This is a genomic window from Microlunatus elymi (assembly GCF_007362775.1).
Lineage (GTDB): Bacteria > Actinomycetota > Actinomycetes > Propionibacteriales > Propionibacteriaceae > Microlunatus > Microlunatus elymi.
Genome location: NZ_CP041692.1, coordinates 2,763,576 through 2,994,261 on the forward strand (window position 1 = coordinate 2,763,576; position 230,686 = coordinate 2,994,261).

Annotated in this window: 207 protein-coding genes, 4 tRNA genes and 1 riboswitch (1 of these 212 running past the window's edge); of the genes, 140 read left to right on the forward strand and 71 right to left on the reverse strand. The window is 67.4% G+C overall.

Features of this window, described 5'->3' with window-relative positions; genetic code table 11:
* From FOE78_RS12425 to FOE78_RS12440, 4 genes are all read right to left on the reverse strand, one after another.
* Positions 1 to 321, reverse strand: coding sequence for a carboxymuconolactone decarboxylase family protein (locus tag FOE78_RS12425; protein ID WP_143986571.1), 321 nt, complete (start codon positions 319 to 321; stop codon positions 1 to 3).
* A gap of 137 nt (positions 322 to 458) precedes the next feature.
* Positions 459 to 992 carry a hypothetical protein gene (locus FOE78_RS12430; RefSeq protein WP_143986572.1) on the reverse strand — a complete coding sequence of 178 codons (534 nt, stop codon included), beginning with the start codon at positions 990 to 992 and terminating at the stop codon, positions 459 to 461.
* Positions 993 to 1,170: 178 nt separating this feature from the next.
* Complete coding sequence (locus FOE78_RS12435; protein WP_143986573.1) at positions 1,171 to 2,622, reverse strand: hypothetical protein; 1,452 nt, start codon at positions 2,620 to 2,622, stop codon at positions 1,171 to 1,173.
* A 170-nt stretch (positions 2,623 to 2,792) separates the two neighbouring features.
* Positions 2,793 to 3,224, reverse strand: coding sequence for a hypothetical protein (locus FOE78_RS12440; RefSeq protein WP_143986574.1), 432 nt, complete (start codon positions 3,222 to 3,224; stop codon positions 2,793 to 2,795).
* Between the two features lie 223 nt (positions 3,225 to 3,447).
* Here FOE78_RS12440 and FOE78_RS12445 point away from each other — a divergent pair, with 223 nt between their 5' ends.
* The 14 genes from FOE78_RS12445 to FOE78_RS12505 all read left to right on the forward strand — a co-directional run bounded on the left by FOE78_RS12445 (position 3,448) and on the right by FOE78_RS12505 (position 16,557).
* Entirely contained in the window at positions 3,448 to 4,092 is a 645-nt protein-coding gene (locus FOE78_RS12445) for a prepilin peptidase (protein ID WP_168207502.1), read from the forward strand.
* Positions 4,093 to 4,217: 125 nt separating this feature from the next.
* Positions 4,218 to 6,113, forward strand: a complete 1,896-nt coding sequence (locus FOE78_RS12450; protein ID WP_143986576.1) for a vWA domain-containing protein — start codon at positions 4,218 to 4,220, stop codon at positions 6,111 to 6,113.
* Positions 6,114 to 6,724: 611 nt separating this feature from the next.
* Positions 6,725 to 7,336: a hypothetical protein gene (locus FOE78_RS12455; protein ID WP_143986577.1), complete on the forward strand. Its 612-nt coding sequence runs from the start codon at positions 6,725 to 6,727 to the stop codon at positions 7,334 to 7,336.
* Positions 7,337 to 7,515: 179 nt separating this feature from the next.
* A complete protein-coding gene (cpaB, locus tag FOE78_RS12460) occupies positions 7,516 to 8,238 on the forward strand; it encodes a Flp pilus assembly protein CpaB (RefSeq protein WP_143986578.1) in 723 nt (240 codons plus the stop codon).
* Positions 8,235 to 9,833 (forward strand): cellulose synthase operon protein YhjQ/BcsQ, encoded by a 1,599-nt coding sequence (locus FOE78_RS12465; RefSeq protein WP_143986579.1) that lies wholly within the window; start codon positions 8,235 to 8,237, stop codon positions 9,831 to 9,833. Before cpaB ends, FOE78_RS12465 begins: the two co-directional genes overlap by 4 nt.
* Entirely contained in the window at positions 9,830 to 10,204 is a 375-nt protein-coding gene (locus FOE78_RS12470) for a TadE/TadG family type IV pilus assembly protein (RefSeq protein WP_143986580.1), read from the forward strand. Before FOE78_RS12465 ends, FOE78_RS12470 begins: the two co-directional genes overlap by 4 nt.
* Positions 10,201 to 10,434 carry a hypothetical protein gene (locus tag FOE78_RS23865; protein ID WP_210414556.1) on the forward strand — a complete coding sequence of 78 codons (234 nt, stop codon included), beginning with the start codon at positions 10,201 to 10,203 and terminating at the stop codon, positions 10,432 to 10,434. The genes FOE78_RS12470 and FOE78_RS23865 overlap by 4 nt, the downstream gene beginning before the upstream one ends.
* Before the next feature lie 35 nt (positions 10,435 to 10,469).
* Entirely contained in the window at positions 10,470 to 11,531 is a 1,062-nt protein-coding gene (locus FOE78_RS12475) for a CpaF family protein (protein ID WP_228265812.1), read from the forward strand.
* Positions 11,531 to 12,457 (forward strand): type II secretion system F family protein, encoded by a 927-nt coding sequence (locus tag FOE78_RS12480; protein ID WP_143986581.1) that lies wholly within the window; start codon positions 11,531 to 11,533, stop codon positions 12,455 to 12,457. Before FOE78_RS12475 ends, FOE78_RS12480 begins: the two co-directional genes overlap by 1 nt.
* The gene (locus FOE78_RS12485) at positions 12,457 to 13,365 is read left to right on the forward strand and encodes a type II secretion system F family protein (RefSeq protein ID WP_143986582.1); all 909 of its coding nucleotides are present in this window, start codon (positions 12,457 to 12,459) and stop codon (positions 13,363 to 13,365) included. Before FOE78_RS12480 ends, FOE78_RS12485 begins: the two co-directional genes overlap by 1 nt.
* A complete protein-coding gene (locus FOE78_RS12490; protein ID WP_143986583.1) occupies positions 13,362 to 14,570 on the forward strand; it encodes a sensor histidine kinase in 1,209 nt (402 codons plus the stop codon). The genes FOE78_RS12485 and FOE78_RS12490 overlap by 4 nt, the downstream gene beginning before the upstream one ends.
* Positions 14,567 to 15,208, forward strand: coding sequence for a LuxR C-terminal-related transcriptional regulator (locus FOE78_RS12495; RefSeq protein WP_210414559.1), 642 nt, complete (start codon positions 14,567 to 14,569; stop codon positions 15,206 to 15,208). The genes FOE78_RS12490 and FOE78_RS12495 overlap by 4 nt, the downstream gene beginning before the upstream one ends.
* Before the next feature lie 282 nt (positions 15,209 to 15,490).
* Entirely contained in the window at positions 15,491 to 15,715 is a 225-nt protein-coding gene (locus FOE78_RS12500) for a hypothetical protein (protein WP_143986585.1), read from the forward strand.
* Positions 15,716 to 15,861: 146 nt separating this feature from the next.
* Positions 15,862 to 16,557: a pilus assembly protein TadG-related protein gene (locus FOE78_RS12505; RefSeq protein ID WP_143986586.1), complete on the forward strand. Its 696-nt coding sequence runs from the start codon at positions 15,862 to 15,864 to the stop codon at positions 16,555 to 16,557.
* Between the two features lie 17 nt (positions 16,558 to 16,574).
* Here FOE78_RS12505 and FOE78_RS12510 read toward each other — a convergent pair whose 3' ends face one another.
* From FOE78_RS12510 to FOE78_RS12520, 3 genes are read right to left on the reverse strand one after another with little or no spacing between them, the layout of a single operon-like run.
* Entirely contained in the window at positions 16,575 to 16,964 is a 390-nt protein-coding gene (locus FOE78_RS12510) for a hypothetical protein (protein WP_143986587.1), read from the reverse strand.
* Positions 16,961 to 17,485, reverse strand: a complete 525-nt coding sequence (locus FOE78_RS12515; protein ID WP_143986588.1) for a hypothetical protein — start codon at positions 17,483 to 17,485, stop codon at positions 16,961 to 16,963. The genes FOE78_RS12510 and FOE78_RS12515 overlap by 4 nt, the downstream gene beginning before the upstream one ends.
* Positions 17,482 to 18,708: a hypothetical protein gene (locus tag FOE78_RS12520; RefSeq protein WP_143986589.1), complete on the reverse strand. Its 1,227-nt coding sequence runs from the start codon at positions 18,706 to 18,708 to the stop codon at positions 17,482 to 17,484. The genes FOE78_RS12515 and FOE78_RS12520 overlap by 4 nt, the downstream gene beginning before the upstream one ends.
* A 130-nt stretch (positions 18,709 to 18,838) precedes the next feature.
* Between FOE78_RS12520 and FOE78_RS12525 the strand changes: the two genes are divergently transcribed.
* From FOE78_RS12525 to FOE78_RS23615, 5 genes are all read left to right on the forward strand, one after another.
* A complete protein-coding gene (locus FOE78_RS12525) occupies positions 18,839 to 19,198 on the forward strand; it encodes a DUF192 domain-containing protein (RefSeq protein ID WP_210414560.1) in 360 nt (119 codons plus the stop codon).
* A gap of 155 nt (positions 19,199 to 19,353) precedes the next feature.
* Positions 19,354 to 20,619 (forward strand): MFS transporter, encoded by a 1,266-nt coding sequence (locus FOE78_RS12530; protein WP_143986590.1) that lies wholly within the window; start codon positions 19,354 to 19,356, stop codon positions 20,617 to 20,619.
* 49 nt (positions 20,620 to 20,668) lie between these two features.
* Positions 20,669 to 21,751 (forward strand): L-cysteine desulfhydrase Cds1, encoded by a 1,083-nt coding sequence (cds1, locus tag FOE78_RS12535; RefSeq protein WP_143986591.1) that lies wholly within the window; start codon positions 20,669 to 20,671, stop codon positions 21,749 to 21,751.
* 283 nt (positions 21,752 to 22,034) lie between these two features.
* Complete coding sequence (locus FOE78_RS12540) at positions 22,035 to 22,898, forward strand: HAD family hydrolase (RefSeq protein WP_210414561.1); 864 nt, start codon at positions 22,035 to 22,037, stop codon at positions 22,896 to 22,898.
* A gap of 207 nt (positions 22,899 to 23,105) precedes the next feature.
* Positions 23,106 to 23,267, forward strand: coding sequence for a hypothetical protein (locus FOE78_RS23615; RefSeq protein ID WP_168207503.1), 162 nt, complete (start codon positions 23,106 to 23,108; stop codon positions 23,265 to 23,267).
* Positions 23,268 to 23,787: 520 nt separating this feature from the next.
* Here FOE78_RS23615 and FOE78_RS12545 read toward each other — a convergent pair.
* From FOE78_RS12545 to FOE78_RS12565, 5 genes are all read right to left on the reverse strand, one after another.
* Positions 23,788 to 24,849, reverse strand: a complete 1,062-nt coding sequence (locus FOE78_RS12545; RefSeq protein ID WP_143986593.1) for a Gfo/Idh/MocA family protein — start codon at positions 24,847 to 24,849, stop codon at positions 23,788 to 23,790.
* A gap of 10 nt (positions 24,850 to 24,859) precedes the next feature.
* The gene (locus FOE78_RS12550; protein WP_143986594.1) at positions 24,860 to 25,756 is read right to left on the reverse strand and encodes a sugar phosphate isomerase/epimerase family protein; all 897 of its coding nucleotides are present in this window, start codon (positions 25,754 to 25,756) and stop codon (positions 24,860 to 24,862) included.
* The gene (locus FOE78_RS12555; protein WP_143986595.1) at positions 25,753 to 27,003 is read right to left on the reverse strand and encodes an ROK family transcriptional regulator; all 1,251 of its coding nucleotides are present in this window, start codon (positions 27,001 to 27,003) and stop codon (positions 25,753 to 25,755) included. The genes FOE78_RS12550 and FOE78_RS12555 overlap by 4 nt, the downstream gene beginning before the upstream one ends.
* Positions 27,004 to 27,193: 190 nt before the next feature.
* Positions 27,194 to 27,631 carry an HIT family protein gene (locus FOE78_RS12560; protein ID WP_143986596.1) on the reverse strand — a complete coding sequence of 146 codons (438 nt, stop codon included), beginning with the start codon at positions 27,629 to 27,631 and terminating at the stop codon, positions 27,194 to 27,196.
* A 144-nt stretch (positions 27,632 to 27,775) separates the two neighbouring features.
* A complete protein-coding gene (locus FOE78_RS12565; RefSeq protein WP_143985539.1) occupies positions 27,776 to 28,399 on the reverse strand; it encodes a superoxide dismutase in 624 nt (207 codons plus the stop codon).
* Between the two features lie 225 nt (positions 28,400 to 28,624).
* Between FOE78_RS12565 and FOE78_RS12570 the strand changes: the two genes are divergently transcribed.
* From FOE78_RS12570 to dxs, 3 genes are all read left to right on the forward strand, one after another.
* Positions 28,625 to 28,996 (forward strand): hypothetical protein, encoded by a 372-nt coding sequence (locus FOE78_RS12570; RefSeq protein ID WP_143986597.1) that lies wholly within the window; start codon positions 28,625 to 28,627, stop codon positions 28,994 to 28,996.
* 120 nt (positions 28,997 to 29,116) lie between these two features.
* A complete protein-coding gene (locus FOE78_RS12575) occupies positions 29,117 to 30,205 on the forward strand; it encodes an NADH:flavin oxidoreductase/NADH oxidase (protein WP_210415012.1) in 1,089 nt (362 codons plus the stop codon).
* 42 nt (positions 30,206 to 30,247) lie between these two features.
* Positions 30,248 to 32,227, forward strand: coding sequence for a 1-deoxy-D-xylulose-5-phosphate synthase (dxs, locus tag FOE78_RS12580; RefSeq protein WP_143986599.1), 1,980 nt, complete (start codon positions 30,248 to 30,250; stop codon positions 32,225 to 32,227).
* A gap of 156 nt (positions 32,228 to 32,383) precedes the next feature.
* On the opposite strand, the gene FOE78_RS12585 is transcribed toward dxs, so the two are convergent.
* The 4 genes from FOE78_RS12585 to FOE78_RS12600 all read right to left on the reverse strand — a co-directional run bounded on the left by FOE78_RS12585 (position 32,384) and on the right by FOE78_RS12600 (position 37,762).
* Positions 32,384 to 34,513 (reverse strand): 3-hydroxyacyl-CoA dehydrogenase NAD-binding domain-containing protein, encoded by a 2,130-nt coding sequence (locus tag FOE78_RS12585; RefSeq protein WP_143986600.1) that lies wholly within the window; start codon positions 34,511 to 34,513, stop codon positions 32,384 to 32,386.
* Positions 34,510 to 35,739, reverse strand: coding sequence for a thiolase family protein (locus tag FOE78_RS12590; RefSeq protein ID WP_143986601.1), 1,230 nt, complete (start codon positions 35,737 to 35,739; stop codon positions 34,510 to 34,512). The genes FOE78_RS12585 and FOE78_RS12590 overlap by 4 nt, the downstream gene beginning before the upstream one ends.
* Positions 35,740 to 35,819: 80 nt before the next feature.
* Positions 35,820 to 37,154 (reverse strand): HRDC domain-containing protein, encoded by a 1,335-nt coding sequence (locus FOE78_RS12595; RefSeq protein ID WP_228265813.1) that lies wholly within the window; start codon positions 37,152 to 37,154, stop codon positions 35,820 to 35,822.
* A complete protein-coding gene (locus tag FOE78_RS12600; protein WP_210414562.1) occupies positions 37,151 to 37,762 on the reverse strand; it encodes a DUF3000 domain-containing protein in 612 nt (203 codons plus the stop codon). Before FOE78_RS12600 ends, FOE78_RS12595 begins: the two co-directional genes overlap by 4 nt.
* Positions 37,763 to 37,832: 70 nt before the next feature.
* Here FOE78_RS12600 and hemE point away from each other — a divergent pair, with 70 nt between their 5' ends.
* The 3 genes from hemE (at position 37,833) to hemQ (ending at position 41,220) form a co-directional block, all read left to right on the forward strand.
* Positions 37,833 to 38,945, forward strand: coding sequence for a uroporphyrinogen decarboxylase (hemE, locus tag FOE78_RS12605; RefSeq protein WP_210415073.1), 1,113 nt, complete (start codon positions 37,833 to 37,835; stop codon positions 38,943 to 38,945).
* Positions 38,942 to 40,435 carry a protoporphyrinogen oxidase gene (hemG, locus tag FOE78_RS12610; RefSeq protein WP_143986603.1) on the forward strand — a complete coding sequence of 498 codons (1,494 nt, stop codon included), beginning with the start codon at positions 38,942 to 38,944 and terminating at the stop codon, positions 40,433 to 40,435. The genes hemE and hemG overlap by 4 nt, the downstream gene beginning before the upstream one ends.
* Before the next feature lie 104 nt (positions 40,436 to 40,539).
* Positions 40,540 to 41,220, forward strand: a complete 681-nt coding sequence (gene hemQ / locus FOE78_RS12615) for a hydrogen peroxide-dependent heme synthase (RefSeq protein ID WP_228265814.1) — start codon at positions 40,540 to 40,542, stop codon at positions 41,218 to 41,220.
* A 17-nt stretch (positions 41,221 to 41,237) separates the two neighbouring features.
* Here the strand turns inward: hemQ and msrB are convergent, their stop codons facing one another.
* Positions 41,238 to 41,675, reverse strand: coding sequence for a peptide-methionine (R)-S-oxide reductase MsrB (msrB, locus tag FOE78_RS12620; RefSeq protein ID WP_143986604.1), 438 nt, complete (start codon positions 41,673 to 41,675; stop codon positions 41,238 to 41,240).
* Between the two features lie 399 nt (positions 41,676 to 42,074).
* On the opposite strand from msrB, the gene ligD reads away from it, so the two are divergent.
* The gene (gene ligD / locus FOE78_RS12625) at positions 42,075 to 43,157 is read left to right on the forward strand and encodes a non-homologous end-joining DNA ligase (RefSeq protein WP_143986605.1); all 1,083 of its coding nucleotides are present in this window, start codon (positions 42,075 to 42,077) and stop codon (positions 43,155 to 43,157) included.
* Positions 43,158 to 43,160: 3 nt separating this feature from the next.
* Here the strand turns inward: ligD and FOE78_RS12630 are convergent, their stop codons facing one another.
* From FOE78_RS12630 to FOE78_RS12695, 14 genes are all read right to left on the reverse strand, one after another.
* Positions 43,161 to 43,940 carry a pyrimidine reductase family protein gene (locus tag FOE78_RS12630; RefSeq protein ID WP_168207504.1) on the reverse strand — a complete coding sequence of 260 codons (780 nt, stop codon included), beginning with the start codon at positions 43,938 to 43,940 and terminating at the stop codon, positions 43,161 to 43,163.
* 199 nt (positions 43,941 to 44,139) lie between these two features.
* Entirely contained in the window at positions 44,140 to 44,928 is a 789-nt protein-coding gene (locus tag FOE78_RS12635) for a sirohydrochlorin chelatase (RefSeq protein ID WP_143986607.1), read from the reverse strand.
* A gap of 25 nt (positions 44,929 to 44,953) precedes the next feature.
* Entirely contained in the window at positions 44,954 to 45,598 is a 645-nt protein-coding gene (gene cysC, locus FOE78_RS12640; protein WP_143986608.1) for an adenylyl-sulfate kinase, read from the reverse strand.
* A 32-nt stretch (positions 45,599 to 45,630) separates the two neighbouring features.
* Positions 45,631 to 46,395 (reverse strand): phosphoadenylyl-sulfate reductase, encoded by a 765-nt coding sequence (locus FOE78_RS12645; protein ID WP_407662578.1) that lies wholly within the window; start codon positions 46,393 to 46,395, stop codon positions 45,631 to 45,633.
* A complete protein-coding gene (locus tag FOE78_RS12650) occupies positions 46,392 to 46,613 on the reverse strand; it encodes a hypothetical protein (RefSeq protein WP_143986609.1) in 222 nt (73 codons plus the stop codon). The genes FOE78_RS12645 and FOE78_RS12650 overlap by 4 nt, the downstream gene beginning before the upstream one ends.
* Complete coding sequence (locus FOE78_RS12655) at positions 46,610 to 48,367, reverse strand: nitrite/sulfite reductase (RefSeq protein ID WP_143986610.1); 1,758 nt, start codon at positions 48,365 to 48,367, stop codon at positions 46,610 to 46,612. The genes FOE78_RS12650 and FOE78_RS12655 overlap by 4 nt, the downstream gene beginning before the upstream one ends.
* 130 nt (positions 48,368 to 48,497) lie before the next feature.
* Entirely contained in the window at positions 48,498 to 48,677 is a 180-nt protein-coding gene (locus tag FOE78_RS12660; protein WP_143986611.1) for a hypothetical protein, read from the reverse strand.
* 68 nt (positions 48,678 to 48,745) lie between these two features.
* A complete protein-coding gene (locus FOE78_RS12665; RefSeq protein WP_143986612.1) occupies positions 48,746 to 49,630 on the reverse strand; it encodes a YihY/virulence factor BrkB family protein in 885 nt (294 codons plus the stop codon).
* Positions 49,631 to 49,646: 16 nt separating this feature from the next.
* On the reverse strand, positions 49,647 to 50,663 hold the full coding sequence (locus FOE78_RS12670; RefSeq protein WP_143986613.1) for a P1 family peptidase: 1,017 nt from the start codon (positions 50,661 to 50,663) through the stop codon (positions 49,647 to 49,649).
* 37 nt (positions 50,664 to 50,700) lie between these two features.
* Entirely contained in the window at positions 50,701 to 52,479 is a 1,779-nt protein-coding gene (locus tag FOE78_RS24175; protein WP_143986614.1) for a dipeptide ABC transporter ATP-binding protein, read from the reverse strand.
* Positions 52,480 to 52,481: 2 nt separating this feature from the next.
* The gene (locus FOE78_RS12680; protein WP_210415015.1) at positions 52,482 to 53,330 is read right to left on the reverse strand and encodes an ABC transporter permease; all 849 of its coding nucleotides are present in this window, start codon (positions 53,328 to 53,330) and stop codon (positions 52,482 to 52,484) included.
* Positions 53,331 to 53,344: 14 nt separating this feature from the next.
* Entirely contained in the window at positions 53,345 to 54,298 is a 954-nt protein-coding gene (locus FOE78_RS12685) for an ABC transporter permease (protein WP_407662579.1), read from the reverse strand.
* Positions 54,295 to 55,881 (reverse strand): ABC transporter substrate-binding protein, encoded by a 1,587-nt coding sequence (locus FOE78_RS12690; protein WP_210414563.1) that lies wholly within the window; start codon positions 55,879 to 55,881, stop codon positions 54,295 to 54,297. The genes FOE78_RS12685 and FOE78_RS12690 overlap by 4 nt, the downstream gene beginning before the upstream one ends.
* Positions 55,878 to 57,311: an amidase gene (locus FOE78_RS12695; protein WP_143986616.1), complete on the reverse strand. Its 1,434-nt coding sequence runs from the start codon at positions 57,309 to 57,311 to the stop codon at positions 55,878 to 55,880. The genes FOE78_RS12690 and FOE78_RS12695 overlap by 4 nt, the downstream gene beginning before the upstream one ends.
* 338 nt (positions 57,312 to 57,649) lie before the next feature.
* Here FOE78_RS12695 and FOE78_RS12700 point away from each other — a divergent pair, with 338 nt between their 5' ends.
* The 18 genes from FOE78_RS12700 to FOE78_RS12785 all read left to right on the forward strand — a co-directional run bounded on the left by FOE78_RS12700 (position 57,650) and on the right by FOE78_RS12785 (position 77,160).
* A complete protein-coding gene (locus tag FOE78_RS12700; protein WP_143986617.1) occupies positions 57,650 to 58,681 on the forward strand; it encodes a zinc-dependent alcohol dehydrogenase family protein in 1,032 nt (343 codons plus the stop codon).
* Positions 58,682 to 58,725: 44 nt separating this feature from the next.
* The gene (locus FOE78_RS12705; protein ID WP_143986618.1) at positions 58,726 to 59,403 is read left to right on the forward strand and encodes a DUF2291 family protein; all 678 of its coding nucleotides are present in this window, start codon (positions 58,726 to 58,728) and stop codon (positions 59,401 to 59,403) included.
* Entirely contained in the window at positions 59,403 to 61,004 is a 1,602-nt protein-coding gene (locus FOE78_RS12710) for a sugar ABC transporter ATP-binding protein (protein WP_143986619.1), read from the forward strand. Before FOE78_RS12705 ends, FOE78_RS12710 begins: the two co-directional genes overlap by 1 nt.
* Complete coding sequence (locus FOE78_RS12715; protein ID WP_143986620.1) at positions 61,001 to 62,173, forward strand: ABC transporter permease; 1,173 nt, start codon at positions 61,001 to 61,003, stop codon at positions 62,171 to 62,173. Before FOE78_RS12710 ends, FOE78_RS12715 begins: the two co-directional genes overlap by 4 nt.
* A 2-nt stretch (positions 62,174 to 62,175) precedes the next feature.
* On the forward strand, positions 62,176 to 63,198 hold the full coding sequence (locus tag FOE78_RS12720) for a D-ribose ABC transporter substrate-binding protein (RefSeq protein ID WP_143986621.1): 1,023 nt from the start codon (positions 62,176 to 62,178) through the stop codon (positions 63,196 to 63,198).
* Positions 63,199 to 63,214: 16 nt separating this feature from the next.
* Positions 63,215 to 64,918, forward strand: a complete 1,704-nt coding sequence (locus tag FOE78_RS12725; protein WP_143986622.1) for a dihydroxyacetone kinase family protein — start codon at positions 63,215 to 63,217, stop codon at positions 64,916 to 64,918.
* A 69-nt stretch (positions 64,919 to 64,987) separates the two neighbouring features.
* Positions 64,988 to 65,485 carry a ribose-5-phosphate isomerase gene (locus tag FOE78_RS12730; protein WP_143986623.1) on the forward strand — a complete coding sequence of 166 codons (498 nt, stop codon included), beginning with the start codon at positions 64,988 to 64,990 and terminating at the stop codon, positions 65,483 to 65,485.
* A 6-nt stretch (positions 65,486 to 65,491) separates the two neighbouring features.
* Positions 65,492 to 66,244, forward strand: coding sequence for a triose-phosphate isomerase family protein (locus tag FOE78_RS12735; RefSeq protein WP_143986624.1), 753 nt, complete (start codon positions 65,492 to 65,494; stop codon positions 66,242 to 66,244).
* 2 nt (positions 66,245 to 66,246) lie between these two features.
* On the forward strand, positions 66,247 to 67,101 hold the full coding sequence (locus FOE78_RS12740) for a DeoR/GlpR family DNA-binding transcription regulator (protein ID WP_228266209.1): 855 nt from the start codon (positions 66,247 to 66,249) through the stop codon (positions 67,099 to 67,101).
* A 319-nt stretch (positions 67,102 to 67,420) separates the two neighbouring features.
* Complete coding sequence (locus FOE78_RS12745; protein WP_143986625.1) at positions 67,421 to 68,038, forward strand: SatD family protein; 618 nt, start codon at positions 67,421 to 67,423, stop codon at positions 68,036 to 68,038.
* Positions 68,035 to 68,784, forward strand: coding sequence for a hypothetical protein (locus tag FOE78_RS12750; protein ID WP_143986626.1), 750 nt, complete (start codon positions 68,035 to 68,037; stop codon positions 68,782 to 68,784). Before FOE78_RS12745 ends, FOE78_RS12750 begins: the two co-directional genes overlap by 4 nt.
* Positions 68,785 to 69,064: 280 nt before the next feature.
* A complete protein-coding gene (locus FOE78_RS12755) occupies positions 69,065 to 70,423 on the forward strand; it encodes an extracellular solute-binding protein (protein ID WP_143986627.1) in 1,359 nt (452 codons plus the stop codon).
* Positions 70,424 to 70,487: 64 nt separating this feature from the next.
* Positions 70,488 to 71,447, forward strand: coding sequence for a carbohydrate ABC transporter permease (locus FOE78_RS12760; protein ID WP_228265815.1), 960 nt, complete (start codon positions 70,488 to 70,490; stop codon positions 71,445 to 71,447).
* Positions 71,440 to 72,384 (forward strand): carbohydrate ABC transporter permease, encoded by a 945-nt coding sequence (locus tag FOE78_RS12765; RefSeq protein WP_143986628.1) that lies wholly within the window; start codon positions 71,440 to 71,442, stop codon positions 72,382 to 72,384. Before FOE78_RS12760 ends, FOE78_RS12765 begins: the two co-directional genes overlap by 8 nt.
* A gap of 201 nt (positions 72,385 to 72,585) precedes the next feature.
* Positions 72,586 to 73,902: an ABC transporter substrate-binding protein gene (locus FOE78_RS12770; RefSeq protein WP_210414565.1), complete on the forward strand. Its 1,317-nt coding sequence runs from the start codon at positions 72,586 to 72,588 to the stop codon at positions 73,900 to 73,902.
* 4 nt (positions 73,903 to 73,906) lie between these two features.
* On the forward strand, positions 73,907 to 74,881 hold the full coding sequence (locus FOE78_RS12775; RefSeq protein WP_228265816.1) for a carbohydrate ABC transporter permease: 975 nt from the start codon (positions 73,907 to 73,909) through the stop codon (positions 74,879 to 74,881).
* Positions 74,878 to 75,822 (forward strand): carbohydrate ABC transporter permease, encoded by a 945-nt coding sequence (locus FOE78_RS12780; RefSeq protein WP_143986629.1) that lies wholly within the window; start codon positions 74,878 to 74,880, stop codon positions 75,820 to 75,822. Before FOE78_RS12775 ends, FOE78_RS12780 begins: the two co-directional genes overlap by 4 nt.
* 54 nt (positions 75,823 to 75,876) lie before the next feature.
* A complete protein-coding gene (locus FOE78_RS12785; protein WP_143986630.1) occupies positions 75,877 to 77,160 on the forward strand; it encodes an ROK family protein in 1,284 nt (427 codons plus the stop codon).
* Positions 77,161 to 77,182: 22 nt separating this feature from the next.
* Here the strand turns inward: FOE78_RS12785 and FOE78_RS12790 are convergent.
* From FOE78_RS12790 to FOE78_RS12800, 3 genes are all read right to left on the reverse strand, one after another.
* Positions 77,183 to 77,258 (reverse strand) — tRNA-Val (locus FOE78_RS12790).
* A 1-nt stretch (position 77,259) separates the two neighbouring features.
* Positions 77,260 to 77,330, reverse strand: a tRNA-Cys gene (locus FOE78_RS12795).
* 49 nt (positions 77,331 to 77,379) lie between these two features.
* Positions 77,380 to 77,452: transfer RNA gene (locus FOE78_RS12800), tRNA-Gly, on the reverse strand.
* 236 nt (positions 77,453 to 77,688) lie between these two features.
* Between FOE78_RS12800 and FOE78_RS12805 the strand changes: the two genes are divergently transcribed.
* The 3 genes from FOE78_RS12805 to FOE78_RS12815 all read left to right on the forward strand — a co-directional run bounded on the left by FOE78_RS12805 (position 77,689) and on the right by FOE78_RS12815 (position 78,561).
* A tRNA-Val gene (locus tag FOE78_RS12805) sits at positions 77,689 to 77,761 on the forward strand.
* A 72-nt stretch (positions 77,762 to 77,833) separates the two neighbouring features.
* On the forward strand, positions 77,834 to 78,211 hold the full coding sequence (locus FOE78_RS12810) for a YidH family protein (RefSeq protein ID WP_143986631.1): 378 nt from the start codon (positions 77,834 to 77,836) through the stop codon (positions 78,209 to 78,211).
* Positions 78,208 to 78,561 carry a YidH family protein gene (locus tag FOE78_RS12815; protein ID WP_143986632.1) on the forward strand — a complete coding sequence of 118 codons (354 nt, stop codon included), beginning with the start codon at positions 78,208 to 78,210 and terminating at the stop codon, positions 78,559 to 78,561. Before FOE78_RS12810 ends, FOE78_RS12815 begins: the two co-directional genes overlap by 4 nt.
* Before the next feature lie 152 nt (positions 78,562 to 78,713).
* Here the strand turns inward: FOE78_RS12815 and FOE78_RS12820 are convergent, their stop codons facing one another.
* The gene (locus FOE78_RS12820; RefSeq protein WP_143986633.1) at positions 78,714 to 79,175 is read right to left on the reverse strand and encodes a pyridoxamine 5'-phosphate oxidase family protein; all 462 of its coding nucleotides are present in this window, start codon (positions 79,173 to 79,175) and stop codon (positions 78,714 to 78,716) included.
* 300 nt (positions 79,176 to 79,475) lie between these two features.
* On the opposite strand from FOE78_RS12820, the gene FOE78_RS12825 reads away from it, so the two are divergent.
* From FOE78_RS12825 to thrS, 4 genes are all read left to right on the forward strand, one after another.
* Entirely contained in the window at positions 79,476 to 82,304 is a 2,829-nt protein-coding gene (locus FOE78_RS12825) for a UxaA family hydrolase (protein ID WP_228265817.1), read from the forward strand.
* Between the two features lie 135 nt (positions 82,305 to 82,439).
* The gene (locus FOE78_RS12830; protein ID WP_143986635.1) at positions 82,440 to 82,910 is read left to right on the forward strand and encodes a VOC family protein; all 471 of its coding nucleotides are present in this window, start codon (positions 82,440 to 82,442) and stop codon (positions 82,908 to 82,910) included.
* Positions 82,911 to 82,964: 54 nt separating this feature from the next.
* Positions 82,965 to 83,933, forward strand: a complete 969-nt coding sequence (locus FOE78_RS12835; protein WP_210414566.1) for a DMT family transporter — start codon at positions 82,965 to 82,967, stop codon at positions 83,931 to 83,933.
* A 79-nt stretch (positions 83,934 to 84,012) separates the two neighbouring features.
* The gene (gene thrS / locus FOE78_RS12840; protein ID WP_143986636.1) at positions 84,013 to 86,019 is read left to right on the forward strand and encodes a threonine--tRNA ligase; all 2,007 of its coding nucleotides are present in this window, start codon (positions 84,013 to 84,015) and stop codon (positions 86,017 to 86,019) included.
* Positions 86,020 to 86,368: 349 nt separating this feature from the next.
* Here the strand turns inward: thrS and FOE78_RS12845 are convergent, their stop codons facing one another.
* Positions 86,369 to 86,920 carry a Uma2 family endonuclease gene (locus FOE78_RS12845; protein ID WP_143986637.1) on the reverse strand — a complete coding sequence of 184 codons (552 nt, stop codon included), beginning with the start codon at positions 86,918 to 86,920 and terminating at the stop codon, positions 86,369 to 86,371.
* Positions 86,921 to 87,099: 179 nt separating this feature from the next.
* On the opposite strand from FOE78_RS12845, the gene FOE78_RS12850 reads away from it, so the two are divergent.
* The 14 genes from FOE78_RS12850 to gcvP all read left to right on the forward strand — a co-directional run bounded on the left by FOE78_RS12850 (position 87,100) and on the right by gcvP (position 101,324).
* Positions 87,100 to 87,684, forward strand: a complete 585-nt coding sequence (locus FOE78_RS12850) for an HIT family protein (RefSeq protein WP_143986638.1) — start codon at positions 87,100 to 87,102, stop codon at positions 87,682 to 87,684.
* Positions 87,684 to 88,337, forward strand: a complete 654-nt coding sequence (pgsA, locus tag FOE78_RS12855) for a phosphatidylinositol phosphate synthase (RefSeq protein WP_143986639.1) — start codon at positions 87,684 to 87,686, stop codon at positions 88,335 to 88,337. Before FOE78_RS12850 ends, pgsA begins: the two co-directional genes overlap by 1 nt.
* Positions 88,321 to 89,271, forward strand: a complete 951-nt coding sequence (locus tag FOE78_RS12860) for a phosphatidylinositol mannoside acyltransferase (protein ID WP_143986640.1) — start codon at positions 88,321 to 88,323, stop codon at positions 89,269 to 89,271. The genes pgsA and FOE78_RS12860 overlap by 17 nt, the downstream gene beginning before the upstream one ends.
* Positions 89,268 to 90,536 carry a glycosyltransferase family 4 protein gene (locus FOE78_RS12865; protein ID WP_143986641.1) on the forward strand — a complete coding sequence of 423 codons (1,269 nt, stop codon included), beginning with the start codon at positions 89,268 to 89,270 and terminating at the stop codon, positions 90,534 to 90,536. The genes FOE78_RS12860 and FOE78_RS12865 overlap by 4 nt, the downstream gene beginning before the upstream one ends.
* 1,249 nt (positions 90,537 to 91,785) lie before the next feature.
* Positions 91,786 to 92,613: a DUF881 domain-containing protein gene (locus FOE78_RS12870; RefSeq protein ID WP_143986642.1), complete on the forward strand. Its 828-nt coding sequence runs from the start codon at positions 91,786 to 91,788 to the stop codon at positions 92,611 to 92,613.
* The gene (locus FOE78_RS12875) at positions 92,610 to 92,942 is read left to right on the forward strand and encodes a small basic family protein (RefSeq protein WP_143986643.1); all 333 of its coding nucleotides are present in this window, start codon (positions 92,610 to 92,612) and stop codon (positions 92,940 to 92,942) included. Before FOE78_RS12870 ends, FOE78_RS12875 begins: the two co-directional genes overlap by 4 nt.
* Positions 92,935 to 93,780, forward strand: a complete 846-nt coding sequence (locus FOE78_RS12880; protein ID WP_143986644.1) for a DUF881 domain-containing protein — start codon at positions 92,935 to 92,937, stop codon at positions 93,778 to 93,780. The genes FOE78_RS12875 and FOE78_RS12880 overlap by 8 nt, the downstream gene beginning before the upstream one ends.
* Before the next feature lie 104 nt (positions 93,781 to 93,884).
* Positions 93,885 to 94,277 (forward strand): glycine cleavage system protein GcvH, encoded by a 393-nt coding sequence (gene gcvH / locus FOE78_RS12885; protein ID WP_228265818.1) that lies wholly within the window; start codon positions 93,885 to 93,887, stop codon positions 94,275 to 94,277.
* Positions 94,277 to 94,825, forward strand: a complete 549-nt coding sequence (locus tag FOE78_RS12890; protein WP_143986646.1) for an FHA domain-containing protein — start codon at positions 94,277 to 94,279, stop codon at positions 94,823 to 94,825. The genes gcvH and FOE78_RS12890 overlap by 1 nt, the downstream gene beginning before the upstream one ends.
* Before the next feature lie 140 nt (positions 94,826 to 94,965).
* The gene (ftsR, locus tag FOE78_RS12895; protein WP_143986647.1) at positions 94,966 to 95,772 is read left to right on the forward strand and encodes a transcriptional regulator FtsR; all 807 of its coding nucleotides are present in this window, start codon (positions 94,966 to 94,968) and stop codon (positions 95,770 to 95,772) included.
* Positions 95,773 to 96,163: 391 nt separating this feature from the next.
* Positions 96,164 to 96,679 (forward strand): bifunctional nuclease family protein, encoded by a 516-nt coding sequence (locus tag FOE78_RS12900; protein ID WP_143986648.1) that lies wholly within the window; start codon positions 96,164 to 96,166, stop codon positions 96,677 to 96,679.
* Between the two features lie 363 nt (positions 96,680 to 97,042).
* Positions 97,043 to 97,618 (forward strand): MerR family transcriptional regulator, encoded by a 576-nt coding sequence (locus tag FOE78_RS12905; RefSeq protein WP_143988782.1) that lies wholly within the window; start codon positions 97,043 to 97,045, stop codon positions 97,616 to 97,618.
* A 156-nt stretch (positions 97,619 to 97,774) separates the two neighbouring features.
* On the forward strand, positions 97,775 to 98,206 hold the full coding sequence (locus tag FOE78_RS12910; RefSeq protein WP_143986649.1) for a nitroreductase family deazaflavin-dependent oxidoreductase: 432 nt from the start codon (positions 97,775 to 97,777) through the stop codon (positions 98,204 to 98,206).
* Positions 98,207 to 98,260: 54 nt separating this feature from the next.
* Positions 98,261 to 98,354, forward strand: a riboswitch (glycine riboswitch).
* A gap of 90 nt (positions 98,355 to 98,444) precedes the next feature.
* Positions 98,445 to 101,324: an aminomethyl-transferring glycine dehydrogenase gene (gcvP, locus tag FOE78_RS12915; protein WP_143986650.1), complete on the forward strand. Its 2,880-nt coding sequence runs from the start codon at positions 98,445 to 98,447 to the stop codon at positions 101,322 to 101,324.
* Positions 101,325 to 101,374: 50 nt separating this feature from the next.
* Here the strand turns inward: gcvP and FOE78_RS12920 are convergent, their stop codons facing one another.
* The 7 genes from FOE78_RS12920 to FOE78_RS12950 form a co-directional block, all read right to left on the reverse strand.
* The gene (locus tag FOE78_RS12920; RefSeq protein ID WP_143986651.1) at positions 101,375 to 101,656 is read right to left on the reverse strand and encodes a 4a-hydroxytetrahydrobiopterin dehydratase; all 282 of its coding nucleotides are present in this window, start codon (positions 101,654 to 101,656) and stop codon (positions 101,375 to 101,377) included.
* A gap of 17 nt (positions 101,657 to 101,673) precedes the next feature.
* Positions 101,674 to 102,264 carry a hypothetical protein gene (locus FOE78_RS12925; protein ID WP_210414567.1) on the reverse strand — a complete coding sequence of 197 codons (591 nt, stop codon included), beginning with the start codon at positions 102,262 to 102,264 and terminating at the stop codon, positions 101,674 to 101,676.
* Positions 102,265 to 102,351: 87 nt separating this feature from the next.
* On the reverse strand, positions 102,352 to 103,494 hold the full coding sequence (locus FOE78_RS12930) for an ABC transporter ATP-binding protein (protein ID WP_143986652.1): 1,143 nt from the start codon (positions 103,492 to 103,494) through the stop codon (positions 102,352 to 102,354).
* A gap of 1 nt (position 103,495) precedes the next feature.
* Positions 103,496 to 104,674 carry an ABC transporter ATP-binding protein gene (locus tag FOE78_RS12935; protein ID WP_143986653.1) on the reverse strand — a complete coding sequence of 393 codons (1,179 nt, stop codon included), beginning with the start codon at positions 104,672 to 104,674 and terminating at the stop codon, positions 103,496 to 103,498.
* Positions 104,675 to 104,683: 9 nt separating this feature from the next.
* Complete coding sequence (locus FOE78_RS12940) at positions 104,684 to 105,823, reverse strand: ABC transporter permease (protein ID WP_143986654.1); 1,140 nt, start codon at positions 105,821 to 105,823, stop codon at positions 104,684 to 104,686.
* 8 nt (positions 105,824 to 105,831) lie between these two features.
* Positions 105,832 to 106,818 carry an ABC transporter permease gene (locus FOE78_RS12945; RefSeq protein WP_143986655.1) on the reverse strand — a complete coding sequence of 329 codons (987 nt, stop codon included), beginning with the start codon at positions 106,816 to 106,818 and terminating at the stop codon, positions 105,832 to 105,834.
* 9 nt (positions 106,819 to 106,827) lie between these two features.
* Positions 106,828 to 108,945, reverse strand: a complete 2,118-nt coding sequence (locus FOE78_RS12950) for an ABC transporter substrate-binding protein (RefSeq protein ID WP_143986656.1) — start codon at positions 108,943 to 108,945, stop codon at positions 106,828 to 106,830.
* Positions 108,946 to 109,231: 286 nt separating this feature from the next.
* Between FOE78_RS12950 and FOE78_RS12955 the strand changes: the two genes are divergently transcribed.
* The 3 genes from FOE78_RS12955 to FOE78_RS12965 all read left to right on the forward strand — a co-directional run bounded on the left by FOE78_RS12955 (position 109,232) and on the right by FOE78_RS12965 (position 113,152).
* A complete protein-coding gene (locus tag FOE78_RS12955) occupies positions 109,232 to 110,341 on the forward strand; it encodes an ArsB/NhaD family transporter (protein ID WP_143986657.1) in 1,110 nt (369 codons plus the stop codon).
* A gap of 394 nt (positions 110,342 to 110,735) precedes the next feature.
* On the forward strand, positions 110,736 to 111,995 hold the full coding sequence (locus FOE78_RS12960; protein ID WP_143986658.1) for a YhjD/YihY/BrkB family envelope integrity protein: 1,260 nt from the start codon (positions 110,736 to 110,738) through the stop codon (positions 111,993 to 111,995).
* Between the two features lie 164 nt (positions 111,996 to 112,159).
* Positions 112,160 to 113,152, forward strand: coding sequence for an iron-siderophore ABC transporter substrate-binding protein (locus FOE78_RS12965; RefSeq protein WP_143986659.1), 993 nt, complete (start codon positions 112,160 to 112,162; stop codon positions 113,150 to 113,152).
* A 36-nt stretch (positions 113,153 to 113,188) separates the two neighbouring features.
* Here the strand turns inward: FOE78_RS12965 and FOE78_RS12970 are convergent, their stop codons facing one another.
* From FOE78_RS12970 to FOE78_RS12980, 3 genes are read right to left on the reverse strand one after another with little or no spacing between them, the layout of a single operon-like run.
* Positions 113,189 to 114,412, reverse strand: a complete 1,224-nt coding sequence (locus FOE78_RS12970; protein WP_143986660.1) for a pyrophosphate--fructose-6-phosphate 1-phosphotransferase — start codon at positions 114,410 to 114,412, stop codon at positions 113,189 to 113,191.
* Between the two features lie 49 nt (positions 114,413 to 114,461).
* Positions 114,462 to 114,917, reverse strand: coding sequence for a redox-sensitive transcriptional activator SoxR (soxR, locus tag FOE78_RS12975; RefSeq protein WP_143986661.1), 456 nt, complete (start codon positions 114,915 to 114,917; stop codon positions 114,462 to 114,464).
* Positions 114,918 to 114,948: 31 nt separating this feature from the next.
* Positions 114,949 to 116,493 (reverse strand): methionine--tRNA ligase, encoded by a 1,545-nt coding sequence (locus tag FOE78_RS12980; RefSeq protein ID WP_143986662.1) that lies wholly within the window; start codon positions 116,491 to 116,493, stop codon positions 114,949 to 114,951.
* Positions 116,494 to 116,684: 191 nt separating this feature from the next.
* Here FOE78_RS12980 and FOE78_RS12985 point away from each other — a divergent pair, with 191 nt between their 5' ends.
* Positions 116,685 to 117,446, forward strand: a complete 762-nt coding sequence (locus FOE78_RS12985; protein ID WP_143986663.1) for an SDR family NAD(P)-dependent oxidoreductase — start codon at positions 116,685 to 116,687, stop codon at positions 117,444 to 117,446.
* 534 nt (positions 117,447 to 117,980) lie between these two features.
* On the opposite strand, the gene FOE78_RS12990 is transcribed toward FOE78_RS12985, so the two are convergent.
* Positions 117,981 to 119,336, reverse strand: a complete 1,356-nt coding sequence (locus tag FOE78_RS12990) for an MFS transporter (protein ID WP_143986664.1) — start codon at positions 119,334 to 119,336, stop codon at positions 117,981 to 117,983.
* Between the two features lie 106 nt (positions 119,337 to 119,442).
* On the opposite strand from FOE78_RS12990, the gene FOE78_RS12995 reads away from it, so the two are divergent.
* Positions 119,443 to 120,063, forward strand: a complete 621-nt coding sequence (locus FOE78_RS12995; protein ID WP_143986665.1) for an L-threonylcarbamoyladenylate synthase — start codon at positions 119,443 to 119,445, stop codon at positions 120,061 to 120,063.
* 17 nt (positions 120,064 to 120,080) lie between these two features.
* On the opposite strand, the gene cls is transcribed toward FOE78_RS12995, so the two are convergent.
* The 5 genes from cls to FOE78_RS13020 all read right to left on the reverse strand — a co-directional run bounded on the left by cls (position 120,081) and on the right by FOE78_RS13020 (position 125,661).
* Positions 120,081 to 121,535 (reverse strand): cardiolipin synthase, encoded by a 1,455-nt coding sequence (cls, locus tag FOE78_RS13000; RefSeq protein WP_168207505.1) that lies wholly within the window; start codon positions 121,533 to 121,535, stop codon positions 120,081 to 120,083.
* A 94-nt stretch (positions 121,536 to 121,629) separates the two neighbouring features.
* Positions 121,630 to 121,920, reverse strand: a complete 291-nt coding sequence (locus tag FOE78_RS13005) for an SHOCT domain-containing protein (protein WP_143986666.1) — start codon at positions 121,918 to 121,920, stop codon at positions 121,630 to 121,632.
* Between the two features lie 31 nt (positions 121,921 to 121,951).
* Positions 121,952 to 122,392 carry a DUF6325 family protein gene (locus FOE78_RS13010; RefSeq protein WP_143986667.1) on the reverse strand — a complete coding sequence of 147 codons (441 nt, stop codon included), beginning with the start codon at positions 122,390 to 122,392 and terminating at the stop codon, positions 121,952 to 121,954.
* Position 122,393: 1 nt separating this feature from the next.
* Positions 122,394 to 123,908 carry a leucyl aminopeptidase gene (locus FOE78_RS13015; protein WP_143986668.1) on the reverse strand — a complete coding sequence of 505 codons (1,515 nt, stop codon included), beginning with the start codon at positions 123,906 to 123,908 and terminating at the stop codon, positions 122,394 to 122,396.
* Positions 123,909 to 123,990: 82 nt separating this feature from the next.
* Positions 123,991 to 125,661, reverse strand: coding sequence for an AbgT family transporter (locus tag FOE78_RS13020; RefSeq protein ID WP_143986669.1), 1,671 nt, complete (start codon positions 125,659 to 125,661; stop codon positions 123,991 to 123,993).
* A 190-nt stretch (positions 125,662 to 125,851) separates the two neighbouring features.
* On the opposite strand from FOE78_RS13020, the gene FOE78_RS13025 reads away from it, so the two are divergent.
* The gene (locus FOE78_RS13025) at positions 125,852 to 126,679 is read left to right on the forward strand and encodes a YihY/virulence factor BrkB family protein (RefSeq protein WP_143986670.1); all 828 of its coding nucleotides are present in this window, start codon (positions 125,852 to 125,854) and stop codon (positions 126,677 to 126,679) included.
* On the opposite strand, the gene FOE78_RS13030 is transcribed toward FOE78_RS13025, so the two are convergent.
* Entirely contained in the window at positions 126,664 to 129,345 is a 2,682-nt protein-coding gene (locus FOE78_RS13030; protein WP_143986671.1) for a LuxR C-terminal-related transcriptional regulator, read from the reverse strand. The genes FOE78_RS13025 and FOE78_RS13030 overlap by 16 nt on opposite strands.
* 166 nt (positions 129,346 to 129,511) lie before the next feature.
* On the opposite strand from FOE78_RS13030, the gene FOE78_RS13035 reads away from it, so the two are divergent.
* The 3 genes from FOE78_RS13035 to FOE78_RS13045 all read left to right on the forward strand — a co-directional run bounded on the left by FOE78_RS13035 (position 129,512) and on the right by FOE78_RS13045 (position 133,249).
* Positions 129,512 to 131,332 (forward strand): SLC13 family permease, encoded by a 1,821-nt coding sequence (locus tag FOE78_RS13035; protein WP_143986672.1) that lies wholly within the window; start codon positions 129,512 to 129,514, stop codon positions 131,330 to 131,332.
* A 144-nt stretch (positions 131,333 to 131,476) separates the two neighbouring features.
* Entirely contained in the window at positions 131,477 to 132,613 is a 1,137-nt protein-coding gene (locus FOE78_RS13040; protein WP_143986673.1) for a S1C family serine protease, read from the forward strand.
* A gap of 36 nt (positions 132,614 to 132,649) precedes the next feature.
* Positions 132,650 to 133,249 (forward strand): HdeD family acid-resistance protein, encoded by a 600-nt coding sequence (locus tag FOE78_RS13045; RefSeq protein WP_143986674.1) that lies wholly within the window; start codon positions 132,650 to 132,652, stop codon positions 133,247 to 133,249.
* Between the two features lie 46 nt (positions 133,250 to 133,295).
* On the opposite strand, the gene FOE78_RS13050 is transcribed toward FOE78_RS13045, so the two are convergent.
* A complete protein-coding gene (locus tag FOE78_RS13050) occupies positions 133,296 to 133,850 on the reverse strand; it encodes a hypothetical protein (RefSeq protein WP_143986675.1) in 555 nt (184 codons plus the stop codon).
* Positions 133,851 to 133,970: 120 nt separating this feature from the next.
* On the opposite strand from FOE78_RS13050, the gene FOE78_RS13055 reads away from it, so the two are divergent.
* Positions 133,971 to 134,810 (forward strand): bifunctional 5,10-methylenetetrahydrofolate dehydrogenase/5,10-methenyltetrahydrofolate cyclohydrolase, encoded by an 840-nt coding sequence (locus FOE78_RS13055; RefSeq protein WP_143986676.1) that lies wholly within the window; start codon positions 133,971 to 133,973, stop codon positions 134,808 to 134,810.
* A 15-nt stretch (positions 134,811 to 134,825) separates the two neighbouring features.
* On the opposite strand, the gene FOE78_RS13060 is transcribed toward FOE78_RS13055, so the two are convergent.
* The gene (locus FOE78_RS13060; protein WP_143988784.1) at positions 134,826 to 136,169 is read right to left on the reverse strand and encodes an FAD-binding oxidoreductase; all 1,344 of its coding nucleotides are present in this window, start codon (positions 136,167 to 136,169) and stop codon (positions 134,826 to 134,828) included.
* A gap of 569 nt (positions 136,170 to 136,738) precedes the next feature.
* Here FOE78_RS13060 and mraY point away from each other — a divergent pair.
* Together mraY and FOE78_RS13070 are read left to right on the forward strand one after the other, a co-directional pair.
* Entirely contained in the window at positions 136,739 to 137,836 is a 1,098-nt protein-coding gene (mraY, locus tag FOE78_RS13065) for a phospho-N-acetylmuramoyl-pentapeptide-transferase (protein WP_143986677.1), read from the forward strand.
* A 400-nt stretch (positions 137,837 to 138,236) separates the two neighbouring features.
* Positions 138,237 to 138,428 carry a DUF1918 domain-containing protein gene (locus tag FOE78_RS13070; RefSeq protein ID WP_143986678.1) on the forward strand — a complete coding sequence of 64 codons (192 nt, stop codon included), beginning with the start codon at positions 138,237 to 138,239 and terminating at the stop codon, positions 138,426 to 138,428.
* 298 nt (positions 138,429 to 138,726) lie between these two features.
* On the opposite strand, the gene FOE78_RS13075 is transcribed toward FOE78_RS13070, so the two are convergent.
* Complete coding sequence (locus FOE78_RS13075; RefSeq protein ID WP_143988785.1) at positions 138,727 to 140,103, reverse strand: LssY C-terminal domain-containing protein; 1,377 nt, start codon at positions 140,101 to 140,103, stop codon at positions 138,727 to 138,729.
* A gap of 77 nt (positions 140,104 to 140,180) precedes the next feature.
* On the opposite strand from FOE78_RS13075, the gene FOE78_RS13080 reads away from it, so the two are divergent.
* The 3 genes from FOE78_RS13080 to FOE78_RS13090 all read left to right on the forward strand — a co-directional run bounded on the left by FOE78_RS13080 (position 140,181) and on the right by FOE78_RS13090 (position 143,328).
* Positions 140,181 to 140,960, forward strand: a complete 780-nt coding sequence (locus tag FOE78_RS13080; RefSeq protein WP_210414568.1) for a putative protein N(5)-glutamine methyltransferase — start codon at positions 140,181 to 140,183, stop codon at positions 140,958 to 140,960.
* A gap of 225 nt (positions 140,961 to 141,185) precedes the next feature.
* On the forward strand, positions 141,186 to 143,006 hold the full coding sequence (gene aspS, locus FOE78_RS13085) for an aspartate--tRNA ligase (protein ID WP_143986679.1): 1,821 nt from the start codon (positions 141,186 to 141,188) through the stop codon (positions 143,004 to 143,006).
* An 88-nt stretch (positions 143,007 to 143,094) separates the two neighbouring features.
* Positions 143,095 to 143,328: a hypothetical protein gene (locus FOE78_RS13090; protein ID WP_143986680.1), complete on the forward strand. Its 234-nt coding sequence runs from the start codon at positions 143,095 to 143,097 to the stop codon at positions 143,326 to 143,328.
* On the opposite strand, the gene FOE78_RS13095 is transcribed toward FOE78_RS13090, so the two are convergent.
* Complete coding sequence (locus tag FOE78_RS13095; RefSeq protein ID WP_143986681.1) at positions 143,323 to 144,012, reverse strand: hypothetical protein; 690 nt, start codon at positions 144,010 to 144,012, stop codon at positions 143,323 to 143,325. The two genes, FOE78_RS13090 and FOE78_RS13095, sit on opposite strands and share 6 nt — an antisense overlap.
* A 330-nt stretch (positions 144,013 to 144,342) precedes the next feature.
* Here FOE78_RS13095 and FOE78_RS13100 point away from each other — a divergent pair, with 330 nt between their 5' ends.
* The 5 genes from FOE78_RS13100 to FOE78_RS13120 all read left to right on the forward strand — a co-directional run bounded on the left by FOE78_RS13100 (position 144,343) and on the right by FOE78_RS13120 (position 149,962).
* Positions 144,343 to 145,683, forward strand: coding sequence for an ABC transporter substrate-binding protein (locus FOE78_RS13100; RefSeq protein WP_143986682.1), 1,341 nt, complete (start codon positions 144,343 to 144,345; stop codon positions 145,681 to 145,683).
* A complete protein-coding gene (locus tag FOE78_RS13105) occupies positions 145,677 to 146,648 on the forward strand; it encodes a carbohydrate ABC transporter permease (RefSeq protein ID WP_143986683.1) in 972 nt (323 codons plus the stop codon). Before FOE78_RS13100 ends, FOE78_RS13105 begins: the two co-directional genes overlap by 7 nt.
* On the forward strand, positions 146,645 to 147,466 hold the full coding sequence (locus tag FOE78_RS13110; RefSeq protein ID WP_143986684.1) for a carbohydrate ABC transporter permease: 822 nt from the start codon (positions 146,645 to 146,647) through the stop codon (positions 147,464 to 147,466). The genes FOE78_RS13105 and FOE78_RS13110 overlap by 4 nt, the downstream gene beginning before the upstream one ends.
* An 871-nt stretch (positions 147,467 to 148,337) precedes the next feature.
* A complete protein-coding gene (locus tag FOE78_RS13115) occupies positions 148,338 to 148,520 on the forward strand; it encodes a hypothetical protein (protein ID WP_143986685.1) in 183 nt (60 codons plus the stop codon).
* A 65-nt stretch (positions 148,521 to 148,585) separates the two neighbouring features.
* Positions 148,586 to 149,962: a replication-associated recombination protein A gene (locus FOE78_RS13120; protein ID WP_143986686.1), complete on the forward strand. Its 1,377-nt coding sequence runs from the start codon at positions 148,586 to 148,588 to the stop codon at positions 149,960 to 149,962.
* A 26-nt stretch (positions 149,963 to 149,988) separates the two neighbouring features.
* On the opposite strand, the gene FOE78_RS23620 is transcribed toward FOE78_RS13120, so the two are convergent.
* Positions 149,989 to 150,234, reverse strand: coding sequence for a hypothetical protein (locus FOE78_RS23620; RefSeq protein ID WP_168207506.1), 246 nt, complete (start codon positions 150,232 to 150,234; stop codon positions 149,989 to 149,991).
* Between FOE78_RS23620 and FOE78_RS13125 the strand changes: the two genes are divergently transcribed.
* From FOE78_RS13125 to FOE78_RS13145, 5 genes are read left to right on the forward strand one after another with little or no spacing between them, the layout of a single operon-like run.
* Complete coding sequence (locus FOE78_RS13125; protein ID WP_168207507.1) at positions 150,227 to 151,906, forward strand: ABC transporter substrate-binding protein; 1,680 nt, start codon at positions 150,227 to 150,229, stop codon at positions 151,904 to 151,906. The two genes, FOE78_RS23620 and FOE78_RS13125, sit on opposite strands and share 8 nt — an antisense overlap.
* A gap of 3 nt (positions 151,907 to 151,909) precedes the next feature.
* Positions 151,910 to 152,983: an ABC transporter permease gene (locus FOE78_RS13130; RefSeq protein WP_143986688.1), complete on the forward strand. Its 1,074-nt coding sequence runs from the start codon at positions 151,910 to 151,912 to the stop codon at positions 152,981 to 152,983.
* Positions 152,980 to 153,885: an ABC transporter permease gene (locus FOE78_RS13135; protein WP_228265819.1), complete on the forward strand. Its 906-nt coding sequence runs from the start codon at positions 152,980 to 152,982 to the stop codon at positions 153,883 to 153,885. The genes FOE78_RS13130 and FOE78_RS13135 overlap by 4 nt, the downstream gene beginning before the upstream one ends.
* An 11-nt stretch (positions 153,886 to 153,896) precedes the next feature.
* A complete protein-coding gene (locus tag FOE78_RS13140) occupies positions 153,897 to 154,862 on the forward strand; it encodes an ABC transporter ATP-binding protein (RefSeq protein ID WP_228265820.1) in 966 nt (321 codons plus the stop codon).
* Positions 154,859 to 155,854: an oligopeptide/dipeptide ABC transporter ATP-binding protein gene (locus FOE78_RS13145; protein WP_143986690.1), complete on the forward strand. Its 996-nt coding sequence runs from the start codon at positions 154,859 to 154,861 to the stop codon at positions 155,852 to 155,854. The genes FOE78_RS13140 and FOE78_RS13145 overlap by 4 nt, the downstream gene beginning before the upstream one ends.
* A gap of 60 nt (positions 155,855 to 155,914) precedes the next feature.
* Here FOE78_RS13145 and FOE78_RS24420 read toward each other — a convergent pair whose 3' ends face one another.
* The gene (locus FOE78_RS24420) at positions 155,915 to 156,049 is read right to left on the reverse strand and encodes a hypothetical protein (protein WP_266094972.1); all 135 of its coding nucleotides are present in this window, start codon (positions 156,047 to 156,049) and stop codon (positions 155,915 to 155,917) included.
* A gap of 60 nt (positions 156,050 to 156,109) precedes the next feature.
* Between FOE78_RS24420 and FOE78_RS13150 the strand changes: the two genes are divergently transcribed.
* The 8 genes from FOE78_RS13150 (at position 156,110) to FOE78_RS13185 (ending at position 164,125) form a co-directional block, all read left to right on the forward strand.
* The gene (locus FOE78_RS13150) at positions 156,110 to 156,481 is read left to right on the forward strand and encodes a hypothetical protein (protein WP_143986691.1); all 372 of its coding nucleotides are present in this window, start codon (positions 156,110 to 156,112) and stop codon (positions 156,479 to 156,481) included.
* Positions 156,482 to 156,516: 35 nt separating this feature from the next.
* Positions 156,517 to 157,986, forward strand: coding sequence for an alpha/beta hydrolase (locus FOE78_RS13155; RefSeq protein WP_228266211.1), 1,470 nt, complete (start codon positions 156,517 to 156,519; stop codon positions 157,984 to 157,986).
* A gap of 198 nt (positions 157,987 to 158,184) precedes the next feature.
* Complete coding sequence (locus FOE78_RS13160; protein WP_168207508.1) at positions 158,185 to 158,595, forward strand: DUF948 domain-containing protein; 411 nt, start codon at positions 158,185 to 158,187, stop codon at positions 158,593 to 158,595.
* Positions 158,592 to 158,873 carry a hypothetical protein gene (locus FOE78_RS13165; RefSeq protein WP_143986693.1) on the forward strand — a complete coding sequence of 94 codons (282 nt, stop codon included), beginning with the start codon at positions 158,592 to 158,594 and terminating at the stop codon, positions 158,871 to 158,873. Before FOE78_RS13160 ends, FOE78_RS13165 begins: the two co-directional genes overlap by 4 nt.
* A gap of 94 nt (positions 158,874 to 158,967) precedes the next feature.
* Positions 158,968 to 161,637 (forward strand): alanine--tRNA ligase, encoded by a 2,670-nt coding sequence (alaS, locus tag FOE78_RS13170; RefSeq protein WP_143986694.1) that lies wholly within the window; start codon positions 158,968 to 158,970, stop codon positions 161,635 to 161,637.
* 10 nt (positions 161,638 to 161,647) lie between these two features.
* Complete coding sequence (gene ruvX / locus FOE78_RS13175) at positions 161,648 to 162,136, forward strand: Holliday junction resolvase RuvX (protein WP_143986695.1); 489 nt, start codon at positions 161,648 to 161,650, stop codon at positions 162,134 to 162,136.
* Between the two features lie 57 nt (positions 162,137 to 162,193).
* Entirely contained in the window at positions 162,194 to 163,312 is a 1,119-nt protein-coding gene (mltG, locus tag FOE78_RS13180; protein ID WP_143986696.1) for an endolytic transglycosylase MltG, read from the forward strand.
* Positions 163,313 to 164,125: a shikimate dehydrogenase gene (locus FOE78_RS13185; protein ID WP_143986697.1), complete on the forward strand. Its 813-nt coding sequence runs from the start codon at positions 163,313 to 163,315 to the stop codon at positions 164,123 to 164,125. It begins immediately after the preceding gene.
* 716 nt (positions 164,126 to 164,841) lie between these two features.
* On the opposite strand, the gene FOE78_RS13190 is transcribed toward FOE78_RS13185, so the two are convergent.
* Positions 164,842 to 165,828: a hypothetical protein gene (locus FOE78_RS13190; RefSeq protein WP_143986698.1), complete on the reverse strand. Its 987-nt coding sequence runs from the start codon at positions 165,826 to 165,828 to the stop codon at positions 164,842 to 164,844.
* A gap of 586 nt (positions 165,829 to 166,414) precedes the next feature.
* Here FOE78_RS13190 and aroC point away from each other — a divergent pair.
* The 9 genes from aroC (at position 166,415) to FOE78_RS13235 (ending at position 178,307) form a co-directional block, all read left to right on the forward strand.
* Entirely contained in the window at positions 166,415 to 167,611 is a 1,197-nt protein-coding gene (gene aroC / locus FOE78_RS13195) for a chorismate synthase (RefSeq protein WP_143986699.1), read from the forward strand.
* Positions 167,604 to 168,203, forward strand: coding sequence for a shikimate kinase (locus FOE78_RS13200; RefSeq protein ID WP_143986700.1), 600 nt, complete (start codon positions 167,604 to 167,606; stop codon positions 168,201 to 168,203). The genes aroC and FOE78_RS13200 overlap by 8 nt, the downstream gene beginning before the upstream one ends.
* A gap of 42 nt (positions 168,204 to 168,245) precedes the next feature.
* Positions 168,246 to 169,394, forward strand: a complete 1,149-nt coding sequence (gene aroB, locus FOE78_RS13205; protein ID WP_143986701.1) for a 3-dehydroquinate synthase — start codon at positions 168,246 to 168,248, stop codon at positions 169,392 to 169,394.
* Positions 169,395 to 169,531: 137 nt separating this feature from the next.
* Positions 169,532 to 171,199: a right-handed parallel beta-helix repeat-containing protein gene (locus FOE78_RS13210; RefSeq protein ID WP_143986702.1), complete on the forward strand. Its 1,668-nt coding sequence runs from the start codon at positions 169,532 to 169,534 to the stop codon at positions 171,197 to 171,199.
* Positions 171,200 to 171,297: 98 nt separating this feature from the next.
* Entirely contained in the window at positions 171,298 to 172,992 is a 1,695-nt protein-coding gene (locus tag FOE78_RS13215; protein WP_143986703.1) for a glycoside hydrolase family 43 protein, read from the forward strand.
* Entirely contained in the window at positions 172,989 to 174,929 is a 1,941-nt protein-coding gene (locus FOE78_RS13220) for a DUF6807 family protein (protein ID WP_143986704.1), read from the forward strand. The genes FOE78_RS13215 and FOE78_RS13220 overlap by 4 nt, the downstream gene beginning before the upstream one ends.
* A 177-nt stretch (positions 174,930 to 175,106) precedes the next feature.
* Positions 175,107 to 176,426 (forward strand): ABC transporter substrate-binding protein, encoded by a 1,320-nt coding sequence (locus tag FOE78_RS13225; RefSeq protein ID WP_143986705.1) that lies wholly within the window; start codon positions 175,107 to 175,109, stop codon positions 176,424 to 176,426.
* Positions 176,427 to 176,431: 5 nt separating this feature from the next.
* Positions 176,432 to 177,382 (forward strand): carbohydrate ABC transporter permease, encoded by a 951-nt coding sequence (locus tag FOE78_RS13230; protein ID WP_228265821.1) that lies wholly within the window; start codon positions 176,432 to 176,434, stop codon positions 177,380 to 177,382.
* 13 nt (positions 177,383 to 177,395) lie between these two features.
* Complete coding sequence (locus FOE78_RS13235) at positions 177,396 to 178,307, forward strand: carbohydrate ABC transporter permease (RefSeq protein WP_228265822.1); 912 nt, start codon at positions 177,396 to 177,398, stop codon at positions 178,305 to 178,307.
* A gap of 3 nt (positions 178,308 to 178,310) precedes the next feature.
* Here FOE78_RS13235 and FOE78_RS13240 read toward each other — a convergent pair whose 3' ends face one another.
* Positions 178,311 to 178,910, reverse strand: coding sequence for a GNAT family N-acetyltransferase (locus tag FOE78_RS13240; RefSeq protein ID WP_143986707.1), 600 nt, complete (start codon positions 178,908 to 178,910; stop codon positions 178,311 to 178,313).
* Positions 178,911 to 178,964: 54 nt separating this feature from the next.
* Between FOE78_RS13240 and FOE78_RS23625 the strand changes: the two genes are divergently transcribed.
* From FOE78_RS23625 to nusB, 4 genes are all read left to right on the forward strand, one after another.
* Entirely contained in the window at positions 178,965 to 179,108 is a 144-nt protein-coding gene (locus FOE78_RS23625) for a hypothetical protein (protein WP_168207509.1), read from the forward strand.
* Between the two features lie 271 nt (positions 179,109 to 179,379).
* A complete protein-coding gene (locus FOE78_RS13245; protein ID WP_143986708.1) occupies positions 179,380 to 180,378 on the forward strand; it encodes a DUF559 domain-containing protein in 999 nt (332 codons plus the stop codon).
* Positions 180,379 to 180,646: 268 nt separating this feature from the next.
* Entirely contained in the window at positions 180,647 to 181,180 is a 534-nt protein-coding gene (gene efp, locus FOE78_RS13250) for an elongation factor P (protein WP_266095034.1), read from the forward strand.
* 3 nt (positions 181,181 to 181,183) lie between these two features.
* On the forward strand, positions 181,184 to 181,654 hold the full coding sequence (nusB, locus tag FOE78_RS13255; RefSeq protein ID WP_143986710.1) for a transcription antitermination factor NusB: 471 nt from the start codon (positions 181,184 to 181,186) through the stop codon (positions 181,652 to 181,654).
* 81 nt (positions 181,655 to 181,735) lie between these two features.
* On the opposite strand, the gene FOE78_RS13260 is transcribed toward nusB, so the two are convergent.
* The 3 genes from FOE78_RS13260 to FOE78_RS13270 all read right to left on the reverse strand — a co-directional run bounded on the left by FOE78_RS13260 (position 181,736) and on the right by FOE78_RS13270 (position 186,095).
* Complete coding sequence (locus FOE78_RS13260) at positions 181,736 to 184,000, reverse strand: MDR family MFS transporter (RefSeq protein WP_228265823.1); 2,265 nt, start codon at positions 183,998 to 184,000, stop codon at positions 181,736 to 181,738.
* Positions 183,997 to 184,620 (reverse strand): MarR family winged helix-turn-helix transcriptional regulator, encoded by a 624-nt coding sequence (locus tag FOE78_RS13265; RefSeq protein WP_143986711.1) that lies wholly within the window; start codon positions 184,618 to 184,620, stop codon positions 183,997 to 183,999. Before FOE78_RS13265 ends, FOE78_RS13260 begins: the two co-directional genes overlap by 4 nt.
* A 992-nt stretch (positions 184,621 to 185,612) precedes the next feature.
* On the reverse strand, positions 185,613 to 186,095 hold the full coding sequence (locus FOE78_RS13270) for a MarR family winged helix-turn-helix transcriptional regulator (RefSeq protein ID WP_210414569.1): 483 nt from the start codon (positions 186,093 to 186,095) through the stop codon (positions 185,613 to 185,615).
* 167 nt (positions 186,096 to 186,262) lie between these two features.
* Here FOE78_RS13270 and carA point away from each other — a divergent pair, with 167 nt between their 5' ends.
* The 11 genes from carA to metK all read left to right on the forward strand — a co-directional run bounded on the left by carA (position 186,263) and on the right by metK (position 200,255).
* On the forward strand, positions 186,263 to 187,450 hold the full coding sequence (gene carA / locus FOE78_RS13275) for a glutamine-hydrolyzing carbamoyl-phosphate synthase small subunit (protein ID WP_143986712.1): 1,188 nt from the start codon (positions 186,263 to 186,265) through the stop codon (positions 187,448 to 187,450).
* A complete protein-coding gene (gene carB, locus FOE78_RS13280) occupies positions 187,450 to 190,803 on the forward strand; it encodes a carbamoyl-phosphate synthase large subunit (protein ID WP_143986713.1) in 3,354 nt (1,117 codons plus the stop codon). The genes carA and carB overlap by 1 nt, the downstream gene beginning before the upstream one ends.
* Positions 190,804 to 190,808: 5 nt before the next feature.
* Positions 190,809 to 191,957: a quinone-dependent dihydroorotate dehydrogenase gene (locus FOE78_RS13285; protein WP_228265824.1), complete on the forward strand. Its 1,149-nt coding sequence runs from the start codon at positions 190,809 to 190,811 to the stop codon at positions 191,955 to 191,957.
* The gene (gene pyrF / locus FOE78_RS13290) at positions 191,954 to 192,808 is read left to right on the forward strand and encodes an orotidine-5'-phosphate decarboxylase (protein WP_143986714.1); all 855 of its coding nucleotides are present in this window, start codon (positions 191,954 to 191,956) and stop codon (positions 192,806 to 192,808) included. Before FOE78_RS13285 ends, pyrF begins: the two co-directional genes overlap by 4 nt.
* Before the next feature lie 774 nt (positions 192,809 to 193,582).
* On the forward strand, positions 193,583 to 194,971 hold the full coding sequence (locus tag FOE78_RS13295) for an IS1380 family transposase (protein ID WP_323125687.1): 1,389 nt from the start codon (positions 193,583 to 193,585) through the stop codon (positions 194,969 to 194,971).
* Positions 194,972 to 195,457: 486 nt separating this feature from the next.
* Positions 195,458 to 196,084: a maltokinase N-terminal cap-like domain-containing protein gene (locus FOE78_RS13300; RefSeq protein ID WP_143986715.1), complete on the forward strand. Its 627-nt coding sequence runs from the start codon at positions 195,458 to 195,460 to the stop codon at positions 196,082 to 196,084.
* A 163-nt stretch (positions 196,085 to 196,247) separates the two neighbouring features.
* Positions 196,248 to 196,571 carry an integration host factor, actinobacterial type gene (gene mihF, locus FOE78_RS13305; protein WP_407662580.1) on the forward strand — a complete coding sequence of 108 codons (324 nt, stop codon included), beginning with the start codon at positions 196,248 to 196,250 and terminating at the stop codon, positions 196,569 to 196,571.
* A 62-nt stretch (positions 196,572 to 196,633) separates the two neighbouring features.
* Positions 196,634 to 197,233: a guanylate kinase gene (gene gmk / locus FOE78_RS13310; RefSeq protein WP_210415017.1), complete on the forward strand. Its 600-nt coding sequence runs from the start codon at positions 196,634 to 196,636 to the stop codon at positions 197,231 to 197,233.
* Between the two features lie 90 nt (positions 197,234 to 197,323).
* Positions 197,324 to 197,689, forward strand: coding sequence for a DNA-directed RNA polymerase subunit omega (gene rpoZ / locus FOE78_RS24805; protein WP_228265825.1), 366 nt, complete (start codon positions 197,324 to 197,326; stop codon positions 197,687 to 197,689).
* Between the two features lie 6 nt (positions 197,690 to 197,695).
* A complete protein-coding gene (gene coaBC, locus FOE78_RS13320) occupies positions 197,696 to 198,958 on the forward strand; it encodes a bifunctional phosphopantothenoylcysteine decarboxylase/phosphopantothenate--cysteine ligase CoaBC (RefSeq protein WP_143986718.1) in 1,263 nt (420 codons plus the stop codon).
* Positions 198,959 to 199,061: 103 nt separating this feature from the next.
* On the forward strand, positions 199,062 to 200,255 hold the full coding sequence (metK, locus tag FOE78_RS13325; RefSeq protein ID WP_143986719.1) for a methionine adenosyltransferase: 1,194 nt from the start codon (positions 199,062 to 199,064) through the stop codon (positions 200,253 to 200,255).
* Positions 200,256 to 200,321: 66 nt separating this feature from the next.
* Here the strand turns inward: metK and FOE78_RS13330 are convergent, their stop codons facing one another.
* Both FOE78_RS13330 and FOE78_RS13335 read right to left on the reverse strand, forming a co-directional pair.
* On the reverse strand, positions 200,322 to 200,726 hold the full coding sequence (locus tag FOE78_RS13330) for a type II toxin-antitoxin system VapC family toxin (RefSeq protein ID WP_168207510.1): 405 nt from the start codon (positions 200,724 to 200,726) through the stop codon (positions 200,322 to 200,324).
* A 56-nt stretch (positions 200,727 to 200,782) separates the two neighbouring features.
* Entirely contained in the window at positions 200,783 to 201,046 is a 264-nt protein-coding gene (locus tag FOE78_RS13335) for a type II toxin-antitoxin system Phd/YefM family antitoxin (protein WP_143986720.1), read from the reverse strand.
* A 101-nt stretch (positions 201,047 to 201,147) separates the two neighbouring features.
* Between FOE78_RS13335 and FOE78_RS24180 the strand changes: the two genes are divergently transcribed.
* The 3 genes from FOE78_RS24180 to FOE78_RS13350 are packed head-to-tail and all read left to right on the forward strand — an operon-like array spanning position 201,148 to position 205,677.
* Positions 201,148 to 203,283, forward strand: a complete 2,136-nt coding sequence (locus FOE78_RS24180; protein ID WP_143986721.1) for a primosomal protein N' — start codon at positions 201,148 to 201,150, stop codon at positions 203,281 to 203,283.
* Between the two features lie 46 nt (positions 203,284 to 203,329).
* A complete protein-coding gene (gene fmt, locus FOE78_RS13345; RefSeq protein WP_143986722.1) occupies positions 203,330 to 204,256 on the forward strand; it encodes a methionyl-tRNA formyltransferase in 927 nt (308 codons plus the stop codon).
* Entirely contained in the window at positions 204,253 to 205,677 is a 1,425-nt protein-coding gene (locus FOE78_RS13350) for an RsmB/NOP family class I SAM-dependent RNA methyltransferase (RefSeq protein ID WP_143986723.1), read from the forward strand. The genes fmt and FOE78_RS13350 overlap by 4 nt, the downstream gene beginning before the upstream one ends.
* A gap of 56 nt (positions 205,678 to 205,733) precedes the next feature.
* Here FOE78_RS13350 and FOE78_RS13355 read toward each other — a convergent pair whose 3' ends face one another.
* Positions 205,734 to 206,411 (reverse strand): NmrA family NAD(P)-binding protein, encoded by a 678-nt coding sequence (locus FOE78_RS13355; RefSeq protein ID WP_143986724.1) that lies wholly within the window; start codon positions 206,409 to 206,411, stop codon positions 205,734 to 205,736.
* A 46-nt stretch (positions 206,412 to 206,457) separates the two neighbouring features.
* On the opposite strand from FOE78_RS13355, the gene rpe reads away from it, so the two are divergent.
* Positions 206,458 to 207,096 (forward strand): ribulose-phosphate 3-epimerase, encoded by a 639-nt coding sequence (gene rpe, locus FOE78_RS13360; protein ID WP_143988794.1) that lies wholly within the window; start codon positions 206,458 to 206,460, stop codon positions 207,094 to 207,096.
* Between the two features lie 77 nt (positions 207,097 to 207,173).
* On the opposite strand, the gene FOE78_RS13365 is transcribed toward rpe, so the two are convergent.
* Genes FOE78_RS13365 through metH form a run of 3 tightly spaced genes read right to left on the reverse strand, consistent with a single transcriptional unit; the run spans position 207,174 to position 212,635 of the window.
* Complete coding sequence (locus FOE78_RS13365) at positions 207,174 to 207,929, reverse strand: dienelactone hydrolase family protein (RefSeq protein ID WP_143986725.1); 756 nt, start codon at positions 207,927 to 207,929, stop codon at positions 207,174 to 207,176.
* 45 nt (positions 207,930 to 207,974) lie between these two features.
* Positions 207,975 to 208,826, reverse strand: coding sequence for a PAC2 family protein (locus FOE78_RS13370; RefSeq protein ID WP_143986726.1), 852 nt, complete (start codon positions 208,824 to 208,826; stop codon positions 207,975 to 207,977).
* Positions 208,827 to 208,849: 23 nt separating this feature from the next.
* Positions 208,850 to 212,635: a methionine synthase gene (gene metH, locus FOE78_RS13375; RefSeq protein WP_143986727.1), complete on the reverse strand. Its 3,786-nt coding sequence runs from the start codon at positions 212,633 to 212,635 to the stop codon at positions 208,850 to 208,852.
* A gap of 139 nt (positions 212,636 to 212,774) precedes the next feature.
* On the opposite strand from metH, the gene FOE78_RS13380 reads away from it, so the two are divergent.
* From FOE78_RS13380 to argG, 5 genes are all read left to right on the forward strand, one after another.
* Positions 212,775 to 213,563: an HAD family hydrolase gene (locus FOE78_RS13380; protein WP_143986728.1), complete on the forward strand. Its 789-nt coding sequence runs from the start codon at positions 212,775 to 212,777 to the stop codon at positions 213,561 to 213,563.
* Positions 213,553 to 215,076 (forward strand): ABC transporter substrate-binding protein, encoded by a 1,524-nt coding sequence (locus tag FOE78_RS13385; RefSeq protein ID WP_143986729.1) that lies wholly within the window; start codon positions 213,553 to 213,555, stop codon positions 215,074 to 215,076. Before FOE78_RS13380 ends, FOE78_RS13385 begins: the two co-directional genes overlap by 11 nt.
* Positions 215,073 to 216,113, forward strand: coding sequence for a tRNA (adenine-N1)-methyltransferase (locus FOE78_RS13390; protein WP_143986730.1), 1,041 nt, complete (start codon positions 215,073 to 215,075; stop codon positions 216,111 to 216,113). The genes FOE78_RS13385 and FOE78_RS13390 overlap by 4 nt, the downstream gene beginning before the upstream one ends.
* An 82-nt stretch (positions 216,114 to 216,195) precedes the next feature.
* Positions 216,196 to 217,992, forward strand: coding sequence for a proteasome ATPase (gene arc / locus FOE78_RS13395; RefSeq protein WP_143986731.1), 1,797 nt, complete (start codon positions 216,196 to 216,198; stop codon positions 217,990 to 217,992).
* Between the two features lie 583 nt (positions 217,993 to 218,575).
* Positions 218,576 to 219,997, forward strand: a complete 1,422-nt coding sequence (gene argG, locus FOE78_RS13400; protein WP_228266212.1) for an argininosuccinate synthase — start codon at positions 218,576 to 218,578, stop codon at positions 219,995 to 219,997.
* An 840-nt stretch (positions 219,998 to 220,837) separates the two neighbouring features.
* On the opposite strand, the gene FOE78_RS13405 is transcribed toward argG, so the two are convergent.
* A complete protein-coding gene (locus FOE78_RS13405) occupies positions 220,838 to 221,278 on the reverse strand; it encodes a hypothetical protein (RefSeq protein WP_143986733.1) in 441 nt (146 codons plus the stop codon).
* A gap of 165 nt (positions 221,279 to 221,443) precedes the next feature.
* Here FOE78_RS13405 and ruvC point away from each other — a divergent pair, with 165 nt between their 5' ends.
* From ruvC to FOE78_RS13450, 9 genes are all read left to right on the forward strand, one after another.
* Positions 221,444 to 222,028 carry a crossover junction endodeoxyribonuclease RuvC gene (gene ruvC / locus FOE78_RS13410; RefSeq protein WP_143986734.1) on the forward strand — a complete coding sequence of 195 codons (585 nt, stop codon included), beginning with the start codon at positions 221,444 to 221,446 and terminating at the stop codon, positions 222,026 to 222,028.
* A complete protein-coding gene (gene ruvA, locus FOE78_RS13415; protein WP_143986735.1) occupies positions 222,025 to 222,639 on the forward strand; it encodes a Holliday junction branch migration protein RuvA in 615 nt (204 codons plus the stop codon). Before ruvC ends, ruvA begins: the two co-directional genes overlap by 4 nt.
* A gap of 19 nt (positions 222,640 to 222,658) precedes the next feature.
* Positions 222,659 to 223,477, forward strand: coding sequence for an SAM hydrolase/SAM-dependent halogenase family protein (locus FOE78_RS13420; RefSeq protein ID WP_143986736.1), 819 nt, complete (start codon positions 222,659 to 222,661; stop codon positions 223,475 to 223,477).
* 352 nt (positions 223,478 to 223,829) lie between these two features.
* Positions 223,830 to 224,924, forward strand: a complete 1,095-nt coding sequence (gene ruvB / locus FOE78_RS13425) for a Holliday junction branch migration DNA helicase RuvB (protein WP_143986737.1) — start codon at positions 223,830 to 223,832, stop codon at positions 224,922 to 224,924.
* Between the two features lie 373 nt (positions 224,925 to 225,297).
* Entirely contained in the window at positions 225,298 to 225,954 is a 657-nt protein-coding gene (yajC, locus tag FOE78_RS13430; RefSeq protein ID WP_143986738.1) for a preprotein translocase subunit YajC, read from the forward strand.
* A gap of 95 nt (positions 225,955 to 226,049) precedes the next feature.
* Complete coding sequence (secD, locus tag FOE78_RS13435) at positions 226,050 to 227,780, forward strand: protein translocase subunit SecD (protein ID WP_143986739.1); 1,731 nt, start codon at positions 226,050 to 226,052, stop codon at positions 227,778 to 227,780.
* The gene (secF, locus tag FOE78_RS13440; protein ID WP_143986740.1) at positions 227,780 to 229,138 is read left to right on the forward strand and encodes a protein translocase subunit SecF; all 1,359 of its coding nucleotides are present in this window, start codon (positions 227,780 to 227,782) and stop codon (positions 229,136 to 229,138) included. The genes secD and secF overlap by 1 nt, the downstream gene beginning before the upstream one ends.
* Positions 229,139 to 229,675: an adenine phosphoribosyltransferase gene (locus FOE78_RS13445; protein WP_143986741.1), complete on the forward strand. Its 537-nt coding sequence runs from the start codon at positions 229,139 to 229,141 to the stop codon at positions 229,673 to 229,675. It abuts the gene before it with no gap.
* Between the two features lie 30 nt (positions 229,676 to 229,705).
* Positions 229,706 to 230,686: the 5' portion of a potassium channel family protein gene (locus FOE78_RS13450; RefSeq protein WP_143986742.1), read on the forward strand. 156 nt of this gene lie beyond the right edge of the window; 981 of the gene's 1,137 nt are visible here — the first part of the coding sequence; its start codon is at positions 229,706 to 229,708; its stop codon lies off the right edge, out of view.

Here is a 230,686-nt window from a genome sequence, read left to right on the forward strand (position 1 = left end):
TCAGCGGTCTTCGAGCACCCGCTTGAGCGTCGTCGCCGCGGTCATCCCCGCCGGCCAGCCGGCGTAGAAGGCCAGGTGCGTGGCGACCTCGGCCAGCTCGTCCTGGGTGACGCCGTTGTCCAGCGCCAGATTCAGGTGCGAGCGCAGCTGGTCGGTCCGACCGAGCGCCGTCAGCGCCGCGACGGTGACCAGGCTCCGGTCCCGCGCCGACAGCTCAGGCCGTGCCCAGACGTCGCCGAACAGCACCCCATCGGTCAGCTCCGCGAGCTTGGGCGCGACATCGCCCACCAGCTGCTGCGCTCGGCTCTTCTGCTCGGTCATGCAATGCCTCCTGAAGATCGGTCAGGAAACAGGAGTGTTCCCTGCGATCGACGCTACGGCGGCAAGGCCGGGGGAGGGAGGAACCGTCATTACACCCAAGACGAGTGCGCAGCTCGGCGTCTCGCGATCGGCTCGGATTACTGGCTGGGGTGGAGTTCCATGGTGTCCAGGACGTGGCGTTCCAGGTCCTGGTTGTACTGCGGGCTGAGGATCGACACCGCGACCGACTGCGGGTAGGGCCAGCGGACGGCCACGATCCACTCGCCGTTGACGGGGTCGCCGTTGTTGTTGGTGATGGTGTACCGAGTGAGGGTCGCGGTGGTCGCGCCCTTGATCTTGACGTCGCGCTTCTCGACGATCTTGAAACCCTGCACGCCACCGAGCCGGGCCTTGCCCTCCAGGGTGCCGACCGCCTCGCGCGCGGTGGTGTACTCGCCGAAGTCACCGGACAGTTGCATCTGCTCGACGGAGTCCTTCGACAGTCGGTAGCCGTCGGTCCACGGCTTGGTCACCTGCATCTTGGTGGACCAGTTCGCCGGCCGGTCGACGGTGAGCTTGCCGGTGGACACCTCGACCCAGTCCTTGGCGCCGGACGCGCAGCCGACCGAACCGACGGCCAGGGCGGCCGCAACCACCAGGGTCACTACGCCGCGTAGCTGGCGATGAAACATGCTGCTCCCGTTCAAGATCAACTTCCAAGATCAACTTCCGAACCCGCCCGATCCGGTCCGGCGGTCGGCCGCCGGTGGCTCGAAAGGCTCCGTCACTGTACCCAAGCCCGGCAAGGATCCCGGCGTTCGCCCATCAGCCCTCCAACGACTTGGCCCGGACCAATCAGCCCCTAGACGATCAGCCCAGGCATTCCGGAAAGTCGACCGGCGTCCGTACGCCGCTGCTGTCGGGCGCGTCGAGATAGCTCGCCTTGACCGCCTTGTTGTCCTGTGTGGTCAGGGAGAAGTCGACGCCGAGGGCGACGCCGAGCTTGACCTCGGCGGCGAACCCCTCCTTGTCGGTGATCTGGTCGTAGCTGACCTCGCTGGACTGTGCTTGCTGGTAGAAGAGGTTCTGGATGTCGTCGTTCGGTTCGGCCTTGGTCGGATTCAGCATGCCCGGCGTGATGATGCCGCCGTAGTCGAGCCAGGTGTTGATCATGTTCCGCTGCTCGTCGGTGCTGACGTTCAGGCTGGACGTGGTGACGGTGACGTCGCCGGCGCCGGCGCTCGAAGAGCTGCTGCCGCCGAGATCGGACTGCCCGTTGTTCACCGTGCCGGTGATCGAGCCACTGCTGGTGCTGGTCACCGTGACATTGGTGATCTTGCCGTCCTTGTCCTGGGTGATCGACATCGACGACCCGAGCAAACCCTTGACCTGGCCGGAGAGCGGGCCGAGGGTGCCGTCGGCGGAGGCGTAGCCGGTGATGTTGGTGGTGTAGGTCGTGGTGTCGGTGTCGGAGTTGGTGATCTGAGTCCATTTGCCGCTGCCGCCGATGGTCAGGCCGGCCTTGGCCAGCTTGAGGTTCGGCACCTTGGAATCGTTCTCGGTGCTGCTGCTGCCACTGCTGGTCGGGTCGTCCTGCTTGTCCCAGGGCAACGAGACGCCGAGGCTGCCCGTGGCTGATCCCTCGACCTCGATCGAGGTGACGCTCTGATTCGGCGGCTTCGGCGGGTCGACCTCGCCCATGGTGAGAACGGCGATGGCCCCGCCCGGCTGCTTCATCATCTCCTGCTGTGCCAGGTAGTCGTCCAGTTGGTCCTTCATCTTCTTCGCCTCGTCGGCGTCCTTGAAGGTCCAGGTGCTGCCGTAGTCGAACTTGACCCCGGCTCCGAAATCGACCTTGGCCTCGGCCTTCAACTTGCCGATGTCGAACTTGGCGCCGACGCCGCCTGTGACCCCCAGCCCGGCGCCGTCGGTGGCGGTGTAGGTTACGGTGCCGTCGCTGTAGGTGGTTTCGATGAAGCCGGCGTTGTTGCCGATCTTGATGAACGCGATCTTGATCTCGCTGTTCACCTGCTCGCTGTGATCGCTGATCCGGCACTTCTTCGGCTTCGGGTCGAAATCCTTGCCGTTGTTGGGATTTCCGGGGTCCTGAGACCCTGAGCAGGAGCCCGCTCCGAGCGCCGTCTTCACCTTGCAGATCGCGTCCTGGGCCAGCTTGTCGAACTGCCCTCCCTGCAAGGCCAAGATCGCCCCGACAGCAACGACGGCGGCCAGCGCGATGGCGGCGACGTATTCCAGCGTGCCCGTACCGCGCTCGCGCTGTCGCGAGCTGCGGACGCCCGCGCCGGAATCGTGTTGCGTCATCAAGTCTCCCGAGAAGTGCCTGGGCCCGATCGGGCCGCGAGGGTCAACCGTACGAAAAGCGGGGTGCGCAGTGGTGGGCCCGCGGACCCATCCCTGGGCCCAAATCCTTCCCGGGCCCCGGCGCCTGGGCCCCGACGTTGGCGGAATCGCGTCGGCCCGGACCGTCGCGGCTACCGCTGTCGGTCTTTGAGTCTCCAGGTCGCACAGAGCGTCAGCAACTGGATGGCGGTCCCGACCGGAACGCCGATCAGAACCGTGGCCCAGGGCAGCGGCAGCAGGGCTTTGCGGACCACCTGCCCGGCCGCGTACATGAGGATCCCGCCGAGGATGACGACGTCGACGACCGCGGCGGTGATCAACTGCGGCAGCAGGCTGACGCGTTGCACGATCAGCCCGGCGGCTACTCCGGCGGCGAAACCCGCGATCACGACCACCGCGTAGCCGGAATACGGCACCCGGCCGATGGCACGAAGATTGCCGAGGATCAGACTGCTCAGAAGGGTGCCGGCAATCAACGCCGGGCAGACGACGAGGAACATCCGGACCGCGGAACGCAGCCCGGACAACTCGGCGGTAGCGGACCCCGGTGAGGACAACTCCACGGGCTGACCGTCTCTGGGATGGCCGTAGGACAAGGCGATCGCCCTTCAGTGCAGGCATGGTGGTTGATCTTGAGCTGCTCGCGTAACGTTCACGAACGGCGCCCGGCGGATCGCCGAAGACGCGACCCTCGAGCGCGGACACTGTATCCGTTGCCGGGGTGACACCGAAGTCCGAGTTGTGACCGACGTGAGCCGGAAGAGACAAGCGAAACCTGGGAGATCCGTGAGTCAGTGGTGGTTGGTCGGCCTGGCGGCGGTGTTGTCCGCCGCAGCAGCCTGGTGGCTGCACCGCGGCAGTTTTCGGTACGACGATGACGTGATCCATCACCGCCCGCCGGTCTGGACCGTGCCGGTGGTCGCCGTGGCCGGCAGCGTGCTGGCCGCCCCGCTGGTGGCAAACCGGCCGGTCCTGGTGAACCTGATCTTCGTCCTGGCCTGGGTCTGGGCGGTCGTGCTGGCCTTCATCGACTTCTCGGTCCGCCGACTGCCGGACAAGCTCACGCTGCCGGCCTACCCGCTGGCCGCACTCGGTTTGGCCTTGTGCAGTTGGCAGATCGGTGACTGGCAGGCACTCCTCTGGGCGGCGATCTGCGCCGCGAGTGCCGTCGTCGGGTTCCTGCTGCTCGCCCTCTTCGGGTCGAGCAAGGAGGGCTTGGGACTCGGAGACGTCAAGCTGGCAGGGGTTCTGGGCGGTTTGCTCGGCTGGCTCGATCCGATGGTCGCCGTGCTCGGACTGCTGACCGGATTCATCCTCGGTGGACTGGTCGCGGTGGTGATCATGATCGCCCGTCGCGGCGGACGACAGAGCCACATGACCTTCGGCCCGGCTATGATTCTGGGCGCCTACCTGTGGGCCCTACTCGGCTGATGGTGATGATTCGGCGATCTGGAGTTGCCATGACAGGGTTGGCTCATCGCGTTGATCGGGGTTAATGAGGGGGATTCGTGCGCCCATCGGCGAGAAACCGGGCAGTCCGGGCTGGACTGGCGTTGTTGGCGTCCACGGCCCTGATTCTGGCGGCGGCAAGCGCACCGGCATCGGCCGACGAGCCGGAGAAGACGAAAATTCTCTTCCTGCTCGACGTATCCGGATCGATGAACGAAAAGGTGTCCTCCGGCGGCACCAAGTTAGCGGCGGCCAAACAAGCCGTTAAGAGTGTCGCAGGATCATTACCGGATAATGCCGAAGTCGGCCTGCGCGTTTATGGATCGAAGATTTCCGAACCCAAGGAAAAGAATCCGAAAGCCTGTCGGGACACCGATCTCGTACTGCCGGTCGGCCCGCTCGACCGGGGCAAGCTCGACACCGCCGTGGGCAGCTTCAAAGCGGTCGGGGAGACGCCGATCGCGTACTCACTGACCAAGTCCATCGGCGATCTCGGATCTTCCGGCAAGCGGGTGTTGGTGCTGGTCTCCGACGGCGAGGAGAACTGCGTCAAGGATCCGTGCCCGACGGCGAAGAAGTTGGCCGGGTCGGGTGTCGATCTGCAGTTCAACGCGGTCGGCTTCGATGTGAACGCCAAGGCTCGCAAACAGCTGAAGTGCATCGCCGGCGCCGGCAACGGCTCCTATTACGACGCCGATCGGTCCGGCGATCTGACCGATTCGTTGCAGAAGATCACTACTCGCGCACTGCGTCCGTTCCAGTTGTCGGGTACGCCGGTCAAGGGCACCGATGATCCGTCGTCAGCACCGGCCATCGCCGACGGCCAGTACACCGACCGATTCGCCAAGTCGGTGCAGGAGCGGTACTACCGCATCGATCGGCAGCCGGGCCATCCGGTCTCGGTGTCGCTGGCCGACGTCAACCACGCCGCCGGTGGTTATCGGATGACCAGCTACAACCTGGAACTGCAGACCGCCGACGGTCAGACCTGTGACTCGGCGCGCGGGGGATCGACCTCGTTGGGGTCGGCCAAGGTGGCCACCACCGTGGTGGGGGCACCGGCCACCGGTTCGGCGGCGAGTTCGTCGGGAACCGACGATCCCTGCGTTGCCGAGCCGTTGGTGCTGAAGGTCCAGCCCAGTCAGTTCGTGGAACAGCAACCGGTCCTGCGGATCGAGCTTCGGGTCTCGTCGACTCCGCCGGCGACCAACGTGACCGAGTTGCCTGAGCCGGCCGGACCGGCGGGCACGGCCAGGACCGTCAAGGCAGCCAAGCCGGTCCGCCACGTGGTCGGTGGGACGTCGTTCGTCGATGCGGGCAGCCTGCAGGCGGGGACCTGGGACGACACGATCGCCGTCGGCGAGACGCTGATGTACCGGGTGCCGGTCAAGTACGGGCAGCGGCTTCGGGTGACTGCAGATCTGCCGAAGCGCGGAACGGATTGGTCGCCCGGTGACACGGACGGGTTCTATCCCGGCCTGACGCTGTTCGGCCCCGATCGCGCCGAGCTGACCTCGAAGGAGGTCTCGGTCACCGGAGCGGGTGGCGGTGACGCCCGCTTGAGTGCAGTCACCACCCAGGTCCGCTACCGCAATCGCGAGAGCGCGGATCGATCGGTTCGCTGGACGTCGCAAGCCGGTGACTACTACATCGGTGTCTCCCTGGGGGCCCTGCAGCCCGAGTTGACCGGCCGGCTGATGCACATCCGGTTGAGTGTGGCGGTGGACGGTGCCGAGTCAGGAGTGCCGCAGTTGACCGCCGCATCGGCGTCCGCGTCGCCGTCGGCCGGCTCGACCCCGTCGACCTCGTCGACCTCGGCAGGCACTGCAGCGACCGACGCGACGCCCGGCTCGAACGCCGGCGATCCCGCCGACACGGGTGACGGCAACACCGGTAACGATCACACCGGGCTGGTCGTCGGCGTCGTGGTGGGCGGGCTGGTGTTGGCCGCAGCCTGTGTCGGCGGAGGAATTCTGATCGGCCGAAGCAGGCGGCGGAGCTAGCGCCGCTGCTCCGGCCACAGATGGGCTTTGTACGAGCCAAGTGCCGTACGAACATCTCCGCAATGTTTCCCGGACAGGTCCAGCTGTGGGCTGCTGATTTGCCGATGGGGGCTTCGCCCTGCCATCATCCTGATGCCTATACCGGCGATATCCGGTGTATGGCTCAGTCTCTTGGGGGAGAATTTCCGTGCGTCTGTTGACGACGAACCGTGATGTCCGGGGTGTGCCGACCCCCGAGACTGCGGCCGTCCCGGCGCTCAGTTCGCTCGGCGTCGGGTCGAGCAGACGAGCCCGAGTCGTCACTTTGACGCAGGTCGGACGAAGTAGGCGACGAAGGTAGCGGCGTTTTGGCCCATTGCCTCGGTACGCTTCTGGGGAAAGATTTCATCCGATTGCGAAGCGCCCGGTGACGTTGGGCAGAGTAATTTTGGGGGTTTTGCATGGAGATCGTTGTTCTCGGCGCAACGTCGTTGGGCACGGCAAAGGGATTGTCGACGGCGGCGCCGTCAGGATTGCTTTCCCTTCTGGAAACCGAGAATTCAACGGCAGAGCATCTCCTGTTTCTTGTGCCACAGGGAGCACTTGTATCCGCCCGTGAACAGGCTCACGTGGTGCTGGCCGGCCGACCGGCCATGAACATTTGCGTGCTCGGCGCCGACCATCATCCGTTGACCCTGGCAGTGGCCGGTGCGGTTGTCGGTGATCTTGCGTCCAACGGCGGTTGGACCGATCCCGGGCATGGCGTGCAGCTGGCTCGGCAGACGCTGCGGCAGTGCAGGAGTCTGGTCTGGCATCGGCAGCTGTTCGGGCTGCAGCAACCTGAACCCTCGTTCGGCCGGCGCTGGCTGTCGCTGCTGCCGTCGCGAACCTTTCTGTCCCAACTGGGCGACGATGATCTGACTCCGTTGCCGGCCACGGTGCCGACGTCGGCCGGGGAACTGCTGTACGTGGGCGGCCCGGTCGGTCCCGAGCTGGAACGCGCACTGTCGGCGACCCAGGCCCATCGGATCGAGGTCGGCACCACGGTCCGAGCGCCGTACCGGACCAAGGGGTCGATCGAGCTGACCGCCCTCACCCCGCCGCAGCTCATCGATGCACCGGCTCGGTCCTGCCGGACCTGCGACGCCGGCCTGGTCGACGGTTGGTGTGCGTTCTGCAACCAGCGGACCGACGGGCCATCCATGATCAACAGCGAGCAGCCGGTGTCGGTCCCGACCGCTTGAACCCACACAGGGTTCGCCCGAACCGCCGTTCGCAGCAACAAGAAGTTCCCGGCGACAAGACGTGCCAGGCAACACCGAATACAGGCAGCACGAAATAGGCAACACGAAGCTCGGAGCAGCAGGCGTTCAGGCCCGCACACGTTCGGAGCAGGAAACGTTCAGGAAGGTAACCAAGTCATATGAACCCCCGCCAACGACGCGGCGTATTGCTGATGGTGCTCGCCGCTGTCGCCGCCGTGGTGGTGTTTGTCGGCGTCTCGACCTACGTCGGAGACGTCAACAGCAAGGTCGGCCCGACGGTGACGGTTTACCAAGTCACCAAGGACTTGCCGGCGTTCACCACGCTGTCGAACAAGAACACCGAACCGGTCCAGGTGCCTGAGCGCTACGCGGCCGCGAACACCAAGCTGCAGGCCCAGGCGATCGACGGCCAAGTCACCGCAGTCCCGCTGACCGCCGGTGCCGCGGTCAGTACCGACGTGTTGGTGCCACAAAGTGATCTTGACCCCGACGAGCGGGAGGTCGCGGTCAACGTGAACGCGGTGACGGGACTGGTCGGCCGGATCAAGCCTGGTGACAGGGTCGACGTGTACGCGACGTTCGCCGACGTCCCCGGACTTCCTCAGCAGGCAAGGATCCTGGTCGAGAACGTGCGGGTGGTGTCGATCGAGGGCCAGAAGCAGGTGCCGTCTGCCGACAAGCAGACCATGCAGGACGTCATTCCGGTGACGTTGGCGCTGAAGTCGGACGCCGCACTGTCGGTCACCTATGCCAACTCCTTCGCCAAGGAGGTCCGGCTGGTCGGGTTGCCGTCCGGCGTGGCCCAGGACCGCAGCGGCGAGGAGAAGACGTACGACGCCGGCAAGCTCGGCGGCACTGCTATCCCGGTGGAGCAGAGATGAATCGCGCAGTTATTGCCGTTGCGGACCAGGTGATTCTGCAGGAGCTTCGCTCCCGCCTTGATCAAAGTGAGATGCAGGTCGAGGTCGCCTTCATCGCAGAGTCGACCACCGAGTTGCCGAGTGCGGTGTTGACGCACAAGCCGTCCGTGGTCTTCGTTCATGATCAACTCGGCCCGGGGCTGGTCAGTCAGGTGGTTCGTGACCTGACGCTGCGTAATCCCGCGCTGGCGGTGATCGTGATCACCGCCTCGCCGTCGGTGGCCAGCTACGGCGCTGCGTTGGAGGCCGGAGCCCGCGGCATCCTCAGCTATCCGTTCGGGCTGGAAGACCTTGATCAACGGATGGCGGCGGTGCTGGAGTGGGGCCAGACCGTACGCCGGGTGATCACCGACCAGCAGTCGGCCGCGCTGGCGGAGAATCGTGGCGGCCGGGTGCTCACCGTGACCGGCGCCAAGGGCGGGGTCGGCGCGACCGTCGTCGCATCCCACCTGGCCTGGGATGTCGCAACTCAGCAACGGGATCTGCGCGTCTGCCTGGTTGATCTGGACATCGAGAAGGGTGACGTGCCGAGCTTTCTCGACGTGTCGCATCGCGTCTCGGTGGCCGAACTCGCCAAGATCAGTGACGACCTGTCACCGCGGGCCGTCGCGGACACGGTCGTGGTGCACACCAGCGGTCTGCACCTGCTGTTGGCCCCGGTCGAGATCCGGGACACCGAGGCCGTCACCCCGGAGGCGATCCGCCGGATCGTCGCGCAGTTGCGCGGTTCGTACCACGTCGTGATCATCGACGCGGGAGCCGCGGTGACGACGACCCAGGCCGCCGCGGTGGAGACCGCCGACATCACCCTGCAACTGGTGACCGCCGACGTGCCGGCGCTGCGCGCGGCCCGGCGTCAGGTGACCTTCTGGGAGTCGCTCGCGGTCACCAACCCGGACGGCGTTCATGTCGTCGTGAACCGGTTCGACCGCAGCAGCGAGATCCAGCAGGACACGATCGATCAACTGGTGCTCGGCCGCCGTTCGGAGATCCTCATTCCCGACCTGGGACGCGGCCTCGAGCGGGCCGGCAACAGCAGGACGCCGGCCGAAGTTCGCAACCAGGCTTGGTGGAAGAGCCTTCGGGCCATCGCCCAGGAGGTCGGCCTCGTCCGGCCGACCACGAAGCCCGGCAAGCCTGCCCGTACCGATGATTCTCCGCCGGGCCCGGCGAAGTCCGGCGGTTCGCAGAAGAAGTCGCTGACCGGGGCGGGCAGACGAGCGAAGGCCGAGTCCGGCCAGGTCGCGCTGGAGACGGTGGCGTTGGTCCCGGCCGCTCTCGGTGTGCTGGTGCTCTGCCTGCAACTCGTGCTTCTGGGGCTGGCCTTCGTCTGGTCCGGCGTTGCCGGAGACGACGCGGCCCGGGCCGCGTCGCTGGGCCAGGATCCGGCCGCGGCCGTACGGAAGGCCGTGCCCGCAGGATTCGACGGCCGGGTGGTGTCGTCGACCGGGCAGCGGGTGGTCGTCCGGGTCAGCAGCCCGCTGCTGATCGGGCACGGCGTCGCCCGCGAGGTCAACGTCGATGTCGAGCACACGACCGTACGGGAGCCACGATGACCAGCCGCGACCTGTCCGTCCTGCCGTCCCGACACCGAGGAGCCCGGCGAGCCCGGCGAGAACGTGGCACGGCCAGCCTCGAGTTCGTCGGCCTGCTGCCGGTGGTGCTGATCGCGATGGTGCTGGTGCTCCAGCTCTTCGCGGCGGCGTACACCGCTCACGCGGCACACCAGTCGGCCCGGGACGCCGCACGCGCCTACTCGTTGGGGGAGTCGCCCCAGGCAGCCGCCGAAGCGAGCCTGCCGGGCGGTGTTGATCTTGTCTCGGTCTCCACCTTCGGCCCGCACCACGGCGTACGGGTGGTCGTCCGCGCGCCGTCGGTGCTGAAGATCGGCGACCCGCACTTCAGCAGTGAGGCGACGATGCCATGAGAAGCTCCTTCAGTCAGAGTTTCGCCCGGCCCACCGCCGCGGTCACCAGTACGCACACCGCCGACGACGAGGTCGTCCGCAGATTTCGCCAGATCCTGTTGGACGAGGTGGACCTGCAGGAACTGTCCCGTCTGCCCGGCGAGGAGCGACGGGCCCGGCTCGAGCGGGTGCTGGCCCATCTGATCTCCCGCGAGGGGTCATCCTCTCCAGCCGGGAACGGTCCACCCTGATCCGTCGCGTCGTCGACGAGGCGATCGGTCTCGGTGTGCTGGAGCCGCTGCTGGCCGACGAGACGATCTCCGAGATCATGATCAACGGCCACGAGACGGTGTACGTGGAGCGGTTCGGCCGGGTCGAGCGGATCCCGTCCGGCTTCACCAGCGAGGCGCAGCTGCTGCAGACCATCGACCGGATCGTGTCCGGCGTCAACCGGCGGGTCGACGAAGCCAGCCCGATGGTCGACGCCCGGCTGCCGGCCGACGCCCGGCTGCCGCGCGGCGCCCGGGTCAACGTGGTGCTGCCGCCGCTGTCGCTGAACGGCCCGTCGGTGACGATCCGGCTGTTCCCGAAGGCGTACGGCCTGCCGGAGTTGCTGCAACGCGGCACCTTGGACCAGCCGATCGCCGATCTGCTGGCGGCCAGCGTCAAGGCGCGGCTGAACATCACCGTCTCCGGCGGCACCTCGTCCGGCAAGACCACCATGCTCAACGCACTGTCGGCCTTCGTACCGGACTCGGAACGCATCATCACCGTCGAGGACGCCGCCGAGCTGTCCTTGACCCAGCCACACGTACTGCGGCTCGAGACGCGACCGGCCAACGTCGACGGCCGGGGCGCGGTGAGCATCCGTGATCTGGTCCGCAACTCGTTGCGGATGCGACCCGATCGGGTGATCGTGGGCGAGGTCCGCGGCGGCGAGGCGCTGGACATGTTGCAGGCGATGAACACCGGTCACGACGGCTCGCTGACCACCGTGCACGCTAACTCCGCGCTGGATGCGCTGTCCCGGATCGAGACGCTGGCCACCATGAGCGAGGTCGACATCCCGTTCGAGGCGATCCGGGACCAGGTCAACGGAGCACTCCAGCTGGTGATGCAGCTGACCCGCTACTCCGACGGTTCCCGCCGGGTGGTGGAGATCGGCTATCTGGTGTCCGAACAGCGCTCGGAGTATCGGATGCACACGATCGCCCGTTGGGACGGAATCGGTCATCGGTTCGAGCACTTCGATCTTCCCGACCGGCTGCTGGACAACCTGGCCCAGAGCGGCATCTCGGTGCCCGCGTCCTGGCCGGTGACCGTGCCGGCATCCTGGCCGGTGAGTTGATGATGGCGATCGCCTACCTGGCGTTGATCGCCTGTGTCGTGCTGGCGGTGGCCGGCATCGCCCAGCTCGTGGGCAGCGCTACCGGTCGCCGGCAGATCGTGCTGGCCACGCTGTCGGCGGGCGACCTCGACGAGAGCACCGGCACCCGGTTCCAGCGGGCGAATCGTCGCTTCCTGAGGACCCGGCTGGGCTCCTGGCTGGATCGGCAGCTGGACCAGGCCGGTATCGGCTACAACCGGCTCGCGGTGGTGATCGTGTTGCTGGCCATCACGGTGATCGTCCCGGTGGTGCTGTATCAGCTGCTGGCGCCGATCTTCGCGGTGGTCGGCCTGGCCGCTGGTTACGTCATCCTGCGGCTCTGGCTGTCCCGGGCCCGGGAACATCGCAAGGAGAAATTCGTCCAGCAGATTCCCGAACTGGCTCGAGTGCTGTCGAATGCCACCAACGCGGGACTGAGCATCGCCACCGCGTGGTCGGTGGCGGAGAACGAGATGGCCGAGCCGGCGCGCTCCGAGATCGCGCGGCTGAACGCCGAGGTGCGGTTCGGAGCATCGCTGGAGGACGCGATGACCGAGCTCGCGGATCGACTGCCGGCCAGCGAGGTGCAGGTGCTGATGTCCACCCTGGTGGTGAGTTCGCGCTCCGGCGGCTCGCTGGTCAAGGCGTTGCGGGACATCTCGTTCACCCTCGACGACCGCAAGGAGGTCCGCCGTGAGGTCCGTACGACGCTGGCCCAGGCCCGCAGCACCTCCAACCTGGTCGCGGCGATGAGCATCGGCATGCTCGCTGTGCTGAACGTCGTCCGGCCGGGCACCGTCGAGCTGATGACCCAGAACCTGATCGGGCAGCTGGCCCTGGTGGTCGGCTTCGGGCTGATCGTGCTGGGTCTGTGGATCATTCGCCGGATGACCAGGATCGGCCGCTGATGACCGCCGTCTCCGCCCTGTGGCCGGCCCTCGGCTTCACCGCTGCCGTGCTCGTCTTCATCCTCGGCCTGCGGCTGGTTCGTTCCCGGCCCGCGGACTATCTGGACGCCGACGACCTGATCCTGCTCCGCGACGAACGGCGTCGCGCCAATCGTCGATCACCCCTGGACCTGCTCGCCGACCCGCTGGTTCCGGCCCTTCGCCGGCTGCTCGGACGCCGCGGCGTCGGCTATCTGCGCCGGATGATCGATCAGGCCGGCCGTCCCGAGGGCGTCACGGTCGATCGGCTGATCCGCCGGGTCGCCTGGTGGATCGTGCTGATGATCCCGGTCGGCATCATGTTCATGATCAACGGTCAGTGGCTGGCGCTTCCGTTGCTGCCGGTGATCGTCGTAGTGGTGCCGCTGATGGGCATCGCCGGCAGCGCACGCAGACGACGCGAGGCGGTCGACCGCGAGCTGCCCGACTTCCTCGACATCCTGGCGGTGACCGTGTCGGCCGGCATCGCGTTCCGGGCCGCGTTGCGGCGCGTCACCGACCGGTTCTCCGGACCGATCGCCGAGGAGGTCGGGCTGACCCTGGACCAGATGAGTCACGGCGCGAGCCTGCGGGTCGCCTTCAGCGGCCTGCAGGAGCGGACCGGTTCGGAGTCGATGCGGACCTTCGTGACCGCCTTCCTGCAGGCGGAGGAGCTCGGCGCTCCGCTGATCGACACGCTGAACCAGATCGCGTTGGACATGCGCCGGACGAGTGCCCAGCAAGCCCGGCGCCGGGCGGCCCAGATCGCGCCGCGGGTCACCCTGGTGACGTCGCTGCTGATGGTGCCGGCCGCCCTGATCCTGCTGGTCGTCGGCATCGTGGTCGGCGCGGACATCGACTTCGGATCGTTGTTCAAGGCGTTCTCGTGACCGTCGCGCTGGAGTCGACCGTGCCCGACCGGATGACCACCGCCGCATCCGCGGTGCTGCTCGGCGACGCGCACTTCGTCCGGCTGGTGCGCTGGGTCTACACAGCGCGGCTGATCTGCCTGGCGCTGGCCGCGCCGGTCGCCATCCTGCAGGGCTCGGCCGTCGCGGCGATCAGCCTGCTGACGTTGACCTTCCTGAGCCTGCTCTACAGCCGCGGCCGGCGGCTGATGGAACTGCTGATCAGCCATCCGCTGCTGGCCTCGCTGGATGTCGCGCTGTCGGTGCTGCTGCTGCTCAGCGTGAGCAGCGCCCAGCCGTGGACGCTGACCGCGGTGTGTACGGCGCTGGCCGCCGGACTGCTGTTCCCGCGGCACGTGTTGTGGGTGCTGGTCGCCCCGTTGGCGCTGGGCGCGATCTGGGCGCCGGCCCTGATGGCCGCGGACACCGGCTGGGCGGACTGGCTGGCCGCCGTGGCCGGACTGCCGGCCTTGGTGGTCGGCGTCGCGGTGATCGGTGCCGTGATCAGGCACAGCACGATGGCCAGGATCGAGGCACAGGCGGAGGTGTCGGAGACGGTCGCGGCGATCGGTGCGGCCGAGGAACGGGCCCGGCTGGCCCGAGACATGCACGACTCGGTCGGCAAGTCGCTGCACGGGATCTCGCTCACCGCGTACGCGTTGACCCGTGCGGTCGATCAGCAGCCGGCAATGGTACGAGAGCTGGCCGACGGTCTGGCGCACGGCGCCGAGACGGCCGCCGCGGAGGCGCGCCGGTTGCTGATGGCCCTGCGCAGCGGGCAGTGGGATCGGCCGACCGTCGAGGTGGTCAGCGAACGGTTGCGGGACTGGTCGGCCAGGACATCCGTCCCGGCCAGGCTGAACAAGACCGCCGCGGTCGACGCGGCGGCTGAGGTGACGCACCAGCTGGTCGCGGCACTGGAGGAGTGCCTGCACAACATCGAGAAGCACGCGCAGGCGAGCGAGGTCGACGTGTCCCTGCTGGGCGGCGCCGACACGATCGAGTTGGTGGTCAGCGACGACGGGATCGGATTCGACCCGGCGGTGCTGGCCGAGCGAGAACGGGCAGGCCATTTCGGTCAACGCGGTCTGCGAGAACGGGCCGAATCAGTGGGCGGGACGGCCACCGTCGTTTCCGCCCCGGGGGAAGGAACAACGGTCAGATGGACAGCTCTGAGACAGCCGTGACCCAGCTGGTTAGCGGTACCGGGGTCATCAGCGTGGTCGTCGCCGACGACAACGCCGTGGTCCGGCTGGGCATTCGCAGTCTGCTGGGTACCGCAGCCGACATCAACGTGGTCGCCGAGGTCGCCGACGGGGTCGCCGCCGCGACGGCGGTCCGCAACCGGCGTCCGGATGTGCTGCTGCTGGACGTACGGATGCCGCGTCAGGACGGAGTCACCACCGCGACCGAGGTCGCGGAACTGACCAACGTCGTGATGCTGACCTACTCCGATGCGCCGGAGGTGGTCGGCGGAGCGATCCAGGCCGGGGCCAAGGGTTATCTGGTGCACGGTCACTTCAGTGCCGACGAGTTGATCGGCGCGGTCCGGATGGCCGCGAGCGGCCACGGCACCTTCTCCGGTCCGGCCCTGGTCGCACTGCGCACACCGGTCACCACGACCTCGCAGCGGGCCGCGCAGTTCGGCCTGTCGGAGCGCGAGACCGAGGTGATGGATCTGATCGCCGAGGGGGCCAGCAACGCCGAGATCGCGTTGAAGCTGTTCATCTCGGAGAAGACGGTGAAGAACCACATCAACCGGATCTTCGCCAAGCTCGACGTGACCAGCCGCAGCCGGGCGGTGTCGCTGTGGTTGACACCGTGATCATCGGTGCCGGCGACCATGATCAACTCGGATCTCACCATGATCAATTCGTGGGACACTCTGATCGACTCAGGGGCCGACGCATGAACGACCCTGCCCTGGAAACCATGATCAACTCGCGGCCGGGCGCCGACCGGCGGTCGATCGAGATGGGCCCAGCGTTGGGCCCGCGGGCCCATGTCCAAGCCGGCGCAGATCCGTACTGTTCATATTGCTGGAGCTCGGGGAGAACGGACTCCGGGACATGCGGAGCCTGCGGGCCCAGATCGAGGGAGGACAACCATGAACAAGCTCATCGCCACGTTGTACGCGTGGACCTACGTCAACACCAGCAAGCTGCGGGATCGCCGCGAGGCCGGTCAGGGCACCTTGGAGTACGTCGGCATGATCGCAGTGGCCGCGGTGATCGTGGTCGCGGTGATCGGCGTGCTGAAGGGCGCCGAGTTGGGCACCTGGATCCAGGGCTTCATCACCAACGTGAAGAGCTCGGTCTCCTCCGGCGGCTAAGCCATTCGGTGCGATCACTGGGGCTGGATGCGGGACGCGTCCAGCCCCGGTTTCGCGTCCCGCGGTCGAAGCGGCAGTCGAGGTGGAACCGGCTTCGGACCGGGCCGGGTTTCAAGACCTGGTCCAGCTTCAAGGGGAGTAGTCAGATGCGCGATGCGGAGCGGGGATCCGGACCGATCACGGCGATCCTGATCATGGGCTTTCTGGCCCTCGTGGTGGCCGCCGGACTGGTCGCGGTCGGCACCGTTGCTCGCGGTGAGGGTTCGCAGGCCCAGACGGCGGCCGACGCGGCCGCACTGGCGGGTGCCGGTCGGGTGCTGGATGACCTGCCCGGTCGGCTGACCGGCGGGGCGTTCACCGGCGATGACGCGTTGCATGACCGGGTGCGCCAGCCCGGCTGCCTGAATCTGGGACAGGTCGACGCGCAACAGCTCGCCAAGTCCAACGGAGCAACGCTGACCAGCTACTGCTGGGATGCGTTCGACGACGAGGTCCAGGTGAGCGTACGGCTCAACCACGCCGATCGCGGCCGGCCGGCCACCGCCCGGGCCACCGCCGAGACCGGCTTCAACGCCGACGACTGCAGGATCGACGGCAGCTTCGAGGCGCCGGAACCGCCGCCGCCCGCAGATGACCAGGACAAGAGCGGGGACAAAGGCAAGGACAAGGGCAAGGACGACGACAAGAAGCCGGACAAGCCGAAACCGGTGGAGACAACGCTGGATTGTGGCTTCGGACCGGTCACGGTGCGCTACGACCCCGAGACGAAACAATTCTCGTTCACCAACCCGTATCAGCTGGTCGATCAACTGCGGAACCTGAAGCCGCGACTGGTCGACTGACCGGATCCCGTCGTCCGTCAGTCCCGCCGGGGGCGACGCCAGGGCGGGTAACGCAGGAAGTCCGGCAGCACCCGGCTCAGCGGAACGCTGAGCAGGGGACCGAGCAGCCACGGCAGTCCGGTCAGCAGGGCCGACACAGCGTGCGTGTTCATGATCACGATCAGCACGGTGGCCAACCCGATCACGATCGGCAGCGCACCCCCCCAGACCAACGTCGCCGGAAGCGTACGATCGTCGCGATCGGTTGCCAGCAAGCAGATCGCGGTGGTGTAGACGCTGAGCACCGCGGCGGCGATGCCGAACTGGGCCGACGCCGCCGAGCCGCCGGCCAGCGCACGATCGAGCCCGGCGCCGGCGATGATCACGCCCAGCAAACCGACGACGAACGGCCAGCAGCGTTTGATCATGAAACCCAGCGTGCCGAGTCGAGAAGTTGATCAACCCGGCCCGCGGTCAGCACCGCGCTCGAGCCGGCGATCAACAGGATGCCGCTGTGATCGGGACCGGACGTGAACAGGGCGGTGCCGGAGTAGCTGACGCCTCGGGTCGGCGTGTAGCTGAACGATTGCCGCAGCTGATCCCCGTTGTCCTCGGACACGGTCCGTCGATCGTCCAGCCGCAGATCCGGCAACCGGCCGGCTGCCGCCGGGGCGATCAGGAGATTGAGCAGCTCGTCCGGCGCGGCCGGGGTGAGGTCACCGCGGGCCAGCACGATCACCGCGGGTGCCGGTGAGCCGGGCCGCTCTCCCTGCCATTGCCAGCCGTCAGCCGGCGGCACCGACTGAACGCCGTCGGGGGGAGTGAAGCTCAGCCGGCCGGCTCGTACGGTGTCGGCCTGCGCCCGCGCGGAGGACGCCAGCAGTGCGCCGGCGGAGATGACACCGGCGGCGGCCAGCAGGGCTCGACGGGGCAGGGTTCGGTCCGTCACGACGCCACGCAATGCCGGTCGGTGGTGGCCTGGCGCCGGGATCCGTCGGGCTGCGCCGGCACGACGATGACGGCGCGCAACCGGTCCGACTGCTCGGCCCGGCGCAGCGACGTCAGCTGCTGCTGTCCTCGGTCGGCGAGGGTGGCTGCCGTCTCCCCGGTGTAGGTCAGCGTGGTCACCGAGGCTGCCCGGCTCAGCCAGGACGCCAGTTGATCATCGGCCGAGGCGGTGGCCGTACCGAGCAACACCGGCAGGTCGACGCCGAAGCCGGTCGGGCTGTTCAGCCACGCCTCGGCCAGCGCTCGTTCGCTCTCGGTGTTCACCGGGACAGTGACGTAGCTGATCGAGGCGCCCTGAAAAGCCTGTCCCGGCAGGGTTTCGGGAGCCTGGGTGCTGCTGAAGGCGAACAGGATCTGGGTCAGCCGGCCGGTCACATCCCGAGTCGAGCGCAGCGTGCCGGTGATCGGCTCGCCGCTGAGTTCGCCGGTCAGCCGGGCCACCAGTGAGGTTTGTTCCAAGATTCGATTGTGGGCGATCACGGCCGGGCTGGACGGATCGATCCGGAGCCGGTTTTCGTCGCCGGTCGATGTGGGTGCCGGGTCCGAGCCGGGCAGCGCCGAACGGTCCAGGGCCACGCTGGAGTAGCTGATGGTCGGATCGGGGATCGGGTGCGAGCCGTTGTCGCCCACGGCCGCGAACAACGCCAGCGCCGAGCTGCGCTGGGCATGCAGTCGGTGCTGTTCGCCGATCGCCGCCAGCACGCTGTCGGCTCCCTGACCGCCGGGCTGCCACCACTCGACGTGACGCGGGATGGCGACACCGGGGAGGAGTTGCCGGGTGCCGCGCTGCTCACCGTCCAGGATCGCCGGCGGGGGTCCGTCGGATGTCCCGAGGTCGAGCGTGATGTCGCCGGATCTCGAACGCAGCATCCGCGCAGTCAGGCCGTCCGGCAACGTCGCGGTCGTGGCCGACACCTCCGGCAGTACCTGATCAAGCCGGGCCAGGTCGAGGCATCGGGGGCTGCCCAGCGGGGTCGCCGCCGCGGTCCACGCCTGCTGCCCGCAGGCACCCAGGCCCAGCGAAGCGATCCGGCAGACTGTACGCCGTACCGTCGATTGGGTCGATCCGGGAAGAACACTCATCAGCCCCGCCGCCGTGGCAACGGCCAGCACACCGATGATGATGCGATCAACGACCTTCTGCCGGCGATAGACCCGTTCCACGGATCGTCTCCGACCGTGCACCAACACCCTCCCAAGGTCGTGACGTCTGCGGCTACATGGTAGTGGAGCCGAGGGTCTCGACAGACTTCGAAGACTCCGGGACGGACTGCTGTGATGGCAGAATGCGGCGGTGCAGCAGAGAATCTTCGGGCCCGGTCCGCGACGTCTGATCCGCGACGGTGTCGACGTGGCCGCGTTGGCGGTGGCCGACACCTCGGCCACCAGGCGGCGCGGGCTGCTCGGTAGCGACGGCGTGCAGGGCGCGCTGTGGATCACTCGCTGTCCCTCGGTGCACATGATCGGCATGCGGTACCCGATCGACGTCGCGGTGGTCGACCGGGACGGCGTTGTGCTGCTGGTGAAGACGATCAAGCCGTGGACCGGCGGAACTCGCTTTCGGTTGCGGGCCAGCGCCACCGTCGAGGCAGCAGCCGGTGCGATGAGCCAGTGGGGGATCGGGCCGGGGAGCGTGCTGGCCATCGGCGGGTAGTCCCGCCGCCGGGAACCTCACGAGCCGGTGACCCGCTGAATCGGCGATCCTGAGCCGTCGCTGAGCGCGTTTCGGGCAGCGCTGCCGAGGGTAGGAAGTCGATAGTCCTACTATGCGGTGACCGTCAATGCTGCCGAGTTAGAGGCGTACTGGAGATGACATCGGAATCAGCTGAGAACACCAACCAGCGTTGGACATCCGCCCAACGCAGCACGCTCTTCGCGGGCGTCGCGAGCTGGACGCTGGACGCGTTCGACTACTTCATCCTGGTCTTCGTCCTGACCTCGGTCGCGACCGCATTTCACACCACCGTGGTGACAGCCTCACTGGCGATCACGCTGACACTGGCGTTGCGGCCGGTCGGTGCGTTGATCTTCGGGGCGATCGCCGAACGGATCGGCCGCAAGCCGGTGCTGATGGCCAACATCGTGATCTTCGCGGTGATCGAGTTGCTCACCGCGCTGGCGCCGAACCTGACCACGTTCATCACCCTGCGGGTGATCTACGGCGTGGCCATGGGCGGCATCTGGGGCGTCGCGTCGGCGCTGACCATGGAGACGATTCCGCAGCATTCTCGGGGCCGGGTCTCGGGACTGTTCCAGGCCGGCTATCCGCTCGGCTATCTGATCGCCTCGATCATCTACGGGCTGCTGTTCGTACACATCGGTTGGCGCGGCATGTTCGCCATCGGTGTGGTTCCGATCCTGCTGGCCGTCTTCATCGGCTTCCGAGTCAAGGAATCGCCGGTCTGGCTGGCCGCCCGGGGAGGCAAGGATCAGCCGAAGCAGGCCATGTTCTGGCCGGCGGTACGCAAGCACTGGCCGACGATGATCTACGCGATCATCCTGATGGCTGCGTTCAACTACTTCAGCCACGGCACCCAGGACATGTATCCGACCTTCCTGAAGGAACAGCACGGCTTCACGCCGGGCACCGTCAGCATCATCGCCATCTGCTACAACATCGCCGCGATCATCGGCGGCATCGTCGCCGGCACGCTGTCCCAGCGCTACGGCCGGAAGAAGATCATCATGATCTTCGCGCTGCTGGCGTTGCCGTGCATCCCGCTGTGGGCGTTCGCCACCGGCGTCTGGGCGCTGGGCGTCGGTGCGTTCCTCATCCAGTTCATGGTGCAGGGCGCCTGGGGCGTCATCCCGGCCTATCTGAACGAGCTGATGCCGGAGGGCACCCGCGCCATCCTGCCGGGATTCGTCTACCAGGTAGGCAATGTGATCGCCTCGCCGAACGCGACCCTGCAGGCCAGCATCGCCCAGGCCACCGGCGGCAACTACGGGTTGGCGATGGCCATCGTGGCCGGAACGGTGGCGATCGTGATCGCGATCATGATCTTCTTCGGCAAGGAGACCAGGGACACACACTTCCTGGCGAGCGCCGATGCTACGGCGCGGGGGACCGCTTGACCTGCGTACGACATCCTTCGGCTGACGTCGCTCGTCTAGAGTCGCTGACGTGATCAGTCATGATGCCGGATGGGTCCGTGATGCCGTACGCCAGTTGGAGGCGGACGCGAATCGCAGTGCGGACACCCACCTGCACGTGTTTCCGCTGCCCGCCGAGTGGGGCATCGACCTTTACCTGAAGGACGAATCGGTGCATCCGACCGGTTCGCTGAAGCACCGGCTGGCGCGGTCGTTGATCTTGTACGGGTTGGTCAACGGCCGGATCGGTCCGGACACCGGGCTGGTCGAGGCGTCCAGCGGGTCGACCGCCGTGTCGGAGGCATACTTCGCCCGGATGCTGGGGTTGTCGTTCACCGCTGTGGTGCCGCGGAAGACCAGCGAAGAGAAGATCGCCATGATCGAGTTCTACGGCGGCCGATGTCACTTCGTCGATCAGGCGTCTCAGATGTACGACGAGGCGGCACGGCTGGCCGCCGACTGCGACGGTCACTACCTTGATCAATTCAGTGATGCCGAGCGGGCCACCGACTGGCGCGGCAACAACAACATCGCCGAGTCCGTCTTCAGCCAGCTCAGCGCGGAACGCTTTCCGGTGCCGACCTGGATCGTGGTCGGCGCCGGCACCGGTGGCACCAGCGCGACCTTCGGCCGGTACGTCCGCTACCGCCGGCATCCGACCAAGATCGCCGTGGTGGATCCGGAGAACTCGGCGTTCTACGGTGGTTGGAAGACCGGCTCGCCCGACTACACCACCGGGCTGCCGTCTCGGATCGAGGGGATCGGACGGCCGCGCGTCGAACCGTCCTTCGTACCGGGGGTGATCGACGAGATGCTGCAGATCCCCGATGCCGGATCGCTGGCAGCGATCCGGCTGCTGCGGACGCGAACCCGACACTGGGCCGGCGGATCGACCGGCACGAATCTTTACGGTGCCTTCCAACTGATCGCCCGGATGATCAAGAACGGCGAGCGGGGCAGCGTGGTGACGCTGATCTGCGACGGCGGAGAACGCTACGCAGCGAGCTATTACGACGACACCTGGGTGGCCGACCAAGGATTTGATCTTGCCCCGCACCAACAGCGCATGGAACACTTCCTGACCACCGGCCACTGGCAGGACCCCGCGAAATGATCATGAACCCCCCCACGATCCGTCCTCCACGCAAGCTCCCCGAGCTTGTCGAAAGGAATACCACCCTCGCGCCGATCCATGCACGGCCACGAAGGCCCCTGAGTTTGGCGAAGGGCCCTACCAACCCGCACCGATCCATGGACCGGCACGAAGGCCGCTGAGCTTGTCGAAGGGCGCACACCCGCTGTATCCCTCGATCGGTGAAGTTCCCTGAAGTCGTCGAGCGGAGAGGTGACTCTTCCCGTCCGATCGGAGGACAGAAGAATTAATCATGAAACCTAGCGTGGCGGCGAATCCTAGCTGGGTCTTCTTCGACGTCGACCAGACGTTGTGCGACTTCACCACGATGATGCGTCGGGCGTTGGGCCGATCGATCCGCGAGATCGAGCTGAGCTGGCCGCAGCTGTCGGGGCGCTACCGTCCCGATGAGCTGGAGCGGATCCGTGATCACCTGGCCGACGGTTACGGCGATGCCCCGGTGCCGTTGGTCGCTGTCCGGCGAGAAATGTTCGCGACCGTGCTGCGTGAGGTGAGCGCCGGTGAGCAGGAGATCGACGAGGTCACCGATCACTATCTCGGGTTCCGGTTCGCCGATCCGGTGTTGTTTCCTGACGTCCTGCCCACCCTGGAAGCCCTGTCCGGTAAGGTTCGGCTGGGCGTGATCACCAACGGCAACTCCAAGTTGGACGCACTGGGGCTGGAGCACTTCTTCGAGGTGGAGTTCGTCGCCGAGCAGGTCGGTTTTGCCAAGCCGGACAGCAGAATCTACGAGTACGCAGCCGCCGAGGTCGGCGCCGATCCCGCGCAGTTGATCATGGTCGGCGACTCGTACGCCAAGGACGTCGCCGCCGCCGAACTCGCCGGTTGGCGAGCCGTCTGGCTGCGGCGCGACGATCAGTCGCCGGCCGACGGGCCCGCCGCGATCATCGATCCGACCTCGATGATCCGGGACCTCCGTCAGCTGATCACGCTGTGCTTCGATCCGCCACTACGCGAATCGAATCCAGACGACTCCGGCTCCGGAGCGCGGTCCCCAGGCCGGGCCGTGCAACTCGGGTACGCCGCCGGGACGTCCTGGAGCCCGGTGGCCTCGCACTCCCGCACCCGAAATCCACCGCCGCGCGCGGAACATCGGCTGCGGGGGTAGTTCTTGCGCGCGGCTGCTGCTGTGCCCGTCGGTCCCGGTGCGGCGGTCCGGCATCAACTGGGCCCGTCCCGACCCGGCCCGGCCCGGCCCGGCGAGACTTGGGTACGACTCCGGTCGCAGCGCGGCTGTCCACAGAGGTATCGCACCGCCGGCGAACCCGGCCCGCGGCCTGATGGTTGCCGATTGACGCCGCAGGACGCTGGGAACATGCACATCACGCAGATCCTGATCACCGTCCTGGCGCTACTCGGCATTCTGATCGTCGCCGTGCTCGCCATCGTCCCGACGGTGATGAACATCCCGCTTCCGGAGCATGTCGTACGCGACCACAAGCCCGAGCACAAGGACGACGTCCACCTCGCGGCGTGATGCCGCGCACACCGAGCGCTCGGCCGCGGCTGACATTCGTTTCGACCACTGCCGCACCACGAGCGCGCGTGCTCGGGCCAGGCGCGGATGTCACATGGCGCTGCGCCAGCCTGGGCAAGCGCCGTTTCGTTGTGCGAGATTCGTACCGACATTGGTGCGAATCTCACCCAACCGGTGTCACCGAGCGGCGCGGCTTGGAAACCTGTGCCGGATTCTCCGATCCAGGCCCAGGTCCGAGCCCGGAATTTCCAGCCCAGGTTGGATTCTCCGGTCCAGATAGAGGTTCCGAGCCCACCTTCCGAGCTCACATTCCCATTCGGCTGCCGAGGGCGAGGGTGGTCCGGATGCCCATCGTGGTTGAGCAACGTAGCCGTGCCGAGGGGCTGTCGGCCGAAACCGGAGTCCATCTGATCGCACCTGCGGCCAACCGACCGGACCGGCAGCGCAACCGATCGCACGTGCGACCCAACCGACCGGACCGGCGGCGTACGTGATCACCGTCCGCCCGGCCGGCTGATCGTCAGACCAGCGTTACTTCCTTGCCGGAGTCGGCGGAGGTGTAGATGCCGTCGAGGATCTTCATGATCTCGACACCGTGCCAGGCCGGGGCGACGCTCTCGGCGCGTCCGAGTGAGGCGTCGACGAAGTTGGCGATCTCTGCTGCGAACCCGGGCTGCAGTTCGAACGTCGGCGAGGAGATCTGCGGCGTCACGTTGATCACGGTGTCGTGCTGCTCGGTGGCGATCTGCAGTGCCGGTTCCAACTCGGCACCGCCCTTGTCGCCGTAGACCGCGACGTCCAACGAGTCCCGAACAGCATGCAGCGAGTACGAGACGTCGACCAGCAACGAGGCGCCGTTCTCGAACCGAACCACTGCGTTGACCAGATCCTCCACGCTGTTCTTGGTCGGGTCGTAGTCGGACACCTTGTAGCGGGGCGCGTTGGTGATGTTGGCGCGGTTGCCGATCCGCTGGTAGCTGTTGCCGCTGACCGCGGTGGCCCGCGGTGAACCCATCAGATACCAGCACAGATCGATCACGTGCACGCCGATGTCCAGCAGCGGGCCGCCGCCGGCGATGTCCTTGTCGGCGAACCAGCCGCCGGGATTGCCCATCCGACGGATCGAGCTTGCCTTGGCGTAGTAGATCTCACCAAGATCACCGGAGTCGATGAACGTCTTCAGCACCTGACAGTTGGGGGAGTGCCGGCGTACGAAGCCTACCTGCACGACCCGATCATGATCTTCGACCACGCGCTGCAGCTCCAGCGCCTCGGCGTAGGTCCGGCTGATCGGTTTCTCAACCAGGACGTGCTTTCCGGCCTCGACGGCGGCGATCGCCCAGGACGCGTGGCTGTTGTTCCAGGTGCAGATGCTGACGCCATCCACACCCTCGTCGGCGAGCAGCTCCTGCGGATCGCCGTAGGCCCGCGGAGCGCCGTACTGAGTAGCGACCTGCTGGGCTCGCTCGAAGTTGATGTCGCTGACCGCGACAAGATCAACATCGGAATTGGCGGCGTACGCAGCAAGGTGCAGCTGGGCGATGCTGCCGGTACCGATCACGCCCACCTTGAACTTCGACATGGTTTCCCTCTCAGGCTTCGGCGATCAGCCGCTTGGCGTTGGCGATTCCCCGGGCACAGCCGAGCAGGCAGTCCTCCCAGCCCTCGAACTCGATCGAGGCGTACCCGCTGTAGTCCGATTCCTTGATCGACTTCGCCACCGAACGAAGATCAAGATCACCGTTGCCGACGATGGCTCCGCGCAGATACTTTCCGCCGCGGCTGCGGAACCAGCCGTCGCCGGGGTTCTGGTCGGCCGGCCGGATGTAGAAGTCCTTGAAATGCACGATCATCGCGTACGGCAGATTCTGCGGCACCGACGCGGTCGGGTCCTCGTCGACACAGACGAAGTTGCCGACGTCCAGGGTGGTCTTGAAGTTGGGCTCGTCGACGGCATGAACGATCCGGCGTACGCGATCGGCTGCCTGAATGAAGAATCCGTGATTCTCCAGGCTGGTGGTGATGCCCTTGCCGGCGGCGTACTGTGCGATTTCCTTGGCTGCGTTGACGATTCCCGGCAAGGCCCGCTCGAACAGCGGGGTGTCGTCGCCTTCCAGCCCGGCGTGCGCGACCACGTCGTGACGCATCAGTTTGATACCGAACTGCTCGGCAAGATCAACATTGGCCTTCACTCGCTTGATCTCGGCCTCGAGCGAAGCCGGGTCGTCGGTGAAGAAGTTGGCACCGATCGCCATGTTCGACAGGGTCACGCCCTTTTTGTCGGCGTGCTCTCGGATGCCGTCGATCTCGCGCGGATCGGACTCGATGCTCGGCATCGGACCGTCGGGGCCACCGACCAGCGCCAACTCGAGGTGTTCGCCCTCACTGTCGGCAACCCAGTCGATCACGTCGGTCAGCGACATCTCGCCGCTGCCGAGCAACTGGTAGAAACTGTAGGAACTGAATCCGAAGCTGATCTTGTCCGTCATGTCCTTTTCTCTGCTTCGTTGGTGGATTGGGCGTTGTTTCGCCATCGGCACCAGGGCGCGGGTACGCCGGGGATGCCGAAGATCTCGGAGGAGCCATGTTCGAACGCGTGGCCCAGCGCGCCGGTCAAGGAACCGTCGGTGGTCAGCGCGGCCGCGACGAACGCCGGGCTGTCGGGCGTCATCAGGAGGTCACCCACGTGACGACGCAGGGGGTCGAGCAGGGTCTCGCCCGCCCGGGAGAGACCGCCACCGATCACGACCGACTCCGGATCGATCGTCAGCAGCAGTGCGGCCAGCCGTGGCGCGATCTCCCGGCAGAACGCGTCGATCTCCTGTTGTGCTTGGTCATCGCCGTCCGCGGCCCGGCGGAATACGCCGACGGCCTGGGTGCCGTCGGACCAGACCAGCTGTCCGTCCCGGGAGGTTCGCGTCCAGCGCATCGATCGCTGACTGCCGAGTTCTCCGGCCAGACGATGGCTGCCTTGAAGGATCTTGCCGTCAATGATCACCGCAACGGAGATCCGGTTGCCGATTTGGACGAAGATCGAATTGTCCGCGCCGGAACCGAGACGATGTTCGGCGTACGCGGCCAGCTTGACATCGTTCTCGATCGAGACGGTACATCCGAGCCGGTTCGACAGTTCCTGGCGCAGATCGAATCCGATCCATTCTCCGACGTTGAGGCTCTGCACGACTTGATCGTCGTGATCGAGGATCGCGGGCACCGATATCCCCACGGCGGCCAGCCGGGCCGGCTCGCCGTTGCTCATCGGAAGTTGATCATGGACTAGATGATCATGGTCGGTCCCGGCACGACGCTGATGATCTTGGTACCGGTCCGCGTCCCGGAGAGCCCGCTGGACCAGGTCCACGACGATCTGCGTCCGGTCGGCACCCGCGGGAACGGCGGCGTCGCTGCTGGTGATCAGCGCGCCACCGGCATCGGACAACGTACAGTGGACTCCCCGTGCACCGACGTCGACGCCGGCGACCAGTGCGAAACGAGCGTTGAAGGCGAACCGCCGTGCGGGCCGACCCGGGAGGTTCAGGTCGGTGGGCGCGCAGCCGTACACCGGACCGCGATCAACGAGGTCGGCCAGAACTGCGTCGACGGTCGGCCGGGACAGGCCGGTGCGTTCGGCGAGTTCTCCGACGGTCAGCGGGCCGGATGCATCCCGGAGTTGCAGCAGGCAGTCGCGCGCATTCGCCTGTCTGACCGCGGCGGCTGCGCTGTCGGCAGTCGACATGGCGTGCCTCCGTCCGGGTGCCGTGATTGCCGGCCGATCGCTGCGCCGGAACTATCTGCCGTCGATATTGAAAGAGGGTTGCAAATTGCGACATGAGTACCCTCGCGCGGAACGGGACGTACGTCAAGCGTCCGAGCCGATTTGCCGTCGTGCCTCGGACTGCGTCGCCGGTCGGGAGCGGCAGGGTTCGCTACGGATGGCTGTCGGGGGCGCCGGCGTGGAGGAGCGCCGTCCGGATCCGGTCCGCGTACGCGGCGGCCTCGCCGGCCGCGTACCGGGTGCGCGGCCAGAAGAACCCGCGAAGACCGTCGCCCTTGGTACGGGGGACGACGTGCAGGTGCAGATGTGGGATGGATTGGCTGACGATCGTGTTGATCGCCGTGAAGCTGCCCTTGGCGCCGAGCGCGTCCATCAGCGCCCGGGTGATCTGCTGGCCCAGCGCGATCAACGGCCGCATCAGATCGTCCGGCAGGGTGAGCAGACTGTCGATGTGCTGGACGGGTGCAACCAGGACGTGCCCCTTGAAGACCGGGCGATGATCAAGGAACGCGATCAACTGCTCGTCCCGGTGCACAATCTCGGCGTCGAGATCGCCGGCGATGATCTGACAGATGACGTCGTTGCTCACCGTCGCGATGCTACTGGTGCGCAAGATCGCCCGGCCCACCGTCAGCCGCACTCGAAAACGTCAGCCGCACCCGAAATTTCGGGTGCGGCTGACGTTTTTGCGCGCGGCTGTGTCCGGGCCGAGGACTCGAGCGCGCGCCAATGGTCAGGGGACGATGAGGCCCTGGGTCTGGCTGGTGGCGCGGGTGAAGCGGTCTTGGGCGTCGGCCCAGTTGACGACGTTCCACCAGGCTTTGACGTAGTCGGGTTTGACGTTTTGGTATTGCAGGTAGAAGGCGTGTTCCCACATGTCCAGCAGCACGATCGGGATCTGGGCCAGGGGCAGGTTGCCTTGTTGGTCGTAGAGCTGGACGATGTTGAGGCGGCGGCCCAGGGTGTCGTAGGCCAGGATGGCCCAGCCCGATCCCATGATGCTGGTGGCGGTGGCTTCGAAGTGGGCGCGGAAGGCGTCGAAGGTGCCGAAGTATTCGTCGATGGCCGCGGCGAGTTCGCCGGTGGGTTTGTCGCCGCCGTCGGGGGACAGGTTGGGCCAGAAGACGGAGTGGTTGACGTGGCCGCCGAGGTTGAAGGCGAGCGCCTTTTCCAGGCCGGCGACGGTGCCGAGTTGGTTCTTCTCCCGGGCTTCGGCCAGTTGGTCCAGGGCGGTGTTGATGCCCTTGACGTAGGTGGCGTGGTGCTTGTCGTGGTGCAGTTCCATGATCTTGCCCGAGATGTGCGGCTCCAGTGCGCCGTAGTCGTAGGGCAGATCAGGAAGCTCATAGGCAGCCATGTAGTCATCCTTCCGATGCGTCGTTCGCGTTCGTCGTCCCATCGTGCAACCTCAACCAGGGTTGAGGACAAGCCTCAGCGCCGCCGGGTTTTGGTTGCGCCACGTTTCGTTACCCGGCACACATCCGGTGAAGCACGCCGATCGGTTTCCGTGCAGCAAGGTCCTTGCGTTCGCTCGAACTCCGGGCCTAGAATCGAACAAAAGACCTATTCGAGGCGGTGTGAGATGAGCGGATATCTGCCGGCCGGCTGGCCGGCCGGCGTCGGGCCGCCGGGAGCGGTCGACTGGCAATCGCGAGCCGGACGGTACCTGATCGACTGCTGCGCCCCGGACTTCCGCCGGTACGCCGTCCTCACCCGGTATCCCGTCGTGCTGGCGGGTTTCGCCCAGCACTGTGTCAGCGGTGAGCGGCGGGCCGCCGCCGATGCAGTCGGGCTGGTCAGAACCGAGCTCGAAGACCAGGTCGGACCGGAGGTGATTGCCGCGGCCGTTGATGCGTGGCAGTCCGAGCTGGCTCGGCTGGCGCGCGTCGAGAGGGAGGTGGGGTTGCTGCGCAGGGCGCTCTCGGGTGAGCGCTTCGTGCCCAAGCTCGAATAGGCCGCTGGGGCGAGTGGGTGCGCGCCGTGCGGAATAGGTTGCCGACTGTGCGGGTTGGCGGTGGGGACGCCCAGTCGACCAAGGGACGCCCAGCCGAAGGAGAGCCCGCCCGTGAGCCTGATGTTCGAGCCGTACGCACTGCGTGAGTTGACCGTGCGCAACAGGGTCTGGATGGCGGCGATGTGTCAGTACAGCGCGGCGTCGACCGGGACGGAGGTCGGAGCGCCGAACGACTGGCATTTCGCCCACCTCGCGGCACGGGCAACCGGTGGCGCCGGCATGATCGTCACCGAGGCCACGGCGGTCAGCGCCGAAGGCAGGATCAGTCCGTACGACCTCGGCCTGTGGAACGACCGCCAGGTAGAGGCGTTCGCGCCGATCACCGCGTTCATCGCGGGTCAGGGCGCGATCCCGGGTGTCCAGCTGGCGCACGCCGGCCGGAAGGCATCGACCGATCGGCCCTGGGTCGGTGGCGCCCCGGTCCTGCCGGACGCCGGCGGCTGGTTGCCGGTCGGACCGAGCGCGGTCCCGTTCGACAACCGGCATCTGGTGCCGCACGAACTCAGCGTCGAGGAGATCGCCGCCATCGTCGAGGAGTTCCGGCAGGCGGCGACCCGAGCGCTGGCGGCCGGCTTCCAGGTCGCCGAGGTGCATGGTGCGCACGGCTACTTGATCCATCAGTTCCTGTCGCCGATCAGCAACCGTCGTACCGACCGGTACGGCGGCAGCTTCGCCAACCGGATCCGCCTCGCCCTCGAGGTCACCGAGGCGGTCCGTTCGGTCTGGCCCGAGGAGTTGCCGATCCTGTTCCGGGTGTCGGCCACCGATTGGCTGGTCGAGGCGGGCCGAACCGACGAGCACGGCTGGACGATCAAGGACAGCGTCGCGCTGTCGATCGAGCTCAAGCAGCGCGGCGTCGACCTGATCGACGTCTCCAGCGGCGGCAACGTCGCCGCGGTGTCGATCCCGGTCGAGGCCGGTTATCAGGTGCCGTTCGCCCGCCGGATCAAGGCGGACGCCGGTGTCGCCGTCGGGGCGGTCGGACTGATCACCGAACCCGTACAGGCCGAGAAGCTGATCGCCGACGGCGACGCGGACGTCGTCCTGCTGGGCCGCGAACTGCTGCGCGATCCGTACTGGCCGCTGCACGCCGCCCGCGAGTTGGGTGTGGAGGTCACGGTGCCGCCGCAGTATCGACGTGCCCTCTGATCCTCGCCATGCCGGGACACCCCGACACGTAGAATCAGGCCCATGTCCTTGCTGGAGACGATCAATGCGCCGTGCGATCTGCGTGGCCTCTCCGCCGAACAGCTGGACCAGCTCAGCGACGAGATCCGGTCTTTCCTGATCCATAACGTCAGCCAGACGGGTGGGCACCTCGGGCCCAACCTCGGCGTGGTCGAACTCACCATCGCCCTGCATCGCGTGTTCGACTCGCCGCGCGACCCGATCATCTTCGACACCGGGCACCAGAGCTACGTGCACAAGATCCTCACCGGGCGGCGCAACCTCTTCCCGACGCTGAAACAACGCGGTGGGCTCTCCGGCTACCCGAGCCGGGCCGAGTCCGAACACGACTGGGTGGAGAATCAGCACGCATCCGCCTCGTTGTCCTACGCCGACGGCCTGGCGAAGGCGTTCCGGCTGCGGGGGGAGAAACACACCGTTGCTGCGGTGATCGGCGACGGCGCCCTGACCGGCGGGATGGCCTGGGAGGCGTTGAACAACATCGCCGCGGCCAAGGACCTGCCGGTGGTGATCGTGGTCAACGACAACGGTCGCTCCTACACGCCGACGGTGGGGGCGATCGCCAATCACCTGACGACGCTGCGGACCGATCCGCGCTATGAGCAGGTGCTGGATCTGGTTCGTCGCGGGGTGACCCGTACGCCGCTGGTCGGCAGTGCCGCGTACGAGTTGTTGCACGGTGTGAAGACCGGCCTGAAGGATGTGCTGGCTCCGCAGGGCATGTTCGCCGACCTCGGGATGAAGTACGTCGGACCGATCGACGGCCACGACGAGCAGGCCGTCGAACGGGCGCTGCAGCAGGCCAAGCACTTCGGCGGTCCGGTGCTGGTGCACGTGATCACCCAGAAGGGCAAGGGATTCCCGGCGGCGGAGAACAACGTCGAGGATCAGTTCCACACGGTCGGCAAGATCGACGAGATCACCGGCGCACCGCTGGCCGGACCCAAGGGCCGCAGCTGGACCGACGTGTTCGGCGAGGAACTCGTCCGGCTGGGCCGCAGAGACGATCGGTTGGTCGCCATCACGGCTGCGATGCTGTATCCGACCGGACTGCACCGCTTCGCCGAGGTCTTCCCCGATCGAACGTTCGACGTCGGCATCGCCGAGCAGCACGCGGTCACCTCCGCTGCCGGTCTGGCGATGGGCGGTCTGCACCCGGTCTTCGGCGTGTACGCGACCTTCCTGAACCGCGCCTTCGACCAGGTGCTGATGGACGTGGCGATGCATCGGCTCGGCGTCACGTTCGTGCTGGATCGGGCCGGCGTCACCGGGAACGACGGGGCCAGTCACAACGGCATGTGGGATCTGTCGATGTTGCAGCTGGTGCCCGGCCTTCAATTGGCCGCACCCCGCGACGCGACGCGGTTGCGCCGGGCGCTGGCCCGGGCGATCACCGTCGACGATGCGCCGACCGTGCTTCGCTACTCCAAGGAATCGGTGCCGGCCGACATCGACCCGGTCGACGTGATCGACGGCCTGGACCTGCTGTATCGGTCCGGTCCACGCTCCGACCTCTACCGTGTCGATCTCCACGAGCCGCACCGCACCGAGCAAGCGGCCGAGGACGTGCTCGTCGTCGGGTACGGAGCGATGGTCCCGACCGCGCTCGCCGTCGGACGACGGCTGGCCGATCAAGGAGTCGCGGTCAGTGTGATCGATCCGGTCTGGGCACTGCCGGTCAATCCGGCGCTTGTTGATCTTGCTGCCCGGCATCAGTTGGTGATCACGATCGAGGACAACGGCGTGGTCGGCGGCTGCGGCTCGCGATTGGCCCAGGAGTTGAACAACTCCGGCCGGCCGACGCCGATCCGCAACTTCGGCATCCCGCAGAAGTTCCTCGAGCACGGCGGCCGCGCCGAACTGCTGGCCGACTTGGGGCTCTCCGGCCAGGAGATCGCCCGGGCCGCACTCGAACAACTGCTCGGACGCTCCCAGCCCCTGACCGCCGAGGACGTCCTGGTCAAACAGCAGCGCGACGCCTGACCTCGAACGCTGTCGGTGCCGATCCCTCTCAGCGGCGCTCTGAGCCTGTCGAAGGGGCGTGAACGAGTTACCGACGGGGTTGCGTTCCCGGTCCTTCGACCGTCTCAGGAGCCTTGGGGGCGTCTCGGTCCTTCGACAGGCTCAGGACCCTTGGGATCAGGATGGTTGGGCGACGCTCGCGATGCCGCGGGGGAGGAAGCGCTGGCCGAGGACCTTTTCCGAGATGCCGGTGCGATCCAGGTACGGGGTGATGCCGCCGTCGTGGAAGGGCCAGCCGGCTCCGAGGATCAGGCAGAGGTCGATGTCCATCGGCGCCGCGACCACCTTCTCCTGCAGCATCAGGCCGATCTCCTCTGCCAGCGCGGAGGTTGCTCGCTCGAGGATCTGCTCCGGCGTGCTCGCGTTGTCGCCGACGGTGAACATCTCCTTCACCTCGCCCGGCACGTACGGCTGGCCGTTCTCGTCCCAGTCGTAGAGCCCGCGCCGGCCCGACTCCACCCACGCACGCAGGTTCGGCGAGACACCGAATCGGTCGCCCAGCTTGGCGTTCAGCGTCTCGGCGACGTGCAGGGCGATGGCCGGGCCGACCAACTGCGTCAGCACCATCGGCGTCATCGGCAGCCCGAGCGGACGCAACGCGTTGTCGGCCACCTCGATCGGCGTGCCCTCGTCGATCGCGGCGATCACCTCGCCCATCAGCCGGGTCAGCAGCCGGTTCACCACGAACGCCGGCGCATCGGAGACGATCACCGCGTTCTTCTTCAGCTTCTTGGCCACCGCCAGCGCGGTCGCCACCGTCTCGTCGTCGGTTCGCTCACCGCGGGCGACCTCCAGCAGCGGCAGCACCGCGACCGGATTGAAGAAGTGGAAGCCGAGCACCCGCTGCGGATGATCAAGCTCGGCGGCCATCTCGGTCACCGACAGCGACGACGTGTTGGTGGCCAAGATCGTTTCGGCGCTGACGTACTTCTCCAACTCGCCGAAGACCTGCTTCTTCACCGCCAACTCTTCGAAGACGGCCTCGATCACGAACTCGCAGTCGGCGTAGTCCGCGTAGTCGGTGGTGCCGGTGATCAACGCCTTGAACCGGTTGACGGTGTCGTCGTTGATCCGTCCCTTGGACCGCAGCTTGTCGATTTCGCTGTGTACGTAGGCAATCCCACGGTCGACCCGCTCCTGATCGACGTCGCTGATCACCACCGGCAGCTGCAGCCGGCGCAGGAACAGCAGCGCCAGCTGACCGGCCATCAACCCGGCACCGACCACGCCGATCTTGGTCACCGGACGAGCCAGCCACGACTCGGGCGCTCCGGCGGGCTTACGCGCCCGCTTCTGCACCAGGTCGAAGGCGTACAGGCCAGAGCGGAGTTCGTCCGACAGCAGCAAGCTCCGCATCGCCTGGTTCTCCCGCTCGAAGGCGGCGAGTCGATCTTGATGCTTGGCGGCGGTGATCAACTCCAGAGCCTTGTACGGGGCCGGTGCGGCCCCCGAGACCTTGGCGTCGGCGATCTCACGACCCCGGGCGACCGCCTCGTCCCACGCGGCGCCGCGATCGACCTCGGGCCGCTCGACGGTGATCTTGCCGCTGATCACCTGACCGGCCCAGTCCAGCGACCGCTCCAGGAAGTCCGCGCCGTCGAAGATCGCGTCGGCGATGCCGAGCTGGTGGGCCTGCGGACCCTTCAGCATCCGGTTGTTGTTCAACGGGTTCTCGATGATCACCGTGACCGCGTTGTCGGCACCGATCAGGTTCGGCAGCAGGTAGGCGCCGCCCCAGGCCGGCACCATGCCGAGGAAACACTCCGGCAGCGCCAGCCCCGCCGCCGACGACGACACGGTCCGGTACGTGCAGTGCAAGCCGATCTCCAGCCCGCCGCCCAGCGCGAGCCCGTTGTAGAACGTGAAGGTCGGCACCGACGCGGTGGTCAGCTTCGCGTAGACCTCGTGACCGATCCGGGTGATCGCCTCGGCCTGATCGGCGTCGGTCAGCTTGGCCACCCCGGTCAGATCCGCGCCGGCGGCCAGGATGAACGGCTTGCCGGTGATACAGATCGCGGCGATGTCGTCACGAGCCAGCGCGGCGTCGATGGCGTTGTTCAGCTCGCGCAGGCTGCGTGGACCGAGCGTGTTCGGCCGGGTGTGATCATGACCGTTGTCCAGCGTGATCAACACCGCGGTGCCGGCGCCGTGCGGAAGATCAACATCGCGGCTGAGTGCCTTGGTGATCACCTCGTCGTCGGTCAGCGCGGCCGCTTCGGAGATGATGGTCGTCAGGTCCTTGCTCATCGCGCGGCTCCCTCGCCCGTGCCGGCCTGGCCGGAATCGCTGTTGTAGAAGGGGTTCTCCCAGATCACCGAGCCGCCCATGCCGAGCCCGACGCACATCGTGGTCAGGCCGTAGCGGACCTTGGGATTGTCGCGGAACGTCCGGGCCAGTTGGATCATCAGCCGGACACCGGAGCTGGCCAGCGGATGGCCGAGCGCGATCGCACCGCCGTACGGGTTGAGCTTGGGGTCGTCGTCGTCGACCTTGAAATGATCACAGAAGGCGAGCACCTGGACCGCGAACGCCTCGTTGATCTCGATCGCACCAAGATCATCGAAGGACAGATCGGCGCGCTGCAGCGCCTTCTCGGTGGCCGGGATCGGGCCGACGCCCATCACCTCGGGATCGACGCCGGCGAAGGCGTAACTGACCAACCGCATCGCGGCCGGCAGGCCCAGTTCGGCGGCGGTGTCCTCGGCGGCGAGCAGGGATGCGGTGGCGCCGTCGTTCAGTCCGGCAGCGTTGCCGGCGGTGACCCGGCCGTGCGGACGGAACGGGGTCCGCAGTCCGGCCAGGGCTTCCATCGAGGTGTCCGGCCGGGGCGGCTCGTCCTTGGTCGCCAGGCCCCAGCCCAACTCGGCGCTGCGGGTTGCGGTGGGCACCAGCGCCTCCTGGATGATCCCGTGCTGGTAGGCGTTGGCGACGCGCTGCTGGCTGAGCACCGCGTACGCGTCGGCCCGCTGTTTGGTGATCTCGGGATAACGATCATGAACGTTCTCCGCGGTGGATCCCATCACCAGCGCCGACTCGTCGACCAGCTTCTCCGCCACGATCCGCGGATTCGGGTCGATGCCTTCGCCCATCGGGTGCCGGCCCATATGCTCAACGCCGCCGGCGATGGCCACATCGTAAGCACCGAAGGCGATTCCGGAGGCCGTGGTGGTGACCGCGGTCATCGCGCCGGCACACATCCGGTCGATCGCGAAGCCCGGGACCGTACGGGGCAGGCCGGCCAGCAACGCCGCGCTGCGCCCGATGGTCAGACCTTGATCGCCGATCTGCGTGGTGGCCGCGATCGCGACCTCGTCGATCCGTTCCGGCGGCAGTTCTGGATGGCGGCGGACCAGCTCGCGAATGCAGTTGATCACCAGGTCGTCGGCACGCGTCTCGGCGTACATCGACCCGGCCTTGCCGAATGGGGTACGGACGCCGTCAACGTAGACGACCTCCCGGGAGGCTCTGGGCATGCGGTCATATTACTCACGAGTAACAACGGCGCGCGAGGGGTTGTCGAGGTCCGATTTCAGCCGCCCAGGAGCAGCGGACGTCACGCGTCCACGAGCAGCGGAGTGATCAGCGGAACGACGATCTCACGCTGCCAGGGTCGAGCCCCGAAACCGCCGAGCAGATCGTTCACACTCCGCTCGGTGAGCTCGGTCGGCGGCCGCCAGGTCAACCGGCGCAGGTAATCGGGGGTGAGCAGATTCTCTGCCGGCAGGTTCAGTTCCTCGGCCTTGTCGGCCAGCGCGTCCCGTACCCGGTAGAGCCGGGCGGCTGCGACCGGATCCTTCCCGGCCCACAGCCGGGCCTGCTGCGGCGGGCCGGACGCGTGCCGGTGCAGCGCGGGCAGCTCGCGCTCCGACAGCGCCAGCGCACGTTCCAGAGCGGCGACCCAGTTGGCCCGATAGCGAGCGGCGGCGCGGCGATTGAAACCCGGCACCTCCCGGAGCGAGGAAGCCGACGGGTTGCGGATCGCGGCCAGTTCGGTGATCGCAGAGTCCGGCAGGATCCGACCGGGTGCGTTGTCGGTGCGGCGGGCGATCTGGTCGCGGCTGTGCCACAGCTCGGCCACGATCGCCAGCCCGCGCCGCGACCGGATCTTGTGAATGCCCGACGTCCGGCGCCACGGGTCGGGCCGGACCGCGGCCGGCCGTCCGGCGCCGGCCGCGAGCCAGGCGAACTCCTGCCGGGCCCACTCGTCCTTGCCGGCCCGAACGAGTTGCTCGGCCAGCGCGTCACGCAGTTCGACCAGCAACTCGACGTCGAGGGCGGCGTAGTTCAGCCACTCCCGGGGCAGCGGCCGGGTGGACCAGTCGGCGGCGGAGTGCTCCTTGAGCAGCCGGACCGAGAACACCTCCTCGATCAGGGTGCCGAGATTGACCCTCGGATAGCCGAGCAGCCGACCGGCCAGTTCGGTGTCGAACAACCGCTGCGGAATCAGGTTGACCTCGGCCAGACACGGCAGGTCCTGGTTGGCGGCGTGGATGTCCCACTCGGCGTCCTCGATCGCCTCGGCCAGGTTGCTCAGATCGGCCAACGGCCGGGTACGCGACGATCTGGTCCGAGTGCCGGCGGCTTCGCCGTGGCTGATGCCATCCGCGGCGGCGGCCTCGGCCAGGGCGACCGGGTCGATCAGGAAGGTGCCGGCATCGTGGCGGCGAAGTTGAATCAGGTAGGCCCGCTGGCTGTAGCGGAAACCGTGGGCGCGTTCGGCGTCGATCGCGACCGGTCCGCTGCCGCCGGCGAGTGCGTTGATCGCCGTACGGAGTCCGGCCATCTCGCCGATCACCTCGCCGAGGCCCTCGGACGGCTCGTTCAGGACCCGTACCTCGGGGGGATCGGCCTCGGGCGCGTCGGAATCGTCGGCTCCCGCGCGGGTCACCGTTGCCGACCGGTCCGTCCCTGCGGCGACCGCCGGGACGGCATCGAGACGACCCCTTCGGGCAGCGGCGGCAGACCTGCGGTCATGCACAACAACTCGGCCCAGCCGGTCAGATGCGGAGTGATCGGCTCGCCATCCTCGATCTCCGGGGTCCAGGAGGCGCGGATCTCGACCTCGGCGCGCGGCGGTTCGTCGGCCATCCCGCCGAACGATTCGCTGGACACCGAGGTGACCGTCCCGCTGGGCGAGTGGAAGCCGGCCTGATGGCCGGTCAACGCGTCGATCAGCCAACTCCAGCCCACCGATCCGAGCAGAGGATCGGTGACCATCTCGGGGTCGACCTCGGCGCGGGCGAAGGTGACCAGCCGGAAGGTGCCGCCCCAGGCGGCGTTGCCGGCGGGATCGTGCAGCAACACCAGCCGGCCGCTGCCCACCTCGTCGCCGCCGATCACCACGTCCGCGGTGATGGCAGCGGCGAACGGCGCAATCCGTTGTGGTGCAGGGATCTCCTCGATCTGCAGCTCGGGGCGCCAACTGGCAGACCGGATCTGCCGCAGGACTGTCTGGAAGCCGTCCGGCGGTGCCGGCTTCACCTGGTTCGCACCCACGGCTGAGAGCCTATTCCGCGGCACCCACACCCGATCGTCTCGACGCGCCGCCCGTGAAAAGATTCAGCACGTGTCCGCCACCGAACCTGCCCACTCCGCTACCTATGCCCGGCCCGCCGCTGCCGTACCGCCGGACTCGGCGGAGCCGGTGCTGCTGGCCGCGGCGCGGCGGCGGCAGGGCGAACGGCTGCCGATCTGGTTCATGCGGCAGGCCGGCCGATCGCTGCCCGAGTATCACCGGGTCCGTGAGGGGGTCGGCATGCTGGAGGCCTGCGCCCGGCCGGAGCTGGTGACCGAGATCACCCTGCAGCCGGTCCGCCGCTACGGCGTCGACGGTGCGGTGCTCTACAGCGACATCGTGGTGCCGCTGCGGGTCGCCGGGATCGACGTGGACATCGTCGCCGGCACCGGCCCGGTGATCGCCGAGCCGATCCGCAGCCGCGGCGATCTGGATCGGGTTCGTCCGCTGGATCCGGGCCGTGCCGACTTTGTCGCCGAGTCGGTCCGGCTGCTGGTGGCCGAACTCGGCCCGATCCCGCTGATCGGCTTCGCCGGTGCCCCGTTCACCCTGGCCAGCTACCTGATCGAGGGTGGTCCGAGCAAGGACTACGCCCGCACCAAGGCGATGATGGTCGGCGATCCCGAGTTGTGGCACGACCTCTGCGGCCGGCTGGCGGACATCGCCGCGACGTTCCTGACCGTGCAGGTCGAGGCCGGTGCGCAGATCGTGCAGCTGTTCGACTCCTGGGCGGGCAGCCTGGCGCCGGTCGATTACCTCCGCTTCGTCCAGCCGCATTCGGCGGCGGTGCTGGCCCGGGCGGCGGCACTGGGAGTGCCGAGCATTCACTTCGGGGTCGGCACCGGCGAGTTGCTGCCGGCGATGGCCGCGGCCGGACCGGACGTGGTCGGTGTCGACTGGCGGGTGCCGCTGGCCGAGGCCAGCCTCCGGATCGGGCCGGATCATGCGGTTCAGGGCAATCTCGATCCGGCCCTGCTGCAGGCGCCCTGGCCGGTGCTCGCCGAACGGGTTCGCGACGTCATCCGCTCCGGAGCTCATGCGCCGGGGCACATCTTCAACCTCGGGCACGGGGTGCCGCCGAACGCCGACCCGGACGTGCTGACGAAGATCGTCGAGCTGGTGCATGCCGAAGGGCCGGCGTTGCGGGCCGAGGCGCTGGTGTGACCCGAACGATCCTGGTGGTCGGCGGCGGCATCACCGGTCTGGTCGCCGCCCGCCGGCTCAGCGAGCAGACCGACGCCGAGATCATCGTCTGCGAGTCCTCGCCCCGGCTCGGCGGCAAACTCAACGGGGTAGCGCTGGACGACCTCGGCGACCTTGATCAACAACTGGCGCTGCAGGATCCTGAGCAAGGCGGCGGACCGCAACGCAACCCACTCGACACTGAGTTCACCGTGGACGCCGGCGCCGAATCGCTGCTGGCCCGCCGACCGGAAGGTCTGCAGTTGATCACCGAGTTGGGACTCGATGATCAACGCGTGCATCCCACCGCGTCACGGGCACAAGCCTTCCTGGCCGGGCAGATCAGGTCGCTGCCGCCGAGCAACCTGGGCGTGCCGACCGATCTCGACGCGCTGCGCGGCTACCTGACCGACGCCGGGCTGGACCGGGCCCGTACCGAAGTTGATCTTGATGCACCGCCGCTGACCGGCGACGTGGAGATCGGCCGGTACGTGGCGACGAGGTTCGGCGACGAGGTCACCGACCGGGTGCTGGAGCCGATGCTCGGCGGGGTGTACGCGGGGCAGTCCCGCCGGCTTTCCTTCCAGGCTGTGCATCCGGCCCTGTTCACCGAGGCCTCGCGGGGCGGTTCGCTGCTGGCCGCAGCGCAGCGGGTGGCAGCAGCGGCGAAACGCAGCAATGATCACGGCACCGGTGACGAAGGTGTCGCGCCGCCGGTGTTCGCCGGGCTCATCGGCGGCGTGAACCGGTTGATCGGCGCGCTCGTTGCTGATCTTGAACGTCGCGGCGTCAAGATCCTGACTCGGGCCACGGTGCGGTCGCTCACGCGGAAGTCCGGACGGTACGAGGTGATCACCGGTCCGGTCCCGCAGCCGAAGTTGATCATGGCCGACCGGGTGCTGCTGGCCATCCCGGCAGCACCGACCGCGCGGCTGCTCACCGGCTTGTCGCCCGCGGCGGCGGCCGGACTGGCCGAGATCCCGTACGCGTCGATGGCGGTGATCACCTTCGTGCTGGCCGGAGCCGAGCTGCAGGGTTCGGGGCTGCTGGTGCCGCCGGGGGAGTTGCCGACGATCAAGGCGTTCACCTACTCGTCCAACAAATGGGACTGGATCAGGGAGCGGGCCGAGGCCGATTTCGGACCCGGCACGGCCGTGGTCCGGGCCAGCGTCGGCAGATTCGGCGAGGAACAGCTGTTGCAGGTCGATGATCAACAACTGGCTCGCCGAACACTCGCCGAGGCGCGCGGATTCGTGCCGGGTTTCCAGAGCGTGCGACCGCTACGGGTCCGGGTGCAACGCTGGGGCGGCGGCCTGCCGCAGTACCTGCTGGACCATCGCCGCCGGATCGCCGACATCCGGACCGCGGTCGCGGAGCTGGACGGCATCGCGATCGCCGGCGCGTACACCGACGGCGTCGGCCTGCCCGCGTGCATGGCCAGCGCAACCGCCGCCGCCGACACCCTCCTCTGACCGACTTGTCAGAAGGTGGTGGCCTATAGCCCAACCACCTTCTGACAGCTCGGAACCGGAGCGCAGAATGGGGGCGACGTTGACGATGAACGGAAGGAACTGCGGTGAAGGCGCGGGAGATCAATGACACGATCCGCTACACGATGTGGTCGGTGTTCCGCCGGCCGAAGCGGCCCGAGGGGGATCCGGCGGAGCTCGCCGCAGATGCGTTGGCCGACATCGAGAAGGCCGCGGACGGCGAGGATCTGACCATCCGCGGCTGGTACGACGTGGCCGGGTTGCGGGCTGACGCGGATCTCCTGGTCTGGTGGCACGCCCCGGACATTCAGGTGCTGCAGGATGCCTATCTCGCGTTCCGTCGATCGGCGCTGGGTGATCAACTGGAGTCAGTCTGGTCGCAGGCCGCGCTGCATCGGCCCGCCGAGTTCAACAAGGGCCACGTGCCGGCGTTCATGTCCGGCGAGGACCCCAAGGCGTACGTCTGCGTGTACCCGTTCGTCCGCTCGTACGAGTGGTATCTGCTGCCCGACGCCGAACGGCGCAAGATGCTGGCCGAGCACGGCATGATGGCGCGTCCGTTCCCGGGAGTCCGGGCCAACACGGTGTCCTCGTTCGCGCTCGGCGACTACGAGTGGATGCTGGCCTTCGAGTCCGACGAACTGCATCAGATCGTCGACCTGATGCGCGAACTGCGCAAGGCGGAGGCGCGCCGGCACACCCGCGCCGAGACCCCCTTCTACACCGGCCGCCGGCGCGAACTCGCCGACATCGTCGCCACCTGGTAAGCCGACTTGTCAGTGGGTTATTCCGCGGGTTCCAGGGACAGGCTGATGGAGTTGATGCAGTAGCGCAGGTCGGTGGGGGTGTTGTAGCCCTCGCCCTCGAAGACGTGGCCCAGGTGCGAGTCGCAGGCTGAGCAGCGTACCTCGACCCGGCGCATGCCCAGCGAGTCGTCGGTGATGTAGCGGACCCGGTCCTCCGCCAGTGGGGCGAAGAAGGACGGCCAACCGCAGTGGCTCTCGAACTTCTCGTCACTGCGGAACAACTCGGCACCGCAAGCCCGGCAGCGGTAGACGCCCGCGGTCTTGGTGTCTGTGTACTCGCCGGTGAACGGCCGCTCGGTGCCGGCTTCGCGCAGGACGTGGAACTCGGCGGCGCTGAGCTGCCGGCGCCACTCGTCCTCGGACTTGATGATCTTGCCCACGCCGGCGGCTGGGGACTGGTTCTGTTCGGTGGTCATATCGCTTCCTCCTACGTCGATCCGCCCGGTGCAACACACGCAGCCCGCGGGACGTTCCCGCCTCAGCGTACGCGGGAACCGGCGACCGGATCTCGGGCGGTGAAGGTCCGCCGGAGCCTCCACGGCGCGAGCTTGGATTCGGGACGGCACGGAGAAGATTCCTGGAGCAGGGAGCCGAACACGCTCCCGCGCGAATCGCAGGCGGCTAGACACCCATAGACCGTCCGCGAGCGCCGGAACCTCCTTGGATCCGCGAGCGCGGCCCGTGGTCGGGCTGGGGGCTGAGAACTCGACTCGTGCTGGAGAGTTGCCGCGGCTCGCCGGCTCACGGATGTCCGAATTCCCGGATCCGAAAGAGAGCGGGCCGCGGACCGGCCAGGGCGGATAGGGTGAGGGCTCATGGCGACCCCGAAGGCCGAGTTGACCATCGGCGACCGCACCGTCGCGGTATCGAGTCCGGACAAGATCTACTTCCCCGAACCGGGGCTGACCAAGATCGACATCGTCAACTACGTGGTCGCGGTCGGCGACGGCATCCTGCCGGCGTTGAAGGATCGGCCGACCACGATGGAGCGTTGGCCGGGCGGCTTCCGGGAGGGCGCCAAGCTGAGCACCCGCGCCGACCCGCGCGGGGACGCGTTCTATCAGAAGCGGGCACCGAAGAACACGCCGGACTGGGTACGCACGGCCGAGATCACCTTTCCCTCCGGCCGGACCGCCGAGGAGGTCTGCCCGCACGACCTGGCCAGCATCGTCTGGATGGCCAACCTCGGCACGCTGCGCTATCACCCCTGGGCGGTGTCGGCACCCGACACCGACAAGGTTGATCAACTTCGCATCGATCTTGATCCCCAGCCCGGTACGGATTTCGCCGACGCGATCGAGCCCGCGTACGAGTTGCGGCAGGTACTGGACGAGATCGGATTGACCGGTTTCTGCAAGACCAGCGGCGGCCGCGGCATCCATGTCTTCGTACCGATCAAACCGGACTTCGGCTTCATCGAGGCGCGGCATGCGGTGATCGCGGTCGGCCGCGAGCTGGCGCGTCGGATGCCGGAGCAGGTGACCGTCGACTGGTGGAAGGAAGAACGCGGGGAGCGGATCTTCATCGACTTCAACCAGATGGCCCGCGATCGGACGATCAGTTCGGCCTACTCGATCCGGCCGACGCCGAACGCGCGGGTGTCGGCGCCGTTGCAGTGGGACGAGCTGCGCGACTGCCGGCCGGACGACTTCACCGTGCAGACCATGATCACCAGGTTCGCCGACGGCGGTGATCGGTGGGCCGACTTCTATCGCGGTCAGCCCGGTGATCTTGCTGCCGCCCTCGAGCTCTATCTGCGCGATGAACGTGATCATGGTCTGGGCGAGCTGCCGTACCCGCCGGACTACCCCAAGATGCCCGGCGAGCCGCCCAGAGTCCAACCCAGCAAGAAGGTCGCCGGCCACTGGGACGAACAGGGCAACAGAATCGAGTCGTAGCTCTCAGGAGTGCGCGCGGTGGCCGCGGAGATAGCGCAGCAGCAGGGCTTGATCGTCGGCGGCGATGCAATGCGCCAGCTCGTACGGTTCCGGCTCGAGCAGGGCGCCGGCGGTGGTGCGGCTGGCGTGGCCCCCGATCACCAGCGGCGACAGGGTCAGGCAGATCTCGTCCACCAAACCCGCGGCATGCAGTTGGCGGCTCAGGTGCGGTCCGCCCTCGCAGAGCACGCGACGCAGTCCGCGGTCGGCCAGCGCGGTGATCAACTCCTTGCAGGGCACCAGATCATGATCATCCAACTCGATCAACTCGACATGATCAGGCGTCGGTCGAGCCTCGCCGGTGGCATGCGGTGCGATCAAGATCACCGGGCCGCCCTGCTCGCCGGCCGCCGGTCGAGCGAGATCATCAGGCAGGTCCCGACTGCGGGAGATGATCGCCAACGTCGGGTACGGTGCCAACCCGAGCCGAGACCTCAGCTCGCGTTGCCAGGGTTCAAGATCAACAGCCCGGTAGTGCTCGGCCCGAGCAGTCCCGGCGCCGATCAAGATCACGTCGGCATGCGCGCGTTGCAGCGCGAACACCTTGCGATCGCTGGCGGTGTTGATGCTGCCGGACCGACCGTCCGGACCCTGAGCCGCCCCGTCCAGGGTGCTGACGAAGTTGGTCCGCACCCAAGCCCGATCGCCGGGATCGGGATGCCGGTACAGCTCGGAGAGCCCCGCATCGGTGATCGAATCGCGGGACACGCCCGGGCCGGCGAGCAGGTGATAGCTGGTGGTCACGGCTTCGACCCTAACGGGAGCTTGTACGCGGCCAGGCTTTCGGGCAGCGCCCCGCAGCCGACCTCGGGCGGCGGGGACTCGTACGGGCTGGACGTTTTCCAACCACGGTTGGCAAATTCGCTCCGATTCGGGCGTGCGATCGTTCGTTTGGCAACCACGGTTGGAAAACGGCACGCAGCCGCCGCCGGTTCAATCGCAGTCAGGCGCCGACCACGGCGAGTTGTGGGCGCTGGTCACCGACGAGCGACTCGAGGTCGACCAGATCCATCGCGGAGACCACGTACCGGCTGATGATGGCCTGCAGCAGCTCCGACTCGGCACCCAGCGGCGCGGACACGGCGATCGCACCGGACTCGTACGCCAGACGGGCCTGGTGCAGGTAGTCCTCGGTCGGGCTCAGGTACCAGCTGCCGACGGCCACGTGCCGACGACCCTGCGCGTGCAGCGTACGTACAGCCTCGGCGGCGGTCGGTCCGTGATCACCGCCGAAGGCCGTCACCGACGGCAGCTTGTGGTGACCTGCCCAGGCGCGAGCGCGGCGGGCCACGATCGCATGACTGCGAACGTCCTGGCCGGCGTCGGAGAGGAAGACCAGCCCGTCCAGCTCGGTCACCCGCCGGGTCCGCAGCGCGGACCGCAGCCGACGATCGACCACCGACAGCAACTGCGGATCGGGTCCGATCGGCTTGGAGGCGACCACCTGCAGCCCGGGATGCGCGGCCCGGATCGCGGTCAGCATCGAACCGAGATCATCTCCGCCGCCGAAGGCGTCGGCGAGCTCCAACGGCGTCAGCACGATCTCGGTCACGCCGCGCTGGGTGAGCTTGTTGATCACGTTCAGCGCGGTCGGCGGGTTGTCCATGAATGCGGCGTGGACATCGAGCTCCGGGCGCAGTTCGGTGAGTCCGACCCGAAGAGCCTGACTGACTTGGGCCACCCGTGGCTCGGCGCCACCACGGCCCAGCAAGATCAGGGACGGCGCGGTCATTGTGCTTCCTTTCTCACGCTTGCTCTCACGGCAGTTGCCTGCCCAGGAGAGTCGAAACCAGCGCCTTGGTCTGTTCGACCGATTGCTTCAGCGGCACCTCGGAGGTGTCCACCACCAGTTCGGCGCTGGTCGGTTCTTCGTACGGGTCGTCGATGCCGGTCATCCCGGTGATCTCGCCCCGGCGGGCCTTGGCGTACAGCCCCTTCACGTCCCGCTGCTCGGTCACCTCGAGGCTGGTCGAGACGAAGATCTCGGCGAACGGAACGCCGTGCTCGGCATGGTCGGCACGGACCGCGGCCCGAGCCTCGGCGTACGGAGCGATCACCGGCACCAGCGTCAGCACACCGTGCGACGACAGCAGCCGGGCGACGTACCCGATCCGGGTGACGTTGGTGTTGCGATCCTCCCGGCTGAATCCCAGCCCCTTGGACAGGTACGGACGTACGTCGTCACCGTCCAGCACGTGCACGTCGACGCCCGCATCGCGGAGCTGATCGGCCAGCGCGTGCGCGATGGTCGACTTGCCCGCCGACGGCAGCCCGGTGAACCAGACCGTCGCTCCGGTGACCTCGGCCGGGACCGGATTGGACGGGCCGGACAGCCCGGTGGACAGCACCGGTTCGGCGCCGGCGACGGTCGGCTGGGTCGGGGACGGGCTCGGCTGCGTCATGGGATCGGCATGCTCTCTGTCGACGGTCTCGGTCACAGCTGGATCCCGCATTCGGTCTTGCCGCGACCGGCCCACCGTCCGCTGCGCGGATCGGAGCCGTCGATCGGACGACTGGTGCAGGGCTCGCAGCCGATCGAAGGATAGCCATCGGCGAGCAGTGGGTTGCTGATCAGGCCGTGGTCGTCGATGTAGGTCGCCACCTCGTCATCGGACCAGGCCGCGATCGGCGCGATCTTGACCAGTTTCTTGGCGCGGTCGTAGCCGACCACCTTGGTGCCGGCGCGGCGCGCGTTGTCGGCCCGCCGAACACCTGTCGCCCAGGCCTTGTACGGCTGCAGCGCCCGGCCGAGCGGCTCGACCTTGCGCATCGCGCAGCACAGATCGGGATTGCTGGCGAACAGATCCTTGCCGTACTTGGCGTCCTGCTGCGCCACGGTCAGCTCCGGGGTCACGTTGATCACGTTCACGTCGAACACCTGTTCCACCGCGTCGCGGGTGCCGATCGTCTCCACGAAGTGGTAGCCGGTGTCCAGGAAGATCACGTCCAGTCCGGGCGCGGTGCGCTCGGCCAGATGGATCATCACGGTGTCGGCCATCGACGAGGTGACGGCCAACCGGCGTCCGAACCGGGCGAAGGCCCAGGCCATGATCTCCTCGGCCGGCGCACCTTCCAGCTCCCGACCGGCTCGCTCGGCGAGCGCCTCGAGCTCGGCCGGGGACAGGTCGGTGCTGTCACCGGCGTCGGTTCCGTGTCCGGAGATGGTGCCTCGATCCTGGTGGGTCTGGCAGACAGTCACTGCTCATCCCTACTTTCCGGTGTCGAGCCCCCGGCTGTCGAATCCTGCGAGGTCGAGAGCAGCCCGTGGAAGGTCACCGAGAACGCGCGCAGGCAACTGCGGCACTCCCAGCCGCCACCCGCCCGGGGAAACAACGTCTCCTCCGAGCAGTACGGGCAGTACGCGATCGCCTGCCGCTCGGCCCGCGGCTCGCTGACCGCGGGACCGCTGCTGGTCACAGCAGAACCGCCTCGTCGGCCCGGCCCACCCACTGGGCGAACCGTTCGCCGTCGAGCCGATCAGCCAGGTACGCCTTGGCGACCCGCTCGATGTAGTCGGGCAACTCGTCGGCGGTCACCTTGTGGCCGCGGAGCTTGCGGCCGAAACCGGCGTCCAGGCCCAACCCGCCGCCCAGGTGCACCTGATAGCCCGGGACCTGGTTGCCGCCCGGCCCGGTGACCAGCTGGCCCTTGAGTCCGATGTCGGCGGTCTGCACCCGGGCGCAGGAGTTCGGGCAGCCGTTGAGGTGCACGGTGATCGGGGAGTCCAGCTCACCCAGCCGCTGCTCGAGCTCGTCGGCCACCCGGACCGCCTGCGCCTTCGTCTCCACGATGGCCAGCTTGCAGAACTCGATCCCGGTGCAGGCCAGCACCGAACGCTGCCAGGCCTTGCGGTTGGCCGACAGGCCCAGCTCGGCGAAGTCGGCGATCAGCCCCTCCACCTCGGCGTCGTCCACGTCGAGGACCAGAAGCTTCTGCATCGGAGTGGTCCGCAGCCGCTGCGACCCGTGTGCCTCGGCGATCTCGGCGGCCCGAGCCAGGATGTCGCCGCTGACCCGGCCCGCGGAGGTGTTGAAGCCGACGTAGTTGCGGCCGTCGTGCTGCCGATGCACGCCGACGTGGTCGCCTGTTGAGACGGGGGTCTCAGGTTTCGGTCCGTCGATCAGCTTGCGGTGCAGGTACTCGTCCTCCAGCACCTGGCGGAACTTCTCCGTACCCCAGTCGGCGACCAGGAACTTCATCCGGGCCCGGCCGCGCAGCCGCCGATAGCCGTAGTCGCGGAAGATGCTGGTCACACCGGCCCACACCTCGGGCACCTCGGCCAGCGGCACGAACGCGCCGAGCCGCTGCGCTAGCATCGGATTGGTGGACAGTCCGCCGCCCACCCACAGGTCGAAACCCGGACCGTACTGCGGATGACGTACGCCGACGAACGAGATGTCGTTCAGCTCCGGCACCACGTCCTGGCTCGGGTGGCCGCTGATCGAGGTCTTGAACTTGCGCGGCAGGTTGGAGAACTCCGGGCTGCCGATGTACTTGGCGCGGATCTCGTCCACGGCCGGTTGGCCGTTGATGATCTCGTCTGCGGCGATGCCGGCCACCGGCGAGCCGATCACGACCCGTGGGCAGTCGCCGCAGGCCTCGGTGGTGTGCAGGCCGACCTCTTCCAGTCGCCGCCAGATCTCCGGCACGTCCTCGATCCGGACCCAGTGCAGCTGGATGTTCTGCCGGTCGGTGATGTCGGCGCTGCCGCGGGCGAAGTCGCTGGAGATGCCGGCGATCACCCGCAGCTGCTCGGTGCTCAGCGCGCCGCCGTCGATCCGGACCCGGAGCATGAAGTAGGAGTCCTCGAGCTCCTCCGGCTCCAGCGATCCGGTCTTGCCGCCGTCGATGCCGGGCTTGCGCTGGGTGTAGAGACCCATCCAGCGGAACCGGCCGCGCAGATCGCCGGGATCGATGCTGGCGAATCCCTGCTTGGCGTAGATGTTGATGATCCTGGCCCGCACGTTCAGCGGGTTGTCGTCCTTCTTCTGCTGCTCGTTGGCGTTCAGCGGCTCGCGGTAGCCGAGCGCCCACTGGCCCTCGCCGCGCTTGCGGCCGACCTGCCGCCGCTGGCCCGGGGTGCGAGCCGGGCGCTCCGTACGGGCCGGTCGATCCGTACGAGCCGGTCGATCCGTACGAGCGTCGGGGGCGGTCGTGGTCTGGGTTGTCATCGCAGTCCTTCGTCAGGGTTCGTCGCCGGGTTTCAGGTTCGACAGGTACGCGCCGTCGCTCCCGGGTGCGGGAGACGCAGGCGTGGGATGCCGAGAGGCCGGCGATCGTCGGGGGACGGGTGTCGGCCGGTCAGGCGTGACGGCGACACATCATCGACTCCGTGCGCGCGAAGTCCACGAAGCGGCGCACCACGAACGGCCCGAGGTCCATCGCCGGTGCGGTGGGCAGAACTCGGGCAGGCGTCAGGACCGGATGGACCGCACCGAGACCCCGGAAGGGGCGGTGGATTCCGGTCGGACGGATGCGCATGGGTCAACCCTTGCGGTTGTCGGGGTGATCCGGCAACCCCCAATACCATGATCTGGACACGCGTCTCATTATGCGGATGGTTTGGGGCTGAATCCGGTGGGCAGATTGCGCCTTTTGTCGATCGCAGAATTGAATGCGGCCCCGATCAGCACCGCCAACGAGATCACGTACAGCCACAACATCAGCGCGATCGGCGCCGCCAACGGACCGAAGATGGACGGCGTCGCGGCGGTTCGGCTGAGCGCCACCCGCAGCACCCAACTGCCCCCGATCCAGATCAACAACGCGACCGCGGCGCCGGGCAACCCGGAGCAGAGTCGGTAGCGGCGGGGCAGTGACAGGTTGTAGAGGGTGGCCAGGAAGAAGCCGGAGCCGATCAGCACGATCGGCCAGTAGAGAGCGCCCAGCCAGGCGATCGGGTGGGGCAGGATCCGGTCCACGAAGCCCGGCCCGGCCAGCACCAGCGGCACCAGGATCATCGCGACGACCAGGAACACGAGATACAGCAGGAAGGACAGCAACCGGGCGCGGACGAAGTGCCGATGCCCGCGCTGGCCGTACATGATCCCGATCCCGTCGATGAACACGTTCAGCGCCCGGGATCCCGACCAGAGCGAGATCAGGAACCCGATCGAGATCACGGCCGCGCGGCCCTCGGCGAGCACGTCGTTGATGGTCGGCGCGATCACCGTCTCGACCGCGGACGGAGTCAGCACCCGCGACGCCAACTCCAGCAGTTTGTCCTTGAAGTCCTGGATCGCCTCCGGACGGATCATCGACGCCACGAAGCCCAGCGAGCCGACCGCGGCGAAGATCAACGGCGGCAGCGAGAGCAGGGCGAAGAATGCCGCCTCGGCGGCCAACCCGGTGACCCGATAGCGAAAGCACCCCACGACGGTGTCCACGACGACGCGCCAGCCGGTGCGTGCCCAGCGCGGAAGGTTGATCACCATCGGTCGGTTCGCATCCTCAGCGGTCGATCAGTTCGTGGTAGCTCGGGTAGCCGCGCGCGGCGGTCCGGACCGGTTCGGCGCTGCGGACGCCGTCCAGGATCGCCTCCTGCATGACGGTCGCGGCCGCCGCCTGGACCGCGGCCAGCACGCCGAGCCTGCTGCCGACATCATCGGGTAGCGGGATCGCGCCGGTGGCCAGGGCGAACACCGTGTCGCCGTCGGTCAGCGTGTGCACCGGGTCGATCGCCCGGGCGAACCCGTCATGGGCGCAGGCCGCGGTCCGGGTCGCGTCGGCCACGTCCAGCCGGGCATCGGTGGCGATCACCGCGATGGTGGTGTTGAACTCCGTCACACCCGACGTGGTCCGATCCTCCGACTCTCCGCCGGCTTGCCGGCCGGACTGTTGTTCGCCGCTGCGGGAGAGCGCTCGGCCGATGCCCGGCAGTTGCGGCACACCTCGGGCGTTCACCACGGCCAAGGCGCCGACGGTGATCGGCTGCGCACCGAGGTCGATCGTGATCGACGCGGTGCCGACGCCGCCCTTGAGACGGCCGTCCGCAACCTGAGCACCGGTGCCGGCGCCGACGTTGCCGCGTGCCACCTCGGCATGATCACCGGACCGGTCGGCGGCGGCCGCGGCGCGGTAGCCCCAGTCCTCGGCCGGTCGGGCAGTGAAGCGGCCACCACGGCCGAGATCGAAGATCACCGCGGCGGGGACGATCGGAACCACCTCACCCGGTCGACCCATCGGTACGCCGCGACCGTGTTCCTCACACCAGCGCTGGGCTCCGTGCGCGGCGATCAACCCGTACGCGCTGCCGCCGGTGAGCACCACCGCGTCGACGGTCGGGACCAGCGTGCCGGGTTTGAGCGCATCGGTCTCGTGGGTGCCCGGACCGCCGCCGCGAACGTCGACGCCGGCCACGGTGCCCGGCGGCGGCAGCACCACGGTGACCCCGGTGAGGTAGTCACCGTCGGTACGGGTGTGGTGACCGATCCGGATGCCGGCGACGTCGGTGATACTGGTGCTCATGGTCTCATCCTGCAGCAGGGCGGCTCAGGCGTCGGGATCATCCGGTAACCGTGATCCGGGGCAGCGCGGTGATCAACTTCTGGGTGTACGGGTGTTGCGGGTCGGCGTAGACCTGCTCGGTCGGCCCGCACTCGACGATCCGGCCGGTCTGCATCACCGCGACCGTGTCGCACAGGTGACGGATCACGTTCAGATCGTGGGAGACGAAGATCAACGTCAGCTCGTACGCGCCGACCAGATCGGTCAGCAGGTTCAACACCTGCGCGCGAACGGACACGTCCAAGGCCGAGACCGGTTCGTCGGCGAGCAGGATCCTCGGCCGGGTGATCAACGCCCGGGCGATCGCGATCCGCTGCCGCTGTCCACCGGAGAACTGATGCGGGTAGCGATCGGCCGCCTGGTTCGGCAGCCCCACGGCCTGCAACACCTCGGCGACCCGCGCTCGGCGTACCTCGAGAGGTGTCTTCCGCAGCGGCTCGGCAATGACGTCGCGGACCCGCATCCGCGGATCCAGCGACGAGTGCGGATCCTGGAACACCAACTGAACCTGACTGCGCAGCGGGCGAAGATCACGTTCGCTCGCACCGGCGAGTTCGAGGCCGGTCACCGATGCGCTGCCTGAAGTCGGAGAATCCAACCCACACAGCAATCTCAACAGCGTCGACTTGCCGGAACCCGACTCGCCGACGATCCCGAACCGGGCACCGGCAGCGACGTCGAATGACACCCGATCCAGTCCGACCACCTGCCGCCGCGGCCCGAACAGCGACACCCGGCCCCGGTGATAGATCCGACCAAGATCACGAACCCGGATCAGCGCATCGCCCGGCACCTCGTTGAAAACTCGCTCCTCAGCCTCTTGAGCCTGTCGGACCGCATCGTGAGCTTGATCATCCTCGGGTTTGCTCGACGCCTTGCTCAGGGACCTTTGGTCGGGTTGGTCGCTCAGGGAGTCTTGGGTAGGGGGTTGGCCCGACGCCTTGTTCAGGGCTCCTGGATCGGGTTGGTCGCCGGGGACGGTGATCAGGCGGCCGGTGCGGGGATCGGTGGCCAGCTCGGAGGCGGCCAACAATCCTGCCGTGTAAGGGTGTTGCGGTCGGGCGAACACGGTCTCGATCGGGCCGGACTCGACCACGGCGCCGTCCTTCATGATCAACACTCGTTCGCACATCTGCGACACCACCGCCAGGTCGTGGGTGATGAAGAGCAGGGCGCTGTCGTGATCGCGGACCTGCGCCCGCATCAGGTCCAGCACCTGCGCCTGCACGGTGACATCCAGCGCCGTGGTCGGTTCGTCGGCCAGCAGCAGGTCGGGAGAGTTGGCCATCGCCATCGCCAGCATCACTCGCTGTCGCTGGCCGCCGGAGAGCTGGTGCGGGTAGGCATGAACGGCGACCGCAGGATCCGGCAGCCCGACCTCGTCCAGCAGCTGCACCGTACGCTCTGCGGAGCGGCGGTCGGATTCGCCGTGCAGGCTCATCATCTCGGCAACCTGCTTGCCGACCTTCATCACCGGATTGAGCGCCGTCATCGGCTCCTGGAAGATCATCGACATCCGCGCACCGCGCAGCGGCGACCAGACCGACTCCGACGCGGTCAGCAGTTCATGATCAACATCCGCCAGCCGAAGCGATCCGGTCGCGGTCAGCCCGTCCGGCAGCAGGCTCATGATCGACAAGCAGGTCAGCGTCTTGCCCGAACCCGACTCGCCGATCAGGCCGACCCGTTCGCCGGGCGCCAGCTGCAGATCCAGATCGCGGACCAGGGTCTCGGAGCCGGCGGACACCCGCACCCCGGAGATCGTCAGCAGACTCATGATCAACTCTCCAGGCGCGGGTCGAGGCGGTCACGCAGTCCGTCGCCGAGCAGGTTGAATCCCAATACTGTCAGGGCTATCGCGCAGCCCGGGAAGACGATCAGCAGTGGTGCGGTGAAGATGTAGGTCTGTGACTCCTGCAGCATCCGGCCCCAGCTCGGCGTCGGTGCCGGCGTGCCCAGGCCGAGATAGGACAGCGCCGCCTCGGCCAGCACGGCGACCGCGAAGTTCACCGAGGCCTGCACGATCAACAGCCCGCCGATGTTCGGCAGCAGATGCCGGCCGGCCAGGAACCACCAGCCACGGCCGGCGGCGCGGGACGCGGTCACGTACTCCCGGCTCATCACCGCCAGGGTGCCGCCGCGAGCGACCCGGGCGAAGGCCGGCGCGGTGCCGATCCCCAACGCGAGCATCGCGGTCACCGTGCTGCCGCCCCAGATCGCACCGAAGATGATCGCCAGCAACAACGCCGGAAACGCTTGCATGATGTCGTTCCAGCGCATCAGCCAGCGACCGGCAGCACGAGAGGTGCTGCCGGCGACAACGCCGAGCGGGATCCCGATCACCGCGGCAACCCCGACCGCCACCAACCCGACCAGCAGGGTGGTCCGGCTGCCCGCCAGCAGGACCGAGAACACGTCGTGGCCGAAGGAGTCGGTGCCCAGCCAGTGCTGCGCCGACGGCGGCTGCAGCCGGATCGAGGCGTCGACCAGGGTCGGATCGTACGGAGTCCAGACGAAGGAGAGCAGGCAGCCGAGGACCACCAGGCCGACCAGCACGGCGCCGATGATCAAGGTCGCGCCGACTCTTCGACGAGGCACACCGGCAACGGCGACCTCGGACTCGGGCATCATCGGCAGCGCCGTCATCGTGAACTCCTCAACCGAGGGTCGATCACCGCATAGAGCAGGTCGACGACGAGATTGATCACCAGCACGATCACCACGATCACCATCACAATTCCCTGCACCTCGATCAGATCCCGGTTCTGCACCGAACGGATCAGCAGGCTGCCGATGCCGGGCACCACGAACACGGTCTCGATCACGATCGCGCCGACGAACAGAGCGGCCAGTTCGATGCCGGTGACCGTCAGCACCGGGATCATCGCGTTCCGCAGTCCGTGCCGGACCAACGCCCGCAACGGCCGCATGCCCTTCGATCGCGCGGTCCGCATGAAGTCCTCACGGGTGATCTCCAGCACCGCCGAGCGAACGTAGCGACTCAGGATCGCGCCCTGGATCAGTCCCAACGACAACGCCGGCAGCAGCAGGTGCGACAGGAAGGGGCCGATGCCCTCGATCGGCGCCGACCAGCCGCTGGCCGGTAGCCAGCCGAGTGTCACCGAGAACAAGATCACCAACAGCAGGCCGGCGAGGAAGCCGGGGACCGCGACGGCCAGCTGACTCAGCGCGCTGACCAGCGTGCCGTCCCAGCGGCGTTGCCGATAGGCGGCGTACACGCCGACCGGCAGAGCGACGCAGATCGCGACGATCATCGCCGCGATCACCAAGATCAACGAGACCTGCAGATGATCGAACACCTCCGGCGCGATCGGTTGACCGGTCACGTACGAGGTGCCCAGATCGCCGTGCAGCATCCCGGAAAGCCAATCCAGGTAACGGATCGGCACCGGTCGGTCGAGGCCGAGCTGCTGCTCCAGCGCCGCCACCGCCTGCGGAGTGGCCTGCACGCCGAGCATCGTCTGCGCGACGTTGCCGGGCAGGATCGCCAGCAGCGCGAACACCACGATCGAGGCGACCCAGGCGGTCAGCAGGAAGATGCCGGCCCGCCGGAGCAACCGGAAAGCCATGGTCACTTCGGATTGCTGGCCTTGGTCAGGTCCAGCGAAACCCCGGTGTCGTCGGCGTTGACGCCGGCGACCGACTTCTTGGCGATGACGATGTTCGGCGCGTTGTAGAGCCAGTCGGCTGCGGCGTCATCGACGATCCCGTTCACCGCCGTCTTCATGCCGGCCACAAACGCCTGTTGGCTGGGCGCTGCCACCGCGTCGGTGAGTTGCTTCTGTACGGCCTTGTTGCGATAGCTCCAGTAATAGCTGGGATCGGCATAGTTGAACACGTTGCGGGCCTCGACGTGGTTGATCACCGTCAGGTCGTAGTCGTGCTGAGTGAAGGTCTTGTCCAGCCAGACCGCGGGGAATTCCTGGGTCTGCAGGTTGGCGGTGACACCGATCTTGGCCAGATCCGACTTCACCACCTGCGCGATCGTCTGCGCGTACGGCAGGCTGGGAACCGTGAAATCCACGGTCAGCTTGGATTTCCCGGCCTCGGCCAGCAACTGCTTGGCCTTCTGCGGATCGTACGGGTACTTCTTCGACAGGTCGACGTACCACGGATCGGTCGGTGCGACCGGTCCGCCGAGCACCTTGCCGTAGCCGTTGGTGGCGGTGGTGTTGATCGCGTCCCGGTCGACGCCGTAGATGATCGCCAGCCGGACCCGTCGATCGTTGAACGGCGGCCGGGCGTTGTTCATCGACATCACCGTGATGCCGGTGGTGGCACCGATCTGCACGTTGTACTGATCATCGGCCTGGAACTGTTTGACCTGATCGGCCGCCTGGGTCTGATACACCACGTCCAGATCGCCACTGCGCAAGGCATTCACCGGGGCGTTGGCATCGTTGTAGTAACGCAAGGTGGCGGTCGCAAGCTGCGCCTCGGTGCCCCAGTAGTTGTCGTTGCGTTTCAAGATCAACGACTCGCCGCGGTTGTAGCGGTCGAGCAGGTAGGGCCCGGTGCCGATCGCCGTGGTGGCAAGATCATCAACGGCGTTGGGGGAGAACATCGCACCCAACGGCCCGGCCAGCCAGAACAGCAGATTGTTGTCCGGCTGCTTCAAGTTGATCATGACCTCGGTCGGCGAGACGACGCTCACCGACCTGATCGCCGACAGATAGGTCGGCGTGTTCGCCTTCCAGTCCGGCACCCGATCGAGGCTGAACTTGACCACGTCGGCGTTGAACGGATCGCCGTTGGAGAACTTGACTCCCGAGCGCAGCGTGAAGTCGTACTTCGTGCCGCCGTCGCTGATCTTCCACGACGTCGCCAGCAACGGCTTCACGTCGGCGTGCTCGTCGAGTTTCACCAGACCCTCGTACACGTTGTACATCAGCGCCTGCGGGATCGCGGCGCCCGCGGTCTGGGTGAAGTCGAGGTTGGCCGGGGCCGCGCCGAGTCCGACGGTGAGCGTCTGCTGGCCGGAGCCGCCGGTGTTGTTGCCGGTCCCGCCGGAGTTGCCGGCGCCGGCCGAGCAGGCGGCCAGCAGGGACAGTACGGCGAGCAGGGCGGCCACGGCCACCAGTCGAGGCCTGCGGGTCCGAGGGCGCGGCGTGGGTTCGCGCGGGTCCTCGAGGTCGGTCATCTGGGACGCTGTGGTCATGGAAGTGCCCCTTCTCTCGGCCAAGGTCGACTCGCCTCGGCCGGTCGATGTCGTTCGTACCATGCTGCAGCGGCGAGCACGCCGCGATCGTCGAATCGCCGTCCGGCCAGCTGGACTCCGATCGGCCGGCCGGCGGGTCTGCCGGCATCGGAATCGTCGGTGTAGCCGCAGTTGATGCTCAGCGCAGGTTGCCCGGACATGTTGTACGGCATGCAGAAGCCGATGTGCGCCATCGCCCGCTCCACGTCGTTGCTAGGCATCGGCCAGTCGACCGGGTAGGTCGGTTCCGGCGCGACCGGCGAGAGCACAAGATCGAATGGTGACGTTGCAGCCAGGCAGGCGCGGGCGATGGCCAGCTGCGCGTCGCTGCCGGCGACGGCCTGGGGTCCGGTCACCGCGGCACCGGCCCGGCACCAGTCGGCGATGAAGTCGAACAGCAGTCCCCGGCGGTCGGGCGCGACGGCCAGGTAGTCGTTCCAGTGTCCGACCCGCCAGAACCGGTCGACCGCGTCCAGCAGGGCCTGGGTCAGGAACGGCGGCAGCAGCTCGACGGCGGCACCGGCGTCCGCAAAGGTCTCGGCCGCCCGGCGGACGGCCGAGAGGACCGGCCCGGCCACCGGCGTACCGGCACCGGCCTCGAGCAACAGACCGATCCGTGATCCTGCCGGATCGAAACCCAGGTCGCCCCAGTCGACAGCCGCGGCCGGCAGGCTGTACGGGTCACGGTCGTCGGGCCCGTACAGGCAGCACATGGCGGCGGCGAGGTCGGCGACGGTGCGGGTCAGCGGGCCGATCGTCCGGCCGGTGTACGGGGGATCGACCGGGATCCGGCCGAAGCTCGGTTTGAACCCCAGACATCCGTTCCAGGTGGCGGGAAGCCTGATCGAGCCGCCGATGTCACTGCCCAGGTTGATCGGCGCGTAACCGGCCGTGGTGGCGGCCCCGGCGCCGGAACTCGAACCGCCGGGATTCCAATCCGGATGCCACGGATTGTGCGTGGTCGGATGCAGTGACGAGACGCCGCTGGACAACATCCCCCAATCCGGCATCGTGGTGCGCCCCAGCAGCACAGCTCCGGCCGCGAACAGGCGGTCGGCGACCGGCGCGTTGCGGGCGGCCGGCCGGTCCGGGCTGGCCGCCGTACCCCAGCGGGTCGCCTCGCCGGCAAGATCGACGTTTTCCTTGATCGTCACGGTCACCCCGTCCAGCGGGCCGAGCGCAGCTCCGGCCCGCCAACGCCGCTCGCTGTCGGCGGCAGCGGCCAGCGCCCGGTCCGGATAGACGGCTGCGAGCGCATGCAGCCGGGGTTCGGCCGCGGAGATCCGGTCCAGCGCCGCCCTGGTCACCTCGACCGGCGAAATCGAACCCTCGGCGTAGCCCCGGTGTTGATCCGTCGCGGTGAGGTCGGCGAGACCGTCGGCAACGACCACAAATCCTCCCGCAGAGTCCGGTGGAACACGTACGCATCAGTGCCGGAATGAACCTACTGGGATGCCGCGCAGGGCGTCGGACGGCGCGCGCATGGTGGACGCGATCGCGGCGTCCGACCGGCTCCGCTGGGCGCCGGCTCGATGGATCCACGGCTGTGAGCGCATTCCACCGAGGTCGCGATCTAACGACTGGACGTGCTAACGTCACGCCAGTTCTGAGAAGAACTCGGTAAATATCACATGAGCGTGCTGCGGGCGTCGCCACAAGCCGGACCCGCAGCAGCGAGTCGACGTCGTCCGTGACGGGAACCGGCCGGGCGGCGAGGAGGACGGCAAGGATGCGCGCAGTAGTTTTCTCTTCACCCCACGAGCTCACCTTGACCGAGGTCGACGATCCGCGTCCCGGACCGGGCGAGGTCGTGATCAAGACCGCGGCAGTCGGCATCTGCGGTACCGACACCCACGTCTTCGACGGTGAGTTCGAGGGCACCGTCTATCCGCTGATCCCCGGCCACGAGGCGACCGGCACCGTGGTCGAACTCGGCGAGGACGTCGACGATCTCGCGGTGGGAGATCCGGTGGCGATCAACCCCAGCACCACCTGCGGCCGCTGCGAGTTCTGCCTGAACGGCCGCGCCAATCTCTGCCGGGCCTGGAACGGGCTGGGCGTGGTGGCCAGTGACGGAGCATCCGCCGAGTACGCCCGGGTGCCGCGCGCGAACGTGTTCAAACTGCGCGCTGAAACCGACCTCCACCAGGCCGCACTGATCGAACCGCTGGCATGCGCGATCCGCGGCTACGACCTGCTGCCCCGCAGGATGGGCGAGCACTACCTGGTCTACGGCGCCGGCACCATGGGCCTGCTGATGGCCCAACTGGCACCGCGCGCCGGAGCGGCCAGTGTCACCGTGGTCGACCTGAACGAGAACCGGCTGCAGGCCGCCCGCGAGGTCGGTGTCCAGAACACCCTCACCTCCGCTGACGAGGCCGACGCCGACCGCGACCAGTGGGATGTGGTGATCGACTGCACCGGCGTGATCGCCGCGATCGAGGATGCGCTGCCGCGGGTCAAGGCCGGCGGCACCTTCCAGCACTTCGGCGTCGCCCCGGCCGAGGCGACTGCGCAGTATTCCCCCTTCCGGGTCTACCGGGACGAGATCAACATCGTCGGCACGATGGCCGTGTTGAACAGCTTCGGCCGCGCGGTGGAGATGTTCGAGGCCGGCGCGATCCAGCCGGCGCCGATGATCTCGCACGCGTTCGCGCTGGACGACTACGCGCAGGCGCTGGAGCAGTTCCGGGCCGGCACCGGTCGCAAGCTGCAGATCCGGCCGCACGCCTCCGAGTCCGTGGTGCTGTTGCCCGCCTGATCCTGCCGCCGGCCCGATTCCGAACCTCCAACAGGAGAACAGCTATGTCGCAATCAGTGCAGATCGATGCCGCACCGGCCCGGCCGCGGCACAAACCGAAGCGGCACACCCACCGCTGGGTGATCACCGGACTCGTTGTGGTCCTGGTGATCGCCATGGGCTTCGGCACCACCGTGGTGACGCCGCTGGAGGCCAGCAAGGCGAGCAGCAGTGGCGTTGATCCGGCCACGTTCGCTCGGGACAACTACGACGAGATCGCCGGCAAGATCACCGACCGAGCCAAACCGCTCGGCGAGGTCGCGACCGCGATCGACCAAGATCAGAACGCCGCCGCGAAGAAGTACGCGGTCGGCACCGGCCCGTCGGCCACGTACTCGGTGAAGTTCACCGGGACCGCCGGCAAGGCCGATCCGGAGACCGGCTATCTGCCGGTGACGGTGGACGGCATGCCGGACGGGGTGGGGGTGTCGGTGCAGACCGGCCCGGCCCTGCTCGGTACGGCGTTGCGCGATGCCACCGGGGAGGTCACCTTCCCGATGTTCACCAACCAGCTGGACTATCAGTCCGCCGGCGACGAGCTGAACAAGCAGCTGAAGGCCAAGACCCTCAAGGGTCTGGACGCCGCCGGTCTGGCCGGCAAGCAGGTCAGCGTGGTCGGCGCGTTCCAGCCGATCAACCCGGACGTGCTGTTGGTGATGCCCGTCTCGATCAAGGAGGCCTGATGCCTCCGGTGGCAACCGCTGAAGCCGAGGTGGGAACCGAGGTGGTGCTGACCGCGCGCGGCGTCCGGAAGAACTATGGCGGCACCCAGGCGCTGAAGGGTGTCGACTTCGAGGTGCACCGCGGCAAGGTGACCACGCTGTTCGGCGAGAACGGCGCCGGCAAGTCCACCCTGATGCGGATCCTGTCCGGCATCGAACAGCCGACCGTCGGCTCGATCGAGTTGGACGGCGAGCAGGTCATGTTCGAGTCGGCCAAAGACGCGGCGGCTCGGGGCATCGTGATCATCCACCAGGAGCTCAGCCTGGCCCCGAACCTCAACGTCCGCGACAACATCTTCATCGGTCGGGAGATCACCCGGGCCGGTCGGGTGGATTACCGGGCCGAGGAGAAGATCGTCGCCGAGCTGATGGCCCGGTTGCAGGCCGACATCGATCCGCGGACGCTGGTCTCCGATCTACGGCTCGGCCAGCAGCAGATGGTGGAGATCGCGCGGGCGCTGGCCCAGGACGCGCGGATCCTGATCATGGACGAGCCGACCTCGGCGCTCAGCGCATCCGAGGTCGAGGTCCTGTTCAAGGTGATCGACGACCTGACCACCGACGGGGTCTCGATCGTCTACATCTCCCATCATCTGGAGGAGGCACTCGAGGTCTCCGACTACGCGGTGGTGTTCCGCGACGGCAGCCTGGTCGCGACCGAGCGGGCCGCCGACATCGACCTGCCGTGGATCGTCGACAAGATGGTCGGCAGCGGATTCGATCTTGGTACGCCGCCGGATCCGAAGCGGTTCGGTGAGCCGGTGCTGGAGTTGACCAAGATCAGCGTCGCCGATCGCTCCAACCCGGATCGGCTCGCTGTCGACGACATCGACCTGACCGTACGAGCCGGCGAGATCGTCTGCATCTACGGGCTGATGGGCGCCGGCCGGACCGAGCTGCTGGAGGCCGTCGCCGGCCGGGATCCGTTGCTGGCAGGCGCGATCAGGGTCAACGGCGCCGACGTCGGCGGCCTCGGCATTGCCGAGCGGATCGACGCCGGGCTGGCGCTGGTGCCCGAAGATCGACAACGCGACGGCATCGTGCAGACCCTGTCGGTCGGCCGCAATCTGTCGTTGGCCAGCCTGGCCGAGATCGTCCGCGGCAAGATCCTGTCCCGGGACAAGGAACACCGGCGCAACGCGACGTCGATCAAGGACGTACACATCAAGACCGCCGGCCCGCAGGCCGCGATCGGCTCGCTGTCCGGCGGCAATCAGCAGAAGGTCGTGATCGGCAAGATCCTGCAGACCGATCCGGCGATCATCCTGCTCGACGAACCCAGCCGCGGCATCGACATCGGTGCCAAGACCGAGGTGTTCGCGCTGCTCGCGAGGCTGGCCGCCGAAGGTCTGGCCGTGGTCTACACCACCTCCGAGGTGGTGGAGTGCCTCGGCGTCGCCAACCGCGTGCTGGTGATGAATCGGGGCAGGTTCGCCGCCGAGTTCAGCCACGACCAGGCAACCAAGGAAGACATCATGGCCGCTTCCGGTGAATCGGCCGAGACCGAATCGACCCACACCGAATCGACCCACACCGAATCGACAAGGACGAAACAATCATGACCAGCACAGATGCTGCCATCAGCAAGCCACGCAGCGGCTTCGGTGAGGGCGTGACCATCGGCCGGCTGCTGCTTGACGGCAGGGCGTTCATCGCCCTGCTGGTGATCATCGTGATCTTCTCCCTGCTGTCGCCGAACTTCTTCACCTTCGACAACCTGATCGTGATGACCCGGCACGTCGCGGTGAACGCGCTGCTGGCGATCGGCATGTTGATGGTGATCTTGAACGCGGGCATCGACCTGTCGGTCGGTTCCACCGTCGCACTGACCGGTGTGGTGGCCGGATATCTCTTGCAGGGCGTGAATCTGCCGTTCAGCCAGCTGATCGCCTACCCGGCGGTCTGGGTGGTGGTGATCTTGTCGATCGCCATCGGAGCACTGGTCGGGCTGGTCAACGGTCTGCTGGTGTCGCGGTTCAAGGTGGCGCCGTTCGTGGCCACCCTGGGCATGATGTACATCGCCCGGGGGATCGCGTTGTTGATCACCAACGGCCAGACCTTCCCACGCCTGCAGGGATCCGACGAACTCGGCAACACCGGCTTCAACTGGGTCGGCTTCAACTCGATCGGGTTCCTGCCGATCGGCATCATCGCCATGATCATCGTCGCCGCGGCGGCCAGCTTCGTCCTGAACAAAACCCCGTTCGGTCGTTGGCTGTACGCGTCCGGTGGCAACGAGCGGGCAGCGGAGTTGTCCGGTGTGCCGGTGCGTTCGGTGAAGACCGGCGTGTACGTGATCTCCGGCGCGCTGGCCGGGATGGCCGGTTTGATCCTGACCTCGGAGCTCACCAGCGCGACCCCGCAGGCCGGTGACTCGTACGAGTTGACCGCGATCGCGGCCGTGGTGATCGGTGGCGCCTCGCTGATGGGCGGCAAGGGAACCGTACGCGGCACCCTGATCGGCGCCTTCGTGATCGGCTTCCTGTCCGACGGTCTGGTGATCATCGGCGTCTCCGAGTACTGGCAGATGGTGTTCAAGGGTGCAGTGATCGTGCTCGCGGTGATGTTGAACGCGGTCGACTACCGCAGCCGGCGGCCGAAGAACGCCAAGGACGAGGCCGGTTCTTCGACCAGCCAGGCACTGGCCGCGGCCGGGCTGCGGCCGCCGCCGCTCAGCGACACCGAAGCAGCACAGAAATTGTCCGACGACCGCACCGGCGGAAAGGAATGATCATGGGTCTCAACAAGGTCAACACCAAGATCATCCGCGGTCGGCGGTCCCGGATCGGCGCGGTGGCGATCATTGCCGTAGTGGCGAGTTTGATCTTGTCCGGCTGCGGCTCCGGTTCCGAGGTGGCCGGCAAGAAGTCGGCCCAGGAGTTGGAGGGCGCGTTGATCTCGGTGATCACCTCGCCACTGGACAACCCGTACTGGCGGACCGAGGCCGACACCATCACCGCCGAGGGTAAGCGGATGGGATACCAGGTCAACGTGGTCTCCCACGACGCGGATCCGAAGAAGGAAAGCGATCTGGTGGACACCGCGATCACCAAGAAGTCGGCGGCGATCGTGCTCGACCCGGCCGGTGCGGACTCGTCCATCGGCAATGCCAGCAAGGCCAACGCGGCCGGCATCCCGGTGTTCCTGGTCAACGCCGAGATCAACGAACAGGGCATCGCCAAGTCCCAGCTGGTGTCGAACAACGCCCAGGGCGCGGTGCTCGGCGCGCAGCAGTTCGCCGAGGCGATGGGCCGCAAGGGCGAGTATGTCGAGCTCGTCGGTCTGTCCACCGACACCAACGCCGCGGTCCGGTCGAACGGATTCGCCAGTGTCCTGGGTCAGTTCCCGGATCTGAAGAAGGTCCAGTCCGAGACGGCCGACTGGGACCAGAAGAAGGGCTTCGACAAGATGCAGACGATGTTGCAGGCCCATCCCGACCTGAAGGGCGTCATCGCGGGCAATGATCAGATGGCGCTCGGCGCGATCTCGGCGCTGAAGCAGGCCGGCAAACTGGACCAGGTCGTGGTCGGTGGCTTCGACGGCAACCAGGACGCGGTGAACGCGGTCAAGAACGGTGAGATGGCCTACACCGTGGTCCAGCCGGTGGTCGACTTCTCCACCGACGTGGTGCACCAGATCGACAGCTACCTGCGAACCGGCAAGACTGGTGTCGACGACGAGAAGCAATTGTTCGACTGTTCACTCGTGACCCGGGCCAACGCCGGGGAGTGGCAGGACTTCCAGCACAAGAAATGACGGGATAGGAACACCGATGTCCTTCATCAGCAACGATCCCGCCCGGTTCAGCGAGCAGGCGACCGCGGGATTCGTGGCCGCTCACTCCGACCTGATCCGAGCGGTCCCCGGCGGGGTGGCGCGACGCACCGCCACCCCGGCCGGCCAACCCGCGATCGTGATCGGCGGCGGGTCGGGCCACTATCCGGCCTTCGGCGGCCTGGTCGGCCCAGGACTGGCTCACGGCGCGGCGGTCGGCAACGTCTTCGCCTCACCCTCTGGTCAGCAGGTGTACGACGTGGCCAAGGCGGTGGAGAACGGCGGCGGCGTGCTGCTCACCTGCGGCAACTACGCCGGCGACGTACTCAACTTCAACCAGGCCAAGGAACGGCTGATCGCCGAGGGCATCCGGGCCGAGACCCTGTTCGTCACCGACGACATCTCCTCGGCCAAGCCGGAGGAGTCGGCCAAACGGCGCGGCATCGCCGGCGGACTGGCCGTCTACAAGATCGCCGCCGCGGCGGCCGAGGCGGGCAAGGACCTCGATCAGGTCGTCGAGCTGGCCAACCGGGTCAACGACAACATTCGTACGCTGGGGGTCGCGTTCACCGGTTGCACCCTGCCCGGTGCGCACGAGCCGCTGTTCACCGTGCCGGAGGGGCGGATGGGTGTCGGCGTCGGCATCCACGGCGAGCCCGGCATCGACGAGACCGACCTGCCGCGCTCCCAGGAGTTGGCCGCGAGGCTGTGGGATGCGGTGATCGCCGAACGTCCCGAGGGTGCCGGCGATCGTGCGGTGATCTTCGTCAACGGGCTCGGTGCGGTGAAGAACGAAGAGCTCTTCATCCTCTACAACGACATCCGGGCGCTGGCGGACCGGGACGGCATCGAGCCGGTCGCGGTCGAGGTCGGCGAGCTGGTGACCAGCTTCGAGATGGCCGGCGCCTCGCTCAGCCTGTGGTGGGTGGACGACGAGATCGAGCAACTGTGGGCGGCTCCGGCCTACACCTCCGGCTACCGCAAGGGCGCCGTGCAGGCCGATCAGGGTGAGGTGCTGGAGGACGTCAGCGAATCCGCCGAGACCGAGGTCGGCGAGGCGAGCGACGCGTCCCGGCAGGCGGCCCGGCGGATCGGCGGGCTGTTGAAGACGGTGCACGAGACCATCCACAGTCACGCCGACGAGTTGGGCAAGCTGGACGCGATCGCCGGCGACGGCGATCACGGCATCGGGATGGAACGCGGCGCCCGGGCCGCGGTCGAGGCGGCCGAGGCGATCCTGGACCGGGAACCGGGTGCGCAGACCCTGCTGGTGCAGGCCGGACAGGCCTGGGCCGCACAGGCGGGCGGCACTTCCGGCGTGCTCTGGGGTGCGGTGCTGGAGACGATCGGCCGGGCCCTCGGTGACGAGGACAAGCCCGACGCCGGCCGGGTTGCCGACGGTGTCGCGCAGGCCGACGAACAGGTACGCAAGATCGGTGGCGCTCAGGCCGGGGACAAGACCATGGTGGACGCTCTGATCCCGTTCGCCCAGGCGCTGACCGACGGCGTACAGGCGGGTAGGACTCTGGCCGAGGCGTGGACCGAGGCGGCCGCCCTGGCGACCGAGCAGGCCGAGGCCACCGCCGACCTGATGCCGAAGATGGGCCGGGCCCGTCCGCACGCCGAGAAGAGTCTCGGCACCCCCGATCCGGGCGCGATCTCGTTCGCCCTGATCGCCACCGCAGTAGGCAGGAAACTCTGACTTGTCAGCGTGAGGAAGCGCTATAGCGCCTGGTGAGGCTGACAAGTCGGGAAGAGAGAGGGAAAGATCATGAGTGGATGGAAGATCGTCGTCGGTTCCGACGACGCGGGTTTCGACTACAAGGAAGCCCTGAAGAAGGATCTGGAGAATTCCGACCTGGTCGAGTCCGTGGTCGACGCGGGCGTGGACGCGACCGGCCACACCCCGTACCCGACGATCGCGATCGCGGCGGCGGAGATGATCGCCCGGGGCGAGGCGGACCGGGCGCTGCTGGTCTGCGGCACCGGGCTCGGGGTGGCGATCTCGGCCAACAAGGTGCCCGGGATCCGCGCGGTCACCGCCCACGACACCTACTCGGTGGAGCGGTCGGTGCTGTCCAACAACGCGCAGGTGCTGTGCTTCGGCCAGCGGGTGGTCGGCCTGGAGCTGGCCCGCAAGCTGGCCAAGGAGTGGCTGACTCTGCACTTCGACGAGTCCAGCGCATCGGCGGAGAAGGTCGCGGTGATCAGCGAGTACGAGAGCAAGGTCGACGCCAGCGCCGATCAGGCTTCCGGCTCGGCCTGCTGAGCCGCGATGTCCAGATTCCTCGGCGTCAGTCTGAAGATGTACCTGGACCATCGCAGCACGCTGCGGTGGATCGCCGATGTCGCCGCCATCGCCGACGAACAGTCGGCGGTGGCCGACGGCACGGTGCAACTGGCCGTGCTGCCGAGCTTCGTCTCGCTGCAGGCTGCGGCGCGGATCACCGCCGGTACGCGGCTGGAGCTGGGTGCGCAGGATCTGAGCTGGGCCGACAGCGGTGCCTTCACCGGCGAGGTCAGCGGACGTGATCTTGCCGCGCTGGGCTGCCGGTACGTCGAGGTCGGGCACGCCGAACGGCGTCGATTGTTCGGCGAGGACGCCGTGATCATCGCCGGCAAACTCGCGGCCGCGCAGCGGAACGGGTTGACGCCGATTCTCTGTGTGGGCGAGGAAGAACGGGTGGACGAGGAAGAGGCCGCCGACTTCTGCCTCGATCAGATCGCCGGTGCGCTGGGCGACCTGGACGGTGAGCTGCCGGAGTTGATCATCGCGTACGAGCCGGTCTGGGCGATCGGCGCCGACCGGCCGGCCGGGGCAGATCACGTCCGGGCGGTCTGCCGCCGTCTGCGGGCCGAGCTCGCCGATGATCATCGGCCGCAGCAGGTCCGGGTGATCTACGGCGGCAGTGCCGGCCCCGGACTGCTGGCCCAGTTGGGCGATGCGGTCGACGGGCTCTTCCTGGGCCGGTTCGCGCACGACCCGCAACAGCTGCGCCAGGTGATCATCGAAGCCTCGGCGAGTTGATCATGATGTGTGCCGACTCGGACGCCGGGCGGGCAGAGCCCCGGCACGTCGTCACCCCGTCCGAGCCGGCGAGTCGGCAGGACCGTCGCGCGGCTCGGCAGAACGCGATCGCCGATGCGGTGATCGCCAACGGGTCGGTCCGAATCGAGGAGCTGGCCGAACAGTTCAAGATCAGCTTGATGACGGCCCATCGTGATCTTGACGAGCTGCAGGCCCGCGGGCTGTTGCGGAAGTCGCGTGGGGTGGCGACGGCGCAGGCCACCAGCCTGGTCGAATCCAGCGTGTTCTACCGGGGGGCCCAGCACCTGGACATCAAACGGGCGCTGGCTGCGGCGGCGATGGCCTACGTCGACAGCGGTCAGTCGGTGTTGCTGGACGACTCCACGACCGTGCAGCAGGTCATCGGGTTGCTGCCCGAGGTGGCGCCGCTGACCGTGATCACCAATTCCCTGATCGCGATCAACCAGGTGACCGGGATCGACGAGATCTCGGTGATCGGTCTCGGCGGCGAGTACCACCCGGGATTCGGCTCCTTCATGGGCCGGATGACGAACGAGGCGATCGGCCGGCTGCGCAGCGACGTGGTACTGATGTCCGCGGCGGCGATCATCGACCGCACCGTCTACTTCCAGGCGTCCGAGACCGTCGACACCAAGCGGGCGATGCTCGACGCCTCGGCGGTCCGCGTCCTGCTGGCCGACCACACCAAATTCAGCGCCCGAGCCCTGCACGCCCTGGCCGACCTGGACGAATTCGACCACGTGATCACCGACGACCGCACCCCGGCCGACACCATCGACCGGCTCCGCGAGTCCGGCATCGACCTGATCGTCGTCCCGACGCCCGCACAATCCTGACGGCTGTCTCCGACCCAGGGTCCTGAGCCACAGCCGCGCGCAAGATCGACCCCCGCCCCCGAAACCGCCGGCACCAGCACAGCCGCGCGCAAGATCGACCCCTGCACCCGAAATTTCGCGCGCGGCGGTCGGTTTGGGGTGCGGCAGTGTCCGGCAGCCGACAGCCGCGCGCGAACCCGACTCCCGCACCCGAAGCCGCTCGAGACCTGCGGGCACCGTACTGAAGCTTTCACCTTCATCCTTGCGGATGTGAAGCTTATGGCTTCACACTGGGGGAGTGAAGGAATCAGCTTCAGACCCTGCTGAATACCGGGCGGCGGTGATCGGGGATCTGGTCGGATCGCGTACGGCCTCCGACCGGCGTGGCGTCCATCGGCAACTGACCCGGGTGCTCGACGCGGTGGCAACCGAACTGCCGCCGCTGGATCCGGCCGTCGTCGTGGCCGGCGACGAACTCCAGTTGAGCTATCCGCGGCTCGGCGACGCGCTGCAGGCGGCCTTCCTGATCCGGCTCCGGCTGGCGCCCGAGATCGACGTCCGGTTCGGCATCGGCTGGGGCACGGTCGAGGTGCTCGATTCACGGTCCGGGGCGCAGGACGGACCGGCCTGGTGGCAGGCCCGATCGGCGATCGAGACGGTGGAAGCTCGGGCCCAGCACCCCGGGACCCGGAACGCCCGGTTCTGCTATCGGGCCGGCCCGGACGGGGAGGGGCCCGACGAGCCGGCGGTCGAAGCAGCGCTGATCTGTCGGGACCAGCTGATGGGATCGCTGAGTACGCGATCGATGCGGATCCTGGGAGGTTTGGTGGCCGGACGCAGCAAGACCGAAATTGCCCGTACGGAGCAGATCTCGACCTCCGCGGTGTCCCAGCGGGTGCAGCGCGACGGGCTGGACGTGATCGTGGCGGCGAGCGCGATGTTGCGGGAGGTCGGATGAGCATCCTTGCCGTGTTGCTGATCGCGATCGGCGTCTCGGATCTGTTCCGGCGTCCGCCGTTCCCGCCCTGGTTGCCGCTGCCGGCCGGACCGGCCATGGTGCTGCTGGTGGGTTTGCTGGCCGGGCTCGGCACGCCGGCGGAGGTCGGGCTGCTGGTGCTGGTCGCGCTGATCTGCCTGGCCTGGACCGTGTTGGTCGGCCGATCCCGTACCTTCGGCTCGGGCCGCCGGTGGCCGTTGATCGTGATGCTCGGCGGCGCCGGACTGGTGATCGGCTTGTCGGGCCTGGCGGGTCCGGCAGGCGGCTGGCTGGCCGACTGGTTGCGGGCCTTGCCCTGGTCCGGCTTGGCCGGACTCGAGCCGGATCGCTTCCTGTTGCTGGTCGGCCTGTTCCTGATCCAGCTCAGCACCGGCAACGAGCTGGTCCGGCTGGTGCTCGGCGGCGTCGGCGCGATCAAGCCCGCCGGCCAACCGCAGGCCGCGGATCAGTTGCGCGGCGGCCGGTTGCTGGGTCCGTTGGAACGGATCTTCATCCTCGGCCTCGGGCTGACCGGCCAGGTGACGGCCGCCGGACTGGTGATCGCCGCCAAGGGGCTGATCCGCTTTCCCGAGCTCAGCGCACGCCGGTCGGACGCGACCAGGATCAACGGCATCGGAATCGACGAAGTCACCGAGTATTTCCTGCTCGGCAGCTTCGTGAGCTGGTTGATCAGCCTGGCCGCGCTGGGCATCGCCTACCTCGGCTGACGCCCGATCCTCTCGCACCGCTCGGGACCCTGGTGCGACCCGTGATGCCGCAGAGGCAGCTGTGATCTCCGCCCGGATCGGCCCGAATTCACGCGATTGAGGTTCAATTGGACCTGAGCCGGAACATCACAAGATGCTTACAACGATGAACAAAATCGTGGCGGCATCGCTAGAGTCGCTCCCAGCGAACACCCTCGGGTCGTGTGCTGGACGCTTGCGCCGGTGCCCGGAAGGTGTCGCTGAGGTCTATCGGAAGCAGGGCGGCAAAGGGGCGCGCACCATGGTTTCTGAGGCAGGTACGAGCACACGGCTGAGTCGCCGGGGCCTGTTCCGCGGCGGATTGGGCATCGCCGCCGGCATCGGGCTGGCCGGTGGTCTGTCGGGCTGCGGCAGCGCGCTGTCGGCCGGACTCGCCGGGACGCAGCTGGCGCCGGGCACGATCATGTACTGGAACCTGTTCGGCGGCGGCGACGGCGTCCGAATGGTCGACATGGAGAACGCCTACCAAGCGTCGAAGGGGTCGGCGCCGTTGCAGGCGGCGACGTTCGCCTGGGGCAATCCGTACTACACCAAGGTGACGCTGGCGACCGAGGGCGGTGCCCCGCCGGACGTGGCGATCTCGCACCTGACCCGGGAGAAGAATCTCGCCGAGGCGGGGCTGCTGGAGCCGATCACCGACGACATGCTGGCCTCGGTCGGACTGTCCGCAAGTGACTTCAACCAGAAGGCCTGGGAGAACCAGAAGGTCGGCCGGAACACGTACGCGCTGCCGCTGGACACCCACCCGTTCGTGCTCTACTACAACATCGACGTCTGCAAGAAGGCCGGCCTGATCGGCTCGAACGGCCGACTGGTCCCGATCCACGGCACCGCCGAGTGGGAGTCGGCGCTGACGGCGGCGAAGAAGGCCACCGGCGCGTTCGGCTGCACCGTCTCCACCGTCGGCGACACGGCGACCAGCTGGCGCTGGTTCCAGACCCTCTACAGCCAGCGCGACGGCAACACCCCGTGGCTGGCCGACGGCGGCACCAAGCTCACGTACAACAAGGAACTCACCCTCGACACGCTGGCCTACATCCAGAAGCTGACCAAGACCGGGCTGATGCCGGCGACGACCGACTACGCCGGCGCACAGACGCTGATGTTCACCGGCAAGTCCGCCTTCTATCTCGAAGGTGAGTGGGAGATCACCACCGCCGAGGCGGTCAAGGGGCTGAAGTTCAGCATGGAGCCGATCCCGACGCTGTTCGACAAGCCCGCCTGCCAGGCCGACTCGCACACCTTCGTACTGCCGCGGAAGAACCGCAGCCCCGAGCAACTGAAGACGACGCTGGAGTTCGTCAGGTTCCTGCTCGGGCAGAGCATGACCTGGGCCGAGGGCGGTCACATCCCGGCCTATCTGCCGATCAAGGACAGTCAGGCCTACCGGAATCTGAAACCCCAGTCGTTCTACGCCCCGGCCGCCGACTTCGCGGTGTACGACGCGCCGGCCTGGTACTCCGGCTCGGGCTCGAACTTCGAGAACGTCGTCGGCGCCCAGATCGGCCTGGTTCAGCAGGGGCTGGCGACGCCGAAGGCCGCACTGGCGAGCATCCATCAGCAGTTGTCCGTGTACGCAGACACCCCGAGCCCGCTGTGATCACCGCCGGCATCGTCCGTGCGACCGATCGAATCCCGGATCGAGCTCGTCCGAAGGAGTTGTTGTGAGCGCTCAACTTGAAGCGAGCGTCCTGGGTCTCACGCCGAGGACGGACGTCGGCCGAGGCAGCAGACGTACCCGCGGGATGACCCGGGCGGCCTGGCTGTTCATCGCACCGTTCGGGATCTTCTACATCCTGTTCATGATCTGGCCGGTGATCTACATGATCATCACCAGCTTCTTCAACACCTCGCTGGTGCGTAAGGGGTTCGGCAGCTTCGCCGGCGTCGCCAACTACCACGAAATGCTGACCCGCCCCGACTTCTGGTCGGCGCTGTGGCACACCATCCAGTTCACCATCTACACCACGCCGCCGTTGGTGATCTTGGCGTTCGTCTTCGCCGTGCTGGCGAACCGGGTCCAGCACGGTCAGTGGTTCTTCCGGCTGGCCTTCTTCGTCCCGTTCATCCTGCCGTCGGCCGCGATCGCGCTGATCTGGACCTTCATCTTCACCCCGAGCACCGGGCTGTGGAACTCCTTCCAGGCCCTGCTCGGCGACCAGAATCCGCTGCCGGTGTTGGGAACCCCGAGCATCGCGATGGTGGGCATCGCGATCACCACCCTGTGGTGGACGATCGGGTTCAACTTCGTCTTGTACCTGGCCGGGCTGCAGGACATCCCGCGAGAGTTGTACGAGGCCGCGGCCGTCGACGGAGCGACTCAGTGGCAGCAGATCCGCGCGATCACCATCCCGCTGTTGAGCCGGACCACCACCTTGGTGCTGCTGCTGCAGATCATCGCCAGCATGAAGATCTTCGATCAGGTCTATCTGATGACCGGCGGCGGGCCGGGCATCTCCACCCAGGTACTGCTCGGACTGATCACCGGCACTGCCTTCACCGACAACCGGATCGGCGCCGCGTCGGCCGCCTCGGTGCTGTTGTTCATCGTGATCGTGATCATCACCGTGGCCCGGCAGGTCATCACGATGGTCCAGGAACGAAGGGCGGCTCGCAATGACTGAGCAAACAGCGAGTGGGCAGACCACCGCCGGCCAATCCGCCGACGCCCGGCGCAAATTCTCCAACGGCGTCTCCGCAGCGGCGCCTCCGCAGGCGATCACGGTCGGCAAGCACGGCTCCGGCCGGACGTTCGTGGTGGTCTCCTGGGTGATCTTGATCGTCTTCGCGGTGCTCTGGTTGATTCCGAGCCTGTGGGCGATCAAGACCTCACTGACCTCCAACAGCACGTCGGCGATCGGGGCCGGGCCGATCCTGAAGGACTGGCACCTGACCCTCGGCTCGTACAAGACGTTGCTCAGCAGTGGAGACATCTGGAACTGGTATCTGGCCAGCTTCGTCACCTCGATCCTGACCGTGATCTTCGCGATCGGCTTCTCCTCGATGGCCGCGTACGCGCTGTCCCGGATGAATTTCCGCGGTCGCCGCTGGGTCTTCCTGCTGTTCATCGGCGGCATCCTGGTGCCGTCCCAGGTGCTGATCGTGCCGGTCTTCCAGGAGTTGAATGTGGTCGGCCTGCTGAACACGTACTGGGCAGTCATCCTGCCGCAGATCCCAACGGTGATTGCGTTGTTCGTGTTCAAGCAGTTCTTCGACAACATCCCGCGGGACTACGAGGAGTCGGCCCGGCTGGACGGCGCGGGCTACTGGCGGATCTTCCGCTCGATCGTGCTGCCGCTGTCCCGGCCGGTGATCGCGGCGATGGCCATCGTCACCTTCGTCGGCACCTGGAACAACCTGATCCTGCCGCTGTTCGTGCTGTCCAATCCGAAGCTGATGACGATCCCGGTCGGTCTGGCCACGGTGCAGGGCTCGTTCGGCCAACGGCTGTCCGACATCCAGGCGTCCTCGATCCTGGGCGCGTTGCCGTTGGTGATCTTGTTCCTGATCTTCCAGCGGCAGATCGTGGAGGGCTTCGCCGGCTCCGGCCTGAAGGGCTGACTCGGCCCGAGCCGCACGCGACAGTGTGCTGCCCCGGATTTCCCTGTGTACGCAGGGATCCGGGGCGGTTCGCTGCCGCCCGGTGATCGCCTCAGCGCGGCGGCAAGATTCCTCCAACACACCCCAAAAGATGCTGCGTCAGCTTCGATCGGCATTTATTCTGAGTCGCGACAATAGGCACACAACGAAGGGGTTGTGATCATGAGCATGCCCGTACGCCTGGATCGGCGCCGTTTTCTCGGTGCGATCGGTGTCGGAGCCGCGGCAGTGGCCGGCTCTTCGGCCCTGTCCGCCTGCGGCGGCGGAAGTTCGGGACTTTCCGGGGACTCCGGCGGCAGCGGCGGCGGAGGCGACAAGCCGAACTTGAGTGTCTGGTATCACCAGTACGGCGAGGCAGGCACCCAGCAGGCGGTGGAGCGCTACGCCAAGGAGTATCCGGACGCCACCGTCAAGGTGCAGTGGACGCCCGGCGACTACACCTCCAAGGTGAACAGCGGCCTGCTGTCCAGCAGCGGCCCGGATTCCTTCGAGGGAACGCCGAATCTGCAGATGGTCAAGGCCAAGCAGATCGTCCCGCTGGACGACATCCTGGACGAGATCAAGAGCGACTACACCGATGCCGACATCAAGTCGGTCAGCGTCGACGGCAAGATGTACGGCGCCCGGATCGTCGACGACTGCACGTTGATCTACTATCGCAAATCCATGCTGGACAAGGCAGGCGTCAAACCGCCCACCACGATGGACGAGTTGGTCGCCGCGGCCAAGGAGCTGACCACCAAGGACGTCAAGGGTCTGTTCATCGGCAACGACGCGGGCGTCACGCCGGCCTACGGCGGCGGTTCGATGCTGGGACCGGTGTTGTGGAGCGTCGGCAAGAACTATCTCACCGATGACAACAAGGTCGACTTCACCGGAACCGATGTGGAGAACGCGTTCGGCAAGTTGCGTCAGCTGGTGGTGGACAAGTCGATCTTGCTCGGCGCACCCACCGACTACTGGGATTCCGGCTCCTTCACCCAGGGTCTGTGCGCGATGCAGTACACCGGCCTGTGGGCGATGCCCATTGTGCAGAAGGCGATCGGCGACGACTTCGGCGTGGTGGCGTTCCCGCCGTACAGCACCTCGGTCGGCAAACCGTCCACCGCACAGGGCGGCTGGTCGGCGATGGTCAGCGCGAAGTCGAAGAACGTCGACGCGGCGAAGAAGTACGTGAAATGGCTGTGGGTGAACAACACCAAGGACCAGGAGGACTTCAACCTGTCCTACGGTTTCCACGTCCCGCCGCGGAAGAGCCTGGCGGCCAAGGCCACCAAGCTGCAGTCGGGTCCGGCGGCCGAGGCGGTCAAGATCTACAACCAGTACGCGATCTCCGGCGGCACCACCTGGACCACCGAGATGAACACCTCGTTCGGGGACGCGGCCACCGCGATCGTCCGTAAGGGCAAGGAAGCCGGACCGGAGCTGGCCAAGGCCGAGACGACGATCAACGGCATCCTCGACAAGCTGCTGGGGTGACCTGGTGGCGGCCGTGAACGCAGTCGAGCCAAGCGGCAGCCGGGGCAGAGTCGGCGGCTCGGCGGGGACGATCGGCCCCGCCGGGCGGAAGGGCCGGGGACTTCGCGGCGTCACCGGCGCCTTCTGGCTCTTCGTCGGCCCGTTCCTGCTCGGACTGTTGATCTTCGTCTACATCCCGATCATCTGGTCGGTGGTGTTGAGCTTCAGCCAGGCGCAGAACACCGTCACCCCGAGCACCTGGGTCGGGCTGGCGAACTACATCGACCTGCTCAAACCCGGCCCGTTCCTGGACAGCTTGATCGACTTCTGCATCTTCGCGATCTTCATCGTCCCGCTCACTTTCGTGCTGTCGTTGCTGTTGGCGGTGCTGCTGAACCGGATCCGGATCGCGCGGGCGTTCTTCCGATCGGTGTTCTTCATCCCGACGGCCTGCTCGTACGTGGTGGCGTCGATGATCTGGAAGCTGTCGATCTTCAACGGGGTGCGGTTCGGGCTGGCCAACACGGTGTTGAGCTGGTTCGGCATCGACAACGTCGCCTGGCTGGCCACCCCGAGCCCTCCGCTGTACTGGGTGGCGATCGTCACCGCCCGGTTGTGGCTGCAGGTCGGCTTCTACATGATCTTGTTCATTGCCGGCCTGCAACGGATCTCGCCGCAGTTGTACGAGGCCGCAGAGGTCGACGGTGCCAAGCCCGGATGGCAGGTCTTCCGCTACATCACCTTCCCGCAACTGCGGGCGACCTCGGTCGCGGTGTTACTGCTGCTCTTCATCGCCGCCTTCCAGGCGTTCGACGAGTTCTTCAACCTGATGGGCAACTCGTCGCTGGCGCGACCGCCGCTGGTCTACCTCTACTACACGGCGTTGGGCAATCAGGACTTCGGTCGGGGCAGCGCGGGCGCGGTCATCCTGGCGTTGTTGATCATGATCGTCTCGCTGGCCCAGGGCAAGCTGTTCGGCTTCGGAAAGGCGGCGGAATGAGCATCGAGTCGACCTCGCCAGGCACATCGGCCCCCGGGACCTCGACCGTGCAGCCGCCGCGAGGCACGGTGGTCGCCGACGGCAAACCGGCCCGTCGGCACCGGCCGCTGACCGGTGCGCAGATCGCCGGCCAGTTCGTCCGCTATTTGATCTTGATCATCGCCGCGGTGCTGTTCCTGGTGCCGTTCTACTTGATCTTGCGCAACGGACTGGCCAGTGACCCGGAGATCACCTCGCCCCGGTGGACGCTGTTTCCGGAGCAGTTGCACTGGGAGAACTTCGGCGAGTTGTTCAGCGACAAGGCGGTCAACATCCTCGGCGGGCTGCGGGTCTCGGCGATCGTCGCGGTGTTGCAGACGATCGGCCAGTTGCTGTTCAGTTCGATGGCCGGCTACGGCCTGGCCCGGATCCCGTACAAGCATGCGAACAAGATCTTCTACGCAACCCTGGTGACGTTGATGATCCCGGCCGCGGTGACGTTCATCCCGACCTTCCTGATCGTGTCCCAGCTGCGCTGGGTGAACACGTTGCAGGGCATCATCGTGCCGACCTTGTTCAGCGGCTTCACCACCTTCCTGTTCCGGCAGTACTTCCTGAATTTCCCCAAGGAACTGGAGGAAGCGGCCCGGGTGGACGGTCTGGGCTGGTTCGGTGCGTTCATCCGGGTGGTGGTGCCGAACTCGCTGGCATTCTTCTCCGCGATCGCGGTGATCACCTTCATCAACAGCTGGAACGCCTTCCTGTGGCCGTTGGTGATCGGCCAGGACTCCTCGATGTGGACGGTTCAGGTGGCGCTGTCCACTCTGATGACGGCGCAGACCATCAACCTGCACGAACTGTTCCTGGCCGCCGCGGTCGCGATCGCCCCGCTGGTACTGGTCTTCCTGTTCCTGCAGCGATATCTGGTCCAAGGCGTAGCGGAGACCGGGCTGAAGGGTTGATCGACTCCGTCCTGCTTGGTGGTAGGTATCCAGGTATCCGAGACGGAGCTGAAAATGATCATGAAGATTCGCCGGGACGGCAAGGTCCCGGCGACCACCCGCGACATCCGGCAGGCCAGCAGGCTTTCGGTGCTGCGCGGGATCTACGCCACCGGCACGCCGACCCGCGGCGAGCTGACCCAACTGACCGGGCTGAGTTTCGCCACCGTGTCGACGGTGATCACCGAGCTGCTGATGATCGGACTGGTCACCGAGGCGGGACGGGAGGACTCCGGTATCGGCCGGCCCCGGGCTCGGCTGAAGATCGCCGAGGACTTCGGTCGGCTGATCGGCGTCGACGTCGCGGAGACCTACGTCGCGGTCGACGTGTTCGACTCGGCGCTGCGGCGACGGCACCGCCAGCAGCGACCGATCCGGGAGCTGTCCGATCCCGGCTACGTGATCGGCCAGGTCGTCGAGGCGGTCCGGGAGGCCACCGACGGGCAGCTTGATCACGATCTGCTGGGGGCCGGATTGAGCTTCCCCGGCCGGGTCCGGGTAGCCGCCGGAGTGTCGGTGTTCGCGCCCAACTGGGGCTGGGACAACGTGCCGGTACGCGACCTGCTCGCCGAACGGCTGCCGGTGGAGCTGCTGATCGACAACCCGCTCAAGGCGACGACGGTGGCCGAACTGTGGTTCGGTCAGGGACGGTCGATCGGCGACCTGGTCACGGTCGTGCTGGGAACCGGCGTCGGCGCCGGGATCGCGATCGGCGGACAGTTGGTCCGCGGCGTCAGCAACGATGCAGGGGAGTGGGGACACAGCACCCTGGTGTTGGACGGCGAACGGTGTCGGTGCGGCCGCCGCGGTTGTGTCGAGGCCTACATCGGGGTGCCGGGACTGATGCGCGCCTTCGGCCGGCAGTTCGGCAACCGGCACCGTTACCTGGCGACGGCTCGGCAGAGTGACTTCGTGCTGGAGCTGGCCCGCGGTCTCGGTGCCGGCGAACCGGAGGCGGAGTGGACGATCGACTGGTTCAGCCACTGCCTCGGCAACGCCCTGGCCGGGTTGGTCAACGTGCTGAACCCGTCGGCCGTGGTGCTCAGCTCCTGGGCTGCCCAGCAGTTGGCACCGTGGCTGCTGGATCGGACCCGTACGGTGTTGCGGGGCGAGCTGGCGTCGGCATCGCTGCAGACCGAGTTGCTGCTCAGCGAGGTCGACGATCCAGTCCCGCTGGGGATGGCGACCCTGGCACTTCAGGACAAGATCACGAAGCTGGTGCAGTCGCGGCGAGCTGCCGAAAGACCTATGGCGCCGACCCTGGACCGACAAGATCAGCAACCCGAGCCGCGCAGTTGACGCTGCGCGCGCCGTCCGATGATGGTGGGCGATACTGGAATCGAACCAGTGACCCCTTCCGTGTCAGGGAAGTGCGCTAACCGCTGCGCCAATCGCCCGAGGTGGAGACGGGATTTGAACCCGTGTACACGGATTTGCAGTCCGTTGCCTCGCCTCTCGGCCACTCCACCACAAGGGAGTCGAACCCTCCCCGAACGGTAGTGGGCCAGACCCGCTCCGAGCGGACGACGGGATTCGAACCCGCGACCCTCACCTTGGCAAGGTGATGCTCTACCAACTGAGCCACGTCCGCATGCTGTCCTGGGAACCTTACCGCGTTCCCGGGGCGCGAGCAGAAACAATAGCGGAGCCTGGCCAGGAGTCAAAACCGGGCCGGTTTCGACCTGTCGACCATGATCAACATCGGCTCCCGGCGGACCCGATTCGGCTGCCGAGGCCGGTCGATTCCACGAGCCGGAACGCCGGTTTCACGACGCCTGCGGCGGTGCGCTACAGTTGCCTACCGCGCCGGGTTTGAACGGCGTACGAGGGCGATTGGCGCAGCGGTTAGCGCACTTCGTTCACACCGAAGGGGTCACTGGTTCGATTCCAGTATCGCCCACCCTCATGATCATCGACGGGGCGCAGGGGACCATCCCGCGGCTCGCCAGGCCTGGCACGGAGAGGGCGACGGTTGTCCGACAGCGATGACTCCGGCCGCCGATTCCCGGCCCGGCTCTATCGCCAAGGACGTGAACCCGATCCGCGATTCACGCTGGCCAACGAACGCACCTTCCTGGCCTGGATCCGTACCGCGTTGGCTCTGCTGGCCGGCGGCGTGGCGCTGGAGTCGCTCGGTCTGGGCATCAATCCCGGCTTCCGGCTCGCGGCCTCGCTGGTGCTGGTGGTCAGCGGGCTGCTGACGCCGCTGCAGGCCTGGTTCGGCTGGCAGCGGGTGGAGCGGGCCATGCGGCTCGGCCGGCCGTTGCCCTCACCGGCGCTGGCGTTTCCGGTCGGTGTCGCGGTTGCCGTGGTCGGCGTACTGGTGCTGCTCGGAGTGATCTTCGCGTGAGCGGCGGGCCGGTGCTGGACGACGGTCTCGGGCCGGAACGTACGGCGCTGGCCTGGCGACGTACCGGTCTGTCCTTCGCGGCCGCGTCGCTGGTGGCGGTCCGGATCCTGCCCGAGCTGCTCGGCACCTGGTCCGTGATCCCGGCCGGCTTGGGTGTCCTCGCTTCGATCTTGATCATCGTGCTGGCCCATCGTCGCCACCACGCCGTCCACCGGGCCCTGATCGGTGAACAGGAGCGCTCGCCGCTGCCCAGCGGCACCCTGCCGCTGCTCACCGCCGTGATCACCCTCGCCGGCGGCGGCGTCGCCCTGCTGATCGTGCTGCACCTGGTGATCACCCGCGGTCGCTGACCGCCGACACATCGCAACCACCGGGGCCGGGAAAACGAACGCCCCGGGCCGCGTGCTGCGGACAGCGGACTCGGGAACTTGCGTGACGAGGGGGTGAGGTTCGGCGTCGATTTCCTGCGCTTTCGTCACGCAACTTCCTCACAGCGCTTCGCTCAGGTGTTGCGGATGCGGTGGACGCGCCGGCCCGTGATGTCGGTGGGCTGGAGCCTCAGGAAGCGGTCTCGTCGGCCGCCGGCCCAGGGCAGCACTCGGCCAGGATTGTCGATCCGATCCAGCTCAATCGCGTCGACCTCGAGCAGCGGACCGTGCATGAGCACGCTCCAGCCGATGCCGCTGGCGTCGTGGTAGTCGACGTGGAAGGCGACCGGCTGCCCGGCCTGAGCGGCGATCACCCCGTCGGGCAGCGTACGGATCAGGATCCCGTCGGCGACGAGATAGTTGACCGGGATGATCTGGACCGCGTCGTCGGCGACGAACCCGACCCGGCCGATCGTGGCCGCATCGACGAACTGCCAGCACTCGTCGGGTGTGAGGACGCTGATCTCCCCGGTCTCGGCACGATTATCCCCGGTCTCGGCTCGATCGCCCGCGGGTCCTGCTGCATGCTCGTCCATGGCCCCATCGTCGAATGCGCGCGGTGTCCTCGCAACCACCTGATCGCTCCCGAGGGGGACGAGCTCCACCGATCAACCTCCTGATCAACCGCTCCGGCTGACGAAGCAACCGGTTCCGGCCGGGGCAGTCTCAGCCGTCTGCTCGGGTAACACGCCGTCGGTCCCGGGCAGTAGGCTCTGCTCGCCGGCCGGCGGGTCCGGTCCGAGGTTGGATTGCCCGCCGCTCGGATCAGCAAGCTGGGATTGACAGCTTGGAACGACAGGGAGACGTACGCAGCAATGTCGCATCAGGATCAGGTGTTGGGCCATCAACCCGTCGCAACAGGTGGTGCGGGGACTGAGCAGCAGCCCGGCAACCAGGCGGAACGGCTGTCCTTCGCCGAGGTCGCGGTCGTGCCCGAGCCAGGCGACAACTGCGCGATGGCGTCCCGCACGCTGGCCGCCGGCACGGTGCTGGACGGCCCGGGTGTGGACAACAACGAGCAATCGATTGTCCTGTCGCATCGGGTGATGGAGGGCCACCGGTTCGTGATCACGCCGATCGCCGCCGGGGATCCGTTGCTCAGCTGGAACACCCCGTTCGCGACCGCTCTGCGTGATCTTGATCCGGGGACCTACGTCTGCACCGAGCCGGTGTTGGAGGCACTGGCCGGTCGAGACATCGAGGGGCTGCCGGCCGAGCCGTCGGCGGTGAACGTGCCGCTGGATCCCTATCAGCTGGACGAATCCGCGTTGGTGCTCGGCGAGCAGGTGCCGTTGTACGACGATCCGGACACCTTCGACGGGTTCGCCCGTGACAACGGCACCGTCGGCACCCGCAACCACCTGGTGATCGTCGGCGTCACCTCGCGCAGCGGCGCCTTCGCCACCGAGCTGGCCCGCCGGTTGGCCGAGCGCCATCCGGCCGGCGACAACTTCGACGGCATGGTCGCGGTCGCCCACACCGAGGCCGGCGAGGACACCCGGCCCAACAACGCCGACTTCGTACTGGCGGTGTTGGCCGGCACCCTGGTGCACCCCAACGTCGGCGCGGTGCTGCTGGTCGACGATCCGGGCGCGGTGATCACCAGCAAGGACGTCAACCAGTTCATGGCTGCCCGCAACTACCCGGCTGTCACGATCCCGTGCGCCGCCTTCACCCGCCGCGGCGGATTCGAAGATGATCTTGCTCGGGCCGCCGAGATCGTCGACCCGTGGCTGCCGCAGGTGCTGCAGGCACGGCGTACCCCGCAACCGCTGAGCGCGCTCAAGATCGGCTTGCAGTGCGGCGGTTCCGACGCGTTCTCCGGCGTCAGCGCGAACCCGCTGGCCGGCGCGGTCGGCCGCGAAGTGATTAAGCACGGCGGCATCGCCTGCCTGGCCGAGACCGACGAGTTGATCGCCGCCGAGGGCTACGTGCTGAAGAACGTCCGCACCGTCGACGTGGCCCGCCGCTTCCTGGAAACCGTGCAGAGCTTCAAGGAACGGGTCAGCTGGCACGGCCACACCGCCGAGGGCAACCCGTCCGGCGGCAACGTCTACCGGGGTCTCTACAACATCTCGCTGAAGTCGTTGGGTGCCGCCCGCAAGCTCGATCGGGCCGTCCGGCTGGACGAGGTGATCAACTACGGCGATCTGTATCCGCGGCCGGGTTACATCTTCATGGACAGCCCCGGAAATGATCTTGAATCGGTGGCCGGTCAGGTGGCGAGCGGTTCCAACATCATCTTCTTCACCACCGGCAACGGGTCGATCACCAACTTCCCGTTCGTGCCGACGATGAAGTTCGTCACAACCACCGAGCGCTACAAGCTGCTCAGTCACGAGATGGACGTCAACGCCGGCCGCTACCTGGACGGCGAGGATTTCGACGCGCTGACCGCCGAGACCTATCGCCAGACCGTACGAGTTGCCTCCGGCGAGCGGACCGCGGGGGAGAAGGCCGGCCACAGCCAGGTGTCGATCTGGCGGAACTGGAAGCAGACCGGCCCGCGCAAGGGCATCGCCATCTCCATCGACGGTCGGATCGGCCGCCGGCTGGACGAGCTGCCCGCCGACGAACGGGACGCCGAGTTGGACGGCCGGCCGGTCAAGATCACCGATGCCGCGGCGCTGCCGGCGGCACCGATCAGCGGCGTCGATCTGTATTCGGCCGAGGCGAGTCGGTACGCAACGGAGCAGGTCGCGTTGGTGTTGCCGACGTCGCTGTGCTCGGGCCAGATCGCCGCCCGGATGGCCGACCGGTTGGCGGCCGAGGACTGGACCGCCGGTCGTACCACCCGGTCGGTCGCCCTCCCGCACACCGAGGGCTGCGGGGTTTCCGGCGGCGCCAACATCGCCACCTTCGCCCGGACCATGGTCGGCTATCTCGCCCACCCGAACGTACGACTGGCGCTGCTGCTGGAGCACGGCTGCGAGAAGACCCACAACGACTTCTTCAAGCACGAGTTGGCAGCGGCCGGGCTGAGTCTGGAGCGGTTCGGCTGGGCCAGCATCCAACTGGACGGCGGGATCGAGGCCAGCACGGTACGGGTCCGGGACTGGTTCACCTCCACCGCTGCCGGGCTCGAACTGCCGGTCCGGGCGAGCCGTCCGCTGGGCGACCTGTCGATCGCGCTCGACGCTCGCGGCCCGCTGACCGATCTGACCGCGACGGCGCTGGCCCGGATCGGCGGCTGGATCACCTCCGCCGGCGGCACCGTGGTGCTGCCGTCGACCAGCAAACTGCTGCAGAGTGCGGCGTTCACCTCCGCCGCGTTCGGACATGCTCGGGTCGAGCCGACGCTCGCCCACGGCCAGCGGCCGACCGAGCCGGGCTGGCACATCATGCGGATGCCCGGCACCGACTGGCTGGAGACGGCCACCGGGCTCGGTGCGACCGGTGCCGAACTCGCTCTGGTGCACGTTGCCGGCGGCACGCTGCCGGGGCACCGGTTCCTGCCGGTGCTGCAGGTCAGTGCCGATTCCGACACCGTCGCCGACTACGGCGCGGACCTCGACGGCACCCTGGCAGCCGGCCCGGATCAGGCGGCCGAGGACGGTCTGCGAGTGCTCACCGACGCGGCTTCCGGACGGCTGCGGGCCCGCGCCGACCTGGAAGGCAACGTCGGCTTCCAGCTCACCCGCGGGCTGCTCGGCGCCTCGATGTAGCGACAGCGCGTCCGGACCGGGGCTTGCTTGCCGACGCGGTTCTTCGGCAATCTCGGCTGGGGTGTCGATCCGGGTCGGGATCGTTCGACGCTTGGGTGAGCGCCCCGACGGACGGGGCCGGTCAAGGGGGTAGCCATGCCGAACATCACCACCAACCTGTGGTTCGACACCCAGGCAGAGGAAGCCGCGCAGTACTACTGTCGGATCTTCCCGAATTCCAAGATCAACAACATCAGTCACTATCCCGACGGGACACCGCGGGCCGGCAGCGTCCTGACCGTCGACTTCGAGCTGGACGGCACCCGCTTCACCGCGCTGAACGGCGGACCGGAGTTCCGCTTCACCGAGGCTGTCTCGTTCCTGATCGACTGCCAGGACCAGGCCGAGGTCGATCACTACTGGGATGCGCTGACCGCCGACGGCGGCGAGGAAAGTCAGTGCGGCTGGCTGAAAGATCGTTTCGGCGTCTCTTGGCAGGTCGTTCCGCGGCAACTGCCCGAACTGCTGTCGAATCCGGATCAGGCGTTGGTCGGCCGGGTCACCCAGGCGATGTTTCAAATGGCCAAGATCGACGTCGCGGAGCTCGAGCGAGCCGCGGCGCAGTGATCATCAAGTGATCATGAAGTTGGTCCCGGGCCTTCTTTCCGCCAGATTTGACCCGTGCAGGAACAACCCGCCCAGGAAGACGCCGAGCAGGAGCGACCAGGGGCGAGGACGGCGATCAGTCCGCCCTGGTGGCGGACGGCGTCGGGCGCGCTCGCGATGTGTTTCGTCGGCAGCAGCACGGCCGTGTCCCAGTTGCTGGTGGACGCGCCGCTGTTCACGGCGCAGGCCGTCCGGTACGGCATCGCTGCGGCTCTGCTGGCGTTGGTGATGCGTTTGCGCGGACAGCAGATCGTCCGGCCGGCGGGCCGGGAATGGCTGTGGCTGCTGGGCTTGGCGGTGTCAGGCCTGGTCGTCTTCAACGTCGCACTGGTCCGCGGCGCCCGGCATGCCGAGCCGGCCGTGATCGCGGTTGCGGTGGCTGCGGTGCCGATCCTGCTCGGCGTGCTCGGCCCACTGCTGGAACGCCGGCGTCCGGGAGCCCGCTTGCTGCTGGCGGCCGCCGTGGTCACCGCGGGCGCGGTGCTGGTGGTCGGTGTCGGGCGTACCGATCTGATCGGCATCGGCTGGGCCCTGGTCGCTCTGATCTGCGAGGCGGGCTTCACGCTGCTGGCCGTGCCGGTGCTGCCCAGGCTCGGCCCGGCCGGCGTCTCCCTGCACAGCATCTGGATCGCGACCGTGCTGCTCGCCGCGATCGGCGTCGGCGCCGAAGGGCCGGCCGCGGTCGCCGCGCTGACGCGCAGCGAGTGGATCGCGATCGGCTACCTGGCGGTGTTCGTCACGGTGATCGCCTTCCTGCTCTGGTACGGCTGTGTGCAGGCGATCGGCGCCGACCGCGCCGGACTGCTGACCGGTGTCGCTCCCGTCGCCGCGGCCCTGATCGGAGCCGTTGTACTGGGTGAGATGCCGGCACTGGGTGTCTGGCTCGGGATCGCCGTGGTGATCGCCGGGCTGGCGATCGGGCTCGGCCCGTCCGCGCGTCGCCGTACGGGTGCGGACGCGGTCACGCTGAGCCGGACAGCGTAGGCTTGCGCCTCGGATTTACCGGCAAACATCGACATCTGCCGGCGCCAGGTCTGCGCCGGCCGGAGAGGGAGGACCGATCGTGGCCTCGACCAAGATCACCGTCGTTGCGGACAATGCGACAACCGAGCAGGTGATCGACGAGACGACGACGGGCCTGGACCTCTTCGGCACCGACCGCAGCATCGTTGCGATCAAGATCAACGGCGAGCTCCGTGATCTTGATCGGCCGGTGCTGGACGGTGTCGACGGTGCCGAGATCACGGTCGAGCCGGTGTCGATCGAGAGCACCGACGGGTTGAACGTGTTGCGGCACTCGACTGCGCACGTCGCCGCCCAGGCCGTACAAGCCCTGTACGCAGAGGCGAAACTCGGCATCGGGCCGCCGATCACCGACGGCTTCTACTACGACTTCCAGGTGGCCGAGCCGTTCACCCCCGAGGATCTGAAGGCCATCGACAAGCAGATGTCGATGATCATCAAGGAACGGCAGCGGTTCGTCCGCCGCGAGATCAGCGACGACGAGGGCCGCCACGAGCTCGCGGCCGAGCCGTTCAAGATCGAGTTGATCGGCAAGAAGGGCGCCGCCGATGATGCCGACGGCGCGGATGATCAAGGAATGGGCGTCGAGGTCGGCGCCGGCCAGCTGACCATCTACGACAACGTACGCCGGGACGGATCCGTTGCCTGGAAGGATCTTTGCCGCGGTCCGCACCTCCCGCACACCGGCTACATCCCCGCGTACGCGATCACTCGCAGCTCGGCGGCGTACTGGCTCGGCGATCAGAACAACCAGCAGTTGCAGCGGGTCTACGGCACCGCCTGGCCGAGCAAGTCGGAGCTGAAGGACTACCAGCATCGGATGGAGGAGGCCGCCAAGCGCGACCACCGCAAGCTCGGCGTCGAGCTCGATCTGTTCAGCTTCCCCGACGAGCTCGGCTCCGGCCTGGCGGTGTTTCACCCCAAGGGCGGTGTGCTGAAGCGGGAGATGGAGGACTACGTCCGCCGTCGGCACCTGGAGGAGGGGTTCTCCTACGTCGGAACCCCACATCTGACCAAGTCAGGACTGTTCGAGACCTCGGGACACTATCCGTACTACGCGGACACGATGTTCCCGCCGATGGAGTTCGAGGGCAGCCACTACCTGGTCAAGCCGATGAACTGCCCGATGCACAACCTGATCTACAAGTCGCGGGGGCGGTCCTACCGCGAGCTGCCGCTGAGGTTCTTCGAGTTCGGCTCGGTCTACCGGTACGAGAAGTCCGGTGTGGTGCACGGGCTGACCCGGGTTCGCGGGATGACGCAGGACGACTCGCACTCCTACGTCACGCCGGAGCAGGCGCCGGGGGAGATCAAGCATCTGCTCGGCTTCATCCTCGGGCTGCTGCGTGACTTCGGGCTGAACGACTACTACCTGGAGCTGTCCACCCGGGATCCGCAGTCGGACAAGTTCATCGGCAGCGACGAGCAGTGGGCGACCGCGACCGAGATCCTGGAGCAGGTCGGCCGCGACTCCGGGCTGGACCTGGTGCCCGATCCGGGCGGGGCCGCCTTCTACGGGCCGAAGATCTCCGTGCAGACCCGGGACGCGATCGGCCGGACCTGGCAGATGTCGACGATTCAGTACGACTTCAACCAGCCGGCACGGTTCGGTCTGGAATACCAGGCGGCCGACGGGTCCCGGCAGCAGCCGGTGATGATCCACTCGGCCAAGTTCGGCTCGATCGAACGCTTCATCGGGGTGCTCACCGAGCACTACGCCGGCGCGTTCCCGGTCTGGCTGGCGCCGGTGCAGGCGGTCGGTATCCCGGTCGCGGCCGAGTTTGACGGCTATCTGGTCGACGTCGCTGCCAGGATGCGCAAGGCCGACATCCGGGTCGAGGTCGACACCAGCGACGACCGGATGCAGAAGAAGATTCGTAACTGGACCAAGCAGAAGGTGCCCTACCAGCTGATCGCCGGCGGTCAGGACGCCGAGGCCGGTGCCGTCTCCTTCCGCTACCGCGACGGCAGCCAGAAGAACGGAGTCCCGGTGGACGAGGCGATCGCCGAGATCACCGCCGCCATCGCCGACAAGCGTCAGGTCTGAGGCACCAGCTCCGATCACGACGAATCGCGGTTGGCGTCGACCTCTCCGGCAGCGAACCCCGGCACGTTTCCGGCCGCAGTCGGAATCGACCCCCGAGCTCCGGGCATGGCGTCGAGTGCCGCCGCTCGCGAACAGAATCACCCGCGCATTGAGTGTTTCGAGCCAATTTGGACCGGTTCGGCACGAACAGCGGGTGATTGTGTTCGCGACGGTGACGCACAACTGCTGCCCACGGGCGCCGATCCCCGCAACAACGCCCAACCACCGGGCCCCCAACGGCATTGACGGACTCCGAATCCCGCGGAAATGGCCGAGACTGCGCCGGATTCGAGCCCCTTCCTCACGGTTGTCAGTCCAGGAGTGCGTTCGGGGTGATGGTCACTTCGTACGGATCGGCCGCGGTGAAGGATTGCTCGCCGCTGACCTCGGCGATCTGCCGATAGTTATCCTTGTTCAGCGCCCACGCGGTCAACGACGGCCGGTCCGGATCGACGATCCAGTAGGACCTGACTCCGGCGCGGCGGTAGCGGTCATGCTTGATGTTCAGCTCGAAGAGCCGGTTGCTCGGAGACAGGATCTCGACGGCGAGCAGCGGTGCGACCGGCAGAATCTTCGAGGTGAAGTCCGACCTGCGGGCGACAATCAGGTCCGGCACGACCACGGTGTCGTCGGCCAGGACGACGTCGGTGGGCGCCGCCAACACCCTGAGGTCGACCGGGCAGTTGGCCGCCAGCAACAGGTGCAGCTGCGCACTGACGATCTGGTGGCGTACCGCCGGCGACGGGCTCACGACGAGTACTCCATCGATGAGCTCATAGCGATTCCCGTCGTTCTCCGGGAACTGTTCCAGGTCGGCGACGGTCCACGCTCGTCCCTGCGGGAAGGTGGTCACGGCTCCCATCGTGCCTCATTTCTTCCGGCTCGGTCATCGTCACGTTCTGGAGTCGCTGTGCCCGGAAGCACCGATGGTCGTCCACAGGCAGCGGCGATTGCGGACAAGTGTCGTTGGTGGATGCGCGGCCCGATGACCGGGCCCGGAGTCAACCTTCGCCGACCTCATCCGGCATGCTTGGTCCCGACATGAATGACGAGATCACCGATCGGCCGGACGAGTTCGCCGGTGTGCCCGACCCGTTCGAACGGTTGTGGACGCCGCACCGGATGGTCTACATCGAGGGCGAGAACAAGCCGCCGGACGGCACCGCCGACACCTGCCCGTTCTGTCGTACGCCGGCCGGTGAGGACGAGACCGGACTGATCGTCCACCGCGACGAACTGGCCTACGTCGTGCTCAACCTCTACCCGTACTCGCCAGGTCATCTGCTGATCTGCCCCTATCGGCACGTTGCCGACTACACCGATCTCACTGACGCCGAACGGGACGCGATCGGCCGGTTGACCGCCGACGCGATGACCGTGATCCGCGCCACCAGCGCCCCGCACGGCTTCAACCTCGGCCTCAACCAGGGCGCTGTCGCCGGTGCCGGGATCGCCGCCCACCTGCATCAGCACGTGGTGCCGCGGTGGGCGGGAGACGCGAACTTCCTGCCGGTGATCGGCCACACCAAGGCGATCCCGCAACTCCTCGGCGACAGTTGGAAGCTGCTGTACGAGGTCTGGCAGAAACATGATCAGCAGCCGCACGGTACGGAGGGGAACGGCTGATGCTGGAACGGTTCCGCAACGCCTGGACCAAGGTGATCGCACCGATCGCAGCGTTCTTCGTCCGGCACAACATCTCGCCGGACGTGATCACCATCGTCGGCACGCTCGGCGTGGTCGCCGGTGCGGTGATCTGCTACCCGCAGGGCTGGCTGTGGCAGGGCACGGTGATCATCTTCCTGTTCGTCTTCGCCGACATGGTGGACGGCCAGATGGCCCGCAGCACCGGCCGGTCGAGCAAGTGGGGAGCGTTCCTGGACTCCAGCCTGGACCGGCTCGGCGACGGCGCGGTCTTCGGCGGGATCACGCTCTACTTCGTGCACGGTGCCGCGGTGCACGGCCGCGACGTCGCCTTCGACCTGCCCACCATCTGGGCCTCGATCACCCTGTGTGCGTTGGTGATGGGCCAGCTCACCTCGTACGTCAAGGCTCGGGCGGAGAGCCTCGGCTTCCGCTGCGGCGGTGGGTTGGCCGCCCGCGCCGACCGGTTGTTGATCATCCTGATGGGCGCCTGGCTGGCCGGTCTCGGTGTGCCGTACGTGTTGGAGTTCGCGGTCACCGCGTTGGCCGTGATGAGCACCGTGACGGTGTTCCAGCGGATCTTCCAGGTCCGCAATCAGGCCCGGGAGCAGGACCCGCATGGCGCCGGAGCATGACCGGACGACCGCACTGACGCCGGCTGCCGTCGGCCTGAGACTGCTGTACGGGTTGGGCTGGCGGATCGGACCGCAACTGCCGAAGCCGGTGCGGCAGTTGATCATGGAACAGGGCGCCCGGGTCGCGGTTCGTCGCGGCGGTGAGAACCTTGATCATTATCGGGACAACCTGCGCGCCGTACTCGGCCGGGAACCCGATGATCAACTTCTCCGGGCCGGCGTCGCCTCGTACCTGCGCAACTGGATCGAGGTGTTCTCGCTGCCGGGCTGGTCGACGGCCAGGATCGTCGGCACCGTGTCCACCACCGGCGAGGCCGAGTTGCGCCGGGCGTTGCGGGAGGAGGGCGCGGTGGTCGCGTTGCCGCACAGCGGCAACTGGGACCTGGCCGGTGCCTGGGCGTGCGTCACCGGCATGCCGGTGACCACCGTGGTGGAACAGCTCGAGGCTCCCGAGTACGCCGCCTTCAAGCGATTCCGCGAGCAGCTCGGGATGGAGATCATCTCCAACCATGATCCGGCCGCGTTGCCGCGGCTGATGACCGCCGTCCGGCAGCACCGGGTCGCCTGCCTGGTGGCCGATCGTGATCTGCTCGGCAGCGGCCTACCGGTCGACTGGGCAGGCCATCGGGTGACCATGCCCGCGGGTCCGGCAGTGGTGGCGCGCCGCACCGGCGCCTCGCTGTTTCCGATGGTGTGTCGATTCACTCCTGACGGGCTGCGGCTGGACATCGGCCGGCCGATCGAGCACCGACCCGGCCGCGACGGACTGATCGCGATGATCCAGGACGAGGCCGACTACTTCGCCGAACGGATCGCCCGTACGCCGCAGGACTGGCATCTGATGCAGCCGTTCTTCACCGCCGGGACCGGGGCGTCGGGTAAAGATCGTGGGGTTCCGGGAGAAGATGATCATGGTGTCGAGGGGAGACCATGACCGAGCTGTTGCGGCCGGACCAACGCGCAGATCCGACCCGGGACGGGGCGCTGGGCGTCGGGCTGGTCTGCCCGTATTCGCTGAGCACGCCAGGCGGTGTGCAGAGTCACGTGCTCGGGCTGGCCGGCTACCTGACGTCGATCGGCGACCGAGTGCAGATCCTCGCCCCCGGAGAACTCGATCCGCTCCGCGCACGGCAGTACGGTCTGGAACGCGACCAGTTCACCTCGGTCGGCCCGGCGCTGCCGGTCCCGTACAACGGATCGGTGGCCCGGATCACCTTCGGCCCGATCACAGCCGCCAGGGTCCGGCGCTGGCTGGACACGCATCGGCTGGATCTGCTGCACATCCACGAACCGCTGGCGCCGAGCGTTTCCATGATCAGCTTGATGTCGGCCGCTGTTCCGGTGGTCGCGACCTTTCACACGGCCACCCCGCGGTCGCTGCTGATGCGGCTGGCCGGCAGCTGCCTGCGTTCGGCGGTGGACAAGATCGAGGCCGGCATCGCGGTGTCGGATTCGGCCCGCCGGGTGGTCGTCGATCATCTCGGGCGTCACCCGCAGGTGATCCCGAACGGCATCCGGTCGGCTGATTTCCGGCGCCCCGACCATGATCAACAGGGACCGAACGTTGATCATCATGACGCTGTTGATCTCAGCGATGTTGATCATGGCGGCGTTGATCATGACGGTATCGATCATGGTGGGGTGGCGGCGCTGCGTCGGAGCGGCGACCAGCCACGGCTGGTCTTCCTCGGTCGGTTGGACGAGCCGCGCAAAGGGCTCGAGGTCCTGCTCCAGGCGCTGCCGATGATCAAGCAACGGCATCCCGAACTCGAGGTGGTGATCGCGGGCCAGGGTCGGCTGTCACGGATCGTACGCCGGTTGCCGCCCGGTTGCGTGGCCCTCGGCGAGGTGGACGACGCTGCCCGGTCGGCCCTGCTCCGCAGCGCCGACCTCTTCATCGCACCGCACCTGAACCGGGAGAGCTTCGGCATCGTACTGATCGAGGCGATCAGCGCCGGGGCCAGCGTGATCGCCTCCGACCTGCCGGCGTTCACCGACCTGCTCACCGACGGTCACGATGAACTCGGCTTCATGTTCCCCGCCGGAGATGCGGCGGCCCTTGCTGCCACCGTCGATCGCGCCCTGGCCGCCGATCGGCGCCGGATGAATCGTCGAGCCCAATCCTTCGTCGACCGCTACGACTGGTCCCGGGTCGGACCGGCCATCCGCCAGGTCTACGCCCAGTTGCTGCCCAGCTGACCCGGTACGCACGCGACTGGTCGCCTCGCACCCTGGTCGCCTCGCACCCTGGTCGTCCGCGTTCCGATCCCCGGACCACGCTTCACCCGCGTACCCGCGCACCGACGGCGCTCCCGCGCAAGTTCGTACTTCCGCGGCAGCGCCGTAGGTGCGCGGGAATTCTGATCCGACCGCGATCCCCGGTGAACGCAGCCAGTCATCCGCCCCACAACCGCCGACACTGACGCCGTCGGATATCGGCCATCGGGCCCGGCCGACCCGAACTCGACCGTGGTGGGGAAACGTACGACCCGATCGACCTTGGGCTCGCACGAAGTCGACTGTGGTGGGGAAACGTACGACCCGATCGACCTTGGGCTCGCGCGAAGTCGACTGTGGTGGGGAAACGTACGACCCGATCGACCTGGGGCTCGCACGAAGTCGACTGTGGTGGGGAAACGTACGACCCGATCGACCTGGGGCTCGCGCGAAGTCGACTGTGGTGGGGAAACGTACGACCCGATCGACCTGGGGCTCGCGCGAAGTCGACTGTGGTGGGGAAACGTACGACCCGATCGACCTGGGGCTCGCACGAAGTCGACTGTGGTGGGGAAACGTACGACCCGATCGACCTGGGGCTCGCGCGAAGTCGACTGTGGTGGGGAAACGTACGACCCGATCGACCTTGGGCTCGCGCGAAGTCGATCGTGGTGGGGAAACGTACGACCCGATCGACCTGGGAATGAATGGCTCAGCGGCGCTGTCCACCCCCGCCGGCGAGTTCGGGGAGTTGGGCGCGCCGGTCGGAATCCTGGAAATGCGGACGGAGTCGGCGGAATCGGGCTCGTCGAGGTCGGATCCGGGCGTCTGCGTCCGCAATGTCAGGTTCGTGATCGGGGGGCCATGATCGCCGGCATGTCGCGCGCCCTAGTCCCGACCAGGCCGCGCGCCCGAACCCAGCGCTTCTCCTGCGTTCCCGCGCATCCACGGCGCTGCCGCGGAAGTACGAACTTGCGCGGCAGCGCCGACGATGCGCGGGAAGGGGTTTGAAGCGGCGCGGCCGGACGATCCCGGGCCGGCCGACTGCTCCTGCGCACCCACGGCGCTCCTGAGCAGTACGAGGGAGTCCGAAGCTGCCCGGCATCGACTGGGGCAGGCGGAGACCGGGGCCGGAAGGTTTGGGCACGGGCGGGGTGGCGCCGGTAGATTCACCGGCGAGCCCGGGCGATCGGCGCCATGGCGAACCTGACGCGGTCGGAGGGAGGCCACCTTGTCTGCTGGTGACACCGGCTCGGTGCGCCGGACGCCGGACGCCAGCATGGATCTGCTCAAACAGATCATCGAGCACCCGATCGACCCCGACTACGCGGTGGTCGCAGCTCGGGAATCGGATCACGGCGACCGCCCGAGCACCGGCCGCCGGGTGGCGTTCGGGTTGGCCGCGTTGCTGATCGGCGCGATGTTCGCGGTGGCGGCGTTGCAGACCACCCGCAGCCAACCGGCCATCCAGCACGAACGCAACCAGTTGGTCGGCCAGATCAAGAACGCCCAGGCCAACCGGGACCGGTTGAAGGAACGTGCTGATGATCTCGCGGCGGACAACGCGCGGTTGCGGACCGCCGGCCTCGGCGACGACAGCCAGGACCGCGCCCTGAAGAGCCGACTCAACGATCTCGAAGCAGCAACCGGAGCCGCCCCGGTGTCCGGACCGGGAGTCAAGATCACCGTCGACGACGCGGCCGGCGGAACCGGACAGGGCCGGGTGCTCGACGTCGATCTTCAGGTGCTGGTCAACGGACTCTGGCAGGCCGGTGCGGAGGCCATCGCCGTCAACGGACTGCGGGTCACCAACCTGACCGCGATCCGAGAGGCCGGCCAGGCGATCACCGTGAACTACCGCTCGTTGACCGCGCCGTACCAGGTGCAGGCGATCGGGAATTCCGGGACACTGCAGACCCGGCTGTTGGATAGCTCGGCCGGTGCGTGGTGGAATGCCCTGAAGCAAAATCAAGGCATGCGCTACGACATCAGCGCGGCCGCCGAGCTCAAACTCGACGGCGTACCCGGACTGAGCGTACGCATCGGAAGGACGCGATGATCCCGCTTCTTGGCCTCATCGCCGGCATCATCGTCGGTCTGGTGCTGGAACCCAACGTGCCGACCTTTCTGCAGCCCTATCTGCCGATCGCCATCGTGGCGGCGATGGATGCGCTGTTCGGCGCCTTCCGTGCCTACCTGGAAGGGACGTTCACCGACAAGGTGTTCGTGGTCTCCTTCATCTCCAACGTGTTGATCGCCGCCGCGATCGTCTTCATCGGCGACCAGATCGGCGTCGGCGCCCAACTGTCCACCGGCGTGGTGGTCGTCCTCGGCATCCGCATCTTCACCAACGCCGCAGCCATCCGCCGGGCCTTGTTCCATGCCTGATCCGCAGCGAGAGCCCGAGGCGGAGACGACCACGTCCGAGGTGCCCGGAGCGGGCGAATCAGCCACAGCCTCGGCAGCTGCTGGCGCGAGGCCGAGCCCCGCTGCGGCGGCCCGGCAGCGACTGCGGCGGCTGCTCACCAAACCCGGACGCGGCCAGTTGATCGCCGGAGTGCTGGTGTTCCTGGTCGCCGTCGGCGCGGTCACCCAGGTCCGCACGCACGCCACCGACAAGGCGTACAGCAATGCCCGGCAGGACGATCTGGTGCAGATCCTGGACGGTCTGAACAGCGAGTCCCGCCGGCTGCAGGGCGAGATCGAGGACCTGGAGCAGACCCGGCAGAGTCTGCGTTCGGGGGCCGACCGGGAGCGGGTTGCCCGCAGCGAGACCGAGCGCCGAGTTGGCGAACTCGGCATCCTGGCCGGTACGGTGCCCGCCGTCGGTCAGGGCGTACGGATCACCGTCACCGATCCCGATCACAAACTCAGCCCGGAGCTGATGTTGGAGGGGATCGAGGAGTTGCGCGACGCCGGTGCCGAGGCGATCGAGATCAACGATCGGGTCCGGGTGGTGGCCTCGACCTCGTTCGGCGGCGGGCCCGGAGCGTTGCGGGTGGACGGAGTCAAGATCAAGACGCCGGTCGTGCTCGACGTCATCGGCGACTCGGACAGCCTGGCGACCGGGGCCAGTTTCCGCGGCGGATTCGCCGATCAGGTCAGCGGCAACGCCCACGGCGAGGTACGGATCAGCAAACAGGACAAGGTGTTGATCAACTCCTTGCACCGCGCCCGCGACAATCAGTACGCTCACCCCGCGTCCTCGCCCACCGGCCGGCGTTGACACAATGCGGCCCTGACACAATGCAGGGCCCTGACCATGCGGGCCTGACACAATGCAGGCTGGCAGCGCCACCGCGTACTCAAGACCATCGAGGAGAAACAGTCGTGCCCGACTTCCCGGAGGACCTCAAATACACCACCGAACACGAGTGGGTGCGCGAGGGCAACGAGTCGACCGTACGGATCGGCGTGACCGACTACGCGGCCGAACAGCTCGGCGACATCGTCTTCGTCTCATTGCCGGCGGTCGGCGACGAGGTCACCGCCGGCGATGCCTGCGGCGAGTTGGAGTCGACCAAATCGGTGTCGGACATCTTCAGCCCGGTCTCGGGTGTGATCAGCGCGATCAACGATCAGCTCGACGACAGCCCGGAGTCGGTGAACGCCGATCCGTACGGAGACGGCTGGCTTTTCGAGGTCGACACCGCCGACGGCACCGATCTGGACAGCCTGCTCGATGCGGACGCCTACGCTGACCATGTGGAGAGCCCGACCTGATGATCTACTGCACCAACTGCGGCCACCAGAACTCCGACCGCGCGAACTTCTGCAGCCAGTGCGGCACGGCGCTGGAACGCCCCCAGCGGCAGGCTGAGGACACCCGCGAAGCCGATCCGCAGAGCGGTGACGCGCGGGGCAGTGACGCTCGGGTCGGGGACACCACCCGGACGATGCCGGCCATGCCGGAGGAACGCGAGGGTTCGCGGCTCAGCGACGACGACGAGGAGGCCGTCAACGCGCTCCCGCACGGTTCGGCACTGCTCATCGTCCGTCGCGGCGCCGATGCAGGCAGCCGATTCCTGCTGGACACCGAGGTCAGCACGGTCGGCCGCAGTCAGGACGCCGACATCCTGCTGGACGACATCTCGGTGTCGCGCCGGCACGCGACCTTCACCCGTACCGATCAGGGTGTCGTGGTCCGCGACGTGGGCAGTTTGAACGGCACCTACGTCAATCGGCAGATGGTCGACGAGCAGTTGCTGCAAGCCGGCGACGAGGTGCAGATCGGCAAATTCCGGCTGGTGTTCTACGCCGCTCGGTCCTGACCTCGCTGACGTCGGCCTGCCCGGTGTCGGCTCGGCCTGGGTCGCTGTACGTCGCCAGGTGTTCCGGCGATTAGGCTGACCCAGATCCCCGGTGACCTCGTGCCGGGAGTGAACGACCGGGAGGGGGCGCCGAGACCCGTATGGCCGCAGCATCGACCCAGCGAAGCATCGGACAGGTGCTCGCCTCGCTGAAGGGCGAGTTTCCCGACATATCGATCTCCAAAATCCGGTTCCTGGAGAGCGTCGGGCTGGTGTCGCCGGAGCGCTCGCCGTCGTCGGGGTACCGTCGCTACGCCGAGCGTGACGTCGACCGGCTGCGCTACATCCTGCGGGTGCAGAAGTCGCACTACCTGCCGCTGAAGGTGATCCGCGAGCACCTCGAACTGATGGATCGCGGCCTGCAGCCGCCTCGACTGGAATCGCTGCGACCACAACCTCCGGTCGAGGAGCCGAACAACTCTGGACCTGTAGTCAACGGTGACGTTGCTGGTGGCAAACCGTCAGCTTCAGGGTCTGGCACCTCGGCCACCGCGACGCCGCCGCCGGCCGGACCCGCTGCCGCGACCAACGGCAGCGCGCGGCAACAGAACAAGCCGATCCGGCTCTCCCGCGACGATCTGCTGGAGGCGAGCGGGCTGACCGAGTCGGCGCTGTCGGAGCTGGAGTCGATTCAGGTGATCGTGCCCAGGCGCGGCACCCACTACTACGGACGCGAAGCCCTCGCCATCGCCGTCGCCGCCCGCCGGCTCGCCGTCTACGGCATCGACAGCCGGCACCTGCGCGCCTTCAAACTCGCCGCGGATCGTGAGATCGGCCTGGTCGAACAGGCGATCGCCCCGCACGTGCGGCGGAGCCAGCGCGACGGCCGCGGCGACGTCGCCGCCGAAGTCACCCAGTTGGTCATCGGTGTCCATGCGGCGCTGATCCGTACGGGTATGGAGCGGTAACGCCTGCTCCACGCGGTCGTGTCAGTCCCGCTGCCGCGATCTGGTCTGGCGTCCTACGTTTGCGCGCCCCGCATCCCGCTAATCGATGACGGTGTCGCCAGGCTGTTGCAGGGCCGGCCGCAGATTGTCGATGTCAGCAGGACCCGGGACCGGTTTGGAGTGCGCCCTACCAAGGAGCCGCAGGACAAACCGCCGCGCCAAGTCTTGAAGGTCACATTGAACTCCTGTCGAGCGCGCCAGCGCGAGACCGGCTCCGGAGCGAAGCGGAGGAGTCGACGTGAGTGATCGCGTGGGTAACCACGGCGGGAGCGCGAGGGTCGGCCCTCGCAACGTAAGCCGCCAACAAAGATCGCGGCAGCGGCGCTAACTCGACCGCGCGTAGGGTGGTCGCATGCGCGAACTCGATGTGGTCGGTGTGCGGGTGGAGATGCCATCGAACTCGCCGATGGTGCTGCTGCGCGAGGTCGACGGGGCTCGGTACCTGCCGATCTGGATCGGTGCCGGCGAGGCCTCGGCGATCGCCAATGCTCAGGAGGGGATCGTGCCCCCGCGGCCCCTCACCCATGACCTGATGGTCGACGTACTGTCGGGCCTGAACCACACATTGTCCGAGGTGCACATCACCGAATTGGACGGCGGCACCTTCTACGCGGTGCTGGTGATCGACGGTATCGAGATCAGCTCCCGGCCGTCGGACGCGATAGCCCTCGCACTCCGGGTCGGCTGCGACATCTACTGCGCCGACGACGTACTGGACGAGGCGGGCATCCCGATGCCGGACGATGTCGACGGCGAAGCGGACGAGCCGCTGGACTCCGACACCGAAGTGGCGAAGTTCCGGGAATTCCTGGATCAGGTCAATCCGGACGACTTCGTCACCGGTGACGAACCGCGGCCCGATCACTGATCGGTACGACGTTGGTTGCCTGCCATTCGACGGGCTCAAGGCTCTTCCAGCGACAGGTTCAGGCTCTGCGAGCGACGGGCTGATGGCCCTGCGCGCTTGGATCGGGATGGTCTTCTCGCGTCCCTCAAGTTGCGGTTGAGGGACGCGCGTTTGTGATCACGCGGTCCGGCGTGTCGTTGACCCTCGTCAAGCACGCGCCGTAGGTTCGGGTCTGTAATCCCGGCGATGGAATTACCCCGTTGGTATCGGCACTGCGGTCCGACGGTTCTTTGCCGGCAGCGTACGGCGTAGTGGAGGCATCCGGTGAGCAGCAAGGGACAACCCGTCCGTCCGACGGGCCACGACAACCAGCCGACCCTGCCGATGGGCGATCCGACGGCGGAGACCCAGGGGCTGCTGTTCGAGGGTGACTTCTCGCCGCTGCCGCAGGACTACGGCTTCCGCGGGCCGGTGGCCTGCAGCGTGGTCGGCATCACCTACCGCCAGCTCGACTACTGGGCCCGCACCGGCTTGGTCACCCCGGAGCTTCGCGGCGCCAAGGGTTCCGGGAGCCAGCGGCTCTACAGCTTCCGCGACATCCTGATCCTGAAGGTGATCAAGCGGCTGATCGACGCCGGCATCTCGCTGCAGCAGATCCGTACCGCGATCGAGCACCTGCGCGCCCGCGGTGTCAACGACCTGTCCGAGGTCACCCTGATGAGCGACGGGGTCAGCGTCTTCGAATGCACCTCCGACGACGAGGTGATCGACCTGCTGAAGGGCGGCCAGGGCGTCTTCGGCATCGCACTCGGCGGCGTCTGGAAGGACATCGAGGGCAGCCTCGCCGAGCTTCCGGTCGAGCGTCTGGAGGAACATCGGGCCGACGCCGAGACCGAGGCGATCCTGGACCGCGCCGACGACGAACTCTCTCGCCGTCGGCGCGCACGCGCCGCTGGATAGGGCCCGGCGCGCACGCGCGGCTGGATAGGGCCCGGCGCGCACGCGCCGCTGGATAGGGCCCGGCGCGCACGCGCCGCTGGATAGGTCGAGGTCCGGAACAAATCGACCGGCTGCCGGTGCTGACGTCATGGAGCGACATCAGACCAGGAGGCACGGATGCCAGGACCGCAGGACTTCAACACGCGCAACATCGAGGAATTTCGCCGCCGCGGCGGCCACGTCGGTGGACCGTTTGAAGGTGCGCCGCTGATCTTGCTGCACCACCGCGGACGCAGGAGCAACCGGGAGTTCGTGGCCCCGGTGATGTATCTCGCCGCCGACACCGATCCCGACAACGTCATCTACGTGTTCGCGTCCAAGGGCGGCGCACCGACCAACCCGGATTGGTACGACAACCTGGTCGCCGCCGGTGCCACGATCGTCGAACGGGGCACCGAGACCTATCCGGTCGCCGTGCAGGAGATCACCGGCGAGCAGCGGGACGCCATCTACGCCGAGCAGGCCGAGCGCTATCCCGGCTTCGCCGAGTACGAGAAGAAGACCGCCGGCATCCGTACCATTCCGGTGTTGCAATTGACCCGGCGCTGAAGCCGCGGAATGCCGGCTGGCGGAGCCGGTGGGCTAGAGTTGCCGCAGCCGCAATCAGTCGACGCGAGAGAGACCATCCCAACCCGAGGATGGCGCCGAAGGGGCAACCTCCCCGGAACCTCTCAGGCACCCGGACCGCGTACCGACTGGCGATCTGAAGCCGTCCGGCGACAGAGGGGAGTCGGGGTACGACGCGTACCCTCCGACCTCCCGCATCGCCAGCGAAGGACCGCTCGACATGTCGACATTCGCCAGCCGCCACATCGGACCCCAGGTCGACGAGACCGAAACCATGCTGACGGCGCTCGGCCTGGCCAGTCTGGACGAGTTGGCCGGGCGGGCCGTCCCGTCGACCATCCGGATGGCGGGGGAGCTCGATCTGCCGGCCGCCCGCACCGAGACCGAGACCCTGCAGTGGCTGCGTGAGCTTGCTGCCAAGAACAATCCGCGCCGGGCGATGATCGGTCTCGGTTACCACGGCACCATCACTCCGCCGGTGATCCGCCGCAACGTGCTCGAGGACCCGGCCTGGTACACCGCCTACACGCCGTACCAGCCGGAGATCAGTCAGGGCCGGCTGGAAGCCTTGATCAACTTCCAAACCATGATCAGCGACCTGACCGGGTTGCCGACCGCCGGCGCCAGCCTGCTGGACGAGTCGACCGCGGTGGCCGAGGCGATGGCGCTGGCTCGGCGGACCGTGAAGAGCGGCTCGGTGTTGATCATGGACGCGGACACGCTGCCGCAGACCGTCGAGGTCACCCGGACCCGCGCCGAGGGGCTGGGCATCGAGGTCGTGATTGCCGACGGCGACCTCCTCGCTGCCATCGATGATCATGATCTGTTCGGTGTGGTGGTGCAGACACCCGGTGCCAGCGGGGCGGTGCTGAGCACCGCCGAGCTGCGGTCGATCGCGGACCGGGCCCACGGCAAGGGCGCGCTGGTGATCGCCGCCACCGACCTGATGGCGTTGACCATGATCACTCCGCCGGGCGAGTGGGGTGCCGACGTCGCGGTCGGCTCCAGTCAGCGGTTCGGCGTGCCGCTGTTCTACGGCGGACCGCACGCCGGGTTCATGTCCGTACGATCCGGGCTGGAGCGTTCGTTGCCGGGCCGGCTGGTGGGCGCATCGGTGGACAGCCAGGGCGTGCGGGCCTTCCGGCTGGCGCTGCAGACCCGTGAACAACACATCCGGCGGGAGAAGGCGACCTCCAACATCTGTACGGCCCAGGTGTTGCTGGCCGTGGTGGCCGGGATGTACGCGACCTATCACGGTCCGGACGGGCTGCGGGAGATCGCCGCCGGCATCCATCGCAAGGCTCGGTCCGTGGCCGCCGATCTTCGGGCCGTCGACGGGATCGATGTTGATCATGAATCCTTCTTCGACACCGTGCAGGTGTCGGCACCCGGCCGGGCGCGGACGATCGTCGCCGACGCCCGGGCGCGCGGAGTCCATCTGCGGTTGATCGATGATGATCATGTCGGCGTCTCGGTCGGCGAGGACGCAGCCGATGATGATCTCGCTGCGGTGCGACTTGCCTTCGGCGCCGCCGAGGAAGCCTCCGGTGATCACTGGGGCGGACTGGCCGGATCGCAACGGAGCAGTGACTTCCTGACCCATCCGGTCTTTCACCGCTATCACAGCGAGACCGCGATGCTGCGTTACCTGCGGGCGTTGTCCGATCGTGACTACGCGCTGGATCGCGGCATGATCCCGCTCGGCTCGTGCACGATGAAACTGAACGCCACTGCGGAGATGGAGCCGATCAGCTACCCCGGCTTCGCGGACCTGCACCCGTTCGCGCCGGCCGAGGACGCCGAGGGCTACCGCGAGTTGATCACCACGCTGGAGGATTGGCTGGCCGAAGCCACCGGATATGCGAAGGTGTCGGTGCAGCCGAACGCCGGCAGCCAGGGCGAATTCGCCGGTCTGTTGGCGATCCGTGCCTACCATCAGGCAGGAGGTGATGATCAGCGGCTGGTGTGCCTGATCCCGTCCTCGGCGCACGGCACCAACGCCGCGTCGGCGGCGATGGCCGGGCTGAAAGTCGTTGTGGTGAAGGCGAATCCGGACGGCAGCATCGACGAGGTCGACCTGAAGAGCAAGATCGAGAAGCACCATGATCAACTCGCCGCGATCATGATCACCTACCCGTCCACCCACGGCGCGTACGAGGAGGGCATCGCGGACATCTGCGCAGTTGTGCATGACGCCGGTGGCCAGGTGTACGTGGACGGTGCGAACCTGAATGCGCTGCTCGGTCTGGCGCAGCCCGGCCGGTTCGGGGGAGACGTCAGTCATCTCAACCTGCACAAGACGTTCTGCATCCCGCACGGCGGCGGCGGACCCGGCGTCGGCCCGGTCGCGGTGGCCGAGCACCTGGTGCCGTACCTACCGAATCATCCGCTGGATCCGCGGGCCGGATCGGCGACCACCCCCCGGGAAGGTCAGTCCAAGGGGCCGATCTCCGCCGCGCCGTACGGGTCGGCCGGCATCCTGCCGATCAGCGCTGCGTACATCGCGATGATGGGACCGGACGGGCTGCGGAACGCGACCGAGCACGCCGTACTCGCCGCGAACTACGTCGCGCACCGGCTGGGTGATCATTACCCGGTGCTGTATCGCGGACACGGCGGGCTGGTCGCGCACGAGTGCATCCTCGACCTGCGGCCGCTGACCAAGCAGACCGGAGTCACCGTCGACGACGTGGCCAAGCGGCTGATCGACTACGGCTTCCACGCGCCGACGATGAGCTTCCCGGTGGCCGGCACGCTGATGGTGGAGCCGACCGAGTCGGAGGACCTGGCGGAGTTGGATCGCTTCTGCGACGCCATGATCAAGATCAGGCAGGAGGCGGACAAGGTCGGCGCGGGGGATTGGCCGGCCGACGACAATCCGCTGCGCAACGCCCCGCACACCGTGGCGGTCGTGATGGCCGACGACTGGACGCATCCGTACAGCCGAACCGAGGCCGCGCATCCGTTCGGCCTCCAACGCGGTCCGATCGGCAGCGGCGGCAGCGACAAGTACTGGCCGCCGGTCGGCCGGATCGACGGCGTCTACGGTGACCGCAACCTGGTCTGTTCCTGCCCGCCCCCGGAAGCCTTCGAGGACTGAGTTGTCAGTCGGTGGTTTGCCTATGGCCAATCCACCGACTGACAACTCGGCTATTCGCCGGAGCTGATCCGGTGGGCCATCTCGATGTCGCGCTGGGTCAGGCCGCCGGAGTCGTGGCTGGTCAGCACCAGGCGGACCTTGTTCCAGCGGATGTCGATGTCCGGGTGGTGATTGGCGTCCTCGGCCAGCGCCGCGACGCGATTGACGAACACCATCGCCTCGCCGAAATCAGCGAAGGTGAAGTCGGCCGCGATCTCGTCGCCGTCCAGTTTCCAATCCGGCAGGTCTTGCAACTGCCGGGTGATCTCGTCCGTATCCAGTAGCCGGCTCATGGCCTCACGTTAGCCGGTCAGTCGCCGGCCTTGCTGCCGTCGATCGCATCCGGGCCGGCGGGCTCGGTGCCGGGGCGAGTGGCGATGGACGGGTCGGTCGCGAACCAGAGCGACATCGGCAGCTGGAACGCGGTGAAGCAGTAGTTGCCCATCGGCAGCCAGTACGCGTACTCGTCCACACTGGACCCCTGGTAGACGACCACGAACTGCAGCTGGTCGGCGTACATCGCCCAGAGCCGCCGCTTCCGGGTCGCACCGTCCTCGGTGAAGGTGTAGGTGCGTTCCAGCTTGACGATGTTGTTGTACGTGTCGTCGCGACTCTCCAGCACCTGCAGGTCGGCCAGGTTGTCCAGTCCGGCGTCGAAACCGGCCCGCAGATCGGACAGGTCGTCGGCGACCACCCCGATCTCGAGCGGATTGACCCAGACGGCGAAATAGGTGGCGGGCTCGTCCTCCTCCGGCTGCACGATCACGCCCTCGCGATCGTCCTCCAGCGTGGAGATGATCCAGTCCGACGGGTAGCGGAATTCGAACCGCTGCTGATCGTCGGTGTAGGTCGTGGTTCCGGTGAAGCGGGGGCGGCCGACGCGCGACTGTGTCTGGTTCATGGTCCTTTTCGAGGTTCGGAATCTGGTCAGGATGTGGTCAGGTGCAAACTACCGGGTCGAGGCCCCGGCTCTGTCAGGCCGGCTTCGTCAGGCTGACGGCGTCGTGGACTTCACCTCGGTCACGACGTCCGGTTGGGCGTCGGGCAACGCCTCGGCGGACGGCACCACCGCACCCTTGAGGTTCAGTTGGTCGGAGAAATGACAGGCGGCCTGCCGGCCCTCGCCGACGTCGCGCAATAGCGGTGTCTCGACCGAGCAGATGTCCTGCGCATACGGACAACGGGTGTGGAAGTAGCAGCCGGACGGCGGATTGGCCGGACTCGGTACGTCGCCGGTCAGCGGCACCACCTCGGTCCGGGTTCGCGGATCGGGTTGCGGCACCGCCGACAGCAACGCCTCGGTGTACGGGTGCTTCGGCTTGCTGAACAGCTCCTGGGTCGGGCCGGTCTCCACCAGCTTGCCGACGTACATCACGGCCACCCGATCGGAAATGTGCTCCACCACCGACAGGTCGTGCGAGATGAACACGTAGGTGAGCTTCAACCGGTCCTGCAGATCCTCCAGCAGGTTGATCACCTGAGCCTGCACGGACACGTCGAGGGCGGACACCGCCTCGTCGCAGATGATCAGATCCGGGTCCAGAGCGATCGCTCGGGCGATCCCGATGCGTTGGCGCTGGCCGCCGGAGAACGCGTGCGGATACCGGCTGGCGTGCTCCGGGCGGAGCCCGACCATGGTCAGCAGATCGGCCACCCGATCGCGCAGCTGCTGGCCCTTCATCACCTTGTTGATGATCAACGGCTCGGCGATCACCCGGCCCACGGTCATCCGGGAATCCAACGAGGCAAACGGATCCTGGAAGATGATCTGCATCCGCGGACGGATCTGTTGCATCGTGTTGCTGTCCGCGGTGGCGAGATTCACCGGACCGAGCTTGGGATGATGGAAGACCACTTCGCCGTCGGTCGGTTCCTCCAACCGCAGGATGGTCCGCCCAGTGGTGCTCTTGCCGCAGCCCGACTCGCCGACCACGGCCAGCGTCTCGCCGCGGTTGACGGTCAGGTTGACGCCGTCGACCGCCTTGACCGCGCCGACCGTACGGCGGAACAGGCCGCCCTTGATCGGGAAGTGCTTCTTCAGGTCGCGGACTTCCAGCAGCGGTCCCTCGGCGGCGTTGGCGGAGTCGTCGGGGGAGTCGTCGGGCCGCGATTCGATCTTCGTGTCAGTCATCTCACGCCTCCGCCTTCACCGACGATGCCTCGGATTCGATCTCGGCCTGTTTGACAGCCTGGCCTTCTTCGGTATAGAGGTGACACCGCACCCCGTGCCGGGTCGGTCCGGCCAGCACGGTCTCCACCGGAATCACGGTGTCGCACAGCCCCGGCATGAACTCCGGACAGCGCGGATGGAAGGTGCAGCCGGACACCTTCGAGTACGGGTCCGGGATCGACCCCTTGATCACCTCGAGCTTTGTTCCGGTGGAGGTCCCGATCCGGGGGATCGACCGCAGCAACGCCCGGGTGTAGGGATGCTTCGGCGCGTAGAAGATCTCGTCCACCGAGGCACGTTCGACGACCCGGCCGAGATACATCACGATCACCTCGTCGCACAGCTGGGCGACCACGCCCATGCTGTGGGTGATGAACATGATCGACATCCCGATCTCGTCCTTCAGCTTGCGCATCAGGGACAGGATCTGGGCCTCGGTGGTCACGTCCAGGGCGGTGGTCGGCTCGTCCGCGATCAGCAACGCCGGGTGGCAGGACAGCGCCATCGCGATCATGGCGCGCTGCCGCATGCCGCCGGAAAGCTCGTGCGGATACGACTTGGCGATCCGCTCCGGGTTCGGCATGCCGACCTGCCGCAGCATGTCGACCGCCTGCTGCTGGGCCACTTTCTTGTCCCGGGTCTGATGCAGCAGGATCGCTTCCTCGATCTGCGAGCCGATCGTGTAGACCGGATTCAGCGAGGTCATCGGCTCCTGGAAAATCATCGCGATCTCGGCGCCGCGGATCGACCGCATCGTCGGCCCGCGCGGATCGAGCTTGCTGATGTCGACCCCGCCGGTGTCGGACTTGGCCGCCTTGAGCTCACTGTCGTCGTCGGGAAGCAGTTCGGACTGCTTGCCGTTGCCGGCTGCGCGGGCGGCGCGATGGAAGTCGATCGTCCCGGCGGTGATCTGGCCCGGACGCTCGATGATCTGCATCAGGGCTCGGGCGGTCACACTCTTGCCGCAGCCGCTCTCGCCGACGATGCCGACGACCTTTCCCCGTGGAATGTCGAAGCTGACCCCGTTGAGCGCGCGGACCAGGCCGAGCGCCGTCGGGAAGCCGACCTCGAGATCTCGTACGGAGATGATCGCGTCGTCGTCGGTGTCTTCGGCGGATCGGACGGACACAGTTTCTGTCATGAAGGCGGCCTAACTGTACGGGTCGACGGCGTCGCGGATGCCGTCACCGAGGAGCTGGAAGCAGGTGATCGCCAAGATCACGAAGAGTCCTGGAATGAGCACCCATGGATACTGCGTCAGCACGTCCAACTTGGAGGCGTCCTGCAGCAGCACCCCCCAGCTGATCGCCGGGTCCAGCATGCCGATGCCGAGGAAGGACAACGCGGTCTCGGCCAGGATGGTGGCCGGCACCGCCAGCATGGCGACGGCGACGATGTGGCTCGTGGCGTTCGGCAGCAGGTGGGTGGTGATGATCCGCATGTGCGACGACCCGGCCGAACGTGCGGCTGCCACGTAGTCCGCGGACTTGTACGCCATCACCTTGCCGCGCACTTGTCGAGCAAGACCGGTCCAGGCGACCAGAGACAGGATGATGGTCATCACGAAGTACCGCTTGGTGACCGTCATGTCCTGCGGTAGCACGGCCGCCATGGTGGCCCACAACGGCAGCGTCGGGATCGAGATGATCACCTCGATGAACCGTTGGATGATGTTGTCGGTGGCGCCCCGGGCGTAGCCGGAGATGGTGCCGATGATCGATCCGAGGATTGTTGCGATCGCCACACCGAGCAGGCCGATGGTCATCGACACCCGAGCGCCGTAGATGGTGCGGCTGAAGATGTCCCGGCCGTTGCTGTCGGCGCCGAAGATCAACAACTTCCCGTCGGAGACCGTCATCAGGTGCCGGTCGGTCGGGATGATGCCGAGCACCTTGTAGTCGAACCCCTTGCCGAAGAAGTGGATCGGGATCGCGTTGTTGCAGTCGGTCTTGTACGTGGTGGTGATGTTGATCGGGTCGATCTCCTGGGTCGTCCGGCAGATCGCCGGGCCACCGGACCAGGTCCACGAACTCGGCTTGGCGAACTTGTAGTTCTGATCGACCTTGGCCGGATCGTTCGGCGACAAGAACGGCGCGAAGATCGCCGCCAGGTAGATCAAGATCAACACGATCCCGCTGACAACCGCCAGCTTGCTGCGGCGGAACCGCATCAGCATCAGGCGCCACTGCGGGATCTCACCGACCTTGCTGTCCACCAACGGCACTTCGACGAGCTCTTCGGGCTCGTGATCTTCCTCGGTCTCGGGGGCAATGACTTCCTGTTGAACCATGTCGCTCCTCAGTCCGTCAGCTTGACCCGCGGGTCAATGATCGTCAGCAGGATGTCGGAGATCAGGTTTCCGATCACCAGCAGGGCGGACAGGAACACCAGCAGCGTTGCCGCGACGTAGGTGTCCTTGTTGATCAAGGTCTGTAACAGCGCCTGACCCGTGGTCGGCAGACCGAAGATGATCGACACGATCGCCTCACCGGAGATCAACACCGACAAGGTCGTGCCGATCGTCATCACCAACGGGTGCAGGGCATTGCGCACCGCGTGCTTCCAGATCACCTTGCGCTCGGCAACACCCTTGGCACGTGCGGTCTGCACGTATTGCTGGGTGAGCACGTCGAACAGGTTGGCGCGCATCACTCGGGTCAACCAGGCCGTACTGCCGACGGCGATCACCAGTAACGGCAGCCACAAGTGGTTGAACGTGTCGACCAGTTTGTCGAAACTCATCGGCGCATTCCTGTACTGGTTGGAGTTCAGGCCGCCGACATCGATCCCGAACCACTTCGACGCGGCGGTCATCACGCCCAGCGCCAGCAGGAACTCCGGGATCGCGACACCGACGAACTGCAGCACGGTGATCACGTTGTCCGGGATGTTGTAGCGGTGGGTCGCCGAGTAGACGCCGACCGGGATCGCGATCACCCAGGCAACGATGATCGCCCCGACCGACAGGGCGACCGAGAGTGCTAACCGGCTCCAGATCAGCTGGCTGACCGGCATCCGGTAGGTGAACGAGGTGCCGAAGTCGCCACGGAAGAATCCGCTGGCCCACTTCCAGTACTTGACCAGCCAGGGGTCGTTGACTCCGTACGCCTTCTCCAGCGCGGCCATCTGCGTGCCGGAGATGACGTCACCTTGTGCCTGCAGGCGCGCGATCTCCGCCGTCAGAGCCGACCCGGGGGCCAGCTCGACGATGAAGAACGCGATCAAGGACACCGCGACCAGGGTCAGTACTGCGTAGCCCAGTCGCCGGACGATGAAGATGATCATGAACGACTCCTACTTGTGCGAGTCGGGATTCTCCCAGTACCAGCATTCGGGGTCGTACACCGCCGGCGACGGCACGATCCACGGATTCACGAAGCCGCCCTGAGCAAGATTGTCCTTGCGGGGAACGTTCTTCAGGTCCGTCTTCGCGATCTCGACCTGCGGGTAGTTGGCCACCGTGCCCTGGAAGAACGGTCCGTCCGAGACGTGGATCTTGATCAGGTCCCAGACCAGCTGATGCCGCTTCATCTCGTCCGGCTCGACCTTGGTCTGGTTGTAGATGTCCCACATCTTCTGGATCGGTCCGTTCGGATCCGGCTTCATCCGCGGAGGATGCCGCTTCCACGGGCTCAAGCTGAGCTCCTTCTCGTTGGTGCTGGTGCCGATCTGCTGATACCACTGACCCTCCAGCGGCGCCCAGCGGGTGTACTCCAGCGGCACCAGCCACTGCGGGTAGACCAGATGGTTCGGTCCGTCGCCGACCTCCCAGTTGCTGTGGGCCATCAGCTTGCCGGACTTCCACTGGTCGTCGTAGGTCTGCGGCGGGATCGGGTTCATCGACATGATCACCCCGACCGCCTTCAGGTCGGCGACGAGCTGATTGTCCTTGGTCTTGTGCTCGGTCGACTCGTCGGCCTGGTAGTCCAGCCGCAGCTTGAGCGGCTTGCCGTTGGGCAGCGTCCGTACTCCGTCGCTGCCCTTCTTGCAGCCGAGCTCGTCCAGCAGCTGATTGGCCTTGGCCTGGTCGTACTGGACGTAGGAGTCGCGCCAGTCGGCGTAGGCCTTCTTTCCGGTGTCGTTGACGTGATACTCGATCGCCTTCGGGCTGAGCGTGCCGGTGGTCCGCTCGCCGGTGTTGAAGTACACCGACTTCTGCACCGCCTCGCGATTGAACGCGTGCGAGATGGCCTGGCGGAACTTCGGCTCGCGGATCAACGCCCGAAGATCATCATCGGGGTAGTCGTAGTTGAGGAAGAAGATCGAACCGGTGCCGGATCCGCTGTCCCACAGGAAGACCTCGGTCTGCGCCTTGGACTGGCTGTCGCGCATGCCCTTGACGTCGTTCAACGTGATCTGGTTGAAGTTGCCGTGACAGAAGTCGACACTGCCTTGCTGCACCTGCAGCTTGCCGGCCTCGGCGTCGTTGACGGCGTTGATCTGGATCTCGTCGATGTAGGGAAGTTGATCACCGTTGGGCATCACGGCGTAGTAGTACGGGTTGCGTTCCAGCACGACGCCCTTGGTGTCGTTGAAGGACTTGCACTTGTAGCCGATCATGGTCGGGCAGGCGGGGTTGCGGTGCCAGTCCGAATGCGTCTGCATGATGCCGCCGACCTTGTCCCAGTCGGCCGGCACCTTCTTGTTGTACTTGGGCAGGAACTGCTTCAGGTAGTGGCTCGGCATCACCCAGATCGGTCCGTTGCCGCCGTTGTTGCCGTTGACCCACATCGCCATTCGGTCGGCGGTCAGTGGTGCCGGCGCGTCGAAGCTCATCTTCAGCGTGGTGTCGTCGACGGCGTCGAACTTGGCCAGCGTGCCCTTGCCGGAACGAGCCTCGTCCGGCGGCGTCTGGGCCATCTTCTCGTCCAGGATGAAGTTGTCCCACCAGAACATCACGTCGGCGGTGCTGAACGGCTCGCCGTCCGACCACTTCAGGCCCTTGCGGAAGTGGAACGTCCACTCCGAGGCGTCGTCGTTGGATTCCCAGCTCTCGACCAGGCCCGGCCCGACGTCCTTGCCGTCGTTGAGCCAGCGCAGCGGGGAGTGGCCGTAGAAGAACTCGCGGTCCGACGTCGCGTTGCTGATGCCGGTGCTGGTGAACGTGTTCATGTTCAGCGTGCCGCCGTACTTGCCGGGCTTGGCCCAGCGGTGCGGAATCACGTACGGATTCTCCGGCAGGCGTTCGGCCACGTCCGGCAGCCCCTTGCCGTCCAGCGACGGTGCCTGGTTGTACTTACCCGGCTTGGCCAGCGGCTTGGGATCCGAGCCCTTGGCCGCGGACGCCGTACCGCCTGAACCGTTGCCGCTGGGACTGTTCCCGCCCCCGCTACAGGCGGACAGCGCGGCCGCTCCGGCGACAAGCGCCGAACCGTACAGCAGGCTGCGCCTGGTGATCTTGGAAGAAAGCATCTTTGGTCCTCCAGAGTGGTGCCCGACATCGACGTCTGTTCTGCGAACGGCGGCCCGGGTCCTCCGGGGTTCCCCACCGATCTGGCGCCGTCCTGCTCGCGCCTGATTGGCGATAGTAGAAGACAAAGTCCGGGCAGTTGATGAATCCGGGTGAAATTCCGCGAGTCGGGCCCAATCGTTACCGATCTCAGGTTGCTGCGGCCCGTCTTCGGCCGTTCGGGTGCCGGTCTTCTGTCGTTCTGGGCCGGTCTTCTGTCGTTCTGGGCCGGTCTTCTATCGTTCTGGGGTGGACCTCCTCCCGCTGGCCGCCCGGGTCGGGCCGATCTTGGGATTCCTGGTCTGCATCACCGTGATCGCCGAGTTGGCGGACGCGATCGGCGTGTTCCGGCTGCTGGCGTACGGGGCCGCGCGGCTGGCGCGTGGGTCGGTGCTGGCGCTGTGGCTGCTGGTCGTTGCGGTGTCGACCGCGGCGTCGGCGGTGCTCTCGTTGGACACCACCGCGGTGTTGATCACTCCGGTCGTGCTGGTGCTGGCACGTCGGCTCGGTCTCAATCTGGGGCTGTTCGCCTTCACCGCGGTCTGGCTGGCCAACACTGCGTCGTTGATCTTCCCGGTGTCCAACTTGACCAATCTGCTGGCGATGTCGTGGCTGGAGAAGGGCGTGCCCGGCGGTGCCGCGGCGAGCAGCGTCGGCGGCTTCGCCGCTTTGATGTGGCCGGCCGCGCTGGCGGCGTTCATGATCACGGTCGTCGCCCTCGCGGTGCTCTACCGCAAATCCTTGCGAGGGCGATATGCCATGCCTGGTTGGCGTCCCGTACGTGATCGTCCGTTGTTGATCATCGCCGGTGTGGTCTGTGCGGGGCTCGGCCCGGCCTTCGCCGCGGGGGTGAGTGTGTTCATCGCCGCCGCTGTCGGTGCGGCGATCTTGGTGGTCGCGTGCGCGGTGCGTGACCGGCGGATGCTGTCCTGGAAGCTGCTGCCGTGGAAGATGGTGCTCGGTGTGGCGGCACTCTTCCTGGTCGTCCAGTTCGCTCATGATCATGGACTGGCGCGACTGCTCGGGATGATCGCCGGTCACGGTGATCGGCCCGCCGACCTGCTCCGGCTGGGCGCGGTTGCCACCGGCGGCGCGAACGTGATCAACAACCTGCCCGCCTATCTCGCCCTGGAACCCTTGGCCGACTCGACGCTGCGGGTGGCCGTGCTGCTGGTCGGAACCAACTCCGGCCCGCTGATCCTGCCGTGGGGGAGCCTGGCGACCCTGCTCTGGGCCGCCCGCTGCCGATCCGCCGGCGTACGCGTCGGCTGGCCCCGATTCATCCGCCGCGGCCTGATCCTGGTCCCACTACTCCTGATCGGCTGCACCGCCGCCACCATCCTGGTGCATGGCACCTGATCCTCGACCGCCACACCGCAACCAGGGTCCTGAGCCTGCCGAAGGACCGATGGGTCACCCGGATCCCACCCCGCCAAGGGCCTCGAGCCGAACGTCGCCGCTCCCGCGCACGTTCGGCGCTGCCGCGCAGGTTCGTACTTCCGCGGAAGGGCCGTGGGTGCGCGGGAACGCAAGTGCGGCGGTGCACCCGAACTGTGCGCTCTCGCGGCCGCCGGGGGGCCGTACCACAGCCGCGCGCAAGATCGACTCGCGCACCCGGTATTCCGCGCGCGGCGGCAGGTTTCGCGCGCGGCTGTGGCGGCGGCGGCGTAGTGCCGGCGGTACATGAAAGGGTTAGCGGGTACCGACGTACACGCGGCGTAGCTGAAGATCGCTGATCCGAAGGAAGTCGATCATGTCCCAGCTGAAGGAACGGTTGACCAAGATCACCGAGCGGCCGATGGTCGCTCATCTGCTGCGAGCCAACAAACGGTTCGGGGAGCGTCTGGGCAACCAGTTCGGCGCCGCCATCACCTACTTCTCGGTGCTGGCGATCGTGCCGATCATCATGCTCGGCTTCTCCGCGCTCGGTTTCATCCTGGTGACGGCGGCGCCGCAACTGCTGGACGAGGTCCTGGGCCAGGTCAACAGCGCGCTCAGCGGCTTCGACAAGAGCACGCGGGAAAGCATCAACAACATGATCGAGACGGCGCTGCGCAACTACAAGGCCATCGGCATCGTCGGCGGGGTGTCGGCGCTCTACTCCGGCGCCGGCTGGATGGGCAATCTGAAGAACGCGGTACGGGCGCAATGGCGGGAGAGCTTCGACGTCCAGGTCAAGAAACAGAACTTCATCCTCAACGTGGTCAGCAACATCATCATCCTGATCGGGATGTTGATCTTGGTCGCGATCACCTTCGCGCTGGCGTCGGTGTCCACGTCGTTGAGCGACAACATCATCGGCTGGCTGGGGCTGGACTCGGTCGGCTGGCTTCACCCGGTGCTGCAGTTGGTACCGATCGTGATCTCGATCGGTGCCGGCTGGTTGATCTTCATGTTCCTCTACCTGGTGCTCCCGGAGACCCGGGAACCGTGGCACGCGGTACGACGTGGGGCGCTGATCGGGGCGATCGGGCTGGGCATCCTGCAGTATCTGACCAGCTTCCTGATCGGGAAGTTCACCGGCAACCCGGCCGCCGCGCTGTTCGGTCCGGTGATCGCGCTGATGCTGTTCCTGAATCTGTTCGCCCGGTTGATCTTGTTCGTCGCCGCCTGGATCGGCACCGCCGAACATCCGGCCGAGCCGGAGTACGCCACCGAGGAGGAGCAAGCCAACGCGTCGGCCGAGTCGCCGTCGCGTCCGGAGTCGGTGGACGACGAACGGGTTCCGGCAGGCGCACATGCCAACGGCTCCGGCCGGCCCGTCAGCGTCGGCGGCGTGAGTGTTGGCCACGGTGTGAGGAGCGCCCGCGGTGTGAACGGTGCGCAGGGAGCAGGAGGCTCTGAGGATTCGCGTGGCCCCTGGTCGAGCACGCCCGGCCTGATCCCGGAACAGCTCGCCGCCCGTTCGGTCCAGGCCGGCACCCGCGTCGGCTACCTGATCGGTGCGGCAACCGGGGTCGGCGCCGGATCGGCGCTGACCCGATTCCTGATGCGCCGCCGCGCACGCGGCTGATCGCAGCCGGCCCATACGCTTTTTCGCGGACCGGACCCGGGCCGTCGCCACGGATCGTCGCCCAGGTTTGCCGAACGGCGCTGTGCCGCCGCCCCCACGGACGCGCTCGGCAGGCGACATGGTTTGATTAGGCTCACCTAACTCATACCGGAGATTGAGAGTCGATGAGCACGTTCACCCGTCGTACGTTCGCCCTGCTCACCCTTGCTGCGGGATCCGCGGCCGTTGTCGGCTGTTCCTCCGGCGCCACCGCCGGCGGCTCGGCCGACGCTGCCGGCACACCCGCCGGAACCGGCTATCCGATGACGTTCGATCACGCGTTCGGTCGTACCGAGCTGACCGCGGTCCCGCGACGGGTGGTGGCGCTCGGCGTCAACGACGGCGATGCCCTGCTGGCGTTGGGATCCGTGCCGGTCGGGAACACCGGCTACACGTTCTACGCCGACGGCTTCGGCCCCTGGGCCAAGCCCTATCTCAAGGGCGCCGAGCTGACCTTGATCGAATCCGACTCCGAGCCGAAACTGGAGCAGATCGCCTCCCTGCGGCCCGACCTGATCAGCGCCCTGAACGCGGGCATCGACCAGGCGGCCTACGACAAGCTGGCCAAGATCGCCCCGACCCTGGCTCGACCGGCCGATGTCGCCACCTACGCCGTACCGAGCAGTCAGCAACTCGATCTGCTGGGCCGAGCGCTGGACAAGTCGTCCCGAGCCGCGGACCTGACCGCCGGACAACAGAAGTTGATCAAGGAAACAGTCGCGTCCCATCCTCGACTGAAGGGCAGAACCGGCGTGGTGATCTTGCCCTACGACGGACAGTACGCCGCCTACCTGCCGCGGGATCCGCGGGGCGCATTCCTTGCTGCGTTGGGCATCCAGCTGCCGAAGAAGGTCGCCGACCTGGACGACGGCAAATCCTTCTTCACGCCGATCTCGGCCGAACAGGTGCCCCTGCTGGACGGTGATCTGCTCGTCGTCATCGGCGCCGAGGACAAGAGCGAATTCACCAAGGCATCCAGCCTGTTCCGTCGGCTGAAGTCCAAGATCGTCTTCGCCGACACCGACCAGCGCGGTGCGATCAGCTACAACTCGGTCTTGTCCATCCCGTACGCGATCACGTCGCTGGTGCCCAAGATCGACAAGGCGATCGGCTCCTGATCACCTGGTCGGCAGAGCCGGATCCAGGAGCCAGGATCAGGCCGGCTGAGGTGCCGGTTGGCCGATCGCGGCAACCAGTTCGGTGAACCAGTCGGCGGTGATGTCGAACGGCTTCCCGCCACCGATCCTGGGAAATTCGATCGCCCGCAGCTGGTCGCCGTGCTCGACGTCCTGGCCGATCACCCCGGACTCGCCGCGCAACGCGCAGTCCACCGCGAGCTCGGTCATCTGCTTGATCAACTTCAGATCTTGATCATTTGCCGGCGCCGATCGGGAGAAGTAGCCGGACTTCTGCACCAGCACCTTCTGCGCGTCGAGCCGATCGGCGAATTGATCACCGAACCAGGCGCCCGGATTGATCTTGTCCAACTTGACGTGACCGAACGGATCCCGGGGGACCTCACCGCCGGATTGCTGCAGTTGTTCGACGATCGCATCGATCCCGGCGCCCTCGGAGATGAACAGGTTCACCGAACCGATCTCGTCCATCACCGTCTTCAGTCGGGCCGCCTCGGCATCAAGATCGAGTGCGGCCTCCGGCACGTAGACGCCGTGGATATCCCAGGCACGAGGGTCGAGGCCGATCGCCGGCAGCCAGCGCTGCTGCTGATGCCAACGCCGGTACGCCGCCGCAGTGGCCGCGGTCAGCCAGCCGCAGTTACGCCCCATCACCTCGTGCACGATCAACATCCGCGAGCCGGAGTTGTGCTCGGCGATGATGTTCTGCGCGTACCGCGCGCCCTGGTCGGCCGCGGTCCAGGCGCCCAGCGACTGCTTGATCGGCACGATGTCGTTGTCGATCGTCTTCGGCAGACCGACCACGGTGAGATCGTGGCCGTGCTCGGCGAGGTAGCCGGCCAGGTCTGCGGCGGTGGTGTTGGTGTCGTCGCCGCCGATAGTGTGCAACACGTCCACCCCGTCGGCGCTGAGTCGTTCCGCCGCGGCCTGAAGCGGATCGACGCCCTCGGCGACCAGACCTCGTTCGACCAGGTCGGCAGCGTTGGTGAGCTTGACCCGCGAATTGCCGATCGGGGACCCGCCGAAGTGATCCAGCAATCCGGCGTCGGCTCGTACCTCGTCGGTGATAGTGATCGAATCCCCGCTGAGCAGGCCCTGGTAGCCGTACCGATAGGCGATGATCTCCAGTTCGGGCGCCAGCGCTGTGTAGCGTTCGATCAGACCGCCGATTGCCGCCGACAGACAGGGCGCGAACCCGCCCGCCGTGAGCAGCGCGACCTTGGAGACTGACTTCTCGGGCACGTGGACATCCTTCCTCGGGGCCAGCGGATGCTCAGACCTTAGTGCCGGTTCACTCGCCGGCTGCCGCCGGTTCCAGATAGCGCGCGCCGGTGCCGGTCCGGCCGGCCTCGTCGTCGGGATTCTGCAGCGCGCACCGGCTCAGGCTGAGGCAACCGCAGCCGATGCAACTGTCCAGCTTGTCCCGCAGCGCCTCCAGTCGCTGGATCTGCTCGTCGATCCGCGGCCGCCAGTTCTGCGACAACTGAGCCCAGTCCGTACGGGTCGGGGTCCGGCCCTCGGGCAGCGTCGCCAGCGCCGCGCTGATCTCCTCCAGGGAGAGCCCGACGCGTTGTGCGGTCCGGATGAACGCCAGCCGGCGCAGGGTGGACCGACGGAACCGCCGCTGATTTCCCGCCGTGCGCTCACTGTTGATCAGCCCGTGTGTCTCGTAGAAGCGGATCGCCGACGGCGCCACACCCGATCGGGCGGAGATGTCGCCGATGGTGAGGAAGTCGGTGGTCTGCATGGGCCGAGCCTAGCCCGACCTCAAGTTTGGTTTAACTAACGTCCGGATGCCGGAGCCGCTCGAACGCCGGTACGGGTTGGCCGAGCCCGGCGCCGCGGCCCAGGGCGTCAGCCAGCCGCTGCGCCCCGTCGGGCACGAAGGGGCGCAACTCTGCGGCGAGTTGCCGGCAGAGGTGGATCAGCGGCGGCAGTACGGGGTTCAGTGCAGCCAGCGCCTCCGCGTCACCGTCGGCCGCGGCAGACAGGTGTTGCCAGGGACGTGTCGACTCGACGGCGATGTTGGCCGCGGTGGCCGTGGCGGTGATTGCTCGGGCGGCCCGCCGAAGATCGAAGTCCGCCAAGGCAGCATCGATCTGTGTCGGCAGCCCTTCCGCGGCGCGGACTGCGGTGATCAACTCGTGCGGTCGCGTCTGACAAGGAACCACTGTGGCAGCCGGTTCGGACAGCTGGGGCAGCCGTTCTCCGTAGGCGCGCCGAGCCAGCGTCACGCACCGGTTGATCAGATTGCCGATCGTGTTGACCAGATCCTCGCTGTAGCGATCGGCCAGCCGTTGCTCGGTGAAGTCGGTGTCACCGACCCGATTGACATCGCTGACGAACCACCAGCGCAGCGCGTCCCGGCCGTAGCGGTCCAGCAGTTCCTCGGGGCTGCTGAGACCGGCTGCCGGCGCCGACTTGGAGATCTTCCGTCCGCCGGCCTGCAGGTATTCGTGGACCGCGATCCGGGTCGGCAGCGGCTCGCCGGCACTGAGCAGGGTGGCCAGCCAGAACACCGCATGAAAGCGGATGATTCCCTTGCCGACAAGGTGAATCCGCGCTTCGGCATCGGCCCAGCGGTCTCGATAGGAATCGGCGTCGGTGCCGTAGCCGGGTGCGCTGATGTAGTTGCACAACGCGTCCCACCAGACGTAGATGGTCTGCTCCGGATCGCCGGGGACGGGGATGCCCCAGCCGTCCGAACGACCGCTCGGTCTGGAGACGCTGTAATCGTTCAGACCGGCCCGGACGAAGGCGAGCACCTCGGCCCGGCGATGCGCCGGCTGGATCTCGACCTGGCCGGAGCTGATCAGCTGTTCGAGTTGATCTTGGTAGCGGGACAGCGCGAAGAACCAGTTCTGCTCGGTCACCTCGTCGGGCACGGTGTCATGCTCCGGACAGCGTCCGGCCGCGAGTTCTGCGGGTTGGTAGAACTGTTCGCAGCCGAGGCAGTAGAGCCCGGTGTAGGTGCGTCGATAGAGATCGTGACCGACTCCGTGCCACAGTTTCTCGACCGCCGCGCGGTGCCGCGGATCGGTGCCCGTGTGCAGGACGTCGTCGTACCCGACGCCGAGTCGGTCGGCGAGCCGGACGAACACCTCGCCCGTCCTGGCAACGAACTCGGCCACCGGCACTCCGGCTGCTGCCGCTGCCGCGACGTTCTTGGCGGCGTTATCGTCGGTCCCGGTGAGCAGATAGGTGGCACGCCCCCGGGATCGTTGGTGCCGAGCCAGTACGTCGGCCTGGACGAACTCCAGCGCATGCCCGAGATGAGGTCGGGCGTTGACGTAGGGGGTGGAGGTGCTGATGAAGATGGTCATGATCGGCTCCTGACGGCTGAATGCACCCGCTGGAGCCGCCATCCGGATCCCTCGGTGTGCAAGGGAAAACGGATGTCTGCGTGATCGATCGCCCGGTTGCCCTCAACCGGTCCGCATGACGGTGATCACGACGTTCATGACGACATCCTGCGCTGCCCCCGGGACGGTGTCGAATCAATTACGCTGCGGCCATGCGATTCGACGATCAGGTCGTCTTCATCACCGGCGCGGGCAACGGGATCGGCGCCGCCACCGCACGCCGCGTCCACGGCGAGGGCGGCATCGTGGCGATCGCCGACCATGATCATTCCGCTGCCGAACGGCTGGCCCGCGAGCTCGGCGTACGAGCGCTGGCACTGAACTGCGACGTCACCGACCGGGCCTCGGTCGATGCGGCGATCGATACGGTGCGCAGCCGCCACGGCCGGCTCGATCAGTTGATCCTGGTCGCCGGCGGATCGGCTCCGATGCCCGGTTTCGCCGAGCAGGAAGATCAACTCTGGCAGCAGCTGATCGACCTGAATCTGGTCGGGGTGATGCGCTGCATCCGTGCCGCGCTGCCGCTGTTGCAGCAGAGTCCGCGGGCAGCCGTGGTTGCGGTCTCGTCGGTGAACGGGCTGGCGGCGTTCGGCGAGGAGTCCTACGGTGCCGCCAAGGCCGGATTGTCCAACCTGGTCAGGAATCTGGCCGTACGCCACGGGCCGGACAAGATCACCTTCAACGTCGTCGCACCTGGCACCGTACGGACTCGGGTCTGGGACCACCAGCCCGGATCACTGCAACGGCTGCGGCAGTTCTATCCGCTCGGCCGAGTCGGCGAACCGGAGGACATCGCCGCCGCAGTCTGCTTCCTGGCCTCCGATGACGCCCGCTGGATCACCGGCGTCACCCTCCCGGTCGACGGTGGCGCGCTGGCCGGGCCACTGCAGTGGTTCGACCGCGCCTTCTCCTGACCCTGCATCGCTGCTGCCGGTCGGGCTTCGCCACCACGCTCCCGCGCACCCACGGTTCTCCCGCGGAGGTCCGACAGTCGAGCTTGCACGGCAGCGCCGAAGGTGCGCGGGAGTAGGAATCAGGGGGGGCCGGGGTCGCTGTGGCCGGTCGTTTTCCAGCCGGGGTTGAGTTTTCGCGGGGCTTGGGTGGGTGTGGCCGGTCGTTTCCCAGCCACAGCTGAGTTCGAGCGGATTGGGACGCTCTGACCGTGCGCTTCTCGACCAGGGACGAGTTCCGGCCGCGGTTGACCTGGCCGCCGGCGTTCACCGGGCCCGCGGCGGTGACAGTGCGAGGCACTATCACGCGCATGCCGCGGATCGGGGTCGAGGGATGCTTCCCGCGCACCCGCGGTGCTCCCGCGTACGTTCGAACCTGCGCGGCAGCGCCGAAGGTGCGCGGGAAGCGTCCCCGGCGTCAGGAAGGTACGCGGGAGCATCCCAGGTGCGCGGGAAGCACCCCCGGGCGCGAAACTCCCACGCGGCGAGGGGCCGGAGTCAGGAGGCGACCTGGTCGAGGCGTTCGTCCTTGGTTTCCGGCAGTCGGGTCACGCACAGCAGGGAGATGACGGCGATGATCGAGATCATCACGCCGATCGCCCAGCTGCCGGTCCAATCCTGGAGCCGGATCGCCAGCAGCGGCGGCAACGCACCACCGAGTACGCCGCCGAGGCTGTAGGAGAGGGCGGCCCCGCTGTAGCGATAGCGGGTGGCGAAGAGTTCCGGCAGATACGCGCCCATGGTGCCGAAGCTCAACCCCATCAGCAGCAGACAGCCGGCCAACGCGACCCACATCAGCAGGTAGGACTTGGTGTCCATCAACGGGAAGATGACCAGACCCCAGGCGATCGAGATCGAACAGGCGATCAGCAGCACCCGCTTGCGGCCGATCCGGTCGGCCAGGTTGGCGCTGATCACCGTACCGACGCCGAGCATCAGCACCGCCAGCATCACCACGATCAACATCGGCGTCTGCCCGACCCCGAGGATCTTGGTGGCGTAGCTGAGGCAGTAGGCGGTCGAGGTGTAGAACAGCGCGTACTGGATCATCATCACGCCGGCGCCGAGCAGCAGCTGCTTCCACTGCCGCTGCAGCAACTCCTTGAACGGCGTACGCGACAACCGGTCCCGCTCCATCGCCTGCTGGAAGACCGGCGTCTCGGCGATGGTCATCCGCACCCACAATCCGACCAGCACCAGCAGGAAGCTGATCAAGAACGGGATCCGCCAACCGAACGTGGCAAAGGAATCCGGTGCCGCGATCCTGGCCAGCAGGAACGACGCGTTCGCCAGGATGAAGCCGATGGTCGGGCCGAGCTGGGGGAACATGCCCCAGCGCGCTCGTCGGCCGGCCGGTGCGTGCTCGGTGGCGAGCAGTGCCGCGCCACCCCATTCGCCGCCCAGGCCGATGCCCTGGATGACCCGCAGCACGACCAGCAGGATCGGAGCCAGCACACCGATCTTGTGGTAGCCGGGCAGCACCCCGACCAGGGCGGTACTGAGACCCATCATCAACAGCGAGATGATCAAGATCGACTTGCGGCCGATCCGGTCGCCGAAGTGACCGAAGATCGCGGCGCCGAGCGGGCGGGCGACGAAGGCAACCGCGTACGTGGAGAAGGCAGCCAGTGTGCCGGCAACCGGGCTGAGCTCGGGGAAGAACGCCTCGTTGAGGACCAGTGCGGCCGCCAGCCCGTAGGCGTAGAAGTCGAAGAACTCGATGGTGGTGCCGATGAAACTGGCCGCCGCCACCTTGGCCATCGACTCCGTCGACGCCGATGAATCCGCTGACTCCGCCGACTCCGCTGACGCCGCGGTGGCCGGGGCCCGCCGGCTGCTCTCCTGGGATTGCATGCGGCGAACCGTATCGGTGAGCTAAGCAACTGAGCAATTCACGTTTCACAGGACGGACAGCCGAGCCGTGGCCCGGCGAGCACGGCCGAACCGGTAGGGTCTGGGAATGGCGAGATACTTCGACGTACACCCGCAGAATCCGCAGCGTCGGACCATCACTCAGGTGGTCGAGTTGATCAAGGACGACGGTCTGATCGCCTATCCCACCGACTCCTGTTATGCGCTGGGTTGTCAGCTGGGCAACAAGGACGGGCTCGATCGGATCCGCGACATCCGCAAGCTCGACGACAAGCACCACTTCACCCTGGTCTGCCGCGACTTCGCCCAACTGGGGCAGTTCGTCCAGATCGACAACTCGATCTTCCGCAGCATCAAGGCGGCGACGCCGGGCAGCTACACGTTCATCCTGCCGGCCACCAAGGAGGTGCCGCGGCGAATGCTGCACCCGAAGAAGAAGACCGTCGGTGCCCGCATCCCGGACCATCCGGTGGTTCAGGCGCTGCTGGCCGAACTGGGGGAGCCGCTGCTGACCTCGACCCTGCTGCTGCCCGGCTCCGAGGAGCCGATGACCGAGGGCTGGGCGATCAAGGAGGCTCTCGATCATCAGGTCGACGCGGTGATCGACTCCGGGGACTGCGGTCCGGAGCCGACCACGGTGATCGACTTCCGCTCACCGCAACCCGAGGTCGTACGACGCGGCGCCGGCGATCCGTCGCTCTTCGAGTAGGCCAATAGGGTACGACGTCACATCAGGGCGGAGGTCAACCGCATCACGTTGTCCAGCGCCTTCTGCCGACGCGGCCGGCGAAGCCACTCGCCGAGGGTGAGCTGCCGGCTCTTGGAACGGTAGTCGTCCTCCACCATCCGCAGCTCCGAGACCAGCTCGCGGCCGGACATCATCACCATCAACTCCATGTGCAGACTGAGCGAACGGATGTCCATGTTGCTGGTGCCGATCATCGCCACATCGTCGTCCACGCTGAGATGTTTGGCGTGCAGCACGGTCGGCGCGCGGTAGAGAAAGATCTTCACCCCGGCCCGTAGCAGCTCCTCGTAGTAGGAGCGTTGCGCGTGATAGACCATGAATTGATCACTGATCTCGGACACGAACAGCTCCACGTCCAAGCCCCGTGACCCGGCGGTCACCATCGCCTTCTGGATGGTCTCGTCGGGTACGTAGTACGGGCTGGTGACGCTGACCCGGTGGCGCGCGTTCTGGATCGTGGCGGCAAACAACTTCAGGTTGTTGTCGTTGTCGAAGCTCGGACCGCTGGGCAGGATCTGCGCGTCCAGCCGGCGCGGCTGGGTGGCCGGCAGCGGCGGATAGTCCAACGGCAGCAGCTGATCCGTCTCGCTGTACCAGTCGGTGACGAAGACCGCATCCAGCTCCCGTACCACCGGACCTTCCAGTCGCATCATCAACTCGTGCCAGTGCAGGCCCTGCCGGATCGCCTTCTTCTTGTGATAGTGATCGGCGATCAGGTTCATCGAACCGGTGTGCCCGACCCGGCCGTCGATCACCACCAGCTTGCGATGATTGCGCAGATCCATCCGCCGCCGCGGATCGGTGATCGGCTTGATCGGCAGCATCGGCCGCAGCTCGGCACCCATGTCCTTCAACGCCTGTTCGGTTTTCCTCCGATTCGGATACATGATCAACGACAGGTGGTCCGCCAGCACCCGCACCGCCACGCCGCGCTCGCGAGCCCGGGCGAGAGCGTCGAAGAACGGTGCCGTGGTGTCGTCGTACACCAGGATGAAGAACTCGACGTGGACGTAATGTTCGGCGGCGTCGATGTCGTCGGCCATCTTCTTGATCATGGCGTCGTAGTCGGTGATCAACTCGGCCTGGTTGCTCGGCAGCATCGGCAGCGCACCGAGGTTGCGGTTCAGCGTCACCATGGTGGGCAACCAGTCCGGCCAGGACGAGCTGCGACCGGCATGATCAAGATCATCCTCGGAGCGTTCCAGCAGTCGTTCGGTGACGAACCGCTGCTTGTCGCGCCGGCTGCGGGTCAGCTTGGCGGTTCCGATCAACAGGTACAAGATCACCCCGAGCAGGGGCAGGAAGATCACGACCAGCAGCCAGGCGATGGCCGACGACGGCTTCCGGTTGGCCGAGACGGAGAAGGCGGCGATCAAGATCACGATCACGTGAGCGGCCAGCAGCACGATGCCCCAGGCGTCGAAGCTGCTCATCGGCCCCTGCAGCTGTTCGTCATCGCGTCCCTCATTCCGGTTGCCGGACACCCCGGCGTCCGGTCGGCTGCTCGAGCCGTCCGAGCGTAGCCGGTCAGCCGCCCGCGCCGGCGAGCAGCCTGACCTTCTGGATCTCGAACTCGTAATCGGTCAGCACGCCGGTGTCGCGGAGCTCGCCGAATGTCTTGAGCTGGGCCAGCAACTGGTCGGTGGACGGGGGAGGAGCGATCGGAGCGGGCGGATGGGCTGCCGGATCGGACGGCTGCCCGGCCGGTACGGCGGCCGCCTGATCGGCTGCCGCCCATCGCCGCTGCTGACGGCGTTGAACGCGTCCGTGCACCGAACTGGCCACGGCCACCTTGGCGGCGGTCTTGAGAAGTCCCATCGAATCGTCCTTCCGCGATGTCGGTGCCCGGTCAGGTCTCGCGGTCGAGGACCTCGACCAGGTCGTCGACGTCGACCGCCCCGGTGGACAGCAGGGTGGCACCGGACGCCTGCCACGCGGCCAGCGCCGGGTGCAGACCGAGATCCTCGTAGATCAACACGGCGGCCAGCGACTCCGGTGGCAGCTGGTCGGCCACCTCGGCCAGGTCCTCGACGTCGAGCAGTCGGGAGGAGGCGCCCGCGAATTCGGCGATCACGTCACCGAGCAGGCTCAACTCCTCGGCCGGCACCAGCCGGTACGAGCCGGTAGCGGGCTTGGACACGAACTCCAGGTCGAGAATCCGGATCCGGTGCTGCTGCACCAGTTCCAGCAGCGCCCGGAAGCCTGCCAGCGAGGCGTCCGCATCGGACAACCGGACGGCGACGAAGCCGAGCAGTCCCAGCTGGTCGTCGGCGTCGGCGGGCGCGGTCATCTCAGGCGTCTTGCCCGGCGGGCGAACGGAAGTTCAACGCCAGCTCGACCAGCAGCCGAGCGCCGAAGCCGGTCGGCCCCTTCGTACGCCAACTGGAAGGACGGTCCGCCTGGGCCGTGCCGGCGATGTCGAGGTGGGCCCAGGGCCGGTCGCCGACGAACTCCTCCAGGAAGAGGGCGGCGGTGATGCCGCCCGCGTTCGGCCCGCCCATGTTGGTCAGATCGGCGATCGGGGAGTCCAGTTCGCCGCGGTAGCGCCGGGCCAACGGGAACTGCCACACCTGCTCGTCGGTGTCCTCGGCCGCCGCCTTCACCTGCTCGATCAGCTGCTGGCTGTTGCCCATCAGCCCCGCGATCTCGACCCCGAGCGCCCGCATCGTGGCCCCGGTCAGGGTGGCGATGTCGACGATCGCGTCGGTCGGTTCCTCGGTGGCCAACACCAGCGCGTCCGCCATCACCAGCCGGCCCTCGGCATCGGTGTTCAGCACCTCGACGGTCTTGCCGCCGCGCAGGGTGATCACGTCGCCGAGCTTGAGCGCCGAACCCGACGGCATGTTGTCGGTGCACATCAGATACCCGGTGACCGCGGTCGGGCAGTCCAGCTCGGCCAGCGTGGACATTGCCGCGAGGATGGCGCCGGCCCCGCTCATGTCGTTCTTCATCGTGGCGTGCACCGCGTCGCTCGGCTTCAGCGAGATGCCGCCGGAGTCGTACATGATGCCCTTGCCGACAAGGGTGAGCCGACCGCCCTCGCCGGTGCCCGGGTAGCTGAGCTTGATCATCCGCGGCTCGTCTCGGCTGCCCCGATTGACCCCGAGCAGGCCACCGCAACCCATTTCCTGCAGGGTCTGGCGATCGAACACCTCCACCGTCAGCCCGGAGTCGGCGCCGATCTGCTCCGCCGCCTCGGCCATCCGCTCTGCGGTGAGCAGGCTCGGCGGGCAGGTAGCCAGGTCGCGGCTGAGTGCCGCCGCACCGGCCAGAATCGCACCGCGATCGGCGCCGGACCGGACGTCGGCAAGCCGATCCTGATCCGTCAACACGGTGAACGAGGTCAGCGGCAGTGGCCCGGCCACCCGATCGGACCGAAGATCGAATCGGTACCGGGCCAACAACGCACCCTCGACGACGGCCTGCGCCGCGGCGGCGGCACCGACGGTCCCGGTGTCCGGCTGGGCGAGTGCGAGGTCGGTGTGCTCCGGGACGGACCGGGCGAAGGCCGCCGCGGCGTCGCGAAGGTCGGCCGTGGTGAGTTGATCCCGGGGGCCGGCGCCGACGGCGACCAGCGACCCGCCGGCCGAGCGGGCGACGGTGAAAGTCTGGCCGACGCGGCCGGTGAACCCGACACCCTCCAGTGCGTCGGAGTCCAGTCCAAGATCATCGGGGACCGCGCCATCGGTGAAGACCAACAAGCCGATCGCCGCTGCGGGGCACTCTGTCGGTGCAGTCGCCTCGACCTGGATCCGACACGGGCCCCGGCGAGAAGGCGTCACGTCGATCGGTGTCGCGCTGGTCATGATCAACTCCTGTCGTTGCGGTACGGCGGACCGGATGGGGACGTGTCATCGAGCGGGCGGGCCCGGACGCCGTCGGTTGGACTCAGTGCAGATGGACGGGCGCTCCCGGCCCGAGCGGGATGCCGAGCAGATACCACACCACGAAGAAGATCGTCCAGGTGACCAGCACGATGCCGGTGTACGGCAGCATCATCGAGACCACCGTGCCCATGCCGGCCTTCTTCTGGTAGCGCTGACAGGTCAGCACGATGAACGGCAGATAGACCATCAGCGGAGTGATCACGTTCATCGGACCGTCACCGACCCGGTAGGCGGCGACGACGGTCTGCGGGGCGATGCCCAGCCGGTAGAACAGCGGGATGAAGATCGGCGCCAGGATCGCCCACTTCGGAATCACTCCGGGCATGATCAGGTCGACGACCAGCACCAACAGGATGAAACCGATCAGCAACAGCAGCGGGCCGACGTGGGCCTGCTCGAGCAGGTCGGCCAGCCCGACCGCCGCGATTCGCGCGATGTTGGAGTAGTTGAAGTAGGCGATGAACTGGGCGATGATCAACATCAGGAAGATGAGCGAGCCGAGTCCGGCGTACGTCTTCTCGATCGCACCGATCACCTTGGTCGATCCGATCAGCGACTTCGCGCCGCGGCCGTACCCCAGTCCGGCGGCCAGGAACAAGATCGAGATGATGAACAGCAGGCTGCTCATCAGCGGCGACGTACCGAAGATCTCTCCGGTTTCGTGGTTGCGCAGCGGCGCGCCCGGGAACACCGTGAGCAGCACGACGATGGCCACCGCGACCAGCAGGTAGATCACGGAGAACCGCAGTCCGCGGGACTCCAGCGCCTCCTGCTCGGGAGTCAGCCGCTCGTCGACCGCGGCCTCCTCGCCGGCCTCGCTGGGATCGAGCTTTCCCAGCCGGGGTTCGAGAAGCCGTTCGGTGACGATGGTCATCACGATCGCGCAGAAGATCGTCGAGCCGATCGAGAAGAAGAAGTTGTGGGTGACGTTGAGCTCGAGATTCGGGTTGACCAGGCCGATCATCTCGTTGGTCACCTCGGTGATGATGCCGTCCGCCGGAGTGATCAGGATGTTGACGAAGAAGGCCGCGCTGACGCCGGCGTACGCGGCCGCGATGCCGGCCAACGGATGTCTACCCAACGAGGCGAAAGCCGCCGCACCCAACGGAATCAGCACCAGATAGCCGGCGTCGGAGGCGACGCTGGAGATGCCGCCGAGCAACACGATGATGAACGTGATCATGGATCTGGGCGCGACCTTGACCATCTTGCGGATCAACGCGGCGATCAGCCCGGACTGTTCGGCAACGCCGACACCGAGCATCGCGACCAAGATCACCGCGACCACGCCGAAGTCGTTGAAGTTGTCCACCGCGCTGGTGAAGATGAAGGCGATGCCCTTGGCGGTCAGCAGACTCTCGGCGGTGATCTTCTCGGTGTGCACCTCGTACGCGCCCGGTTGCTTGTCACCGGTCAGCGGATACTCGATCGACGGATAGGTGCTGCCGCCGGACTCGGTCACCTCGCCCTGCACGGTCTGCGGTTCGCTGACCTCGGTGGTCACACTGGCGCCGGTCAGATAGAGGACGTGTGAGGCGATGATCACCAGCACACACAAGGCCAGGAAGATCAACGCCGGGTGCGGAACCTTGTTGCCGACCCGCTCGATCGTGTCCAGCACCCGCTGCATCCCGCCCCGTTTGCCGGGGTCGACCTCCTCGACGGTGCTCATCGCGATCCTCCGACCGGGTTCGGTCCCGCGGTGATCACTCGGCGGCGGGAGGCCGTCCCCCAGGGACGGCTGACTGGGGACGTCATAGGGCTGAACGTATTCATCCGGGCCGTTCTGCCTCTACGGCTGTGACCAACAATCACCCGCTACGGGTGGGTGAGAGATCAGCCGCAGGCTTTGCACTGGTCGCATGCGCGCGACGGGGGCGAAGTTGATCACCGCCTTCCGGATGTTCAACGCCGACCAGTGCCCGCTGTTGGCGGCGGGGATCGCCTTCTACACCTTCCTGGCACTGTTCCCGGCACTGATCGCGTTGGAATTCCTGTACGGGTTGGTGGCCGACCCGGCGACCCTGGTCAGCCAGATCGAGACGATCACCAGCACGCTGCCCGGCGTGGCCCGCAAGCTGATCGCCGAGCAGTTGGCGGTGATGGCGAGCAGCCCGCGGCCGGTGCTCGGGATTGGCTTCGTGATCGCGGTGCTGACCGAACTGTGGAGCGTCAGCGGCGTGGTCGGCAATCTGTTCGGCGCGGTCAACACCGCCTACCGGGTGCCGGACGATCGCGGCTGGGTCCGCCGCAAGCTGCTCGCGTTGGCAGCGGCCGTGGTCTCGATCCTGTTCATGGCGGTGGTCGTGGTCATGGTCGTCCTGGCACCGCAGCTGATCGCCATCGTCGGCGGGCCGGCCGTCCTCGGCTGGGTCCTGGAGGGGCTGCGGTGGCTGATCCTGGTGTCGTTGACGGTCGTCGGTGTCCGGCTGGTGTACCGGTTCGGGCCGCACCGACGCGCGACCCGGCCGCGGCTGATCTCGGCCGGCGCGGTGGTGGCAACCCTGATCTGGTTCGCCGCCTCGGCGGGCTTCGCGATCTACGTCGACCTGTTCGGGTCGCACGCCGAGACGTACGGTGCGCTGGCGGGCGTCGCCGTACTGCTGTTGTGGCTGTGGCTGGCCGGCTACGCCATCCTGCTCGGCGCCGAGATCAACTCCACCTTCGACGCGGATCAGAGCAGCCCCTGACTCCGTCCGGCCTGGATCGCCTCCCGCCGCGAACCCACGCCGAGCTTGCCGTAGATGGAGCGGACATGGGTCTTGACGGTGTTCAGCGAGACCGTCAGGTCACCGGCGATCTCCTCCAGCGATCGCATGCTCTGCAGCCGGTTCAGCACCTGCCGTTCGCGTTCGGTCAGGGAGACGGTGACCTCGTCGGTGGTCTGCCGCCGTGCCAACACCGTACGGGCGGTCTGTTCGTTCGCGCCCCAGCTGCCCAACTGCTCGGCCAGCAACGCGAGCACCACGGCCGGCGCTCGGAGGAGGGGCCGCAGCGCCGCCGACCGGGTTGCCTCGTCGAGGGCGGCGGCCAGCCCGTCGATCGCCCGTTCACGCTCGCCGCAACGCAGCCTGATCCAGGTCTCCAACACCCAGCCGTCGACGAGCGCGGACAGCATCAGCGGCTGTGCGCTGCCGTTCAGCAACGGGCCGAGGTCGGCTCGCGCCGAGGTGAATCGGCTGATCTTCGCCGAGCTGCGGGCCCGGAGCAGGCGCAGGTCGGGCACCGGACCGAGCGCCTCCTCGGCCCAGGCGATCACCTCGCGAGCCCGGCCGGTGTGGTTCAACTGGAGCGCGGCGTCGTGCTCGATCATCGCGTGCGCTGCGATCAGGGCCGGCGGGGCGTGTTCGGTGCCCAGCCCGGATCGCAACGCGGCAAGACGTTCCAGGGCCCGGGCACGGTTGCCCAGGTCGTGATCGGCGGTGGCGGACAGCAGCCGGATCCAGCCGGTCACCGGGTGCGGAGTGGCCGGGCCGCCGGCCGCTCCCGCTTGCGGCCGCAGCCGGGCGAGCAGTTCCTGACAACGGTCCGGCTGCCCGCCCGCCAGAGCCGCCTGCGCCCGGAACACATGCATCAGTACGTCGTCGGCGGTGCCCCGCCAGAGTTTGGGATCGGCCGCCGAGCCGACCCGATCCGACAGCGTCGCCACCGAGGCCAGGTCGCCGCCCTGCGCGGAGGCGATGGCGAGCAGGGCCAGCCCGCGGGCGGTGAGGTAGCCGTTTCCCACGCCGCGGCCGAGTGCCACCACGGTCTCGGCCAGCTCGCGGCAACGGTCTGCGGCACCTTCGGCCGCGGCAACCGTCGCCCGGGCCAGCACATTCAGGGCTTCGGCGTCCGGGTCGGCCGGGTCGGCCGAGGCGGCCCGCGACGCTGCGACGAGCCGCGGCGACAACGGATGATCGATCGCCACCCGATGTTCGCCGGCCAGCACCAGCCGTCCGTTCACCAACTGCCACAGGTCGGCGAGCGTCGGATCGGGGCGGTCGGGCCAGCCGGCCGCCGCTGCCTCGACCGAGTGTCGGGCGGAATCGGCTCGAGCGACGTCGAGCTGAGCCGCGGCCAGCAGCAGAGCCGATCGCGGGTCGGTCCGGAACAGCTGCGTGAACGCGCCCGCGGCCGACCGGAGCAGGGCATGCTGACCGCTCAGCAGCAGCCGGATCCCGTGGCGTTCGACCAGCGCCGCGACCAGCGCCGGATCTCCGCCGGCGATCGCGTGGCGGAGTGCGTCGTCCGGCTGGTCCTGCTGCTCGAACCAGCCGGCGGCGTCGGCATGCAGTTCGGACTCGAGGTCGGGGTGCAGCCGGCGCAGGTCCATCAGCAGATGGGCGCGCAGCAGCGGATGCACCTGGAACCAGCGCCGGCCGCCGCCGTGGCTGGTGACCAGCGAGTTGGTGGACTCCAGTTCGGCCAGCACCTCGCCCGCGTCGGGCAGATCGGTCAGGCAGCCGGCCAGGCCGGCGGTGATCCGGGTGCAGACAGCGGTGCGGTCCAACAGCCGGCGGGCCCGCGGCGACAGCCCGGAAAGCACCTCGCCGACCAGGTAGTCGGAGATGGTCTTCGTGCTGCCGATCAGGTCGGTGAGCACCGCGGCCGGTTCGGATCGACGCATCGCCAGCACTGCCAGCCGCAGCCCGGCCGCCCAGCCGCCGGTCTGCTCGATCAGCAGCCGGACCTGATCGTCGGTCAGGTTCAGGCCGCTGTGGGCGAGGAGGAGCTCGGTCTCCGGTCGGGTGAAGGCGAGGTCGGGGCCGCGCAGCGCGAGCAGCCGGTCGTCCAGCCGCAGCGGGCCGAACCGGAGTGCCGGATCGATCCGTCCGGAGAGCACCAGCCGGATCTGCGGGCCGGCGTAGGTGATCAGGTCGTCCAGCCCTTGCAGCGGTGCCGGGTCGGTGAGTTCACCGATGTCGTCCAGGATCAGCGTCACCGGCGTCGTGTCGGCCGCCTGCGGGCTCTGCTCGCCGGCGATCGATTCCGCGATGGCGGTCACGTACGTGACGTCGAGACTGCGACTCGGCGCCACGCCGCTGCGCGGCAGTGGTACGGCAGTCGGCACCGGGGCGCAGCTCCGCAACGCGCTCACCACCGCCGACCAGAATCGTTGCTCGTCGTTGTCGGCACGATCAACCTTCACCCAGGCAGTCGGGCCGGTACGCGACCCGGCCCACTCGGCCAGCAGTTGGGTCTTGCCGGATCCCGCCGGCGCGCTGAGCAGGACGACCGTGTCCTCGCCGGCCCCGTTCAGTCCGGCCAGCAACCGTTCCCGAGGAACCTGCGCCGCCGGCAGCTGCGGCGGCGTGATCTTGACGGCCGGGGGTGGCGACAGCCGGCCGCCGGCCGATCCGTCCGCGCGGCTCATCGGTTCACGTCCCTTCCGGTGATCATCGGCACGCCCCACGACCGGCTCAAATTCGGCTCAAGCGCTCAAGACTTCGATCAAGATAGTGCAAATTCGCGATGCCGAGCACGACTTCCCACCCGTGGCGGGCGACGCAGCCGCTGGCACCGTCCCGCAGATTTGGCCGGTGGACATCGTGATCACGCTGACGATTCTCGGGCTGTCCGTCGTCGTCTTCGTCTGGAACCGGCTGCCGGTGGAGATGGTGGCGTTGCTGACCAGCCTGGCGCTGCTGGCCACCGGCATGATCGGATTCGACGACGTCTTCGAGGGTTTCGCGAGCCCGACGATCGCCTTGATCGCGGCCCTGTTCGTGGTCGCGGAGGGGATCGACGCGGCCGGCATCACCACCTGGCTGGGCAGTCTGCTGGTCCGGTTGGCGGGCACCAGCAGGGCCCGACTGTTGATCTTGATCATGTCCGCGGTGGCGCTGCTGACGGCGTTGATCAGCGTGAACGGCGCGGTGGCCGCGCTGCTGCCGATGATCGTCGTGTTGTGCGTGCGATTGGGTCGGATGCCGTCGAAGGTGTTGCTGCCGATGGTGTTCGCGGCCCATGCCGGATCCTTGCTGGTGTTGACCGGTTCGCCGGTGAACATCCTGATCGCCCAGGCTGCGCACGACTCCGGCGGCGAGATCGGCTTCTTCGAGTTCGGCCTGGTCGGGGTGCCGATCTTCGTCGGTACGGTGCTGGTCGCGCTGCTGCTGGGCGAGAAGTTGTTGCCGGAGCGGCGCGGCGAGACGCCGCGGGATCTGTCCGCGCACTCGCGAGTGCTGAAGGAGCACTATCTTGCCGATCAGCGACTCGCCCGGGTACGGATCCTGGCCGGCTCGCCGTTGATCGGTCGTACCCCGTGGCTCGGGCTGGCGGCCGATGAGTTGATGCCGGAACCGGCGGCCGTGCACGTGCTGAGTCCGCAGACCGGGCGGGGCCGGCCACTGACCGGGCGGGACCTGATCGCCGGTGATCAACTCGTGGTCCGCGGCCGGGATGCCGAGCTGCTCGACTTCTGCGAGCGGCTGGGGCTGGAGATCGACAGCACCAACAGCGAGTTGTTGCTCAAGAACGGCTTGATCAACAAGGAGTTCGGGGTGGCCGAGGTGCTGATCCCGCCGCGATCGTCGTTGGTCGGCACGTCGGTCTATCCCGGCATGGTGACCGAGAGCGAACAACTCGTCGTGCTGGCGCATCAACGGGTCGGCGAACGACTGGGCGAGCAGCCGACGACGATCATGCCGGGGGACAGCCTGCTGTTGCAGGGTCGCTGGGATGCGTTGGACGAGCACACTGCCGGCGACGACGTGATCCTGGTCGACTCGCCGGATGCGATCCGCCGCCAGGCTGTGCCGCTGGGCCCGCGGGCCAAGCCGGCGGTGATCATCCTGGTGCTGATGGTTGCCTCGCTCACCGTCGATCTGATCCCCGCCGCGATCAGCTGTGTGCTGGCGGCGATCGCGATGGTGCTCTTCCGGGTGGTCACGCCCAAGCAGGCCCATCGTTCGATGCAGTGGCAGACGTTGATCTTGGTCGCGGCGATGTTCCCGATGTCCACTGCGATCACCGACACCGGCGTCGCGCACCTGCTGGCACACGGCATCGTGGATCTGGTCGGCGGCAGCAGCCCGTACCTGTATCTGCTCGGTTTGTCCTTGGTGACAGTGATTCTCGGCCAGTTGATCAGCAACACCGCGACCGCGTTGATCTTGATCCCGATCGGGATCTCGGTGGCCGCCCAGGCGCACATCTCGCCGCTGACCGTGTTGATGGCGATCAGTACGGTCTCCTCGGCCGCGTTGCTCACGCCGGTGGCCACGGCGTCGAACACGATGGTGATGCAGCCGGCCGGCTACCGCTTCGGCGACTACTGGAAATTCGGCGGCGCGGTGATGGTGATCTATCTGGCCGTGGCGGTGCTGCTGGTGCCGGTCTTCTGGCCGTTCGGTGGATGACGGTCGGCCGGCAAAGCTCACCAGCAACGGGTGAACCGATCGCGCTGCCTGCTGGCCAGGCTGACGCCATGACGGCAGAATGGCGGTTCCGAGGCTTGGGGCAACGGGGATCGTGAATTCCGACGACGTGGTGTGAGGACTCCGATGGCTGACGCGCAAGGCATTCCTTCCCAACCCGCGCCGGACGGCGATTCCGGCCGGCCGGACACCACGACCGCCGGCCGCAGGTCGTGGCCGGGCTGGCGTTGGGTCGTGGTCGGGGTGGTGGCGCTGGCGCTGGTTGCGGCGGGCGGCGTGATCGGCGGGCTGGTGGCGTTGCGGCTACGGCCCGCCTTCGGCACCGGCTGCTCTGTCGAGCAGACCGCCGAGCAGGTGCTGCCGACCGTGGTGACGCTGGCCGTGCAGGGGCCCTCCGGCGGCAGCAACGGCAGCGGCCAGGTGATCGACAACAACGGCAACGTGCTGACCAATGATCATGTGATCAGTCCGGCCGGTTCGTCCGGCACCATCGACGTCATCTTCAACGACGGACGTACGGTCCGGGCCACCGTCGTCGGCCGGGCACCGGAGTTGGACCTGGCTGTGGTGCATATCCAGCCGGAGCGGTCGACACCGGTGATCAACATCGGCTCGTCGGAGGACCTGCGGGTCGGCGAGCAGGTGATCGCCCTGGGGGCGCCGCTCGGCCTGTCCAACACGGTCACCACCGGGATCGTCAGCGCCATCGGGCGCGATGTCCCGGTGCCGGCCGACAACGGCGGCCAGGCCGTGATCGCCGGCGCCATCCAGACCGATGCCGCCATCAACCCAGGCAACTCGGGAGGCGCGCTGGTGGACTGTTCCGGTGACCTGGTCGGTGTCAACACCGCGATCGCCACCGTGCCCAACGCGTCCGGTGAAGCGGGCGGCGGCAACGTCGGAATCGGCTTCGCCATCCCGGTCGACCTGGCCATGCAGGTCGCCGATCAGTTGATCGCCAAGGGCAGCTTCACCCCGGTCTACTTCGGGGCCGAGACCTCGCCGATCAGTCCCGAGGCCGCTGACCGGCTCGGTCTCGACGGCGGTCTGGTGGTGCTGGACGTGTCCTCGGGCGGGCCCGCCGCTCAAGCCGGCCTGAAGCGTGGCGACGTGATCACTGCGGTGGACGGCAAGCCGACCCGGTCCGCCGACAGCATCTGGTTGATCACGTTGACGAAGAAGGCGGGGGATCGGGTCCGGGTTCAGTACACCCGGGGGACCGAGCAGAAGACGGCGACCGTGACCCTGGCCGACCAACCGTAGGCAGCGACCTGTAGGCAGCGAGAAGAGGAATCGAAGATGGCAGAGCAAGGTTCGGCGATCCAGAGCGCTGCCGGGTTCGCCCGGCGGTTGGGCTGGTTCGGCGTCGTACTCGGCGTGTGTTTGATCATCCTCGGGTTGATCGTCCTGATCAGGCCCGGCGCATCGCTGCTGTTGCTGGCCATCCTCGTCGGCATCCAGTTGATGTTCCTCGGCGTCGTACGGGTGATCTCGGCGCTGACCAGCAAGACTGTCTCCACCGTCTGGCGGGTGCTGGTGATCATCGCCGGCGTCCTGACCGCGATCGTCGGCATCATCTGCCTGCTGCGACCGGAGAAATCCCTGTCCCTGTTGGCGATCTTGGTCGGCATCGGCTGGCTGATCGACGGCGTGGCGACGATCGTGTCGGCCTTTCTCGCCCCGCGGAAGCGCCGGGCCCGGGTGAGTCAGGTGATCTTCGGCCTGTGCAGTCTGATCGCCGGCATCATCGTGATCGTGTGGCCGGAGAAGAGTCTGGTCGTGATGACCCAGCTGGTCGGCGTGATCTTGATCGTGCTCGGCGTTCTGGCCATCTCAGTGGCCCTGCCGCAGGTGCGGGCCAAGGACGAGCCGGCCGCCGGAACCCCTGCCCGGCCGTGACATCGCCGGCCACAGACCGGGGTTGTGGCCTCAGGGTGGCGTCTGATCACAGTGAACGGGCAAACGTGTCGACCCGGTGAGCCAGCGCGGTGATGGCGACCATCGTCCGATCCAGGTCGCCGGGGATCTGCAGTGAGTGGTCGGCATCCTCGATCTGCAGGGTCTGGGCCCCGGTCCGGTTGGCGATCGTCCTGTCCCAGTAGGGATCGGCGGTACCGCCGACCAACAGGTGCTCCGGGCCGAGTTGCTCGGCCAGCCGCCCGACCCGCGGCTCCTTGAGGACCGGTGTCAGCCAGATCCCGGGCAGGGTTGACTCGACCGCGACCGGCATCGCCAGCGTGCCGAGTGACTTGCCGATGATCAGGATCTGTGCCGTCGGATGATCGGTACGGAGCCGGTTGATCAACTCCGAGGCGATCTCCGGCACCTGTCCCGGGGTCATGTCGTCCGGCCAGGCGACCAGCTGGCAGGTCCAGCCGAGATAATCCAGGGCGGTGCCCGGATACCACAGCACCGGTCCGGCGACGGTGTAACCGCCGCCCGGCAGCAGGATCGCCTGTCGATCGGGCGCGCCGTCGACAACCTGTACGGAGAAACTCATCGAAGTCACCTCGCGGCCAGGCTAGCGGCGGGACTCGTGCAGGTGAAAGGCGTGGGTGCCGTAGGTTGATGCTCGGCGCCGTACCGGACGGGCGCCCGGGTGCGACCAGGAGGACAGCAGATGACAGCCGGCACCATCGACGGCACCGCGGTATCGAGGAAGTTGTTGGCCGAGACCGCGGAGCGGGCGGCGGCGTTCACCGAGAAGGCCGGACGCGCGCCGTGCCTGGCGACGGTACTGGTCGGACACGACCCGGCGTCGGAGACGTACGTGAAGATGAAGCGGAACCGGTCCCGCAAGAACGGCATCACCTCGCGCGCCGTCGAGTTGCCGGAGACCACCACGACCGACGAACTGGTCGCGGTGATCACCGAGCTGTCGAACGATCCCGAGGTGGACGGCATCCTGCTGCAGCACCCGGTCCCGGCCCAGATCGACGAGCGCGCCGCGTTCGAGGCGATCGCGCCGGGCAAGGACGTCGACGGCGTCACCATGTACAGCTTCGCGGCGATGGCGTTCGACCTGCCCGGCTTCCACTCCTGCACCCCGGGCGGCATCATGCGCCTGCTCGACGCGTACGACGTGGAGCTGTCCGGCAAGCACGCGGTGGTGGTCGGCCGCAGCCCGATTCTGGGCAAGCCCGTCGGCATGCTGCTGCTGAACCGCCACGCCACCGTCACCTACTGCCATTCCCGCACCACCGACCTGGCCGATCAGGTCGGCCGCGCGGACGTCGTCGTTGCCGCGGTCGGTAAACCGGAGTTGATCAAGGGGGAGTGGCTGAAGCCCGGCGCGGTGGTGATCGACGCCGGCTACAACCCGGGCAACGTCGGCGATGTCGAACAGTCGGTCGCCGCCGAACGTGCCAGCCTGATCACTCCCGTCCCCGGCGGCGTCGGCCCGATGACCATCGCGGTCCTGCTGGAGCAGACCGTCTCCGCCGCCGAAGCGACGATCTGATCATTTCGCCGCGCCTCAGGCCGGCAGGATGTTGTGGGCCGGCCGGAGCAGGTTGGCCGGGTCGTAGCGCCGCTTCAGCTCGCGCAGTCGGTAGTAGTCGGTGATCCTGTACGCCGTACGGGTGCGGCTCGGGTCGGCGAGGAAGTTCAGGAACTGCTTCCCGGTAGCCGAATCGGCCAGGCGATCGACGGTCGCGGGTTCGGCGTTGATCTTGATCGAGAACGGCACGTCCCGGTGGCCGACCGGACCATGATCAATTCCGGGCCGCGCGGTCGCTCCGCCCCAGTGACGGAACTCCAACGCCTGAGCCTCGCCGTCGGGTGCGGCCACCGCATCGATCACGGCCCTGATCAATTCCTCGTCGAGTCCGTCGTACAGCTCGAAGCCGCGCGGCGGCGTACCCGGAATGTTGATCTTGGCGTACGGCATCGACCGCAGCTCCTGGCCGAAGTCGACGCCGGTCACCCGCCGCAGGACCCGCAGCGCGCCGGCAGCGTAATCGACATCACCGGCCCAGACCGCGCCGATGGCCAGCTGCGGACCATGATCATCGACCGATCGGCGCAGGGTCGGCGCCAGCGTCAGCTCATCGGGCACCTGGTCCGCGTGATCACCGAACCAGCGCAGGAAATCGGCAGCGCGATCTATCGGAACGTTCACCGTCCCGGACAGCACTCGCGACACCGGCGCCAACGCGATCTCCAGTTCGGTGATCACACCGAAGTTGCCGCTGCCACCGCGTACCGCCCAGAACAGGTCGTCATGATCATCGGCGCTCGCCGTGATCAAGCGACCGTCGGCGGTGACCAGGTCCGCCGAGACCAGATTGTCTGCCGCATAGCCGTACTTGCGCGAGAGCCAGCCGACGCCGCCGCCGGTGGTGAAACCGACCACGCCGACGCCGGGAAAGTCGCCGGACGTCGGGCTCAGTCCGTACGAGGCGGCCGCAGCGATCACGGCCGACCAACGGGCTCCGGCCCGGATCCGCGCAACCTGCCGCCACGGGTCCACGGCCACCCCGGTCATCGCCGCCGTGCTCAGCAGCAGCCTTCCGTCGACGCCGGCGACCGAACCGTGTCCGGTGCCACGCACCGTCAGCGGAACACCCAGCCGGTCCGCGGTGATCACCGCGCGCTGTACGTCGGCGGTCGAGGCGGCCTCGACGATCGCGGCCGGGTACTGATCACCCACGATCCGCGCCCGTGCCGCGGCGTACTCGGCGCTTCCGGGCAGCAGGGCGCCGCGATCGATGGTGCGGGCGGATCCCGGGCGATGGATGGTGGCGATGCTCATCGTGATGTCCTCCGTGTCGAAGAATCCGGTCGGATTCGCTCTCTCGATGGTTTCGTCGAACGGCATCGGCCCACATCGACAGCGGAGCGGCACCTCCTCTGCGTCCGAGCGCGTAGTCGGCTGCGCCCCGACCCGTATCCCGCACGATCCCGGGCGTACGCGGCCGCGATCCTGGGCCGGGCGATCCGCTGTTCGGCTGAGCCGGCCGCTTCGTCGATTGCGGATGTCGGGCGCTGATAACTCAGGAATCCGTACACTCGTCGGCCGCCGATCGCGGGCTGCACGCTCAGCGGATCGCAGATGGTCGAACGAGTGTGCCGATTCCTGAGTTATGTACTGCCCGCCGCTCGTCCCATCCCAGGGATGAGCGGTCGGCCGGCAGCCGTTGCGGTCGCGGCAGGTCGGCTGTGGCCGATCCGACGCGGTGGGACTCGAACCGGTAACGGTCCCACTCGGCACCGCGGGTGGTTCGGACTTCGACGAGCCGAACCCCTACGCTAAGCCGCGATGACCGCACGTCAGCGGCTGCGCCGCTCCTTGACCGAACACCGGGCTAACGTCGATCCGACGTCCGCCCTCCGTCGTGATACCCGGCCCCGCGAACGAGCGGCACGGATGGCGCGGGGGAGCGGTCGGTGATCGCGCTGATCGTCGCGGGTGCGTTCGCGCTCGCGTTCACCCTGCTGACCATGCCGTTCTTCATCCGGCTGGTGCATCGGCTCGGCTGGGGACAACCGATCCGGGTGGACGGCCCGACAACCCATCAGATCAAGCGCGGTACGCCGACCATGGGCGGGTTGGTCTTCGTGATCGGCGCCGTTGCCGGCTACTTCATCGGCCATCTCGTGGTCGGAGCCAGTACGCCGATCACGGCCAGCGGATTGTTGGTGGTGCTGATGATGGTGGGGCTGGCGGCGGTCGGTTTCCTGGACGACTTCACCAAGACCCGCCGACAGCAGAGTCTCGGCCTGACCGGCTGGCAGAAGATCGGCGGCCAGGTCGTGGTGGCGACCGTGTTCGCGCTGCTGGCCTTGCTGTTCCGCGACCCGGAGAGCGGCCTGACGCCGGCCACCGCGGCGATCTCGGCGATCCGGGACATCGGCTGGTTGAACCTGATGGCGCTCGGCCCGGTGATCGGCGTGATCGCGTACGTGCTCTGGATCAATCTGCTCACCGTCTCGGTGTCGAACGCGGTCAACGTCACCGACGGTCTGGACGGTCTGGCGACCGGGGCCACCATCCTGGCGCTGTCGGCGTACATCTTCATCGGGTTCTTCCAGTTCAAGCAGGCCTGCCACAACGTCGGTGCCTCGGCACGCGGTTGCTTCGAGGTGCGTGATCCGCTGGACCTGACGATCATCTCCGTCGCGCTGGCCGGCAGTCTGGTCGGCTTCCTGTGGTGGAACGCGAGCCCGGCGCAGGTGTTCATGGGCGACACCGGGTCGTTGGCGATCGGCGGCACGCTCGGCGCGCTGGCGATCCTCACCCACACCGAACTTCTGCTGATCGTGATCGGCGGCCTGTTCATCATCGAGACCGGTTCGGTGATCATCCAGCGGGCCTACTTCAAGGTCACCCACGGCCGCCGGATCTTCCGGATGAGTCCGATCCATCACCACTTCGAGCTCAAGGGTTGGGAACAGGTCACCATCACCATCCGGTTCTGGATCCTGGCCGGCCTCTTCATGGTGATCGGCGTGGGCGTGTTCTACCTCGGCTGGCTGTCCAGTTGAATCTCGGTCGAATGGGTGCCGCTCCCGCGTTCCGGTCTGGCGTAGGGCGTTTGCGGGGACGACCCCGCACCCCGCCGACGTCACCCACGTCGACTGTCTGGACTCGGCACCTCCGCTGCGCTGCGGTGCCGGTCTCGCGCTTGGGGCGCTCGACGGGCATGCGATTGCTGTTTCAGACGATCGTGGCGGCGGTCGCTGAAGCCTCGGCCGGCTCCTGCACAAACGCTGCTCGGGTCAAAGCGGTAACTATGTAGGAGCAGATTGCAGACGGGCCCGATTCGGGGCCATTTGGGCAATCTGCCCCTGCATTCTTACCGCCGAGCGCTGGACTCTTGCGTGTCGTGGGGGATCCGACGAGGCTGGTAGGGGTCGCAAACCTGATCGGGCAGGAGGACCAGTCATGATCATCAACATCGGGGATCGGATCGAGGTCGAATCCGAAACGGTGGGCCGCTCGACCCGCTGCGGGGAAGTGGTCGGCAAGGACGGCGACCGGCTGCACGTCCGCTGGGACGACGGCCACGAGTCGACCATGATCGGCTACGCCGGCAACATCCGGATCCTGAGCTCAAACGGACCGTCGCAGAAGTAGTCGCCGATCGACGACCCGCGTGAACGCCTACCGGCCGGTTCGGTAACCGGTGTCGGGATATTTCGGGTGCGCCGGTGCCCTCGGCGCTCGTTCGGCAACCGGGGACCCGTACGGCGGTCATCGCGCTCCCCGCGGATCGCTGGTGCCCGGCGTTCGTTTTCCCGCCGATGTGGGGTTCGACCGGGCTGTTGGATACTACGGCCGTTCGTTTTCCAGCCGGAGTGGACTTTCGCCTGCCGCTGCGACGGTCAGCGCACGGGCGAACAGACCGGGACCAGGTCAGAGTGGTCCGATCGGGTCAGCCCAATCGGTTGGTCATCCCGGAGATCGCCGCGCGGGCGTCCTTGCGCAACTGGCGGGCGGCCACCGCGTACTCGCGGGACGAGTTGCTGGACAACATCATCAGTGCGGCGATCTGCAACCCCATCGCCGGGATGCTGGTGCCCAGCGGGCTGGCGAACAGGCCGAAGTGGTCGAGCATGCCGACGGTGATGCTGACCAGCAGGATCGTCATCAGTACCAGCCGCGGCAGCTGGCTGCCGCGCAAGGTCAGGATGATCAAGATCAACTGGGCGACCAGGGCCGCGGTGCCGATCACACCGGCGACATCGGCGTACTGGCTGTGATAGCCGAGACTGAAGTCGCCGGTACGGACCAGGTCGGCGACGCCGAGCGCGATCAGGATCGCCGCGCTGGCCAGCAACAACACCGCACTGGCCAGCACCGACAGGGGCCGACGCTGCGAGGCACGCGTCTCGTCCAGTACGTTGGCCAACCCGATCGGGCGCAGGATCCGCTCCTGGTGCCGGCCGATCTCCAGCGGTGAGTCGTCGGCATCGGGCAGCTCGACCACCGGCAGGTCACCGTCGGTGTGGATCGAGTCGCCGCCGCCGTTGCGGGAGTGGTAGCCGGTGGTGAAGTCCTTGAGCAGGTCGATGTCGCTGCCCGGCACCGTCTTGGTGATCGAGGCCGTGACGTAGTCGCGTTCGACGTCGATGTCGGCGTCGATCTTGTGGGTCACCTGCATGGTGAAGAGGCTGAAGCCGATCGCCCGGTCGTAGGTCGCTGCCGCCAGCCAATCGACCCGATGACCGCCCGGCAGCATCCAGCCGTCCGGACAGCGCCAGAACCGTACGTGATGACGTTTGCCGGGACTGCCGTCCACCTCCTGCTGGTAGGCGAAGTCCTGCTGCCGCCCGAACAGCAGCAACGGGGACACCGGAGCAGCCCGATAGCTACGCCGGGACAGCGTCGCCTTGACGATCTCCCAGGCCGACTCCAGCGTCAGCTCGTCGGCCAGCGTCCAACCGGCCTTGTGCATGGACTGATGCAACTGCTGCTCGTCGCCGCGGAACGCGATGTTGATCGGATCGCCGAGCAAACCGTCGCTGGTCCGGGTCCGGCCGATGAAGTAGTTCGGGACGTAGATGTCGGACAGGATGCGGTGCATCCGCGGCAACGTCAGGTACGCGGCCATCCCCCAGAAGACGATCAGCAGCAGCCAATTCGCCCAGTGCCAGTGGAAGCTCTCCCGGAGCAGGTAGATGGTCAGCCAGATCGCGGCGATGCCGGCGACGATGAAGAAGAACTGGTCGATCGGACCGGCCTCGGGCACCCGGACCCGGATCCGCTTGGGGAGCCGAAGCGTTCGGTGCCGCACCTCCTCCTCTGACATCACCCGCAGAGTGTAGGCAACTCGGCAACCGGGCGTGGCCGACGCGGCGAGGAGCCCCGGCAAGTAGCGTCAGGCCCGTGAACGCGACCGAGCAGCAACGGCAGGGTGTGGTGGATCGGCTGCGGGCCGCCGGTTGCGTGTTCGCCGAGGACGAGGCTCAGTTGCTGCTCTTGGAGGCCGGCGATGTCGAACAGCTGGAGCGCCAGGTGGCCCGCCGAGTCGGCGGTGAGCCGCTGGAGCAGATTGTCGGCTGGGCCGAATTCGGCGGTCGCCGGTACGCCGTCGCGCCGGGGGTGTTCGTACCCCGCCGGCGGACCGAGTTGCTGGCCCGGGCCGCGGTCGAAGGATGCCGGCCGGGTTCGGTTCTGGTCGATCTCTGTTGCGGTGTCGGCGCGGTCGCCGGTTACGTCGTCGACCGGGTGCCAGACCTCGAGGCGTACGGGACCGAGCTCGACCCGGTCGCCGCCGACTGCGCCCGCCGCAACCTCGGGCCTCGGGTCAAGATCAACTGTGGCGACCTCTACCGGCCACTACCCGCCGAACTGCGCGGGCACGTCGACGTGATCGCCGCCAACGCCCCGTACGTGCCGACGTCGGAGATCATCTTCATGCCCACCGAGGCTCGTGATCATGAAGCCCCGGCCACCCTGGACGGTGGCGAGGACGGCCTGGAGTTGCATCGCAGGATCATCGACCAGGCGCCGTTGTGGTTGGCGGCGGGCGGCCGGCTGCTGATCGAGACCGGCCGCGAACAGGCCCAAGTTGATCTTGACCTGCTCCGCGCCGCCGGCTTCACCGCGACCATGATCACCGACGACGAGATCGACGGCACCGTGGTGATCGGCGAAACCCCCTGAGATCGAGTCGCCAGTTGGCCGAATGGGCATCGCGGGCCCGATTTTCGCGATCTGGCGCCTCATTCCCAGGGTGTCCGCGAGATCACCCTCGTCCGGGCGCGGTCAGCCGGCCGGACGGACCGGGCCCGGATTCCGGGCCCCCATCGCAATGCCCGTAGGATCGCCTCTTGGGCCTGTCGCGAGCCGACGGGCGCATTCGTGAGCAGATCTCGTACGGAGGAACCAGTGATTCGCACCCATCAGGCCGGTACGTTGCGCGCCGAGCACGCCGGACAGACCGTCACTCTGGCCGGTTGGGTGGGGCGGCGGCGTGATCACGGTGGGGTCGCGTTCCTGGATCTGCGCGACGCCAGCGGCATCGCCCAGGTCGTCGTCCGGGACGAGATCCTGGAGGCGTCCGGCGCGCACGACCTGCGCAACGAGTACTGCATCAAGGTGACCGGTGAGGTCGAGCTGCGACCGGACGGCAACGCCAACCCCGATCTGCCGACCGGCGAGATCGAGGTCGTGACCAAGGACCTGGTGGTGCTCAGCGCCGCAGCGCCGCTGCCGTTCCAGATCGACGAACGGGTCACCGTCGGCGAGGACACCCGGCTGAAGTACCGCTACCTCGACCTGCGCCGGCCCGCCCCGGCGCACGCCATCCGGCTGCGCAGCGAGGTCAATCGGGTCGCCCGCAACACCCTGGCCGGCCACGACTTCGTCGAGATCGAGACCCCGACCCTGACCCGGTCCACGCCCGAGGGGGCCCGCGACTTCCTGGTGCCGGCCCGGCTGCGGCCCGGTTCCTGGTACGCGTTGCCGCAGAGCCCGCAGCTGTTCAAGCAGCTGCTGATGGTCGGCGGAATGGAGCGCTACTACCAGATCGCCCGCTGTTACCGGGACGAGGACTTCCGCGCCGACCGGCAGCCCGAATTCACCCAGCTCGACGTGGAGATGAGCTTCGTCGACCAGGACGACGTGATCGCCCTGTCCGAAGAACTGCTGACCAACATCTGGAAGCTGATCGGGTACGAGGTCAGCACGCCGATCCCGCGGATCAGCTACGCCGACGCGCTGAACAAGTACGGCACCGACAAGCCGGACCTGCGTTTCGACCTCGAGATCACCGAGCTGACCTCGTACTTCGCCGACACCCCGTTCCGGGTCTTCCAGGCGCCGTACGTAGGTGCCGTGGTGATGCCCGGGGGTGCCGACCAGCCGCGCCGCACGCTGGATGCCTGGCAGGAGTTCGCCAAGCAGCGCGGGCACAAGGGACTGGCCTACGTGCTGGTCGCCGAGGACGGAACCCTGGGCGGTCCGGTGGCCAAGAACCTCAGCGACTCCGAGAAGGACGGACTGGTCGAGGTCGTCGGCGCCAAGCCGGGGGACTGTGTCTTCTTCGCCGCGGGCGAGCGGAAGAAGGCGCAGGCGCTGCTCGGCGCGACCCGGCTGGAGATCGGCCATCGGGTCGGTCTCATCGACGAATCCGCCTGGTCGTTCGTCTGGGTGGTCGACGCGCCGCTGTTCGAGCCCGCCAGCGAGGCGGTCGCGGCCGGTGACGTGGCGGTCGGCTCCGGCGCCTGGACCGCGGTGCATCACGCCTTCACCTCGCCGAAGCCGGAGTGCCTGGACACGTTCGACACCGATCCGGGATCGGCCCTGGCCTACGCGTACGACATCGTCTGCAACGGCAACGAGATCGGCGGCGGCTCGATCCGTATCCATCGTCGCGACATCCAGGAGCGGGTGTTCAAGGTGATGGGGCTCGAGCAGGACGAGGCGCAGGAGAAGTTCGGCTTCCTGCTGGACGCGTTCTCCTTCGGCGCCCCGCCGCACGGCGGTATCGCGTTCGGCTGGGACCGGATCGTCGCGCTGCTGGCCGGCACCGATTCGATCCGGGACGTGATCGCCTTCCCGAAGTCCGGCGGCGGTGTCGACCCGCTGACCGACGCGCCGGCCCCGATCACTGCGCAGCAGCGCAAGGAAGCCGGCGTGGACGCCAAGCCCGTCGCCCGCTCCGCTGACGCTGCGGACACCGCGAAGGCTGCCCCCGCCGCAGGCTGAGTTGCCGCCGTGGCCGACGAATCCGGAACGGCGGTGGTGGTGCTGTCCACCACCGGTATTTCGGCTGCAAGCGATCGGTCGTCGGACGTTGATCGGTCGACGCGGGCCGATCCGGTTGATCATGGTCCCGGTCGACGACGGGTTCGGATCGCGGCACCCATCGATGAAGGCCTTCGCCGGCAGGTTCGGCGCCGAGCCCGGGGCGTACGGGATGCCGCTGGGACCCAACTACCCGATCGCACGCAAACTCGACGCCGCGTTGCGGGCAGCCGCGGCACCCGGTTACCCCGGACTGGAAGCATCCTGGATCACCCGGTCATGAGATCAGGATCGGCAGGGTGGCCGCGATGATCACCCCGGCCAGGAAGAGTGCCAGCGCGAACGCCAGCATCAGCCATTGGGTGAGCGGTCTGGCCAGCCGGGGTGAGACCGCGGCGAAGAACAGCACGATCGCGAACAGCACCGTCAGCACGGTGTAGTGGTCGCCACGGGTGTTGTACTCCAGCGCGGTGGCGAACTTCCGGTCGGCGTCTCGGTCGGCGGCGACGGACGCGGCCTGCCCGGGCGGTTGGTAGGCGGCCAGCGCGAAGGGCGAGTCGGCCTTCTGACCCTGCGCCTGCCACGCCTTGTAGGCGATCTCGAGGCGATCGGGAAACCGAGCCTGCACGTACGAGGCCAGCTGCTTGTCGCCGGTCGCGGTGGCCTGGACGAACAGCGTCCACAGGCTGACGTCGATCTGCCGGGCCGAGTTGGCCTCACCCTGGTCGCGGGCGGCCGCGATCCGGGCGCTGGACGCCTGGCTGAACGAGATCGACATCGCCCCGCCCCACTTGGAGGACTGGAACCCGCACCAGGCGGTGACAACCGCGGTCACCGACAACAGCACCAGCACGATCACGTCCCGGACGCGGGCGGTCGGGTCCTTCGGCCTCGTCTGATCGGACTCGGTGGCGATGATCTCGGCGTCGGCGAATTCCTCTTCCGCGCCCGAGGCGTTCCCGGACATTGATGCCCTCCGTGGCTCAGCTGATCGCTCGGCGGTCAGCACAGTCATTCAGTTGTGTGGCACACCTGCGCCAGACCTGATGTTTTTACCCTGCCGGTGTCGATCACGGCAAGCGACACCACCGCCGGACACCGGACCGTGCCGTACTTGTTGTTGATCTTGGTTCCACAGTGGCCCCGTACAGCGTGAGCAATTTCACAACGGTTGGGCAAAGTTGGTTGACACGTCCACCTGCCTGAGACATGATCCCGGCACGATGAACCGTTTCATCGATGCCGTATGGACAACGTAGTCAGGTCGCCCGGCGACCTACGGGAAGGGACCGAATCCATGAATCCCCACGGAAACCTCAGTCGCCGACAGTTGCTGGCAGGCATCGGCGCGACCACCGCTCTGGGTCTGGCCGGTTGCAGCGCGGGCAGCCTCGGCTCCAGCGATTCCGGCGGCAACTCGAATGCGAAGGTGACGCTCAAGTGGCAGGTCGGCAACACCGAGGACGGCATCGCGTCGGCCAAGAACGTCGTCAAACACTTCACCGCCAAGCACCCCGACATCGCGATCACGCTCGACCCGGTCCCGGGCGGCACCGAGGGCGACAACCTGGTGAAGACCCGGCTGTCGACGGGTTCGATGGACGACGTCTTCGGCTACAACTCGGGATCGTTGTTCCACGCCATCGATCCGGTGAAGAACCTGGTCCCGATCAGTGACCAGTCCTACGTCTCCCAGCTGGAGAAGACCTTCGTCTCGGTCGTCACCGAGCAGGGCAAGGTGTACGGCGTCCCGGCGGCATCCGCGCAGGGCGGCGGGATCCTCTACAGCAAGCCGGTGTACGAGAAGCTCGGCCTGGAGGTCCCCAAGACCTGGGACGACTTCATCGAGAACTGCAAGAAGGTCAAGTCCGACGCCAAGGAGGTGGCGCCGATCCTGCAGACCTACGGGACCGACTGGACCGCGCAGCTCTTCGTGTTGGCCGATTATCACAACGTTCAGGCGCAGGACGCCGAATGGCCGACCAAGTACACCAAGAATCAGGTGCACTACGCCCAGGAACCGGCGCTGGCCGGTTGGATGCATCTGCAGCAGACCCACGACCTGAAACTCTTCAACTCCGACTTCGCCTCGGCGACCTACGACGACGGGCTGAAGATGATCGCCAACGGCCAGGGGGCGCACTATCCGATGCTGTCCCAGGCAGTGTCGGGCATCGCGGCCACCTACCCGAACAAGATCGACGACATCGGCTTCTTCGCTCAGCCCGGCCAGGATGCGGCCAAGGTCGGCCTGACCGGCTGGCTGCCGAACGCGGTCTACATCCCGACGAGTACGAAGGGCGACAAACTCGAAGCAGCGAAGAAGTTCCTGGCCTTCCTGGCCAGCCCGGACGGCTGTGCTGCCTTCGGTGACTACTCCCCGCCGAGCGGTCCGTACGCGGTCGACGGCTGCGCGCTGCCGGACGCCGTACCGCAGGCGATCAAGGACGTAGCGGCGTACTTCGACGACGCCAAGGTGACCCCGGCGCTGGAGTTCGTGTCGCCGATCAAGGGCCCGGCGATGCCGGCGCTGTGTGTCGAGGTCGGGTCCGGCATCAAGTCCGGCAAACAGGGCGCACAGCTGTACGACCAGGACGTGAAGAAGCAGGCTCAGCAGCTGGGACTGCCGGGATGGTGACCCAGGCGCCGGACCAGAGCGCGGCCGTCGGCCGAGGAAGGGGTGCGGCACAGCGCAAGGGCACGTCACCACGGGCAGGCTCCGGGCACGCGCACGCCCGGGGAGCCCAATGGAAGAAGGTCTATCCGCTCTGGTTCTACATCGTCCCGGGCGTGATCTATCTGGCCATCTTCATCGTGCCCACGTTCGCGTCGTTCTTCTTCAGCCTGACCCGGTGGACGTTGAGCAGCTGGGAGTTCATCGGGTTCGACAACTTCGTCTCCTTCTTCCAGGAGCCGTCGCTGAGCCGCGGCCTGGTGAACACGATCATCTACGCCTTCCTCACCTCCGGCGCGAAGGTGGTGATCGGCCTGCTGCTGGCCGTTCTGCTGACCACCAATCTGGTGGGAAAGACGTTCCTGCGGTCGGTGGTGTTCTTTCCGGTGCTGGTGTCCACGGTCGGCGTCGGGATCACGTTCAAGGCGTTGATGAATCCCGAGGACGGACTGATCAACCAAGTGCTCGGCTGGTTCGGCGTCAGCGGGCCGGGCTGGCTGACCAGTCCTGATCTCGCCCTGTTCTCGATCATCATCGTCGACATCTGGAAGGGGCTGGGGATCGCGACGCTGATCTACATCGCCGGCATCGTCTCCATCCCGGCCGAGTACTACGAAGCGGCGAAGGTGGACGGCGCCGGTGCCTGGTCCCGATTCCGGCATCTCATCCTGCCGCTGTCCAGGCCGGCCACGGCGACCGTGATCATCCTGTCCTTGATCGGCGGGCTGCGGTCGTTCGAACTGATCTGGTCGATGACCGGCGGCGGTCCGGGCTACACCTCCGACGTACTGGCCTCGGTGATCTACAAGCAATACCAGGCAGGATTCTTCGGGCTGTCGACGGCCGGCAACGTGGTGCTGTTCGTGCTGGTCGCGGTGATCGCGATTCCGCTCAACTACTTCCTCACCCGGCGGCAGGTGGAGATATGAGAACCGGTGCGCGGTACGCGCTCAGCGGCCTGACGGTGGCGGTGTTTGCGATCGTCTTCGTGGTCCCCTTCGTGTTCATCGCCCTGAATGCACTGAAGAACCGTACCGAGGCGGCTGATCTTGCTTTCAGCTGGCCGACCCAGATTCAGTTCGTACAGAACCTGATCGACGTCATCCAGGCCCGCGACTTCATGGTGATCATCGCGTTCATCAACAGCGCGGTGCTGACGGTGGCCAGCGTGACGCTGCTGGTGATCTTGTCGGCGATGGTGGCGTTTGTCCTGCAACGCCGGCCGAGCAGGCTCAACCCGTTGATCAACTTCGCCGTACTGGCCGGGCTGATGATCCCTCCGGCCGTGGTGCCGACGATCTGGGTGCTGCAGTCGGTCGGCCTGTTCCAGACGATGCCGGGGCTGATCCTGGTGGAGATCGCGTTCGGGATGTCGTTCTCGATCATGCTGTTCAGGGCATTCGTCGGGACCGTCCCGCGGGAGCTGGACGAAGCGGCGATCACCGATGGTGCCGGGCCGCTGCGGCTGTTCTTCCAGATCATCTTCCCGCTGCTCAAACCCGTGATCGTGACCGTGGTCGTGGTGCAGTCGGTGATGATCTTCAACGATTTCACCAATCCGCTCTACTTCACGCCCAGCGTGCCGACGGTTCAGCTGACCTTGTACAACTTCCAGTCCCAGTTCGTCTCCGAGTACAACCTGCTGTTCATGAACATCCTGCTGATCACCATCCCGCCGCTGCTGGTGTTCCTGTTCTTCAACCGCCAGTTGGTGGCGGGCATGACCTCCGGCGCAGTCAAGGGCTAACGGCTGCTCCCCGACAGCTCGCCGGGCCGGCTCGCCCTTCGTGACTCCGGTCGCGCTCGCGCGTGGGCGGTGATTCGCGGTTACGGGTCGTTGTGGGCGAATGCAGGTGGTTACCGGCCCGCACCGTGTGCCCGGGCATGGCTCGTCGGACCAACTTGCGTGACGAAGGTGCAGATTTTGGTTCAGCAAACCCGCACCTTCGTTACGCAAGTTCGCGGGTACGCGCCGCGCCCCGCACCGAGCCGGAAAATCGGACCGACTCCCGGGCGGGGCCACCCGAAAACCCCGCACGTGCTGGAATCTCCGGGCCCGACACCGCCCGAGGCCCCCGAAAATCCCGCACGTGCTGGAATATCGGGACCCGACACCGCCCGAGGCCCCCGAAAATCCCGCACGTGCTGGAAAATCTGGACCCGACACCGCCCGAGGCCCCCGAAAATCCCGCACGTGCTGGAATATCGGGACCCGACACCGCCCGAGGCCCCCGAAAATCCCGCACGTGCTGGAAAATCTGGACCCGACACGGCCGCGGCCCCCGAGAATCCCGCACGTGTCGGAAAGTCGGACCGACTCCCGGGCTCGGCGCCCCGAAAGCCCCGCACGTGCTGGGAATCCGGGCCGGACACCGCCCGAGGTCCCCGAATATCCCGCACGACGTGCTGGAAAATCCGGACTCCCACGGGCTTTGAGGACCAGAAAATCCCACACGTCGTGCTGGAAAATCGGGGCCCGACACGGTCCGAGGCCCCCGAGAACCCAGGACGTGTCGGAAAGTCGGACCGACTCGCGGGCCCGGCGCCCCGAAAACCCCGCACGCGACGTGCTGGATTTCCAGGCCCAACACGGCCCGAGACCCCCTATAACCCCGCACGTGCTGGAAATTCCGGACCCGACACCCACCCGAGGACCCGAGAATCCGGGCTTCAGCCACGATGATCAGATGTCCTACCCGGCCGGCAGCATCAACGGCGACTTCGCCGCCGGAACGACCGCGACGGACTGCAACTCCATCGCCCCTGACCCGCTGCTGGCCGCCGCCGAAACCGCTGACTGACCTGCCGACTATCGTTCGCCTCGGATGCTGCACTGGGGGCACAGCGAAGGGGAGTTCGAGGGCCGATGAGTGAGGACCTGTTCGGCGAGCCGATCGTCGAGCGCGGACGGGCAGCCGAGGTCACGCCGGCGGGCGGCAGCCTCGGCGCCGGTGATCATGCCGGTACGCCGCTGGCCGTCCGGATGCGCCCGCGCGATCTGGACGAGATCGTCGGTCAGCAACACCTGCTGGCACCGGGCTCGCCGCTGCGCCGGTTGGCGGCGGGGGAGCCGATGTCGGTGTTCCTCTGGGGACCGCCCGGGGTGGGCAAGACCACGATCGCCTCGGTGGTGTCGCGGCAGACCGATCGGCGGTTCGTCGAGGTGTCGGCGGTGACCGCCGGAGTGAAGGAGGTCCGGGCGGTCCTCGACCAGGCCAAACGTGATCTTCGCACCGGCCGGCAGACGGTGCTGTTCGTGGACGAGGTGCACCGGTTCTCCAAGGCCCAGCAGGACGTTCTGCTGCCCGCGGTGGAGAACCGACTGGTCACCCTGATCGCTGCCACCACAGAGAATCCGAGCTTCTCGGTGATCTCTCCGCTGCTGTCGCGTTCGCTGCTGCTGACCCTGAAGCCGTTGACCGACGACGACATCTCCGGCCTGCTGGACCGAGCGATCATCGATGAGCGCGGACTCAGACGAGAAGACGGCAGCACCTTCGAACTGACCGACGACGCTCGCGCCGCGCTGCTCCGGATGGCCGGCGGTGATGCCCGCAGAGCCCTGACCTACTTGGAGGAATCGGCCGCCGGTGCAGCCGCCACCGATTCGTTGATCATCGATCCGCCGGTGGTGGAGCGCGCCGTGGACCGGGCCGCCGTGCAGTACGACAGGGACGGCGATCAGCACTACGACGTGATCAGCGCCTTCATCAAGTCGATGCGCGGGTCCGACGTGAACGCGGCCCTGCATTACCTGGCCCGGATGATCGAGGCGGGGGAGGATCCGCGCTTCATCGCCCGCCGGATCATGATCTTGGCCAGCGAGGACATCGGGATGGCCGACCCGACCGCGATCCAGGTCGCCGTCGCAGCGGCCCAGACCGTCCAGCTGATCGGACTGCCGGAAGGTGCGATCACCCTTGCCCATGCGGTCATCCACTGCTCGCTGGCGCCGAAGTCCAATGCCGTGGTGACCGCGATCGGCGAGGCACGGGCCGACGTCCGCGCCGGGAAGATCGGCACCGTACCGCCGCATCTGCGCGACGCGCACTACGCGACCGCCAAGAACTACGGCCACGGCGTCGACTACCTGTATGCCCACGACGCACCGCATGGCATCGCCGCCCAGCAGTATCTTCCCGACGATCTTGAAGGGGCCGACTATTACCGGCCCACCACCCACGGCAACGAGGCCGGCGTCGCCGAGCGACTCAAGATCATCAACGACCTGCTGGGTCGCTGAGCATCGGCTGAGGCCCGTGTCCAGGGTCAAGTTGTAACCGGCCGATTCGCAAATTTGCTGGATAATCTCTGGCAGGGATCGACGAAGGAGTCACCGATGTTCGCACGCAGCGTTGCGATGCGGCCCCGATCTTCCTCAGTGCTGATCGGCGTGCTTGCGGTAGTTGTCTCTTCACTGCTGGCGATCTGGAGCGGGTCGCCGAGGGTGATCGCAGCGCCGGATTCGTCGTCCGGCTCGACCCTGACGGTCGTCTCGGACACCCAGATGACCACCTTCAACCCGTTCGTCTCCTACTACGACGGCGAGTTGAACGTGATCAGCATGATCTTCCCCGCGCTGACCTACAGCGACAAGAACAACGAGCCGGCGCCGTACCTGGCCTCGAAGTGGACCACCTCCTCCGACGGACTCACCTGGACCTTCGACCTGAGACCGAACCTGAAATGGTCCGACGGTCAGCCACTGACCTCGAGCGACATCGCCTGGACCTACAACCTGGTGATGACCAACACGGTCGCGGCCACCGCGAACGGCACTCTGGTCGCCAACATCGCATCCGTGGCCGCGCCCAACGCGAACACGTTCGTGATCAAGACCAAGTCCAAGCAAGCCAACCTGCTGTACGAGTCACTGCCGGTGGTGCCCGAGCACATCTGGAAGAGTCACGTGGCCAACCTGAAGGCCTACACCAGCAAACCGAGCAAGGGACATCCCGTCGTCGGCTACGGCCCGTATGTGCTGACCGGGTTCAACACCACCTACGCAACTCTGCAGGCCAACAAGAACTTCGTTCTGGGCGCACCGAAGTACGACACCTTGATCAGTCAGTACTTCTCCAGCACCGACGCCGCGGTCAACGCGCTGAAGACCGGCCAGGTGCTGCAGAACGGCAGCTTGACGGCGACCCAGTACAACGCGCTCAAGAACACCGCCGGCATCACCACCTATCGGCAGGCACCGAGCGGCTGGACCGGGATCGAGATCAACCCGGGCGCCAAGACCAAGTCGGGAAAGCGGATCGGCACCGGCAACCCGATCCTCGCCGATCCGCAGGTACGCAAGGCGATCGCGTACGGGATCGACAAGCAGACGCTGGTGACGAAGGTGCTCGACGGACTTGGCGAGGCCGGCGCCGGCTACATCCCGTCCGGCTATCCGCAGTGGGCCTGGCAGCCGGATGCCGCGCAGAAGATCAGCTTCGACCAGGCCAAGGCCGATCAGATCCTGGATCAGGCCGGATATCCGAAGGGAGCCAACGGCATCCGGACCGACAAGAAGACCGGGAAGCCGCTCGAGTTCCGGCTGGGCATCCACTCCGACGACAGCAACGACGCCGCCATCGCGACCTATCTGGTGCCGTGGATGAAGGCGATCGGCATCCAGCTCAAGGTCCAACCGATGAGCTTCAGCCAGCTCAACGACAACCTGGCCAAGGGGGATTGGGACATCCTGATGGATGGCTGGTCGACCGGTCCGGATCCGACCTATCTGCTGAGCATCCAGACCTGCGGGGTGCTTCCCAACGACAACGGCCAGGGTGGCAACACCGACGCCTTCTTCTGTGATCCGACCTACGACCAGCTCTACGCCAAGCAGCAGACGCAATTCGATCAGTCGGCTCGGGCGGACACGATCCGGCAGATGCAGAACATTCTCTACAACGCCGACGTCGACATCATGCTCTACTACAAGGACCAGTTGTCTGCCGTCCGCACCGACAAGGTGACCTACATGACGGGCAAGGCCAACGCACAGGGCGTGTTCCCGCTTCAGAGCCTCTTCTACAACTGGACCCACGCCGCGCCGGTCGCAGCCAAGAGCACCCAGTCGTCCAACACGGGCCTGTTCATCGGCATCGGCATTGCGATCGTCGTGATCGTCGTCGGCGGAGCTACGGCATTGATCTTGGTGCGGCGTCGCCGGACGGCAGCGGATCGCGAATAGCCGATGGCGACCAACATCATCGGGCCGACCGAGGGCGAGATCGCCGAGGTCGACGAGGCGGTTCGGGCCGATCGGCGGCCCGAACCGAGCGCGTTCTGGCCGTATCTGATCCGCAAGATCATCACTGCACTGGTCAGTCTGCTGGTCGTGCTGGTGATCGGCTTCATCCTGTTCACGATCATGCCGCAGAACCCGGTTGCGTCGATTGCCCGCGCCAGCGGCAAACCGATGGACGCAGCACAACTCGAGGCGCTGCAACAGTCGCTCGGTCTGGATGAGCCGATCTGGCAACGGTTCATCACCTACGTCTGGCACAGCATCACGTTGAATCTGGGTTATTCCTATGGCTACAACCAATCCGTGGCCTCACTGGTTCTGCCGCGGATCGGTCCGACCCTGTTGTTGACCGGGTCGTCCACGCTGATCTCGATCGTGATCGGCCTCTGGCTGGGCGCTCGGGCCGGCTGGCGCCCGGGCAGCCTGTTGGATCGGATCTCGTCGGCCGTCTCGCTCACGCTGTGGTCGGTGCCGACGTTCTGGCTCGGTTTGATCTTGCTGATCGTGCTCGGCACCGGAGTCGGACCGATCCCGGCACTGTTTCCCTCCGGTGGGATGATCACGCCCGGATTCAGCGGAGGTCCGGTAGCCGAAATCTTCAACGTGGCTTGGCATCTGGTGTTGCCGTGCCTGACCTTGGTGCTGGTCGTCTTCGCCCAGTACGTCACGATCATGCGGTCGTCGCTGATCGACGAGTTGGGCAGTCCGTATCTGCTGACAGCCCGGGCCAAGGGCCTCAGAGACGATGACGTACGTCGCAAGCATGCGATGCCCAACGCCCTGCTGCCGACGGTGACCGTGATCTTCCTCCAGATCGGGGGACTCATCTCCGGCGCGATCACGGCCGAGACCGTGTACAGCTGGCCGGGACTCGGGCTGCTCACCTACGACGCGCTGAAAATTCCTGATCTTGGTCTGTTGCAGGGGACCTTCGTGATCTTTGCGGCGTCGATCATCGCGATGAATCTGGTCGCGGACCTGTTGTACCGGGTGATCGATCCGAGGGTGCGCGCACAGTGACAACGACCGGGGCCTCGACGCTCGCCAGGACCGGCGCACCGCCGCGAACCCAAGCGCTGCAACGATTCGTGCGTGCGTACCTGCACAATCGGGGTGGGATGGCGGGGCTGCTGGTGCTCGTCGTGTTCATCCTGATGGCGTTGACCGCACCGCTGTGGATCACCGAAAACGATCTGAGCGCGGCTGCCGCGACCGGGCCGCTGCTGGCACCGCCCAGCCCGGGATATCCCCTGGGGACGGATCAAGCCGGCCGGTCGGTGCTGTTGCTGTTGATCTACGGATCCCGTCCGTCGTTGGCGATCGGCGTGATCGCGACCGTGGCCACGGTGGTGATCGGGGCCGCGATCGGGCTGATCGCGGGGCATTACTCCGGCGCCGTCGGCAACGTGCTGATGCGGGTGACGGACTGGTTCATCGCACTGCCCGGGTTGCCGTTGGCGATCTCCCTGTCGGTCGTGCTCGGGCAGGGAGCGGTTTCGATCACGGTCGCCATCGCGATCACCTCGTGGACCGGCGCGGCCCGACTCGTACGAGCCCAGACGCTCGCCGTCGAAGCCCGCCCGTTCGTCGAGCGGGCCCGGGCGCTCGGCGCCGGCAACACGCAGATCATGGTCCGGCACGTGCTGCCGAACGTGATGCCGTTGATCTTGGTGTCCAGCACCCTGACGGTGGCCAGTGCGATCCTGTCCGAGACCACGTTGACATTTCTCGGCTTGGGCAATCCGACCGACGTCAGCTGGGGTTCCATGATCAATCAGGCCTTCACCCAGGGCGCCATCACCGCCGGCGCCTGGTGGTACGTGTTGCCGCCTGGGCTCGCGATCGTGATCGTCGTGCTCGGCTTCACACTGGTCGGCCGGGCGGTGGAGGCGATCCTGAATCCGCGGATGGCCGGCCGATGAGCCTGCTGGAGGTGAGCGGACTGTCTGTGAGCTATCGGGCCGGCGGCGACGACGTGCGTGCGGTACGGGGCGTCGACCTCAGCCTCGAGCCGGGCGAGACTCTGGGCGTCGCGGGAGAGTCCGGGTCCGGCAAGACCACGATGGTGCTCAGCCTGCTCCGGTTGCTGCCGGCCACCGCAACGGTGTCGGGATCGGTGCGCTTCCGTGACGAGGAGCTGTCCGAGGCGCGCTGGGGACGGATCAGGGCGATTCGCTGGGCCGAGGCGTCGGTGGTGTTCCAAGGTGCGATGAGTGCCCTCAATCCCGTACGCACGGTGGGCGAGCAGATCCGTGAACCGATCCTGTTGCACGAGAAGGTCTCCGAGAAGCAGGCCGCGGCGAGGGCGAACGAACTGTTGGACAACGTCGGCGTCTCGGCCGCTCGGGCCAGCAGCTACCCGCATGAACTGTCCGGCGGACAGCGTCAGCGGGTGATGATCGCGATGGCGTTGGCGTGCCGGCCGGACCTGATCATCGCCGACGAACCGACGACTGCGCTGGACGTGATCGTCCAAGCTCAGATCCTCGGGTTGCTGACCGAGCTGGTCGCCGAAAGCAAGATCGGCATGATCATGATCAGCCACGACCTGTCGGTGTTGAGTTCGGTGTGCTCCAGACTGGCCGTCATGTACGCCGGTCGGATCGTCGAGATCGGGCCCTCCAAACAACTGATGGACACCCCGGAACATCCGTACACGCGGGCGCTGTCCGGAGCCTTTCCCACGATCGGTGACCCCGCGTCCCGGATGGCACCGACAGGGCTCGCCGGGGATCCACCCGATCTGCGGTTGGCGCTGCCGGGATGTGCGTTCGAGCCGCGTTGTCCGGTGGCCCGCCCCGAGTGCGCCACCGCCGACATCGAGCTGTGGCCGGCGGGACCCGGCCGGGAAGCGGCGTGCGTGATCACCCGCGACCGCCGCAGCGGAGCGACACCATGACGACGGATCAGGACATCGATCTGGCCGTGAACCGGGCGGTGCTGCAGGCGCGTAACGTCGCGGTGACCTTCCCCGCTCGCCGTGGCCGCGGGCAGGCGCGTGCCGTCGATGATGTCAACCTCGGTGTCGGAGCGGGCGAGATCCTGGCGCTGATCGGGGAGTCCGGATGCGGCAAGAGCACGCTGGCACGTGTGCTGGTCGGGCTGATCCGGCCCACCTCCGGAACGGTCGACTACGGCGGCCGGCCGCTCGGCTACCGGGGTGCTGAGTTGAAGGCCTACCGGCGGCAGGTGCAGCTCGTACTGCAGGATCCCGCGGCCGCCCTGAACCCACGACAGAACGTTTTCGATGCGGTGGCCGAGGGTCTGCGGCTGCACGGCCTCCGGGACCAGTTGACTGCGCGAGTGCATGCCGCCATGGAGCAGGCCGGACTCCGTCCGGTGGAGAACTACCTGGCGCGCTATCCCCACGAACTCTCCGGCGGCCAGCAGCAACGGGTCGTGATCGCCGGTGCGCTTGCCCTCGGCCCTTCGGTGATCGTGGCGGATGAGCCGGTCTCCTCCCTCGATGCGTCGGTCCGCGGCGAGATCTTGAAGCTGTTCCTGGACCTGCGGGACCGACTCGGTCTGTCCGCCGTCGTGGTCAGTCACGATCTCGGGCTGGCCTGGAACGTCGCCGATCGGGTCGCGGTGATGTACCTGGGGCGGATCGTGGAGATCGGCACGGTCGAGGAGGTGTTGATCACCCCGCAACATCCCTACACCAAGGCACTGATCTCGGCGGTCGGAAGCACCGGTGAGCGCCCGCATCCGCTGCTGATGGGCGAACCTCCCGATCCGACCCGTATCCCGTCCGGCTGCCGGTTCCATCCGCGCTGCCCGTTGCGGGCGGCGTCCGGTGAACGAGGTCGGGTCTGTGACACGATCCCGCTGCCGGTGTTGGCCGCCGATGCAGGGCAACGCCAGGTCGCCTGCCATCTGGCCGAGGGGTAGCGGACAGTCCGGAGCACGACGATCAGCCGGCCAGTTGTTGATCATGACTCTTGTCGATCATTACTCCTTGTTGATCATGGCCTGCAGTTGATCATGCTGTTGTTGATCGTGCTGTTGTTGATCATGCTGTGCCGAGGCGGTGAGGTGGTCTTGATCGAGCCGTCGACCGGCCTGTGAGCCGGCTGTGATCGGCATCGCCGAGAGTCGGCATCACCTGCCCGTTCAGGGCAGGGCAACGATGCCGAGGAGACGACGATGAGACCAACGTCCGTGAGACCCGAAGAAGAAGGGCGCGGAGCTGCCGGTGTGCAGTCAGGGCCGACAAGACGAATCGGCCGAAGGCGGCTGGCCGTTGCCGCCGCCGTACTGCCGCTGCTGACCGGCACGGTGTTGGCGGCCTCACTGGGCGCTGGTACGTCCGCCCGGGCCGACGGGCTGACTGCGAGCACGGCAACCAAACCGCCGGATCCTACCTCCCAGCTGGAGAAGAAGCGGGTCGACTCGGTGCCGACGCCGAAGCTGGACTGGTACACCTGCTCGACGGCGTACGACGAAGGTCAGTGCGCGAGCGTCAAACTCCCGCGCGACTATGACCGGCCAAAGGGGCGAAGGTCGAGATCGGGCTGATCCGGTATCCGGCGACCGACACCAAGCGAGGAACGATCTTCGTCAATCCGGGCGGGCCGGGTGGCTCTGCGGCCGACCTCGCCGCCGCGGCCGACGGGCTGTTCCCGACGTCCGTACTGGCCCACTACGACATCGTCGGCATCGACCCGCGCGGCGTCGGCTACAGCGACCTGGTGCAGTGCTTTGCCAGCGAGAAGACCCAACGCCCGGTGCTGGCCAAGCTGAACGTCGCCTTTCCGGTCGGTACGAAGCAGACCAAGACCTACGAGCAGGGTGCCGCTGCCGCGGGCAAGGCCTGCTCGCACCACGGCGCGCCGCTGACCGGTGCCGTGTCGACCGCCGAGGACGCCCGCGACATGGACGTCATCCGGCGTGCGGTCGGTGACAAGGAGCTCACCTACCTCGGCTTCTCCTACGGCACCTATCTCGGCCAGGTCTACGCCAACCTGTTCCCCGATCGAGTCCGCTCGATGGTGCTGGACGGCGTCCTGGACCCGATTGCCTGGGCCGGCACCGCGAAGACCAAGAGCACCCCGCAGACGATCCGGGTGCCGTCCGGTCAGGCGTCGCTGCGCGCGTTCAACGAGTTGCTCGATCGCTGCGACCGGGCGAAGAAGTGCACGTTCAAGACCGCCTCGCAGACCTCCCGGCAGCGCTTCGCCAAGCTCGCCCAACGTCTGCACCAGCACAACATCCAGACGCCCGACACCTACAACTACTACGTCTACAGCTACGCCGACGCGATCGCCGAGATCACCTCGGACCTGTACGCGCCCGACGGCGGCCAGTACGTGGTCGAATTCCTGCAGGCGTTGGAGAAGGGCAAGAACAGCACCCTGCCGCCGGGTCCGATCGACGACACCGACCTGGCACGCAAGACCGCCGCACAGCACAAGCCAGCAGCTCTGCGTGAAACTGTTAACGGACTGCGTAACACCGAGCAGACGTCGTACGGATTCCCCTACGACAACAGCTTCGAGGCGTTCACCGCGCCGCTGTGTACCGATTCGCTCAACCCGGCCAAGGTGACCGACTGGCCGAAGGCAGTGAACAAGATCAACTCCTCGGCGAAATACTTCGGCGGGTACTGGGCCGGGTCGTCGGCGCCGTGTGCGAGCTCGACCTGGACGATCAAGGACGAGGACGCCTACCGCGGCCCGTTCGACAAGCGGACCTCAGGACCGGTGCTGGTGGTCGGCGACTTCTGGGATCCGGCGACCAACTATCGCAGCGCGGAGAAGGTGTCCAAGCTGCTGCCGAACAGCCGGCTGCTGCTCAGCGACAGCTGGGGGCACACCGCGTACGGCACCTCGGCCTGCGTCACCGACGCGGTCACGACCGCGCTGGTCCAGGCCAAGATGCCGGCCAAGGGCACCCGATGCGTCGGTGACGACCAGCCGTTCGGCGTCTCCACCCCGACACCCAGATCGCGGACGACGGCTGTCAGCGGAGTTGATCCGGCGAAGGTGAGTGAGATCCTGCGATCCCATCCGGGACGCTACTGATCAACTGATCATCAGCCAGTCCAGAGGGCCGCGTGGGCATCCCACGCGGCCCTCGCTGCGTCGTGAATCGGGTAACGGTTCGCCAGTTGCCGGACACCCCCGTAGCCTTGGCGACGAAGATCGTCGGACGCGCACGATAGGGTTCTGCAGCGACGCTGGAACGGCGTGCCCACGAACCCGATGGCAGGAGAGGAACCGATGTCCATAGGAGAGATTGCCGGTCTGATCGCGGCGATCGCTTTTGCGATCCTGGTGATCCTCTTCGCGGTGCCCCTGCTGAAGCTGGGCCGGGTGCTGGAGGAGGTCCGGCTGGCGGTCCGCGACATCGGGCACGAGAGCGTGCCGATCCTGACCGAGATGCAGGGCACGGTTCGGGCGACCAACGACGAGCTGGGCAAGCTGTCCGTGGTCACCGACGACCTGTCCAAGGTCAGCCAGCACGCCACCGTGGTCAGTGAGAACGCCGCCAACATGGCGACGCTGTTCTCGGCCACCGTCGGCGGCCCGCTGGTCAAGACCGCCGCGTTCACCTACGGCATCCGGCAGGCGATCCGGGGCGATTCCAAGTCCTCCAAGACGAGCAAGACGGTGGGGCGACGCAAGAAATGATCAAGCGACTGTTGTGGTTCGCGATCGGTGCCGCGGTCGGCATCTTCGTGATCAAGAAGGTACGGGACTACGTCGCGAAGGCGAGGCCCGAGGCGATCGGCCAGCGGCTGGCCGACCAGGCCGGCGGTCTCGGTGACCGGGCATCGTCCTTCATCGATCGGGCTCGAGCTGCCATGGCCGAGCGCGAAGCGGAGCTCCGCGACGCGATCGGCCAGCCCCAGATTCCGGGCAGCTCGCTCCCCGGCAGCACGCCGACCGACGACCCTCGCGAGCGCTGAGTCCGCCTGCCCGAGCAGCCTCTCCCGATCATCGGGACGAGGTCGCCGCCGGCCCGCCGACCCCGTCTCGCATCACCCGTAAGGAACCACTGACATGAAAACCGCCGAGATCCGGCGCCGCTTTCTGGACTTCTTCATCCAGCGTGGACACCGCGAAGTCCCCAGCGCGCCGCTGGTCTACAACGATCCGACCCTGCTGTTCGTGAACGCCGGCATGGTGCCGTTCAAGCCGTACTTCACCGGGGTCGAGCCGAACCCGTGGCCACGCGCCACCAGCGTGCAGAAGTGCGTCCGGACCGCCGACATCGAAGAGGTCGGCAAGACCACCCGGCACAACACGTTCTTCCAGATGAACGGCAACTTCTCCTTCGGCGACTACTTCAAGGACGGCGCGATCAGCTACGCCTGGGAGCTGATCACCAAGTCGCAGGACGCCGGCGGCTTCGGCTTCGACCCGGACAAGATCTGGGTCACCGTGCTGAGCGGCGACGACGAGACCCGCGGCCTGTGGAAGGCCATCGCCGGGCTGCCCGACGAGCGGATCCAGGATCGCGGACTGCTGGACAACTACTGGCACATGGGCGTCCCCGGACCGGGCGGCCCGAACAGCGAGATCTACATCGACCGCGGTGCCGAATACGGGCCCGACGGCGGCCCGGTGGTGGACGAGGACCGGTTCCTGGAGATCTGGAACCTGGTCTTCATGCAGGAGGAACTGTCCAAGGTTCGGGCCAAGGACGACTTCGACGTGCTGCATCCGCTGCCGCGCAAGAACATCGACACCGGGATGGGCCTGGAGCGGGTCGCCTACCTGCTGCAGGGCGTCGACAACCTGTACGAGATCGACGAGGTCTACCCGGTGCTGGACCGGGCGGCCGAGCTCGCCGGCAAGCGGTACGGCGCCAATCATGACGACGACGTACGCCTTCGGGTGGTCGCCGACCACGTCCGCTCCGGGCTGATGTTGATCAACGACGGCGTCACCCCGGGCAACGAGGCGCGCGGCTACGTGCTGCGCCGGCTGCTGCGCCGGGTGATCCGGTCGATGCGGCTGCTCGGCGTGCAGGATCCGGTCTTCGGCGAGCTGCTCCCGGTGAGCAAGGACCTGATGAAGGCGTCCTACCCGGAGCTGGAGACCGACTGGGGTCGGATCAGCGAGGTCGCCTACGGCGAGGAGGAAGCGTTCCGTCGTACGCTCACCGCCGGCACCCAGATCTTCGACCTGGCGGTGACTGACGCGAAGCGGCAGCAGCAGACCACGTTGACCGGTGAGCGGGCCTTCCAGTTGCACGACACCTACGGCTTCCCGATCGACCTGACCCTGGAGATGGCCGGCGAGCAGGGGCTGAACGTCGACGAGGCGGGCTTCCGCCGGTTGATGAACGAGCAGCGACAGCGGGCCAAGGCGGACGCGAAGGCCAAGAAGGGCGATGCGCAGGCGGTCCAGGCGTACGCCGAACTCCGTGACCGGGGCGAGACCCCGTTCACCGGCTTCCGGACGCTGTCCGGCGAGTCGTCGGTGCGCGGCATCATTGCCGACGGTGAGCTGACCGAGGTCGCGCAGCCCGGCGACACCGTCGAGGTGGTGCTGGAGGAGACCCCGTTCTACCCCGAGTCCGGCGGCCAGTCCGGTGATCACGGCCGGATCACCACTCCCGACGGGGTGGTGCTGGACATCGTCGACGTGCAGCGGCCGATCAAGGGCTTGGTGGTCCATCACGCGAAGGTGCTGGACGGCGAGTTGCGGAACGGCCAGAGCGTCCGCACCGATGTCGACGCCGGCTGGCGGCTCGGTGCCTGCCAGGCGCATTCGGCAACCCACGTGATCCATCAGGCGCTGCACGAGATCCTCGGCCCGACCGCCCTGCAACGGGGTTCGTTCAACCGGCCCGGCTACATGCGGCTGGACTTCGCCTGGGGCAACCAGGTCAGCGACCAGGAGCGGGAACAGATCGAGCAGATCGCCAACATCGCAATCCGTGACGACCTGGGGGTGACCGCGACCGAGATGGCGCTGGCCGAGGCCCGCGCTTCCGGCGCGATCGGCCTGTTCGGCGAGGTGTACGGCGATGTCGTCAGGGTCGTCGACATGGGTGAGGGCTGGTCCCGGGAGATGTGTGCGGGCACCCACGTCCAGCAGTCGGCGCAGGTCGGCCTGATCGCGGTCAACGCCGAGTCCTCGGTCGGCTCCGGCATCCGCCGGGTGGAGGCGTTCGTCGGCATGGAGGCGTTCCAGCAGCTGGCCAGGGAGCGGGCGCTGGTGCACGGGCTGACCGAGACGCTGAACGTGCAGCCCGACCAGCTGGTGGATCGGATCAACCGGATGGTCGCCCAGCTGAAGGATGCCGAGAAGCAGATCGCCGATCTCAAGTCGGCGAACCTGTCCACCACGGTGGATCCGATCCTGGCAAAGGGTCACGACATGTGGGGCGTCAACTACATCGGCGCCCAGGTGGACGGCATCAGCGGCGCCGACCTGCGCAATCTGGTCACCCAGGTCCGCGATCGGGTGCAGGATCAGGCGGCGGTAATCTGCCTGATCGGCGGCAGTAGCGACAAGCCGAGTGTGGTGATCGCGACCACCGATGCCGCCCGCTACCGCCGACTGAAGGCGGGCGAGCTGGTCAAGGTCGCCACCCAGACCCTCGGTGGCCGGGGCGGTGGCCGCGACGACATCGCCCAGGGCGGCGGCAGCGATGCGAGTAAGGCGTCCGACGCGTTGAAGGACGTCGAATACTCCATCGGCCACACGCTGCAGTCCTGAAGGCTCGGTCGTGCCCGAACTTCGCAGGGGTCGCCGGCTCGGCGTCGACTGGGGTGACGCCCGGATCGGTGTCGCGGTCAGCGACCCCGACGGCCTGCTCGCCGTGCCGCTGGACTTCGTAGCGGCCGGCGACGGCGAGTTGGGTCGGCTGACCGCGGTCATCAGCGAGTACGAACCGATCGAGGTCGTGGTCGGGCTGCCGCGATCGTTGAACGGGACCGAAGGGCCGGCGGCCATCAAGATCCGGGCCAAGGCAGCGGGGCTGGCCGCCGAGTTGGCGGCGCGGCCGGACCTGGCAGGGATCGCGATCCGGCTGGTCGACGAGCGGCTGTCCACGGTGGCGGCTGGGCGCAGGCTGAGTGCGAGCGGAAAATCAGCGAAAGCACAGCGCAGATTGATCGACTCCGAGGCCGCCCGCGAGATCCTGGACCGCGCCCTGGACGCCGAGCGCAACAGTGGCAATCCGCCGGGGCAGCTACTATCGAGCACCGATTCGTAACGGGCGCTTCACCAGGCGTTCTCGACCCCAGCTCGTGAGAACAGGAATTCAGCCGACGTGACATCACTCCTCGACCAGGAGCCGGAGAAGCGCAGCGCCTCCGCGGCCCGCCGCGGCAAGGGCTGCCTCGCGGTGCTGGTCGCGCTGGCGATCCTGGTCGGCGGCGGCTACCTCGGCTGGCACAAGCTGTCCGGGGTGGTCGAGAACGCACTGTCCACGCCGGACTACACCACCAAGCAGGGCGTCGCCAACGTCACGGTGACCGTGCCCGAGGGGGCGTCGCTGACCTCGATCGGACAGGAACTGGTCGAGGCCGACGTGGTCAAGTCGACCAAGGCGTTCAGCAAGGCGATCCAGAAGTACGACGGGCAGCCGACGGTGCAGGCGGGCTCCTACAAGATGCGCACTCAGTTGCCCGCGACGGTCGCGCTCACCCGGCTGACCACACCGCAGAAGTACCGCATCCGCAACCAGATCCAGATCCTCGAGGGTCTACGGCTGAGTGAGCAGGTGGCGGTGCTGGCCAAGGAGACCAAGATCCCGGCCAAGCAGTATCAGGCCGCGCTGAAGAAGCCGGGGGATCTCGGTCTGCCGACCTGGGCGAAGAATCGCCCGGAGGGCTTCCTCTTCCCGGACAGCTACGAGCTGACCGACAACGCCACCGCGACCTCGGTGCTGCAGCAGATGACCGAACGCTTCAACCAGGTGTCGGCCGAGATCGATCTGCCCGGCCGGGCCAGCGCGCTGCACCTGACCCCGTACCAGGTGGTGATCGTGGCCAGCCTGATCGAGGCCGAGGTGAATCGGCCGGCGGACCGGCCGAAGGCAGCCCGGGTGATCTACAACCGGCTGGCCAAGGGCATGCCGCTGCAGCTGGACTCGACCGTCCACTACGCGATCGGCCGGCGCGGCAAGGTGACCACCACCGCGCAGGAGCGGGCCAGCAAATCGCCGTACAACACCTACGTGCACAAGGGTCTGCCACCCGGCCCGATCGGCGCGCCCGGCAAGGCGGCGCTGGAGGCCGCGGCCAACCCCGCCGCCGGCAGCTGGCTTTATTGGGTCGCCATCAACCCGCAGACCGGCGAGACGGTGTTCACCAACACCAAAGCCGAACACGACGCGGCCGTGCTCCGCTTCCAGCAGTGGTGCCAAGCCCACAAGGGCAAATGCTGAATGACCGTACGTTGTGCCGTGCTCGGCTCGCCGATCGAGCACTCGCTGTCCCCGGCGCTGCATCGCGCCGCCTACGCCGCGCTCGGGTTGACCGACTGGGAGTATCAGCGGCATCGGGTGGAGGCCGACGAACTGGCCGGCTTCGTTGCTGGTCTTGATCCCAGTTGGCGAGGGCTGAGCCTGACGATGCCGCTGAAGGTGGCCGCGCTGGAGCTGGGGGAGCCGGACGAACTGGCCCTGCTGGCCGAAGCTGCGAACACCATGATCATTTCCGCCGACGGAGGTCGGAGGGTCTACAACACCGACGTCGGCGGTCTGGTCTCGGCGTTCGCCGCCGCCGGAGTGACCAAGATCAACTCCGCGACCGTGCTCGGTTCCGGCGCGACCGCACGCTCGTCGATGATCTCGGCGTCCCGGATGGGCGCGGAGCGGATCCTGCTGATGGCGCGCCGAGTTGATCATGCTCGGAGCTCGCTCGGAGGATTGGCTGATCGGCTCGGCGTCGGCCTCGACGTGGTCGGCTGGGGAGATCGGGTTCCGGTCGCGGACGTGCTGATCTCCACCGTCGTCGGCGGTGCCGCCGACCCGATCGCCGACGCCGCGGCGGCCGCCGCCCGGGTGATCTTCGACGTCATCTACGACCCCTGGCCGACCGCTCTGGCGACCGCCGCCGAGCAGTCCGGCAGGACCGTACTCAACGGGTTGGATCTGCTCGTACATCAGGCCATCGGCCAACTCGAGCTGATGACCGGCCGTACGGTCGACCCCGAAGTCCTGCTGCAAGCCGGACGTACCGCCCTCGCCGCCCTCTGAACCAGACCCCACCGCGCCCCGCCGGATTCCAGGAGGTTCTGGTCGTTCCGGGTGCAGGTATGGGTGCCGCCCCTCCTCAAACCTTCCCTCGAGCCAGGGCTGGCAGGACCCCTAACCGCGGGCCCACGACGAATTCCAAGAGGTTCTGGTCGTCCCCGGCGCGGGTATGGGTGCGTGCCCTCCTGGAATTCTCCTCCTACCGGGCTGGCGGGCCCACGGGCGGGCACCCCACGACGAATTCCAGGAGGTTCTGGTCGTCCCCGGCGCGGGTATGGGTGCGTGCCCTCCTGGAATTCTCCTCCCACCGGCTGGCGGCCCCACGGGCGGGCACCCCACGACGAATCCCAGGAGGTTGCGGTCGCCACAGCGTCGGTATGGGTGCGTACCATCCTGCGATTTGCTGCCGGTGAGTCGGGGTTGGGGTCGGACCTCGTTCCGGTGCTCGTGGGGCGGATAGCGCTCCGAGCGGCCCATGCGGTTGGGCGTTCCGAGCCACCGATCCTTGGCCCACGGATTCCAGGAGGTTCCGGTCGTTCCCAGTGCAGGTATGGGTGCGTATCCTCCTGAAACTCTCCTCCCCACCGGGTCCGGCAGACCCCTCGCCGATCCTTGGCCGACGGATTCCAGGAGGTACTGGTCGTTCCGAGTCCGCGTGTGGGGGCACACCCGCCAACTCTGCACGAGACGCGTGGTGACGCCGGGCTCACTCATCGCTGTTACGACTCCGGATGCTCGGATGGTGCCCAGCCCGGGGGTGTCAAGGTCCACCGGTCCTTCGAGAGGTGTCGCTCGAGTCCGCGGCGGTAGCCGGCGATCACGCGCTGGATCAGACCGTCGCGAGCTGCGCGGAAATCGAGCGAGTCCGATCGCACCACGGTGACGTTGTGATCCTCGAAGAGTTCCTCGCGGAGGTTGTCGTTGTGGTGCTGCCAGCGATCACGGTGGCCCTCACCGTCGAACTCGGTCGCCAGAGCCGCCTCCGGATCGAACAGATCCGGTTTGCCGAGGAGCGCGCCCGATCGGGTATAGACCGGACGGTTGATCAAGGGTTGTGGCAGGCCGGCCTCGCGGCAATAGCACCACCGCAACCTGGACTCCCAACCACTGCGTACGCCCGGGCGGGCCAGCTCGAACACCTCCCGGGCGCGGCCGATCCCGGTAGCGCCGCGCTGCCGAACGATGAATGCGTTCAGCTGATCATTCGTCAGATAGGTCTTCGCCAGCATCGCCTCCACGAAGACGACCGCTTCCTCCAAGTCGGCTGACCAGCGCGCGCCGTCGAACGCGGTCCGGACCCCGAACGTGATCGGAATCCGCCGATGGACCATGACCTCGGCGGACGGCAGCACGGTCTGGTGATAGCGCACGCCCGGAACGGGCCGGCGATGTGGTGCGCCGAGGATGTCGACCGGAAGCAAGCGCCCGGTTCGAGCGTCGTAGCCGTCCAACCAGTCCGCGCCGAGGATGTACGCCGCCGCCCAGCCACCAATCGCCATGCCGGCACCGAGCAGCGGCACGCAGTCGATGATCCGCTGCGTCGGCGTGATCGACTCGGCAGCGGGCACGTACCAGCCGCGGCTGGACCGACGCCACCGAGTGCGTACCCGAAGCCGACTCCTGCCGACGCCCAGCTCGGCAAGATCGGCGACAGCACGCGGAGGAGTGACGGCGGGACGTTCCTCGGAGAATCGACTTCGGGCCATCGGTAAATCCTCAAGCCGAACGCCACGATCACCGCCGAGTTATCCACAGGCCGCCGCTCCTCACGCCTCAGCTCCGTGGAGCCTGACGAATCTGCCGACTCACGGCCGCGTTCAAGTTCGGAATTTCAGGAGGTTCCGGCTCGCCGGCGTGCTCCTATGGGTGCAGGCCCTCCTAGGATTCGTCGTACGAGCGCTCGGCGCGCTCAAGTTCAGGATTCCAGGAGGCTGGGGCTCGCGGACTGCTCCTATGGGTGCGGGTCCTATGGGTGCGGGCCCTCCTGGGATTCGCGGCACGGGAGCGCTCGCTCCCTTCTCCAGAGCTCAGGAAGGTTCGGGGCACCCTGGTCCAGCAGCACAGGTTCGCAGAGGTCTTCAGAGCTGACCGCAGGGACCCGCGCCAGGGACTCAAGGAGGTTCCGCAGCTCACCGGGCGCCTATGGGTGCGGGGCCTCCTGGGATTCGCCGCGAGCCGGCACGGATGCATCCCCAGGGAGCAGCCCCACCTGGATCGGGGCCAACTGGGCGTCGAGGCGGTCCGGGCGAGACCGGGATCCGGCACCGGAGGGCGCGTGAAAGGATTGCGCTCATGCTGCGTTGGTTGACCGCTGGTGAGTCGCATGGCCAGGGCCTGGTGTCCATCCTCGAAGGGCTGCCGTCCGGAGTCGAGATCACGACCGAGGACATCGCCGATGCGCTGGCCCGGCGCCGGCTCGGATTCGGCCGGGGCGCCCGGATGAAGTTCGAGGCCGACAAGGTCACCATGATCGGCGGCGTACGCCACGGCCTCACGCTCGGCTCGCCGGTGGCGATCGAGATCGCCAACACCGAGTGGCCCAAGTGGGAGACGGTGATGTCGCCGGACCCGGTGGACGCCGAGGTACTGGCCAGCCAGGCCCGCAACGCGCCGTTGACCCGGCCGCGCCCGGGCCACGCCGACCTGGTCGGGATGCAGAAGTACCGCGTCGACGAGGCCCGTCCGATCCTGGAACGGGCCAGTGCCCGGGAGACCGCATCGAGGGTCGCGCTCGGCCGGGTCGCCTCGGCCTACCTGCAGCAGACGTACGGGGTCAGCGTGCTCAGCCACGTGGTCGAGCTCGGCTCGGTCCGGGCGGCGTACGGACTGATGCCGACCATCGACGACCTCCCCAGGATCGACGAGGATCCGCTGCGCTGCGTCGATCCGGACGCGAGCCCGAAGATGGTCGAGGAGGTCAAGTCCGCGCAGAAGGACGGCGACACCCTCGGTGGTGTGGTCGAGGTGCTGGTCTGGGGTCTGCCTCCGGGCCTCGGCTCGCACATCCAGGGTGACCGGCGGCTGGACGCCCGGCTGGCCGCGGCGCTGATGGGCATCCAGGCCATCAAGGGCGTCGAGGTCGGCGACGGTTTCGAACTGGCCAGGACTCGGGGCAGCCTGGCCCACGACGAGATCGTGCTGGAGGGCGGCGGGATCGCACGTGCCTCGCATCGCTCCGGCGGCACCGAGGGCGGGATGAGCACCGGCGAAGTGCTGCGCGTTCGGGCGGCGATGAAGCCGATCTCCACCGTGCCGCGAGCGCTGCGGACCGTCGACACCAACACCGGTGAGCCGGCGGTCGCGCACAATCAGCGGTCCGACGTGTGTGCGGTGCCGGCGGCCGGAGTGGTGGCCGAGGCGATGGTCGCCCTGGTGCTGGCCGAGGCAGCGGTGGAGAAGTTCGGCGCCGACTCGGTCGCCGAGGCCCGCCGCAACTACGAGTCCTACCTGGCCGACATCGCCGAGCGCGGGCTGAAGCTGCATGACTGAGGAGTACGGGGCCGGCCCTTCGACAGGCTCAGGCACCTCGACCGGCTCAGCGACCTCACCGGGCGCAGGGGCCGCGGAGGTCGGGCCGATCGTGCTGGTCGGCCCGCCGAGTTCGGGCAAGACCACGGTCGGCCGGCTGCTCGCCGCCGAACTGGGCACCGACTTCCTCGACGTCGACGAGTTGATCGAACAGCGCACCGGCAAGCTGATCGGCGAGATCTTCGCCGACGACGGCGAGCCGGCGTTCCGGGAGCTCGAGACGGCGACCACGATCGAGGTGATCACCGATCCGACCCAACCGCAGTCCCGGGTGATCTCGCTCGGCGGCGGCGCCGTCACCTCGGCCCAGATCCGGCGTGCGCTCACCCCGTACCGAGTGGTCTGGCTCAGGGTCGGGATCGCCGCGGCAGCGAAGCGGATCGGCCTGAACACCGCCCGCCCGCTGCTGCTGGGTAACGTACGGGGCCAGTTGATCAAGCTGATGCGAGAACGGGAACCGCTGTACGCCGAGGTGGCGACCATCGATCTGGCCACCGACGACGTCGAACCCGAGGAGCTCGTGCAGTTGATCATCGACGGACTCCGTGGGTAACGACCAATCGCTGACAACCGCGAACGGGAGTGGTGGAAGATCTTGAACGCGCCGAGCTTCACGATCACCGTGCAGACCGACCAGCCGTACGACGTCCGGATCGGCCCGGGCGTGATCGAGGCCGTGCCCGAGCTGGTCCGGTCCAGCCAGCGCGTCGCGATCCTGCATCCGCAGAGCTGCATGGATCTGGTCTCCGGACTGGAGCGGCGTTTGGTCGATCAGGGCCAGGAGGTGGTCCGGATCCCGGTGCCGGACGCGGAAGAGGCCAAGACCGCCCAGGTGCTGGCCTACTGCTGGGCCTCCCTCGGCAAGGCCGGCTTCACCCGTTCCGACAGCGTGATCGGTGTCGGCGGGGGAGCGACCACCGACCTGGCCGGGTTCGTTGCGGCGACCTGGTTGCGCGGGGTCCGGCTGGTCACCGTGCCGACCACCCTGCTCGGCATGGTCGACGCCGCGGTCGGCGGCAAGACCGGGATCAACACCGCCGAGGGGAAGAACCTGGTCGGCGCGTTCTACGAGCCGGCCGGAGTCGTCTGTGACCTGACCGCGCTGCGTACGTTGCCGGTCGAGGAACTGCGACCTGGCCTGGCCGAGGTGATCAAGTGCGGGTTCATCGCCGACCCGGCCATCCTCGACCTGGTCGCCGATCGGACCGCCCAGGTGCAGGATCCGGAGTCGGCCGAGCTGGCCGAGCTGGTGCGACGGTCGATCACGGTCAAGGCCGAGGTGGTTGCCAAGGACCTGCGTGAATCGACCTCGGTCGGCACTGCCGTCGGCCGCGAACTGCTCAACTACGGCCACACCCTGGGGCACGCGATCGAGCGCCGTGAGCACTACCGCTGGCGGCACGGCAACGCCGTCAGCGTCGGCATGGTGTACGTCGCCGAGCTGTCCCGGCGGGCCGGGCACCTGTCCGACGAGGTCGCCTCCCGGCACGCCGAACTGCTGTCGTCGGTCGGCCTGCCGACCACGTACGACCCGGACGCCTTCGACGATCTGCTGGCCGGGATGGCGCTGGACAAGAAGAGCCGCGGTTCGACGCTGCGGTTCGTGATCCTGGACGACAGGTCGTCTCCAGGCGACGCTGCGCGTCGACACACCCAGGCCACCATGCTGGTCGGGCCGCCGACCTCGATGCTGGAGGAGGCGTACGCGGCGATCAACGGTGAGAGCCAGATATCGGCCCGATAAAGATTCGCTCGGGGAGTTGGTTGATATGGCAATCACATGGTTACCTCAACCGGGGTCGGATCCGGCCCGGACTCGTTTGTCCGGTGTTCGTCGGATCGGACCGGACCCAATAGCGATCTCGTGAGGAGCCCGTCTCGATGACAGCAGCACGCCCGGTGTTCCGGGTCGCGAACGGCGTTGTCGCCGTCGTGCTTGCCGTGGTCGGGCTGGTGGCCGCGCCGCACTCCACCGCAGCCGCGGACGACGGTGCCGAGGTTCCCGGGCAGTACATCTCCAAGCTCTACACCGAGGCGCTCGGCAGACTGCCGTACCAGAGCGAGTGGGCGGCCGCGGCCGCGGTCTTCACCGAGGGCGGCTGCGGTGCGCAGACCCTGGCCGAGGTGGGCCAGCAGGTCTACACGTCGGCCGACTACGCCAAGCTCGGCTACGACAACGTGGCCAAGCTCAGCACCCTGTACCGCGGCGTCTGGAACACCGAGGCCGACCCGTCCGATCTGTCGACCTGGCGCGACGAGCTCGATCACGGCGAGTCCTGGTCGACGGTGGTGGCACGGTTCTTCGTCAGCGACGAGTTCAACGCGCTGGTGCCGAAGATCTGCTCCGGCGCTCGCGACGCCAGCGCCACGTCGTATGCCTGGTCCGGTCGGACGCCGGCCGCCCTGCCCAGCGACAGCGCCGGCTTCAACGGCAACCAGGAAGATCTGCAGCGGATCCTCGACAACACGCCGGACGGCGGCATCGTCCAACTGGCCGAGCGGTCGCTGGTCACCATCAGCCAGCCGCTGACCGTGCCGGCCGGCGTCACCCTGACCACGACCGCCGAACCGGACACCGGGCACTACGCGATGATGGGCCGGTTGGTCCGCGGCGGCGACTTCGACGGCCCGGTGGTCCAGATCGCCGGCGGCGGCAAGCTGACCGGCGTCTGGGTCGACGGCGGGCGGACCGGCCCCGGTGCCGGCCATCCCGGCCGCAGCGACGTCCGGGTGTTGGGCGGCCACGGCACCCAGGTGATCGGCAACAAGGTCTCCAACAGCGCGGGCACCGCCGGCATCGAGGTGTACGGGCAGTCCCGCGGCTATCCGTGCTCGGACGTGACGATCAGCCGCAACGTCGTCACCGCGTACGCGAATGATCACTACCTGACCCGTCAACTGGACGACGGCACCACGGCCGGGATGTGGACCGACGGCATCACCTCCGGCTGCGCGGACACGGCGATCACCCGGAACCAGATCGTCGACACCGGCGGCGTCGGCATCGGCCTCTACCCGGCCACCTCGGATCCGAACAGCACCGTCGCGCAGCACTCGCTGATCAGCAGGAACCGGATCCTGTCCGCCGGCATCGGCATGTACGCGGGCATCGTGGCCGATCCGCAGTACTACCTGCCCAATCGCGACGACGCCGGCGACTACGACTACCGCGGCGCCCGGATCACCGGCAACCTGCAGTGGACCGCGCCGAACACCCACTTCGTGATCGGCATCGCGGCCGGCACCCGGGCCTGGTACGGCGGTGCCGCGATGGTCGGACCGAACAGCGGCCACGGTCTGACCGTCACCGGCAACAGCACCGGAAAGCTGTCCGCGCGGGTGCGTACCGGCATCGCGGTCAGCGGGATGGACGACGTCACGCTCGGCAGGAACCCGGCGCGTTGGACGCACGACGGCGTACCGGGGAAGACCGGGAACGCCTGCCCGGTCGCGGCAGTGGCCGCCTCGGTGACGGCCGGCACGGCTGCCGGGCTGGAGTCCGACCAGCCGATCGACGACGTCGGCTTCGACGGCTGCATGGGGGAGTGACGGCCCGCCCCGGGGCTCCAGCCGACCCCCCGTCACAGAAACCGGTTTCAGAGGTCGTATGATCTGGCAGTGTCCGTGGTCGACCTCGAAGGACTGTGATGCCGCGCTACGCCAACCCCGTGCTCGACGCCGACTGGCCGGACCCTGACGTCATCCGCGTCGACGATGCCTACTACCTGGTCGCATCCAGCTTCAACCGGGTGCCCGGGCTGCCGATCCTGCGGTCGACGAATCTGGTCGACTGGGAGATCGTCTCGCACGCCTTGCCGGAACTTCCGCCGGCCGAGCAGTACGCGCTGCCGCGCCACGGCTGCGGCGTCTGGGCTCCGAGCATCCGCCACCACGACGGCCGGTTCGTGGTCGTCTACCCGGACCCCGACTACGGTCTGTTCGTCGTCAGCAGCGAGTCGGCCGAAGGTCTGTGGACCGCGCCGTACTGTCTGGTCCCGGGTCAGGGTCTGATCGACCCCTGCCCGCTGTTCGACGACGACGGCCGGGCGTACCTGGTGTTCGGCTGGGCCCGCAGCAGGGCCGGCATCGCCAACCGGCTGAGCGTGATCGAGGTCGAACCTGATCTGTCCGCGGTGATCGGCGCCCCGCAGACCGTGATCGACGGGGACGACCTGCCGGGCTTCCGCACTCTGGAAGGGCCGAAGTTCTACCGCCGCGGCGGCTGGTACTGGATCTTCGCGCCGGCCGGCGGCGTCGAGACCGGCTGGCAGTCGGTGTTCCGTTCCCGCTCGGTCTGGGGCCCGTACGAGGAACGCCGGGTGCTGGAGCAGGGCTCGACGCCGGTCAACGGCCCGCATCAGGGCGGCTGGGTGACTGCTGCCGATGGCTCGGACTGGTTTCTGCACTTCCAGGATCGGGGCTGCTTCGGCCGGGTCGTGCATCTGCAGCCGATGACCTGGCGAGCCGACGGGTGGCCGGTGTTCGGCGCCGCCGGCGAGCCGGTGCCCGGTGGTGTGGGGCCCGGTGGTGACGTGCCCGGGCCGGAGCGCGACGCCTCGGATCGTGACGGGCGGGTCGGTCCGTCGGCCGGTGAGCCGTGCCGCGACGACGACTTCGCCGCTGCGTCGAAAGGTGCCGACACGTTCGCGCCCGGCGGCGACCCGATCGCCGGGCTGAATCGGTGGTGGCACTGGGCCGCGAATCCGGAGCCGGGCTGGCATCAGGTCGGCGAGGGCGCGCTGCGGCTGCAGGCCCGGGTGCGGGTGATCGACGATCTGCGGCAGTCCCCTCAGCTGCTGGCCCAGCAGTTGCCCGGGCAGCCGGCGACGATCACCACGTCGGTCGCGCTGGAGGGCGCCGGCGACGGGCTGCGCGCCGGTCTGGTCGTGCTCGGCGCCACGTACCAGTGGGTAGGGCTGGCCCGACGGGACGGTCGGCTGCTCGTGGTCGTCGGACGAAGCGACCGGGCCGGGCAGGAGTACGAGGCCGAGGTGATCGATCCGGCCGACCCGAAGCCGAGCGAAGGCGAGCTGAACGAAGTTGGCCTGAACGAAGTTGGCCTGAACGAAGTTGGCTTGGGCGCCCACGTGGACCCGGCCGGCATCGTACGGTTCTCCTGCCGCCTCGGCGAGGACTGGCTGCCGATCGGCCCCGACTACCAGGCCGAACCAGGACGATGGATCGGCGCCGAGGTCGGTCTGTTCGCCGACCGGCTCCTGGGCAGTGAGCCGGCGGCGGCCCGGTTCGGTCCCTGGAGGGTCCGACCCGACCGCGGCGAGGCAGACCCACCGCGGGTTGCAGAAACCGAGCACTTGACGGCCGAGCGAAGGATTGTTGCGTGAGCGAGCAGGTACGGGTCCGGGCGACCATCTCCGACGTCGCGGACGCCGCCGGGGTGTCCCGGGCGACGGTGTCCCGAGTGATGAACAACCAGGCCACTGTCAACGCCGACCTGGCCCGCCGAGTTCGCGAGGTGGCCGACCAGCTGCGATATCGGCCCAGCAACGTCGCCCGCAGCCTGTCGCTGGGGCGGACCCAGAGCATCGCGGTGATCGTGCCGGACCTGGGCAATCCGATGTTCCAGGGAGTGGTGCACGGACTGACCGAAGCCGCCGCACTCGAGGGCTATCGGGTGATGATCATCGAGACCGACGAGGACCCGACCGCCGAACCCACCGCCGCCCGGGAGGCCAGGGCCCGCTGCGACGCGGTGGTGCTGGTGTCGCCGGGAACCGCCGAGCAGCAGCTGGCCGAACTGGTTTCCGAACTGCAGCCGGCCATCGTGCTCGGCCGCGGCATGGTCGACCACTCCGGCGCGCCCGAGCTCGCCTTCGACTTCGCCGCCGCGGTCGGCACCCTGACCGACCATCTGACCGAGCTCGGCCATCGTGACCTGGTCTATCTGAACGGTCCCACCAGCAGCGTGGCCAACCTGGCCCGGCTGGACGGTTTCGATCGCGTTCAGGCCCAGCATCCGCAGTTGCGGATCGCCCAGTTGAGTTGCGGCAGCCGGATGGCCGACGGGTACGCCGCGGCCGAGCGGGTGCTGGCCAGCCGGGCCACCGCGGTGATCGCCTACAACGACCTGGTCGCCTTCGGGCTGCTGGCCCGGTTGAACGAGATCGGCGTCGCGGTGCCGCAGGACCTGTCCGTCGTCGGCTTCGACGACATCGAACTGGCCGCCTATGCGGTGCCGCCGCTGACCACGGTGGCGGTGCCCAAACTCGAGCTCGGCCGACGCGCCTGGGAACACCTACGAGCCCGGATCCACGGCGGGGGTGCCGACGACGAGCCCAACTTCGTACCGGAGTTGGTTCGTCGTGCCTCGACCGGCCCGGTGGCCCCGCGCCGGTCGGCCCGCCGGCGGCAGCCGCGGCAGACGGTCAGCTCGCTGGCCTGGCGGCACGACCAGAACGCCGACGTGCTGATGGCCGACGACAGTCTGCCGCTGCTGCGCTACGACCGGGGCGAGCAGATGGCGACGGTGCACTCGCCGCGCCCGTACGCCCATCCGGTGCACACGCTGGCCGGCGTGCCGACCACCGCGGCCAGTCCGCGTGATCATCGGCACCAGCACGGGTTGTCGTTCGCGGCGCCGGACGTGAACGGCACCTCGTACTGGGGCGGCCGGACGTTCCTGCCCGACGTCGGCCCGACCCTGCTGGCCAATCACGGCCGGCAGGTGGTCGTGCAGCGGCTGGCCGATCGGGTCGAGCAGGACGCGGTGCTGCGGGAGCGGTTGCGCTGGGAGGACGAGTACGGCGACACCTGGCTGACCGAGCACCGGATCCTCACCGGCTCGTTGCTGCCCGAGGCCGGCGCCTGGGCCCTCGGCTGGCGGTCGAAACTGTCCGCCGACGTCACCGACATCACCTTCGCCAGCCCGGCGACCAGCGGCCGGCACGGCGCCGGCTACGGGGGCATCTTCTGGCGGCTGGACACGGTTGCGGTGAAGGCCGTCTTCAGCGAGTTGGGCAGCGGCGAACAGTCGGTGCACGGCTGCCGTACGCCGTGGGTCGCCTTCGTCCGGCAGGGCCCGCAGGGGAGCACGACGGTGATCTTGGAGCAGCCGTCCGACGGCGAGATCCTGCCCTGGTTCTGCCGCGTGTCCGACTACACCGGGGCCTGCCCTGCCGTCGCCTGGGATGCCGAGCGCCGGCTGCCCTACGGCTCCACCCTGGACCTCGGCCTCAACGCCGTCCTGCTCGACCGCGAAGTCGTACCCGATGAGGTGCCGGCCCTGCTGGCGACTCTGCCGGCCTCGGCCCCGATCGCCTGACTGTCGCTTCGAACACGCCACGGCCCAGGCCCCGGCGCCGGTCCGCTGATTCGTGATGAACCGATTCCTTGTCGAAATTGTCTCCTGCTATTGACATCTGCAACTGTCGTCCACCAAGCTGAGCAACCGGTTTCGGATCTTGGAGACCGTGGTCGCAACGAAGCGAAGGGAAACGTTATGGGTGGCTTTTCCGATCCAACCGTCTCGCGCCGGGCGATGCTCGGGCTGGGCCTCGGGGCCGCTGCGGCCGGGGTCGCCGGTTGCAGTCGTTTCGGCGGCGGCGGTTCGACCTCCGCCGACGGCTCGACCACGTTGAACATGATCTGGTGGGGAGACTCCGAGCGGGCGAAGTCCACCGAGGCGATGCTGGACGTCTTCAAGAAGAAGAATTCCGGCATCAACATCAAGACCGAGTACCAGGACAGCGGCCCGTACAAGGACAAGATGGCGACCCGGTTCGCCTCCGGCGACGTACCGGATCTGTGCAACCAGCGCCGCGACAGCATCCGCGAGTACGCCGACCGCAGCGCCCTCCTGGACCTCAACCAACACCTGGATGTGCTGAACACCAAGGACATCCCGGACAGCGTGCGCAAGATCGGCCAGGTCCAGGACAGCATGTACGGCATCCCGGCCGGGCTGAACGCCGTCGGCTTCGTGATCAACAAGGAGCTGGCGGAGAAGTACGGCGTGGAGATCCCGGACGGCAACACCTGGTCCTGGGACGACCTGTGGAGCTTCTCCCGCAAGATCACCAAGGCCAGCGGCAAGAAGGTGTACGGCACCGACGTCGACTTCGCGACGATCCAGAACCTCGTCGTCTTCGTCCGGCAGACCGGCGAGGAGTTGTACAACGAGGACGGCACCTTCGGGGCGAGCGAGAAGACCTTGACCGACTGGTTCTCGATGTCGGTGTCGGAGCGCAAGACCGGTGGCCTGTCACCGGCCGGCTTCCTCGACGCCAGCGGCAGCTCTGCCGATCAGGACGGACTGACCAAGAAGGTGCTGGCCTCCCAGATCATCCCGACCAACAACCTGAAGGCCGAGTCCGAGTCCGTCGGCACCGAACTTCAGCTGAACAGGATCCCCGGCGAGACCCAGGGTGCACGTCGAGGGATGTCCATCGACACCTCGATGTACTGGTCCATCGCGGCGAAGTCGAAACACGTCGACGATTCGCTCAAGCTGCTCGACTTCATCGTGAACGACGTCGAAGGCAACCGGGCGGTCGGGCCGACTCGCGGCGTACCGATGAGCTCGAAGGTCGCCGACGCGATCTATCCCGATCTCGGGCCGGAGGACAAGGCTTCGATCGACTACATCAAGGGTCTGAGCAAGGAGACGCTGCCGGAGTCTCGACCCGATCCCGTCGGCGGTTCGGCGGTGCAGGATGCCTGCACCAGCATCGCCACCGAGGTGATGTTCGGCCGGATGAAGCCGGCCGATGCCGCCAAGAAGTTGATCAGCAAGGCAAACGAGGCGCTCGGTAAGAAATGACTTCCGTGACCGACTCCGCCCACGCCGAGACCGCCGATGCGCCCGCTGCGAGGGCCAGCGCGGCGGTGCCGGGGCGGCGACGCCGGCGTCACCTGATCGACTGGTCGGCCTACGTCTTCCTGGTGCCCTGGTTCGTCGGGATGCTCTTCACCGTGATCCCGTTCGGCGCATCGCTGGTGCTGGCGTTCACCGACTACGACCTGCTGAACCCGCCGAAGTTCATCGGGATGCAGAACTTCACCGAGATTCTGCACGACGAGCGGGTGCACAAGTCGCTGGTGGTGACCTTCATCTACTGCTTGGTGTCGGTGCCGACGTCGTTGGCCGCCGCGCTCGGGGTGGCGCTGATGCTCAACAGGGGCTTGCGCGGATTGCCGATCTATCGCGCGATCTACTACCTGCCATCGCTGCTGGGCAGCAGTGTCGCGGTGGTGATGTTGTGGCGGCAGGTCTTCAGCACCCAGGGAATCGTGAACACCGCGTTGGCCTGGTTCGGCATCCAGGGCCCGAGCTGGACCTCGGATCCGCACACCGCGTTGAGCGTGTTGATCTTGCTGCACATCTGGACCTTCGGTGCGCCGATGGTGATCTTCCTGGCAGCGCTGCGCCAGGTGCCGACGATGTACTACGAGGCGGCCGCGGTCGACGGCGCGTCCCGGTGGCGGCAGTTCCGGTCCATCACCCTGCCGATGATCAGCCCGATCATCTTCTTCAACCTGGTGTTGGCCACCATCGGTGCAATGCAGAGCTTCACCCAGAGTTTCGTCATGAGCAACGGAACCGGTGGGCCGGCGGACTCGACGCTGTTCTACAACCTGTACCTCTACATCCAGGGCTTCAGTCGTTTCCACATGGGCTATGCCTCGGCGCTGGCCTGGGTGCTGCTGTTGATCATCGCCGCCCTGACCGCGATCAACTTCCTGGCCCAGCGCTACTGGGTCTTCTACGAGAACTGAAGGCAGGATCACCGTGGCCGTCAGCGACACCCTTGTGCCGAAGCGAACCGCAGCCGAACGCCGTACGTCCGGGTTCAGCTATGTCGAGGGCGGCGGCACCTCACCACGAACGCGTTTTCTCCGCTACGTGGTGATCACCGGGATCGCGCTGTTCATGATGTACCCACTGCTGTGGATGGTGTCCAGCACCTTCAAACCCGACAACAAGATCTTCACCCAGCTGGGATTGTGGCCGCAGGAGTGGAAGTTCAGCAACTTCTCCGAGGGCTGGAACTCGCTGGAGCATCCGTTCAGCCTGTACTTGATCAACTCGACGATCCTGGCAGTCTTCGACGTGGTCGGCACTGTGGTCTCGAGCGCCCTGGCCGCCTTTGCCTTTGCCCGCTTGAACTTTCCGGGTCGCAAGATCTTGTTCGCGATGATGTTGGGCACGCTGATGCTGCCCAGTCACGTCCTGCTGATCCCGCAGTACATCGTGTTTTCCAAGCTGGGCTGGTTGAACACGTACCTGCCGCTGGTGGTGCCGCACTTCCTGGCCACCAACGCGTTCTACATCTTCTTGATGGTGCAGTTCATGCGCGCCCTGCCACGAGAGCTCGACGACGCGGCACGGATCGACGGCTGCGGGACGTTCCGCATCTTCTTCCGGATCATCGCGCCGTTGTGCGTTCCTGCCTTCGCGACCACGGCGATCTTCACGTTCATGAACAGCTGGAACGACTTCTTCTCACCGCTGATCTACCTCACCGACTCCGACCTCTACACGGTGCCGCTGGCGTTGCGGCAGTTCATGGACTCGGAAGGGCAGAGCTCGTGGGGGCCGATGTTCGCGATGTCGATCGTGTCCCTGCTGCCGATCGTCGGATTCTTCATCGCCGGCCAGAAGTATCTGATGCAGGGGATCGCCACCACCGGGCTCAAATGATCATCAACCGTCCTGCTGAACGCCGGTCTGCTTGGGCTCGGCGACCTGATCCAATGCGCCGGGTGTGAGCACGGACATGATCAACTGGTCGTACCAGCGGCCGTCCCAGAGCAGGGCGTGCCGCAGTACGCCCTCGGTCTCGAAGCCGATCTTGCTGAACGACTTGATCGCGCGTTCGTTGAAGGCGTAGACGGCAAGCTGGATCCGATGCAGGCCGAGGATCCCCAGGCCGAAGTTGATCACCGCCTCGCCGGCCTCGGTGCCGTACCCCTGACCGGCGACGTCGGTGCCCCGCAAGCTGATCTTGTACGTCATCGACTCGTTGGCGCGGTCAAGATCATCCAGCGCCACCCGACCGAGATAACTCGCGTCCTGGCCTCGTACGATCGCCCACTCGGCTTGATCATCCCGGCCGGCCACAGTCTCCAGCCGCTGCCTGAGTTGATCTTGGTCGGGCGTTCGGTGGGCTCCGGTCAGTCGACGGATCTCCGGGTCCGAGGCAGCCCGCCGGACCTGCGGCCCGAACCGAGGTCCGATCGGAACCAGCTGGGTGCGCGGAGTCTTCAACGGTGGCTGCTTGGCCAGGAACTCGGACCGGATCACCCGCGAAACGCTACCGGTTCGCCCCGGCCGTCAGTTTCGTCAGGGTCTGTCGGCATGGAATGGATCTTGCTCGTCCTGCTTCTCTTCGCTCCGGGGCCGGCGCAGACCGCCATCACCCAGCAGCACAGCATCGACGCAAAGCGGCGCAGTGACCTCGTCCGGATCGAGACCAAGCTCGACGCCGACCGGGCCACCTGAAGGTCCAGCCCCGACCACGTACGCGCTGTCGCAGGCCGGGCTCCTCCTCGGTCGGCCGCCGTCACCGCCACCGATCCGCCAGTCGACCGAATGCCCCGACCCCCCATCTCCGCCCGCCCCCCAACCGCACGAAGTCGCGACAACACGACTTCGTGCTGTCGGGAGCCGGTTTCAGCGTCCCGAAGTCGCGACAACACGACTTCGTGCTGTCGGGAGCCGGTATCAGCGTCCCGAAGTCGCGACAACACGACTTCGTGCTGTCGGGCGGTCGATGTCATCGACGGACCGTCCGCACGGTTGTCGGGGCGGCCTGTGGATAACTTGGGGGGACCACGCCCGGACCTGCCTCATGCTCTCGGACATGGAACCGGAACCTTCTGCCTTCAATCGCTCCGAGGCACTCGAGGCGGGCATCTCGACCGCGCGGCTTCGGGGTCCAGGATTTCGCCGCCTCTACCGCGGCATCTATGTCGACGCGACGACGCCAGCAGACACCGCGTTCAGGGCGCGCGCGGCATTGCGGTACACGGCGCCGGATGGCTTCATCAGTCATCACACCGCCGCATTGATCTGGGGCGGCGTACCGCCGAGCACCCCGGACGTTCACATCAGCCGTCGGCGAAAGCGGCGCAGCGTGCGGCGAGGGTTGATGGTGCACCTGGCGTCCCGCGCGGCTCGGACGACCACGTTTCGACGAATGCCCATCTCGACGCCCGAACAATCCTTCCTGGACGTGGCCGCCAGCGGCGCGAACCTCGTTGAGCTCGTGGTGCTGGGGGACAGCCTGGTGCGAGCGAAGCGGACGACACCGGAACGATTGCTCAAGGCCGCAGCCGAGTCTCGCGGTTATCGTTCCCGCGCTGCCCGGCGGGCTGCTCGGTATGTACGCGCTGGAGTCGACTCAGTGATGGAGTCGCTGATGAGGATGCTGATCGTGCTGGCCGGTCTGCCGGAGCCGACGGTGAACTTCACCCTGCGTGGTGAAACCGGTGACTGGGAGCGACGCTTCGACACGTACTACAGGGAGTACAAGCTCCTCGTCGAGTACGACGGCCGCCAGCACGCCGAAGACCCGGCCCAATGGGAAGAAGACATCTACCGCCGCGAGGAGTTGGAGCGGCTGGGATTCAGGTTGTTGATCATCACCTCCCGGGGCATCTACCGTGAACCGTTGCGCACCCTCGAGCGGGTCCGTGCGGCCCTGATCGAAGCGGGCGCCACAGGCATCCCGACGACCTTCAACGACGATTGGCGCCGATACTTCGGCTGACCGTGGTACCCAGCTGCGCAAGACGTGTTGTCGTCGCGCCTTCGGGCGCTCGGCACAGGAAGCGGTGCCGAAGTCGTGTTGTCGCGACTTCGGGCGGTCGGTCGGCCGCGGTGTCGGTGCGTCCCGGACCGGGGTCGGGGATTGCAGCGCTGGGTTGCGGGGGCCGGGTCGGTTAGGATTGTGCGCTGCCCGAGTGTTCGGGCTCGATCTTTGGACAAATACATGAAGGGTTTGGCGCGTGGTCTCCACTAACGATCTGAAGAACGGCATGGTGCTCGACCTGGACGGACAGCTCTGGTCCGTGGTCTGGTTCCAGCATCACAAGCCGGGTAAGGGCAACACCGTTGTCCGCACCAAGCTCAAGCATGTGTTGTCCGGCAAGGTCGTCGACAAGACCTTCAACTCCGACACCAAGGTCGACACCGCCCAGGTCGACCGCCGCGAGATGCAGTACCTCTACAAGGACGGCGCCGGCTGGGTGTTCATGGACACCCAGACCTACGACCAGATGACGCTGGACGAGAACGTGGTCGGCGACGCCAAGAACTACCTGCTCGAGGAGCAGATCGCCATCGTCGCGATCCACGAGGACAACCCGCTCTACATCGATCTGCCGGCCTCGGTCGAGCTCGAGATCACCTACACCGAACCCGGCTTGCAGGGCGACCGGAGCTCCGGCGGCACCAAGCCGGCCACCGTGGAGACCGGCCTGCAGATCCAGGTGCCGTTGTTCCTGACCACCGGCGAGAAGGTCAAGGTCGACACCCGCACCGGCGAGTACCTCGGCCGGATCGGCGGCTGATCCATGCCGTCGGCGTCCGCTTCCGGGGCCGCTGCGAACCAGCCGCCTACCCGGACCAGGTCGACCAGAACCAAGGCCCGGAAGCGAGCCCTGGACATCCTGTTCGAGTCGGAGTTGCGCGGACGCAGTCCGATCGAGACCCTGGCCGAACGTACGGCCGATGCCGACCCGCCGGTCCGCGATTACACCGCCGACCTGGTCCGCGGCGTACAGCGGCACCAGGACGAGTTGGACGGCCGGATCCGGGCGCATCTCGCGCCGGGCTGGACACTGGCGCGGATGCCGCGGGTCGATCGGGCCGCGGTCAGGATCGCCGTGTACGAGATCGATCACGTCGACGCGGTTCCCGATCCGGTCGCGGTCTCCGAGGCTGTCGAGCTGGTGGGGGAGCTGTCCACCGAGGAGTCGCCCGGCTACGTGAACGGTCTGCTCGGCGCGATCGTCGAGGACAAGGCCCGACTGGCCGGCAACTGACTTGGACGTACGAAAGCCGCCGGGCCGATCCCCAGAGAAAGGGGACCGGCCCGGCGGCTTCGTCGTTGTCCGAGGTACGGGTCAGGCGGGCTGCCCCGGATCGGTCCCGTCGGTGCGCAACCGCTGCGAGACCGCGCTGGTCAGCTCGCGTTCGACGCCGCGCAGCTGCTCGATCCGGCGTTCCAGCTCGACGCGCTGCTGATCGGCCTCGTCCAGGGTCCGTTCGGCCTCGGCCCGCGCCAGCCGGATCACCCGGTCGGCGGTCTGTTGGCTGTCCAGCAGCAGGTTGTACTCGTACTGCCTCAGCTCGTCGCCGCCGACGCCGTCGGGAGCGGGGCTGTGCGGCGGTTCGGCGGCCAGCAGTTGCTCCCGAATCTCCTGGATCTGCCGGTGGAACGACCCGATGGTCGCGTCCACCTGATGGGAGACGTCGTACAGTCGTACGGCGATCTCCTCCAGCTTGTCCCGTCCCAGCTGCTGCTGCGCACGGACCCGATCCTGCGCGGCGGCCAGCACGTCCAGCGCGGCCACCGAGAGTCGCTCGGACGGATCGTCGAGATCGTTCGGATCCCAGTTGATGCCGCCGGTTTGAGTCGGCACCGCATGCTCGGCAACCGCTGTCAATTCGGCATCGGGGTGCTGCGCCGATCCGGCCGCGACCGGTACCGGCCGATTCACCGTGTCGGCCTGAGCCCCGTCGGCCAGAGCGGCGCCGGAGTGGGCGGGGCGGATGTCGGCGGCCGGTTCCCCGGCAGCGGAGACTACCTCGGCAGCGTCGGAGTCATCCGGCTTCTGCATGCTGACGGTGGTCCGCAGCGGCACCTCCTTGACGAAGATCACCGCGAGCAGGGTGGCGATCGCGACGATGGCTGCGATCAGGAACAGCTCACCGAACGAGTCCCCGTACGCGTTGTGCACGATCGTCTGAATCGGAGCCGGCAGATCCTTGATGTCCAGGTCACCGGCGCCGCTGCCACTGGCCGCCGCGGCCGGGCCACCCAGCGCCTTCAGCCCGGCCGCGATCTTGTCGCCGACCTCGTTGGCCAGCACCGCACCGAGTACGGTCACGCCGACCGCACCGCCGAGCGAGCGGAAGAACGAGATCGTCGCCGAGGCGGCACCGATGTCCTTCACGTCCACGGTGTTCTGTACCGCCAGCACGATGTTCTGGATCAGCGCGCCGACGCCGATGCCCATCACGGCCATCCAGATGGCGACCTGCCAGTAATCGGTGGTGTGGTCGGTGAAGCCGAGTCCGCCGAGGCCGATCAGCAGCAGGAAGCCGCCCATCACCATCACCGGCTTCCAGCGACCGGTCCGGCTGACGATCTGGCCGATGATCACCGAGCTGAGCATCTGGGTGATGATCAACGGAATGGTCATCAGGCCGGCCTTCGTCGGCGAGTGGCCACCGGCCAGCTGGAAGTACTGGGTCAGGAAGGTGCTGGCACCGAACATGGCGACGCCGATCGCCAGGCTGGCGATGATCATCAGCGCGGTGGTGCTGTTGCGCATCACCCGGATCGGCACCATCGGCTCGGAGACGCGCAGCTCGACCAGTACGGCCAGTCCGGCGGCGACGATGAAGACAGCGGCGAAGACGGCCGACTGCCAGCTGATCCAGTCGTAATCCTTGCCGGCGAAGGTGACCCAGAGCATCGGCGTGGCGGCCGCGATGGCCAGCAGCAGAGCGCCGAGGTAGTCGATCTTGACCTTGCGCTTGGCGATGGCCGGCAGCTTCAGGGTGGCCTGGAGCAGGAAGAGCGCGATTACGGCCAGCGGTACGCAGACGAAGAAGCACCAGCGCCAGTTGAGGTTGTCGGTGATCACACCGCCGAGCAACGGCCCGGAGACGGTGGCGACGGCCATCACCGCACCCATGTAACCGCTGTAGCGGCCACGCTGCCGGGGCGCGATGATCGTGCCCATGATCGCCTGGACCAGTGCGGTCAGACCGCCCATCGCGATGCCCTGGACCGCGCGGCCCAGCATCATCTCCCAGATCTCATGGGAGACGCCGGCGACGACGGAGCCGGCGACGAAGAGCAGGATCGACAGCTGGATCAGCAGCTTCTTGTTGAAGAGGTCGGCCAGCTTGCCCCAGATCGGGGTGGTGATCGTCATCGCCAGCAGCGATGCGGTGATCACCCAGGTGTACTGACGTTGGGTGCCGTGCAGGTCCGACATGATCGTCGGCAGCGCGGTGGACACGATGGTGGACGAGATCAGTGCGGTGAAGAGTGCGGCCAGCAGGCCGACCATCACCTCCAGGATCTGCTGGTGTGACAGCACCTCGCCGGACCGGTGGTCTGCGGCGGGGCTGCGTTCCGCGACTGCGGTGCTCATGCGGTGGTCTTCTCCCATGCGGTTCGTGGGTGGGTCTGATCGGAGGTCGTGGTGGTGGCGGAGATCGCGGGCGCGGCCTCACTGCCCGGCGGTGGTGCGGGGTTCGGTGGCGCTGTCGATGGAAGAGTCGGCGAGAAGTCCGGGGGAGTGTCGAACGGGTCCTGCCCGGCAGCGACCGACTGCTCGACGTGGCCAACCCACCTGACCACCGAGTCCTCCAGCCGTTTGAGCAGGCGGACCGAACGTTCGGCGTCCTCGTCGGTCCAGTCGGCAAAGGACCGCGCGATCAGTTCGACGGCACGTTCCTGCCGGCGGCGCAGGTGCGCCCGGCCGGCGTCGGTGAGATGGATCCGGCAGGCTCGCGCGTCGTCGGGATCCGCGACCCGCTTCACGTACCCGTCGGTCTCCAGGGCCGCGACCGCCCTGGAGGCAACCGACGGCTTCACCCGCAGGCGTTCGGCCAGATCGCCGAGCCGAGGATCGGTGTCCTGGACCACGTGCAGCAGCGCCATCGGAGTAGCGGACACGCTCTGCTCGCCGTCCCGGTGTGCCATGTGCCGGGTGATCCGCGACAACGACACCAGCGACTCCAGCAGCTCGGTCGCCTGCGTGCGTTCCATGGATTGACCCTTCGTACGGTTGGTTGCTGAAAGCAACCATATTGGAGACGTCGTTGCTTAGGGAAACTAAAATGACGTGGCGTACGTCACGGTCTCAGGTTCACCTCAGTCGCCGAGACGTACGGGGTTGGCGTCGCCTTCCGATCAGCCGCGCGCAAAACCAGCCGCCGCGCGCGGAATATCCCGTGCGAGAGAAGGTGTCGCGCGCGGCTGATCGGGAGGCCGCACCCCGGGTGACCGCGGAACCGTGTGCTGGCCAACGCCGACGGGGTCCTGTGATCCGGTGCGTTCGGACGAAGATCGGAGGAGCATCGGCACGTCAGAGTTCTGTTATGGGTTCCGAAGCTCCTGCAATTCGAGCACACCCGATTCGCCGGGCCCGGTCTGGGACGGAATCCCAGCTTCGGTGGGAACGTGCGAGATGCGGCTCGGGCCAGCAGCGGGATCCATGCTTCGGCCAGAGATCCGCAAGGGGCAGTTCGGACCGCCGGGAAGATCCAGTTGCGGGGAGATCCAGTTGCGGTGAGATCCAGTTGCGGCGGCGAGACGCAGTCCCGCAGCCCGGGTCACCAGCCGCGCGCGAAACCTGCTCCCGCACTCGAAATTCCGGCTGCGGGAGCCGTTTTCGCGTGCGGCTATGGACAGCGCCGGTCGGTATCGGCTGCGGGAGCCGTTTTCGCGTGCGGCTATGGACAGCGCCGGTCGGCATCGGGTGCGGGAGCCGTTTTCGCGTGCGGCAATGGACAGCGCCGGTCGGCATCGGGTGCGGGAGCCGTTTTCGCGCGCGGCTTGCGGCGCCGAGCGGCAAGGGAGCGAAGACTGCGCGGGGGCCAGGGCCGGGCCCAGCAGTTAGGGGCCGTAGGACCTGCGCAGTCCCGGTCCACTCACGAGTTCGACGGCAGCCGGCGGTTCGTGCGGTGTTCGTTTCGGGGCGGCGCCACACACCCGAGGCGCGCGTTTCGAGCCTGGCTGAGGCGAGGGTGCCGCTGGGGTCAGTTGTCGACGGTCAGGGCGCGGCTGAGGCGGCCGAGGAGTTCGGCGAGTTGGGAGAGGTCGGCATCGTCCCACTCGGCCAGCCTCTGCAGCATCAGTTCGCTGCGGCCGGAACGGGATTCGCGTACGGCGGTACGACCCTGGTCGGTGAGAGTCACCAACCGGGCGCGGGCATCCTGCGGATCGCGGACTCGGGCCAGCAGCCCCAGCCCTTCCAGCACGGCCAGGCTGCGGCTGAGGGTGGACTTGTGCAGCCGGGTCTTCCCGGCCAGATCGACCGCCCGGACGCCCTGCCCGTCGGGATCGAGCTCGAGGATGGTGATCAACAGGGCGTAGCCGGCGGCATCCAGTTCCGGGTGGATCTGGCCGGCCATCCGTTCCGACAGTCGACGCGCACGCCGAAACAGCAGACTCAGTTCGCGCTCGAGCTCACCGATGGCGACCCGGCGTTGTTCATCGGCGTCCGGCTGATCGATCCCCACGGGGCGTCAGCGTAGCCGTCGCCGACACCCCGTACAGCCAAACCGCCGCACGCCCGATGCTGAGCCGGACGTACCGGTGGTGATCGATCGGGGCGCAGTGCTGATAGTGTCTGCCGCGTACATGCCAACCTTTAAGACCTGTCCCGTGAGGCAGGAAAGGACGGTAGATGTCGCACTCTGCGCCTCAGCCTGACCATGCCCGAAACCGGGCTCGAATCCCCGCCCTCCTCGTTCTCGAGGACGGCCGCTCCTTCACCGGCGTCTCGTACGGCGCCGAGGGCGAGACATTCGGCGAGGCGGTCTTCCAGACCGGCATGTCCGGATATCAGGAAACCCTCACCGATCCCAGCTACCACCGCCAGGTCGTGGTGGCGACCGCACCGCACATCGGCAACACCGGCTGGAACGACGAGGACGACGAGTCCCGCCAGATCTGGGTGGCCGGCTACGTGATCCGCGATGCCGCCCGAATCCCCAGCAGCTGGCGATCCACCCGCAGTCTGGATGCGGAACTGCAGTCTCAGGGCGTCGTCGGAATCGCCGGCGTCGACACTCGCGCGATCACCCGACATCTGCGCGATCGAGGTGCCATGCGGGTCGGCATCTCCACCACCGAACTCGACCCGGCCAAGCTGCTGGAACGGGTCAAGCAGCAGCCGCAGATGAGCGGCGCACACCTTGCCGACGACGTCACGGTCGGCGAGCCCACGGTGATCCGGGCGATCGGGGAGCGCAAGTTCACCGTCGCCGCAGTCGATCTTGGGATCAAACAGATGACCCCGCATCGGATGGCCCAGCGCGGGATCGAGACCCATGTCCTGCCGTCCACCGCGACCTACGCGGACCTGCAGGCGATCGGGGCCGACGGCATCTTCTTCTCCAACGGGCCCGGGGATCCGTCTGCCGCAGACACCCAGGTCACGTTGCTGCAGGAAGCCCTGTCCGACGGGCTGCCGTATTTCGGCATCTGCTTCGGCAACCAGCTCTTCGGCCGCGCCCTCGGTCTCGGCACCTACAAGCTGACCTACGGACACCACGGCATCAATCAGCCGGTGATGGACCTGGGAACCCGCAAGGTCGAGATCACCGCGCACAACCACGGCTTCGCGGTGGACGCGCCGATCGGTGAGGACGTGCGGACTCCGTACGGCACCGCCCGAGTCAGTCACGTCTGCCTGAACGACGACGTGGTGGAGGGTCTGGAGCTCCGTGATGATCATGGAAGGCTGGCGGCGTTCTCCGTGCAGTACCACCCGGAGGCCGCGGCCGGTCCGCATGACGCGTCCTACTTGTTCGACCGGTTCGTCGAGTTGATGCAATCGCGATCGCAGCGCTCGACGGAGGGAGACGCCTGATGCCACGCCGTACCGACCTGAAGTCGATCTTGGTGATCGGCTCCGGCCCGATCGTGATCGGGCAGGCCTGCGAATTCGACTACTCCGGCACCCAAGCCTGCCGCGTGCTCAAGGCCGAAGGCTTCCGGGTGATCTTGGTCAACTCCAACCCGGCCACGATCATGACCGATCCGGAGCTGGCCGACGCCACCTACGTCGAGCCGATCACCCCGGAGTTCGTCACCAAGGTGATCGACAAGGAACGCCCCGACGCTCTGTTGGCGACCCTCGGCGGCCAGACCGCGCTGAACACCGCGGTTTCCCTGTGGGAGCAGGGAATTCTCGCCAAGTACGGCGTCGAGCTGATCGGCGCCTCGGTGGACGCCATCCAGCGCGGAGAGGATCGCGAGTCCTTCAAGACCATCGTCACCGAGCTGCCGCCGGGACGGGACGGCGAGGCACAGGCCGAGGTCGCCCGCAGCCGGATCTGCCACAGCTTCGACGACGTAATCGCCGCCGCAGCTGATCTTGGTTATCCGCTGGTGGTACGTCCCAGCTTCACCATGGGCGGTGTCGGTTCCGGCTTTGCCCACAACGAATCCGACCTGCGCCGGATCGCCGGCGCGGGCCTGGACGCCAGCCCGACCACCGAGGTGTTGATCGAGGAATCGATCCTCGGCTGGAAGGAGTACGAGCTGGAGGTGATGCGCGACCGGGCCGACAACGTGGTGATCGTCTGCTCGATCGAGAACTTCGATCCGATGGGCGTGCACACCGGCGATTCGATCACGGTGGCGCCGGCGATGACGCTGACCGACCGCGAATACCAGCGGATGCGCGACGTCGCCCTCGGCATCATCCGCTCGGTCGGTGTGGAGACCGGCGGCTGCAACATCCAGTTCGCGATCAATCCCGAAGACGGCCGGATGATCGTGATCGAGATGAATCCGCGGGTGTCGCGTTCCAGTGCACTGGCCTCCAAGGCGACCGGCTTCCCGATCGCCAAGATCGCGGCCAAGCTCGCGGTCGGCTACACCCTGGACGAGATCCCGAACGACATCACCGGGGAGACCCCGGCGAGCTTCGAGCCGACGCTGGACTACGTGGTGGTGAAGGTGCCGCGGTTCGCGTTCGAGAAGTTCCCGGCCGCCGACAGCACGCTGACCACGCACATGAAGAGCGTCGGCGAGGCGATGGCGATCGGCCGCAACTTCGCCGAGGCGCTCGGCAAGGCGCTGCGCAGCCTGGAGAATCCGTCCGCCCCGTTCGACGTGTCCGGTGAGATCACCGAGACCGTCGACGAGTTGCTGGAGCAGGCCGCTCGACCGCACGACGGCCGGATCGGCGTTGCCTACAAGGCGATCCGGGCCGGTGCGACCAACGAACAGGTGCACCAGGCGACCAAGATCGATCCCTGGTTCGTCGACCAGTTGATCTTGATCAACGAGGTGGCCGAGGAGATCCGCCAGGCTCCCGAGCTGACCGCCGAGTTGATCTTGTACGGCAAGCAGCACGGCCTGTCCGATGCACAGATCGGCAGCCTGCGCCATCTGGACGAGCAGGTCGTCCGCGGTGTCCGGTGGGCGCTCGGACTCCGCCCGGTCTACAAGACGGTCGACACCTGCGCGGCCGAGTTTGCCGCCCGGACTCCGTACCACTACAGCAGTTACGACCTCGAGACCGAGGTCGAGCCGCGGACCAAGCCCGCGGTGATCATCCTCGGCAGCGGTCCGAACCGGATCGGGCAGGGGATCGAGTTCGACTACTCCTGTGTGCACGCGGCGATCGAGCTGAGCAAGTCGGGCTACGAGACGATCATGATCAACTGCAATCCGGAGACGGTGTCCACCGACTACGACACCTCCGACCGGTTGTACTTCGAGCCGCTCACCTTGGAGGACGTGCTCGAGGTCGTCCACGCCGAGCAGAAGGCCGGTCCGGTGGCCGGAGTCATCGTCCAGCTCGGCGGTCAGACCCCGCTGCGGTTGGCGCAGGCGTTGAAGGACGCGGGAGTTCCGATCGTCGGCACCAGCCCGGAGGCGATCAATCTGGCCGAGGAACGTGGCGCTTTCGGCGACGTGCTCGACCGGGCCGGGCTGCCGTCGCCGAAGCACGGGATGGCGCGATCGTTCGACGAGGCCAAGATCATCGCCGACGAGATCGGCTACCCGGTGCTGGTCCGGCCCTCGTACGTGCTCGGCGGACGAGGGATGGAGATCGTCTACGACGAGGGCTCGCTGTCCTCCTACATCCGCCGGGCGACCGCGGTCTCGCCGGAACATCCGGTACTGGTCGACCGGTTCCTGGACGACGCGGTGGAGATCGACGTGGATGCGCTCTACGACGGCACCGATCTCTATCTCGGCGGAGTGATGGAGCACATCGAGGAGGCCGGCGTGCATTCCGGCGACTCGGCCTGTGCACTGCCGCCGATCACGCTGGGTGCCGAGGTGATCGACAAGATCAGGAAGTCGACCGAGGCGATCGCCGACGGCGTCGGAGTGCGCGGTCTGCTGAACATCCAGTACGCGCTGGCCGGTGACGTGCTGTACGTGTTGGAGGCCAACCCGCGGGCGTCCCGTACGGTGCCGTTCGTGTCCAAGGCGACTTGGACCCCGCTGGCCAAGGCAGCGGCCCGGATCATGCTCGGCAGCAGCATCGCCGAACTCCGTACCGAGGGCGTGCTGAAGGCGACCGGGGACGGGGCCGACGAACCCCTCGGCGCGCCGGTCGCGGTGAAGGAGGCGGTGATGCCGTTCAACCGGTTCCGCACCCTGGACGGGGCCTCCGTCGACACCATCCTCGGGCCGGAGATGAAGTCCACCGGCGAGGTGATGGGTCTCGATCAGTCCTTCGGGACCGCGTTCGCCAAGAGCCAGGCCGGTGCCTTCGGTCCGCTGCCGAGCTCCGGGCGGATCTTCGTGTCGGCCGCCAATCGGGACAAGCGGCACATCATCCTGCCGGTGAAACTGTTGAGTGAGCTGGGCTTCGAGATCCTCGCCACCGCGGGCACCGCGTCGGTGCTGGAACGCAACGGGATCCCGGTCACCCGGACACGCAAGCACAGCCAGGGCACGGGACCAGGAGGGGAGAAGACGATCGTGCAGGCGATCACCGACGGTGAGGTCGACATGATCTTCAACACCCCGCAGGGTCAAAGCACCGACGGACGGCCGCGTTTCGACGGGTACGAGATCAGGACCGCCGCGGTGGCCCGCAACGTGCCGTGCATGACGACGGTGCAGGGGCTGACAGCAGCGGTCCAGGGGATCGAGGCGATCCGATCGGCCGGCGTCGGCGTGAAATCCTTGCAGGATTGGGAAAAGTCGGTGTTGCCATCCGATTCGGCGGCGGAGGCCGCGACCGGACGGTGAGTCGGATGCCGACCGCTGATCAGGATCAGCCGCCGCGCATGGGCGTCGTGGCGACGCGACACCCGGTCTCCCCGCTGACCAAGATCCTTGATCTTGGTTACCACCGGGCCGTCCGGCCGATGATCTTCCGGATCGGCGGCGGCGACGCCGAGAAGGCACACGAGCAGACGCTGCGGTGGTTGGCTCGGGCGGGCACGATCGCGCCGGTCCGGGCCGCGCTCGCGGCGGCGTTCAATCGGCACCGCGCCCCCAGAACCGTTGCCGGCATCGACTTTCCGGGCATCGTCGGGTTGGCGGCGGGGATGGACAAGAACGGGATCGCCGCTCATGGCTGGGGAAGTCTGGGCTTCGGCTTCGCCGAGTTGGGCACGGTCACCGGGCAGCCGCAACCGGGCAATCCGCAGCCACGGCTGTTCCGGTTGCCGGCGAGCGGTGCGGTGATCAACCGGATGGGGTTCAACAACGCGGGCGCCGCGCAACTGGCCGCCCGCCTGTCCGGCCTCGGCGTACGACGCGGCAACAACGCTCTCGGTATCCCGCTCGGCATCTCCATCGGCAAGACCAAGATCGTCCCGCTGGATGAAGCGGTCGAGGACTACCTGAGCTCGCTGAGGGAACTGGCCCCGTACGCCGACTACGTCGCGGTGAACGTGTCCAGCCCGAACACCCCGGGCCTGCGATCCTTGCAGGACCGGAAGGCGCTGACCGAGCTGCTGACGGCCCTCACCGCCGAAGCGAGCAAGATCAACTCCGTACCGGTGCCGATCTTCGTCAAGATCGCACCCGACCTGACCGAGCCCGCGCTGGACGAGGTGGTCGAGGTCGCCGCCGAGGTCGGCGCGGCCGGGCTGATCGCCACCAACACCACACTGTCGCGAGACGGCATCGACTACGCCGACCTCGCGCTCGCACCACAGGCGGGCGGGCTGTCCGGCGCACCGTTGGCCCGGCGCGCCCGGCAGGTCGTCGGACACCTCGCGGCGCGGTCCCGGCTGCCGATCATCGGAGTCGGCGGGATCGAGACCGCCGACGACGCCGCCGCGCTGCTCGATGCCGGGGCAACGCTACTGCAGGTGCTGACCGGCTTCATCTATCACGGCCCCGGTCTCGTCGACCGGATCAACCAGCGGACCAACCAGGAGACCAAGCGATGAGTCAGATTCGGACCGGATTCGGCGAACGTCTGCGTGCGGCCGTGCAGAAGCACGGGCAACTGTGCGTCGGGATCGACCCGCATCCGGGGATCCTGGACCGCTGGCAACTGCCGCACGACGCGTACGGACTGGAGCGCTGTGCCCGCGGCATGGTCGAGGCGGTGGCCGGCCGGGTCGCCATCGTGAAGCCCCAGTCGGCCTTCTTCGAGACGTACGGATCGGCCGGAATCGCTGTGCTGGAACGGGTTCTCACCGATGCGCGCGAGGCCGGCGTACTGACCCTGCTGGACGCCAAGCGCGGCGACATCGGCTCCACCATGGACGCCTACGCGGCTGCCTACCTCGCCGACGGCGCGCCGCTGGCTGCCGATGCGATCACGCTCAGCCCGTACCTCGGTTTCGGTTCGCTGGACGGTGCGATCGCGATGGCGGAGCAGAACGGCCGCGGGGTCTACGTGCTGGCAGCGACCAGCAATCCGGAGGCACCCCAGGTGCAGCGGGCGATCACTGCCGACGGCAGGATGATCAGCCAGTCGATCATCGACAAGGTCGCCGCATGCAACGTGGACGCGGTACGCGCCGGCGAGTGGGGCAACGTCGGGATCGTCTTCGGCGCGACCGTGCCGGCCGATCACGGTCTGCGCCTGGACGACCTGGGTGGCAGCATCCTGGCCCCCGGCTTCGGCGCCCAGGGCGGCACCGTCGACGATCTTCGCGCCGTCTTCGGTACGGCGTACCCGCAGGTGCTGCCGTCCAGCAGTCGCGCGATCCTGGCCGTCGGCCCGGACCCGGTGACGATTCGGGCCGCCGTTGAACAGACCCAGCGGTCACTGGCCGGCGATACGGCCTGATTCGCCTGACCCTGAATCGCCCGACCCCTGATTCGCCCGACCCCTGATTCGCCGCCAGGTCCCGACACAGCGGCGCAAAACCTGCCCCGTACCGATCGCGGTCAGGTTGTCGGGACGCTTCCGCGGAAGCGTCCCGCTTCGTGACGCCGCGGCTTCACGGCCGAGAGTTCTACAGTCCAGATTTCAGGAGGCACGGCACCCATAGCGCGCCGCTGAATGCCCGAACCTCCTTGGATTCCGCATTCGGGCCGGGTCCTCGACACGGGAGCAACCTGGGCCACCTTGGTACCACGCCGTTCGGTCAGGTCGAGACGCTTACGCGGAAGTGCGTCGCCCATGATGGAGAACATCCGGGCAGGAGCCGAAGATCGAAATCGACTGTCCGGACGTACGCGAAGTCTCGATCCCGCGCAGGTTCGGTTCTCCCGCGCATGCTCCAACCTGCTCGCGAGCGCCGACCGTGCGCGGGAAGCGGCTTGGTAGTGCTTGGTCGCTCCGAGCTGCCCAGAGCGCGGATGCGCGGGACCCGAGCCGTTGGCGGTGCTGGCGGATGCGGCGTCGTTCAGTTCGCATTCGCCCGGGACGGGCAAGTTCCGCCGACCACGTCCCGGCGACTCCGTACGAAAATCAGGCCGACTGTGCAAGACCGCTAGCCTCGATATTTCGTGATCTTGGTGTTGTGACCGTGGGTTGAAACACGGAAGTGCCTGTCCTGCTTGGAAGACTAGCGATTGTCTGAGTCGTGAATCATCCAAGGGGAAAGGCACTCCGCAGGTGAAGCGTAACCGAGGTGGCGGACTGGTTCTTGATCCCAGGCGTGAGTCGTTGATTTCGTCGTCGGGTGCGTTGTTGTTGACCGAGACGATCCGGGCTGCCGGTCTGGATCGGGCCTTGTCGAGGGCGTTGGCTCGGTGGCGGGCCGATCGCTACGTGCATGATCCGGGCAAGATCCTGCTCGATGTGACTGTCGCGGTCGCCCTGGGTGGGGATTGTCTGGCCGATGTGGCCGCGGTCCGGGCCCAGCCTGAGGTGTTCGGCCCGGTGGCCTCGGACCCGATAATCTCACGACTGTTCACAACACTGGCCGCCGATGTCGATGAGGTGGTGACCGCGATCCGCTCGGTTCACGCGACGGCCCGGGGCCGGGTCTGGGCCCGGCGGCGGCCGGTGTCGGGACCGTCCGGGCAGCGCGATGGCGGGCAGGTGATCATCGATATCGATCCCACGTTGGTGACCGCGCATTCGGACAAACAAGGCGCCGGCCGGACCTATAAGCGGGGTTACGGGTTCCATCCGATCTGCGCGTTCGTCGATCACGGCGAACACGGCACCGCCGACACGCTGGCCATCGATCTGCGGCCGGGATGGGCCTCGGCGATGGACAGTGCCGACCACATCAACACCCTGGACCACGCCCTGGCTCAACTCCCGCCCGGTGAACGCGACGCGGTGCTGGTGCGGACCGATTCCGGACCAGGCAACAAAGACTTCCTCGACCACGTCATCGCTGCCGGTCTGGAATACAGCGTCGGGTTCAAGGCCAGCAACCGGGTCGCGGCCGCGATCGAGACGATCCCGGACCAGGCCTGGCAGCCGGCCCTGGACAGCAACGGTGATCGGCGTGAGGGTGCCGAGGTCGCCGAACTCACCCGGTGGATGCCACCCCTGACCCGTGGCCAGGACGAGTGGCCGGCCCAGATGCGGGTGATCGCCCGCCGGGAACGGCCCCATCCCGGCGCCCAGCTGAGGTTGACCGATCACAACGGCTGGCGGGTCACCTGCTTTGCCACCAACACCCGCGGCCCGGGCTGGACCATCCCGGTGCTGGAAGTCCGACACCGCCAACGCGCCCGCTGCGAAGACCGGATCCGCGCCCTGAAAGACACCGGACTACGCAACCTGCCCTTCCACGGCTACAACCAGAACCGGATCTGGGTCGAGATCGTCGCCCTGGCAGCCGACCTCCTGGCCTGGACCCAGACCCTGGCCTTCGAACCCACCGCCGACATCCGCCGGTGGGAACCCAAACGACTCCGCTTCCGCATCCTCGCCGTGGCCGGACGCATCATCCACACCAGCCGCCGACACCTCCTGCGACTCCCACGCGGCTGGCCCTGGAACCACTACATCGACCACGCCTGGACCAGCCTGAGCACCGCCTGACCAACCAGCCCCTACCCCAACGACCAAGGACCACGGAGAACCGGCGGACACAGCGCCGGAGCCCACCCCTGCCCACACCATCGATCGAAGCCTCAACCACTACAACCATGATCAACAACGAGCCAGACGAAAGATCGAGGCTAGGCGGAGATTCAATCCGTACCGCAGCGCGCAGCTCGCTCAGACGCTTCCGCGGAAGTCTCCCGGCCCAGGCCCCGACCCGGACCCTCCAATTTCAGGAGGTACGGCACCCATAGCGCATCGCTGAGTGCTCCAACCTCCTTCGATTCCGCCGCGGACCCGGACGTTCGATATCGCCGGCCCGGGCACAGCCGCGCGCGAAATGCTCTCCCGCATCCGATATTCCGCGAGCGCGGGACGATTTCCGGTGCGGCTGATCGGACGCCGCCCGTTTCGAGTGCGGCTGAAGACGCCGCGGGCCGATCTTCGGGGCGGTGGGTCACGGACCCCGGTTAGGGTCCCGGTGTGGCGATCATTCACAAGGCGACCCTGACTCCGTCGAAGCCCGAGGTGTTGCGGGGCTGGCTCGATCGGCAGCCGTGGGGTGGCAGCGGCGAGATCGAGCAGGTGGCCGGATACCGGTTCGACAATCCGGCCGGGGAGGTGGGCGTCGAGGGGTTCGTGCTGCGGCGCGGCGACCGGCTGTTGCACGCGGTGCTGACCTACCGGGGCGAGCCACAGCGAGACGGCCAAGGGTTGATCGCGACCATGCAGCACTCGGTGCTCGGCCGCCGTTGGGTGTACGACGCCGCCACAGACCCGGTTGCTCTGGGCTGCTTCCTGCGGGCCGTACGCGGTGAGCAGGACCAAGCGGCGCTGGAGTTGTGGGACGGTGATCGGCGGACCGGGCTGCGGGAGCAGACGCTCCGCCTGCTGGCCCAGGACGGGTCCGGACCGGACACACCGGACGGATACGACGGACCGGACCGACAGGACGAGTTCGCGAACCCGGACGCATCGACAGTGGTTCGGGTCGCGATCGACGGCGGCGAACTGCGGATCGCGCGGGTGCTCGGCATCCCGGTGGATGGCAGCCGCCGATTGACGGCACGCTGGGACGGCGGCAGCGCGGTTCTGGCCGCTCTTCGCTGACCCGCGATCCGCGAGGGACCCGCCGCAGCCCCCGGTGCGACCGGGCCAGTGTCCGCGATAGGTTGCCCCAAGAGCGCACCGGGCGGCGAAGCAGCTGCTCCGAGCGGTTGCGCCGTACCCCAATGACGCCGAGAGAAGCGGGCCCGTAATCGATGGAGTTGTTGTGCCGATCCCACCACTGAGCGAGGAGCAGCGGCAGCAGGCGCGTGACGCCGCGACCGCGGCCCGGCGCCGGCGAGCCGAGGTGAAGGAGTGGCTGCGCTCGGGCAAGCTGACGATCGCCGCCGTACTCGAGTTGGCCGACCAGGACGACGTGGTCGCGCACACCAAGGTGATCGACGTGCTCAAGTCCCAGCCGCGGGTCGGCGACGTCCGCGCCGCGAAGGTGATGGAACGGCTCAAGATCGCGCCGAATCGCCGGCTGCGCGGGCTCGGGCGGCACCAGATCGACGGCCTGGTCGCCGAGTTCCCGCCCGATCAACAATGACGTCGATCAGAGCGATGCAGGCGAACGAGGAGAGGGGAGCGGGCGTGGCCGAGGAGAACGTGATGGATGAGTCCGTACGGTCGTCTGCCGCGGACCCGTCCCGGCTGCCGAACACGGCCCACCTGATCGTGCTGTCCGGACCGACGGCGGTGGGCAAGGGCACTGTGGTCAATCGGCTGCGCCGGGACCATCCCGATGTCTGGGTGTCGGTTTCGGTGACCACCAGGCCACCCCGTCCCGGCGAGGTCGACGGCGTGCATTACCTGTTCGTCGACGCGGCCGAATTCGATCGGCTGATCGCCGACGGCGAGCTGCTGGAGTGGGCGGTCGTGCACGGCGTGCACCGGTACGGGACCCCGCGGCAGCCGGTCCTCGACGCCCTCGCCGCGGGCCGTTCGGCGATCCTCGAGCTGGATCTGCAGGGTGCCCGGCAGGTGCGTCAGACCTGGCCGGAGGCACATTTCGTGTTCCTCGCCCCGCCGACCTGGGAGGAACTGCTGCATCGCCAGGCGATCCGCAACACCGAGGATCCCGCCGAACGCGAGCGCCGATTGCAGACCGCGCGTCAGGAGATGGCGGCCCAGGACGAGTTCGACCAGACGATCGTCAACACCGAGGTTGGGCAGGCCGTCGCCGACTTGGTAGGCTTACTGGGCCTTTGACTTCCGGGCGCGCTTTGGCGTGCCTTCACCTCAGGTGACAGCACCTCAGGCGACCAGGACAGTCCACCCATCCCGTTTCGAAGGGGCATCTTGACCGAGAACCAGACTGCCTTCCAGGGCATCAACAACCCGCCGATCGACGAACTGCTGACCAAGGCCGATTCGAAGTACCGGCTGGTGTTGTTCGCCGCCAAGCGAGCCCGGCAGATCAACGCCTACTACTCCCAGCTCGGCGAGGGCCTGCTGGAGCACGTCGGCCCGCTGGTCGAGACCGGCGTCCAGGAGAAGCCGCTGTCGATCGCGCTGCGCGAGGTCAACGCCGGCGTGCTGAACTGCATCGAGGGCGAGGAGGGCGACACCGACGGCGAGCAGCCGAGTCTGTCCGCGGTCGAGGACGGGCTGAGCGTCGACGAGGTCCCCACCCCGACCTTTGACGACACCCCGCCCAGCGCCTGACGCTCGATGAGCCGGATCCTGCTGGGCGTCTCCGGTGGCATCGCCGCCTACAAGGCGGCGGAGTTGCTGCGTCGCCTCAAGGAATCCGGCGACCAGGCCGAGGGGCACGATGTCACCGTCGTTCCCACCGAGGCCGCGCTGCGCTTCGTCGGCGCGCCGACCTGGGAGGCGCTGTCCGGTCATCCGGTCAGCACCGACGTCTTCACCGAGGTCGATTCGGTCCGCCACGTGTCGCTCGGCCGCCGGGCCGACCTGGTGATCGTCGCCCCCGCCACCGCCGACCTGCTGGCCAGGGCTGCGGCCGGTCGGGCCGACGATCTCCTCACCGGTTGTCTGTTGACCGCCACCTGTCCGGTGATCTTCGCCCCGGCCATGCACACCGAGATGTGGCGGCACCCGGCCACCCAGCACAACGTCAGCACGCTGCGCCATCGTGGCGCCGTCGTCGTCGATCCCGCCTCCGGCCGGTTGACCGGCGCGGACAGTGGTCCCGGGCGGCTGCCTGAGCCGGAAGAGCTCGCGACCATTGCTCGTACGGTGTTGGCCGGCCCGGCGATCGCTGCCGCCGCGGCGCGCCGGGATCTGGCCGGGCTGCGGATCGTGATCAGCGCCGGCGGCACCCACGAGCCGCTCGACCCGGTGCGCTTCATCGGCAACGCGTCCTCGGGGCGGATGGGCTGGGCGCTGGCCCGGGCCGCGGTGCTGCGTGGAGCCGACGTCGCATTGGTCGCGGCCAACGTGACATTGCCCGATCCGGCCGGCACCGAGGTACGGACCGCGACCACCACCCGCGAGCTGGAGGAGCAGGTCGGCAAGGCCGCCGACGGTGCCGACATCGTCGTGATGGCGGCGGCACCGGCCGACTTCCGACCGGCCAGCGAGCAGCCGAGCAAGATCAAGAAGAGTTCCTCCGCTGACGCCGATCAGGGGCTGGAGCTCTCCCTGGTGCAGAATCCAGACATCCTCGCCGGTCTGGTCCGCGCCCGCACCGACCAGCGTCAGGTCCTGGTCGGCTTCGCCGCGGAGACCGCCGACACACCAGAGCAGCTGATCTCGCTGGGCCGCGACAAGCTGGCCCGCAAGGGCTGCGACCTGCTGGTGCTGAACGCGGTCGGCCACGGCCGGGTGTTCGGCCGGGCCGACTCGGAGATCCGGATCATCGGCGGCAGCGCCGACGAGTCCGAGACTCCGCCGGCGTTGGCCGGGTCCAAGGAACTGCTGGCGCATCACATCCTGGATGCCGCGCTCCAGGTCAGATCCGAGCGGTAAGGTCTGCCGCAATCGAGGTGTGTCCCGCTTCGGTCCGATCGACATCGCGAAAGACTCTGGACACAGCTGTCCAACACATCGACTCCCACGAGAGGTTCATCCGATGGCCACACGCCTGTTCACCTCGGAATCGGTCACCGAGGGGCACCCGGACAAGATCGCCGACCAGATCAGCGACTCCGTACTGGATGCCCTGCTGGAACAGGATCCGGACAGCCGGGTCGCGGTCGAGACTCTGGTGACGACGGGCCTGGTGGTGGTGGCCGGTGAGGTGACCACCAAGGCGTACGCAGAGATCCCGCGGATCGTCCGCAACCGGATCCTGCACATCGGCTACGACTCGTCCACCAAGGGTTTCGACGGTGCCTCCTGCGGTGTTCAGATCGCCATCGGCGCGCAGTCGCCGGACATCGCCCAGGGCGTCGACAAGGCGTGGGAGACGCGTTCCGGCGAGTCGACCGACGAGTTCGACTTCCAGGGCGCCGGCGACCAGGGGCTGATGTTCGGCTTCGCCTGCACCGAGACGCCGAATCTGATGCCGTTGCCGATCGACCTGGCGCACCGGCTCGCCGAGCAGCTCAGCTTCGCCCGCAAGGAAGGCGAGATGGCCTACCTGCGTCCCGACGGCAAGACCCAGGTGACCATCGAGTACGACGGCGACAAGCCGGTCCGGCTGGACACCGTGGTGGTCTCCAGCCAGCACGCGGCCGATGTCGATCTTGATGCGCTGCTGGCTCCGGACGTGCGTAAGCACGTGGTCGCGCCGGTCGTCGAGAAGTACGACATCGACGCCTCGGACTACAAGCTGCTGGTGAATCCGACCGGCCGGTTCGAGATCGGTGGCCCGATGGGTGACGCGGGTCTGACCGGTCGCAAGATCATCGTCGACACGTACGGCGGGATGGCCCGGCACGGCGGCGGCGCATTCTCCGGCAAGGATCCGTCCAAGGTCGACCGCTCGGCCGCGTACGCGATGCGCTGGGTGGCCAAGAACGTGGTGGCCGCCGGGCTCGCGGACCACTGCGAGTGCCAAGTCGCCTACGCCATCGGCAAGGCGCATCCGGTCGGCTTCTACGTCGACACGTTCGGCACCGAGAAGGTGCCGACCGAGCAGATCCAGCAGGCGGTGCTCGACGTCTTCGACCTGCGCCCCGGCGCCATCGTGCAGGACCTCAAGCTGAAGCGGCCGATCTTCGCCGGCACCGCTGCCTACGGTCATTTCGGCCGCGAACTGCCCGACTTCACCTGGGAGAGCACCGACCGCGCCGAGGCACTGGCCGCCGCCGTCAAGGGCTGACGCCCGCGGGCGTCCCGGGACGATCCCGCTATCGTTCAGCGCCCCATTGTTCAGGCCGCGAATTGTTCAGCGGGGTGAGTGGGTCTTGATGCCGACCGACCGGGCGGCGGCAAGTTGCCGCTCGTCGTATGAGATGAAGACGTCGGCATCGACTGCCAGGCATTGGGCGACATGGATCGCGTCCAGGGATCGCACAGCCTGGCCCGCGAAGAGGTGGGCGGCGTCGCGGTAGATCGATCGATCGGGGGTGAAGAGGTTGACCCGATTCAACACCTCCGTCACGTTCGCTGGGTCGACGGCGACGTTGCCGGAGTCGTGGTCTATTCGGTGCACCGTTCGCCAGACCTCGGTGACCAGCAGGTCGGCAGACAGGAATCCGCCCCCGACGCTGTGAACGTGATCGACGAACGCGGCCAGCGCCGCGCTCTCGTCCTCATTTATGAGGAGTTTGCACCAGGACGAAGAGTCCACGTAGTAGTACCTGGGCTCGCCCGATGATGCCGTTGCCGACAACGGATCAGCCGAGCTCACCGGTCGCCCTTGAGATCGTCGATGATCGTCGCCAACGGAGTCGGTGATTTCACCCTCGGAATCCCGCTCACCGGCGCGGTCGTCTTCGCCGGAGTCATCGCTCCATTGATCAGTCCACGTTCGATCGGAGTCATCTCCGGCGGCACAAGAACGGCCTGGACAACGCCATTGCTGGTCACCTGGATGATCTCGCCCGCGACGACGCGGGCCAGCACCTTGCTGCTCTGGTTGCGTAATTCCCGAATCGGAACCTTCTCCACGCCTGTCAGCGTAGCACTGTGCTACGCCAGAAGACGAGCGCACACAGGCGCCCTGTGGACAGCACCAGCGTAGTGGTGGTGCGGTATGAGAATCTTTGCCAGTGCCTGAACTGCCTGCCGACCAACCGGAGTTGCCGGTAGCGCGGGTGGTGGTGGACGTTTCGCTGCTGCATCTGGACCGCCCGTTCGACTACGCGGTGACCGCGAGCCAGGACGCCGAGGCGGTGCCCGGTGCGCGGGTGCGGGTCCGGTTCGCCGGCAAGCTGCGGGACGGGTTCGTGGTCGAGCGGGTGGCCGAGACCGATCATCCGGGCACGCTGGCGCCGCTCTACAAGGTGGTCTCCGCCGAGCCGGTGCTCACTGAGGCGGTCGATCGGCTGATCCGGGCCGTCGCCGACCACTACGCGGGCAGCTATGCCGACGTCCTTCGATTGGCGGTGCCACCGCGGCATGCGGCCACCGAGAAGGCCGATCCGGTACGCCGCCCGCCGGTCGAACCGCAGCAGTTTGACGGTCCGTTCTCCCGCTACCCGACCGGACCCGGCTTTCTCGGTGCGCTGCGTCGCGGCGACCGGCCACGGGCGGCCTGGCAGCTGATTCCCTCCGCTGACGCCGGCGCCGCCGACGCCGGTGACTGGGCGTACGGGATGGCCTGCGCCGCCGCGGCCGCCCTGGCCGGGGGTGCGGGCAGTCTGTTGATCGTGCCCGGCACCCGTGATCTTGATCGGCTCCGGGCGGCGTGCGAGCAGGTGCTGGGGAAGCAGGGCTTCGTCGCGCTCACAGCTGATCTTGGTCCGGCGGCCCGCTATCGCGCGTTCCTGGCCGCGCTGCGAGGCGACGTGCCGGTGGTGATCGGGACTCGGGCGGCCGCCTTCGCACCGGTTTGTGATCTTGGTCTGGTCGGGCTGTACGACGACGGGGACGATCTGCTCGCCGAGCAGCGGGCACCGTATCCGCACGCCCGCGAGGTGCTGGCGATCCGGGCCGCGCAGGCCGGTGCAGCGGTGTTGTTCGGCTCGTACGCGCGCAGCTGCGAGGTGCAGCGGATGGTGGACCGTGGCTGGCTCACCGAACTTGCCGCCGAGCGTACGGTGCTGCGCCGTACTGCACCCAAGATCAAGATCGCCGCCGACACGGATCGAGCCCTGGACCGGGATCCGGCGGCGCACGCGGCCCGGTTGCCGCACGACGTGTTCGAGACCATCCGAGCGGGTCTGGCCGCGGGACCGGTGCTGGTTCAGGTCCCGCGCAGCGGCTATCTGGTGTCGTTGAGCTGTCAGGACTGCCGGGAGCCGGTGCGTTGCTCGCACTGCCACGGCCCGACCCGCGCCTCCCGACGCTCGCTTGCTGGGGCGCAGACGCACCCGCAGATGCAGGGCAAGATCAGTACGGCCGCCGACCATGATCAACTCGACCTGCTGTCGGCGGCCGATCAAGATCAACTTCCGGATGATCATGATCAGCGATCGGACCTGCCGGAGGTGTTGCTGTCCTGCCGGTGGTGCGGTCGGTTACTGCCGGACTGGCGATGCGACAACTGCGGCTCGCAGCGCTGGCGGGCACCGGTCGTCGGCGCCGGGCGCACCGCAGAGGAGTTGGGTCGGGCCTTCCCGGCCACGACGATTCGCCAGTCGATGGGCGGCCGGGTACTGGCCGAGGTGCCCGACACCCCGGCATTGGTGGTGGCCACCCCGGGCGCCGAACCGATCGCGGCCGGCGGCTATGCGGCGGCCGTACTGCTGGACACGCCGTTGATGTTGCTGCGCGCCGACCTGCGCGCGGGCGAGGAAGCATTGCGTCGCTGGCTGGGCGCCACCGCGTTGGTCCGGTCGGGGGAGCAGGGCGGTTCGGTGATCGCGGTCGGCGACAGTTCCGGTCGTACGTTGCAGGCGCTGGTCCGGCTCGACCCTGCCGGTTTCGCGGCCCGCGAGCTGGCTGAACGCGCCGAGGCGCACTTCCCGCCGGCGGTGAAGTTGATCACGGTCGACGGCCGGGCCGAGGCACTGACGGAGTTCGGGCAACTGCTGAAGTCGCCGCAGCCGACGGAGCTGCTCGGCCCGGTCGAGATCGGCCCGTCGGCCTCCGGCGAGGTGATCATCAACCGGCTGACGCTGCGGGCGCCGCTGTCGCTCGGCAGCGAGCTGGTTGCTGCGACCAGAGCCGTCGTCGCGACGCGGTCGGCCAAGAAGGCCGAGGGCGCACTGCGGATCCAGGTCGATCCGATCCAGATCGGCTGAGACCGCGCATCCGACCGGCCGGGGCGGCTCAATAGACTGCCTGCTCGTGAAACTCGTCTTCGCCGGTACGCCCGAGGTGGCGGTACCGTCCCTGGAAGCCCTGCTCGATTCCGGCCATGAGGTGGTCGCGGTCGTCACCCGGCCGGACGCACCCAGCGGCCGTGGACGCAGGCTGCAGCCGAGCCCGGTGGCAGCGCGGGCGGCCGAGGCGGGCTTGGAAATCCTGAGGCCGGAGCGGCCGCGAGACGCCGACTTCGTGACCCGGCTGACCAAGCTGGCGCCGGACTGCTGCCCGGTGGTCGCCTACGGTGCGCTGATCCCCCAGCGGGTGATCGACATCCCCGAGCACGGCTGGGTCAACCTGCACTTCTCCCTGCTGCCGGCCTGGCGCGGGGCGGCGCCGGTGCAGCACGCGATCATCAACGGTGACCAGATCACCGGTGCGGCCACGTTCTCGCTGGTGAAGGAGATGGATGCCGGTCCGGTCTATCGGACCGTCACCGATCCGATCGGCGCGACCGACACCGCCGGTGATCTGCTGCACCGGCTCTCGCTCTCCGGTGCGCAGCTGCTGGTGCAGACCTTGGACGGCATCGAGGCGGGCACGCTGACGCCCGAGCCGCAGCCGGCCGACGGCATCAGCCTGGCACCCAAGATCACCGTCGACGACGCCCGGCTGGACTGGACTCGGCCGGCGATCGTGGTGGATCGGCTGATCCGCGGCTGCACCCCGGCACCGGGCGCCTGGAGCTCCTTCCGCGGCGATCGGTTCAAGATCAACTCCGCGACCGTGGACGAACGGGATGATCTTGATCCGGGCGAACTGGAGATCACCAAGAAGTCGGTCCGAGTCGGCACCGGGGCCGGAAGTTTGATCTTGACCCAGGTGCAGGCGCAGGGCAAGAAGCCCATGCAGGCAGCGGATTGGGCTCGGGGCGTGAGCTTCGAGCCGGGGGAGCGGCTGGGCGGATGAGCCCGGACAAGTCGGCCGCACCTCGGGACGGCGGCAACGGCCGCGGCAAGCTCGGCAGCCGCGGTCGGGGCCGCCAGAGCCGGCCGCGCGGCGCCGATCCGGCCCGGTTGCTGGCCTTCGACGCCTTGCGTGCGGTGCACGCCGAGGACGCCTACGCGAACTTGATCTTGGCCGAGTTGCTGCGCCAACGGCAGATGCCGGCCCGCGATGCCGCCTTCGCCACCGAACTGTTCAGCGGGACCTGCCGGATGCAGGGCAGCTATGACGCGATCATCGAGCGGGCTGGAGGCCGTAAGCTCAACAGCTTGCAACCGGCCGTGCTCGATCTGCTCCGGCTCGGCACTCATCAGCTGCTGGCGATGCGGGTGGCCGATCACGCGGCGGTGTCGGCGACGGTCGAACTGGCCGCGGCAACCGTCGGACGCCGTGTCACCGGTCTGATCAACGCCATCCTGCGCAAGATCAGCGCCGATGACTACGGCGGCTGGGTGACCAAGATCAGCAACGGCTGGCCGGCGCCCGACGCCTTGGCACTGCGGACCGCGCATCCACGCTGGATCGTCGACGCGTACGCCGACCTGTTGCCACAGACCGAACTGGAGCCGGCCCTGCGGGCCAACAACGTCCAGCCGGTCTCCTCACTGGTGATCCGGCCCGGCCTGGCAACGGTGCAGGAACTGCTCGACGCGGGAGCCCGTCCGGGCCGGCACTCGCCGTACGCGGCGCAGTGGACCGGCGATCCGGCGCTCCTGCCCGCTGTCGCCGAGGGCCGGGCCGGTGTTCAGGACGAGGGCTCCCAACTGGTCGCGCTGGCGCTGGCCCGGGCCGAGGCCGCCGACGGTCCGTGGCTGGATCTGTGTGCCGGCCCGGGTGGCAAGTCGGCGTTGTTGGCCGGACTCGCCCGCGAGCACGGCGCTGCCTTCCTGGCCGGCGAGATCGCGGCGCACCGAGCCCGGCTGGTGGCTGCCGCCTTGCGGGCCTATCCCCAGTCCGATGAGCGGCTGGTGATCACCGCCGACGGCACCCGTCCGGCCTGGCGACCGGGCAGTTTCGCTCGGGTGATCGCCGATGTGCCGTGCAGCGGCCTTGGTGCGCTGCGCCGCCGGCCGGAGTCGCGCTGGCGACGGGACGCCGACGCCGTCGATCAACTGCATCCGTTGCAGAAATCCCTGCTGCACAACGCGATCGCGGCTCTGCGCCCGGGCGGTGTAGTCGCCTACGTCACCTGCTCGCCGCATCGGCTCGAGACCGAAGCCGTCGTCACCGAGGTGCTGTCCGAGCACGATGATCTTGACCTGCTCGACGCGCCGGCGCTGCTTCCGGAGGTCGAGGACGCTGCGGTCGGCCGGTTCATCCAGCTCTGGCCGCATCGACACGGCACCGACGCGATGTTCGCAGCGTTGCTGCGCGTGTCCGGCTGAAGGTAGCGAGCTCTGGAGGCCCGCGGCGGTGATCACTCACGGCCTCGCGGCCTGGCTCAGCGCTGAAGAACGTCGGCGTGATCACGGAGAAACTCGTTCAGCATTCGTGCGGGCCGGCCGGTGACCTCCTCGACGGTGCGGTTGACCTCAGCCCAGCTGAGCGGAGACGCCGTCTGCGCGGCCGGCAGGTCGGTCGCGTACGGCTCGGGGACGCCCTCGTCGCGAAAGCGTTGCGCCAGCTCCGACGGCGGCAGGTCGACATAGCGGATCTCCCGGCCGAGAGCGACGGTCATCGCCGTAGCGATCTCCTGGTGGGTAAGGGACTGCGGCCCGGTCAACAGGTAGTCCCGGGACGGTCCGACCCGTCCGGTGAGCAGCGCCGCAGCAACGTCGCCGATGTCACGAGCGTCGATGTAGTTGGCCGGTGCCGTGCCGTAGGCACCATGGAACCGATCGTCACGCAGGTCGCGAAGCAGGTTCTGCATGAACATGGTCGGCTGCACGATCGCGTACGGCACGTCGCTGCCGCGCAGGTGCTCGTCGACCTCTCCGTGGACGCCGCTGCTGAGTTTGTTGCCGGGCTTGGCGTCGCGGACCGACACCGAGACGATCTGCGCGACGCCGGCATCCCGGGCGCGGTCGGCCCCACGGCACTGCCGAGCCGGATCGCCGAGGACCGGATGAGGTACGTCGACCTGATGCTGGACGGCATGCAGACCGATCGGGCGGGGCAAGCATCGTAGACTCGCGGCCGTGCACCATCACGCGACCAGCAAGATCATGCCCAGCCTGTTGTCGGCGGACTTTGCCAACCTGCAGTCCTCGATCGAGCAGATCCCGGACGCGGACGCTCTGCATGTCGACGTGATGGACAACCACTTCGTACCGAACCTGACGCTCGGATTGCCTGTGGTGGAAGCGATCCGTAAGGTCACCGACAAGTTCCTGGACATCCATCTGATGATCGAGGAGCCGGACGTCTGGGCGCCGGGCTATGCGGAAGCCGGGGCGGAGTCGGTCAGCTTCCATCTCGAAGCCGCCAAGGCGCCGATCCGGCTGGCGCGGGAGATCCGCGCCAAGGGGGCCCGAGTCGGGATGGCGATCAAGCCGGCCACCCCCATCGAGCCGTACGCCGAACTGCTGGTGGAAATCGACATGTTGTTGATCATGACCGTCGAGCCCGGATTCGGCGGACAGAAGTTCCTCGACCTGACTCTGCCCAAGATCACCGCCGCCCGCGAGTTGATCACCAAGACCGGTCTGGACATCTGGCTGCAGGTCGACGGCGGAGTCTCCGCCGAGACCATCGAACGCTGCGCCGACGCCGGAGCCGATGCCTTCGTGGCCGGTTCGGCCGTCTTCGGTGCCGACGACCCGAACGCCATGATCAACCAACTGCGTACGACCGCCACTCGCTGAGCAGCCCACCTCCCGGATCGGGACCCTGGGCAGGTTCAGAATCCCGCACGTGCTGGAAACTCCGGCCGGATCTAGGCTCACGCGCCCAGATGACGGGGCAGGAACTCCTGGTCGATGCCGATCCAGCGGACGGTCCGATGATCACCCGGGTTGGCGTGCAGCGTCTTCTCCGGTGAGGCGAAGGCGTCGAACAGGGCGAGCGCGGACTGCCGGTCGACGTGTTCGTCGTCCCACGGCAGCAGGAACTGCACGGGGACGGTGATCTTCCGCGCGGCGGCGAGCTGGGACTCGTACACGAAGAAGCCGCCGCCGAAGATGGCGGCACGGATCCGGGTGTCCGCGGCGGTGAGCGGGATGCCGATCGCTGTGCCCAAGGAGACGCCGCCGCCGTAGCCGATCGGCGCGTCGGGGCCGATCTCGGGCAGCGACTGCAGGGCATCGATGGTGGCCTGCCATTCCGGAACGGCGCGGTCGGCCAGTGAGCGCGCATAGTCGACGCTGGCCGCCTCGAACCGGGCGTGGTCGCCGGCCTCGAGCGCTGCCCTGAACTCGCTCCGCGCTGCCTGGTCGTGAGCCGAGATCGGCCGCTCGCCGTGACCGGGCGCGTCGATGGCGACCACGGTGTAGCCCCAGCGGGTGACCAGATCGCGGGCCCGGGCCACCTGTGCCGGAGTCTTCTTGTGCAGCCCGCCGCCGTGGCCGATCAGGATCACCGGCGCGTGATCGGAGCTCGCGGCGGGGGACCAGAGGACGCCCGGGATCTCGCCGACTCGGAAGTCGCGTTCAAGGATGTCGTCGGTCGTGGTCCGGGCGAGGAAATCTATCTTGTGCATGTCGGGCCTTTCTAGCGTTCCGTGCCGCTGCAGCCCAACCGATTTTCACTTCTCCCGGCGGCGTCTCAGGTAGCGCTCGAACTCGGCGGCGATCGCATCGCCGGTGGCTTCGGGGAGTTCGCTCTCGTCGCTCTGGTGCTCCAGCGAGGAGACGTAGTCGGCGACGTCGGAGTCGTCGGCGGCCAGTTCGTTGACCCCGCGCTCCCAGGCGCGGGCCAGCTCCGGAAGATCACCCAGATCCAGCGACTGGTCGAGCAGATCCTCCAGCCGGTTCAACAGCGCGAGGGTGGCCTTCGGCGAGGGCGAGCTGGACACGTAGTGCGGGATCGCCGCCCACAGGCTGAGGGTCTGGATGCCGGCCTGTTCCAGCTCGCCGCCGAGAATGCCGAGCACCCCGGTCGGACCCTCGTAGGTCGATTCGGTCAGCCCCAGGTCCTCCATCACTGCCGGATCGGAGCTGGTGGCCGACACCGGGATCGGCCGCGTGTGCGGATGGTCGGCCAGCAACGCGCCGATCAGGAACACCCGGTCGGCGTGGGCCGACCGCAGCGCGGAGACCAGCAGTTGGCAGAACTGACGCCAGCGGAAGTTGGGCTCCAACCCCTCGATGATCACCAGATCCCGTCCGTTCGGCAGCTTGCCGGTACGGATCTCGGTCGTCGGCCAGGCGATCCGTCGGGAGTCGCCGCTGCCGCGGACCTCCGGCCGATTGACCTGATAGTCGTAGAAGTCGTCGGGGTCGAGCGAGAACGCCTGCCGGGTATGGCACGTCTCGGCGAGGTGTTCGACGGCCTGCGACGCGGCGCTGCCCGCGTCGTTCCAGCCGCCGAACGCCACGAACACCACCGGATCGTCCAGATCCCGCAGACTGGTCACTGCTGAGGACTCATCAGCCATAGTGGGTCCAATCTAATCCGCGGTCAGCCGCCGGGAGCGTAACCGAGGTTGGGGGAGAGCCAGCGTTCAGCCTCGGCCAGTGTCCAGCCCTTGCGTTCGGCGTAGTCGGCGACCTGATCCTTGCCGATCCTGCCGACCACGAAGTACTGCGACTGCGGGTGGCTGAAGTACCAGCCGCTGACCGAGGCACCGGGCCACATCGCCATGCTGTCGGTCAGCTCGATGCCGGTGTTGGCGCGCACGTCGAGCAGCTCCCAGATGGTCTGCTTCTCGGTGTGCTCGGGACAGGCCGGATAGCCGGGCGCGGGACGGATGCCGGCATACTGCTCCTTGATCAATTCGGCGTTGCTGAGTTCCTCGTCCGGCGCGTAGCCCCAGAATTCGGTACGCACCCGCTGATGCAGCCGCTCGGCGAAGGCCTCGGCCAGCCGATCGGCCAACGACTCCAGCAGGATCGCGCTGTAGTCGTCCAGGTCGGCCTTGAACTCGGCGATCTTGTCCTGCGCGCCGAGTCCGGCGGTGACCGCGAACGCGCCGACGTAGTCCCGTAGCCCGGTGTCCGCCGGTGCGACATAGTCGGCCAGGCTGCGATGCGGTACGCCGTCGCGGTGTTCGCTCTGCTGGCGCAGCTGATGCAACCTCGTCCGCACCCTCGTACGGTGCTCGTCGGCGTACACCTCGATGTCGTCGCCGACCGCATTGGCCGGGAACAACCCGAAGACCGCGTTGGCCCGCAGCCAACCCTCGGAGATGATCTTGTCCATCAGCTGCTGCGCGTCCTCCCACAGCTTGCGGGCGGCCTCGCCGGTGGCCGGGTTGTTCAGGATGTCGGGGAACCGGCCCTTCAGCTCCCAGGCGTTGAAGAACGGCTGCCAGTCGATGAACTCAGCCAACTCGGCCAGCGGATAGTTCTCGACCTTCTTCACGTACTGCAACGGTTCGAGCGACTCGTGGAAGTCGTCGGTGTGGGTGTCGCGGGCCTGCTGCAACAACAACCGCGGCCTGGGCGGGTGATAGTCGCTCCAGTCGATCGGCGTCCGGTCGGCGCGGGCGTCCTCGATGCTCAGGATCTTGCGATCGTTGTTCCGCCCGGCATGGCGCTCGCGCAGACCGTCGTAGTCCGCCTTCAACTCTGCGACCAGTTTCGGACGCCGTTCGTCGGAGAGCAGGTTGGCCACCACCGGCACCGACCGGGACGCGTCCTTCACCCACACCACCGGGCCGTGATACTGCGGATCGACCTTGACGGCGGTGTGCGCCCGGGACGTGGTGGCGCCGCCGATCAACAGCGGGATGTCAAGTCCCTGACGTTCCATCTCGGCGGCGAAGTTGGTCATCTCGTCCAGCGACGGCGTGATCAGACCGGACAGGCCGATGATGTCGGCGTTGTGTTCTCGTGCCGCGTCCAAGATCTTCTGCGCCGGCACCATCACACCAAGATCAATCACCTGATAGTTGTTGCACTGCAGCACGACGCCGACGATGTTCTTGCCGATGTCGTGCACGTCGCCCTTGACGGTGGCCATCACCACGGTGCCGTTGGTGCTGGTGTCGTCGTCCGACTTCTCCGCCTCGATGAACGGGATCAGGTAGGCGACCGCCTTCTTCATCACCCGGGCCGACTTCACCACCTGCGGCAGGAACATCTTGCCGGCACCGAACAGATCGCCGACCACGCCCATGCCGTCCATCAACGGTCCCTCGATCACCTCCAGCGGCCGGCCGCCGCGCTCGGCGATCTGCAGCCGCAGCTCCTCGGTGTCGGATTCGGCGTAATCGTCGATTCCCTTGACCAGCGCATGAGTGATCCGCTCGGCCACCGGCAGTGAACGCCACTCCTCGTCGGCAACCTCGCGCTGTTCACCGCTGCCGGCGAACTTGCCGGCGATCTCCAGCAGCCGTTCGGTGGAGTCGGAACGGCGGTTCAGCACCACGTCCTCGATCCGTTCCCGCAGCTCGGGATCGATCTCGTCGTAGACCGCCAGGGCACCGGCGTTGACGATGCCCATGGTCAGTCCGGCCTGGATCGCGTGGTAGAGGAAGACCGCGTGGATCGCTTCCCGGACAGCGTTGTTGCCGCGGAAGGAGAAGGACACGTTGGAGATGCCGCCGCTGATCTTGGCGTCGGGAAGGTTCTGCTTGATCCAGCGGACCGCCTCGATGAAGTCGGTGCCGTAGGTCGCATGCTCGTCGATGCCGGTGGCCAGCGCGAAGGCGTTCGGGTCGAAGATGATGTCCTCGGCCGGGAAGCCGACCTGCTCGGTGAGGATGTCGTACGCCCTCCGGCACACCTGCTGCCGGCGTTCCAGGGTGTCGGCCTGGCCGTCCTCGTCGAAGGCCATCACGACCACGGCGGCGCCGTACATCCGGCACAGCCGGGCGTGTTCGACGAAGGGAGTTTCGCCTTCCTTCAAAGAGATCGAGTTGACGATCGACTTGCCCTGGATGTTCTTCAGCCCCTGCTCGATCACCTCCCACTTGGAGGAGTCGATCATCACCGGCACCCGGCAGATGTCGGGCTCGCTGCTGATCAACCGGGTGAAGCGCTGCATCGCGGCGACGCCGTCGATCATGCCTTCGTCCATGTTGATGTCGATCACCTGCGCGCCGTTCTCCACCTGCTGCCGGGCGACCGACAAGGCGGTGTTGTAGTCGCCGGTCTTGATCAACTTTCGGAAGCGGGCGGAGCCGGTGATGTTGGTCCGTTCGCCGACGTTGACGAACAGCGAGTCGTCGTCGATCGTCAACGGCTCCAGACCGGAGAGCCGCAAGGCCGGTTTGATCTTGGCCGGCGTACGCGGTGGTAGTCCCTCGACCTGCTGGGCGATCGCGGCGATGTGATCGGGTGTGGTGCCGCAGCAGCCGCCGACCAGGTTGACGAAACCGGAGTCGGCGTAGTCACGCAGCGTGCCGGCGGTGTCGTCGGGCGTCTCGTCGTAGTCGCCGAACGCGTTCGGCAGTCCGGCGTTGGGATAGGCATGGACGAAGCAGTCGGCGACCCGGGCCAGCTCGGCCGCGTACGGCCGCAATTCCTTGCCACCAAGAGAACAGTTGAGCCCGACGATCAACGGCCGGGCATGCCGGATCGAGTTCCAGAACGCCTCGGTCACCTGCCCGGTCAGCGTCCGGCCGGACGCGTCGGTGATGGTGCCGGAGATGATCACCGGCCAACGCCGGCCGTAGTCGGTGAACAACTGCTCGACGGCGAAGATCGCGGCCTTGGCGTTCAGCGTGTCGAAGATCGTCTCGATCTGCAGGATGTCGGCGCCGCCGTCGACCAGACCGCGGGCCTGCTCCAGATAGGCGGCGACCATCTGATCGAAGTCGATGTTGCGGGCGCCCGGATCGTTGACGTCGGGGGAGATCGAGCCGGTCCGGTTCAACGGTCCGATCGCGCCGGCCACCCAGCGCGGGCGATCCGGGGTCTTCGCGGTCATCTCGTCGCAGGCCTCACGGGCCAGCCGGGCGGCCGCGACGTTCAACTCGTACGCGAGTTCCTGCATGCCGTAGTCGGCCAGCGAGACCTGCTGGGCGTTGAACGTGTCGGTCTCGACGATGTCCGCGCCGGCCTCCAGATAGGCCGTGTGGATGTCGCGGATGATCTGCGGCTGGGTGAGCACCAGCAGGTCGTTGTTGCCCTTCACATCCCGCGGCCAGTCGGCGAACCGGTCGCCGCGGTAGTGCTCCTCCTCGAGCTTGTGCCGCTGCACCATCGTGCCCATCGCCCCGTCCAGCACCAGGATCCGCAGCTGCAGCGCAGCGGTCAGGTCGGCGGTGGCGTCCGGGCGGAGTTCGGCGTTGTCCAGCACTTGCAGCCTTCGATCGGGTTGGCGGGCGTGAGTGAACTCTCAGCATAGGGTCTGAGTTCTCGCGCCGATCAGGTCATACCGCACCGCGAACTGGCGGATTGGCCAGTTCGCGACCGAACCTGGGAGAATCACGAACGCCATGATCAGCGAATCCGCAGCCAGCCCATCCCGATCGTCGATCCAGCCGTCAACCTCGTTGGCAGACCCACCACTGCCGGTCGACGCGACCGTCCGACCCGCCGGGCATCCCGGCAGTGGACTGTCCGCTGCGCTGTGGGATTTCGACGGCACGCTGGCCGACACCGAACCGATCTGGATCGCCGCCGAGTTCGAACTGATCCCCCGACTGGGTGGTCAGTGGAGCCACGAACATGCGCACAAACTCGTCGGCCGATCGCTGCTGGAATCGGCCGGCTACATGGCCGACGTGATCGGCCGCGATGATCTTCGTCCGGAGTGGATCGTTGATCAACTTCTGCAGGTGGTGATCGACTTCTGCCGGCGCGGACCGATCCCGTGGTGTCCCGGTGCCCGGGAACTGCTGGAGTCGCTGCGGCTGGCCGGGGTGCCGTGTGCGCTGGTCTCGGCGTCCTACCGTTCACTGCTCGACGTGATCATCGAGCAGTTGCCGGCGGGCTCGTTCGCGGCCTCCGTCGCCGGTGACGAGGTCAGCCGCGGCAAACCCGATCCGGAGCCGTACCTCACGGCCTGTGGCAAGCTCGGCGTGCAGGCGCAGGATTGTGTGGCGTTCGAGGACAGCCCGCCGGGAGCACGGTCGGCCGGCGACGCCGGAGCCACTGTGGTGGTGATCGAGAACGTCGTACCGGTGCCTGCGGCGCCCAACCAGGTCAGGGTTTCCTCGCTTGCCGAACTCGACGCCGCAGCGGTGTTCGGGTTGCTGCGTCGCGACGGTGACGATGCGCACTGAGCCATTGAGACCCGGCCGGCGCGGACCGGTCGCGATGATCATGATCATCGCGATGTTGATCATGACCAGCGGCTGCACGGGCCATGATCAACAACCCGCGCCATCGCCGTCGGCGACCGCATCGGTGAAGCGAGCGTTCACCGTGATGACCACCGACAAGGAGATCACCGCGGATCCGGCCGCTGTGCACGACACGGCCTCCACCATGCTGACTCAGAACGTGTTCCAGCGGTTGGTGACCGCGTCGCCGACCGACTCCTATCCGGAGCCCGATGCCGCGCAGGAGTGTCGTTTCCCGACCAAGACGAGCTATGTCTGCACGCTGCGGCCGAACCTGAAGTTCAGCAACGGCGATCCGCTCACCTCGGCCGATGTGAAGTTCAGCATCGAACGTGCCACCCGGTTGGACGTCGCCGGCTCGTCGGCCCCGCAGCTGTCGTCGCTGCGGCGGATCGAGACACCGAACCCGACCACGGTGCAATTCGTGCTCAGCCAGGAGGACACCCAGTTCCCGTGGGCGCTCGCCTCGCCGGCGGCCTCGATCGTGGACTCGAAGGTCTACAACTCCGATCATGTCCGGCCGATGGACGAGCCGGTGGTCGGCTCCGGCCCGTACGAGGTCAGCAAGATCAGCAAGAACCTGATCGAGTTCACCAGGTACACCGACTACATCGGCTATGCGGCCGGCAAGGTCGACACCATCGAACTGCGAACGATGCCCGATTCCGCCAGCATCGAGGAGGCGATGGCCGCGCACGAGGTCGACGTGGTCTGGCGTGGGCTGAGTGCGGCGGCGCAGCAACGTCTGCACACCCAGATCGGCGCGTCCCGGACCCACACCTCGAAGGCGGGCTTCAGCCAGACCGTGCTGCCCGGTGCACGGGTGGAGCAGTTGCTGTGGAACCCCCGCTCCAAGCACGTCTCCTCGACCGCGCTGCGGGACGTGATCGCGGCCGCGCTGCAGGAGGATCGAACGCTGGACTCGGTGGTGCCCAACGGCGTACCCGGTCATCACTCGTCGTTCCCGCTGGGCGGCAAGGCGAAGATCGACGTCAGCTGGAACAGCCGGATCCATCTCACCCTCGGCTACGACCCGACCGCGCCGAACAGCCTGGACCTGGCCACTCAGCTGCGGATCCGGTTGGAGAACACCGGCGGGATGAGCGTGCTGCTGCGGGCCGATGATCCCGATGCCGACCTGCAACTGGTCGATCGCAAGGCGTGGACGTCGACCGGGATCGCCTGGCTGCAGCCGATCATCGACCACCCGTTGAGGGGGGAGGCCAAGCCGATCGACGCGGCGCTGGCCAACACCCGGCAGGCCGGTGTCGGCACCCCGCAGCTGAACACCGCACTGGCCCAGCTGCAGCAGATCGCAGCCAAGGAGAACCTGGTGCTGCCGATCTCGCAGGCCGGCGAGGACGTCTACTCCGGACCGCGTGCCAGTGTCACACCCGACGCGTTCGGTCCGGGCTGGCAGCTCGGACTCTGGGGATTGAAGGAAAAGCAATGAGCACAACCAAGCATCCCGAGCCCGTCGAAGGACCGGAAGCCTCGGACCCGGCAACCTACGCCGGCGTACGCACCGGACCGCTGCGGGCGGGCGAGCGGGTGACCCTCACGGACCCCAAGGGTCGCCGCCACTCCGTCCTGCTGGCCAACGGGCAGCGCTTCCACACCGCCAAGGGCGCCATCAATCACGACGAGTTGATCGGCGGCCCGGAGGGGGTGGTGGTGACCTCGGCCGGCGGCGTTCAGTATCTGGCGCTGCGGCCGCTGCTAGGGGAGTTCAGTACGGGAATGCCGCGCGGAGCCCAGGTCGTCTACCCCAAGGACGCCGCTCAGATCGTGGTCGGCGCCGACATCTTCCCCGGCGCCCGGGTGCTCGAGGCCGGTGCCGGATCGGGTGCGCTGAGCCTGGCGCTGCTGCGCGCAATCGGGCCGACCGGCCGGCTCACCTCGTACGAACGCCGGGAGGACTTCGCCGCCATCGCGGCCAAGAACGTGCGTACCTTCCTCGGGCTGGAGCATCCGGCCTGGGATCTGCGCCTTGGCGACCTGACGGTGGCGCTGTCCGACGGCGAGGGCGCCGACCCGGGAGCGCCGGCCGAGGTGGATCGGGTGGTGCTGGACATGCTGGCGCCCTGGGAGTGTGTGGACGTGATCGCCGAACGGCTGATTCCGGGCGGGGTGATCTGCTGCTACGTCGCCACTACGACCCAACTCGGCCGGATCACCGAGACGCTACGGGTGCACGGCGGTTTCACCGAACCGGAGGCGGCCGAGTCGATGGTGCGGGGCTGGCACGTCGAGGGACTGTCGATCCGGCCGTCGCATCAGATGGTCGGACACACCGGCTTCCTGCTCACCGCCCGTCGACTGGCACCTGGCGTCATCGCGCCGGCCCGCAAGCGCCGGCCGGCGCCGGGAGCGTACGGCGAGGACTACACCGGCCCGCGGCGTCGCGTCGAGCCGGGTGGCGACTCTCCGGTCGGGGACAACGGCGGCAAAACGGCGGGCGGCGATGCCGATGCAGGAACAAAACCGTAACCAAACACGCATCCCAGTAAGAGAAAAACTGGCCCGGTTGCGGCATTGGTCACGGGTACTGTTTCGGCATGGAGGTGTCGAGATGACTGAAACACCCGACCGCCGCAGCGCGAGCGAGGGCTTCAGCGGGCACGATTCCGGGCAGGCCGGGGATCCGCAGCATGATCGTGAAGCCCTGCTGGCCAGGATCGGCCTGCTGAACGACGAGCTTGATCGACTTCGCGAACGAGTCTCCTCCCATCCCCATGACCTGGCGGCGCTGGAGCGACGCCTTGCCGACGCCCGCGCCGACGTACGGGCGGCATCGGCCAACAACGAGCGTCTGGCCACCACCCTGCGTGAGGCGCGCGAGCAGATCGTCTCCCTGAAGGCCGAGGTCGATCGGCTCGCTCAACCGCCGGCCAGCTTCGGCGTGTTCCTGGCAACCGTCGATGATCACACCGCCGACATCTGGACCTCCGGCCGGAAGATGCGGGTCAGCGTGAGCCCGGAGATCGAGGCCGATGATCTTGAACCCGGCCGCGAAGTGATCTTGAACGAGGCGCTGAACGTGGTCGGCGTACTCACCTTCGACGAGGTCGGCGAGGTGGTCAGCCTCAAGGAAGTGATGGCCGACGGCGAACGCGCCCTGATCGTCGGACACGGCGACGAGGAGAGCGTGGTCCGGCTGGCCGACCGGCTGCGTACCGAACGGTTGCGGTCCGGCGACTCCCTGCTGGTCGATCGCCGGGTGCATTTCGCCTACGAGCGGGTGCCGAAGATGGACGTCGAAGAACTGGTGCTGGAGGACGTACCCGATATCGGGTACGAGGAGATCGGCGGCCTGCGTGGCCAGATCGAGGCCATCCGGGACGCGGTCGAGTTGCCGTTCCTGCATCGGGATCTCTTTGCCGAGCACGAATTGAAGGCGCCGAAGGGGATCCTGCTCTACGGTCCGCCCGGTTGTGGCAAGACCATGATCGCCAAGGCGGTGGCCAACTCGCTGGCCAAGAAGGTGACCGAACGCACCGGCCGCGAGGGGAGAAGTTTTTTCCTCAACATCAAGGGTCCCGAGCTGCTGAACAAGTACGTCGGTGAGACCGAGCGGCACATCCGGCTGGTTTTCCAGCGGGCAAGGGAAAAGGCCACCGACGGGATGCCGGTGATCGTCTTCTTCGACGAGATGGACTCGCTGTTCCGGACCCGTGGCAGCGGGGTGTCCTCCGATGTGGAGAACACCATCGTGCCGCAGCTGTTGAGCGAGATCGACGGTGTCGAGGGCCTGGAGAACGTGATCATCATCGGCGCCTCGAACCGTGAGGACATGATCGATCCGGCCATCCTGCGGCCGGGCCGGCTGGACGTCAAGATCAAGATCGAACGCCCCGATGCCGAGGCTGCGCGGGACATCTTCAGCAAGTACCTGACGGCCACGCTGCCCTTGCACGAAGAGGATCTGGGCGAGTTCGGCGGCTCGAGGCAGCGGACCGTCGAGGCGATGATCGAACGCACCGTGACCAGGATGTACGAGGAGTCGGAGGAGAATCAGTTCCTCGAGGTCACCTACGCCGGTGGGGACAAGGAGATCTTGTACTTCAAGGACTTCAACTCCGGCGCGATGATCCAGAACATCGTCGACCGGGCCAAGAAGATGGCGATCAAGGACGTCCTGGACTCCGGCGTACGGGGCCTGCGGATCGGTCACCTGATGCAGGCCTGCGTGGACGAGTTCGCCGAGAACGAGGACTTGCCCAACACCACCAACCCCGACGACTGGGCCAAGATCAGCGGCAAGAAGGGCGAACGCATCGTCTTCATCCGCACCCTGATCTCCTCCAACAAGGGCACCCAGCCCGGCCGATCGATCGACACGGTGAGCAACACCGGGCAGTATTTGTAGCGCGGTCGAGCCGGGTGCCTGCTGCCGCGATCCTTGTTGGCGGCTTGCGTTGCGGGGGCAACCCCCGCACCCCTTACCGTCCTGTAGCGCAGTCGAGTTGTTTGCCGCTGCCGCGATCCTGGTTGGCGTTGAGACTTCCGGGGACAATCCCCGGACCCCTTACCGGGTTCGCGTTCATAGGTCGGGTTGCCCCGGCGCCTCCGCTGCGCTGCGGTGCCGGTCTCGCGCTGGGGCGCTCGACGGGCGTGCGAGGTTGCGCTTTCGGCTGGGTGCCGGGTTCCGTTGGGTGCTGACTCGCGTCGAAGGGTCCTGTGCCTGTCGAAGGACCGGGACCGCACCCCATCCGCCCGCCCACCCCACGGGTCCTGAGCCTGTCGAAGGACCGAGAACCGCACCGGCGGCGGCGCGGAACCCTGAGAATGAGGCTCCAGATCGCGAAAATCGGCTCCAGCGGGCCGGAAGCCGCGACCGGGGCCTCATTTTCAGGGTTTGAACACCTGCTGCCATCACCCGGGCCGAGTCGACTGGACCGAAGGATGTGGGGCAGCAGCCGATTATGCATATCCATTCCAGATAGTGCATAATCATGCGCATGTCCAAGGTGTTGAACTCGATCCCTGTGTCCGAACGTGTCGGCATCGCCTTTTCCGGCGGGCTCGACACCTCCGTCGCGGTTGCCTGGATGCGAGACAAGGGCGCGATTCCGTGCACCTACACCGCCGACCTCGGACAGTACGACGAGCCGGACATCGCATCGGTCCCCGGCCGGGCCGGCCAGTACGGCGCCGAGATCTCCCGCCTGGTGGACTGCAAGACGCAGTTGGTGGAGGAGGGACTGGCCGCGATCGCCTGCGGCGCGTTCCACATCCGTACCGGCAGCCGGGTCTACTTCAACACCACCCCGCTCGGCCGCGCCGTCACCGGCACCCTGCTGGTGCGCGCGATGCAGGACGACGACGTCTCCATCTGGGGTGACGGCTCGACCTTCAAGGGCAACGACATCGAACGGTTCTACCGCTACGGCCTGCTGGCGAACCCGGCACTGCGCATCTACAAGCCCTGGCTCGACGCCGACTTCGTCTCGGAGTTGGGCGGCCGCAAGGAGATGTCGGAGTGGCTGGTCGCGCACGGACTGCCGTACCGGGACAGCACGGAGAAGGCGTACTCCACCGACGCCAACATCCTCGGCGCCACCCACGAGGCCAAGAAGCTGGAGCATCTGGACGCCTCGATGGAGATCGTCGAGCCGATCATGGGCGTCAAGTACTGGGACGACTCAGTCAAGATCGACACCGAGGAAGTCGAGATCAGCTTCGAAGGCGGCCGGCCGACCAAGATCAACGGCAAGAGCTACGACGATGTGGTGGAGCTCTTCCTGGAGGCCAACGCCATCGGCGGCCGGCACGGTCTCGGGATGAGCGACCAGATCGAGAACAGGATCATCGAGGCGAAGTCCCGCGGCATCTACGAGGCGCCCGGGATGGCGCTGCTGCACATCGCGTACGAGCGGCTGGTCAACGCGATCCACAACGAGGACACCGTTGCGGCCTACCACAACGACGGCCGCAAGCTGGGCCGGTTGCTGTACGAGGGTCGCTGGTTCGATCCGCAGTCGCTGATGATCCGCGAGGGCCTGCTGCGTTGGGTCGCCTCGGCCGTCACCGGCTCGGTGGTGCTGCGGTTGCGGCGGGGTGAGGACTACTCGATCGTGAACACGTTCGGACCCGCCTTCTCCTACCACCCCGACAAGCTCTCGATGGAGCGTACCGAGGACGCGGCCTTCGGCCCGACCGACCGGATCGGGCAGCTGACCATGCGCAACCTGGACATCGCCGACACGCGCACCAAACTGGAGTTGTACGCCGGTCTCGGGGCCCTGCCCGCCCGTGAGACCGAGCTGGTCGGTGCCCTCGAACCGGGCGGTGCGGACGCGATCTCGGCCAACCCCGCCGCCGAGGAGGAAGACGCCCTCGACCGCGCTGCGATCGAATTCGGCGTGGACTGATTGGATTCGCGGTCGGGTGAGTGCCGCTGCCACGATCTGGTCTGGCGCCGTGCGTCGCGGGGACAATCCCCGCACCCCTTACCCGGTTGCTTCCATAAATGATCTTGCCGCGAGACCTCCGCTGCGCTGCGGTGTCGGTCTCGCGCTGGGGCGCTCGACGGGCATGCATCGTTGCGTCCTGGTGGTTAGCGGTCGCGTCTCTGCCTGCCGCTGCCGCGACTTGGTCTGGCGTCTAGCGTCGCGGGGACAATCCCCGCCCTTACCCGCTCGCGTCCATAAATGATCTTGCCCCGACACCTCCGCTTCGCCGCGGTGCCGGTCTCGCGCTGGGGCGCTCGACGGGCATGCACCGTTGCGTCCTGGTTGGTCAGCGGTCGGGTCTCTGCCTGCCGCTGCCGCGACTGGTCTGGCGTCTTGCGTTGCGGGGACAATCCCCGCCCTTACCCGCTCGCGTCCATAAATGATCTTGCCGCGACACCTCCGCTTCGCTGCGGTGCCGGTCTCGCGCTGGGGCGCTCGACGGCTATGCAACGTTACGATCTCGTCTGGGTGCCCCCGAGGTCCAAGATCAACTTGTGGGAGTGAAGCCAACTCGATCCAGCGGGCGCGACTCAGCTGCAGCCGATCCGCGAGCTCGAGCCCAGGGTCCTGAGCTTGCTCGAAGGACCGCGAACACAACCCCAGGGGTCCTGAGCTTGCTCGAAGTACGGCCAACGCAACCCCAGGGTCCTGAGCTTGTCGAAGGACCGGCAACGCAAACCCAGGGGTTCTTGATCGAGGCGCGGGGGACCTGGGCCCGACGGCAGGTCGAGATCAAGTGTGTTGCTGATCTTGGAATCGTTACTGCGGCACCGGGATTGACCTGCGGGCAGTGCGGCGCTGACTCACGTACCAGATGACGAACCCGACGACGAGCGTCGCTGCTGCGACGGCGCCCAGCTCGCCGGCCAGCAGCCAGAGGTAGCCGAGAACTGCGGTCGAGCTGACCGAGAGTCTGACCGAGATGGACGTGATCACGCCAAGGATCCCGCAGGCCATTGCGTAACCGGTAGCGGTCCGGACGACCAACCTGGACCCTCTGAAGATCAACATCACCGCGGCCGCGATCAGATTCGGCAGACCGAGCAGGGCCGACGAGATCAGCAACACGCCCAGGGAAGCCGCGGTGATCGGCTCGCCGGGCTCGTGCGAATCGAACCAGTTCTGGACCAACGTGGCCGCGAAGAACACCGCGGGGATGATCAGCAGCAGCCTGTCGTGCGTCCTTACCACTGCGTGCATCGAGCCACCCCATGCTGATCCTTGGGCAAAGCTATCTCGGCACGAGGTCGGCGGCGCCAAATCAAGCAACGTGGAGTGGCCCGACACGCCGACGTCCTCGCGCCGACGTGTGGGCGCCCTGGGATAGGGTCCGAACGTCTGTTCGGATCATCTTCAGGAGGCGTCGTGCGGGTCCTCGGAATCGACCCCGGCCTGACCCGGTGCGGGTTCGGCGTCGTCGACGGGGCGCCGGGCCACAGCCCGCAGTTGGTCGCCGTCGACGTCGTACGCACTGACGCCGGCACCGAGATCGCCTATCGACTGCTCCGGCTGGAACATGCCTTCGAGGACTGGATCACCGAGCACCGCCCGGACGTCGTCGCGGTCGAGCGCGTCTTCGCCCAGCACAACGTGCAGACCGTGATGGGGACCGCTCAGGCCGCCGGGGTGGCGATGTTGGTCGCGGCCCGGCACCAGCTTCCGGTCGCCCTGCACACGCCGAGCGAGGTGAAGGCGGCGATCACCGGCTCCGGTCGCGCGGACAAGGCCCAGGTCGGGCAGATGGTCACCCGGATCCTCAGACTGGACGTGACGCCGAAGCCGGCCGACGCGGCCGACGCGCTGGCGCTGGCCATCTGCCACGTCTGGCGCGGCTCGGCCTCCGATCGCATCACCCGCGCCACTGCGGCCAGCGCCGAACAAGCTGCCCGGCAGCGCAGGGCGTACGCACTGGCCCGGCAGCAGTTGCCCGCACCGGGAGCACCGGCGTGATCGCCCTACTCAGCGGCACCGTGGTCGCCCTCGGGGCGACCTGGGCGGTGATCGACGTCAACGGGGTCGGTCTGAAGGCGTTCTGCGGCCCGAACACCACCGCCGAACTGCGGCACGGCCAGCAGGCGACCCTGGCGACGTCGCTGGTGGTCCGCGAGGACTCGCTCACCCTCTACGGCTTCGGCACGTCCGAAGAACGCGACTTCTTCGAACTGTTGATGACGGCCTCCGGCGTCGGCCCCAAGCTCGCCCAGGCCGCGCTTGCGGTGCTGACCCCGGACGAGCTGCGGACCGCGATCGTCACCGAGAACCTGGTCGCGCTGACCAAGGTGCCCGGCGTCGGCCGCAAGGGCGCGCAACGGATCGTGATCGAGCTCAAGGACAAGGTCAACGCGCTGACCCCGTCAACGTCCGGGACCGCAGGGCTCGCTCCGATGCCCACCCAGCAGGAGGAGTGGCGCGATCAGGTCAGCCAGGGACTGCAAGGGCTCGGCTGGTCGGCCAAGGATGCCGATGCCGCCTGCGGCCGGGTGGAACATCTGGCCGCCGACGATCCGGCGATCAGCATCGCCGAGTTGATGCGAGCGGCGCTGCGTACGTTGGCGAAGTGACTGTGGCAATCTGCCGAGGGTGAGCTATGACTGGATCTCGCTGCTGACCGACTTCGGCACGTACGACGGCTTCGTGGCGCAGTGCAAGGGATCGATCGCGCGGATCGCTCCCGCGGTCCGGTGGATCGACGTCACCCACGAGATTCCGGCACAAGACGTACGACGTGGCGCGGCCGTGCTGTCGCAGATCGTCGGTCAACTGCCTCCCGCGGTGCATCTGGCGGTGGTCGATCCGGGTGTCGGCACCGACCGCCGCGGGGTCGCGCTGCAGACACCCGGCGGTGTCCTGGTCGGTCCGGACAACGGCCTGCTGGGCTGGGCGGCCGACGTCCTGGGCGGCGTACGGAAGGCCGTAGCGCTGACCAACACCGACTACCACCTCGGCACGTCCAACACCTTCCACGGCCGCGACATCTTCTCCCCGGTCGCGGCGCACACCGCCGTCGGCGTCTCCCTCGATGATCTGGGTGATCCGGTGGATCCGGCCGAGTTGGTACGGCTGCCCGATCCGGTGCTGAGCGTCGGCTCCGGACAGCTCGACTGCGAAGTGCTGACCATCGACCACTACGGCAATCTTCAGACCTCGGCGTCCGCGGCGGCGCTGACTCGGGCCGGGTTCGAGCGCGGCGATCGACTCGAATGGGCGATCGGCGATCACCGGCTGACAGTCTTGTTCGGCCGGACCTACGGCGAAGTGCCGCCGGGCGATGCGCTCGCCTACCTTGACTCCGCCGCGTTCCTCAGCCTCGGCGTCAACGGCGCCAACGCTGCGGCCCGCCTGGGCATCCCGCCCGGCACCCCGATCACGATCAGCGGCGCGGCGCTGGGCCGCGACTGACCCAACCACCCGAAGTCGCGAACACACGACTTCCGGCGCTGCTGCCGTACTGATAGACCACCCGAAGTCGCGAACACACGACTTCCGGCGCTGCTGCCGTACTGATAGACCACCCGAAGTCGCGACAACACGACTTCCGGCGCTGCTGCCGTACTGATGGACCACCCGTAGTCGCGACAACGCGACTTTGGTGACCGGCCGATGGACGGAGCCGGGGATGGTGGGCTCGCGGACCTGGGGACGAGGACCATCGCACGCGTCGCTGCGAGCCTGCCGGACCTGGGCGCCGGTTGCAGGACCAGCCGGGGCGGTTGCGCCGAGTGTCGGCGGGATCGGCAAAGATGGGCCCACCATGGTTGAACGAGAAGACGCCTTCGAACGGGAAGACGGGGCTGGGCACGACGCCGGCATCGATCTGGTCGATCCGCACCCGGACCCGGAGGAGTCGGCGGCCGAATCGGCGTTGCGGCCGACCACGCTGGCCGAGTTCGAGGGGCAGCCGCGGGTCAGTGATCAGCTCGGGTTGGTGCTGGAGGCGGCGCGGGCCAGGGCAGCGGTGCCCGATCACGTACTGCTGTCCGGACCGCCCGGACTCGGCAAGACCACGCTGGCCGGCATCATCGCCGCCGAGATGGGCGCGCCGCTGCGGATCTCCAGCGGTCCGGCGATCCAGCACGCCGGCGACTTGGCGGCGATCCTGTCCGGGCTGACCGAGGGCGAGGTCTTCTTCCTGGACGAGATTCACCGGATGTCCCGGCCGGCCGAGGAGATGCTCTATCTGGCGATGGAGGATTTCCGGGTCGACGTGGTCGTCGGCAAGGGGCCGGGCGCTACTGCGATCCCGCTGGACATTCCACGCTTCACCCTGGTCGGCGCGACCACCCGATCGGGCCTGCTGCCCGGGCCGCTGCGCGACCGGTTCGGCTTCACCGCCCAACTGGACTTCTACGACGCCGAGGACCTGGAGCACATCGTTCGGCGGTCGGCCGCGCTGATCGGTGCCGAACTCGATCCGGACGGAGCGGCCGAGATCGCCGGCCGTTCCCGCGGCACTCCGCGGATCGCGAACCGGCTGCTGCGCCGGGTCCGTGATTACGCGCTGGTCCGTGCCGACGGACGGATCAGCGCCGGTGTCGCCCGCGCAGCCCTCGACCTGTACGAGGTGGACGCGCTGGGCCTGGACCGGCTCGATCGCGGCGTACTGGAGGCGATCTGCAACCGCTTCGGCGGCGGCCCGGTCGGGCTGAGCACGCTGGCGATCTCGGTCGGCGAGGAGGCCGAGACGGTGGAGGAGGTGGCCGAACCGTTCCTGGTCCGGCTCGGCTTCCTGATGCGTACGCCGCGGGGCCGGGTCGCGACCGCCGCCGGTTGGCGACATCTCGGCCTGAACCCGCCCCGCTCGGTGATGGCCGACGTGACGCCGGACGAGCCCGACCTGTTCAGCTGACGCCTGGATCCAGGTCGGGGCGCATCGGTCGCTTCACCGGGCGAGCTCGGCCGCGAACCGGTCCGTGAGCCGGCCCGACCGGCGATCCTGTCAGCAGCCGAGCAGCCGGCTGTCGAAGAACTGTCGATCCGACGACTTCGATGTCGGCGGCGAGTGAGAGTCTGGGTTTCAACAACTCTCTGGGTAGAGTACGGCGGTCGATGTAGGTCGGTCCGGCCACGGCCCGGCCATGCGACCATGACCGTCAACGGTCAGTCCGCTTGGTTGCTGAAACGGTGCCTGTCGGTGCTGATTCAGGGGCCGTGGTGCTGAGTCAATGAATTGCAAGAACCAGAACGGCGCAACCGGCGCCGACGATTGGACGTGAATCCGAGTGCCAAGCTACACATCGATCCTTTTGATCGTGGTGATGATCATCGCGTTCTACTTCCTGATCATGCGGCCGCAGCGGAAGCGCCAGCAGCAGCAGCAGGACATGATGAAGAAGCTCGAACCCGGTACGAGGGTGGTCACCACCACCGGTATCTACGCCACCATCATCGCGATGGGGGACAAGCAGGTCGTGCTCGAGACCTCTCCCGGCTCGCGGGTCACCATGCTGAAGCAGGCCATCGGCCGGGTGGTCGGCGATGAGGAGGAGGATCCGGAGCTCGGCAGCTACCGTTCGGGGGGCGCGGGCACAACCGGCGTACCGACCGGGCCGACCGCAGCGGCCGATGACGGCTTCGACGAGGCGACCGCACCGGGTGCGTACTCCCAGGAGCCCACCGAGCAGGGTTCGGCTTCGGCCAGCGGCCTGGCCGGCGGCGCGCCGATCCAGGAGTACACGCCGGGCAACCTGCCCGAGTTCACGCCGGCCGACGAGAAGAACCAGCACGAGACGGCGCCGTGGCCGCCCGTCGGCGCCGCCGACCCGGGTGCCGAGGACCGGACCTCGTCGTTGGGCAGCTCGGCGCTCGGGGAGTCGTACGGCCACTCCGGCGAGAGCGGCGACGAAGCGGGGGACAAGAAGGACGAATCCGGCCGATGATCGTCCGGCCGTGCGCCGGGCCGATCGCGGCCGGGACCGAATCCATCCGTCGGCCCCATCCCGGGACCGACTAAACCCCAAGGACCGATCGAACTGTGGCATCCAAGGTCGGCCATCCGCTCCGTACGCTGGTGGCCTTCTTCATCGTGATCGCGGCCCTCTACGGGCTGATGGCGATCACCAAGAACTGGACTCCCCGGCTGGGGCTCGACCTCAGCGGTGGAACGACGATCACGCTGACCGCTCGGAACACCACCGGCAAGGGCGGCGTGAGCGCAACCAGCCTGGAGCAGGCGCGCACCATCATCCAGCAGCGGGTGGACGGCCTGGGTGTCGGAGAGAGTCAGGTCACCACCTCCGGTGGCAATCAGATCATCGTCAGCGCGCCGAACGTGCAGCGCGACGAGCTGATCCAGCAGGTCGGCCAGACCGCCGAACTGCGGTTCCGAGCGGTCTACCAGCAGGAGAGCACCACGCCGACGTCGCAGCCGGGCAACTCCGCGACCGCCGGCACCGGCAACGCGCAGGGCGGCAGCACACCGTCGGCGAAGGCGAGCGCGGGGACCGGTTCGGCAAGCGCAGGCGCGACGGCGTCGAGCACGGCCAAGGGCAACGGCCGCCCCGGTCCGGCGCTGCCGACCGAACCGCCGGCACCACCGTCGCCGCGGCCGACCGCTCCGGGCAAGGGCACCCCGGAGAACAAGGCCGTCGAGTGGCAACCGTCGCAGCAGGACATCACCGATTTCGCTAGCTTCACCTGCCCCCGCGACACCCAGTACTACCCCGACGTCTCTGATCAGCCGCTGTTCACCTGCAACGAGGCAGGCACCCAGAAGTACCTCCTCGGGCCGACGATCATCGAGGGCACCCACGTCACCGACGCCAACGCGAGCATCGGCCAGAGCGGTCTGGGCTGGCAGGTCAACCTGAGCTTCGACTCGACCGGCAGCAAGCAGTTCGAGGACGCCACCCGGGCGCTCAGCCAGAAGCAGTCGCCGGAGAACGCCTTCGCGATCGTGCTGGACGGCACTGCGGTCTCGGTCGCCTCGGTCGATCAGGCGATCGCCGGCGGTTCGGCGATGATCAGCGGCGGTGGCATCAACCAGCAGAGCGCCCAGCAGTTGGCGAACGTGCTGAAGTACGGGTCGCTGCCGCTGGCCTTCGAGATCTCCAGCGTGGACACGGTCTCGGCGACGCTGGGCGGTGAGCAGTTGCAGGCCGGCCTGATCGCGGGTGCGGTCGGTCTGGCGTTGGTGATCTTGTTCTGTTTCGCCTACTACCGCGGGCTGGGCGTCGTCGTGGTCGCCTCGCTGACGGTCGCCTTCGCCACCACGTACGCGATGGTGGTACTGCTCGGCGCCTCGGTCGGCTTCGCGTTGAGCCTGGCCGGCATCGCCGGTGCGATCGTGGCGATCGGCATCACTGCGGACAGTTTCGTCATCTACTTCGCCCGGATCCGGGACGAGGTCGGTGAGGGCCGCGGCATCCGGACCGCGGTCGAGACCGGCTGGCGGCGGGCCCGGCAGACGATCCTGGTTGCCGATGCGGTGTCGTTGTTGTCGGCGCTGATCCTGTTCATCCTGGCGATCGGTTCGGTGAAGGGCTTCGCCTTCACCCTCGGTCTGACCACGTTGATCGACATCGTGGTGGTGTTCTTCTTCACCAAGCCGCTGGTCACCCTGCTCAGCCGGACCAAGTTCTACGGCAACGGGCACAAGTTCTCCGGGCTGGACGCCACCCACCTCGGCGTGACCGCCCTGCCCGGCGGCCGACGCAGAGCCGGAACCGCTACCCGCGCCGCGACGCAGACCGGAGGGGAAGCCTGATGTCCAAGTTGGGACAGTTCGGCCACCGGCTCTACACCGGCGAGGTCTCCTACGACTTCGTCGGCAAGCGGCGGCGCTGGTTCATCATCTCCGCCGTCGCGCTGCTGATCGTGATCATCGGTTTCGCCTTCCGCGGCCTGAATCTTGGCATCGAGTTCACCGGCGGCGCCGAATTCCAGGTGCCGGTCGCCTCCGCCAATCAGCAGACCGTGCAAAAGGTCGAGACGGCGCTCGACGACTCCGGCATCGCGGCAGTCTCCGATGCCACCGTCACCCAGGTCGGTAAGTCCACCATCCGGGTGGAGACCGAGGCGCTGAACTCTGAGTCCGAGGTACCGCAGGTCAAGAAGGTCCTGGCCGACGCCACCGGGGCCAACCCCAACGACATCAACTACAGCCTGATCGGCGCCTCCTGGGGCAGTCAGATCACCGAACGCGGCATCATCGCGCTGGTCGTGTTCCTTGTCCTGGTCAGCGTCCTGCTGTGGGCGTACATGCGGAACGCGAAGATGGCCGCAGCCGCACTGGTCGCCCTGCTGCACGACCTGGTGATCACCATCGGGGTGTACGCGGTGGTCGGCTTCAGTTTCACGCCGGAGTCGCTGATCGGCATGCTCACCATCCTCGGCTACTCGCTGTACGACACCGTGGTGGTCTTCGACAAGGTCCGGGAGAACACCCGCAACCTGACCGGGAGCTCGCGCAGCACGTACTCCGAGGCGGCCAACCTGGCCGTGAACCAGACCCTGGTCCGGTCGATCAACACCACCATCATCGGCGTGCTGCCGGTGGCGGCGCTGCTGTTCGCCGGCGGCGTGATCCTGCACACCGGCCCGCTGAAGGACCTGTCGTTGGCGCTGTTCGTCGGCATGATCAGCGGCGCGTACTCGTCGATCTTCATCGCCACCCCGCTGCTGGCGGCCTGGAAGGAACGCGAGCCGGACATGATCCGGCAGCGCAAGCGGGTTGCCGCCCGCCGAGCCCGGGACGAGGAGCGGGCCGGCGAGAACGTGCCGGCCGGCGCCCGCCGTTCGGCCGCTCGTCGTCGGGCAGCCGCTGTGGTCGCCGATCAGGAGGACACCGACGTCGAGGTCGCCGGGCGCAAGGCCGGGTCGGACAGCGCCCAGCACGCCGACTCCGAGGACACGCAAGCCGAGGAGCGGCGATCCACGCAGTCGCGTTCCCAGGAACCGGGGCTGCCGGCCGATGGTGAGGTCGCGGTCGGCAACTCCCGGATCACCCTGTCTGTTCGCGGCGCGGATGCCGATCAGTCCGACGCCCGCCGTGACAGACTCTCCGAGGGCTCGGCGAAGCGTCCGCAGCCCCAACGCAAGCCCCGCAGTGAACGGAAGAAGTAGATGAACAACCAGAACTGGGTCGATCTGATCCGCGACATCCCGGACTTTCCCGAGCCCGGTGTGGTGTTCAAGGACATCACGCCGCTGATCGGGTCGCCCGGCGGTTTCTCTGCGGTGATCACCGAGTTGGTCCAGCGGACGCCCAAGGATATCGACGTCGTGGTGGGCATGGAGGCGCGCGGGTTCATCTTCGGCGCACCGGTTGCGCTGGCGCTGGGCACCGGTTTCGTCCCGGTGCGCAAGCCCGGCAAGCTGCCGGGGGAGACGATCACCACCGAGTACGAGCTGGAGTACGGGACCAACGCGCTGAGCGTGCACAAGGACGCGATCGGCAACGGTGCCCGGGTGCTCATCGTCGACGACGTGCTGGCCACCGGCGGCACCGTCGCGGCCACCGCCCGGCTGATCAAGGAACTCGGCGCCGATCTGGTCGCGGTCGCCGTGGTGATGGAGCTCGGCTTCCTCGACGGCCGCAAGAACCTCAGCGAACAGGGCATCGACGAGGTCATCTCGCTGACCCACGTCGACGCTCCCTGACGCCGAACAGTCACCGGCCAGGTCCGCGCGATGTTCGAGAGCTACCGCCCCGACGCCCCCAATTTCGCTGACGCCCCCGACTGGCCCGGTGAACACGGGGCGGCCGCGCGGCGTCGTCGTGCCGGCTGGAGCAACCCGATCCTGGTTCGGCTGCCGGAGCGGCAGATCTCTCCCGGCCGGCAGCTGGCGCTGCGCGGGTTGCTGGCGCTGTCGCTGCTGGCGGTCGTGGTCGTGCTGGTCTACGTCGACCGGGACGCGTACAGCGACACCGCCGACGGCTCGGTGTCGCTGGTGGACGCGATCTACTACGCCACCGTCACCCTGACCACCACCGGGTACGGCGACATCACGCCGGTCGCGCCGCATGCCCGGATCATCAACGCCGCCCTGATCACACCGTTGCGGATCGCGTTCCTGGTGTTGTTGGTCGGCACCACCCTGGAGGTGCTCGCCACCCAGGGCCGGCGGATCTTGCTGGATTCTCGTTGGAGGAAGAGGATGCGCAACCACGTCGTGGTGATCGGGTTCGGCACCAAGGGCCGCAGCGCCGTACAGACCCTGACCGACAGCACGGTGGACGCCAGCCAGGTGGTGGTGATCGACGGCCGGCCGGCGGTGATCGCCGAGGCCAACCTGCAGGGGTACGCCGCGATCCAGGGCGACGCCACCCGCCGCGACATCCTCCGCCGGGCCGAGATCAGCAAGGCGCGCGAGGTGATCATCACCCTGGACCGGGACGACTCGGCGATCCTGGTCACGTTGACCACCCGGCAGATGAATCCGGGTGCGCACATCGTGGTCGCGGTCCGCGAGGAGGAGAACGCGCTGCTGCTGCGCCAGTCCGGCGCCGACTCGGTGATCACTTCCTCCGAGGCGGTCGGCAGGGTGGTCGGGCTGAGTTCGATCAGCCCGAACCTCGGCACGGTGATCGAGGACCTACTCGCCGCCGAGGCCGGACTCGAGATCGTCGAACGCCAGGTGACCGCCGACGAGGTCGGCCGCAGCCCGTCG

Coding starts and splice junctions, on each gene's coding strand:
- FOE78_RS12425 (WP_143986571.1), bottom strand. CDS start 321: ATGACCGAGCAGAAGAGCCGAGCGCAGCAGCTGGTGGGCGATGTCGCG.
- FOE78_RS12430 (WP_143986572.1), bottom strand. CDS start 992: ATGTTTCATCGCCAGCTACGCGGCGTAGTGACCCTGGTGGTTGCGGCC.
- FOE78_RS12435 (WP_143986573.1), bottom strand. CDS start 2,622: ATGACGCAACACGATTCCGGCGCGGGCGTCCGCAGCTCGCGACAGCGC.
- cpaB (WP_143986578.1), top strand. CDS start 7,516: ATGAACCCCCGCCAACGACGCGGCGTATTGCTGATGGTGCTCGCCGCT.
- FOE78_RS12465 (WP_143986579.1), top strand. CDS start 8,235: ATGAATCGCGCAGTTATTGCCGTTGCGGACCAGGTGATTCTGCAGGAG.
- FOE78_RS12470 (WP_143986580.1), top strand. CDS start 9,830: ATGACCAGCCGCGACCTGTCCGTCCTGCCGTCCCGACACCGAGGAGCC.
- FOE78_RS23865 (WP_210414556.1), top strand. CDS start 10,201: ATGAGAAGCTCCTTCAGTCAGAGTTTCGCCCGGCCCACCGCCGCGGTC.
- FOE78_RS12480 (WP_143986581.1), top strand. CDS start 11,531: ATGATGGCGATCGCCTACCTGGCGTTGATCGCCTGTGTCGTGCTGGCG.
- FOE78_RS12485 (WP_143986582.1), top strand. CDS start 12,457: ATGACCGCCGTCTCCGCCCTGTGGCCGGCCCTCGGCTTCACCGCTGCC.
- FOE78_RS12500 (WP_143986585.1), top strand. CDS start 15,491: ATGAACAAGCTCATCGCCACGTTGTACGCGTGGACCTACGTCAACACC.
- FOE78_RS12505 (WP_143986586.1), top strand. CDS start 15,862: ATGCGCGATGCGGAGCGGGGATCCGGACCGATCACGGCGATCCTGATC.
- FOE78_RS12510 (WP_143986587.1), bottom strand. CDS start 16,964: ATGATCAAACGCTGCTGGCCGTTCGTCGTCGGTTTGCTGGGCGTGATC.
- FOE78_RS12530 (WP_143986590.1), top strand. CDS start 19,354: ATGACATCGGAATCAGCTGAGAACACCAACCAGCGTTGGACATCCGCC.
- FOE78_RS23615 (WP_168207503.1), top strand. CDS start 23,106: ATGCACATCACGCAGATCCTGATCACCGTCCTGGCGCTACTCGGCATT.
- FOE78_RS12545 (WP_143986593.1), bottom strand. CDS start 24,849: ATGTCGAAGTTCAAGGTGGGCGTGATCGGTACCGGCAGCATCGCCCAG.
- FOE78_RS12550 (WP_143986594.1), bottom strand. CDS start 25,756: ATGACGGACAAGATCAGCTTCGGATTCAGTTCCTACAGTTTCTACCAG.
- FOE78_RS12555 (WP_143986595.1), bottom strand. CDS start 27,003: ATGTCGACTGCCGACAGCGCAGCCGCCGCGGTCAGACAGGCGAATGCG.
- FOE78_RS12565 (WP_143985539.1), bottom strand. CDS start 28,399: ATGGCTGCCTATGAGCTTCCTGATCTGCCCTACGACTACGGCGCACTG.
- FOE78_RS12570 (WP_143986597.1), top strand. CDS start 28,625: ATGAGCGGATATCTGCCGGCCGGCTGGCCGGCCGGCGTCGGGCCGCCG.
- FOE78_RS12575 (WP_210415012.1), top strand. CDS start 29,117: ATGTTCGAGCCGTACGCACTGCGTGAGTTGACCGTGCGCAACAGGGTC.
- dxs (WP_143986599.1), top strand. CDS start 30,248: ATGTCCTTGCTGGAGACGATCAATGCGCCGTGCGATCTGCGTGGCCTC.
- FOE78_RS12585 (WP_143986600.1), bottom strand. CDS start 34,513: ATGAGCAAGGACCTGACGACCATCATCTCCGAAGCGGCCGCGCTGACC.
- FOE78_RS12590 (WP_143986601.1), bottom strand. CDS start 35,739: ATGCCCAGAGCCTCCCGGGAGGTCGTCTACGTTGACGGCGTCCGTACC.
- msrB (WP_143986604.1), bottom strand. CDS start 41,675: ATGACCACCGAACAGAACCAGTCCCCAGCCGCCGGCGTGGGCAAGATC.
- ligD (WP_143986605.1), top strand. CDS start 42,075: ATGGCGACCCCGAAGGCCGAGTTGACCATCGGCGACCGCACCGTCGCG.
- FOE78_RS12635 (WP_143986607.1), bottom strand. CDS start 44,928: ATGACCGCGCCGTCCCTGATCTTGCTGGGCCGTGGTGGCGCCGAGCCA.
- cysC (WP_143986608.1), bottom strand. CDS start 45,598: ATGACGCAGCCGAGCCCGTCCCCGACCCAGCCGACCGTCGCCGGCGCC.
- FOE78_RS12655 (WP_143986610.1), bottom strand. CDS start 48,367: ATGACAACCCAGACCACGACCGCCCCCGACGCTCGTACGGATCGACCG.
- FOE78_RS12660 (WP_143986611.1), bottom strand. CDS start 48,677: ATGCGCATCCGTCCGACCGGAATCCACCGCCCCTTCCGGGGTCTCGGT.
- FOE78_RS12665 (WP_143986612.1), bottom strand. CDS start 49,630: ATGGTGATCAACCTTCCGCGCTGGGCACGCACCGGCTGGCGCGTCGTC.
- FOE78_RS12670 (WP_143986613.1), bottom strand. CDS start 50,663: ATGAGCACCAGTATCACCGACGTCGCCGGCATCCGGATCGGTCACCAC.
- FOE78_RS24175 (WP_143986614.1), bottom strand. CDS start 52,479: ATGAGTCTGCTGACGATCTCCGGGGTGCGGGTGTCCGCCGGCTCCGAG.
- FOE78_RS12680 (WP_210415015.1), bottom strand. CDS start 53,330: ATGCCCGAGTCCGAGGTCGCCGTTGCCGGTGTGCCTCGTCGAAGAGTC.
- FOE78_RS12690 (WP_210414563.1), bottom strand. CDS start 55,881: ATGACCACAGCGTCCCAGATGACCGACCTCGAGGACCCGCGCGAACCC.
- FOE78_RS12700 (WP_143986617.1), top strand. CDS start 57,650: ATGCGCGCAGTAGTTTTCTCTTCACCCCACGAGCTCACCTTGACCGAG.
- FOE78_RS12705 (WP_143986618.1), top strand. CDS start 58,726: ATGTCGCAATCAGTGCAGATCGATGCCGCACCGGCCCGGCCGCGGCAC.
- FOE78_RS12710 (WP_143986619.1), top strand. CDS start 59,403: ATGCCTCCGGTGGCAACCGCTGAAGCCGAGGTGGGAACCGAGGTGGTG.
- FOE78_RS12715 (WP_143986620.1), top strand. CDS start 61,001: ATGACCAGCACAGATGCTGCCATCAGCAAGCCACGCAGCGGCTTCGGT.
- FOE78_RS12720 (WP_143986621.1), top strand. CDS start 62,176: ATGGGTCTCAACAAGGTCAACACCAAGATCATCCGCGGTCGGCGGTCC.
- FOE78_RS12725 (WP_143986622.1), top strand. CDS start 63,215: ATGTCCTTCATCAGCAACGATCCCGCCCGGTTCAGCGAGCAGGCGACC.
- FOE78_RS12730 (WP_143986623.1), top strand. CDS start 64,988: ATGAGTGGATGGAAGATCGTCGTCGGTTCCGACGACGCGGGTTTCGAC.
- FOE78_RS12735 (WP_143986624.1), top strand. CDS start 65,492: ATGTCCAGATTCCTCGGCGTCAGTCTGAAGATGTACCTGGACCATCGC.
- FOE78_RS12740 (WP_228266209.1), top strand. CDS start 66,247: ATGATGTGTGCCGACTCGGACGCCGGGCGGGCAGAGCCCCGGCACGTC.
- FOE78_RS12750 (WP_143986626.1), top strand. CDS start 68,035: ATGAGCATCCTTGCCGTGTTGCTGATCGCGATCGGCGTCTCGGATCTG.
- FOE78_RS12755 (WP_143986627.1), top strand. CDS start 69,065: ATGGTTTCTGAGGCAGGTACGAGCACACGGCTGAGTCGCCGGGGCCTG.
- FOE78_RS12765 (WP_143986628.1), top strand. CDS start 71,440: ATGACTGAGCAAACAGCGAGTGGGCAGACCACCGCCGGCCAATCCGCC.
- FOE78_RS12770 (WP_210414565.1), top strand. CDS start 72,586: ATGAGCATGCCCGTACGCCTGGATCGGCGCCGTTTTCTCGGTGCGATC.
- FOE78_RS12780 (WP_143986629.1), top strand. CDS start 74,878: ATGAGCATCGAGTCGACCTCGCCAGGCACATCGGCCCCCGGGACCTCG.
- FOE78_RS12785 (WP_143986630.1), top strand. CDS start 75,877: ATGATCATGAAGATTCGCCGGGACGGCAAGGTCCCGGCGACCACCCGC.
- FOE78_RS12820 (WP_143986633.1), bottom strand. CDS start 79,175: ATGGACGAGCATGCAGCAGGACCCGCGGGCGATCGAGCCGAGACCGGG.
- FOE78_RS12830 (WP_143986635.1), top strand. CDS start 82,440: ATGCCGAACATCACCACCAACCTGTGGTTCGACACCCAGGCAGAGGAA.
- FOE78_RS12845 (WP_143986637.1), bottom strand. CDS start 86,920: ATGGGAGCCGTGACCACCTTCCCGCAGGGACGAGCGTGGACCGTCGCC.
- FOE78_RS12850 (WP_143986638.1), top strand. CDS start 87,100: ATGAATGACGAGATCACCGATCGGCCGGACGAGTTCGCCGGTGTGCCC.
- pgsA (WP_143986639.1), top strand. CDS start 87,684: ATGCTGGAACGGTTCCGCAACGCCTGGACCAAGGTGATCGCACCGATC.
- FOE78_RS12860 (WP_143986640.1), top strand. CDS start 88,321: ATGGCGCCGGAGCATGACCGGACGACCGCACTGACGCCGGCTGCCGTC.
- FOE78_RS12865 (WP_143986641.1), top strand. CDS start 89,268: ATGACCGAGCTGTTGCGGCCGGACCAACGCGCAGATCCGACCCGGGAC.
- FOE78_RS12875 (WP_143986643.1), top strand. CDS start 92,610: ATGATCCCGCTTCTTGGCCTCATCGCCGGCATCATCGTCGGTCTGGTG.
- FOE78_RS12880 (WP_143986644.1), top strand. CDS start 92,935: ATGCCTGATCCGCAGCGAGAGCCCGAGGCGGAGACGACCACGTCCGAG.
- FOE78_RS12890 (WP_143986646.1), top strand. CDS start 94,277: ATGATCTACTGCACCAACTGCGGCCACCAGAACTCCGACCGCGCGAAC.
- ftsR (WP_143986647.1), top strand. CDS start 94,966: ATGGCCGCAGCATCGACCCAGCGAAGCATCGGACAGGTGCTCGCCTCG.
- FOE78_RS12900 (WP_143986648.1), top strand. CDS start 96,164: ATGCGCGAACTCGATGTGGTCGGTGTGCGGGTGGAGATGCCATCGAAC.
- FOE78_RS12905 (WP_143988782.1), top strand. CDS start 97,043: ATGGGCGATCCGACGGCGGAGACCCAGGGGCTGCTGTTCGAGGGTGAC.
- FOE78_RS12910 (WP_143986649.1), top strand. CDS start 97,775: ATGCCAGGACCGCAGGACTTCAACACGCGCAACATCGAGGAATTTCGC.
- gcvP (WP_143986650.1), top strand. CDS start 98,445: ATGTCGACATTCGCCAGCCGCCACATCGGACCCCAGGTCGACGAGACC.
- FOE78_RS12920 (WP_143986651.1), bottom strand. CDS start 101,656: ATGAGCCGGCTACTGGATACGGACGAGATCACCCGGCAGTTGCAAGAC.
- FOE78_RS12925 (WP_210414567.1), bottom strand. CDS start 102,264: ATGAACCAGACACAGTCGCGCGTCGGCCGCCCCCGCTTCACCGGAACC.
- FOE78_RS12930 (WP_143986652.1), bottom strand. CDS start 103,494: ATGACTGACACGAAGATCGAATCGCGGCCCGACGACTCCCCCGACGAC.
- FOE78_RS12935 (WP_143986653.1), bottom strand. CDS start 104,674: ATGACAGAAACTGTGTCCGTCCGATCCGCCGAAGACACCGACGACGAC.
- FOE78_RS12940 (WP_143986654.1), bottom strand. CDS start 105,823: ATGGTTCAACAGGAAGTCATTGCCCCCGAGACCGAGGAAGATCACGAG.
- FOE78_RS12945 (WP_143986655.1), bottom strand. CDS start 106,818: ATGATCATCTTCATCGTCCGGCGACTGGGCTACGCAGTACTGACCCTG.
- FOE78_RS12950 (WP_143986656.1), bottom strand. CDS start 108,945: ATGCTTTCTTCCAAGATCACCAGGCGCAGCCTGCTGTACGGTTCGGCG.
- FOE78_RS12960 (WP_143986658.1), top strand. CDS start 110,736: ATGTCCCAGCTGAAGGAACGGTTGACCAAGATCACCGAGCGGCCGATG.
- FOE78_RS12965 (WP_143986659.1), top strand. CDS start 112,160: ATGAGCACGTTCACCCGTCGTACGTTCGCCCTGCTCACCCTTGCTGCG.
- soxR (WP_143986661.1), bottom strand. CDS start 114,917: ATGCAGACCACCGACTTCCTCACCATCGGCGACATCTCCGCCCGATCG.
- FOE78_RS12980 (WP_143986662.1), bottom strand. CDS start 116,493: ATGACCATCTTCATCAGCACCTCCACCCCCTACGTCAACGCCCGACCT.
- FOE78_RS12985 (WP_143986663.1), top strand. CDS start 116,685: ATGCGATTCGACGATCAGGTCGTCTTCATCACCGGCGCGGGCAACGGG.
- FOE78_RS12990 (WP_143986664.1), bottom strand. CDS start 119,336: ATGCAATCCCAGGAGAGCAGCCGGCGGGCCCCGGCCACCGCGGCGTCA.
- FOE78_RS12995 (WP_143986665.1), top strand. CDS start 119,443: ATGGCGAGATACTTCGACGTACACCCGCAGAATCCGCAGCGTCGGACC.
- cls (WP_168207505.1), bottom strand. CDS start 121,535: ATGAGCAGCTTCGACGCCTGGGGCATCGTGCTGCTGGCCGCTCACGTG.
- FOE78_RS13005 (WP_143986666.1), bottom strand. CDS start 121,920: ATGGGACTTCTCAAGACCGCCGCCAAGGTGGCCGTGGCCAGTTCGGTG.
- FOE78_RS13010 (WP_143986667.1), bottom strand. CDS start 122,392: ATGACCGCGCCCGCCGACGCCGACGACCAGCTGGGACTGCTCGGCTTC.
- FOE78_RS13015 (WP_143986668.1), bottom strand. CDS start 123,908: ATGACCAGCGCGACACCGATCGACGTGACGCCTTCTCGCCGGGGCCCG.
- FOE78_RS13020 (WP_143986669.1), bottom strand. CDS start 125,661: ATGAGCACCGTCGAGGAGGTCGACCCCGGCAAACGGGGCGGGATGCAG.
- FOE78_RS13025 (WP_143986670.1), top strand. CDS start 125,852: ATGCGCGCGACGGGGGCGAAGTTGATCACCGCCTTCCGGATGTTCAAC.
- FOE78_RS13030 (WP_143986671.1), bottom strand. CDS start 129,345: ATGAGCCGCGCGGACGGATCGGCCGGCGGCCGGCTGTCGCCACCCCCG.
- FOE78_RS13040 (WP_143986673.1), top strand. CDS start 131,477: ATGGCTGACGCGCAAGGCATTCCTTCCCAACCCGCGCCGGACGGCGAT.
- FOE78_RS13045 (WP_143986674.1), top strand. CDS start 132,650: ATGGCAGAGCAAGGTTCGGCGATCCAGAGCGCTGCCGGGTTCGCCCGG.
- FOE78_RS13050 (WP_143986675.1), bottom strand. CDS start 133,850: ATGAGTTTCTCCGTACAGGTTGTCGACGGCGCGCCCGATCGACAGGCG.
- FOE78_RS13055 (WP_143986676.1), top strand. CDS start 133,971: ATGACAGCCGGCACCATCGACGGCACCGCGGTATCGAGGAAGTTGTTG.
- FOE78_RS13060 (WP_143988784.1), bottom strand. CDS start 136,169: ATGCCGTTCGACGAAACCATCGAGAGAGCGAATCCGACCGGATTCTTC.
- FOE78_RS13070 (WP_143986678.1), top strand. CDS start 138,237: ATGATCATCAACATCGGGGATCGGATCGAGGTCGAATCCGAAACGGTG.
- FOE78_RS13075 (WP_143988785.1), bottom strand. CDS start 140,103: ATGTCAGAGGAGGAGGTGCGGCACCGAACGCTTCGGCTCCCCAAGCGG.
- FOE78_RS13095 (WP_143986681.1), bottom strand. CDS start 144,012: ATGTCCGGGAACGCCTCGGGCGCGGAAGAGGAATTCGCCGACGCCGAG.
- FOE78_RS13100 (WP_143986682.1), top strand. CDS start 144,343: ATGAATCCCCACGGAAACCTCAGTCGCCGACAGTTGCTGGCAGGCATC.
- FOE78_RS13105 (WP_143986683.1), top strand. CDS start 145,677: ATGGTGACCCAGGCGCCGGACCAGAGCGCGGCCGTCGGCCGAGGAAGG.
- FOE78_RS13110 (WP_143986684.1), top strand. CDS start 146,645: ATGAGAACCGGTGCGCGGTACGCGCTCAGCGGCCTGACGGTGGCGGTG.
- FOE78_RS13120 (WP_143986686.1), top strand. CDS start 148,586: ATGAGTGAGGACCTGTTCGGCGAGCCGATCGTCGAGCGCGGACGGGCA.
- FOE78_RS13125 (WP_168207507.1), top strand. CDS start 150,227: ATGACCACCTTCAACCCGTTCGTCTCCTACTACGACGGCGAGTTGAAC.
- FOE78_RS13130 (WP_143986688.1), top strand. CDS start 151,910: ATGGCGACCAACATCATCGGGCCGACCGAGGGCGAGATCGCCGAGGTC.
- FOE78_RS13145 (WP_143986690.1), top strand. CDS start 154,859: ATGACGACGGATCAGGACATCGATCTGGCCGTGAACCGGGCGGTGCTG.
- FOE78_RS24420 (WP_266094972.1), bottom strand. CDS start 156,049: ATGCCGATCACAGCCGGCTCACAGGCCGGTCGACGGCTCGATCAAGAC.
- FOE78_RS13150 (WP_143986691.1), top strand. CDS start 156,110: ATGAGACCAACGTCCGTGAGACCCGAAGAAGAAGGGCGCGGAGCTGCC.
- FOE78_RS13160 (WP_168207508.1), top strand. CDS start 158,185: ATGTCCATAGGAGAGATTGCCGGTCTGATCGCGGCGATCGCTTTTGCG.
- FOE78_RS13165 (WP_143986693.1), top strand. CDS start 158,592: ATGATCAAGCGACTGTTGTGGTTCGCGATCGGTGCCGCGGTCGGCATC.
- alaS (WP_143986694.1), top strand. CDS start 158,968: ATGAAAACCGCCGAGATCCGGCGCCGCTTTCTGGACTTCTTCATCCAG.
- FOE78_RS13185 (WP_143986697.1), top strand. CDS start 163,313: ATGACCGTACGTTGTGCCGTGCTCGGCTCGCCGATCGAGCACTCGCTG.
- FOE78_RS13190 (WP_143986698.1), bottom strand. CDS start 165,828: ATGGCCCGAAGTCGATTCTCCGAGGAACGTCCCGCCGTCACTCCTCCG.
- aroC (WP_143986699.1), top strand. CDS start 166,415: ATGCTGCGTTGGTTGACCGCTGGTGAGTCGCATGGCCAGGGCCTGGTG.
- FOE78_RS13200 (WP_143986700.1), top strand. CDS start 167,604: ATGACTGAGGAGTACGGGGCCGGCCCTTCGACAGGCTCAGGCACCTCG.
- FOE78_RS13210 (WP_143986702.1), top strand. CDS start 169,532: ATGACAGCAGCACGCCCGGTGTTCCGGGTCGCGAACGGCGTTGTCGCC.
- FOE78_RS13215 (WP_143986703.1), top strand. CDS start 171,298: ATGCCGCGCTACGCCAACCCCGTGCTCGACGCCGACTGGCCGGACCCT.
- FOE78_RS13225 (WP_143986705.1), top strand. CDS start 175,107: ATGGGTGGCTTTTCCGATCCAACCGTCTCGCGCCGGGCGATGCTCGGG.
- FOE78_RS23625 (WP_168207509.1), top strand. CDS start 178,965: ATGGAATGGATCTTGCTCGTCCTGCTTCTCTTCGCTCCGGGGCCGGCG.
- FOE78_RS13245 (WP_143986708.1), top strand. CDS start 179,380: ATGTCATCGACGGACCGTCCGCACGGTTGTCGGGGCGGCCTGTGGATA.
- efp (WP_266095034.1), top strand. CDS start 180,647: ATGGTGCTCGACCTGGACGGACAGCTCTGGTCCGTGGTCTGGTTCCAG.
- nusB (WP_143986710.1), top strand. CDS start 181,184: ATGCCGTCGGCGTCCGCTTCCGGGGCCGCTGCGAACCAGCCGCCTACC.
- FOE78_RS13260 (WP_228265823.1), bottom strand. CDS start 184,000: ATGAGCACCGCAGTCGCGGAACGCAGCCCCGCCGCAGACCACCGGTCC.
- FOE78_RS13265 (WP_143986711.1), bottom strand. CDS start 184,620: ATGGAACGCACGCAGGCGACCGAGCTGCTGGAGTCGCTGGTGTCGTTG.
- carA (WP_143986712.1), top strand. CDS start 186,263: ATGTCGCACTCTGCGCCTCAGCCTGACCATGCCCGAAACCGGGCTCGA.
- carB (WP_143986713.1), top strand. CDS start 187,450: ATGCCACGCCGTACCGACCTGAAGTCGATCTTGGTGATCGGCTCCGGC.
- FOE78_RS13285 (WP_228265824.1), top strand. CDS start 190,809: ATGCCGACCGCTGATCAGGATCAGCCGCCGCGCATGGGCGTCGTGGCG.
- pyrF (WP_143986714.1), top strand. CDS start 191,954: ATGAGTCAGATTCGGACCGGATTCGGCGAACGTCTGCGTGCGGCCGTG.
- gmk (WP_210415017.1), top strand. CDS start 196,634: ATGGATGAGTCCGTACGGTCGTCTGCCGCGGACCCGTCCCGGCTGCCG.
- coaBC (WP_143986718.1), top strand. CDS start 197,696: ATGAGCCGGATCCTGCTGGGCGTCTCCGGTGGCATCGCCGCCTACAAG.
- metK (WP_143986719.1), top strand. CDS start 199,062: ATGGCCACACGCCTGTTCACCTCGGAATCGGTCACCGAGGGGCACCCG.
- FOE78_RS13350 (WP_143986723.1), top strand. CDS start 204,253: ATGAGCCCGGACAAGTCGGCCGCACCTCGGGACGGCGGCAACGGCCGC.
- rpe (WP_143988794.1), top strand. CDS start 206,458: ATGCCCAGCCTGTTGTCGGCGGACTTTGCCAACCTGCAGTCCTCGATC.
- FOE78_RS13365 (WP_143986725.1), bottom strand. CDS start 207,929: ATGCACAAGATAGATTTCCTCGCCCGGACCACGACCGACGACATCCTT.
- FOE78_RS13370 (WP_143986726.1), bottom strand. CDS start 208,826: ATGGCTGATGAGTCCTCAGCAGTGACCAGTCTGCGGGATCTGGACGAT.
- FOE78_RS13380 (WP_143986728.1), top strand. CDS start 212,775: ATGATCAGCGAATCCGCAGCCAGCCCATCCCGATCGTCGATCCAGCCG.
- FOE78_RS13385 (WP_143986729.1), top strand. CDS start 213,553: ATGCGCACTGAGCCATTGAGACCCGGCCGGCGCGGACCGGTCGCGATG.
- FOE78_RS13390 (WP_143986730.1), top strand. CDS start 215,073: ATGAGCACAACCAAGCATCCCGAGCCCGTCGAAGGACCGGAAGCCTCG.
- arc (WP_143986731.1), top strand. CDS start 216,196: ATGACTGAAACACCCGACCGCCGCAGCGCGAGCGAGGGCTTCAGCGGG.
- FOE78_RS13405 (WP_143986733.1), bottom strand. CDS start 221,278: ATGCACGCAGTGGTAAGGACGCACGACAGGCTGCTGCTGATCATCCCC.
- ruvB (WP_143986737.1), top strand. CDS start 223,830: ATGGTTGAACGAGAAGACGCCTTCGAACGGGAAGACGGGGCTGGGCAC.
- secF (WP_143986740.1), top strand. CDS start 227,780: ATGTCCAAGTTGGGACAGTTCGGCCACCGGCTCTACACCGGCGAGGTC.
- FOE78_RS13445 (WP_143986741.1), top strand. CDS start 229,139: ATGAACAACCAGAACTGGGTCGATCTGATCCGCGACATCCCGGACTTT.